The 214320-nt window shown below is 61.5% G+C and carries 262 protein-coding genes, 8 tRNA genes and 3 pseudogenes (2 of these 273 only partly in view); 89 read left to right on the forward strand and 184 right to left on the reverse strand.

Annotated elements, in window-relative coordinates; translation table 11 throughout:
* The 9 genes and pseudogenes from bamA to ACWPVA_RS07265 form a co-directional block, all read right to left on the reverse strand.
* Positions 1–168, reverse strand: partial view of an outer membrane protein assembly factor BamA gene (gene bamA / locus ACWPVA_RS07225; RefSeq protein ID WP_454287037.1) — the 5' end (the start) only. Its footprint begins 2190 nt before the window's first position; 168 of the gene's 2358 nt are visible here — the first part of the coding sequence; its start codon is at positions 166–168; the stop codon falls past the left edge of the window.
* Positions 169–360: 192 nt separating this feature from the next.
* Positions 361–1494, reverse strand: coding sequence for an RIP metalloprotease RseP (rseP, locus tag ACWPVA_RS07230; RefSeq protein ID WP_454287038.1), 1134 nt, complete (start codon positions 1492–1494; stop codon positions 361–363).
* A gap of 31 nt (positions 1495–1525) precedes the next feature.
* Positions 1526–2358, reverse strand: a pseudogene (locus tag ACWPVA_RS07235) (phosphatidate cytidylyltransferase).
* Between the two features lie 9 nt (positions 2359–2367).
* Positions 2368–3111, reverse strand: a complete 744-nt coding sequence (locus ACWPVA_RS07240) for an isoprenyl transferase (RefSeq protein WP_454287039.1) — start codon at positions 3109–3111, stop codon at positions 2368–2370.
* A gap of 49 nt (positions 3112–3160) precedes the next feature.
* The gene (gene frr, locus ACWPVA_RS07245; protein WP_454287040.1) at positions 3161–3721 is read right to left on the reverse strand and encodes a ribosome recycling factor; all 561 of its coding nucleotides are present in this window, start codon (positions 3719–3721) and stop codon (positions 3161–3163) included.
* A 51-nt stretch (positions 3722–3772) separates the two neighbouring features.
* Positions 3773–4495, reverse strand: coding sequence for a UMP kinase (gene pyrH, locus ACWPVA_RS07250; RefSeq protein WP_454287041.1), 723 nt, complete (start codon positions 4493–4495; stop codon positions 3773–3775).
* Between the two features lie 102 nt (positions 4496–4597).
* The gene (tsf, locus tag ACWPVA_RS07255) at positions 4598–5524 is read right to left on the reverse strand and encodes a translation elongation factor Ts (RefSeq protein ID WP_454287042.1); all 927 of its coding nucleotides are present in this window, start codon (positions 5522–5524) and stop codon (positions 4598–4600) included.
* Positions 5525–5793: 269 nt separating this feature from the next.
* Entirely contained in the window at positions 5794–6561 is a 768-nt protein-coding gene (gene rpsB, locus ACWPVA_RS07260; RefSeq protein WP_454287043.1) for a 30S ribosomal protein S2, read from the reverse strand.
* Between the two features lie 202 nt (positions 6562–6763).
* Positions 6764–7588 (reverse strand): cell envelope integrity EipB family protein, encoded by an 825-nt coding sequence (locus tag ACWPVA_RS07265; RefSeq protein ID WP_454287044.1) that lies wholly within the window; start codon positions 7586–7588, stop codon positions 6764–6766.
* Between the two features lie 120 nt (positions 7589–7708).
* Here ACWPVA_RS07265 and ACWPVA_RS07270 point away from each other — a divergent pair, with 120 nt between their 5' ends.
* From ACWPVA_RS07270 to ACWPVA_RS07285, 4 genes are read left to right on the forward strand one after another with little or no spacing between them, the layout of a single operon-like run.
* Positions 7709–8179 carry a RidA family protein gene (locus ACWPVA_RS07270; RefSeq protein ID WP_454287045.1) on the forward strand — a complete coding sequence of 157 codons (471 nt, stop codon included), beginning with the start codon at positions 7709–7711 and terminating at the stop codon, positions 8177–8179.
* Positions 8176–8910: a glycerophosphodiester phosphodiesterase gene (locus ACWPVA_RS07275; RefSeq protein ID WP_454287046.1), complete on the forward strand. Its 735-nt coding sequence runs from the start codon at positions 8176–8178 to the stop codon at positions 8908–8910. Before ACWPVA_RS07270 ends, ACWPVA_RS07275 begins: the two co-directional genes overlap by 4 nt.
* A 10-nt stretch (positions 8911–8920) precedes the next feature.
* A complete protein-coding gene (locus tag ACWPVA_RS07280) occupies positions 8921–10120 on the forward strand; it encodes a GNAT family N-acetyltransferase (protein ID WP_454287047.1) in 1200 nt (399 codons plus the stop codon).
* Between the two features lie 59 nt (positions 10121–10179).
* The gene (locus ACWPVA_RS07285; protein WP_454287048.1) at positions 10180–10605 is read left to right on the forward strand and encodes an HIT family protein; all 426 of its coding nucleotides are present in this window, start codon (positions 10180–10182) and stop codon (positions 10603–10605) included.
* A gap of 343 nt (positions 10606–10948) precedes the next feature.
* On the opposite strand, the gene ACWPVA_RS07290 is transcribed toward ACWPVA_RS07285, so the two are convergent.
* The 9 genes from ACWPVA_RS07290 to cysE all read right to left on the reverse strand — a co-directional run bounded on the left by ACWPVA_RS07290 (position 10949) and on the right by cysE (position 18543).
* Entirely contained in the window at positions 10949–11803 is an 855-nt protein-coding gene (locus ACWPVA_RS07290) for an urea carboxylase-associated family protein (protein WP_454287049.1), read from the reverse strand.
* Between the two features lie 107 nt (positions 11804–11910).
* Entirely contained in the window at positions 11911–12246 is a 336-nt protein-coding gene (locus tag ACWPVA_RS07295) for an AzlD domain-containing protein (protein WP_454287050.1), read from the reverse strand.
* Positions 12243–13001, reverse strand: a complete 759-nt coding sequence (locus ACWPVA_RS07300) for an AzlC family ABC transporter permease (protein ID WP_454287051.1) — start codon at positions 12999–13001, stop codon at positions 12243–12245. Before ACWPVA_RS07300 ends, ACWPVA_RS07295 begins: the two co-directional genes overlap by 4 nt.
* Positions 13002–13120: 119 nt before the next feature.
* Positions 13121–13537 (reverse strand): nuclear transport factor 2 family protein, encoded by a 417-nt coding sequence (locus ACWPVA_RS07305; protein WP_454287052.1) that lies wholly within the window; start codon positions 13535–13537, stop codon positions 13121–13123.
* A gap of 206 nt (positions 13538–13743) precedes the next feature.
* Complete coding sequence (clpA, locus tag ACWPVA_RS07310; RefSeq protein ID WP_454287053.1) at positions 13744–16224, reverse strand: ATP-dependent Clp protease ATP-binding subunit ClpA; 2481 nt, start codon at positions 16222–16224, stop codon at positions 13744–13746.
* A 9-nt stretch (positions 16225–16233) separates the two neighbouring features.
* Entirely contained in the window at positions 16234–16581 is a 348-nt protein-coding gene (gene clpS / locus ACWPVA_RS07315; RefSeq protein ID WP_028735022.1) for an ATP-dependent Clp protease adapter ClpS, read from the reverse strand.
* Positions 16582–16834: 253 nt separating this feature from the next.
* Positions 16835–17185 carry a phasin family protein gene (locus tag ACWPVA_RS07320; RefSeq protein WP_454287054.1) on the reverse strand — a complete coding sequence of 117 codons (351 nt, stop codon included), beginning with the start codon at positions 17183–17185 and terminating at the stop codon, positions 16835–16837.
* Between the two features lie 193 nt (positions 17186–17378).
* Positions 17379–17582, reverse strand: coding sequence for a DUF3126 family protein (locus ACWPVA_RS07325; protein ID WP_454287055.1), 204 nt, complete (start codon positions 17580–17582; stop codon positions 17379–17381).
* Between the two features lie 139 nt (positions 17583–17721).
* Positions 17722–18543, reverse strand: a complete 822-nt coding sequence (cysE, locus tag ACWPVA_RS07330) for a serine O-acetyltransferase (RefSeq protein WP_454287056.1) — start codon at positions 18541–18543, stop codon at positions 17722–17724.
* 73 nt (positions 18544–18616) lie between these two features.
* On the opposite strand from cysE, the gene ACWPVA_RS07335 reads away from it, so the two are divergent.
* Positions 18617–19420 carry an enoyl-CoA hydratase-related protein gene (locus ACWPVA_RS07335; protein ID WP_454287057.1) on the forward strand — a complete coding sequence of 268 codons (804 nt, stop codon included), beginning with the start codon at positions 18617–18619 and terminating at the stop codon, positions 19418–19420.
* Positions 19421–19450: 30 nt separating this feature from the next.
* Here the strand turns inward: ACWPVA_RS07335 and ACWPVA_RS07340 are convergent, their stop codons facing one another.
* A complete protein-coding gene (locus ACWPVA_RS07340; protein ID WP_454287058.1) occupies positions 19451–20236 on the reverse strand; it encodes an alpha/beta fold hydrolase in 786 nt (261 codons plus the stop codon).
* Between the two features lie 165 nt (positions 20237–20401).
* On the opposite strand from ACWPVA_RS07340, the gene ACWPVA_RS07345 reads away from it, so the two are divergent.
* Positions 20402–20647, forward strand: a complete 246-nt coding sequence (locus ACWPVA_RS07345; RefSeq protein ID WP_454287059.1) for a zinc-finger domain-containing protein — start codon at positions 20402–20404, stop codon at positions 20645–20647.
* 28 nt (positions 20648–20675) lie between these two features.
* Positions 20676–21842: an FAD-dependent monooxygenase gene (locus tag ACWPVA_RS07350; protein ID WP_454287060.1), complete on the forward strand. Its 1167-nt coding sequence runs from the start codon at positions 20676–20678 to the stop codon at positions 21840–21842.
* A gap of 15 nt (positions 21843–21857) precedes the next feature.
* On the opposite strand, the gene ACWPVA_RS07355 is transcribed toward ACWPVA_RS07350, so the two are convergent.
* Positions 21858–23048 carry a cystathionine beta-lyase gene (locus tag ACWPVA_RS07355; RefSeq protein ID WP_454287061.1) on the reverse strand — a complete coding sequence of 397 codons (1191 nt, stop codon included), beginning with the start codon at positions 23046–23048 and terminating at the stop codon, positions 21858–21860.
* Between the two features lie 356 nt (positions 23049–23404).
* Between ACWPVA_RS07355 and ACWPVA_RS07360 the strand changes: the two genes are divergently transcribed.
* The 4 genes from ACWPVA_RS07360 (at position 23405) to ACWPVA_RS07375 (ending at position 27691) form a co-directional block, all read left to right on the forward strand.
* A complete protein-coding gene (locus ACWPVA_RS07360; protein WP_454287062.1) occupies positions 23405–24433 on the forward strand; it encodes an amino acid ABC transporter substrate-binding protein in 1029 nt (342 codons plus the stop codon).
* Between the two features lie 101 nt (positions 24434–24534).
* The gene (locus tag ACWPVA_RS07365) at positions 24535–25746 is read left to right on the forward strand and encodes an amino acid ABC transporter permease (RefSeq protein ID WP_454287063.1); all 1212 of its coding nucleotides are present in this window, start codon (positions 24535–24537) and stop codon (positions 25744–25746) included.
* 1 nt (position 25747) lies between these two features.
* On the forward strand, positions 25748–26902 hold the full coding sequence (locus tag ACWPVA_RS07370) for an amino acid ABC transporter permease (protein WP_454287064.1): 1155 nt from the start codon (positions 25748–25750) through the stop codon (positions 26900–26902).
* 15 nt (positions 26903–26917) lie between these two features.
* Positions 26918–27691 carry an amino acid ABC transporter ATP-binding protein gene (locus ACWPVA_RS07375; RefSeq protein WP_454287065.1) on the forward strand — a complete coding sequence of 258 codons (774 nt, stop codon included), beginning with the start codon at positions 26918–26920 and terminating at the stop codon, positions 27689–27691.
* Between the two features lie 101 nt (positions 27692–27792).
* Here ACWPVA_RS07375 and ACWPVA_RS07380 read toward each other — a convergent pair whose 3' ends face one another.
* The 7 genes from ACWPVA_RS07380 to ACWPVA_RS07410 form a co-directional block, all read right to left on the reverse strand.
* On the reverse strand, positions 27793–28548 hold the full coding sequence (locus tag ACWPVA_RS07380; protein WP_454287066.1) for a nuclease: 756 nt from the start codon (positions 28546–28548) through the stop codon (positions 27793–27795).
* A gap of 484 nt (positions 28549–29032) precedes the next feature.
* A complete protein-coding gene (locus ACWPVA_RS07385; RefSeq protein ID WP_454287067.1) occupies positions 29033–29188 on the reverse strand; it encodes a hypothetical protein in 156 nt (51 codons plus the stop codon).
* 329 nt (positions 29189–29517) lie between these two features.
* Positions 29518–29778: a hypothetical protein gene (locus ACWPVA_RS07390; RefSeq protein ID WP_454287068.1), complete on the reverse strand. Its 261-nt coding sequence runs from the start codon at positions 29776–29778 to the stop codon at positions 29518–29520.
* Between the two features lie 34 nt (positions 29779–29812).
* Positions 29813–30175, reverse strand: a complete 363-nt coding sequence (locus ACWPVA_RS07395) for a hypothetical protein (protein WP_454287069.1) — start codon at positions 30173–30175, stop codon at positions 29813–29815.
* A gap of 200 nt (positions 30176–30375) precedes the next feature.
* On the reverse strand, positions 30376–30627 hold the full coding sequence (locus ACWPVA_RS07400) for a hypothetical protein (RefSeq protein ID WP_454287070.1): 252 nt from the start codon (positions 30625–30627) through the stop codon (positions 30376–30378).
* Positions 30624–30863 (reverse strand): hypothetical protein, encoded by a 240-nt coding sequence (locus ACWPVA_RS07405; protein WP_454287071.1) that lies wholly within the window; start codon positions 30861–30863, stop codon positions 30624–30626. Before ACWPVA_RS07405 ends, ACWPVA_RS07400 begins: the two co-directional genes overlap by 4 nt.
* Positions 30860–31633 (reverse strand): glycoside hydrolase family 19 protein, encoded by a 774-nt coding sequence (locus ACWPVA_RS07410; RefSeq protein ID WP_454287072.1) that lies wholly within the window; start codon positions 31631–31633, stop codon positions 30860–30862. Before ACWPVA_RS07410 ends, ACWPVA_RS07405 begins: the two co-directional genes overlap by 4 nt.
* Before the next feature lie 139 nt (positions 31634–31772).
* Here ACWPVA_RS07410 and ACWPVA_RS07415 point away from each other — a divergent pair, with 139 nt between their 5' ends.
* Positions 31773–32699 (forward strand): class I SAM-dependent methyltransferase, encoded by a 927-nt coding sequence (locus tag ACWPVA_RS07415; protein WP_454287073.1) that lies wholly within the window; start codon positions 31773–31775, stop codon positions 32697–32699.
* 211 nt (positions 32700–32910) lie between these two features.
* Here the strand turns inward: ACWPVA_RS07415 and ACWPVA_RS07420 are convergent, their stop codons facing one another.
* The 39 genes from ACWPVA_RS07420 to ACWPVA_RS07610 all read right to left on the reverse strand — a co-directional run bounded on the left by ACWPVA_RS07420 (position 32911) and on the right by ACWPVA_RS07610 (position 63186).
* The gene (locus ACWPVA_RS07420) at positions 32911–33339 is read right to left on the reverse strand and encodes a hypothetical protein (RefSeq protein WP_454287074.1); all 429 of its coding nucleotides are present in this window, start codon (positions 33337–33339) and stop codon (positions 32911–32913) included.
* Positions 33340–33409: 70 nt separating this feature from the next.
* A complete protein-coding gene (locus tag ACWPVA_RS07425; RefSeq protein WP_454287075.1) occupies positions 33410–35479 on the reverse strand; it encodes an SGNH/GDSL hydrolase family protein in 2070 nt (689 codons plus the stop codon).
* Between the two features lie 18 nt (positions 35480–35497).
* Entirely contained in the window at positions 35498–37636 is a 2139-nt protein-coding gene (locus ACWPVA_RS07430; protein WP_454287076.1) for a hypothetical protein, read from the reverse strand.
* Positions 37633–38040, reverse strand: coding sequence for a DUF6950 family protein (locus ACWPVA_RS07435; RefSeq protein WP_454287077.1), 408 nt, complete (start codon positions 38038–38040; stop codon positions 37633–37635). Before ACWPVA_RS07435 ends, ACWPVA_RS07430 begins: the two co-directional genes overlap by 4 nt.
* A complete protein-coding gene (locus tag ACWPVA_RS07440) occupies positions 38027–38617 on the reverse strand; it encodes a hypothetical protein (RefSeq protein ID WP_454287078.1) in 591 nt (196 codons plus the stop codon). The genes ACWPVA_RS07435 and ACWPVA_RS07440 overlap by 14 nt, the downstream gene beginning before the upstream one ends.
* On the reverse strand, positions 38617–39330 hold the full coding sequence (locus tag ACWPVA_RS07445; protein WP_454287079.1) for a hypothetical protein: 714 nt from the start codon (positions 39328–39330) through the stop codon (positions 38617–38619). The genes ACWPVA_RS07440 and ACWPVA_RS07445 overlap by 1 nt, the downstream gene beginning before the upstream one ends.
* Positions 39327–41537, reverse strand: a complete 2211-nt coding sequence (locus tag ACWPVA_RS07450) for a tape measure protein (RefSeq protein WP_454287080.1) — start codon at positions 41535–41537, stop codon at positions 39327–39329. Before ACWPVA_RS07450 ends, ACWPVA_RS07445 begins: the two co-directional genes overlap by 4 nt.
* Before the next feature lie 115 nt (positions 41538–41652).
* Positions 41653–42081 (reverse strand): gene transfer agent family protein, encoded by a 429-nt coding sequence (locus tag ACWPVA_RS07455; protein ID WP_454287081.1) that lies wholly within the window; start codon positions 42079–42081, stop codon positions 41653–41655.
* Entirely contained in the window at positions 42081–42533 is a 453-nt protein-coding gene (locus ACWPVA_RS07460; RefSeq protein ID WP_454287082.1) for a phage tail tube protein, read from the reverse strand. Before ACWPVA_RS07460 ends, ACWPVA_RS07455 begins: the two co-directional genes overlap by 1 nt.
* Positions 42534–42809: 276 nt before the next feature.
* Positions 42810–43226 (reverse strand): DUF3168 domain-containing protein, encoded by a 417-nt coding sequence (locus ACWPVA_RS07465; RefSeq protein WP_454287083.1) that lies wholly within the window; start codon positions 43224–43226, stop codon positions 42810–42812.
* Positions 43223–43681, reverse strand: a complete 459-nt coding sequence (locus tag ACWPVA_RS07470; protein ID WP_454287084.1) for an HK97-gp10 family putative phage morphogenesis protein — start codon at positions 43679–43681, stop codon at positions 43223–43225. The genes ACWPVA_RS07465 and ACWPVA_RS07470 overlap by 4 nt, the downstream gene beginning before the upstream one ends.
* Complete coding sequence (locus tag ACWPVA_RS07475; RefSeq protein WP_454287085.1) at positions 43678–44061, reverse strand: phage head completion protein; 384 nt, start codon at positions 44059–44061, stop codon at positions 43678–43680. Before ACWPVA_RS07475 ends, ACWPVA_RS07470 begins: the two co-directional genes overlap by 4 nt.
* Before the next feature lie 2 nt (positions 44062–44063).
* On the reverse strand, positions 44064–44627 hold the full coding sequence (locus tag ACWPVA_RS07480; RefSeq protein ID WP_454287086.1) for a class I SAM-dependent methyltransferase: 564 nt from the start codon (positions 44625–44627) through the stop codon (positions 44064–44066).
* A 2-nt stretch (positions 44628–44629) separates the two neighbouring features.
* A complete protein-coding gene (locus ACWPVA_RS07485) occupies positions 44630–45250 on the reverse strand; it encodes a hypothetical protein (protein WP_454287087.1) in 621 nt (206 codons plus the stop codon).
* Complete coding sequence (locus ACWPVA_RS07490; RefSeq protein ID WP_454287088.1) at positions 45247–45588, reverse strand: head-tail connector protein; 342 nt, start codon at positions 45586–45588, stop codon at positions 45247–45249. The genes ACWPVA_RS07485 and ACWPVA_RS07490 overlap by 4 nt, the downstream gene beginning before the upstream one ends.
* On the reverse strand, positions 45569–46057 hold the full coding sequence (locus ACWPVA_RS07495; RefSeq protein WP_454287089.1) for a hypothetical protein: 489 nt from the start codon (positions 46055–46057) through the stop codon (positions 45569–45571). Before ACWPVA_RS07495 ends, ACWPVA_RS07490 begins: the two co-directional genes overlap by 20 nt.
* A gap of 38 nt (positions 46058–46095) precedes the next feature.
* On the reverse strand, positions 46096–46380 hold the full coding sequence (locus ACWPVA_RS07500; protein WP_454287090.1) for a hypothetical protein: 285 nt from the start codon (positions 46378–46380) through the stop codon (positions 46096–46098).
* Positions 46381–46444: 64 nt separating this feature from the next.
* Complete coding sequence (locus tag ACWPVA_RS07505) at positions 46445–47761, reverse strand: phage major capsid protein (RefSeq protein ID WP_454287091.1); 1317 nt, start codon at positions 47759–47761, stop codon at positions 46445–46447.
* 11 nt (positions 47762–47772) lie between these two features.
* Positions 47773–48618 (reverse strand): head maturation protease, ClpP-related, encoded by an 846-nt coding sequence (locus ACWPVA_RS07510; RefSeq protein ID WP_454287092.1) that lies wholly within the window; start codon positions 48616–48618, stop codon positions 47773–47775.
* Positions 48605–49933 (reverse strand): phage portal protein, encoded by a 1329-nt coding sequence (locus ACWPVA_RS07515; RefSeq protein ID WP_454287093.1) that lies wholly within the window; start codon positions 49931–49933, stop codon positions 48605–48607. Before ACWPVA_RS07515 ends, ACWPVA_RS07510 begins: the two co-directional genes overlap by 14 nt.
* A complete protein-coding gene (locus tag ACWPVA_RS07520; protein WP_454287094.1) occupies positions 49933–51645 on the reverse strand; it encodes a terminase large subunit in 1713 nt (570 codons plus the stop codon). Before ACWPVA_RS07520 ends, ACWPVA_RS07515 begins: the two co-directional genes overlap by 1 nt.
* Positions 51645–52121, reverse strand: a complete 477-nt coding sequence (locus ACWPVA_RS07525; protein WP_454287095.1) for an AraC family transcriptional regulator — start codon at positions 52119–52121, stop codon at positions 51645–51647. The genes ACWPVA_RS07520 and ACWPVA_RS07525 overlap by 1 nt, the downstream gene beginning before the upstream one ends.
* A gap of 138 nt (positions 52122–52259) precedes the next feature.
* Complete coding sequence (locus tag ACWPVA_RS07530) at positions 52260–52508, reverse strand: hypothetical protein (RefSeq protein WP_454287096.1); 249 nt, start codon at positions 52506–52508, stop codon at positions 52260–52262.
* Positions 52509–52549: 41 nt separating this feature from the next.
* Positions 52550–52900 carry an HNH endonuclease gene (locus ACWPVA_RS07535; RefSeq protein ID WP_454287097.1) on the reverse strand — a complete coding sequence of 117 codons (351 nt, stop codon included), beginning with the start codon at positions 52898–52900 and terminating at the stop codon, positions 52550–52552.
* Positions 52901–52978: 78 nt separating this feature from the next.
* On the reverse strand, positions 52979–53674 hold the full coding sequence (locus tag ACWPVA_RS07540; protein ID WP_454287098.1) for a hypothetical protein: 696 nt from the start codon (positions 53672–53674) through the stop codon (positions 52979–52981).
* 259 nt (positions 53675–53933) lie between these two features.
* Positions 53934–54581, reverse strand: coding sequence for a transcription termination/antitermination protein NusG (nusG, locus tag ACWPVA_RS07545; protein WP_454287099.1), 648 nt, complete (start codon positions 54579–54581; stop codon positions 53934–53936).
* Complete coding sequence (locus ACWPVA_RS07550) at positions 54568–55815, reverse strand: helix-turn-helix domain-containing protein (protein WP_454287100.1); 1248 nt, start codon at positions 55813–55815, stop codon at positions 54568–54570. Before ACWPVA_RS07550 ends, nusG begins: the two co-directional genes overlap by 14 nt.
* On the reverse strand, positions 55815–56024 hold the full coding sequence (locus tag ACWPVA_RS07555) for a hypothetical protein (protein WP_454287101.1): 210 nt from the start codon (positions 56022–56024) through the stop codon (positions 55815–55817). Before ACWPVA_RS07555 ends, ACWPVA_RS07550 begins: the two co-directional genes overlap by 1 nt.
* Entirely contained in the window at positions 56021–56305 is a 285-nt protein-coding gene (locus ACWPVA_RS07560) for a hypothetical protein (RefSeq protein ID WP_454287102.1), read from the reverse strand. Before ACWPVA_RS07560 ends, ACWPVA_RS07555 begins: the two co-directional genes overlap by 4 nt.
* Positions 56305–57450: a DNA polymerase III subunit beta gene (locus ACWPVA_RS07565; protein WP_454287103.1), complete on the reverse strand. Its 1146-nt coding sequence runs from the start codon at positions 57448–57450 to the stop codon at positions 56305–56307. Before ACWPVA_RS07565 ends, ACWPVA_RS07560 begins: the two co-directional genes overlap by 1 nt.
* A 4-nt stretch (positions 57451–57454) precedes the next feature.
* On the reverse strand, positions 57455–57742 hold the full coding sequence (locus ACWPVA_RS07570) for a hypothetical protein (RefSeq protein WP_454287104.1): 288 nt from the start codon (positions 57740–57742) through the stop codon (positions 57455–57457).
* Positions 57739–58029, reverse strand: coding sequence for a hypothetical protein (locus tag ACWPVA_RS07575; RefSeq protein WP_454287105.1), 291 nt, complete (start codon positions 58027–58029; stop codon positions 57739–57741). The genes ACWPVA_RS07570 and ACWPVA_RS07575 overlap by 4 nt, the downstream gene beginning before the upstream one ends.
* The gene (locus ACWPVA_RS07580; protein ID WP_454287106.1) at positions 58026–59114 is read right to left on the reverse strand and encodes a phosphoadenosine phosphosulfate reductase domain-containing protein; all 1089 of its coding nucleotides are present in this window, start codon (positions 59112–59114) and stop codon (positions 58026–58028) included. Before ACWPVA_RS07580 ends, ACWPVA_RS07575 begins: the two co-directional genes overlap by 4 nt.
* Positions 59111–60625 carry a hypothetical protein gene (locus ACWPVA_RS07585; RefSeq protein ID WP_454287107.1) on the reverse strand — a complete coding sequence of 505 codons (1515 nt, stop codon included), beginning with the start codon at positions 60623–60625 and terminating at the stop codon, positions 59111–59113. Before ACWPVA_RS07585 ends, ACWPVA_RS07580 begins: the two co-directional genes overlap by 4 nt.
* Complete coding sequence (locus tag ACWPVA_RS07590) at positions 60625–60783, reverse strand: hypothetical protein (RefSeq protein WP_454287108.1); 159 nt, start codon at positions 60781–60783, stop codon at positions 60625–60627. Before ACWPVA_RS07590 ends, ACWPVA_RS07585 begins: the two co-directional genes overlap by 1 nt.
* Positions 60784–60800: 17 nt before the next feature.
* On the reverse strand, positions 60801–61601 hold the full coding sequence (locus tag ACWPVA_RS07595; RefSeq protein WP_454287109.1) for a DUF6551 family protein: 801 nt from the start codon (positions 61599–61601) through the stop codon (positions 60801–60803).
* Complete coding sequence (locus tag ACWPVA_RS07600) at positions 61598–61942, reverse strand: winged helix-turn-helix domain-containing protein (RefSeq protein WP_454287110.1); 345 nt, start codon at positions 61940–61942, stop codon at positions 61598–61600. The genes ACWPVA_RS07595 and ACWPVA_RS07600 overlap by 4 nt, the downstream gene beginning before the upstream one ends.
* Before the next feature lie 4 nt (positions 61943–61946).
* A complete protein-coding gene (locus tag ACWPVA_RS07605; RefSeq protein ID WP_454287111.1) occupies positions 61947–62447 on the reverse strand; it encodes a hypothetical protein in 501 nt (166 codons plus the stop codon).
* 487 nt (positions 62448–62934) lie between these two features.
* On the reverse strand, positions 62935–63186 hold the full coding sequence (locus ACWPVA_RS07610; RefSeq protein WP_454287112.1) for a hypothetical protein: 252 nt from the start codon (positions 63184–63186) through the stop codon (positions 62935–62937).
* A gap of 86 nt (positions 63187–63272) precedes the next feature.
* On the opposite strand from ACWPVA_RS07610, the gene ACWPVA_RS07615 reads away from it, so the two are divergent.
* From ACWPVA_RS07615 to ACWPVA_RS07710, 20 genes are all read left to right on the forward strand, one after another.
* Positions 63273–63983 (forward strand): S24 family peptidase, encoded by a 711-nt coding sequence (locus ACWPVA_RS07615; RefSeq protein ID WP_454287113.1) that lies wholly within the window; start codon positions 63273–63275, stop codon positions 63981–63983.
* Between the two features lie 69 nt (positions 63984–64052).
* Positions 64053–64385, forward strand: coding sequence for a TM2 domain-containing protein (locus ACWPVA_RS07620; RefSeq protein WP_454287114.1), 333 nt, complete (start codon positions 64053–64055; stop codon positions 64383–64385).
* Positions 64382–64783, forward strand: a complete 402-nt coding sequence (locus tag ACWPVA_RS07625) for a hypothetical protein (protein WP_454287115.1) — start codon at positions 64382–64384, stop codon at positions 64781–64783. The genes ACWPVA_RS07620 and ACWPVA_RS07625 overlap by 4 nt, the downstream gene beginning before the upstream one ends.
* A gap of 243 nt (positions 64784–65026) precedes the next feature.
* Entirely contained in the window at positions 65027–65203 is a 177-nt protein-coding gene (locus tag ACWPVA_RS07630) for a hypothetical protein (RefSeq protein ID WP_454287116.1), read from the forward strand.
* A 13-nt stretch (positions 65204–65216) separates the two neighbouring features.
* Positions 65217–65351 (forward strand): hypothetical protein, encoded by a 135-nt coding sequence (locus tag ACWPVA_RS07635; protein WP_454287117.1) that lies wholly within the window; start codon positions 65217–65219, stop codon positions 65349–65351.
* A gap of 271 nt (positions 65352–65622) precedes the next feature.
* Entirely contained in the window at positions 65623–65970 is a 348-nt protein-coding gene (locus ACWPVA_RS07640; protein WP_454287118.1) for a hypothetical protein, read from the forward strand.
* Complete coding sequence (locus ACWPVA_RS07645) at positions 65967–66323, forward strand: hypothetical protein (RefSeq protein WP_454287119.1); 357 nt, start codon at positions 65967–65969, stop codon at positions 66321–66323. Before ACWPVA_RS07640 ends, ACWPVA_RS07645 begins: the two co-directional genes overlap by 4 nt.
* Positions 66316–66633, forward strand: coding sequence for a hypothetical protein (locus ACWPVA_RS07650; RefSeq protein WP_454287120.1), 318 nt, complete (start codon positions 66316–66318; stop codon positions 66631–66633). The genes ACWPVA_RS07645 and ACWPVA_RS07650 overlap by 8 nt, the downstream gene beginning before the upstream one ends.
* Positions 66626–66868, forward strand: coding sequence for a hypothetical protein (locus tag ACWPVA_RS07655; RefSeq protein ID WP_454287121.1), 243 nt, complete (start codon positions 66626–66628; stop codon positions 66866–66868). The genes ACWPVA_RS07650 and ACWPVA_RS07655 overlap by 8 nt, the downstream gene beginning before the upstream one ends.
* Positions 66865–67146 (forward strand): hypothetical protein, encoded by a 282-nt coding sequence (locus ACWPVA_RS07660; RefSeq protein ID WP_454287122.1) that lies wholly within the window; start codon positions 66865–66867, stop codon positions 67144–67146. Before ACWPVA_RS07655 ends, ACWPVA_RS07660 begins: the two co-directional genes overlap by 4 nt.
* The gene (locus tag ACWPVA_RS07665) at positions 67146–68294 is read left to right on the forward strand and encodes a phage Gp37/Gp68 family protein (protein WP_454287123.1); all 1149 of its coding nucleotides are present in this window, start codon (positions 67146–67148) and stop codon (positions 68292–68294) included. The genes ACWPVA_RS07660 and ACWPVA_RS07665 overlap by 1 nt, the downstream gene beginning before the upstream one ends.
* A complete protein-coding gene (locus ACWPVA_RS07670) occupies positions 68291–68599 on the forward strand; it encodes a hypothetical protein (RefSeq protein ID WP_454287124.1) in 309 nt (102 codons plus the stop codon). Before ACWPVA_RS07665 ends, ACWPVA_RS07670 begins: the two co-directional genes overlap by 4 nt.
* Positions 68596–68799, forward strand: a complete 204-nt coding sequence (locus tag ACWPVA_RS07675; protein ID WP_454287125.1) for a hypothetical protein — start codon at positions 68596–68598, stop codon at positions 68797–68799. The genes ACWPVA_RS07670 and ACWPVA_RS07675 overlap by 4 nt, the downstream gene beginning before the upstream one ends.
* Positions 68796–69206 (forward strand): hypothetical protein, encoded by a 411-nt coding sequence (locus tag ACWPVA_RS07680; protein ID WP_454287126.1) that lies wholly within the window; start codon positions 68796–68798, stop codon positions 69204–69206. Before ACWPVA_RS07675 ends, ACWPVA_RS07680 begins: the two co-directional genes overlap by 4 nt.
* Entirely contained in the window at positions 69196–69561 is a 366-nt protein-coding gene (locus tag ACWPVA_RS07685) for a hypothetical protein (protein WP_454287127.1), read from the forward strand. The genes ACWPVA_RS07680 and ACWPVA_RS07685 overlap by 11 nt, the downstream gene beginning before the upstream one ends.
* Complete coding sequence (locus ACWPVA_RS07690; RefSeq protein ID WP_454287128.1) at positions 69558–69857, forward strand: hypothetical protein; 300 nt, start codon at positions 69558–69560, stop codon at positions 69855–69857. The genes ACWPVA_RS07685 and ACWPVA_RS07690 overlap by 4 nt, the downstream gene beginning before the upstream one ends.
* Positions 69850–70401, forward strand: coding sequence for a hypothetical protein (locus ACWPVA_RS07695; RefSeq protein WP_454287129.1), 552 nt, complete (start codon positions 69850–69852; stop codon positions 70399–70401). Before ACWPVA_RS07690 ends, ACWPVA_RS07695 begins: the two co-directional genes overlap by 8 nt.
* On the forward strand, positions 70398–70955 hold the full coding sequence (locus ACWPVA_RS07700) for a hypothetical protein (RefSeq protein WP_454287130.1): 558 nt from the start codon (positions 70398–70400) through the stop codon (positions 70953–70955). The genes ACWPVA_RS07695 and ACWPVA_RS07700 overlap by 4 nt, the downstream gene beginning before the upstream one ends.
* The gene (locus ACWPVA_RS07705; RefSeq protein ID WP_454287131.1) at positions 70952–71128 is read left to right on the forward strand and encodes a hypothetical protein; all 177 of its coding nucleotides are present in this window, start codon (positions 70952–70954) and stop codon (positions 71126–71128) included. Before ACWPVA_RS07700 ends, ACWPVA_RS07705 begins: the two co-directional genes overlap by 4 nt.
* The gene (locus ACWPVA_RS07710; RefSeq protein ID WP_454287132.1) at positions 71128–72162 is read left to right on the forward strand and encodes a site-specific integrase; all 1035 of its coding nucleotides are present in this window, start codon (positions 71128–71130) and stop codon (positions 72160–72162) included. The genes ACWPVA_RS07705 and ACWPVA_RS07710 overlap by 1 nt, the downstream gene beginning before the upstream one ends.
* A 61-nt stretch (positions 72163–72223) precedes the next feature.
* On the opposite strand, the gene ACWPVA_RS07715 is transcribed toward ACWPVA_RS07710, so the two are convergent.
* From ACWPVA_RS07715 to ACWPVA_RS07740, 6 genes are all read right to left on the reverse strand, one after another.
* A tRNA-Arg gene (locus ACWPVA_RS07715) sits at positions 72224–72300 on the reverse strand.
* A gap of 66 nt (positions 72301–72366) precedes the next feature.
* Positions 72367–72672 (reverse strand): ETC complex I subunit, encoded by a 306-nt coding sequence (locus tag ACWPVA_RS07720; protein WP_454287133.1) that lies wholly within the window; start codon positions 72670–72672, stop codon positions 72367–72369.
* A 339-nt stretch (positions 72673–73011) separates the two neighbouring features.
* Positions 73012–73335, reverse strand: coding sequence for a hypothetical protein (locus ACWPVA_RS07725; protein ID WP_454287134.1), 324 nt, complete (start codon positions 73333–73335; stop codon positions 73012–73014).
* A gap of 183 nt (positions 73336–73518) precedes the next feature.
* Positions 73519–73595: transfer RNA gene (locus tag ACWPVA_RS07730), tRNA-Pro, on the reverse strand.
* 94 nt (positions 73596–73689) lie between these two features.
* Positions 73690–74166 carry a DUF192 domain-containing protein gene (locus ACWPVA_RS07735; RefSeq protein WP_454287135.1) on the reverse strand — a complete coding sequence of 159 codons (477 nt, stop codon included), beginning with the start codon at positions 74164–74166 and terminating at the stop codon, positions 73690–73692.
* Between the two features lie 11 nt (positions 74167–74177).
* A complete protein-coding gene (locus ACWPVA_RS07740) occupies positions 74178–74756 on the reverse strand; it encodes a cold-shock protein (RefSeq protein ID WP_454287136.1) in 579 nt (192 codons plus the stop codon).
* 184 nt (positions 74757–74940) lie between these two features.
* Between ACWPVA_RS07740 and gloA the strand changes: the two genes are divergently transcribed.
* The 4 genes from gloA (at position 74941) to ACWPVA_RS07760 (ending at position 76861) form a co-directional block, all read left to right on the forward strand.
* Positions 74941–75381: a lactoylglutathione lyase gene (gene gloA, locus ACWPVA_RS07745; protein WP_454287137.1), complete on the forward strand. Its 441-nt coding sequence runs from the start codon at positions 74941–74943 to the stop codon at positions 75379–75381.
* A 146-nt stretch (positions 75382–75527) separates the two neighbouring features.
* Positions 75528–76271: a hypothetical protein gene (locus tag ACWPVA_RS07750; RefSeq protein ID WP_454287138.1), complete on the forward strand. Its 744-nt coding sequence runs from the start codon at positions 75528–75530 to the stop codon at positions 76269–76271.
* Positions 76272–76507: 236 nt separating this feature from the next.
* Positions 76508–76582, forward strand: a tRNA-Glu gene (locus tag ACWPVA_RS07755).
* Between the two features lie 204 nt (positions 76583–76786).
* Positions 76787–76861: transfer RNA gene (locus tag ACWPVA_RS07760), tRNA-Glu, on the forward strand.
* A 35-nt stretch (positions 76862–76896) separates the two neighbouring features.
* Here the strand turns inward: ACWPVA_RS07760 and recJ are convergent.
* The 5 genes from recJ to ACWPVA_RS07785 form a co-directional block, all read right to left on the reverse strand.
* Positions 76897–78699 carry a single-stranded-DNA-specific exonuclease RecJ gene (gene recJ, locus ACWPVA_RS07765; RefSeq protein WP_454287139.1) on the reverse strand — a complete coding sequence of 601 codons (1803 nt, stop codon included), beginning with the start codon at positions 78697–78699 and terminating at the stop codon, positions 76897–76899.
* Positions 78700–78841: 142 nt separating this feature from the next.
* The gene (locus ACWPVA_RS07770) at positions 78842–79015 is read right to left on the reverse strand and encodes a hypothetical protein (protein ID WP_454287140.1); all 174 of its coding nucleotides are present in this window, start codon (positions 79013–79015) and stop codon (positions 78842–78844) included.
* A 167-nt stretch (positions 79016–79182) separates the two neighbouring features.
* Positions 79183–80502 carry a homoserine dehydrogenase gene (locus tag ACWPVA_RS07775; protein WP_454287141.1) on the reverse strand — a complete coding sequence of 440 codons (1320 nt, stop codon included), beginning with the start codon at positions 80500–80502 and terminating at the stop codon, positions 79183–79185.
* Between the two features lie 61 nt (positions 80503–80563).
* Positions 80564–81781, reverse strand: coding sequence for an LL-diaminopimelate aminotransferase (locus tag ACWPVA_RS07780; RefSeq protein ID WP_454287142.1), 1218 nt, complete (start codon positions 81779–81781; stop codon positions 80564–80566).
* A 227-nt stretch (positions 81782–82008) separates the two neighbouring features.
* Positions 82009–82413, reverse strand: a complete 405-nt coding sequence (locus ACWPVA_RS07785) for an SHOCT domain-containing protein (RefSeq protein WP_454287143.1) — start codon at positions 82411–82413, stop codon at positions 82009–82011.
* A 163-nt stretch (positions 82414–82576) separates the two neighbouring features.
* Here ACWPVA_RS07785 and ACWPVA_RS07790 point away from each other — a divergent pair, with 163 nt between their 5' ends.
* The 4 genes from ACWPVA_RS07790 to radC all read left to right on the forward strand — a co-directional run bounded on the left by ACWPVA_RS07790 (position 82577) and on the right by radC (position 86938).
* Positions 82577–84421: a PHA/PHB synthase family protein gene (locus tag ACWPVA_RS07790; RefSeq protein ID WP_454287144.1), complete on the forward strand. Its 1845-nt coding sequence runs from the start codon at positions 82577–82579 to the stop codon at positions 84419–84421.
* Positions 84422–84485: 64 nt separating this feature from the next.
* On the forward strand, positions 84486–85244 hold the full coding sequence (gene sfsA, locus ACWPVA_RS07795) for a DNA/RNA nuclease SfsA (protein WP_454287145.1): 759 nt from the start codon (positions 84486–84488) through the stop codon (positions 85242–85244).
* Entirely contained in the window at positions 85245–86081 is an 837-nt protein-coding gene (map, locus tag ACWPVA_RS07800; protein WP_454287146.1) for a type I methionyl aminopeptidase, read from the forward strand.
* Between the two features lie 2 nt (positions 86082–86083).
* A complete protein-coding gene (radC, locus tag ACWPVA_RS07805; RefSeq protein ID WP_454287147.1) occupies positions 86084–86938 on the forward strand; it encodes a RadC family protein in 855 nt (284 codons plus the stop codon).
* An 81-nt stretch (positions 86939–87019) separates the two neighbouring features.
* Here radC and ACWPVA_RS07810 read toward each other — a convergent pair whose 3' ends face one another.
* From ACWPVA_RS07810 to ACWPVA_RS07830, 5 genes are all read right to left on the reverse strand, one after another.
* Positions 87020–87481, reverse strand: a complete 462-nt coding sequence (locus ACWPVA_RS07810) for a GNAT family N-acetyltransferase (protein ID WP_454287148.1) — start codon at positions 87479–87481, stop codon at positions 87020–87022.
* Positions 87482–87626: 145 nt separating this feature from the next.
* Positions 87627–89111, reverse strand: coding sequence for a trigger factor (gene tig, locus ACWPVA_RS07815; protein WP_454287149.1), 1485 nt, complete (start codon positions 89109–89111; stop codon positions 87627–87629).
* Between the two features lie 184 nt (positions 89112–89295).
* Positions 89296–89380: transfer RNA gene (locus ACWPVA_RS07820), tRNA-Leu, on the reverse strand.
* Positions 89381–89600: 220 nt separating this feature from the next.
* A complete protein-coding gene (locus tag ACWPVA_RS07825; protein WP_454287150.1) occupies positions 89601–90197 on the reverse strand; it encodes a GDYXXLXY domain-containing protein in 597 nt (198 codons plus the stop codon).
* Positions 90194–91297 (reverse strand): DUF2157 domain-containing protein, encoded by a 1104-nt coding sequence (locus ACWPVA_RS07830; RefSeq protein ID WP_454287151.1) that lies wholly within the window; start codon positions 91295–91297, stop codon positions 90194–90196. Before ACWPVA_RS07830 ends, ACWPVA_RS07825 begins: the two co-directional genes overlap by 4 nt.
* A 644-nt stretch (positions 91298–91941) precedes the next feature.
* On the opposite strand from ACWPVA_RS07830, the gene ACWPVA_RS07835 reads away from it, so the two are divergent.
* The 3 genes from ACWPVA_RS07835 (at position 91942) to trmFO (ending at position 94024) form a co-directional block, all read left to right on the forward strand.
* Positions 91942–92088 carry a DUF1127 domain-containing protein gene (locus ACWPVA_RS07835; RefSeq protein ID WP_454287152.1) on the forward strand — a complete coding sequence of 49 codons (147 nt, stop codon included), beginning with the start codon at positions 91942–91944 and terminating at the stop codon, positions 92086–92088.
* A 238-nt stretch (positions 92089–92326) separates the two neighbouring features.
* Positions 92327–92470 carry a DUF1127 domain-containing protein gene (locus ACWPVA_RS07840; protein ID WP_115670166.1) on the forward strand — a complete coding sequence of 48 codons (144 nt, stop codon included), beginning with the start codon at positions 92327–92329 and terminating at the stop codon, positions 92468–92470.
* Between the two features lie 144 nt (positions 92471–92614).
* Positions 92615–94024, forward strand: coding sequence for a methylenetetrahydrofolate--tRNA-(uracil(54)-C(5))-methyltransferase (FADH(2)-oxidizing) TrmFO (gene trmFO / locus ACWPVA_RS07845; protein ID WP_454287153.1), 1410 nt, complete (start codon positions 92615–92617; stop codon positions 94022–94024).
* A gap of 17 nt (positions 94025–94041) precedes the next feature.
* On the opposite strand, the gene ACWPVA_RS07850 is transcribed toward trmFO, so the two are convergent.
* The 5 genes and pseudogenes from ACWPVA_RS07850 to yajC all read right to left on the reverse strand — a co-directional run bounded on the left by ACWPVA_RS07850 (position 94042) and on the right by yajC (position 98846).
* Entirely contained in the window at positions 94042–94500 is a 459-nt protein-coding gene (locus tag ACWPVA_RS07850) for a hypothetical protein (protein ID WP_454287154.1), read from the reverse strand.
* An 82-nt stretch (positions 94501–94582) separates the two neighbouring features.
* Positions 94583–95401, reverse strand: a complete 819-nt coding sequence (locus tag ACWPVA_RS07855; protein WP_454289551.1) for a phytoene/squalene synthase family protein — start codon at positions 95399–95401, stop codon at positions 94583–94585.
* Between the two features lie 52 nt (positions 95402–95453).
* On the reverse strand, positions 95454–95858 hold the full coding sequence (locus tag ACWPVA_RS07860; protein ID WP_454287155.1) for an Mth938-like domain-containing protein: 405 nt from the start codon (positions 95856–95858) through the stop codon (positions 95454–95456).
* A 4-nt stretch (positions 95859–95862) separates the two neighbouring features.
* Positions 95863–98422 (reverse strand): annotated as a pseudogene (gene secDF, locus ACWPVA_RS07865) (protein translocase subunit SecDF).
* 76 nt (positions 98423–98498) lie between these two features.
* Entirely contained in the window at positions 98499–98846 is a 348-nt protein-coding gene (gene yajC, locus ACWPVA_RS07870; RefSeq protein ID WP_454287156.1) for a preprotein translocase subunit YajC, read from the reverse strand.
* A gap of 209 nt (positions 98847–99055) precedes the next feature.
* On the opposite strand from yajC, the gene ACWPVA_RS07875 reads away from it, so the two are divergent.
* On the forward strand, positions 99056–99928 hold the full coding sequence (locus ACWPVA_RS07875) for an ATP-binding protein (protein WP_454287157.1): 873 nt from the start codon (positions 99056–99058) through the stop codon (positions 99926–99928).
* Between the two features lie 57 nt (positions 99929–99985).
* Here the strand turns inward: ACWPVA_RS07875 and ACWPVA_RS07880 are convergent, their stop codons facing one another.
* From ACWPVA_RS07880 to ACWPVA_RS07945, 14 genes are all read right to left on the reverse strand, one after another.
* Complete coding sequence (locus tag ACWPVA_RS07880; protein ID WP_454287158.1) at positions 99986–101548, reverse strand: peptidoglycan DD-metalloendopeptidase family protein; 1563 nt, start codon at positions 101546–101548, stop codon at positions 99986–99988.
* 144 nt (positions 101549–101692) lie between these two features.
* A complete protein-coding gene (locus ACWPVA_RS07885) occupies positions 101693–102334 on the reverse strand; it encodes a protein-L-isoaspartate(D-aspartate) O-methyltransferase (protein WP_454289552.1) in 642 nt (213 codons plus the stop codon).
* 8 nt (positions 102335–102342) lie between these two features.
* Entirely contained in the window at positions 102343–103116 is a 774-nt protein-coding gene (gene surE / locus ACWPVA_RS07890) for a 5'/3'-nucleotidase SurE (RefSeq protein ID WP_454287159.1), read from the reverse strand.
* Between the two features lie 13 nt (positions 103117–103129).
* Positions 103130–104413 (reverse strand): serine--tRNA ligase, encoded by a 1284-nt coding sequence (serS, locus tag ACWPVA_RS07895; protein ID WP_454287160.1) that lies wholly within the window; start codon positions 104411–104413, stop codon positions 103130–103132.
* A gap of 104 nt (positions 104414–104517) precedes the next feature.
* Complete coding sequence (tatC, locus tag ACWPVA_RS07900) at positions 104518–105336, reverse strand: twin-arginine translocase subunit TatC (protein ID WP_454287161.1); 819 nt, start codon at positions 105334–105336, stop codon at positions 104518–104520.
* A complete protein-coding gene (tatB, locus tag ACWPVA_RS07905) occupies positions 105333–106004 on the reverse strand; it encodes a Sec-independent protein translocase protein TatB (protein ID WP_454287162.1) in 672 nt (223 codons plus the stop codon). Before tatB ends, tatC begins: the two co-directional genes overlap by 4 nt.
* Positions 106005–106155: 151 nt before the next feature.
* Positions 106156–106353: a twin-arginine translocase TatA/TatE family subunit gene (locus tag ACWPVA_RS07910; protein ID WP_454287163.1), complete on the reverse strand. Its 198-nt coding sequence runs from the start codon at positions 106351–106353 to the stop codon at positions 106156–106158.
* 5 nt (positions 106354–106358) lie between these two features.
* Entirely contained in the window at positions 106359–107492 is a 1134-nt protein-coding gene (locus tag ACWPVA_RS07915; protein ID WP_454287164.1) for an ABC transporter ATP-binding protein, read from the reverse strand.
* A 94-nt stretch (positions 107493–107586) separates the two neighbouring features.
* On the reverse strand, positions 107587–108246 hold the full coding sequence (gene scpB, locus ACWPVA_RS07920) for an SMC-Scp complex subunit ScpB (protein WP_454289553.1): 660 nt from the start codon (positions 108244–108246) through the stop codon (positions 107587–107589).
* A 79-nt stretch (positions 108247–108325) separates the two neighbouring features.
* Positions 108326–109189, reverse strand: a complete 864-nt coding sequence (locus ACWPVA_RS07925) for a segregation and condensation protein A (RefSeq protein WP_454287165.1) — start codon at positions 109187–109189, stop codon at positions 108326–108328.
* The gene (nagZ, locus tag ACWPVA_RS07930; RefSeq protein WP_454287166.1) at positions 109189–110217 is read right to left on the reverse strand and encodes a beta-N-acetylhexosaminidase; all 1029 of its coding nucleotides are present in this window, start codon (positions 110215–110217) and stop codon (positions 109189–109191) included. Before nagZ ends, ACWPVA_RS07925 begins: the two co-directional genes overlap by 1 nt.
* A 119-nt stretch (positions 110218–110336) precedes the next feature.
* Complete coding sequence (locus ACWPVA_RS07935; RefSeq protein WP_454287167.1) at positions 110337–113162, reverse strand: SPOR domain-containing protein; 2826 nt, start codon at positions 113160–113162, stop codon at positions 110337–110339.
* Positions 113163–113228: 66 nt separating this feature from the next.
* Positions 113229–114989: an arginine--tRNA ligase gene (gene argS, locus ACWPVA_RS07940; protein ID WP_454287168.1), complete on the reverse strand. Its 1761-nt coding sequence runs from the start codon at positions 114987–114989 to the stop codon at positions 113229–113231.
* 60 nt (positions 114990–115049) lie between these two features.
* Positions 115050–116267 (reverse strand): deoxyguanosinetriphosphate triphosphohydrolase, encoded by a 1218-nt coding sequence (locus tag ACWPVA_RS07945; RefSeq protein WP_454287169.1) that lies wholly within the window; start codon positions 116265–116267, stop codon positions 115050–115052.
* 205 nt (positions 116268–116472) lie between these two features.
* Here ACWPVA_RS07945 and erpA point away from each other — a divergent pair, with 205 nt between their 5' ends.
* Together erpA and xth are read left to right on the forward strand one after the other, a co-directional pair.
* Entirely contained in the window at positions 116473–116805 is a 333-nt protein-coding gene (gene erpA, locus ACWPVA_RS07950; RefSeq protein WP_454287170.1) for an iron-sulfur cluster insertion protein ErpA, read from the forward strand.
* Between the two features lie 100 nt (positions 116806–116905).
* Positions 116906–117694, forward strand: coding sequence for an exodeoxyribonuclease III (gene xth, locus ACWPVA_RS07955; protein WP_454287171.1), 789 nt, complete (start codon positions 116906–116908; stop codon positions 117692–117694).
* A gap of 13 nt (positions 117695–117707) precedes the next feature.
* Here xth and exoR read toward each other — a convergent pair whose 3' ends face one another.
* The 9 genes and pseudogenes from exoR to ACWPVA_RS08000 all read right to left on the reverse strand — a co-directional run bounded on the left by exoR (position 117708) and on the right by ACWPVA_RS08000 (position 128056).
* Entirely contained in the window at positions 117708–118532 is an 825-nt protein-coding gene (gene exoR / locus ACWPVA_RS07960) for an exopolysaccharide production regulator ExoR (protein ID WP_454287172.1), read from the reverse strand.
* A 512-nt stretch (positions 118533–119044) separates the two neighbouring features.
* Positions 119045–120217 carry an OmpP1/FadL family transporter gene (locus ACWPVA_RS07965; RefSeq protein ID WP_454287173.1) on the reverse strand — a complete coding sequence of 391 codons (1173 nt, stop codon included), beginning with the start codon at positions 120215–120217 and terminating at the stop codon, positions 119045–119047.
* Between the two features lie 432 nt (positions 120218–120649).
* Positions 120650–123491, reverse strand: a pseudogene (locus tag ACWPVA_RS07970) (valine--tRNA ligase).
* A 117-nt stretch (positions 123492–123608) separates the two neighbouring features.
* Positions 123609–124472, reverse strand: coding sequence for a PopZ family protein (locus tag ACWPVA_RS07975; RefSeq protein WP_454287174.1), 864 nt, complete (start codon positions 124470–124472; stop codon positions 123609–123611).
* 147 nt (positions 124473–124619) lie between these two features.
* Positions 124620–126005, reverse strand: a complete 1386-nt coding sequence (locus ACWPVA_RS07980) for a TolC family outer membrane protein (RefSeq protein ID WP_454287175.1) — start codon at positions 126003–126005, stop codon at positions 124620–124622.
* A 248-nt stretch (positions 126006–126253) separates the two neighbouring features.
* Entirely contained in the window at positions 126254–126925 is a 672-nt protein-coding gene (locus tag ACWPVA_RS07985; RefSeq protein ID WP_454287176.1) for a protein-L-isoaspartate O-methyltransferase family protein, read from the reverse strand.
* Between the two features lie 141 nt (positions 126926–127066).
* The gene (locus ACWPVA_RS07990) at positions 127067–127396 is read right to left on the reverse strand and encodes a hypothetical protein (protein ID WP_454287177.1); all 330 of its coding nucleotides are present in this window, start codon (positions 127394–127396) and stop codon (positions 127067–127069) included.
* Positions 127397–127555: 159 nt separating this feature from the next.
* Positions 127556–127629, reverse strand: a tRNA-Cys gene (locus tag ACWPVA_RS07995).
* Positions 127630–127768: 139 nt separating this feature from the next.
* The gene (locus ACWPVA_RS08000; protein ID WP_454287178.1) at positions 127769–128056 is read right to left on the reverse strand and encodes a hypothetical protein; all 288 of its coding nucleotides are present in this window, start codon (positions 128054–128056) and stop codon (positions 127769–127771) included.
* 160 nt (positions 128057–128216) lie between these two features.
* Here ACWPVA_RS08000 and ACWPVA_RS08005 point away from each other — a divergent pair.
* From ACWPVA_RS08005 to ACWPVA_RS08050, 10 genes are all read left to right on the forward strand, one after another.
* Positions 128217–128291: transfer RNA gene (locus tag ACWPVA_RS08005), tRNA-Asn, on the forward strand.
* A 550-nt stretch (positions 128292–128841) separates the two neighbouring features.
* Entirely contained in the window at positions 128842–129963 is a 1122-nt protein-coding gene (locus ACWPVA_RS08010; protein WP_454287179.1) for a baeRF11 domain-containing protein, read from the forward strand.
* A 300-nt stretch (positions 129964–130263) separates the two neighbouring features.
* Complete coding sequence (locus ACWPVA_RS08015) at positions 130264–130488, forward strand: hypothetical protein (RefSeq protein WP_454287180.1); 225 nt, start codon at positions 130264–130266, stop codon at positions 130486–130488.
* 142 nt (positions 130489–130630) lie between these two features.
* Complete coding sequence (locus ACWPVA_RS08020) at positions 130631–132091, forward strand: cryptochrome/photolyase family protein (protein WP_454287181.1); 1461 nt, start codon at positions 130631–130633, stop codon at positions 132089–132091.
* Between the two features lie 181 nt (positions 132092–132272).
* Entirely contained in the window at positions 132273–133313 is a 1041-nt protein-coding gene (locus ACWPVA_RS08025) for a cysteine synthase A (protein ID WP_454287182.1), read from the forward strand.
* 5 nt (positions 133314–133318) lie between these two features.
* The gene (locus ACWPVA_RS08030; RefSeq protein ID WP_454287183.1) at positions 133319–134056 is read left to right on the forward strand and encodes an alanyl-tRNA editing protein; all 738 of its coding nucleotides are present in this window, start codon (positions 133319–133321) and stop codon (positions 134054–134056) included.
* Between the two features lie 20 nt (positions 134057–134076).
* Positions 134077–135510: a 3-mercaptopyruvate sulfurtransferase gene (gene sseA, locus ACWPVA_RS08035; protein WP_454287184.1), complete on the forward strand. Its 1434-nt coding sequence runs from the start codon at positions 134077–134079 to the stop codon at positions 135508–135510.
* Positions 135511–135873: 363 nt separating this feature from the next.
* Positions 135874–136347 (forward strand): DUF1203 domain-containing protein, encoded by a 474-nt coding sequence (locus tag ACWPVA_RS08040; RefSeq protein ID WP_454287185.1) that lies wholly within the window; start codon positions 135874–135876, stop codon positions 136345–136347.
* A gap of 140 nt (positions 136348–136487) precedes the next feature.
* Complete coding sequence (locus ACWPVA_RS08045; RefSeq protein ID WP_454287186.1) at positions 136488–136823, forward strand: PilZ domain-containing protein; 336 nt, start codon at positions 136488–136490, stop codon at positions 136821–136823.
* 155 nt (positions 136824–136978) lie between these two features.
* On the forward strand, positions 136979–138973 hold the full coding sequence (locus ACWPVA_RS08050; protein WP_454287187.1) for a bifunctional 2',3'-cyclic-nucleotide 2'-phosphodiesterase/3'-nucleotidase: 1995 nt from the start codon (positions 136979–136981) through the stop codon (positions 138971–138973).
* Between the two features lie 43 nt (positions 138974–139016).
* Here ACWPVA_RS08050 and ACWPVA_RS08055 read toward each other — a convergent pair whose 3' ends face one another.
* A complete protein-coding gene (locus tag ACWPVA_RS08055) occupies positions 139017–139985 on the reverse strand; it encodes a LysR family transcriptional regulator (RefSeq protein WP_454287188.1) in 969 nt (322 codons plus the stop codon).
* Between the two features lie 144 nt (positions 139986–140129).
* Here ACWPVA_RS08055 and ACWPVA_RS08060 point away from each other — a divergent pair, with 144 nt between their 5' ends.
* Entirely contained in the window at positions 140130–140747 is a 618-nt protein-coding gene (locus tag ACWPVA_RS08060) for an FMN-dependent NADH-azoreductase (protein WP_454287189.1), read from the forward strand.
* Between the two features lie 99 nt (positions 140748–140846).
* Here ACWPVA_RS08060 and ACWPVA_RS08065 read toward each other — a convergent pair whose 3' ends face one another.
* Entirely contained in the window at positions 140847–141170 is a 324-nt protein-coding gene (locus ACWPVA_RS08065; protein ID WP_454287190.1) for an HlyU family transcriptional regulator, read from the reverse strand.
* Positions 141171–141276: 106 nt separating this feature from the next.
* Between ACWPVA_RS08065 and ACWPVA_RS08070 the strand changes: the two genes are divergently transcribed.
* The gene (locus ACWPVA_RS08070; protein WP_454287191.1) at positions 141277–142269 is read left to right on the forward strand and encodes a glycerophosphodiester phosphodiesterase family protein; all 993 of its coding nucleotides are present in this window, start codon (positions 141277–141279) and stop codon (positions 142267–142269) included.
* Here the strand turns inward: ACWPVA_RS08070 and ilvA are convergent.
* Entirely contained in the window at positions 142262–143512 is a 1251-nt protein-coding gene (gene ilvA / locus ACWPVA_RS08075; RefSeq protein WP_454287192.1) for a threonine ammonia-lyase, read from the reverse strand. The two genes, ACWPVA_RS08070 and ilvA, sit on opposite strands and share 8 nt — an antisense overlap.
* Before the next feature lie 97 nt (positions 143513–143609).
* Between ilvA and ACWPVA_RS08080 the strand changes: the two genes are divergently transcribed.
* Together ACWPVA_RS08080 and ACWPVA_RS08085 are read left to right on the forward strand one after the other, a co-directional pair.
* The gene (locus tag ACWPVA_RS08080; protein ID WP_454287193.1) at positions 143610–145064 is read left to right on the forward strand and encodes a TrkH family potassium uptake protein; all 1455 of its coding nucleotides are present in this window, start codon (positions 143610–143612) and stop codon (positions 145062–145064) included.
* Positions 145065–145133: 69 nt separating this feature from the next.
* A complete protein-coding gene (locus ACWPVA_RS08085) occupies positions 145134–146078 on the forward strand; it encodes a hypothetical protein (protein WP_454287194.1) in 945 nt (314 codons plus the stop codon).
* A gap of 185 nt (positions 146079–146263) precedes the next feature.
* Here the strand turns inward: ACWPVA_RS08085 and ACWPVA_RS08090 are convergent, their stop codons facing one another.
* Entirely contained in the window at positions 146264–147259 is a 996-nt protein-coding gene (locus ACWPVA_RS08090; protein ID WP_454287195.1) for a tyrosine-type recombinase/integrase, read from the reverse strand.
* 16 nt (positions 147260–147275) lie between these two features.
* Between ACWPVA_RS08090 and ACWPVA_RS08095 the strand changes: the two genes are divergently transcribed.
* Positions 147276–147359: transfer RNA gene (locus tag ACWPVA_RS08095), tRNA-Leu, on the forward strand.
* Here the strand turns inward: ACWPVA_RS08095 and ACWPVA_RS08100 are convergent.
* The 52 genes from ACWPVA_RS08100 to ACWPVA_RS08355 all read right to left on the reverse strand — a co-directional run bounded on the left by ACWPVA_RS08100 (position 147347) and on the right by ACWPVA_RS08355 (position 170610).
* Positions 147347–147754 carry a hypothetical protein gene (locus tag ACWPVA_RS08100; RefSeq protein ID WP_454287196.1) on the reverse strand — a complete coding sequence of 136 codons (408 nt, stop codon included), beginning with the start codon at positions 147752–147754 and terminating at the stop codon, positions 147347–147349. The two genes, ACWPVA_RS08095 and ACWPVA_RS08100, sit on opposite strands and share 13 nt — an antisense overlap.
* A 359-nt stretch (positions 147755–148113) precedes the next feature.
* The gene (locus tag ACWPVA_RS08105) at positions 148114–148329 is read right to left on the reverse strand and encodes a hypothetical protein (RefSeq protein WP_454287197.1); all 216 of its coding nucleotides are present in this window, start codon (positions 148327–148329) and stop codon (positions 148114–148116) included.
* Positions 148330–148345: 16 nt separating this feature from the next.
* Positions 148346–149089 (reverse strand): DUF7227 family protein, encoded by a 744-nt coding sequence (locus ACWPVA_RS08110; protein WP_454287198.1) that lies wholly within the window; start codon positions 149087–149089, stop codon positions 148346–148348.
* Positions 149090–149140: 51 nt separating this feature from the next.
* The gene (locus ACWPVA_RS08115) at positions 149141–149428 is read right to left on the reverse strand and encodes a hypothetical protein (RefSeq protein WP_454287199.1); all 288 of its coding nucleotides are present in this window, start codon (positions 149426–149428) and stop codon (positions 149141–149143) included.
* A gap of 156 nt (positions 149429–149584) precedes the next feature.
* Positions 149585–150235 (reverse strand): hypothetical protein, encoded by a 651-nt coding sequence (locus ACWPVA_RS08120; RefSeq protein WP_454287200.1) that lies wholly within the window; start codon positions 150233–150235, stop codon positions 149585–149587.
* 11 nt (positions 150236–150246) lie between these two features.
* Entirely contained in the window at positions 150247–150423 is a 177-nt protein-coding gene (locus tag ACWPVA_RS08125) for a hypothetical protein (RefSeq protein WP_454287201.1), read from the reverse strand.
* Positions 150392–150727: a hypothetical protein gene (locus tag ACWPVA_RS08130; protein ID WP_454287202.1), complete on the reverse strand. Its 336-nt coding sequence runs from the start codon at positions 150725–150727 to the stop codon at positions 150392–150394. Before ACWPVA_RS08130 ends, ACWPVA_RS08125 begins: the two co-directional genes overlap by 32 nt.
* Positions 150724–151227, reverse strand: coding sequence for an antirestriction protein ArdA (locus tag ACWPVA_RS08135; protein WP_454287203.1), 504 nt, complete (start codon positions 151225–151227; stop codon positions 150724–150726). The genes ACWPVA_RS08130 and ACWPVA_RS08135 overlap by 4 nt, the downstream gene beginning before the upstream one ends.
* Positions 151224–151397, reverse strand: coding sequence for a hypothetical protein (locus ACWPVA_RS08140; RefSeq protein ID WP_454287204.1), 174 nt, complete (start codon positions 151395–151397; stop codon positions 151224–151226). Before ACWPVA_RS08140 ends, ACWPVA_RS08135 begins: the two co-directional genes overlap by 4 nt.
* Before the next feature lie 57 nt (positions 151398–151454).
* Positions 151455–151724, reverse strand: coding sequence for a DUF2312 domain-containing protein (locus tag ACWPVA_RS08145; RefSeq protein WP_454287205.1), 270 nt, complete (start codon positions 151722–151724; stop codon positions 151455–151457).
* Positions 151717–152016, reverse strand: a complete 300-nt coding sequence (locus ACWPVA_RS08150; protein ID WP_454287206.1) for a hypothetical protein — start codon at positions 152014–152016, stop codon at positions 151717–151719. Before ACWPVA_RS08150 ends, ACWPVA_RS08145 begins: the two co-directional genes overlap by 8 nt.
* Entirely contained in the window at positions 152006–152308 is a 303-nt protein-coding gene (locus tag ACWPVA_RS08155) for a hypothetical protein (protein ID WP_454287207.1), read from the reverse strand. Before ACWPVA_RS08155 ends, ACWPVA_RS08150 begins: the two co-directional genes overlap by 11 nt.
* Complete coding sequence (locus ACWPVA_RS08160; RefSeq protein ID WP_454287208.1) at positions 152292–152609, reverse strand: hypothetical protein; 318 nt, start codon at positions 152607–152609, stop codon at positions 152292–152294. Before ACWPVA_RS08160 ends, ACWPVA_RS08155 begins: the two co-directional genes overlap by 17 nt.
* Positions 152609–153358, reverse strand: coding sequence for a hypothetical protein (locus ACWPVA_RS08165; RefSeq protein ID WP_454287209.1), 750 nt, complete (start codon positions 153356–153358; stop codon positions 152609–152611). Before ACWPVA_RS08165 ends, ACWPVA_RS08160 begins: the two co-directional genes overlap by 1 nt.
* Entirely contained in the window at positions 153355–153669 is a 315-nt protein-coding gene (locus tag ACWPVA_RS08170) for a hypothetical protein (RefSeq protein ID WP_454287210.1), read from the reverse strand. Before ACWPVA_RS08170 ends, ACWPVA_RS08165 begins: the two co-directional genes overlap by 4 nt.
* Before the next feature lie 153 nt (positions 153670–153822).
* On the reverse strand, positions 153823–154389 hold the full coding sequence (locus tag ACWPVA_RS08175; protein WP_454287211.1) for a metallophosphoesterase: 567 nt from the start codon (positions 154387–154389) through the stop codon (positions 153823–153825).
* A gap of 162 nt (positions 154390–154551) precedes the next feature.
* Positions 154552–155418, reverse strand: coding sequence for a TAXI family TRAP transporter solute-binding subunit (locus ACWPVA_RS08180; protein ID WP_454287212.1), 867 nt, complete (start codon positions 155416–155418; stop codon positions 154552–154554).
* The gene (locus ACWPVA_RS08185; RefSeq protein WP_454287213.1) at positions 155415–155675 is read right to left on the reverse strand and encodes a hypothetical protein; all 261 of its coding nucleotides are present in this window, start codon (positions 155673–155675) and stop codon (positions 155415–155417) included. Before ACWPVA_RS08185 ends, ACWPVA_RS08180 begins: the two co-directional genes overlap by 4 nt.
* Positions 155676–155705: 30 nt before the next feature.
* Positions 155706–156053, reverse strand: a complete 348-nt coding sequence (locus ACWPVA_RS08190; RefSeq protein WP_454287214.1) for a hypothetical protein — start codon at positions 156051–156053, stop codon at positions 155706–155708.
* Between the two features lie 256 nt (positions 156054–156309).
* Complete coding sequence (locus ACWPVA_RS08195; RefSeq protein WP_454287215.1) at positions 156310–156513, reverse strand: hypothetical protein; 204 nt, start codon at positions 156511–156513, stop codon at positions 156310–156312.
* The gene (locus tag ACWPVA_RS08200; RefSeq protein ID WP_454287216.1) at positions 156510–156677 is read right to left on the reverse strand and encodes a hypothetical protein; all 168 of its coding nucleotides are present in this window, start codon (positions 156675–156677) and stop codon (positions 156510–156512) included. Before ACWPVA_RS08200 ends, ACWPVA_RS08195 begins: the two co-directional genes overlap by 4 nt.
* On the reverse strand, positions 156674–156847 hold the full coding sequence (locus tag ACWPVA_RS08205) for a hypothetical protein (protein ID WP_454287217.1): 174 nt from the start codon (positions 156845–156847) through the stop codon (positions 156674–156676). The genes ACWPVA_RS08200 and ACWPVA_RS08205 overlap by 4 nt, the downstream gene beginning before the upstream one ends.
* Positions 156844–156987, reverse strand: coding sequence for a hypothetical protein (locus tag ACWPVA_RS08210; protein ID WP_454287218.1), 144 nt, complete (start codon positions 156985–156987; stop codon positions 156844–156846). Before ACWPVA_RS08210 ends, ACWPVA_RS08205 begins: the two co-directional genes overlap by 4 nt.
* Positions 156980–157297: a hypothetical protein gene (locus ACWPVA_RS08215; RefSeq protein ID WP_454287219.1), complete on the reverse strand. Its 318-nt coding sequence runs from the start codon at positions 157295–157297 to the stop codon at positions 156980–156982. The genes ACWPVA_RS08210 and ACWPVA_RS08215 overlap by 8 nt, the downstream gene beginning before the upstream one ends.
* Positions 157294–157512: a hypothetical protein gene (locus tag ACWPVA_RS08220; protein ID WP_454287220.1), complete on the reverse strand. Its 219-nt coding sequence runs from the start codon at positions 157510–157512 to the stop codon at positions 157294–157296. The genes ACWPVA_RS08215 and ACWPVA_RS08220 overlap by 4 nt, the downstream gene beginning before the upstream one ends.
* Complete coding sequence (locus ACWPVA_RS08225; RefSeq protein ID WP_454287221.1) at positions 157505–157708, reverse strand: hypothetical protein; 204 nt, start codon at positions 157706–157708, stop codon at positions 157505–157507. The genes ACWPVA_RS08220 and ACWPVA_RS08225 overlap by 8 nt, the downstream gene beginning before the upstream one ends.
* Entirely contained in the window at positions 157705–157953 is a 249-nt protein-coding gene (locus ACWPVA_RS08230) for a hypothetical protein (RefSeq protein ID WP_454287222.1), read from the reverse strand. The genes ACWPVA_RS08225 and ACWPVA_RS08230 overlap by 4 nt, the downstream gene beginning before the upstream one ends.
* Positions 157950–158153, reverse strand: coding sequence for a hypothetical protein (locus ACWPVA_RS08235; protein ID WP_454287223.1), 204 nt, complete (start codon positions 158151–158153; stop codon positions 157950–157952). The genes ACWPVA_RS08230 and ACWPVA_RS08235 overlap by 4 nt, the downstream gene beginning before the upstream one ends.
* Entirely contained in the window at positions 158150–158578 is a 429-nt protein-coding gene (locus tag ACWPVA_RS08240) for a hypothetical protein (protein WP_454287224.1), read from the reverse strand. The genes ACWPVA_RS08235 and ACWPVA_RS08240 overlap by 4 nt, the downstream gene beginning before the upstream one ends.
* Entirely contained in the window at positions 158578–158985 is a 408-nt protein-coding gene (locus ACWPVA_RS08245; protein ID WP_454287225.1) for a hypothetical protein, read from the reverse strand. Before ACWPVA_RS08245 ends, ACWPVA_RS08240 begins: the two co-directional genes overlap by 1 nt.
* 55 nt (positions 158986–159040) lie before the next feature.
* Positions 159041–159319, reverse strand: a complete 279-nt coding sequence (locus ACWPVA_RS08250; protein ID WP_454287226.1) for a hypothetical protein — start codon at positions 159317–159319, stop codon at positions 159041–159043.
* Positions 159316–159471 (reverse strand): hypothetical protein, encoded by a 156-nt coding sequence (locus ACWPVA_RS08255; protein WP_454287227.1) that lies wholly within the window; start codon positions 159469–159471, stop codon positions 159316–159318. Before ACWPVA_RS08255 ends, ACWPVA_RS08250 begins: the two co-directional genes overlap by 4 nt.
* 33 nt (positions 159472–159504) lie before the next feature.
* The gene (locus tag ACWPVA_RS08260; protein ID WP_454287228.1) at positions 159505–159702 is read right to left on the reverse strand and encodes a hypothetical protein; all 198 of its coding nucleotides are present in this window, start codon (positions 159700–159702) and stop codon (positions 159505–159507) included.
* Positions 159699–160031 (reverse strand): hypothetical protein, encoded by a 333-nt coding sequence (locus ACWPVA_RS08265; protein WP_454287229.1) that lies wholly within the window; start codon positions 160029–160031, stop codon positions 159699–159701. The genes ACWPVA_RS08260 and ACWPVA_RS08265 overlap by 4 nt, the downstream gene beginning before the upstream one ends.
* The gene (locus ACWPVA_RS08270; RefSeq protein ID WP_454287230.1) at positions 160009–160377 is read right to left on the reverse strand and encodes a hypothetical protein; all 369 of its coding nucleotides are present in this window, start codon (positions 160375–160377) and stop codon (positions 160009–160011) included. The genes ACWPVA_RS08265 and ACWPVA_RS08270 overlap by 23 nt, the downstream gene beginning before the upstream one ends.
* A complete protein-coding gene (locus ACWPVA_RS08275) occupies positions 160374–161222 on the reverse strand; it encodes a M28 family peptidase (protein ID WP_454287231.1) in 849 nt (282 codons plus the stop codon). Before ACWPVA_RS08275 ends, ACWPVA_RS08270 begins: the two co-directional genes overlap by 4 nt.
* Positions 161222–162541 carry a hypothetical protein gene (locus tag ACWPVA_RS08280; RefSeq protein ID WP_454287232.1) on the reverse strand — a complete coding sequence of 440 codons (1320 nt, stop codon included), beginning with the start codon at positions 162539–162541 and terminating at the stop codon, positions 161222–161224. The genes ACWPVA_RS08275 and ACWPVA_RS08280 overlap by 1 nt, the downstream gene beginning before the upstream one ends.
* A gap of 142 nt (positions 162542–162683) precedes the next feature.
* Positions 162684–162977, reverse strand: a complete 294-nt coding sequence (locus tag ACWPVA_RS08285) for a DUF6197 family protein (protein WP_454287233.1) — start codon at positions 162975–162977, stop codon at positions 162684–162686.
* Entirely contained in the window at positions 162977–163234 is a 258-nt protein-coding gene (locus ACWPVA_RS08290) for a hypothetical protein (RefSeq protein WP_454287234.1), read from the reverse strand. Before ACWPVA_RS08290 ends, ACWPVA_RS08285 begins: the two co-directional genes overlap by 1 nt.
* Positions 163231–163419: a hypothetical protein gene (locus tag ACWPVA_RS08295; RefSeq protein ID WP_454287235.1), complete on the reverse strand. Its 189-nt coding sequence runs from the start codon at positions 163417–163419 to the stop codon at positions 163231–163233. Before ACWPVA_RS08295 ends, ACWPVA_RS08290 begins: the two co-directional genes overlap by 4 nt.
* Positions 163416–163760, reverse strand: a complete 345-nt coding sequence (locus ACWPVA_RS08300; protein ID WP_454287236.1) for a hypothetical protein — start codon at positions 163758–163760, stop codon at positions 163416–163418. The genes ACWPVA_RS08295 and ACWPVA_RS08300 overlap by 4 nt, the downstream gene beginning before the upstream one ends.
* Positions 163760–163978 (reverse strand): hypothetical protein, encoded by a 219-nt coding sequence (locus tag ACWPVA_RS08305; protein WP_454287237.1) that lies wholly within the window; start codon positions 163976–163978, stop codon positions 163760–163762. The genes ACWPVA_RS08300 and ACWPVA_RS08305 overlap by 1 nt, the downstream gene beginning before the upstream one ends.
* Before the next feature lie 116 nt (positions 163979–164094).
* Positions 164095–164253: a hypothetical protein gene (locus tag ACWPVA_RS08310; protein ID WP_454287238.1), complete on the reverse strand. Its 159-nt coding sequence runs from the start codon at positions 164251–164253 to the stop codon at positions 164095–164097.
* A 36-nt stretch (positions 164254–164289) separates the two neighbouring features.
* On the reverse strand, positions 164290–164556 hold the full coding sequence (locus ACWPVA_RS08315; protein WP_454287239.1) for a DUF6197 family protein: 267 nt from the start codon (positions 164554–164556) through the stop codon (positions 164290–164292).
* Positions 164553–164768 carry a hypothetical protein gene (locus ACWPVA_RS08320; protein WP_454287240.1) on the reverse strand — a complete coding sequence of 72 codons (216 nt, stop codon included), beginning with the start codon at positions 164766–164768 and terminating at the stop codon, positions 164553–164555. Before ACWPVA_RS08320 ends, ACWPVA_RS08315 begins: the two co-directional genes overlap by 4 nt.
* Positions 164765–164986: a hypothetical protein gene (locus ACWPVA_RS08325; protein WP_454287241.1), complete on the reverse strand. Its 222-nt coding sequence runs from the start codon at positions 164984–164986 to the stop codon at positions 164765–164767. Before ACWPVA_RS08325 ends, ACWPVA_RS08320 begins: the two co-directional genes overlap by 4 nt.
* Positions 164987–165419: 433 nt before the next feature.
* Complete coding sequence (locus ACWPVA_RS08330; protein WP_454287242.1) at positions 165420–165650, reverse strand: hypothetical protein; 231 nt, start codon at positions 165648–165650, stop codon at positions 165420–165422.
* A gap of 369 nt (positions 165651–166019) precedes the next feature.
* On the reverse strand, positions 166020–166421 hold the full coding sequence (locus ACWPVA_RS08335; RefSeq protein ID WP_454287243.1) for a hypothetical protein: 402 nt from the start codon (positions 166419–166421) through the stop codon (positions 166020–166022).
* A gap of 211 nt (positions 166422–166632) precedes the next feature.
* Positions 166633–167379: a hypothetical protein gene (locus tag ACWPVA_RS08340; protein WP_454287244.1), complete on the reverse strand. Its 747-nt coding sequence runs from the start codon at positions 167377–167379 to the stop codon at positions 166633–166635.
* Between the two features lie 358 nt (positions 167380–167737).
* Positions 167738–168382, reverse strand: coding sequence for a DUF5906 domain-containing protein (locus tag ACWPVA_RS08345; RefSeq protein ID WP_454287245.1), 645 nt, complete (start codon positions 168380–168382; stop codon positions 167738–167740).
* 19 nt (positions 168383–168401) lie between these two features.
* Complete coding sequence (locus tag ACWPVA_RS08350; RefSeq protein WP_454287246.1) at positions 168402–170147, reverse strand: bifunctional DNA primase/polymerase; 1746 nt, start codon at positions 170145–170147, stop codon at positions 168402–168404.
* Complete coding sequence (locus ACWPVA_RS08355) at positions 170137–170610, reverse strand: hypothetical protein (RefSeq protein WP_454287247.1); 474 nt, start codon at positions 170608–170610, stop codon at positions 170137–170139. The genes ACWPVA_RS08350 and ACWPVA_RS08355 overlap by 11 nt, the downstream gene beginning before the upstream one ends.
* Positions 170611–170810: 200 nt before the next feature.
* Between ACWPVA_RS08355 and ACWPVA_RS08360 the strand changes: the two genes are divergently transcribed.
* From ACWPVA_RS08360 to ACWPVA_RS08410, 11 genes are all read left to right on the forward strand, one after another.
* Positions 170811–172508: a phage terminase large subunit family protein gene (locus tag ACWPVA_RS08360; RefSeq protein ID WP_454287248.1), complete on the forward strand. Its 1698-nt coding sequence runs from the start codon at positions 170811–170813 to the stop codon at positions 172506–172508.
* A gap of 10 nt (positions 172509–172518) precedes the next feature.
* Complete coding sequence (locus ACWPVA_RS08365) at positions 172519–173985, forward strand: hypothetical protein (protein ID WP_454287249.1); 1467 nt, start codon at positions 172519–172521, stop codon at positions 173983–173985.
* Between the two features lie 30 nt (positions 173986–174015).
* A complete protein-coding gene (locus tag ACWPVA_RS08370) occupies positions 174016–175254 on the forward strand; it encodes a hypothetical protein (protein WP_454287250.1) in 1239 nt (412 codons plus the stop codon).
* A gap of 97 nt (positions 175255–175351) precedes the next feature.
* Complete coding sequence (locus ACWPVA_RS08375) at positions 175352–176464, forward strand: hypothetical protein (protein ID WP_454287251.1); 1113 nt, start codon at positions 175352–175354, stop codon at positions 176462–176464.
* Between the two features lie 23 nt (positions 176465–176487).
* Positions 176488–176883: a hypothetical protein gene (locus ACWPVA_RS08380; RefSeq protein WP_454287252.1), complete on the forward strand. Its 396-nt coding sequence runs from the start codon at positions 176488–176490 to the stop codon at positions 176881–176883.
* Positions 176884–176898: 15 nt separating this feature from the next.
* The gene (locus tag ACWPVA_RS08385) at positions 176899–178083 is read left to right on the forward strand and encodes a hypothetical protein (RefSeq protein ID WP_454287253.1); all 1185 of its coding nucleotides are present in this window, start codon (positions 176899–176901) and stop codon (positions 178081–178083) included.
* A 71-nt stretch (positions 178084–178154) separates the two neighbouring features.
* Complete coding sequence (locus ACWPVA_RS08390) at positions 178155–178457, forward strand: hypothetical protein (protein ID WP_454287254.1); 303 nt, start codon at positions 178155–178157, stop codon at positions 178455–178457.
* A gap of 1 nt (position 178458) precedes the next feature.
* Positions 178459–179178 (forward strand): hypothetical protein, encoded by a 720-nt coding sequence (locus ACWPVA_RS08395; protein WP_454287255.1) that lies wholly within the window; start codon positions 178459–178461, stop codon positions 179176–179178.
* 5 nt (positions 179179–179183) lie between these two features.
* Positions 179184–179729, forward strand: a complete 546-nt coding sequence (locus ACWPVA_RS08400) for a hypothetical protein (protein WP_454287256.1) — start codon at positions 179184–179186, stop codon at positions 179727–179729.
* 11 nt (positions 179730–179740) lie between these two features.
* Positions 179741–180589, forward strand: a complete 849-nt coding sequence (locus ACWPVA_RS08405; RefSeq protein WP_454287257.1) for a hypothetical protein — start codon at positions 179741–179743, stop codon at positions 180587–180589.
* Entirely contained in the window at positions 180589–181047 is a 459-nt protein-coding gene (locus ACWPVA_RS08410) for a hypothetical protein (protein WP_454287258.1), read from the forward strand. The genes ACWPVA_RS08405 and ACWPVA_RS08410 overlap by 1 nt, the downstream gene beginning before the upstream one ends.
* Here ACWPVA_RS08410 and ACWPVA_RS08415 read toward each other — a convergent pair.
* Positions 181028–181234, reverse strand: coding sequence for a hypothetical protein (locus ACWPVA_RS08415; RefSeq protein ID WP_454287259.1), 207 nt, complete (start codon positions 181232–181234; stop codon positions 181028–181030). The genes ACWPVA_RS08410 and ACWPVA_RS08415 overlap by 20 nt on opposite strands.
* A 101-nt stretch (positions 181235–181335) precedes the next feature.
* On the opposite strand from ACWPVA_RS08415, the gene ACWPVA_RS08420 reads away from it, so the two are divergent.
* The 3 genes from ACWPVA_RS08420 (at position 181336) to ACWPVA_RS08430 (ending at position 188276) form a co-directional block, all read left to right on the forward strand.
* Complete coding sequence (locus tag ACWPVA_RS08420) at positions 181336–182130, forward strand: hypothetical protein (RefSeq protein WP_454287260.1); 795 nt, start codon at positions 181336–181338, stop codon at positions 182128–182130.
* Positions 182131–182208: 78 nt separating this feature from the next.
* The gene (locus ACWPVA_RS08425) at positions 182209–182586 is read left to right on the forward strand and encodes a hypothetical protein (RefSeq protein WP_454287261.1); all 378 of its coding nucleotides are present in this window, start codon (positions 182209–182211) and stop codon (positions 182584–182586) included.
* Between the two features lie 272 nt (positions 182587–182858).
* On the forward strand, positions 182859–188276 hold the full coding sequence (locus ACWPVA_RS08430) for a phage tail tape measure protein (protein ID WP_454287262.1): 5418 nt from the start codon (positions 182859–182861) through the stop codon (positions 188274–188276).
* Here ACWPVA_RS08430 and ACWPVA_RS08435 read toward each other — a convergent pair.
* The gene (locus ACWPVA_RS08435) at positions 188273–188680 is read right to left on the reverse strand and encodes a hypothetical protein (RefSeq protein ID WP_454287263.1); all 408 of its coding nucleotides are present in this window, start codon (positions 188678–188680) and stop codon (positions 188273–188275) included. The two genes, ACWPVA_RS08430 and ACWPVA_RS08435, sit on opposite strands and share 4 nt — an antisense overlap.
* Before the next feature lie 103 nt (positions 188681–188783).
* Between ACWPVA_RS08435 and ACWPVA_RS08440 the strand changes: the two genes are divergently transcribed.
* The 14 genes from ACWPVA_RS08440 (at position 188784) to ACWPVA_RS08505 (ending at position 199583) form a co-directional block, all read left to right on the forward strand.
* Complete coding sequence (locus ACWPVA_RS08440; RefSeq protein ID WP_454287264.1) at positions 188784–189161, forward strand: hypothetical protein; 378 nt, start codon at positions 188784–188786, stop codon at positions 189159–189161.
* Positions 189158–189643: a hypothetical protein gene (locus tag ACWPVA_RS08445; protein ID WP_454287265.1), complete on the forward strand. Its 486-nt coding sequence runs from the start codon at positions 189158–189160 to the stop codon at positions 189641–189643. Before ACWPVA_RS08440 ends, ACWPVA_RS08445 begins: the two co-directional genes overlap by 4 nt.
* Positions 189640–190125 (forward strand): NlpC/P60 family protein, encoded by a 486-nt coding sequence (locus tag ACWPVA_RS08450; protein WP_454287266.1) that lies wholly within the window; start codon positions 189640–189642, stop codon positions 190123–190125. Before ACWPVA_RS08445 ends, ACWPVA_RS08450 begins: the two co-directional genes overlap by 4 nt.
* Positions 190094–190414, forward strand: coding sequence for a hypothetical protein (locus ACWPVA_RS08455; RefSeq protein ID WP_454287267.1), 321 nt, complete (start codon positions 190094–190096; stop codon positions 190412–190414). Before ACWPVA_RS08450 ends, ACWPVA_RS08455 begins: the two co-directional genes overlap by 32 nt.
* Positions 190404–190952, forward strand: a complete 549-nt coding sequence (locus tag ACWPVA_RS08460; RefSeq protein WP_454287268.1) for a hypothetical protein — start codon at positions 190404–190406, stop codon at positions 190950–190952. The genes ACWPVA_RS08455 and ACWPVA_RS08460 overlap by 11 nt, the downstream gene beginning before the upstream one ends.
* A 62-nt stretch (positions 190953–191014) precedes the next feature.
* Complete coding sequence (gpJ, locus tag ACWPVA_RS08465) at positions 191015–196774, forward strand: TipJ family phage tail tip protein (RefSeq protein WP_454287269.1); 5760 nt, start codon at positions 191015–191017, stop codon at positions 196772–196774.
* A 4-nt stretch (positions 196775–196778) separates the two neighbouring features.
* Positions 196779–197195 carry a hypothetical protein gene (locus ACWPVA_RS08470; RefSeq protein ID WP_454287270.1) on the forward strand — a complete coding sequence of 139 codons (417 nt, stop codon included), beginning with the start codon at positions 196779–196781 and terminating at the stop codon, positions 197193–197195.
* Positions 197185–197577: a hypothetical protein gene (locus ACWPVA_RS08475; protein ID WP_454287271.1), complete on the forward strand. Its 393-nt coding sequence runs from the start codon at positions 197185–197187 to the stop codon at positions 197575–197577. The genes ACWPVA_RS08470 and ACWPVA_RS08475 overlap by 11 nt, the downstream gene beginning before the upstream one ends.
* Positions 197574–197723, forward strand: a complete 150-nt coding sequence (locus ACWPVA_RS08480) for a hypothetical protein (protein WP_454287272.1) — start codon at positions 197574–197576, stop codon at positions 197721–197723. Before ACWPVA_RS08475 ends, ACWPVA_RS08480 begins: the two co-directional genes overlap by 4 nt.
* Positions 197724–197786: 63 nt before the next feature.
* Complete coding sequence (locus ACWPVA_RS08485) at positions 197787–198122, forward strand: hypothetical protein (RefSeq protein ID WP_454287273.1); 336 nt, start codon at positions 197787–197789, stop codon at positions 198120–198122.
* Position 198123: 1 nt separating this feature from the next.
* Complete coding sequence (locus ACWPVA_RS08490) at positions 198124–198810, forward strand: peptidoglycan-binding protein (protein ID WP_454287274.1); 687 nt, start codon at positions 198124–198126, stop codon at positions 198808–198810.
* A gap of 2 nt (positions 198811–198812) precedes the next feature.
* Complete coding sequence (locus ACWPVA_RS08495; RefSeq protein ID WP_454287275.1) at positions 198813–199067, forward strand: hypothetical protein; 255 nt, start codon at positions 198813–198815, stop codon at positions 199065–199067.
* Entirely contained in the window at positions 199064–199375 is a 312-nt protein-coding gene (locus ACWPVA_RS08500) for a hypothetical protein (protein ID WP_454287276.1), read from the forward strand. Before ACWPVA_RS08495 ends, ACWPVA_RS08500 begins: the two co-directional genes overlap by 4 nt.
* Positions 199376–199379: 4 nt before the next feature.
* On the forward strand, positions 199380–199583 hold the full coding sequence (locus tag ACWPVA_RS08505; RefSeq protein WP_454287277.1) for a hypothetical protein: 204 nt from the start codon (positions 199380–199382) through the stop codon (positions 199581–199583).
* Here ACWPVA_RS08505 and ACWPVA_RS08510 read toward each other — a convergent pair.
* The 16 genes from ACWPVA_RS08510 to ACWPVA_RS08585 all read right to left on the reverse strand — a co-directional run.
* On the reverse strand, positions 199551–200282 hold the full coding sequence (locus ACWPVA_RS08510; protein ID WP_454287278.1) for a hypothetical protein: 732 nt from the start codon (positions 200280–200282) through the stop codon (positions 199551–199553). The genes ACWPVA_RS08505 and ACWPVA_RS08510 overlap by 33 nt on opposite strands.
* Before the next feature lie 51 nt (positions 200283–200333).
* Complete coding sequence (locus ACWPVA_RS08515; RefSeq protein WP_454287279.1) at positions 200334–202547, reverse strand: ribonucleoside-diphosphate reductase; 2214 nt, start codon at positions 202545–202547, stop codon at positions 200334–200336.
* An 82-nt stretch (positions 202548–202629) separates the two neighbouring features.
* Positions 202630–203115: a MazG nucleotide pyrophosphohydrolase domain-containing protein gene (locus tag ACWPVA_RS08520; RefSeq protein WP_454287280.1), complete on the reverse strand. Its 486-nt coding sequence runs from the start codon at positions 203113–203115 to the stop codon at positions 202630–202632.
* 11 nt (positions 203116–203126) lie between these two features.
* Complete coding sequence (locus ACWPVA_RS08525; protein WP_454287281.1) at positions 203127–203687, reverse strand: dATP/dGTP diphosphohydrolase domain-containing protein; 561 nt, start codon at positions 203685–203687, stop codon at positions 203127–203129.
* Positions 203687–204196: a hypothetical protein gene (locus ACWPVA_RS08530; protein WP_454287282.1), complete on the reverse strand. Its 510-nt coding sequence runs from the start codon at positions 204194–204196 to the stop codon at positions 203687–203689. Before ACWPVA_RS08530 ends, ACWPVA_RS08525 begins: the two co-directional genes overlap by 1 nt.
* Positions 204193–204603: a helix-turn-helix domain-containing protein gene (locus tag ACWPVA_RS08535; protein WP_454287283.1), complete on the reverse strand. Its 411-nt coding sequence runs from the start codon at positions 204601–204603 to the stop codon at positions 204193–204195. The genes ACWPVA_RS08530 and ACWPVA_RS08535 overlap by 4 nt, the downstream gene beginning before the upstream one ends.
* Positions 204578–206638, reverse strand: coding sequence for an AAA family ATPase (locus ACWPVA_RS08540; RefSeq protein WP_454287284.1), 2061 nt, complete (start codon positions 206636–206638; stop codon positions 204578–204580). The genes ACWPVA_RS08535 and ACWPVA_RS08540 overlap by 26 nt, the downstream gene beginning before the upstream one ends.
* Entirely contained in the window at positions 206622–206879 is a 258-nt protein-coding gene (locus ACWPVA_RS08545; RefSeq protein WP_454287285.1) for a hypothetical protein, read from the reverse strand. Before ACWPVA_RS08545 ends, ACWPVA_RS08540 begins: the two co-directional genes overlap by 17 nt.
* Complete coding sequence (locus ACWPVA_RS08550; RefSeq protein WP_454287286.1) at positions 206866–207801, reverse strand: metallophosphoesterase; 936 nt, start codon at positions 207799–207801, stop codon at positions 206866–206868. The genes ACWPVA_RS08545 and ACWPVA_RS08550 overlap by 14 nt, the downstream gene beginning before the upstream one ends.
* A complete protein-coding gene (locus ACWPVA_RS08555; RefSeq protein ID WP_454287287.1) occupies positions 207788–208348 on the reverse strand; it encodes a 3'-5' exoribonuclease domain-containing protein in 561 nt (186 codons plus the stop codon). Before ACWPVA_RS08555 ends, ACWPVA_RS08550 begins: the two co-directional genes overlap by 14 nt.
* Positions 208324–208758, reverse strand: a complete 435-nt coding sequence (locus tag ACWPVA_RS08560; protein ID WP_454287288.1) for a hypothetical protein — start codon at positions 208756–208758, stop codon at positions 208324–208326. Before ACWPVA_RS08560 ends, ACWPVA_RS08555 begins: the two co-directional genes overlap by 25 nt.
* Before the next feature lie 62 nt (positions 208759–208820).
* Positions 208821–209603 (reverse strand): thymidylate synthase, encoded by a 783-nt coding sequence (locus tag ACWPVA_RS08565; protein WP_454289554.1) that lies wholly within the window; start codon positions 209601–209603, stop codon positions 208821–208823.
* A gap of 167 nt (positions 209604–209770) precedes the next feature.
* Entirely contained in the window at positions 209771–209950 is a 180-nt protein-coding gene (locus tag ACWPVA_RS08570; protein WP_454287289.1) for a hypothetical protein, read from the reverse strand.
* Positions 209951–210024: 74 nt separating this feature from the next.
* Complete coding sequence (locus ACWPVA_RS08575) at positions 210025–211125, reverse strand: ATP-dependent DNA ligase (protein ID WP_454287290.1); 1101 nt, start codon at positions 211123–211125, stop codon at positions 210025–210027.
* 182 nt (positions 211126–211307) lie between these two features.
* A complete protein-coding gene (locus tag ACWPVA_RS08580; protein ID WP_454287291.1) occupies positions 211308–211787 on the reverse strand; it encodes a hypothetical protein in 480 nt (159 codons plus the stop codon).
* On the reverse strand, positions 211784–214320 hold the 3' portion of the coding sequence (locus ACWPVA_RS08585) for a DNA polymerase (protein ID WP_454287292.1). The gene runs 196 nt beyond the window's last position; only the last 2537 of its 2733 coding nucleotides appear in the window; its start codon lies beyond the right edge, outside the window; its stop codon occupies positions 211784–211786. Before ACWPVA_RS08585 ends, ACWPVA_RS08580 begins: the two co-directional genes overlap by 4 nt.

The following is a 214320-nucleotide window of genomic DNA, read 5'->3' on the forward strand; positions in this document are numbered from 1 at the left end:
CGCATCCACCCCGACGCGCTGGGCACCGCGGACATCGATACGCTGAATCACGGCGGCTTCGGCAACTGCGGCCGACGCGAGCAGAGCTACGCCTGCACCCGAAGAAACAACACCAGCAGACAGCGCGATCGCCGACACAGCGTTCAAAAATCTTGAACCAGCCTTCATGTGTATTCTCAACCTTCTTCCATTGCCCCGATGCCGTTCCCGACTCCGGTCCGTGTGTGGTTTTACCGGCTTTTACCCTACAAGCAAGTACGGACGTTAAATTCTATTTACTTCATTTGCAGCCGTGGCCCAATCGCCACTACCAGTTTGAAACATCGTAAACAAATCCTTTCAGGGATGGCAAGCCGAGGCCTAGCCAATTAAGCGGCTGATATCGTTCCACGTTGCGAACACCATCAGCGACAAGATCATGGCCAGGCCGATCCGAAAAGCGATCTCCTGTGCGTATTGCCCGACGGGCTTACCGCGAATTGCCTCCAGCGCGTAGAGGACCAGATGCCCCCCGTCAAGGACCGGAACTGGCATCAAATTGAGAAGCCCCAGGGAAACCGAGAGAACCGCCGCCAAATTCAACAGTGCCACGAAACCGAGGGTCGCCATCTGCCCCGAAGCCTGTACGATGCGGACCGGCCCGCCCAACTGGTCGGCATTCATCCGACCGGCGAAAAGGTTGGAAATGTAGTCGAATGTCCCGGTGATGATATGCCAGGTCTGCATTACCCCCTCGCCGACCGCCTGCAGCGGCGTCAATTCGACGATGCGGAAATTTCCGGACTGCTGGTTGGTGATAATACCGATCTGCCCGACTTCCATTTCGTTGCCGAACCGGTCGGTCGTGACTGTGCGGCGCGGCACCAGGTTGACATCGACCTCGCCGCTACCCCGGAGCACCGTCACGACGACCGGGATTCCCGGCCGCATGCTGATATAGCGCACGACATCGTCAAAGGTCTCGATGCGGTCCCCGTCAAGCGCGACAAGCACATCGCCGGGCAGCACCCCGGCCTCGTAGGCCGCGCTTCCGTCCTTGACCTCAGCGACAACCGGATCGGCAACCGGCTTGCCCTGGGTGGCAAACAAGACCGCGAAAATGGCGATCGCCGCTACGAAATTGGCGATCGGGCCGGCAGCGACCGTGACGGCGCGCTTCCAAAGCTTGGCCCCGGCCAGCGTCTGGGCCCGCTCTTCTGGTGTCATCTCGGCCAGTTCATCGCCATCGGCAAGGCTCGCCGCATCGGCATCGCCGTAGAATCGCACATAGCCGCCGAGCGGGATGGCCGACAGCTTCCAACGCGTGCCGTGACTATCGGTAAAACCGACGAGTTCGGGCCCGAAGCCGATCGAAAACGCCAGAATCCGGATACCCGACCATCGCCCAGCCAGATAGTGACCAAGCTCGTGCACGAAGACGAGGAGCGACAGAACGACGACATAGGGAAGTATGTAGCCGGCAAGGAAGCCGAAGAAGGCGGTGATTTGATCCATCATTTGATCCTGTTCATGGTGCTTTGCGGCCTCAGAGACCGAATAGGAAAGCACCGAGAGAGTCGACAGCCCCCTTGCCGACTGCGGAGAAACCTATCGCAAGAAAGAACACTGCGAAACAGGCAAAGACAAGTGCGTCGACCCGGTCCATGACGCCGCCATGTCCGGGAATGAGATGACTGGAATCCTTCACGCCGAAACGCCGCTTTATATAGGATTCAAACAAGTCACCAATCTGGCCGGCGACCGACAGGAAGAAGGCGAGCAGCGGAACCCACAGCCCGATCGACTGGAAGAAGGAGAGCGCCACCGCGATCCCCGCAAGGACACCGGCAATCGTCCCGCCGATTGCACCGGACCAGGTCTTGCCGGGGGAGATGCGTGGCGCGAGCTTCGGCCCGCCGATGGCGCGACCGACAAAATAGGCCAGAATGTCGGTAGACCACACGACCGCAAAGACGAAGATCATCGCGGCGAAACCCAGTTGATCTTCACCGCGGATCGCAGCAAGCGAGACGGCACTCAGCCCCGAATAAAAGATTCCGCCGACATGCCACCAGCTCCAATTGCCGAGTACTGCCGGCAAGAGGGCTGTCAGGACAAGGCCTGCGAACAGCGGAACCGTGAAATCCGGCTGGCCAAACAACATATTGGCGACAAGTAGGGCCATGGCGAACCAGCCGAAGGCATTGCCGCGCATGCTCCGTTCAGCAAGCTTGGTCATCGACGACCATTCATAATAGACGAATAGCCCAATGGCGCCAGCCAGGACGCGGAAAGCTACCCCCCGAACCAGGTCGCCGCCAACACGACGGCGACCATGACGATGGCGGAATAGATACGGAGGGTAAGTTCGCGGCTCATGAAATCGCCCTAAGACCCCAGCGCCACGGCCTTGGCCGACAAGCCGCCGAAACGCCGGTCACGCTCGCCGAAACGCTCAAGCGCGGCAAAAAACTCCTCGCGACCGAAATCGGGCCAGAGCTCCGGCACGAACATCAGTTCGGAGTAGGCGGCCTGCCACAGCAGGAAGTTCGACAGGCGCTCTTCGCCGCTGGTGCGGATGATTAGGTCAGGATCGGGAATATCGCTCGTGTCGAGCCGCTGCTCGAGCATCCGCGCGTCGATATCTGACGCCTTGAGGCGACCGGCGGCAACCTCAGCGGCCAGGCTGGAAGCTGCGCGGGCAATCTCGTCACGGGAGCCGTAGTTAAAGGCGATCACGACGGTCAACCCCGAATTGCCGCGAGTGGTCTCCTCCGCCTCGAGCAGTAGAGAGCGTATGTCATCGCGCAAATTGGCCCTGTCACCGATGATACGGATGCGGACATTCTCGCGGTGCAGTTCGGCCAGATCGCGACGGATGAAAGTCTTCAGCAGGCCGAAAAGATCGTTGATCTCGGCCTCGGGGCGGCGCCAGTTCTCCGAGGAGAAGGCAAACAGCGTCAAAAAGCGAATGCCGGCCTCGGCCGCCGCCCGCACCGTTTCGCGCACCGCCTCGACGCCCTTGCGGTGCCCGAAGGTCCGCGGAAGCCCGCGCGCGTTTGCCCAGCGCCCGTTGCCATCCATGATGATCGCAACATGCTCGGGAACGGCGTGGTTTTCAGCTGTCGACATATTCGGTCCGGTTCAATGCGTCTTGGGCGGGCAAAACGAAACGCGCATGCTAGACCTGCATGATTTCCTTTTCCTTCTCGACGAGCAAGCGGTCGACATCGGAAATCGTTTCATCGGTCATCTTTTGCACCTTCTCGGAGGTGGCACGACTTTCGTCCTGACCGATTACGCCGTCCTTCTCGGCCTTTTTAAGGCCGTCCATGCCGTCACGGCGAACGTGGCGAATCGCTACCTTGGCCTTTTCGGCATAGTCATGCGCAACTTTGACCAACGACTTGCGGCGCTCCTCGTTGAGTTCCGGAAGCGGAATCCGCAGGTTCTGTCCGTCGACGATCGGGTTGAGGCCGAGATTGGCTTCCCGGATGGCGCGGTCGACCGCGTTGACCATGGACTTGTCCCAAACCGAAATGCCCAGCATGCGGGGTTCCGGCACCGTCACGTTGGCGACCTGATTCAACGGCATGCGCGAGCCGTAGGCCTCGACCGTCACCGGATCGAGAATATTGGCCGAGGCACGGCCGGTCCGCAGCGACGCGATGTCGTGCTTGAACGCGTTGATCGCGCCGTCCATACGGCGCTTGATGTCGTTGAGATCGATACCTTCGCTCATGATGCACTCCTTTAGCCTGGGCGGCGGGCCTAAACGGCCGGTCGCCTGCCCTCAATTGTCACTGACGATGGTCTTGCGGCCACCGCCTGAAAGGATTTCGCCAAATCCGCCCTTTTCGTGGATGGAGAAGACGATGATCGGTATGGAATTTTCTCGCGCCAGAGCGACGGCGGCGACGTCCATCACAGCCAGGCCCTTCTCCAGAACGGCACTATGGGTCAGATGATCGAAGCGCGTCGCGGTCGGATCCTTCTTCGGGTCGGCGGAATAGATGCCGTCGACCTGCGTTCCCTTGAAGATCGCCTCGGCGCCGATCTCTGCGGCGCGCAGCGCTGCCGCCGAATCTGTGGTGAAGAACGGATTGCCGGTGCCGCCGGCGAAAATCACCACGCGGCCCTGCTCCAGATGATGCAGCGTGCGCAATTGGGTGAAGCTCTCGCAGATTTCCGGCATGGCAATCGCCGACAGGACGACGGTGTCGATGCCAAGCTTGCGCAGCGAGGTGGCGAGCGCCAGCGCGTTGATGACGGTCGCCAGCATGCCCATGTGGTCACCGGTCACCCGGTCGCCGCCCTTGGAGGCCACGGCCACGCCGCGGAAGATGTTGCCACCGCCGACCACGACCCCAACCTCGACACCCATTGCGCGGGCGTCAGCAATATCGGCGGCGATCCGGTCGGCAACCGCTACGTCGATGCCGAAGCCCTGGCTGCCCATCAAGGCCTCGCCGGAAGCTTTGAGAAGGACGCGCTTGTAGAGTGGTTTGGAAGTCATGCTGTATCCTCGGATAATTCTGAAGCCGGATACACGAAGGGCATCGCGTTGTCACGCGATGCCCCGACTTTTCCCTAACAAGGTCGATCGACCAAAGGGCGATCAGCCCTTGGCGACGGCCGCGACTTCGGCGGCGAAATCGCTCTCTTCCTTTTCGATGCCTTCACCAAGCAGAAGACGCGCCATGCCGGTGACTTCGATCGGTGCTCCGGCTTCCTTTTCGGCTTCCTTGATGGCGGCGCCGACGGTCAGGTCCGGGTTGATGACGAAGGCCTGGCTCAGCAGAGCGACTTCCTCGAAGAACTTGCGCATGCGGCCGTCAACCATCTTTTCGATGATGGCGTCCGGTTTGCCGGAAGCGCGCGACTGCTCGATGAAGACGTTACGTTCGCGCTCGGCGACGGCTGCGTCGACTTCCTCGGCACGGATCGCGAGCGGGTTGGTGGCAGCGATGTGCATGGCGACCTGGCGGCCGATGGCGTTAAGTACTTCCTTTTTGCCGGTCGACTTCAGGGCGACGAGAACGCCAAGCTTGCCGAGGCCGTCGGCAACAGCATTGTGGACGTAGGTGGCGACAACACCGTCTTCGACCGAAAGCAGCGAAGCGCGGCGCAGCGTCATGTTCTCACCAATGTGAGCGATGGCGTCCGTGATGGTGTCGGCGACCGACTTGCCCGAGGCCGGGTAGTTGGCGGCGGCAATCGCATCAACCGAACCATCGGTCGAGAGTGCAACAGATGCAACGCCGCGGACGAGTTCCTGGAAGGCGTCGTTGCGGGCAACGAAGTCGGTTTCGGAGTTGACTTCGACGACGACAGCCTTGGTGCCGGCACCGGCAATGCCAATAAGTCCTTCGGCGGCGGTGCGACCGGACTTCTTGTCGGCCTTGGCGATGCCCTTGGCGCGCAGCCAGTCGATCGCGGCTTCAATGTCACCGTCGTTTTCGGTGAGCGCCTTCTTGCAATCCATCATGCCTGCGCCGGACTTTTCGCGCAGTTCCTTTACCAGTGCTGCAGTGATTTCAGCCATTGTTTGCCTCTTGTCGGTTCAGTCGGTGCGCCAGCCATGTGCAACGGAGTGCGGCCTGCGCCCTGTTTTGGGACGAAATGTACCCGGAAATGTAACAGCGTGATGAAGCAACGCCATCACGGATATGGTCGACCGCCTTGTCGATCGCAGCGCTAAGGCGCGGGCAGATCTTCAAAGGGGCGAGGCCGCCTGGGAGCATGGGGCTTCCAGACGGCCGATCCCAATCGGGAGACGCCGGCAGGGCAGCAAGGCCCCGCCGCGCGGCGCCATCAGGCGCCGGCTTCTTCTTCGAGAGCCGGCTCGATCGGAGCTTCCGCGGCTCCGCCGATGTCTCGGCCCGAAGCACCCTGCTGGCGCGCGATGCCGTCGATGGCAGCACGGGCGATCAGGTCGCAGTAGAGCGAGATGGCGCGCGAGGCATCGTCGTTGCCCGGGATCGGATAGTCGATCAGGTCCGGATCGCAGTTGGAATCGATGATGGCGACGACCGGAATGCCGAGGCGCTTGGCTTCGTCGATCGCGATCTTTTCCTTATTGGTGTCGATGATGAACATCAGGTCCGGGGTGCCGCCCATGTCGCGAATACCGCCGAGAGCCTTGTCCAGCTTCTCGCGCTCGCGCTCGAGGTTCAGGCGTTCCTTCTTGGTGAAACCCGAAGCTTCCGCGTTCAGGATCTCGTCGAGCTTGCGCAGACGCTGGATCGAATTCGAAATCGTCTTCCAGTTCGTCATCATGCCGCCGAGCCAGCGCGAGTTGACGTAGTACTGGGCCGAGCGCTTCGCGCTGTCGGCGATCAGTTCGGACGCCTGACGCTTGGTGCCGACGAACAGAACGCGGCCGCCACGGGCGACGGTGTCGGACACGACCTGAAGGGCCTTCGACAGCATCGGCACGGTCTGTGCGAGGTCGATGATGTGAATGTTGTTACGATCGCCGAAAAGGTACGGCTTCATCTTCGGGTTCCAGCGGTGAGTCTGGTGGCCGAAATGGACGCCGGCTTCCAAAAGCTGGCGCATGCTGAAATCGGGCAGTGACATGCCTTATATTCTCCTGTTTCCGGTTTAACCCCCGCGAGACAAACAGCACCTTTTGCAATGATGCCACCGGCGGAACCTTCCGGATTTCTCCCGGTCGATCCCAAGTCTCGCGTGTGGAATGCTCGTGGCCTTATAGCGACTTCTCGGGGAAATCAAGACTTTTCCCGCCACAAAACGTCTTCAGCCCGGCAAAGGGGCATCTTCAGCGGCAGTCGCCGGAGCCGAGCACTTCAAGCTTCGTCAGTTTGCCCGTCAGGACAAAGTCGCCGTAGTCGAGCATCAGGTCGCGGGAAATGCCGTTCTCGTAAAGCTTGAACGACTGGGTGTAGATCGGCAGGAGGTCGCCCGAGGCTTTCTCATCGAAATAGGCGATCGAGACAGGCCAATAGGCCTGGCCGGCCAACGGCCCCGTGGACTTGTCGGCCCCTTCGACGGATGTCGGCTGGCGCGCCGGGCCAACGATAGTGGTCGTCAAATAGCTTTTGTCGCCATCTTCCGAGCCGTCGAATATGCGGGCCTCGAAAAGGGACTTGCCCTTTCTGGCATTCTCGATCACTTCGAGCATGTGTTCGGCCGGAAAGCGGCTGTCCGCAAGTTCGAGCGCACGGGGCTCCGGCTGCTCGATCAGGATCTTGACCTTGCCATTCTCATCGGCCGCAGCCCCGCTCACGTCCTTGTCCATCTGGTCGTCGGTGAAGGACTTGGTCTCGAAGCGGAACTTGCCGGTGGCGAGGTTCTCGAAGGTCATGCTCTGCTGGTCGGTGACTCGGATCTGCTCGCCAGTGTCGATGCGGGTGACAAAGCGAAAATTCGTCGTGTAGCCCTCGCATTCGGAACCGTTGAACTCGTAGACCATCCGGCCGCGCATGCCCTCGATACCGGATCGCTCCGATGCCTGCTTGAGCTGAATTTCATAGACCGCCCGATGCGGAACGAGACCGCCGGCAACCGCCGCATTGGCAATGGCTGCCGTCAGACTGACGGCAGAGCCGGCAACCAAGACCACGGCTAAGCTCGAACGAAACATCGACATCCTCCTGTTGCACTTGGCGGCGATGTTATATGAACAGATCCGGCAAAAGCGAGACAAGCTTTTCGCCGCGACTGAATTCTCATCAATTATTTTATGCAGACCCGGGAAACGCACATGACCGATACGATCGACGGCCGCCTCAAGTCCATGGGAATCACCCTTCCGGAAGCAGCGGCTCCCGCCGCCAACTATGTCCCGTTTGTCATCAGCGGCAATCTTCTCTATCTCTCCGGCCAGTTGCCTATCGAGGGCGGCAAGATTGCGGTGACCGGACTGGTCGGCTCGGACGTGGCTCTCGCCGACGCACAGCGTGCCGCCGAACTCTGCGCCATCAATATCCTCGCCCAGGCGAAGTCCGCCCTTGGCGGTGATCTCTCCCGTATCGTGCGCGTCATCAAGCTCAACGGTTTTGTCGCCTCCGCCCCCGGCTTTATCGAACAGCATCTCGTCATCAACGGTGCATCCAACCTGATTGCCGGCGTGCTCGGCGAAGCCGGCAAACATGCGCGCGCCGCCGTCGGCATGGCTGCCCTACCGCTCAATGCCGCCGTCGAGATCGACGCCATCCTGGAGATCGCCCTGTGAGCGACGTCAGTTGGATCAAGGACGTGCCGGTCGCCCATCGCGGCTTCCACGACCAGAACAAGACGGTATGGGAAAACACGCTCTCGGCATTCCAGCGCGCCATCGACGCGGGCTTTGCCATCGAATGCGACATCCAGCTGTCGTCCGACAGCGTGCCGATGGTGTTCCACGACCATGACCTGCAGCGTTTGTGCGGCATTGCCGGCGAAGTGCGCGAGCGCACCGCCGGCGAACTGGGCCTGCTGTCGATCGGCGCCACGGCCGACAAGATCCCGTCGCTCAAGAAGATGCTCGCTCTGGTCAAGGGACGCGTGCCTTTGGTGATTGAACTCAAGGGCATAGATGCCGAGCACGATGACGGGCTTGCCGAATCCGTGGTGGAGGTGCTGGAGGGCTACGAGGGCAAAGTCGCGCTGATGAGCTTTGACTACTGGCTGTTGCGGGACCTCAAGAAGCTCGACTGCCCCTACCCGGTCGGGCTGACCGCAGAGGGCGTGAAGCCCGAGCAGCTCGCCGCTCATGAAGAGGCCATGCAGCTCGACCTCGACTTCATCTCCTATTGCGCCCCGCATCTGCCCAACAGCTTCGTCACGGCGCAGCGGGAACGCGGAATTCCGGTGATAACCTGGACGGTCCGGGATGAAACCATGCGTGCGCATACCTATACTCATGCGGACCAGATGACCTTCGAGGGCTTTGATCCCCGCGAGGTTGCCATCGCCACCGCCTGATGGGAGCCGCATGCCAGGAGATGTGACGATCCGGATCGAAAGATCCCTTGCCGGAATTGCGCCTCAGCGCTGGGCCATGCTCGGCGGCGCCAGGTGCGGCGCGGACGGATATAATCCGTTCGCCTCGCACGCCTTCCTTTCAGCGCTCGATGAATCCGGCTCGGCTGTGGCCGAAACCGGCTGGCTCGGCCATCATCTCCTCATGGAGGACAACGCCGGGGAACTGCTTGGCGCCATTCCCTGCTATCTCAAGAGCCATAGCCGCGGCGAATACGTCTTCGACCAGGGCTGGGCCGACGCCTTCGAGCGGGCCGGCGGCCGTTACTATCCCAAACTGCAGAGCACCTTTCCCTTTACGCCGGCGACGGGCCCGCGGCTGATGGTAGCTGAAGGCCGCAATCCAGCCGACGTGCGCCCTCTGCTTGCCGCCGGGCTCCGGCAGGTAGCCGACGAGCTCGGCGTTTCCTCCGCGCATGTCACATTCCTTCCGCAAGAAGAACTGCCGGCCTTCGCCGCCGGTGGCTACCTACATCGCACGGACCAGCAGTTCCATTTTCTCAATCCCGGTTACCGCGACCACGACGACTTCCTCGACACGCTCGCCTCGCGCAAGCGCAAGGCACTGAAGAAGGAACGTCGGGCGGCACTGGAGCACGGCATTGAGATCGACTGGCTGACCGGGTCGGATCTGACCGAGGATGTCTGGGACCAGTTCTTCACGTTCTACATGGACACCGGCAGCCGCAAATGGGGAAAGCCCTATCTGACGCGGACCTTCTATTCGCTGATCGGCGAGCGCATGGCCGACGACATCCTGCTGGTGATGGCCAGGCGCCACGGACGCTATGTGGCGGGCGCCATCAACTTCATCGGCGCGGATGCACTTTATGGCCGGCACTGGGGCTGCGTCGAGGATCACCCCTACCTGCATTTCGAGGTCTGCTATCACCAGGCGATCGATTTTGCGCTGTCGAAGGGTTTGAAACGCGTTGAGGCCGGCGCGCAGGGTGAGCACAAGCTGGCGCGCGGCTATCAGCCCGTCACCACCCATTCGGCCCACTATATCGCCCATCCGGGCTTAAGGCGGGCCGTCGCCGACTATCTCGAGCATGAGCGGCGCGAGGTCGAGCAGATGGCCGAAATCCTCGACGAGCACACGCCCTTTCGCCGCGGCGAGCGCCAGCAGCGCGACGGCGAGAGCGACGAATAGGCCGCTTGATCCTTTCTCGCCGGCCGCCTTAACTACGGCCAAACCTCAGGAGTTTCCCGATGACCAGCCCCACCTATGATCCGAACAACATCTTCGCCAAGATCCTGAAGGCCGAGATCCCCTCTGTGAAGCTCTACGAGGACGACGACACCCTCGCCTTCATGGATGCGATGCCCCAGGCCTCCGGTCACCTGCTCGTCATCCCCAAGGCCGCCTCGCGGAACCTGCTCGACGCCGATCCGGCAGTGCTGACAAAGCTCATGCCGGTGGTGCAGAAGCTCGCAATCGCCGCCAAGCGAGCCTTCGAGGCCGATGGCGTCACGGTCGCCCAGTTCAACGAGGCGGCCGCCGGCCAGACAGTCCATCACCTGCACTTCCACATCATCCCGCGCCACGAGGGCGTGCCGCTCAAAGCCCATTCCGGCAAGATGGAGGACATCGAAGTGCTGAAGGCGAATGCCGAGAAGATCAAGGCGGCGCTCTAGGCGCCCACGCATGAACCCGATCGGGCGTATCTCCGAGGTCGCCAGTCCTCAGGCCTTCGACAAGACGCCCGATTTCCCGAATAACAGCAGAGGCGCGCGATGCGGTTGTGTCGCTAATGCCTAGGCCCATGTGAACTGACTCGATTTCACAGAGATAGATCGCCAAGTGGTCGTCGGTCTCGCCTGGCAAAAAACGGGCAGCGACTTCTAGCAAGTAGCGGTCGTATTCATCCCCGAACGGGCTGTCGCTCCATACCTCGCGATCCCGTTCAAACCGATGGGATCCCAGAGCCCGAAACCGATCGCGCGCAGCGCGGGGAGTATCGCAGCAGGCAAAGGCGTCTCATTCTGGACTGACATAGGCGTTTCTCTCCGGGAACGGCCAGGTCTTCAGCAGATCCATGTCCGGTCGAAAAATCTCCACCTTGAGCGGATAGCAGGCGGCAACGTCGCTCGAATGCTTGGCGCTGCAGTCACCACCCGGGCACGCCGACAGGCCGCCCAGCAAGTCGATCTCGGCGAAGAACTCGAGATAGTCGCCGGGTCGAACCGGGCTTGCCTTCATAAAGTATTGGTGGGTGTCGGCGGTAAACCCGGTGCACATGAAGACGTTCAGGACGTCGTGGACGAAGGGTTCAGCTTCGCCAAACGACATGCCCTTCGCGCCGGCCAGTGCGCGGGTCAGGTTGGAATGGCAGCAATGATGATAGTCGCCGCCCGACAGCAGTCGGTTGGTGTAGGGATCGCAGCGCGTGCCGATGACGTCGTGGACGCTGCCGCCAAACTCGTCGAAGCCGTACCAGCCGAGCGTGTCATGGGTGATCGTCGCCAACGGCCGGAGATTGGGAAGCGTGCTCCACAGGCGGTTGCCGGTCGTCACATGGGTGGCGTGCAGCGCCCGCGTCTTGCCGGAAAAGAAGCGCTCGGTGAGGTCGTTCGCGTTCCACAGGTTGAGGTCGCCGACCTGCGGGCCGTCGATGCTGAGGATGCGGAAGAAATGCCCCTTTGGCACGGAAAAGGTTGCGCCCTCACGCGGCGGCACAATCACCTCGTCAACCTTGGTCAGCGTCTCGCGGGCGCGCCAAAGCATGTCCATGTCCGGCACCGGCAGCGTCTCGACGGGATAGCAGACCACGGGCTTGACGGCGCGGCGCTCGGCGGCATCGGCTGGGGCAGTGTCGGAGGGTATCGGAGACATGGCGGTTCCTGTGATTTTCGGTTCCGGAAAATGAGACTGCTATAGGCCAGCAAAGGCTGCCGCGCTTGTCCAAAAGCGCCCTCGCCCATGCCCTAAGGTCGCGGCGCTCACAGCAGTGCCAGCCCAAGTGACAGAAGGGCAAGAGACGCCACGACACCGACGATGACGCGCTGCCCGGCCGCGAGAAAAGCGACAAAGCCGAGCCCGGCGGCGGCAAGTCTGAGCCAGAGCGGCGAATCGGCAAGACTGCCGGTTGGGAAGACGATCAGCTTGGCGGTCACCGCCATGACCAGCGCGGTCGCAACCGCCCTTACCCAGTTCAGGGCCTCGGACCCCTCCGCCAGACGGTTGCCGGCGATCACGCCAAGCCAGCGCCAGAGATCGGTGGCAAGCCACCCGGCGAAGAGGATGACGGCATAGGGCCAGAGATCGGCAGCGCTCATGGTTCTGCTCCCTCGCCGGCCGCGACGGGCGCGCGTCGGCGAACAACGAAGCGGTCGATCAGATAGGCGAGCGTTCCCCCGCCGATGCCAGCAATCAGGATATCCAGCCCGGGTGTGATCACCGCCAGCAGCGGTCCCGAGACGACCCCAATGACAAAGGCGATCCTTACCACCGAATGGCGGGCGGAGGCCCAGATCGAACCGACGAAATAGACCGGCGTCAGGAAGAACAGGACGCCGGCAACAGCCGGCGGGAACGTCGAGACGACACCATAGCTCAAACCGACCAGGATGGTGTTGGCAGCAACGAGCGTCAGGCCGAATCCGGCGAAATAGGTGACGCGTGCCTCCCGCGGCACACCCTTCAGCTTGCCCATGGCAAAAACCCAGGCGGTGATCGCAACGAAATGCGACAAAACCAGCAGAAGCCAGGTCGGTGTGCGTGATCCGCGCATTTCCGGGACCAGCGAGGCAACCATCGGCATCATGCGGATGGATGAAAGTGTTACCGCAAGAAACATCGCCAAGATGTTGGCACCGCTTGCCATCATGCCGATCAGGATCATCTTGGCCGGCAGCGCCCAGATCATCGCCGTCATGAACATGGCCTCGCCGCGGCTGACCCCGGATTCAAGTGCAAACGCGCTAAATCCGACAAAGGAGGTCATCAGGATAAGGGCCGGCAGTGAGAAAATGCCGCGCGCGCCCTTGAGGAACCAATGAAGTGAAGCGGCGTCGGCATGGGTTGGGGGCATCGGCAGATCCGGCGTACGGCTAGAGACTGGACGGCAAGCCGACCGAATGATCAGGGCAGTTAGGACGTATACCCCCAATTCCAAGCGCGATACAGAGGCATTTGCCAAGACACCCGTCGCTATCTCAATCCGTCCGGCCCACCACTGACGGCGATCATCAGCCAGCCGTTACCGCGGCGCTTGTAGATTTCGGTCCAGCGGCCGCCAATGTGCTTCGCCGCTCCTCCATCGGCTTCCACATCGGCCTCGTAGCTGTAGTGTACGACGCCAACCTCATGGTCGAAGACCGTGACCTTCAGCGGCTTCAGCCGGTAGCGCAGGACGCGGGGCGTGGCGGGCCCGATCGAGGCGACGGCCGCCTCGTAGTCGTGCGGCATCTCCAACCCCGTCACCCAACCGCTATAGTCTCGATGCAGAAGCTTGCGGACTGGCCCGGTCTCACGCCGGCGCGCGACCTCCCAAAGATCCGTCACATGGTCCCATAGGTCTCGCTCATCCTGCGAAAGATGCTGAGGCTCCTGCTCCTTGATATCCATATGATGCCCTGCCCGCTCAAGTCCCCATCGAAGCCTAACGCCGGACCGACGCCTGCCGCAAGGCCATGGGGTCCCATTGGAAAGCAGTTCACGAGAACGTCACCGTCTAAAAGGAAAACCCCTCGCAGTATTGCTGCGAGGGGTCAATCATCGATATCGCTAATACCCGATAACCAGCATCAGGTGCCCTGCAACGGCCATCATGCCTATTTCTTCTTCGGCACCTTCGGAACCGAACCGCGCTTGGCGGGCGTACTCTCGGCAACCATCTCGTCCTTGCGGCTGCTCGCAGCCTTGGGCTTCGACTTCGCCTTGCGCGGCTTGGCTTCAGCCTCGCCCTTGGCCTCGACAAGTTCGGTTTCGCGCTTTGGCTTGACCGGTGCGACGTCCGAAAGCGCGACAAGATCGAGCACGTCCGCGCCGTTTTCGTCTTTCTTGACCCCGACCTTGACAACGCCACCCTTCTTCAGCTTGCCGAACAGGATCTCGTTGGCAAGCGGTTTCTTGATGTGCTCCTGGATGACCCGGGACAGTGGCCGGGCGCCCATCTTTTCGTCATAGCCACGCGTGGCGAGCCAGTCGACCGCCTCCGGCGAAAGGTCGAACGTGACGTTGCGTTCGGACAACTGCGCTTCCAGCTGCATGACGAACTTTTGCACCACCTTGTGGATGACTTCAGTCGGAAGTGGCGCAAAGGCGATCGTCGCGTCGAGACGGTTGCGGAACTCGGGTGTGAACAGGCGGTTCAGCGCCTCTTCGTCCTCACCGGTACGCTTCGACGAGCCAAAACCGATTGCAGCCTTGGCCATTTCAGACGCGCCCGCATTGGTCGTCATGATGAGGATGACGTTGCGGAAGTCGATCTTCTTGCCGTTGTGGTCGGTGAGCGAGCCATGATCCATGACCTGCAACAGGATGTTGAAAATGTCAGGATGGGCCTTCTCGATCTCGTCGAGCAGCACGACGGAATGCGGATGCTGGTCGACGCCATCGGTCAAAAGGCCGCCCTGATCGAATCCGACATAGCCCGGAGGTGCGCCGAGCAGTCGGGACACTGTGTGCCGCTCCATGTATTCCGACATGTCGAAACGCAGCAGTTCGACGCCGAGTGAGGCGGCGAGCTGTTTGGCGACCTCGGTCTTGCCGACACCGGTCGGGCCGGAGAAGACATAGGAACCGATCGGCTTGTTCGGTTCGCGAAGGCCGGCACGCGCGAGCTTGATCGCCGTCGACAGCGCCTCGATCGCCGCGTCCTGGCCATAGACCACCGAGCGCAGTTCCTTCTCCAGGTTGGCGAGAACCATCTCGTCGTCCTTGGAAACGGTCTTGGCCGGGATGCGGGCCATGGTGGCGATCGTCGCCTCGATTTCACGCTCGGTGATCAGCTTGCGGCGCTTGGAGGCCGGCAGCAGCATCTGCGCCGCACCAGTCTCGTCGATCACGTCGATCGCCTTGTCCGGAAGCTTGCGGTCGGAGATGTAGCGGGCCGAGAGCTCGACAGCCGACTTGATCGCCTCGTTCGTATACTTCAGCTTGTGATAGTCCTCGAAATAGGGCTTCAGGCCCTTCATGATCTCGATCGCATCCTCGATCGACGGCTCGTTGACGTCGATTTTCTGGAAACGGCGAACCAGCGCACGGTCCTTCTCGAAGAACTGACGGTATTCCTTGTAGGTCGTCGAGCCGATGCAGCGGATCGCGCCGGAAGACAGCGCCGGCTTCAGCAGGTTGGACGCATCCATCGCCCCGCCCGAGGTCGCGCCCGCACCGATCACGGTGTGGATCTCGTCGATGAACAGGACGGCGCCCGGATAGTCCTCCAGTTCCTTGACGACCTGCTTCAGACGCTCCTCGAAGTCACCGCGGTAGCGGGTGCCGGCGAGCAGCGTGCCCATGTCGAGCGAGAAGATCGTCGCATCCTTGAGCGCATCCGGGACCTTTCCTTCAACGATACGCTTGGCCAGGCCCTCGGCGATCGCCGTCTTGCCGACGCCCGGATCACCGACATAGAGCGGATTGTTCTTGGAACGACGGCACAGCACCTGGATCGTGCGGTTGACCTCGCTGTGGCGGCCGATCAGCGGATCGATCTTGCCATTCTTGGCCTTGTCATTGAGGTTGACGCAATAGGCCTTGAGGGCTTCCTGCTTGGTCTTGGGCGTACCTTCGTCCTGCTCACGGGCCTGCTTGGCCTCAGCGTCGCCGCCCTCCTCGGAACCGCGCGGCGTGCGGGTTTGCGATGCACCGGGTCGCTTGCCGATGCCGTGGGAAATGTAGTTGACGGCATCGTAGCGGGTCATCTCCTGCTCCTGCAGGAAAAAGGCGGCATGGCTTTCGCGCTCGGCGAAGATCGCCACCAGCACGTTTGCCCCGGTCACCTCCTCGCGGCCCGACGACTGGACATGGATCACCGCGCGCTGAATGACGCGCTGGAAACCGGATGTCGGCTTGGAATCCTCATCATAACCCGTCACCAGATTGGCGAGTTCGTTATCGACATAATCGATGACGGTCTTGCGCAGGGCGTCGAGATTGACATTGCAGGCCCCCATGACCGCTGCCGCATCCGCATCGTCGATCAGGGCCAGCAGAAGATGTTCGAGCGTCGCATATTCATGATGCCGCTCGTTTGCAAAGGTCAGTGCCTGGTGCAGCGCCTTTTCGAGGCTGGGAGAAAATGTTGGCACGTCAGTTCCTCACTTCTTTTCCATGACGCATTGAAGCGGATGCTCATGCTGCCTGGCGAAATCCATTACCTGGCTCACCTTGGTCTCGGCGACTTCGTAGGTGAAGACGCCGCATTCTCCGACACCATGATTGTGGACGTGCAACATGATGCGGGTGGCTGCCTCCCTATCCTTCTGGAAGAAGCGCTCCAATACATGGATCACGAATTCCATCGGGGTATAGTCATCGTTGAGAAGCAGAACGCGATACAGGTTCGGTTTCTTCGTCTTAGGCTTGGTACGCGTGATCACCGAGGTGCCACGATTGGCGTTGTCCCCGTCCCGCTGGCTTTGCATGACGACCGGCTTGGCGATCATTTCAGTTCATTCTCCAATTGTCCGGCCGATCTGCCGAAGACGCAACGCGACGGACAAACACTTAGCTCAGTAAGGTAGTTCATAATTCGGTGATTTTAAGCCCCCCTTCGCACAGCGCAAACAGAATTAAGCGAGCGGTTCGGCGGGCAGGCTCAAAAAGGAGCATGAGGCTTATACCACCCGGCACAAATGGCAAGACCGGCCGCGCGAGGCGCGGCCGGTCTTGCTGCATTCTTGAACTGCTGGCTGCTGATCAGGCGGCCTTGGGCGTTGACACGCCGGTGGCCTTGGCGATCGGCGCTTCGTAAGGCTTGTAGACCGTCTTGGCGAGGTCGGCGTACATTTCGCTCATCTTGGTCGCTTCGGCCACGAAGCTCTCATAGGACGACTTCAGAAAATTGGTCTGCAACTCGAAAGCGGTCTCGATGCTCTTCACGCCCGCAAGCGCTTCTACGTAGGAAGACAAGTCCTGAAAGGACTTCTTCGAATACTCGGAAGCTTCCGTCGCGATCGCCTGGAAACCCTTGGCCACTTCAGAATAGTTCTTCGTCATGGCGTCCATGGCTTCCTTGCCCTTTTTGTTGGCTTCGTCGATGTTGATCATGCCAATGCTCCTTACGGTCCGTTTCATTCGGTGCCCAAGTAGATAGCACTTGCACAAAAACAGTCAAGTGTTTTGTGCATCGCCGCATCGCGTCCTGGTTGTGCCATTGGGCAAAATAGAAGCCGACCGAAGGCCGGTCGGCCATGTCCCCTTGAAAAAGAAAACATATATCAGCGTCGCCGCAACCCTTGGCTTAAAGGTCGACGTCGAGGATCGCCATCGTGAAGTTGTAGGACAGGTCGCCGTCCTCGTCGTCCCGGAAAACCACGCCGAGGAACTCGTCGCCAGCATAGACTTCCGCCGAGTCGTCCTTGCGGGGGCGCGCCTTCACCACCATGTTCGGGTTGAACATCCGCTTGAAATAGGCGTCGAGTTTCTTGATTTCTTCGGGCTTCACGATCCATTCTCCATCGGGCGGTTCAAATCGGGCCGCTTGTCGCACGCGCCATCCGCCGCTGTAAAGACGCAAAGGCCATTCTTTGCCGCTCGTGGGCAGACGCAACCGTACACCGGCCCCGCCTTGTGGTGGCCGTCGATCAATCCGCTGCCAAGATCTGGTCCATCGAGCGCGCGGGCTCGGCACATCCCGCCTCACCCACGACGCGGGCCGGAACACCGGCAACGGTCGAGTTGCGCGGCACCGGCTTCAGCACCACGGAACCGGCGGCAATGCGCGAGCAGCAACCGACCTCGATATTCCCGAGCACCTTGGCGCCAGCACCGATCAGCACGCCATCGCCTATCTTCGGATGGCGGTCGGCGCCCTCCTTACCGGTGCCGCCGAGCGTCACGCCGTGCAGGATAGAAACATTGTCGCCGATCCGCGCCGTCTCGCCGACGACGAGGCCGGTGGCATGATCAAGAAAGATACCCTTGCCGATACGCGCAGCGGGATTGATGTCGGTCTGGAAGACGCTCGACGCGCGGCTCTGCAGATAGAGCGCGAAGTCGCGCCGCCCGCGGTTCCACAGCCAATGGGCCAGACGATGGGTCTGGATGGCATGGAAGCCCTTGAAATAGAGGACGGGCTCCATGAAGCGGGTGCAGGCCGGGTCGCGATCGTAGACGGCCTGGATGTCGACGCGCATTATCGAGCCCCATTCCGGCCAGTCACGCAGCATCTCGTCGAAGGTCTGGCGCAGCAGGATGGCCTGCAGATCGGGATGATCGAGCCGTTCGCAGATCCGGTAGATCACGCAATCCTCGAGAGATCGGTTGTTCAGCACCGTCGAATAGAGGAACGCGGCCAGCAGCGGATCGAGATCCGCGGCAGCCCTCGCCTCACTGCGCAGGCTGTCCCAGATGGGGTCCATGGACTGCACAAGCTCTCTCTTGAGGATTTCGCTCTTTGCGGCCATTGCCGGTCTCCCCGTTTCCTGTTCGAAGGCATTATATAGTCGATCCTTGATTCAACATAAATGGGCACGCTTGATGAAACGCACGCATGATTTTGCCGCCGGCCGGATCCGCGCCGCCTGCCAGGCAGGTACGGGTATTCTGGCCATTGCCAATCCCGAGCGGAAAAACGCCCTAACCGCCGCAATGTGGCGCGCAATTCCCGAGGCGATCCATTGGCTATGTAGCGAAGGCGATGTCCGGGTCATCGTGCTTATCGGTGCAGGCGACAGGGATTTCAGCGCGGGCGCCGACATCTCTGAATTCCCGACCGTGCGCAAGGATGCGGCTACGGCACGACTCTATGAAGACGAAAACAGCAAGGCATTTGCGGCGATCCGCAATGCTCCGGTGCCGGTGATCGCGGCAATCCGCGGCATCTGCTACGGTGGCGGCTTCGGCCTTGCCGCGGCAGCCGACCTGCGGATCGCCGCAGAAGACGCGGCCTTCGCCGTTCCGGCGGCTCGCCTGGGCCTTGCCTATCCCGCGGATGCCGTCCAGGACTTCGTCCTGTCGCTTGGAACGCAATTGGCGCGCATGGCGCTCTATTCCGGTGCTGCGATGAGCCCGGCGCAGCTTCTCGCGTGCGGCTTCCTTTTGGAGGTGACGCCGCTCGAGGCGCTCGAGACTGAAGCGATGAAGCTTGCGGAAACCATCGCCGCCAATGCGCCGCTTTCGGTCAGGGCCTCCAAGCTTGCGATCCGGGCAGCTTGCCAACAGGACATGGATCTCCTGCGCGAGGCGGAAGTGATCGGCGCTGCGACCTTCGACAGCGCCGACTACGCCGAAGGCCGGGCCGCCTTTGCCGAAAAGCGCAAACCGCGGTTCATCGGTCGGTAATTGCCGCGCCGAATGGCGCGATGCGCCTCCTCAGACGGCCGACAAATGCCGGTAGAAGTCGATGACCGCTTTCTTGAACACCTTGTCCCCAACGGCGAGCATGTGATCGCGATTGGGGATGTCGATCGCCGTTGCATTCGGCATCAAGGTCGCCAGCTCCTGCGCCGAACCGGCAATGTCGTCCTTGGTACCAACCGCGATCAGGGTGGGCACGTCGACGTTTGCGATGTCGGCCCGCGCGACCAGCACGCGCGACGTCCGGATGCAGGCGGCAAGCGCAAAGCGGTCGGAATGCGTCTGGTCGGCAAATGCACGGAACATGCGTCCTCGCGGATGAGTGACGTCCGAGAGCGAAGGCGCCAGCAACGCTTCGGCGATCGGGTCCCAGTCGCCGACCCCGTCGCACAGCCCTATTCCAAGGCCGCCGAGCACGAGCGAACGAACACGATTCGTATGCTCGATGGCCATGAAGGCGGAGATGCGCGCACCCATCGAATAGCCAATGACATGGGCCTGCTCGATGCCAAGATGGGTGAGAAGCGCCGCCGCGTCGCCGGCCATCAAAGAAGGATAATAGGCTTCTGGGTCATGAGGCCGGTCGCTGGCGCCATGGCCGCGATTGTCGATGCCAATCACCCGGTAACCCGCCTCGCCCAATGTCTTCAGCCAGCCCGTATAAACCCAGTTGACGTTGGCGGTCGAGGCGAAACCATGGATCAGCAGGACGGGCTCCCCTGTCGGATCACCTTCGTCAAAATACGCGAGTTGCAGGCTATCATGATAGAAGAGTGAGAAAGACGGCGCATTGAGATTCATGGACTTGTCCTGTCGGCATCGATTTTGCCCACACTATGAAATGTGTGCGACGGGTCCAACCCGGTCGCTATGGATTTTCTGTGAGGCGGGTGCGCGTTTGGCTCTACACTTTTTTATGGAAGGACGATATGGTCCGCCGCGTTGAATGGCATAGCGGAGACGAACATGGCCGGGCACAGCATTCCCCATTTCCAGAACGACGGCGGTCATCAGGTGATCGAAATCGGCGTGAAGGAATTCATGTGCACCGGCGCGTCGGCTCCCTTCGACCATCCGCACATCTACATCGACATGGGACATGACAACGAAAAAGTCTGCGCCTATTGCTCGACGCTCTACCGCTACAATCCGGCGCTGAAAGCCGAGCAGACCAACCCGCAGGGCTGCGTCTACCACGTCAAGGCGGCGTAACCGCCAGCGTTTCTGATCGGATCAATCCATGTCGATCAAGACCGCCGCCATCATCGGAGCAGGGGTGGCGGGTCTCACGGCGGCGCTGTCGTTGGCGCGCCATGGCATTCGCACGGAAATCGTCGAGCAGGCTCCGCAGCTCGGCGAAGTCGGCGCGGGTTTGCAGATATCCCCCAATGCCTCACGTATCCTCGCCCAGCTCGGAGCGCTTGACGAGATCGAGCGTCATTGGGCCGAGCCCGACGAGATACGCCTCGCGTCAGGCGTGACACTGAAGCCGCTTGCGGCAGTGCCGACCGGCGAGCTTGCGCGCAAGCGCTGGGGCGCGCCCTATGGCGTCTTGCATCGCTCCACCCTGCAGCAGTCTCTTCTGGCGAAGGTTTTGCACAACCCTCTTTGCAGCCTGCATCTCGGCTGCCGGGTAGAGTTGCCCGACCGAACAGAGATCGAGCGTCTGATCGGCCTGCAGCCCGATCTCATCGTCGGGGCGGACGGCGTCTGGTCCTCGGTACGAAAGCTGATCAAGGACAGTCCGAAAGTCAGCTTCTCCGGCAACATCGCCTGGCGCTTCACCACAGCGGCCGCCGAAGCACCCCGCTTCCTCGACCCGGTCAACGTCACGGCCTATCTCGGCCCGAACTCCCATCTCGTCGCCTATCCGCTCAAGGAGATCGACGGTTTCAACATCGTCGCGATAGCAGCCGGCATTGACCCCGGAGAAACCTGGAGCGCGGACGGAAACGCCGGGCAACGTGCCCTGCTCTTGCGCCAGTTTTCCGGGTGGAACGGAGAGATCTGCAAGCTCCTCGCCTCAATCGAGCAGGCGACCTTCTGGCCGCTCTATGAGGCTTCGTCCGGGCGCTGGCAGAACGGCCGCGACACGGTGCTGATCGGCGATGCCGCGCATGCGATGATGCCGTTCTCCGCACAGGGCGCCGCCATGGCGATCGAGGACGCATTCGAGCTTGCCGGCGAGGTGGCCGGCACCCTGCCCTTGCCCGAAGCGCTTTCCCGTTTTGAAACGGCCCGCAAGGCGCGAGCGACACGGGTGCGCCATCGCGGTTCATTCAACAAGTTCGTCTATCACGCCGGCGGGCCGGTCAGATTCGGCCGCGACCTCGTGCTTTCACTGCGCTCGGCGCAGAGCCTCGCCGGCGATCTCGACTGGCTCTACGGCTATCGCGCCAGAGGCTGACGCCCTGTTCGCCGCTCAAACGGCGGCGGCGGCTTTGAAGCCGCGTTCAAGATCCGCGACGATGTCCTCCACGTTCTCGAGCCCGATCTGCAGCCGGATGACCGGCCCCTCGGTCGGAGCCTTGCGGATCTTGCGGTCGTCGAGATTGACCATGACCGCCAAGCTCTCGTAACCGCCCCAGGAATAACCGAGGCCGAACAGCGAGAGCTCGTCGAGGAAGGCCCTCGCCTTCGGCTTGAACTTCGCCGGCGAATCGGCGCCAAGCACAAAGGAGAAGATGCCGCTTGCGCCCTTGAAATCGCGTTTCCAGATGTCATGACCGGGGAAGCTTGGCAGCGCGGGGTGCAGCACGCGTGCCACGTCATCCCGACCTTCCAGCCACTGCGCCACGGCAATGGCGCTGCGGCCATGGTGCTCCAGGCGCAGGTTCATTGTCCTCAGGCCACGCAGGATCATATAGGAATCGTCGGGTGAGCCGCAGATACCGAGCGTGATGTTGGCTTCCTTCAGCCGTTCCCAATGCGCCGCATTGGCCGAAACCGTGCCCATCAGGATGTCGGAGTGGCCGGAAGGATATTTGGTCGCGGCATGCATGGAAATGTCGACGCCGAAATCCAGCGGCCGGAAATAGAGCGGCGTCGCCCAGGTATTGTCCATCGTGACGACGCAGCCATGCTTGTGGGCGACATCGGCAATCGCCCGGATATCCTGCATCTCGAAGGTGTTGGAGCCCGGAGCCTCGGTGTGGACCAGCCTGGTGTTGGGCCGGATCAGGTGTTCGATGCCTGCGCCGACATCCGGATCGTAATACTCGATATCGACGCCGAGCCGCGTCAGCATGGTGTCGCAGAAATGTCGGCACGGCGAATAGACCGAATCGACGATCAACGCGTGGTCCCCGACCGACAGGAAGGAGAGGAATGGTACGGTGATCGCCGCAAGCCCGGTCGGCACGAGAATCGTTCCGGCCGAGCCCTCCAGTTCGTCAATCGCTTCGCACAGCGCATCCGTGGTCGGCGTCCCGCGCGTTCCGTAAGTGTATTTCTGGGCGCGTGTTTCCATGGTTCGGACGTCCGGAAACAGAACGGTCGAAGCATGCACGACCGGCGGGTTGACGAAGCCGTGAAAACTCGAAGGGTCATGGCCGATATGGCAGAGTTTCGTATCCGTGCCGGCGTTCGCCAGCATGTCTTTCCTGTCCTTCATGAACTCCGAGGCCTTCTGATTGCGAGGTATGAAGAGAGGATTTCTGAAGGCCGCCAGCCTTGCGGTCAAGCCGAGATTTGTCACCCTGCCATTGACAGAACCGCTGCTCAAAGCGCTTTCGGGCGACTCGATTTTAATCACCGAGTGACCGGAAACGACAATTTTTGCCTGTTTTTCCAGCTGAATTCCCAATTCGCCGCTTTTCGCCGCAATTTCGGACCTCAAGACTTGACCGTCGATCCATTTAAGACTGTGATAGGTGGGTTCGCGCCGGGAGGGCAGCGAGCCGGCCTGCTGCGCCGACCCACATGGCGCGCGGCGGTCGAAATCAAAAGAAACGGAAAAGGTTGGGAAAAATGAACAAGACTCTTCTGTCAGCCGCGCTCGGCGCTGCAGTCCTGGGAATGGGCGCGTCGACGGCGTTTGCTGGCACGCTCGATGATGTGAAAGCCAAGGGTTTCGTCCAGTGCGGCGTCAACGGTTCGAATCTTGCTGGCTTCGGCGCGCAGGATTCCTCAGGAAACTGGACCGGCATCGATGCTGATCTCTGCAAGGCTGTCGCCGCCGCGGTCTTCGGCGACGCAACCAAGGTCAAGTTTACGCCCCTTTCTGCCAAGGACCGTTTCCCGGCTCTGCAGTCCGGCGAAGTGGACATGCTCGCCCGTAACACCACCTGGAGCACGAGCCGCGATTCGCAGCTCGGCTTCGATTTCCGCGCCGTCAACTACTATGACGGCCAGGGCTTCATGGTGAAAAAGGAACTCAACGTGAAGTCGGCGCTCGAACTGAACGGCGCCTCGATCTGCGTACAGTCCGGCACCACCACCGAACTCAACCTCGCCGACTACTTCCGTGCCAACGGCATGGAGTTCAAGCCGGTCGTGTTCGAGGCCCAGGACGAGGCCGACGCCGCCTATAACGCCGGCCGTTGCGATGCCTACACCACGGACGCCTCGGGCCTCTATTCGATCCGCCTGAAGATGGCCAATCCGGACGATAACCTGGTCCTGCCAGAAATCATCTCGAAGGAGCCGCTTGGCCCGGCCGTGCGCCAGAACGACTCCAAGTGGTTCGACGTCGTGACGTGGACGCACTACGCCATGGTTGCCGCCGAAGAATTCGGCATCACCCAGGCCAATGTCGAGGAAATGAAGAAGTCCGACAATCCGGACATCAAGCGCTTCCTCGGTGAAGAAGCCGATTCCACGCTCGGCGCCGACCTTGGCCTGCCGAAGGACTGGGCCGTCCAGATCATCACGGCCGTCGGTAACTACGGCGAAAGCTTCGAACGCAACGTCGGCCAGGGCTCCCCGCTCAAGATCGACCGCGGTCTGAACGCTCTGTGGACCAAGGGCGGCCTGCAGTACGCTCCGCCGATCCGCTGATCGCAGCAAGCTGAGTATCGGGAAGGCGGCGACATCCGCCTTCCCTTTTCGGACGACAACACCCGGAAAAAAGGGTGGACGATACGACAGGGGAATTATCGATGGCTGCGACCGACGCCCGTACCCAGGGCGGCGACAACCGTCCGAAGGTATCGCTGCTCTACAATCAGGCCTTCAGACAGATCATCTATCAAGCACTCACCCTGCTTTTTGTCGTGGGGGTGATCTACTTCGCCTGGACAAATGCCGCACAGAATCTCGCCCGTGCGAACATGACGTCGGGATTCGGTTTCCTCAACAGCCGCGCCGGTTTCGATGTCGCGCAGTCATTGATCGCCTATTCGAGCGACTTAACCTATATGCGCGCGTTGCAGGTTGGCCTGATCAACACCCTGGTGATCGGCTTTTTCGGCATCATCACGGCGACGATTGTCGGCCTCCTGGTCGGCATCGGACGGCTCTCGCGCAACTGGCTGATCTCGCGTCTCAGTACTGTGTACGTGGAGATCTTCCGCAACATTCCACCGCTGCTCGTCATCTTCTTCTGGTATCTCGGTGTGCTTGCGCTGCTTCCGGCCATACGCACGATCTTCCAGCATGTGGAGGAAAATCCCGACGCGGTCTTCTTCATTTCGAACCGTGGCATCTACATGCCCGCCCCGATCTTTGGTGAGGGGTTCGTCTATGTCGCAGCCGCTTTTGTGGCCGGCATCGTCGGCGCAGTCCTCTACACGATCTGGGCCAATCGCCGCCAGTTGGCGACTGGCTTGCGCCCACCCGTTCTCTGGGTCAACCTTGCGCTGGTCGTCCTCTTGCCGGTCGCGGCTTTCCTGGCGCTCGGCGCTCCGCTGTCATTCGACTACCCGGTCCCGGGGTCGTTCAACATGCGTGGCGGCATGGTGATCGGGCCGGAATTTCTCGCCCTTTATCTCGCCTTGTCGCTCTACACCGCATCCTTCATCGCCGAGATCGTGCGGGCCGGCATTCGCGGCGTTCCAAGCGGACAGACCGAAGCGGCCCATGCGCTTGGCCTCAGATCCGGACCGACGACCCGTCTTGTGGTCCTGCCACAGGCCTTGCGGATCATCATTCCACCGCTCACCTCGCAATACCTGAACCTGATCAAGAACTCCTCGCTCGCGGTTGCCGTCGGCTATGCGGACCTCGTCGCGGTCGGCGGCACGATCCTCAACCAGTCCGGCAAAGCGGTTGAGATTATCGCAATCTGGATGGCGGTCTATCTTACGATCAGCCTTCTCACATCGCTGTTCATGAACTGGTTCAACGCAAAGATGGCCCTGGTGGAGCGCTGACATGGATACCAATAACGCCTTCGTCCGCCACACGTTCCTGCCCGCGGAAGCCGCCCCCCGGAACGAATCGACGATCATCGGCTGGCTGCGCAAAAACCTCTTCGCAACAGTGCAGGATACGATCCTGACGCTGGTTGCCATCGCCGCAATCCTTTACTTTCTGCCGGGCGTGATCGACTGGCTCTTCATTTCGGCGGTCTGGACCGGCGCCGACCGTTCCGTCTGCACGACGGCCGTGCAGGGCGGCATTCAGCCGGAAGGCTGGAGCGGCGCCTGTTGGGCCTATGTCAACGACCGCTTCGTGCAGTTCATGTTCGGCTCCTATCCGCGCGGCGAGCTCTGGCGTCCCCTTCTCGTCCTCTTCATGTTCATCGGACTGCTCATTCCTTTCCTGATCCCCAAGGCGCCGCGCAAGGGGCTGAATGCGCTTCTCCTGCTGATCGCCCTGCCGATTTTCGCCTATGTCCTGTTGCTTGGCGGCTCTTTTGGCCTGTCGCATATCGAAACGCCGCTTTGGGGCGGCCTGATGGTCACCATGGTCCTGTCCTTCGTCGGGATTGCCATCTCGCTGCCACTCGGCATTCTTCTCGCCCTTGGCCGGCGCTCGCCGATGCCGGTCGTCAGGACCGCCTCGGTCGCGTTCATCGAGCTCATCCGAGGCGTTCCGCTGATCACCGTCCTGTTCATGGCCAGCGTGCTTCTGCCGCTGTTCCTGCCGCCCGGCAACAACATCGACAAGTTCCTGCGTGCGTTGATCGGCGTTTCGATCTTCGCCTCGGCCTATATGGCGGAGGTCATTCGCGGCGGGCTGCAGGCTATCCCCAAAGGCCAGTACGAGGCGGCGGATGCGCTCGGGTTGAGCTATTTCCACAAGATGACCTTCATCATCCTGCCTCAGGCGATCAAGCTGGTGATCCCGGGCATCGTCAACACCTTCATCGGTATCTTCAAGGATACCTCGCTCGTCACCATCATCTCGATGTACGACCTCCTCGGCATCGTAAAGGCATCGTTCGGCGATTCGGGCTGGCAGACACCGGTCACACCGCTAACCGGTCTGATTTTCGCCGGTTTCGTTTTCTGGATTTTCTGTTTCGGCATGTCACGCTATTCAGGATTCATGGAACGGCACCTCGATACCGGCCACAAGAAATAACGTCAGGGGAAAACAATGGCTGAAGTCCAACCCACCAAGATGACCGTCTCGGACACCGATGTCGCGGTCGAAATCGTCAACATGAACAAGTGGTACGGGGATTTTCACGTGCTGCGCGACATCAACCTGAAGGTCATGCGCGGCGAACGCATCGTCATCGCAGGCCCATCCGGTTCGGGCAAGTCGACAATGATCCGTTGCGTCAACCGTCTGGAAGAACACCAGACGGGCCAGGTCTTCGTCGACGGCATCGAACTGACCAATGACCTGAAGAAGATCGACGAGGTGCGCCGCGAAGTCGGCATGGTGTTCCAGCATTTCAACCTCTTCCCGCACCTGACCATCCTCGAGAACTGCACGCTGGCGCCGATCTGGGTCCGCAAGATGCCGAAGAAGAAGGCGGAAGAAGTCGCCATGCACTTCCTCGAGCGGGTCAAGATCCCGGAACAGGCCAACAAGTATCCGGGCCAGTTGTCCGGCGGCCAGCAGCAACGCGTGGCGATCGCCCGCTCGCTCTGCATGAACCCGAAGATCATGTTGTTCGACGAACCGACCTCGGCGCTCGACCCGGAAATGATCAAGGAAGTGCTCGACACCATGGTGGGGCTGGCCGAAGAAGGCATGACCATGCTGTGCGTCACCCATGAAATGGGCTTTGCCCGCCAGGTCGCCAATCGCGTGATCTTCATGGACCAGGGCCAGATCGTCGAGGAGAACGCGCCGGCGGAATTCTTCGACAATCCGCAGCACGAGCGCACCAAGCTGTTCCTGAGCCAGATCCTGCACTAGGATCTGCCCCTGCCTGTAGAGGAAAGCCCGCACCGTTCATGAACGGCGCGGGCTTTTCCTTTGGCCGGATGCAGCCACGACGGCTTGTGATCGGCGCTAAATCAGGGGCACCAGGCCTGCTGCTTGCCGAAACGTGGCCGGGCTAGGCCTTCCGACACAAGGATAGCGCCAAGCGAGCGGCCATCACGCGTTACGACACGCATGGCCGGGCCGGTCGCCGGGACATTCTGGCCCTTCAGTTCGGAGAACTCGAAGCTGCCGGCGTTAAGCAGGTCGCGCAGCCGCACCTTGGCGGCAAAGCCCTTGTCCCGCTCCTGCTGGCATTTGGCATTCTCGGTCGCCGGCGCCACCACGTCGGCCAGCACGATACGTCCCTTGCGGAACCAGAAGCTGTCGCCGGAGGCGACGCAGTTGTCGAGGCCCGAGGTTCCGCAGAAATAGAACCTGGCGGTGAAGCCCTTGCCATCCTGCGAGGCATCGCCCGGACGTCCCCCGGGCACGGGAACGGCGGCTGTCGACTTGGCCGGCGCCGCACCGACCGGCGCGGGTGGAACCGGACCGCTGTCGCGCTTGTCGACGGGCTTGGTCGGCTTGGGCGCTGGCTCGGCTTTGGGACGCGGCGCCGCCGGCCGACCGTCAGACGTCTCGGCCGGCTTGCTTGCCGCGCGCTCCGAAACCTTCGGCAGATAAGTGGCGATCAGGCGCGGCAGATGCTGGCGATTGTCATAGGCGGCGATCGCGCCGGCGACGATGACAAGCGCGGCGACCCACGGCCAAAGCCCGCCGCCGGACGATTTCCGGCGCGCCGGGCTGCTGCGCTTGCGGGGCTTTCTCTTCGTAGTGCCGGTACTTGCCATGAATAGCCCCCGCTTCGACGGCTGCAGATTGTCTCAAGGAATGGACGTCAGCCCCATGGCCGCGCGACCGGACGAATCCCGCAACGCGAATCATGCACAGGCAGCGATAGCCGATTTGGTCATAGGAATGCCAGTGGCTCTTGAGCGGGATCAGCTCACGGCAGGGCGCGTTGGAGACATTCTGGCGTCTGTGTCTCCGGGCTGGACAGAACGGAGATGGCGACCCCTGCAGTTGTATCAATACTGAGAAGTTTCAAACGCTTATAAGATGGTGGGACCGAAAACAGTCCCATTGAAAACATTTGGCTTTCAGAAACACCATGTCTCACCTCTGGGCGGGCCATCCGCGCCAGTGCGATCGGTTGTATTGTGAACAGGATCTTTATGACATGAACAGACGCGGCCGTGGCGGCGTGCGCCCCCATTTATAGCCACCGCACGAAATGCGGCCGCTGCCTTATCACGACGGCCGCATTACAACGGGCTACTGTGTCGCGGAATAGTCGACCGTTTTGCCGAGTCGCGAGACATTCTCCTCGATCGCCATCACGATCAGATAGGCGAGCAGTGTGCGCCGCTCCCGTCTTACCCGCTCCAGAGCCTGCCTCAAGAGTTGATCAACAATTTTTACGTCTTCCATGTCCTTACCTCCAAAAGCGCGGAATTGCGCCGGCAGAGGATGGCACAGTGACGAAATCCGCAGCCTATCAGGATAGGGGGGCATAAGGCTGTCCCTCCGAACCACGCAGCCAGCCGCCATGAGCCTTACGGCCGCCTGATCATCCCTTGATATCTGGGGCTATGATCGCCTCTCTCTCCGTGAGATCATGGCGCCTGCCGGCCTGTCCCAGCCCCCCAGCTATACCCAAGCCGGCCAATGACCCCCGAGGCCCTCGTCTTTCCCGAAAGGCGAGGGTTTTCGCATTGATGGGCTGGCCACTTGATCGGCGCGCGAACCGCCCGAGAGGACTATTCGTCGTGATTGCAGATTGGATAGCTGGCCCCCATTGGCGGCAAAATCCACGGTGCCGGCTGGCCAGTGATGACCTTGACCGTCGTCAGTGCAGCATGATTGAGCGCCGTGATTGCGCGGTAGTCGTCGCTGTCCGGGGCCACACGCGAAGACATATCGTTGAGCGCACGGCAAAAGATGCGGGTCTGCTCAACCAACTGGATATGCTCGAGTTCGGAAAGCTGCTTTGGTCGTTTTCGTCCCATGAGTGCGAACATACACAGAACAGGAAGCAAGTCCAGACCGACTGACCTAGTTCGAGCGCCCGTTCTGCGCCGCCTCGATCCGCTGCAGGATTTCCCGCGTCACCCGCATGTCTGCCGCCAGCGCATTGAGCGTACCCTCGATCATGCGCGTGGCGAGTGCCGCATCCTGCGCCTGTTTCTCCACGGCCGTGATCCTCAGTTCCTGCGTATCGAGACGACGGACAGAGGCTTCGATCGCGGTCAGTCTGTTGTCCATCCGCTCGACCGCCGCGCCATTGGCGGAATTCCCCGCGTTGACACGTTCCCACATGCCGCCCCAGGCCGCGATGCCACCGGCGAAGCCGAGCAGGATCACGACCGTGTTGAGGTTCCATTCCCATTTCCAGACAGGCGCTTTCACCGTTGTCATGTCATCGTCCCTGTCGCTCAAGACCCCTGCCCCTTTCAATGCATGTGATGCCCTAAAGTTCGCGTGCTCACTTCCGGCAGGCCGGATCGCTCCGGCACTGGCGGTTGTTCGACGATATCGCCGGCCCAGCCGTCGCGTCCTGCGAGGCGGCGATCGCGGCCGACGGATCGGAGAACCGCACGAACTGATAGCCCGCCCCCTCAGTCGCAGGCACTGTCTGGCAGGCCGCTGTCGCGCATGAAGACAAGACAGCGATCGCGATCCGAAAGCTTGCGGAAATTCGCATTATTCTTCTCCAGGTTGGTGATCCGTTCCGCGGCCTCTTGCGCCGCCTCCAGCCTTGCCGCGTCCCGTCCGTCGCCACGGCCGGCGAGATAGACCGGCCCGGCCACGATGAGCGCGCCGACAATCCCGCCGACGCCGATCTTGATCCAGTCAAATGGTCCGATCATCGGCACCGACTCCGGCTGATGCTCGCTTCAAGATCGGTCGGAAGAACCGCCGGACGAGGGCGCATCCAGATATTGACGAGGAATCCGGCGGCGATCACCCAGCGCTGGTATTCGGTCGGGATGATGGCGATGATCTCCGGCGAGTTCAGGAGATCGGGCGCCACGAGCAGCAGCGCGAAGATGAGGTTTGCCAGCCAGGTGCGAAACCGGATGATGATTTCGAAAATGCGCTTCATGCCTTGTTTCCTTTCCATGCGGCGAGAATTGCGTTGATCAGCGCCGTCAGCCAGTCGGACTTGCCAGTCTTCTGGTCGATCACGTTGGGCTTGGGCGCGCTCAGCTGCGGCGGCTTGGCCGCATCGACCGGCGCTGGGACTGGCGCCGGAGGCTTCGGATCGGCGACAGGCACGCCGCCCGCCGCCTCGATCGCCGCGAGAAACGCCTGGTAATAACCGGCGATGAGCTCCCACTTATCGGTGATATTGACGGTGCGGCGCGCGTTTTTCAGGTCGTCCGGCCCGTCGCTCGGCAGGTAATGCGCAATGCCCCTGCCCTTTCCGTTCCAGCGCCCGTCGATCAGTCCCTTGACCAGCACCCGCGCGGAAATGACCGGATCAAGCATCTTGTCGGGATAGGCCACAAGGTCATAGCCGGCATCGAGCGAGGAGCGCTCGTAGTTCTCGATCCAGGTAATCTGCACCTGGCCGCGCCCATAATAGACATGGCCATACTTGCCGGCCGGCTTGCCATAGGCGCGCTTGGCGACGATCCGCCGCGCGCCGGCGTCATCCCTGGCAAAGCCCTCGCGCACCGGAACCATCCGACGCCCGGTTTCGTGATAGACCGTCGCCAGCGCATAGGCGAGCGTCTTCTTTCGCCGGTCGCCATGGCTCGCGAAAGCGTCGAGAATGCCATTGATCCCGTCGACCTGGGGCTGAGAGAGCGACGTGCCGAACACGCCAGAGTCGCGACGGCGCAACGTCGCGAATAACTTCGCACGATCCATGGTGGTCTCCTGGTAATGTTGGTGGTGGTTGCGGAGAACGGCTGATTGACAGTAATTACTTTTTGAACTGGGGCACTCGACAACGGGCCGCCCGTTTGATTTGGTACCCGACGAGTTAATAGCCGACCGGGGAGGATACATGGTCAGCGCTTCTTCAGAGCTAAAGCCGACGAAACTGAATGATCAAGGCGAACCGCCGGCGCAGAGTACGGACGCGGTTGCAGAGGCCGTGGCAGCAATACTAAGAATCCTACCCAATAAAACTGAAATAGAGGCGCTCTCTGCTAGCATTCTGAGCCTCAAGGCAGATGTATTGCAAAGTCAGCAACAGATCACCGATCTGAAACGTTCGATGACCGACTTGCGATATCAATCGAAGCTGGAAGGCGCCCTTTCCTCCGCAACGTACTTCAATGCCCACCTCTACGGAAAGCCTATCTTCGAGGACAAAGGCAAGCTCATTGTTCATTCCATCGGGCTACTCAATGGTCGTGTCGATACCCCAATGGAATTCGGCGTTTTCAGCGGTCGATCGATAAACCTGATCGCCAATTCTATTGGAATTGGCACCAAGGTCTACGGCTTCGACTCTTTTGAGGGGTTGCCGGAAGACTGGCGCGGCAATTTCAAGAAGGGGACGTTTTCTGTACCTACTCTTCCCGAGGTGCGGCAGAATGTCGAACTAGTAAAGGGATGGTTCGACCAAACTCTACCCAGATTCACTTCTGAACGCCTCAATGGAAAAAAAACGAACTTTCTCCACATTGACTGCGATCTGTATTCTTCGACCAAGACAATTTTCGATACCCTCATTGAACACATAGCGGATGATTGCGTGATCGTTTTTGACGAGTATTTCAATTACCCAGGATGGCAGGATCACGAGGTGAAAGCCTTCAAGGAATTCATCGAGATGACTGGTTATTCATATGAGTACATAGGGTGCGTTCCGACGCATCAGCAACTAGCCATCCGCTTGACAGGAAAGAGACAATCCATGAAAGGGTATGAGGCGGCCGGCGGTGTTGGTGATCGTCATGCCGGCAAGAACACCATTCAATTTTAGACGTCTCAGTGCGAGGTGGAGATATGTCATCTAAATCTGAGTTGGGGCCTGAACAGTGCGAGGAGTTCCTCGCACCATTGATCGAAAAAATTATGGGCGAGGCAATAAATTCCGGGTTCACCCATGAACGCGTCGTTAACGCCATGATGGTCGCGACGTTCCAGAGGTGGATGGAAGAAAATGACAAGTCATCTCATTCGGACCATTAAAATTATGGCACGCGGTTCGCGTTGTAGATGTCGATGAAGTACCAACCGTTCCCCCAAATACGAGCCGCCGTATCCATAGGGACAGCAGCAAGTGGGGCGCCTGTTGCCTGCGACCACAGGTCAATCCTGTTGAGCGTCGACGCATAGGCCGAAAGCTGCCCAGAGAATGTCAGGCTGCCTGCGACAACATCAATAGGGGAGACTTTTGATGGCGCAAACGGCAAACCTTTGATGACAATTCCTCCAGTGCCGGAATGCGCAGTCCAGAAAACATCGAAATTGACAAAGCAGACATCACCAAACAGCCGATACGTCCCGCTCTGGACCGAATACGTTCCCGCTCCGGCTGACGTTAGCCCCTCTGATATTGGCGTCCACTCGCCAATATCCGACATGTGGCGGATGGTTTGGCGAACGAGAAATGGCGTCATCAGCCCTTCATGCGCCCTGGCGCGACGTGCCGCGCCGACCGAAGCAATACGCCTGCGAAGAAGCGATTTCTCAATCCTGAATTGGTTTACCGCGCCAGAGTCTCGCTGGAAGCTCATACCCGAACTTTGTCGCGTGAGCGCCGTCTGCCGTGTGTGGCGTGCCGTATGTTACTTTCCAAACTCCAGTCCTCCGGTATTCGACAGCATCGGCAAGCTCAAAGTATCCAGCCGCACCGCTCAACCCTGCCCGCACCGCTGCGTTGTACGTATTTCGACCAGCATTGTTTGCAGCCGCGCGCGGCGTCTGGTTGGCGATTGTGATGTATCCATCCGTACTGTCGGAGACTGGCTCGATGGTGCATGCGAAGACGCGCTTGGTCGGAAAATAGCCGATCATCGTCTCAATGTCTGCCTGGAGTTGCGCCGCAGAGCGGCCCGCCGTTAGGTCATTGATGCCCGTCGCGATGACTACGGTGTCGGCGTATGAGTTAACCAAAGCGATCCGCTTGGCGTGAGAAGCAACGAACTTGTCCGCGCGATCCCCGCCGCGAGCAAGCACGCTGCACCCCGCATATTCTCCGACAGAACGATGAAGGTTTCCGACAAAGACAGTCTCGTCCATCGTGTCGCCAGTACCAGCTGTGCGGCTGTCACCAATGAGCGCGACGGACGGCTTGTCGGTCTGCCCGATAATAGCAAGCGGCATGTACGCGGATGCACCGGATGAAACAATCGTGCCGCCCATCGTCTTGTCGGCAATGCCGGAGACGCCATATTCCGCATAGCCATAATTGGTCTGGTCGAGCTGCCCTCGGAAAATGATGCCAGCCGGATTGTCGTAGAACGAGCGCACCCAAAATGTCGCCCCCTCGGGAATGTCAACCGCGATCGCATCCGTTGTTACCTGGTCGCCATTAGCTACCACAGTAGAGGCAGAAGCCGAGAATGTTGCCTGCGTAAACACGCCTATGGGGTACTCAATCGACGCTGTAATTGTCGCAGATCCGCCGATACCGGCCTCCACATAACCAGAGGGGTCAACCCACCAGTTGGCAAAAATTACCTGTAGGGACGACAACGCAGTTTTCGCCACATGAGCCGTGCGGCTCATGATTTGCTTGTTTATAGTGTTAACGGCCACGTTGAGCCAGCCATCGGAAACAAAGCCGGAATTTCTCTCGAGCGCCGGGTCTATTGCATTCCGTACTTGCTCCGGCGTGTTGTTTTCCACTGGCCCAGTGCCAGGCGTCGTACGGCCCATGAAGGTAGCGGTGGGAACATCCGCCAGCTTGGCGTTCGTGATGGCACCATCGGCAACCGTCGCGAATGGGAACGTCTCCCAACTATCGCCGTCCCAATAGCGAAAAACATTGGAAGTCGTATTCCAGTAGAACGCGCCTTCGATGATCGAATTTCCGTTGCCATCCGTCGTCGGATTGGAGACGAATCGGCCGAGATAATGCGCCTGGAATTCCTCCAGCACAGCCTCGGCCTGGGCAACAAGCGCCGATACATCCTGGTCGCTGATCATCCGCGCGGTGTTGTCCGATGAGCGCACCCGGAACCAAACCTCTTGACCGGCAGAGAGCCCCGAAGCATTCGTGTTGCGCGGCGTCTTGAGCGCGAGCGCCACCCCGCCATTGATGGATATGCTCACGATTCCCGGCACCGTCGCCCGAAACAGCGAGAACAGCACCACCGTGCCGTCCGTCACCGCATCTTCGGTCGTCACCTGGATCGCATTCGCCGTCCCCGCCCCTTCGTCCACCCCGGCAACCACCGTGCGCGCATTGGCCGGAATCACGCCCCAGTTTGCGCCAAACACGCTCGTCGAGGCATTCACGACCAGGGCGACGATCCGGTCGCCCTTGGCAAAAAACCGCCCGCCCGTCATGCCCGCCGTCGTCACCAGCCATGTGTCTCCCTTGGCCGTGACGCCCCCGCCCGGGAACACCCCCGACGATGCGTCCCATTCGCCCTTGAGGCTCCCCGCAGCTGAAAGCGCCGCCGTCACCTCGTCCACCTTGTCGATGAAGGCGAAAATGTCGGCATGCGTCGGCTTGTGAAAACCCGACGACGAAACCCCGTCCAAAGCGAATTTGCGCCAGGCGTAACGCCCGAGCGTTTTGATCAGACCCATGATGATCTCCAGCGATTTTTAGGAAACGGTTGCGCCGTCAGGCCCGGCAAGCGGACCCGCAATGCTCGAAATATTGAAAGGACGCGCGTAGATGTCGAAGCTGCCCGCCGTCGAGATCATCGGCAGCGCATAGGAAATGCCCGGCGCCACCGCATAGCGCCCGACCTCATGCGCACCGGCGTCCAGTGTCCCGCCGGCCGGCACCCGATAGATCGCAACCGTTGCCAGATGGCTGTCGTTGCGCGTTCCGAAGTTCGCAGTGAACTGCCCTGTCCCGTCGGTGGCCGAAAAGGACAACAGGGAAAGCGGCGCCACCGTGTCGACCACGACCGTGACCGGCACGGTCGAGACCTGCCAGTCGAAGGTCTTGCCCGATGACCGGTTGCGGATGCGCCAGTCATAGGCACCACCATCGGCGACCGGCCCGAACACGGCTGTATTATTGTCCTGGTTGACGTTGGCGGCGGCCCAGTCCTCGGCATCCGCCGGCGATACCTCGACCTCCTGCCCGTAGCTGTCAGGCAGTGTCGCCGCCCCGGCCGCCGTCCATGAAAACTTCAGCACCGGCGCGGAATTGTTCTGCAGCTCGACGGTAACGATCACATTGAGCGAGACATCGTTGACATTGGCCGGCAGCTCCAGCGGAACGACGACCTCGTCCTGCTCGTCCACCGTGGCATTCCAGCTGTCGGCGCCCTCGCGGAAGATCACGAACGAGGTCGAGACCGTCATCGCCTGCTGGTCATATTCGATCACCTCGGTCGCGCAGGCCACCCGCTCGAAGCTGTCCTCCGGCGAAAGGTCCAGCGTGAAGACATAGTCTTCCATCAGGTCCAGCGCCTGCGGGCCCGAGGTCAGCGAGCCGATGAAATCCGGATTGACCTCCGCCAGCGACAATTTGCCGATCCGCTGCGCCTGCGTCGGAGACGGGCAGAGCGTGGCGCCGACCGGCAAGACATATTCGGCGCCGTCTTCCTCGAGCAGCGCCGCATCCTGCCAGCGCACCTCATTGGCCTTGTAGTTGAGCGCCGGATCGACATAGGTAATCTTGGCCGTGTTTGCCCGCTTCTGCAGCGGACGCCCGCCCTCGATCTGCAGGCTGAGATGATCACCGTTCCGTGCCCGAAGCGCGATGCCCGGCGTCGATCGGAGCTTTGGCCTGACCGAGAACCGGCCCATCCTGTCGATGAACACATCGGCATTGCAGATGCTGGAAATGGCCTGGATGCGCGCTTCGTTCTCGGCAGAAAGATCGATCGGCCCGGCGCAGCGCCAGCGCTTTTCCGTGCCGCCTGATTTCAGCGCGACAGCCCCGTCGCAATAATCGGCAAAATCGGCAATCGCTTCGAAGTCGATCTCGTCGCTGCTCGCCGAGGTCAGGCCATAGACATCCATGATCTCGTTCAGCAGGCAAAGCCCGGCATTGCCCGTGAAGGCCTCGGCCTCTGTCCGCGGATCGTAGATCTCCTTCGCCCCGTCGATCACGAACTGCAGGCTCGGCATATTGTTCGGATAGACATCCTGCAGCTTCTTCTGCGGCACCTGCTCGACGATCTGCAGCGCCATGGCGCAGCCGCGGTGGCGAAAGGGCGTGAGCGGCGTATTGAGTTCCGGAAAGGCCGCGATCAGTTCGTCGAATGGCCCGTCGCCCATCGTGCCGAGCTTGGTCAGGATCTGCACCCGCGACCGGCCCCCGACGATATATTGGGCCTCCTGGACAAAACCGTTTGCGTCCAGCGTCACCGGCTTTTTGTCGAGACGGAACGAGACGAAACCCTGAATGGGCCCCTCGCAGATATAGTGCAGCAGATAGCTCTTCTCGCCGCGCCGAAAGCCGAACACGATCACCGAGCCGGTGAGATATCGGCCGTAGATGCGCCGCCGCGATGAAATCTCCTGCCGGATGTTGGATTGCACGTCCGACGGCTTTGCCGAGGCGGGCTGCTTGCGACTGAATGCATTGAGCGCAAAGGCAGCACCCGCCAACACCAGATAGCCGACGCCGGTCGCCAATGTCGTCAGCCCGATACCGAGCGCGCTGGCAACCCCGACCGAAAGGCTGGGCGCAATGCTGAGCAGCAGTGCGCCGATCGAGAACGGATCGCGCATGCGGCGCGGACCGACGTTCTGGCCGTCCCAGTTGAAATTCGGCTTCAAGATGAAAACCTCGTATCCCAGCAATAGTCGACAGGCAGCCGGCAATAGCCGACGCCGCCTTCGATGGCGCGAAAGGCCCACATATGGCCGGTGCAGATGACCCCGAAGGTACGGGCTCGAAGGTGGATCAGACCCACGTCGCCGCGCCGGGGCAGGCTCCCCATGCGTGGCGGTCCAAGCACGTCGGTAATGGCGGCGACTTCCCCGCCGAATCGATGCAGCGCCAGGCGCGCGCCCGTCTCGCAGGCATAGGCGCCGCGCCAGCGGATCGTCGGATGAAGGCCAAGCCGTTCGCCCCAGCCCATCAGGAAGAGCAGGCAGTCACCGTTCGCCTGGCTCGACCACTCGAACGGCTGCGAGCGCTCGTCGGCGAGATAGCGATCGAGAAGGTCAGTTTCGCGCATCGAACAGGTTGAGCGTCTGGTCGACCATTTTCTGCACATAGATGAACCCGGTGTTTCCCGGATCGCGCTGCTGCTGGTCGGAATGGGTCAACATCATGTTTGCCGATCGGCGGCGACGCACGAGGCGGTCTTCCAGCTTCAGCACGATCTGGCGTGATCGCGGTCCGCTCTTGCTCATGCGCAGCGTGTCGCCAATGCCCGTATAGAGATGTTCACGCGGATCGAGCGGATTGAGGTCGCCGTCGTAGAACTGCCGCCAGAAGCGGAAGCGCCGCCCGCTGATCTCGCGTTGCCCTGCCTCGAAAAACCATTCCTTGATCTGCGCGTCTTCCATGTTGAGCGTGGCCGTGACCTGCCGCGACGCCCCGATCTTCGAAGCCCCGAGACCGGAAACGGTCGCGAGCCCCTGCAACCCCTTCCATTCGATCGCCTCGATCTCTCCGTCGAACCCCCGCGACCGCAGCACCCCGCCCTCGTTGTGGATATACATGGTGCCCGACAGATACTGCAGCTCGGCCAGCACGACACAGTGCACCCGATGCCCCCGCGCCACGCGTTTCATCGTCTCCGACAACATCAGGCGACGACCTCCACCAACCGCGTCAGATCCTCGACGAATTCGAGACTGTGCGATCCGAACTTGCCGAATCTCAATGCCTCGCATCCCGGCGCACTGGTCACGCAATGTCCGACGAATATTGGGGCGAGAGAAACCACGTCACCCGCCCCTGCCGCTTTTCTCAGCGGAGGAGAAAGCTTGATGCGGTTGAGCCCGTCTTCGGTCCATGAACCGGCGATCATGTAGCAGAACTCGTCAATCGAGATTGCACAACCCGCAGGTAGATCGGTGACGCCACTCAGATAGACTTCCGTCTCGCCCATGGTGGCGGAAGCGGCGAAATAGGCTTCCAGGGTAGGCACCGCATGGCCGACGCCTGTCGCATACATCACGTCCGTCGCAAACGGTATGCCATCGGGATTGGCCAGGCGTCCTGCTTTCGTCGCGACCGACCAAGGCCCATCAATCCCGTGGAGATCGGGAATGCGTATCCGGATCAGGCACCGATCACTCTCCATGTTGGCAATCAGGGCGCGGAGCGTCCTGATCCGGTCGACACGGCTGTGCATGACGATATCGCCGAGAACGAGCCGGAATTGCGATCCGGACATTCCAAGCGAGCGCCGCATTCCGTTCGTTGCCTCATGACCCGGTCGCGTGTTGTAATCCGGGAAAAGGGCGATCGAACCGGGTCGCAGGGTTTTCAGCGGAAAATCGAGCAGAACACTCACCCGTTTCTCTCCATGATCTCGCTGAAGCGGCCGGGCAGACCCTTGTCATAGGAGCCAATTCCAGACCGGACCGCAGCACCGGATTCGCGCCGTGCCACGTCTTCGACGAAGGGTTTCAAGTTGCCGTTGTTGTCGGCCGAAACGCCGAAGGTCACATGGAACTCGCTTGCATCCCGCCCGGCCCTTTCGGGAATCCGCAGGTCGACAGGAATGCGCCGACCATCCGGAAGTGGCACTGCCGCCTCTGGCCCGGCTTCGCCAAATATTGCCGCCGTCCGGGAAATGCCGCCGCCGGCAAACTGTTTGAGCGGCCGACCGTTCGCCGCAATGCCGCCCTTGGCAAAGGGAAAGATCGCTCCGATGATCCCGCCGAGTATCCCGCCACCGCCGCCGATGCCTGCCAGCGGCCCCTTACCCAGCAAGGCGGCCTGTGCCACAGCCTCGATCAGCGTGTTGACGAACTTGTCGAGCGCTTCATTTCCCGTCTCGATTTGCGGAATGAGCTCCGAAAACGCATCATAGGCCGTATCGGCAAAGAACTCCGCGCGCTTGCGTAGCTTGTCCTGCGTCTCCGCCAGTTTGTCGGCCGCGGCATTTGCCTCGGCATAGCCGGCCGCCATGGCATCGATACTGGCCTCGACATCGGGTGTAATCGCGACGCCTGATTTCTGTGCCGCCGTGAGCAACTCCTGTTTGGCCCTGGCGAACTCAAGTGAATAGCCGAAATCATCGATCAACGGATTGAGGCCGGCCATCGCCGCTGTCTCGGCCTGAATGGCGGCGGTGCGCTCGCGGATCTGTTCGATTTCTCGCGCATATTCGCTTTGCTTCGGTTTGCCTCCGGACTTGCCGCCCTTCTTCTTCCCGGAAGGCGAGTCGAAGTCATCGATTGAAACAGTCTCAACGGCCACGGGCCGACGTGCGCCGCCCCGCGTCGATGGCCCCCCCATCAGGCCGTTGGTGCCGCCGCCGGTGTCGGGCACGGCGACGAGCCCGGAACCGGGTACGACCTTGTAGCCGCTGATTGTCGGCGAAAGCCCGGCAAGCTCGGCCCGAAGTGCGGCAATCTCGCTGCGCACCTCCGCTACACGGGTCAATGCATCGGAAGTGTCCAGACCGAGCGCCGTGTCTTCCTCGACGATCGGTTTCAAGACCTCCAGCTCCCTCTCGAGCGTGGCTATCTTCTCCTGTGCTGCGCTGACATCCGGATTGAGAAGCGTACCCTCCTCATCCGTCATGCCCATGGCCGCGTTCAGATCCTTGAACACCTGCGCATTGCCGAGACTTTGAAGGAAGCTCTCGAACTCTGCTTTGGCAGACTGGATTTTCTCGATGAAACCGGCAACATCCACATCCGCAAGCGAAGAGGCGACGCCATCAATGGCTCTGGCAAAGTTCTCGCCGGCTCCGGTCGCATTGTTGAATTCGCGCACCGCGTCGATCAGCGACGTATAGAGATTGTTCGTTGCCTGCGACACGGTCAGCGTCGCGTTCGCTGCCCGCTTCTCCAGGATCACGGAGCCCGCTTCGAAGGCACGGAAGAAGGCCTCCGACGAAATCTTTCCATCGGTTACCAGCGTTCTGAGTTTTGCGACAGACCCACCAGCCTCCTCCAGTCCGGCAGCAGCCGCCTGTACGATCGGAAGCGCGCCCTCCAGCAGCGAGTTGAACTCTTCCGCCCGGACGACACCGCCACCGAGCGCCTGGCTCAGCTGGAGGAGCGCACCGCTCGCCTGTTGCGCGTCCGTGCCTGCAACCCTTAGGGCGAGAGCCACATTATTGGTGAAGCCCAACAGTTCCTCGGTCGAAACGCCGAGTTCCTTTTGCACCGTGGCCACGCGACCATAGAGCTGCACCAGGCTCTCGATCGGAGCGCCGTTCCGTTTCGCCGCATCGGAGAGCGCGGAATAGACGTCCTCCAGTTCCTTGCCGGAAAGCCCCGCCACTTTCAGCGCATTATCGATGCGGGTAGCCGCCTCCGACAGACGCCCAACTTCCCTCAATATATAGCTTCCGCCGATCGCGGCTGCGATACCGCGACCGAGGCCAACAAAGGACGAGGAGAGCCCCTTGTTCATCGTCTTGAAACGCTTCTCGATCGAGTTGGCCTGGCGGTTGGCAACGCCGTTGGCCTTGTTGAGCGCATTCTCGAAAGCCTTGGTTCTGGCCTCCAGGGAAACGATCAATCGTTCTACTTCAGTTGCCATCAGAAACCTTCAATCCCAAGATCAGAGAGCCGATCTGCGCTCATTTCCGGCGCTGAATCCTTGCTGCGATTGGCCTCGCCGAACCCTTCGGTCATGCAGGCGAATTCCCAGATCGTCATCGATCCGATGTCTCTGGGGACAACACCGGCCCACCGGTAGAAGCTTGCAAATCGCCACTTTCCGCGCGGGAGCGGGTTGCGCTCTGGCTCGCTGCCCCCGCTTTCCCCTCCCCCGGCGGATCGTCCTCGCTTCCGAAAAGGGTCGCGAGCAGGATGGCCTGGGCCGTCATGACAAATTCCGTCAGTGGTCTGTCCTCGACGTGTTTCTGCACGAGCTTGCGGGCAACCTCCTTCGACGTCCCTCCCCCTTCAAGACCGAGCCGGATGGTCTCGATCACGTCCTCGATAAGCCACCGGCGGGTCGACAGGCGCTCAAGGATAAACTGCGGGCCGGCATCGCACTTGCCTTGCAGCGCTCGCAGAAGGTCGATCGTCAGTAGGAAGGCATGCTCCCCCCCTGCCCAGGTGATATCGACTGCGCGCATCAGGTGCCGCTCGCAGCCGCCGTACGGGTCGGCAGGCCATCGAACTGGATTTCGATCTCGGCGGTCACCTTCGAGCCACGTTCGGCGCTATTGTTCAGGTTGACCAGATAGGCCGGCCCACTCTCATACTCTGTGTCACCGGCATCAGCCTTGAGATGGCCGATACGAATGTTCTTCGTTGCGCCGGAATACCACCAGTCAAGCATCATGCCGTGGCTCTGGCTTGCCCATACGCCCGTGCCGGAAACTCCGACCTGTTGGGACTGAACAGCAGTTTCCACAGCGGCCGGAAGGCTCTCGTCGTCACAATCCGGCACTTCGGACGTGCTCATGTTGGAGCTGCGGTTGACACCTCGCCCGGTCAATCCGCAGATCTTGGCATAGGTGCCGGGAACGTCGGTTTCGACTTCCAGCACCATCTCGTGAAAATTCGCAGAACCTGCGCGCGCCATCTCTTCTCTCCATGTGAAAACGAGCCGGAAACATCCAGCTGACAATTGGGCCTTGACCCGGCTTCAGGTGATTGGGCTATTCCGCCCGGCTTGCGCTTTTCCTTGCGCCCGTCTTCCTCTTCGGAGGATCGACACGTTCGGCCTTCCCTTTCGAGACGGCATATTCCACCACGTCCTGCGGCCACGATTGCGGCACGGGGCTGGGTTTGAAGTTGAAGGAAAACTTCGACCGTGGTCGCCGATAGTTGCCCTCGGAAAAGACAAGCATCCAGGCCATCAGGTGCCCTCCGGTGTTTCGACCAACGCGGTGAACTGCATGACACCGTGCACTGTCAGCGGATCCGGATCGTCGAGAATCCGCCACAGCGTCAGCCGAAGGCTCACCAGGGCGCTATCGGTCAGCTCCAGTTCCTGTTCGTGCAATGCGCTGCGGACTGCGGCGATCTGATCGTCCATTGTCCAGCGGTTCGGCTTTCGCGACCATATGTCGAGCTGGATCGTGATTTCCTGCCCGTCGATGCACTCGGCATCATCTGGTGTGCCGTACAACGGACCCCGGCTCATATGCGCATTCTTCGCGCGCCAGGGATCGGCCGGCACCTTGTCATAGACGGCATCAATCCCCGCCATGACCGCACTGTCGGCCAGCAGCGCCGTGCGGATTGCATTCCAGAGTTCCTGACCAACGCTCATGATCTTGCCGCTTCCCTAGCCGCCTTGTTGACTGCCCGCGTAACGCGACCCTTCACCCGCCTGCTGACCAGGCGCCAGCCAGGATAGAAAAATGGTTGGGCAGCCGTGCCGGGATGTTGCGAACCTGCGAATTTGCCCTTGTTCTTGTGGGGCGCCGTTCCAAACTCGACGAACCGCGCATAGTAGGCATCGCCTCCGCCGGCAAAGATCGTGATGTGCATGTCTCCGGCCTTTGCCTTGCTGGTCGCAATGGCAAGGGCACCCTTCGGCGCATCCCCCCACGTCCACGAAATCGACATCTGAAGATCCCCGTCGTCGACAGGGGCAAGGCTCTTCATGGCGGCTACCGTCTGATTGGCCGATTGCTCGAGCGCTTCACGGATATGCGCCTTTGCCGCCTCCGGTAAGATCTTCGTGAGCTTCCGCCGCAGGCGATCCAGTCCCTCGATCGTCATGGCGCGCTACCGCTCTGAACAAGAACGTCAAGAAACTGGCGGTCTTCCGTCGGGGCGATGGAAAGGACGGCGTAGCGGGGACCGTTCCAATAGTCAGCACCGAACGGACCGTCCCATTGTCCTTCGCGCAGGTTCCGCATTCGCCAGTCTGCCGCAATCTGCCGCGTCCGGCTGTTTGATCGAACGCGCACGACGATCGGCTGGCGACCTTCCAGCCGCCCCGCAATGACCGCCTCGCCGCCCCTGAGAAAGGTAAACCCGGCGCGGCACTGGAAGGCCTCGACAAAGTCCGATTCCTCATTGCCATGACCGTCCGAGACAAGCGCCCGCTCGTCAAAGGCAACCTTCTCGATCATGTGTCCGAAGCCACGATCAGCCATCGTCACACCTTCGAAAACCATGTGAAATTGGCATCCGTCTCCACTGTCCGGCCGGTGGCCCTCGCCCATTCGTCGACCGCCTCGGTCACGCCGAAGCGGAAGCGCGGATCGGAATTCTTGTAGTCATGGCCACCGATCCATCCTCCCGCCTTCACCTTCGGAAACCACGCCGCGATATCGGCCGTGACGCCTTCACGCGAATGGTCTGCGTCGAGGAAGACCAGGTCGAGCGAGGCGTCCGGGACAAGGGCAGCGGCCTCGATCGAGGTCATGGCCATGATATTCGCCCGCCCGGGAAAATGCCGGGCCCGGTTCTCCGCCTGTTCACGGTGTGAGCGCACCCGCTTTGGATCAGTATGCAGCGCGTGATCGTCTCGCGTGGCCTTGTAGCAGTCAGGCTGCTTGTCCGCCGTCTGCCAGCTGTCGACCATCAGCAGCGTGACATCCTTGCGCTGGCGAAGCAGGAACTCCGACAGGACGCCGAGCAGGACGCCGACCTCCGCCACGGCTGCGTTCTTCGGCAGCCTCTGTATGATCGCCGATCCGCGCTGTTCGAAAGGCTTCATCTTCACCACCCAATATCCCAGGGGCGCGGTTTTCCATGGAAGATCACCACGCGGGCGCCTTCGGGGATCGTACCGTCGCCGTTTTCTCTGCTGTTCGTCGCTTTTCGGATATTTGCCTTGTAGGAGACGATCTGCCCCGGAAGCACATCCTGAAACCTGTTCGCCCTATCCAGCCAGAACCGCTCCAGGAATGCCTGGTCGCCGCCGCGCCGGTAAACATGCATCCAGTGGGCGGGCCGTTCGATCCACTGGCGCCACACCTGATGACGCACATGCTGAGGCAGGACCATGATCGACGACTGGAGCCCGTCGGGCCGATAGACGTCCCGCATGATCGTAAGCCCCTCGACTGAGGCGATGTCGCCCAGATCCCCGATGACCGAGCTGTCTAGGTCGAGATAGAGCATCCACCCTTTGATCGAAGGATTGAACATCTCCATTTTCGACCACCAGCCGGGCCAGCCGTGCTTGAGCGGCAAGGTCTGCACGTCCGGAACATCCACATCGGACAGGCAGCGGAATTCGGCGCCGCCGAGATGGAGCTTGACCTGCATCTGCAGGCGCCTGACATGCTCCGGCCGATAGTCACCACCGGATCGCAGGACACAGAAGACGGTGATCACGTCCAGCTTCCCTCGCTGGCACCTTCGCTCACAGGGCAGAAATCCCGATAGGGAGCGAGCAGCATCCTGACCGTCGATGGAAGCACCATCGGCGTTGCGTTGACATGCTGCTCCGTCCTGTCGCGGTAGAGCGTCGCAACGAGGATCAGGACCGCCGTTACCACAGGTGCCGGCGCATCGGTCGCGCCTTCGGACCCGCTCTGCGCGGTATATGTCCGGTTGAGGTATTCCTGGACGAAGGAAGACGAGGCGGCGATATAGCCCTCGATCAGATGATCGTCGTCGTCAAAATCGACGATCAGATGTTTCTTCGCGAGCTCAAGCGAGATCAGCGTCATATGCCATAGCCTCCAGGAGACCCATTTTCGGATAGTTTCCCAGCGCGGAATCCGGGCTGGCGTTGATGACCGTGATGCCGAGTGCAGAGATTGTCTCCGCCGCATGATCGATGCAGCGACGCCACCTTTCGACATTTCCGGCTTGCGGGTTGTTCATCCCTTTCGGGTGGGCCCCGTGCCAATGAAGGCCGTTGGCAACCGTCATGTCGTATCCGACCAGGATGATCTTGCCGGCTCCCGACAGGAACTGAACCGCAAGGTTCAAGGCATGGAACCCGCTGTTCCCGCCCCAACCGACCGTCCCGAACTTGACCAGTTCGAGGCGGTCGTCATTCTTGTTGAGGCCGACCTGATGGACGCTCCACGAATTGCGGCAGGCCACCTTGTCGACGGACAGACGCAGGCCAGGCATATCGTCGAGATCAGACCTGTAGCGCTGCCACCACGCAAGGTCACAGGCATAAAACACGTCTGCCCATGGCGCGAGCCGCCAGGAATTGTTGATCGCTATGAAGCGAGCTCGTCCTTTGAGCGCGTCGAGCGGCTGGTCTCTGGCGCTTGGCCCGCCGGCGACGATGACGATGGTTTCGCCGCGCCAGTATTGCCACCAGTGCGGCGCACCTTCGAAGGGCGCGGGGATGCCGTATTGGCGGCCTCCGCTGCATCCTGCACCGGCACGAAGAGCCCCCGTTTGACGAGCTGTTGCGCGCGACGGTCATCGACATCGATGATTGCACCGCGCCGTACATTGCCATAATCGCCGTGAGCGCCGCGCAATGCCTTGATCCGCATGTCTGCCTCCTTCGGGCTATGAAGCGGGCGGCCTTTGCCGCCCGCTGTTGAGAGCCGAGCTGGATCAGCCGGACACGTTGCCGAAGTCACCGGTCACCAGGGCGCCGGGACGCTTGACTGCGAGCGCCAGACGCTTCTCGGCGCGGACCGTCAGCATGTTCTTGATGAAGTTGTCGCGGTCCTCGGAGGAGACCAGGACTTCCGCGTCCATCCGGTCATAGATGGTTGCGGCCATGCGGAACGCGCCGACGAGGAATTCGTCCTCGTCCATCGCCTGGGTTTCGAGAACAGCGCGGCCCCAGAGCCCCGGTGCATTGGTGCCGCGGGGATTGGCCCAAAGATAGCGGTTCTCGCCATCCTTCAGGAGTTCGATCCGCGTCCAGTCGCTCGGGTGAAGGACGAGGCCGTCGGCCGGATACTCAGCAAGCGAAGCCTGCAGAAGCGCCAGGCGCAGCGTGTCGATCATCGTCTCGCCCGATACCGCAAACGGCGCGGAATAGGCAGTGGCGGCAGGGACCAGTCCTTCGAGATGCTGACCGGTTCCGTCGCCCTTCAGGATCTCCAGCTCCTCGGCAAAGTCGAGGCCGTAACGGAGTTCCCCGTCCACCTCGGTCTGGAGTTGCGCCGCATCATCCATGGCCTGACGGGACACATGCACCCAGTGAGCGATGGTGCGGACCGGTGCATCGTCCTTCTCATAGACATAGTTCAATTCCGGCTTCTGCGCGCCTTCCGACACGACCCGCGCGTTGTTGGTGCGCGTGATCATCTTCACGTATTCGATCAGATTGGAGCTGGTCCGGCCTGCCGGGATCAGGTTGCGGATCGTCATCTGCCGGCGCGGCAGGCCAATGATCTCGGTTTCCCGCTGCGGTGCGATGAGATCGCCAGCCGAACCGGTCGCCGAGGTGATCGCCTGATTGATGCCGATGCGGACGCTGCCCCGCGCACCGTTCTTGACGAACATCTTAAGATCTTCGCTTTCGCTGACCTGCTGGCCGACCGACTTGCGCTCGTCCTGCCCGCTGCCACGCCGCGAGGCGAGCTTCTGCTCGAGATCGTGATTGCGGGTCTCCAGGACTTCCAGCTTTTCGCTAAGCTTCTGCTGGGCGTCCGAGAGCTTGGTCTGCGTCGCCAGTAGTTCGTCGGCCTTCGCCTTGACCTCGTCGGTGGCCCTGCCGGTGTCTTTCGACTGCTGGAGCGCCTGCTCGGCGGTCTTCTTCACGTCGTCGCTGACGCGGCTGAGTTCGTTCTTCACGTCCCTCAGCAGCTCTTCGATCTTCCCGGGATTGGCTTCGTTGCGGACCGCGCCAATGACGGCGGACGGGCGCGCAGCCGTAAGGGCCGCCAGGGCGACCAGCGGCATGAATTTCTTGCTCATGGGATATCTCCTCAAATTGAGCGGATGGTGGATAGGAGGCTTTCGACTTCCGATATGACAGCCGCATCCCGCTGGCTGGTTGCGGTCGCATCGCGCAGACCGCCTTTCAGGGCCGCGACGAGGTCGCCGCGCTTCGAGCGCGGGCAGTTCGCCATGGCCAGATAGGTCTCGAGTTCCCGCAGAGCATGAAGCTCGCGGCCCTCGGCTGAATTCTTCGCTTTCGTGGAAACCTCGTCAGAGGTGAGCAGGCTGTCCGCAAATCCCTTGGCGACAGCGTCCGCACCGCCGATCCATGTCTCGCGATCGAGCATGGCGGCAACTTCATCCGCCTTCATGCCGGCTCGCGCCGCATAGATGTCGACAGCGGCTTGGTCGAACGGCTCGAGCCATGCGGCCACGTCGCGCAGCTGGTGACGGTCACCCATGGCAATGACCCAGGTGTTGTGGATCATCAGGAAGCCGGCGCGGGCTATCTGCACCTCGTCACCAGCCATCGCAATGACGGAAGCTGCCGACGCGGCGATCCCGACCACCTTGACGGTCACCTGGGCGGGATGTTCGCGCAGCATGTTGTAGATCGCCAACCCCTCGAAATAGTCACCGCCGGGTGAATTGACGACAACCGTCACGGGCTTGGTTCCGATCGCGCGCAGTGCTGCGGCAATCCGCTTGGAGGTGACACCCTCGCCGAACCAGTCCTGACCGATCACGTCGAGGATCGAGATTGTGTTCTCCGCCTCCGTCTCGCTGGCGGATCGCACATCGGGATTCCAGCGATCCAGTGCAGATGGGCGCACCTCGCCACGCATGCCGGGACGCGCGCCGACCGAGGCGGATGGCATTTTACGAACGCTCATCGCGCCCTCCTTCGTTTCCGATTCCGAGCCATGCCTGCATGGCAGAGCGCGCCGAATTGGCATCGCCGGCCGCGCCGAGGCGATCAAGTGGCGCCAGATTGGTTTGAGCCGTAAGCTTGTCAGCGCCTTCCCTGTTGGGGAGATTGAGCTTGCGGCGCCCCTCGTTCCGGTCCATTAGGCCGTTCTGCACCATGGAGGATAGGAAGTTCGCCTTTGCCGTCGAATCCATCTGCAGCAGCGCTTCGCGGTTGAACTCGGCGAACAGGCGGCGATTGCCACTGGGGCGGATAAGCTGCTTGCGGATGCGGCCTTCGATCCTGTCGCAGATCGGATCGATGCCCAGAGTCAGCCAGGACAAGAGGATCTGCTCGACGCCTGATCCCCACATGGTCTGGCCTTCGCCGGCATGGCCGATGATGATCGGTGGAACGCCCCACCAGCGGCAGACTTCCTCGACGCTGAACCGTCGCGTTTCGAGCATCTGCGCATCGTCCGGATTGAGCGACAGCTGATTGTATGTCAGGCCGGCCTCAAGGATCATCATCTTTCCGGCCCTCGAAGAGCCGGCATAGCTCTGCATGATGGCCTGCAACTGGGTCCGCTGATCCGGTTTGAGAACCTGGTCGGATGAGAGCACGCCGCTTGCCTGCATGCCGTTTCCGAAAATCTTGCCGGCGGCCTCATCGGCCGACATCGCTGAGCCGAGCGAATTCACACCATAGGCGATCGGCGAAAGGCCAAGATCGAGATCCTTCAGGCCCTGACCGAAACCCTTCAAGTGAAAGATCTTCTCGCGCGGCAGTGTCTCGATCTTGCCGCGGTCATTCACCTTGTAGACAAGCACGCCATCGGAATCTCGCCGCGGCGCGCACTGGGTCGACAGCAGCGGCTGGAGAGACGTGAGACGCGGTCCGGTCGTCTCCCTCACGGCATAGGCGTTGCCACAGGTGACCAACCAAGCGACCATGCACTCCCAGAATTCCAGCGGTGTCTGGTCCTCATTCGGGCTTTCAGTCAGAACTTCGCCCACATCACCGCCATCCACGCGGACATGATCCTCGCCTTCCCGCTTTTCATACATGGCAAGCGGCAGGCAGGAGACCGCCTGCGCGGTGAGCTTGATGCAGGCCCAGACCGTGGCAAGCTGCATGGCGCTGTCCATGGAAACGATCTTCCCGGATGCGCTTTCCCGGCCCAGGACCTGCGACCAGGCGCTGCCGTCACTCAGCCAGAGCCGCCGGTCTTTCGCCACCTCGTCGGCAATCGCCTGGTAAAGCTTGAAAGGCGCAGCAACCGCCTTGATGAGGAAGCCCATCAGATCACCATCACGGGGTTCGAGAGAAAGTCATCGAGACGCCCGCCCTGTTGCGCCTCCGGGTTCTGGAACATCAGCATGGCGGCATTGAACGTGGCCATCAGCGGGTCGATCTTCGACGCCCCTGCGGCCTGTTTCGTCACGATGTAGTTTGATCCGCGAAGCTCGGTCTTGGCGTTCCCGACTGCCCAGGCCATCAACGGTTGCCCGCAGTGGAGCAGTGTCCTGTCCTTCAGTTTTCGTGGCAGTGTCGTGATCGCCGACTGCAACTTCCATCCCTGCCCGACCGCCTGCAGAAGATCTCCGTCCATGCCGCGTTCCGCGAGGATATCGATAAGTGTTGCCACCCCGAACGCATCGAGGCCGATTCCGGCACGCTCGGGCAAGAGCCCCAGCGAGAACAGCTGCTCGCAAATATCGGCGATCTCTTTGACGTCCTGGTCGGTCTCCGTGCACACGACCAGGTCGCCGTCCCGCTCGAAGTCCCGCAGCCGCGGCACGATCTCCTTGCGCCGTTCGAAGACATCGGGATGAGCCCAGGCCCTTGCCCAATGGAGCCAGTCCCGGCTTCTCCGATGGCGCCCTATCACCGAGAGCGCCATGAGGTCATCGAGCCCGCCGCCGTCGATCCCCGCAACGCACACGTCGCAATCCTCAAGGATCCGTTCGAAGGTCACGCCGCTACCCGCCGCCCCTTCCCAGTAGATTGCGCCGGGCCAGCGATCGGCATGAAGCCCGAGCCCGATCTCTACGTTGAAATGCTGGGATGCGATCAGTGCCAGCTTCTCCGGCCCTTCACGCTCCGCCGTGGCAATCTCCCCGGCAAGATAGTCGGCATTGACCGACCGGTTGAGGTTCGGGTTGACCAGTCCCCAGCTGCTCGGCCGCATCCATCCGCCGTCGATCGCATCCTCTGTCGGCAGTTCATAGAGGACGGCCAGCATCGGGAAGCTGAACAGCCCGTCCCGAACGTCCCGCGCCTTTTGCAGTTCGGCCTTGAACACGCCGGATGGCGGTGTCTTCGATTGGGTCGTGATCTGCAGAAGGAAACCATCCGGTCGCGCTGCCAGCGAGCCCCTGATCTCGACGAAGATATCGGCTGCCTTTGCCATGGTCGAAAAGACGTGGGTCTCGTCGATCAGGATAAAGGTTGCCTTGGACCCCGTGATAACGTCGGCAGCGGCGGCCTTGATGATGATCGTCGCCAGCGTGTTGAAGTGTGTGATCGTCTTCAGGTGGTCCCGAATGTGGAAGAGCTTCGAGAGCTCCTCGTCCAGCCGTATGATCCCGGCAGCCTGTTTGAAGGAGATGTTGGCGATCTCCTTCGTCGGCGCGATCAGCAGCAACTCCGCCTCTGGCCTCTCATTGAGGATCGCCGCCGTCACGATGATTGCTGCGGCGATCGATGATTTGCCGTTCTTCTTCGGTACCAGCAGGAAGAATTCCCGAAGCGCACGACGTTTGGTCTCTGGATCGTAGGATCCGAAGATGACCCTGACGAAATCGAAAACCCACTGACCGCATACCTCGCCATAGGTCGGATTACCGATGATGTCCGGCACCCTGAGGCGCTTGAAGATCCGGAGCGCCTTCTCCGCCACGATGTCGAAGAGCGGCAGTTCCGGTATCAGGGACGTGCCGTTGCGGATTCTCTCCTTCCAGTCAGGAACGGCCGTCGACCAGATCGTCGCCGGCACCCATGCGGTGTCCATCAGTGTGTGGCACCGGGCAGAAGATCACTGCCCCAGTGACTGTCCTTGCCGGCGTTCTTGGCAGCCGCCTTGGCGGCATCCTTCTTGCCGAGCTTTTCTTCCTTCTCGGGCGTGGCCTGGTGACCCTGGCGCAGCCGTGCCTCGATCAGCATGGCGTCGGACCTGTCGACCATCTTGCCGAGTTCCTTGAGCGCCGCGACGTTTCCGGCATTTGCCTGCTCCATCGCCAGCTCGTAGCGCCTGGCGTCGAGCCGGTCCCGCATCGCGTCGCGCTGCTTGAGCTCCGCTCTAAAATACCGCTTCACCGTAGCCGGAGAGACCCCGATCCCGTTCGCCATCCGCTCGATCGACCAGCCAAGCGCCAGCAACAGTTTGATTTTGTTGCGGTCGCGATCGTTCGGTTCATACGGAGGCCGTCCCCGCTTCCCCTTCCAGTCGGGAATGGGCTGACCAAACAGATCAAAATTCTCACTCATCCAAAAAAAATCCGTACATGAGGGGGGCGCGGGTCCGGGGCGAGAGGGCTTTTTGGAGTTTGGACCCGCCCCCCCCGGCCCACGAATTCCTGCTTGTCAGGTAATCCGGGTTTTGTGGACACTATCGCTTGTTGTGACCTACGCCCTCTCGAAAGTCAGGCGATAGACCTCGCCGATCTCGAACTGCTCAATGGCACCGGCGTTGGTGATAGTCATCGCGATCTCGCCTTGCGGCGTCCACTTCGACCAATCACCGTTGCCTTCTGGCAATCCCTTGAGGTAGCCACCGAAGGCGGCAGCCAGCTTGATCTCGACGTTCACATCTCCGGGCTGGCTGGTTGCGCGGTGATTGATTTCCTTAACGTAGAACATTGCTTGTACGCTCATGGCGTCTTCTCCTTGATTGACCGGATACCGTCCGGCACGGATCACCAACGAGCCTTCGCCCGCTCCTGTTTTTGCTTCTCGCTGTCGTGGAAAGCCTTGCTCACCGTCTGCAGATTGCTCTCGTCCCAGAACAATCGCTCATCGCCGTGATGCTGTTCGATGTGGTCGACCACCGGGCTGTTCGGCGCCGGATACCTGCCGATGCAGAGAACCTTCGTCTGCCGGCAAGTGTAGTTATCCCGCAGCAGTATCTGCTGGCGAAGCTTGCGCCAGCGTTCGGTCTTGTACCAGCCACGCCAGTTGACGTTCTGGTCACGCTCGCGAAGCCTTGCCTTCTCGTCGCCTTCCGCCCGACCGATACGAGGTGCAAGCGATCCAATGCGGGGCTTCAACGCCTTTAAACGTCCCATACCCTTTAATGCAAAAAAGGGTGACCTCTCGATCACCCTTCATTCTGGTCTGCCTACCCGCTACTCGCTTGGCGCAGACGGAGCATCCTGACTACCAAGAATGCGATCGTTGAACCGCTGGAGACGATCGCGGCTAATCGTGCGGATCAGATCGTTAGGTGCCGTCAGCTGCTCGAAGTTGGTCATTCGATCCTGCGCTTCGGCGATAAGGCTATCGAACGACAAACGCGTCTCCGCCAGGGCCAGCTCTTGTTTCAGGTCCGACCTTTCAATCCCGAGGACGGATGCCAGCTCTCCATTGCTGAATGCCGCAGTGGCCGTGCTCAGCTCATCGACGTTAGCGACGTTCACCACGAGGCTTTTGTGGTAGAGCGCCAACCAGCGGAAATCACCGGTCTTATGAAAGAGAGCCAACAGCTCCTGCGCGCTTGGAAGAAAGAAGACATCCTCAGTGTCAACGATTGCTGGATAACCACCAGCGCCGATGGGCTTGAAATCGGCGGCATTGTCCTTGAGGATCTGCCAGTAGCGTTCAGCATCATCGATCTCTTTTTGATGCTTCTTCGCTTCTTCGTCCGAGATTGTCCCTTGCTGGCGCCATTCTTCGACCTTCACCCGCGCTTCGTCGGCGTTGGATCTTGTACTTCCATCTGGATTGCGGACTTCGGCGTGAACATGGCCGCTGATGACAGCGCCCATCAAAGCAACGATTGATGCAATCTGAAGGATCTTCGCAAAACCGTAAGAATTGAACATAGCTTTCCCCTGTTATTGTCTGAGAACAGAAGGTGCTATGATCCGGGTTCTATTGCAATCGCAACCTCTGCTGCGACCGCCGATAAGAATGGAACAAAGTGGCATAGCTTTCGCACTGGCCCTGAATCGGTGCCTCGCATGGGAGGCCGTCAGGGCTGGGGCTGACCGGTGTACCACCTCGGGATTGCTCCCCGCTTTCTAAGGCGTTCTCAGAGGCTCACTAGCAGGATCATCAGCGCGTCCAGTGGCAGAATGACTCTCACAGTTTTTCGACCATGGCAAGTGGCACCGTGACGGGCACCTCGCCGCCGAGAATGGACACGATCACCACCACGTCGCCCTGTCCCTTCCTGTTCGGCGTCACCACTTCCGCCGTCATTCCTTCGAACGGACCGTCGGTCATTCGCACCCTGTCGCCCGCGTTCAGCCGGATCGCGCTCATGGCCTGCCAGTCATAGCGCCCTTCTACCGCGCGATGATGGAAACGCTTGACTTCGCCGTGGCTTATCCGTTTCGGCTGCTCTCCCGCGCGAAGAAAGCCGATCACCTTGTCGACCGTCGAAACGGTCTCGAATGCATAGACATCGGCCAAGAACCGCACAAGCACATAGCCATGGATCACGGGCATCATCTTGCCCTCTATTCTGCGTCCGCGACGCTCCCAGCTCTTGCCCTTGCGCATCGGAACGAGCGCTTCCACCGCCTTCTCGACCAGCGCGTTTTCCACAGCCTTCTCGCATCCGGTCATCACCCGAAGCGCAAACCATGGGTCTGATTCGCCCGCCTGCCCGATCCTCGCGAATCGATCCGCCCGCGCCTGGTGGCCGTCGATTGCCCGCTCGCGCCGCTCGATCGCCTTGTCCGTGATCACGATCGCCACACCATCCATCGCCCTATGCTGCATCATCTCTCGCTCCACCTGTCCTGATCTCTGCCCAGAAGCGCGTGAGCGCCCGTTCGACTGCGACGTCCAGATCGTCCTCATCCGCCCCGATCGACGGAAACTGCACGAATTCGAGCTTGTCCGGCTGCGGCGGAAACGGCCAGTTGCGCGCATCGTGCAGCCGCTTCCATGCCTCCCAGAGCGCTCCCCCGACATGCACCTTGTCGAAGCATCGCTCCGCCGCCTCGGCAATCGTTGGCGGAACCATCACCCCCTTGAATTCCCGCGCCCGCTCATGCAGCGCGCAAACCTCCGGCCAGCCGTGCTTGCGGCATTTGTCGGCCCAGAGCAGCGTGCGTTTCCCCGGTTCGGCCTCGATGATCCGTTCTTCCAGCGGCGTGAACGAAAGCCGGCGCATCGCCTTGGCAAGTCCGGCAAAATGCAGCCCCATCCATGCCCGGCTATAGGCGTTGGAAAGCTGCGGCGGCTTGGCCAGCGCTTGCGACTTCGGCAGCTTCTCCCAGCGCTTTTCAGTCAGATATACCCCGGCCGAGCAGAGGAACTTTCGACCAGACGCCTTCACCGCCGCGACATAGGCCTCGCTCGAAGCCGCCGCCTGTTCGCGCTCCTCCGCCGAAAGCGCCTCCCAGGCCTTCATCGCCGCCGGCTGGCTGTCGCTCACATAGCTCGGCCAGGTCGGATACCACCGCTTGAAGTCCCGTTCGACCTTGCGGTGATCTTCTCCCTGCTCTCGCTCGCCCGCGCTCTCTCTCTCTTTCCGTTCGGATGGGGTCGTTAGATAAGGGTCGTTAATAGGTGCCGGTCCTGGACCGGCAGGGGGTGCCGACTCTGGGTCGGCAGGGGGTGCCGGTATACCGGCAGGGGGGGTCTCTCCGGAAAGCGCCAGAATGGGATTTTCTTCCTCGTCTTCCGGCTCGTCCCATGCGCTGAAAGCATAGCCTTCAGGCGGCGGCGCGTCATAGATCACCCGGTAGGAATGCGCGCTGTCGCGCCCGTCGCGGCTTTCCTCGACATGCTTTTCCACCACGCCGAGCTCGCCCAGCCGATCGAGCGCGGCCTGCACGGTGGATCGCGCACAGCCGAGCTGCTGCGCCATCTTCACCTGGCTGCGCCGGCACCATCCGTGCTTGTCCGTGTGCCGTCCGAGCAGGCAGAGCACTCTCAGATCATTGCCCTTGAGCCGAGGATCGGTGACGATCCATCCGGGAATGATCGAAAAACGGGCCATGTGTGACATCAGCCACCCCTTTTCGCCACATGCCGCGCCGCGTGAAGCGTGCGACACACGGCGTCTTCCGGCTCGTCCAGCACCTGGTGGATATCGAAGGTGTCGAAGTGCCCGGAATTCCACAGGATGATGGCGGCGAGCGCTTTCATCTCGTCCATAGGGCCAGCCATGGCGGATGAACCTTTCAGGCGCTGATCCACGATGCCGAGCGGCTTCATACCCCACCCCCTTTCGCCCAAACCCCGCCATAGTCGACCACCAGCCCGCGCACCGCCTCTTCGTCGCCGACGAAGACGGGCGGCTGCGTGCGGCCGGAGAAGACGGACAGGAAGATGCGCCCGGTGCGGTTGACCTCGGCCAGCTCGTCGGCCGAAAGCTGCCAGCAGGAGACAGAGCAGGCCCCGTTGGTATAGGTGTAGAGATCCGAGCAGGTCTCTTCCTGCCCTTCCGGCGCGCCCAGCACCATGTTCGCGCCGGCAAATCGGATTGCCTCAGCCATCACGCCGCCTTCCGTGCGTCGAGCGTGGCCAGCGCCGCCCGCGCCACTGCCAGCGTGTCCTTTGTCCGCGTCGGCATCAGCACGACGAAACGGTCCTCGCCGTCAACGTCGCCCCGGAAGATCGTCGGGACAGAGACGTCTTCACTAGAGGTCCGCGCGATCGTTACGCTCTCCCCGCCAATGGCGCGCAGCACGTCGGCGAGATAGCGGCCGTTGAAGTCCGCCGCAAACGCGTCGCCCGAGGCCTCGATCAGTTCCTCGCCGCCTTCCCCGTCCAGACCGCTTGCCGCCAGCGCAATGCGGTCACCGTCGAGCACCATGGAAATGTAAGGTATTCCGGAACCCTGCAGCATGGAAAGACGCCGCACCGAGCCGGCCAGTGCCGCGCGCTCGACCCGGCTTGTCTGCTCGCATTGCGGAATCACCCGGCGCACGTCCGGGAACGCTCCGTCGATCGTCTTGGCGACCAGCCTGAGCCCCGCGACCTCGACCGAAAATCGCGTATGCCCAAGCACAAGGCTATCGACCGGCGGCATGGCCAGCAGAACCCTCACGGCAGCATTGGGAATGATCAGGTTGTCGAAGGCATGCGCGTTCACATTGTCGGTGAATGCCAGCCTGTGCCCGTCCGTCGCCACCACGGCGCGGCCGAACAGGCATACCCCGTTCAGGTAGTAGCGCGTCTCGTCACGGCTGGCGAAGGGCGCGGCAAAGGCGAGCGCCCGTTTCAGCGCCTCGCCGTCGACCTCGATCCTCTGCCCATCCTCCGGCATGCTGAGGTGCGGGAAGTCCGACGCCGGAAAGACCGGGATGCGATAGCGCCCGAAGCGGCTGGCGATCACAGCGAATTTCTCGCCCTGGTCCATGCGGATCGTCAGCCTGTCGTCATTGCATAGCGTTTCGGCGAACGAGCGCGACAGCGCGCCGGCCAGCCGGAACAGCGGCCAGAAGGCCAGGCACCCTTCCCCGGAGAATTCCAACGCCGCTACCGAAACCGAGAGTTCCCGGTCGAGATCCGTGACGGTCAGCCGCCCATCGGCAAGCTTGACCGAGCCCAGGATCGGAATGGTGGTGCACCTTTCGATCACCGGACGAAGCGTCTTCAGCGCGGCGTTGAGCATGCTTGCCGCGATCTCGATTTTCATGCACTCAGCCATAGGGATGCGCCTCCGTTTCACGTTGAACCTTTGCTGTAACAGCCTGTTTTTGCTTGGCCGGATCGACAAGTATGAGGAATTCCAGCGGGTCCGCGCCCATCGCCCGGCAGAGCGCCAGCAGGCTTGCGGCGGACAGCACCTGCCCGGTGCGCGCCCGGTTGATCATCGCGGGGTTGAGCCCTTCGTGAAGGCTCGCCGCCTGCCGATAGGACAGGCCCTGCGCGTCGATCCACGCGCCAAAACGCTTAGCCAGCTTGTCGCGGTCGATATCCGGTCTCATCTGCCCTGCCCTCTCAAGTCCGGGTCGATCCCCATGGCGAGCCAGAGCCTGCGGCGATGCCCCGGCATCACCGGCTTGCCAGCGAGCGCCAGGTCGAAGATCTCGCGTGAAACATCCGCCACCTTGCGCAGCCGCACCCGTTCGCCCCGCTCGGCATTGCGCCGCGCCGGATCATTGGCCCGAAGATCCGGCGCCAGATCGGCCGCCAGCGCCCCGGCCCGCATCACATGGGCCTGGAGAAACAGCGCCAGCCCGGCCGCATCGAACGAGGGTTTGGGCAGGGTCATGACGCCACCTCCTTGCCGGCCCGCGCCTCGATCAATTCGGCGTAGCGCGCATGGATGGACGCCCTGTCGAGGAATCGCGGTTCGAAGCGGTAAAGACCAGTCACATCTCTGCGAACGCCAGCGAGGATATCGGCTTCATCATCCGTCAGCATGCGGGTCGGCCAGCCCTTGACGTAAAGCATCGGCTTCGTGATCGCGCTCTCGATCTCCTTTCGAAGGACAGCCTTTTGCTTGGCCAGCTGCAGCCCCTCACGCTGATCCGTGGTCAGGATGTGCGGCGCAAGGTCGCCCAGCCAGCGCGAGCCTTGGAAAGCGAAGCCGCTGTCGATCTCCAAGGTCACCATCTGGCGATAGAGATCATGGCCCTCGGCCTGCTTCGTCGCAGCGATCATGTCTGGCATGCTGGACATGATGCACCAGCGGCAAGACACGCGGGTCATGCCGAACACCCGGTAGGCCGGATGGGGGTGCAGCCCGGAGGCGTCGATCATAGCAAACACCTCGTCGACGGTGAGGTCGATGATTGGCCGCCAAGTCCATACCCGGCCGTTCGCATCACCGTCGGCCACGGCCATCCTGGAGCGGGTCGCGCTTTCCTCGCGCCTTACCCCCGTAACATTGACGATCTTCTGCCCTGGGAACCGGCGCTTGAGATCCGCCATAATGACGTGTGTCTTCTGCTCCGAAGTACAGAACCGCATGGCCGGGGTCGACCAACACGGGACGAGGGTGACGGTGCTCAACGTCTCGTATCTGGTCTGGCTTGAGAGCCACCGACTTTCCCACCGCTCCATCAGGCCGCCCGCCTTGCGGCGGACGACGACCAGGTCGCACTGCAGGTGACTGGCCAATTCTTCGCAGATGCGGAGGCTGTCCTTCCACTCGACCGAACCGAGGTCCGCATGAACAAGGATGCGAGGGCCGGTGTGGCCGATGGAATCGAGATGGCGGAACGTGGCAATGGCAGCAGCCTGGCTGTCCTTGCCTCCTGATACCCCGATGGCGACAGGCGCATCTTCGGACAGCAGCGCATCCACTGTCGCATCTCTGGCTATCGGCGAAGATCCCGCGATGTTTTGCGTCATGACGCCACCGCCTTGCCCGCGCCGTCGACCGCATCGACGACAGCCAAGCCGACCAGCGCCCGGCTTGAGGCCTTGAGCGCCGTCCAGCCGTCTTGCGTGATGCGCCAGCGATCCTCGAAGAAGGTGATGAAACCCTGCTCGCTGAACCCGGCGACGAGCGCGTCGACGGTCGACCGGCGCAGACCAAGCCCGCGCCGCATTTCCGCCTCGTCGAAACCGTCCTGCTCGGCCACCCAGGTGAGCGCCCGGACCCGCTCTTCCTCAACGCGTTCGTCGAGGCTCTTGCGCGGCGTCTCGCGCTGCAGATCGTCGTCCTCTGGCTTGGTCCGAGGATCCACGCCGTCGAACCGCAATGGCGCGACAAAGCCGCCGGCGCCGGGCGCAAGCGGCGCGATCGCCTGATAGGCCTGCCAGTCCACCCGCATGACCTGAAAGCTTCCGGGCGCACTGCCATAGGAGCCGTCCGCATTGCGCTCCCAGATGAACCAGGCGACGTTCATCTGGCTTCCGGCCTCGTTTCCGTCCCAGCCTTCCTGGTGCATCATCGGTAGCCGCCGGGAGAAGACATAGGCCCGGCTCGGGGGGCATTCGTCCATCATGAAGAGGCGCTCGGCGTCTTCGCATCCGCACATGGCATTGAGGTTCAGCAGCAGCGCCATCTTGCGCGGCTTGTGAACGCGCAGTGCATGGGCAATGAAGCGATTCATGATGTGCCGCCCGTAAGGCGGGTTGGTGACAATATCGACGCCCTCGGAACCAGAGGCATCGGTCAGAAGGAAATCACCAACCTGCTGCAGCTCGCCATGGCGCGTCGTCGTGCCGCGATCGAGAATGTCGGAGATCAGCACCTCATATCCAGCTGCCTCGAGCGGCCGGGAAATATGCCCGGCGCCGCAGGCCGGTTCCTTGACTGTCGCGGAGAAGCTCTCCAGAGCCAGCAACACTGGCAGGGCCTCCGGCGCGGTGAAATAGGCATCCGGACCGCGCTCTTCCTTTGTCCGGGTCTTGGTGCCGATCGCGTGCCCCGCCGCCTGTTTCAGGCTGGCGCGGCTCGGCTCCAGCCCCTCTTCCAGCCGCGCTTCGACCACGCGGTCGATGAAGCCCGGATCGGCACGCTCGGCATTGCGCAGCTTGCGCGCCTGATGGACGGACTGGGCGTCAAGCCCGACCTCTTCCAGCGTGAAAATATTATCGCCGGAAATATTTGTCTTGCGGCCCGGCCGTGCCAGCTCGCCCTTGGCCTGCGCCGCATCCACCGCGTCCGCCATGGCGACATAGCAGATGCTTTCAATCTTCAGGGCCTCGGCCTGCAGGACCCGCGCCTTGTCGACCAGCTCGCGGCTGGCCTTGACCTTCTGCGCATAGCCGCCCGCCGCCTTGGCCTGCTCATAGACGCCGGTGGACAGCAGCAGCGCCGCTTCCACATCGCCGGCATCCAGCAGCGCCCGCGCCCGCTCGATGCTGGCGACCAGCTCCGAAGGCTCGACGATCGGGGCGAGCGCGGTTGCCATCACCAGCCACCCCTTTCCGCTTCGCCGATCAGCGCGCAGACCTCGCGCTCGCTCATGTCGAGCAGCTTTGCGATCGTGTCGGTCGACAGGTGCTGCACGCGGAAGAGCTCGATCACCCGGGCCATGCGGGCCTGTTTGACCAGCAGCGTCGAACGCATGGTTTCAGCCTCGGCCCTCATTTCCGCGCCCCGAAATAGATCTGGTTGGCGGAAAGGCCCTTGTTGTAGAGCTCGGAAATCGTGCGGGCCAAAACGCTCGGCGCATCGCCGCCGGAGAGCTTGCGCAGCTGCTCGGCATGAGCTGTCATTTCGGCAAAGCTCTTCGGACGAAGGACGCCGGCCAGCCTATCCAGGTCGATCTTCTCATTCGCCTCGATGATCCGGGCGAGCGCGGTAATCAGCGTGCCGCGCAGCGCCTTTGCGTCCTTCGGCCAGGCGCGGCGGATGGTTGACAGCGAAAGCCTGACCGCCCTGTCGCCATAGCGCTCCAGTGCACGGGAAATGGCGGAGACGGCGTTCGTCAGGTTGGGCTTGTAGGTGCCGGCATCCGGCGCAATGTCGCAGTCGGCGGCAAGGCAGATGTCGCGCACCCGCCGCGCCATCTCGTCGCCAGAGGCAAGGCCTGCCCAATAACGCTCGACGGGCGTGACCGCCTTGCGGTCGCGATTGATCACGAGGAAGTTTTCTGCCTCAGCTTCCATGCCGGACCGGCTGATGATCATGGCCGGCACCTTGCCGATGCGCGGATGCAGCTGGGCCGCCTTTGCCCGGTGCTGGCCGTCCGTCACGGAAAACCGCCCGCCGTCCTTGCGGGCCAGCGTGATCGCGCCAAAATGGTCCCAGTGGAACTCGCCGAGGATCTTCTCGACCTTGCGCCCATCCAGCTCGCGCTGGTAATTGCTGTCCACATCGATCAGGTCGGCGTCGACCCATGCGCACTCCGGCTTTTCGCCGATATTCATGTTGATCTTGCTCATTCCGGCACCTCGCCTTTGGACAAGATCCGGTAGCCGCGCCCCCAGACCGTATCGATCTCGATACCGATGCTTGAGAGCTTCTTGCGGACCTTGCAGATGAGAACATCGATGATCTTCATCTCCGGCTCGTCCTGGTCGTTGCGCAGCCAGTAAGCCTCGCTCATCAGCTGTTCGCGCGTGACCATGCGCGGCCGACGCTGCCAGAGCAGGAGAAACAGGTTGAATTCGCCTTCCGTCAGACGTGCGACCGCCCCGTGCGCGACAACAAATCCGCCGTCGAGATCAATCCGGACCTCGCCATCATCCGGAATTCCTTGCTTGCAGCAGGGGCAATCGGCCATCGCCTCAATCCCCCTCGCCGACGACGCGCAGAGAGGCCGAGGCCCCGCCCTTGGCCTTGATGGCCGCGAGTGCCGCGCGCAGTTCCGAGGTTGCCGCCTGCAGGCTGGAGCAGATCCGATCGACGCTTTGTGCCTCGGCCGGCGTCACGCGCCCGTCGGCAATGGCGATCGCCATGCCGTTGGCCAGTTCCGCGCTCTGTCGCATCAGCTCGGCATGCATGGACAGCACCGAGACATCCGCTGCGCGCTCGGCTTCCGGGTCGGTCAGGCGCCGCCCGTTGGTTTCCGCCAGGACGGCCGTCACCAGCGGCTGGCCGCAATCCGACTCGAGCATGACCACGGCGGCGAGCGGCATCAGCTCGCCATCGGCCGGATTGTTCATGCGCCCGATATGGCTCTTGGAAATGGAAGTGACCTCGGCCGCGCGTTCGATCCCGCCGGCCAGTTTGATCAGGTCGCGCTGGGCCGCCTTCACGCGGTGGAACCAGGCTTCGGAAAAGGACATGGGCTTGATCTCCTGTGAAGACAAAAGCGTTCCCGCGCCGGTAAAACCCGGCGTCGTTTCCCGTCGTGGGAATGTGTCGTGAATGTCAGTGTGCGCGGGTCAGGAACTCATGGAGGCCCGCATGCATAACCCCGAAGCCAGCCAGTGCCGCCCGGCACCCGTGCCGCGCCAGACGTCTCCCACCCATACAGGGCGCAAGCCCGTCCGAGCCCGTGCGAGGCCCCGTCCGGAGCGCAGGCCGAAGGCCGACAGCGTGAGGACAGAGCAAATAAAAACAGCCGGAGCAGTCCGCCACGCAAAACCTTGTGCGCGCTCCGGCCGAATTGCCGCGCCGCAGACTGGGAGGTCGGCACGGAGGGGAACAGCTGAAAACCAACCCCTGCCCCGCCGCGTCCACACGAGGCAAGGACGAAGCGGGACAGGGTCTTCCCCGCCGCGGGAATGCGGCCCGCAGACTGGCGAGGGAGGAGAGAGAAACGGGCGGCGCTCATTCGGCAGCCTCCGGGATGGCATCACCAGGACGCGGCACGCCCGCCGGCCATTCGGCATCCGCCGGCCAGTTGGCGGAAAGCCATGTAACGGCGCGTTCGATCCGACGCACTCCGATATCGGCACCCTGCCGAACTTCGGAGAGCCGCTTTCCATCGTTAAAAAGCCGCGACGAGATCGTCGCCTCGGCAAGACCGGAGGCCTTCGAGTAGGATTCTACGAGGCTCATAAGGGCGCTGATCGTGAACATGCGCCATCATATGCGGTACATGTACCTCGTTGTCAACGGTCTATGTACCGCTACACCGATTTCCCCAGCACGGTAAAGATACCGCAATGAGCACCGACAACGCCGAACAAATCCGCCATGCGCTGCTGGAGCGCATCGATCAGCGCCTGAAGGCCCTGAACATGACCCGCCGCGCGGCGGAGATCAAAGCCTTCGGCAAGCCAGATGCGATTCGCAACTGGAGCCGAAAGGATAAGAACGTCCTTCCCCGGATGGATACCCTTGCCGTCCTTGCTCCCGTGCTGGAAACGACCGCAGCCTGGCTGATGTATGGCGTCGACACACCAGCCATCACAGGAGACGCGACGCCGGCTACGCAGGCCCCGCCGCTTCCCGGTCGCAACACCATGCCGCTGGACGTGCCCGTCATGGGCACCGCCGCCGGCTCGCTGGCGCGCGGCGCTTTCCAGCTCGAAGGCGGCGTCGTCGACTACGTACGCCGCCCGCCTGCCCTGATCGGCGCTCGGGATATCTATGCGCTTTATGTCGAAGGCTCGTCGATGGAGCCGCAATACTTCCCGGGCGACCTGATCTATGTGAACCCGCACAAGCCGCCACGCATAGGCGACATCGTCGTCGTCCAGTGCCGCAACGGCGAACACACGCCGGAGGAAGCCTCGCTCGGGATCTACCGCAAGCGGACGGAAAAGACCGTGACGATCGGCAAGCGCAATCCCGCAGCCGAGATCGATCTGGCCCGCGATCACGTCAAGGATATTCACCGTGTGCTGACAACCAACGAACTTTTCGGCGTCTGATTGCCGTTGCCATCGGGAGTTTCCCTTCCTATTCTCGCGACAATCGTAGCGGGCAAAGGAGGGTAAGCCATGGCGATTTCGACCGAACAACGCATATTGATCGAGCAGCGCGTGACCAACGAGGCGAAATCCTTGGGGATTGCCTATCTCTTGTGGTTCTTCGTCGGCGGGCTTGGCGCCCATCGTTTCTACCTCGGCAGGCCGATTTCTGCCCTCTTCCTGATCCTGCTCGGCCCGGTCGGCCTCGCATTGATGCTGAGCAAAAATCACTACGGCGCCTTCATGCTCGTCGCGGTGGCACTCTGGCTCGTCGTCGACGCTTTCCTTATTCCCGGCATGGGGACGGCATGGAAGAACAAGGTTCGCGACGAATTGACCGCCGCAGCCGAGCGCGCCGCATGAAGCCGCTCGCCGCAATCATCTTCGCCACGGCGCTCACGCTTTCGGGCTGCGGAACCGTCGCACAAAACAGCGATGTCGGCCTGATCCACACAGGCCTTGCCGGACGCCAGGCCGTCGCCGACCCGACCGGCGTCACAGTCGTCGAGGCCGGCCCGGCGCTATCGGACGAAAAGCAACGCGTCATGGGCACGTCCTGCAAGAACAAGCTCTGGGACCCGTCTCCGAGCCGGGAAAACGCGCTGGCGCTGATGAAGAGACAGGCCGCCGAACGCGGATATGATGCCGTGCATTCCGTCACGGTTTTTTCCGATCCGACCGCGCTCGCCAAGAATTGCTGGTCGGCGCTGGTCGCCAGCGGCATCGCTTTCAACCGGGCGACACAGCCGCCAATCAACTGATTCAACACCAGATAAACAGCGAAAGGGGGCGGTCCATTCCGCCCCTTTTCTTTTGCGCGCAATTCTCAATGCGGTACATGTACCTTCTTACCGCTTGACGCGGTACATATACCGTGTCAATAATTGCGCCATCCCGCCTCCCCTCCTCCCAGGGCGGGACGACCGCAAGACCCGCCGCCGGCCGAACCCCACTCCTCCCAGTGGCCGGCGGCGGAAGCGGCCGGGACCAGAAGGAGAGCGCAGATGAAAAAACCCACCCGCAACATCGCCGAGGAAATGGCCAATTTCGCCATCGAAAAAGGCGAGGGCATTTCCCGCATCGACCTGAAGCGCGAAGGCTATACCGACGAGCAGATCGACGCCTATTCCCATGAGGCCGCAATCCTCCACGCCGAGCGCGCCACGCGCCGCGTCGCCTGAGAGGGCCGCCACCATGGCCACCCTCCTCCTCGAGCGCCATTTCCTTTCCCTCACCTGGCCGGCCTGCTTGCGCAGCCGGTCGGTCGAATTCGCCGTGCTGGCGCCGATTGTCTTCGGCCTCGGCTTTGCCTTTGCCGCGGGGATCTGACGCCATGACCATCCTCGCCGCCATCATGACCGCGCTCGCCGCCGCCGAGTTCGTCTGCCTGGTCGTGATGGCTTGGCGGCGATCCGAAACCGCCCGCACCGCCGAGCTTCCAGGCGGCGCTCTCCTACGTTGTCGACCATGTCGACCACTTCGACCGGGTGATCTTCATCCGCGCCTATCTGGCCGGCAACAGCCAGTTGCTGGCACAGCAGTTTCCCACCTGGGCGTCCTATCGAAACGACAGGGTCGCCATCGCCACGGATATCACCGCATGAGCCCGCGCCCCGCCCTTGAAACCAATAGCCGCGTCATTCCCTTCCCGGCCGCCGCGACGAGCCGACGCCGCCCGGCCCCGGTCGTCGATTTGCTTGCCATGGGTGAGCTCGGCCACGCCGAGGACCATTGCGAGGCGATCCTGGGCGACGTGAAGACGGCGAGCCACAACGCCGCCGACGGCACCCCGCTTGCCGGCCTCGGCGGCATCCGCGACGGCCGGACCCTGAGCTGGGCCTGCCGCCTCATCCTGTCGCTGGTCAACCTGCGCGGCAATCCGGAGCGCGACCACGCGCTCACCCACGCCGCCCGCCAATGGCTGCAGTCCAGGGAGGTTCGCTCATGAGCCAGAACCCGAAAGACAGGCTGGTCCTGTGCGATCGCCCGGAGATCACCTTTGCCAACGGCCATGCGCTGTTTGCCACCGAGAGCCGTGGCGAGATCCGCGACGGCACGACCAGGGACGGCCAGCCCCGCATGGCCGCTTACGACGCCGGAGCCGCCGTGCTGCTCGACGCAAGCGGCAATCTCCTCGCCGGCCCGATCGACATCGATGGCGCAGAGCTTCTGGCAACCGCCATCATCGAGGGCAAGGATCGCGCGCTCACCGAACCCGGCGCAGCACTCCGCCTCGCCATCGCCTACCTCGCCTTCCTGCAAGGCGCGGCGGCACTGCTGGGAGGAAAGAGCGATGGCTGACATCACCCTCTGGCTTCCGGAATCCCGCACCGTCATCCACCAGGCGCTCGGCAAGGGAGCGGAAGAAGCCGCCGAACTGGGCAAGATCCTTGCCCGCTGCCTCATCCAGGGGCTGGATGCATCCGACCCGAAGACCGGCGTCCTCAATCTGGCAGCCCTCGCCGAAGAGCTCGCCGACGTGGAAGCGACGATCGAATGGCTGTTCGAACTCCTGCCGCTTGACGTCGACACCCACAACACCCGCGCCGGCCGCAAGCTCGACGGCTTCCGCCGCTGGAAAGAAATGCTGGAGGCCCACGCCCATGGCTAACCGCCCTTCCCGCCGCCTCGACCGACGCACCACCGCCACCCCTCATCCTGAGGTGGCCGCAGAGCAGCCCTCGAAGGACCAGGCCCCGCCGCCCGTCCAATACCCCTTCCGCATCCATTTCGACGACGGTCGCACCAAGGACGTGCACGCAGAGAACGCAGCCGAAGCCCGCGCCCGCCACAAGGCCATCGGCGCCATCACCAAGATCAAGATCATCCGGGAGAAGGACCAATGACAGACCACACCCGCGCCGGCCGCTCCGCCGAACAAACCGCGATCGCCACCTGCGAGGCCTGTGGCCACGCCATCCAGGAGGGCGAGGCCTACCTGCCCGGCCACGACACAGACTTCTGCGCAGAATGCGCCCCGACCTTTCAGTCCCTGATCGACGAGCCGGACAGCTTCGTCGACGACGACGGCGATCCGCTGACGAAGGAAGCCGCCAAAGCCTGGTTCGACGCCCATATCGCCGCCGGCGGCAAGCCGACCGACAGCATGGCGAGGGTGCGCTGATGGCCGATCACACCCATATCGAATGGACCGACGCCACATGGAACCCGATCACCGGCTGTTCCATAGTCTCGCCGGGTTGCACCAACTGCTATGCGATGGCGCTTGCCGGCACCCGCCTCAAGAACCATCACAGCCGCAAGGGCCTGACGAAAGTGGTCAACGACAAGCACGTCTGGACCGGAGAAGTCAGGCTCAATGCTGAGTGGCTCTACCAGCCACTGCGCTGGGCAAAGCCACGGCAGATCTTCGTGTGCGCCCACGGCGACCTCTTCGCCGAGGGCGTGCCGGACGAATGGATCGACCAGGTCTTCGCCGTCATGGCGCTGGCGCCGCAGCACACGTTTCAGGTCTTGACCAAGCGACCGGAGCGGATGCGGGAGTATTTGCGGAGGTTCAAGGCGTCACCACCCTCCGACGGCTTCATCACGCGAGACGGCATCCATTCCTCAGACAGCCCTCGCGGGTGGCCCATCTTCAGCAAGTGGCCCCTGCCAAATGTCTGGCTTGGCACGTCTGTCGAAGACCAGAAGCGCGCCGACGAGCGCATCCCCATCCTGCTCGATACCCCCGCCGCCATCCGCTGGATCAGCGCCGAGCCGCTGCTCGGGCAGCTAAAACTGGGACAGTATCTGGCGCTCGAATGCACCCACGAAGACGCCTATGTCGAGTGGGACACCAACGCGGTCGTATGCAGAGAATGCGAAAATATGGCCATGCTCGACTGGGTCGTCGCCGGCGGCGAGAGCGGCCATGACGCCCGCCCCATGCATCCCGACTGGACCCGATCCCTGCGCGACCAGTGCGCCGCCGCCGGCGTGCCCTTCCTGTTCAAGCAGTGGGGCGAATTCCTCCCCACCTCGATCTGTTTTCATGACTTCTGCACCCCGCAGGACAAGCACGCCGGCGAACTCTGCGCAAATGCAAATGGCCGTCTTGAAAGCTATCCGCTGGATACGTGCAACATCACCGTCATGCGCCGCGTCGGCAAACGCGCCGCCGGTCGCCTGCTCGACGGCGTCGAACACAACGCCTTCCCCCAACCCATCCGGACAGCGCCAATACAGGCCGAACGGCCGTCGCGGGACGTCCCGCGCCCCGTCCGGAGCGAAGCCGGCGCAGCCGGCGACAGCGTGAGGACAAGACAATGACCGCCCCGCTGATCTTCGACGAAGCCGCCGTGCGCGCCGATTTCGAGGCGGGCTATCGCACAAGCCAGATCGCAAGGCGCCATGGCCTTGAATATGAGGCCATGCGCCAGGTGCTGAAGCGGCTCGGCCTATCCATCCCGCTGCCGGGCCATGCGCCCCGGGTCAAGCTCGTCGGACAGCAAGAGGACAAGATCATCGTTCTCCGGCATCGCCCGAACGACATGGCCTCGAAGCTGTTGCGACACCGCATTTCCCTGCCGCGCGTCGCCATGCACATCGCCGCCCTCGAGGAGCGTTGCCCATGACGATCACCAAAACCAATGGCCGCCTCGGCATCAACTGCGACGCCTGCCCGACCCGCTATCGCCACACGGCCGAGGAAACCGCCTTCCGCGAGCTGCTGACCGAGATCGTCGACGAAGGCTGGAAACCCATCCGCAAGGCCGGCGACTGGACCCACCTCTGCCCCGACTGCGCCCGCTTTTCCGACAGGAGGCTGCTTTGACCGACGGCAAGTACCCATCCCCCCAACTGAATTTGGAGGGGCGCATTGCCGAGCTGGAGAGAGCCCTAGCCGCCGAGGAGAAGCGTAGCGGCGAACTGGTGGACCGTCTTGAAAAGGCGCGCCAGGGTAAGGAACCGGACTTCTGCTTCGATCCCGACGAGTGGGAGTTCACCTGCGACTGGGCAGACCGCAACGAAGTGCACGGCCACGGCGAGGCCCTTCAAGGCAGCGAGCCTATGAAGATCGCCACCCTCATTCGCGGCCCCAGCAAGTGGGTCGCAGACGTCCCCATCACATGGGACGTGGATGGCGAGCCGGATGAAACCGAGATCCAGTGGTTTGACAGCGAGGACGAGGCCCGCGCCGCGGCGTCTCTGAGACCGGAGGGCTCGACCGATGGACGCTAAGCAGCTCCACATCCTCCAGCATTCGCTCGGTCTAGACCAGTATGGGCGCGGCACGTTCTACCGGAACTACTTCGTGACAGGCGAAGGTAGCAAAGATCACGCCGACTGCACGGCGCTCGTCAAAGCGGGCTTTATGACCATGTGGTCTGGAAACGCCTTGAGCGGAGGCGATGATGTCTTTCGAGTGACCGACGCAGGCAAGGCCGCTGTCGCCGAACATAGCCCAGCGCCGCCGAAGCTCACGCGCAGCCAGCAAAACTATCGGGACTGGCTGAACTACGACAGCGACCTGTCCTTCATCGAATACGTGAAAATGAAAGCTCACCTTCGGGCGAAGGAGGCCGGACGAGCATGACAAAATCTGTCACCCAGCACTCGATCTACTCGCTTGAGGATAAGCTGAAGGAGACCCGCAGCAGTTACTTGCGGCTTCACGGCTGGCAGCGGACTTGCAACACCCCAGGCTCGTTCTGGATGTGGAAACGCGATTTCGCGGACATCGACGAGAAGCGCCAGGCCTATCATCCGCCAAAGGCATCTCCCTTCCAGCCTTATGGCGTGATCATGGCTGACACCGAGACCGCCGTGATGATGACCATGCGCGCTATCGACATCGATGAGAGCGGCGCGGAGGGCTCGGACGATGCTTGATGGTCGTTCAATTGACGGTGACGAGGTCCACGCCCGACTAGTCGAAGCGATTGAGAAGCCGGAACGCGCTCATCTGTGGGTGCCTGCCGACGCGATCGAGTTTACGCCGCGCGTCCTGCCTCTGGTTTACGGCGACGGTCGTGCTCTCTTCACGCTGGCGACGATCAACCAGAGGCCGGCCTATTGGGTCATCCGCGGTTGCAGCACATGGGGCTGCGACATGGATCGCAGTAGCTCTGATGGCCCAAACTTCGGCGACTTCACCGATAACATTCTCACGGACCTAGAGGAGGCTTTCGGCAGCGGCCGATGCGGCTACAGCGGGGAGAGCTTGTTCTACCCGAAGGAGGAGCGCCACTGCGACTGCGAAGAATGCCAGGATGACTATGTCGCAGCATGGCCAGAAGTGGACGGCTACGGCGGTTGCTCATGGTCACGATGCGATTGGCCGGACGGCTTCGAGGTAGAGATCCACCCCTTGAGCGGCGCGCGCGATCTTCTGGCGCTGCCCCCATCACCCCAGCCGAGGGAGGCCGGCCAGTGACTCCCGCCACCGCCATGCCCCTCGAAGAGGCCAAGGCGATCTTCCGCCGCGCCCGGGTCACGGCCAGGCTCTGCGCGCCGGAATGGTCGCGGATCTACGATACCGCCGCGCGACTCGCCCAGATCGGCGCCCGCGATCCTTTGACCGGCGCCACCGAGGCGATCGCCACCCTGTCGCGCAAATGCCCCTTCGACGACGAGGATCTGCTGTTCAACGCACCGCTTTACCTGCGGGCTTCGATCATGGTCGCGGAGGCCGCCTTTGCCGAGATCGAGCGCCTTCGCTCCGAACTTTCCGGCCGGCACCAGGCCGAGACCCGCGAAAGGGAGACAAAGGACTATGCCGCCCAATGCGCCATGCTCTGCCAGCGCGGCGATTTCGCCCGCTATCTCTCCGAACGCCACGGCCTGGAAGCGACAGACAAGGAGCGCGTCGCCGCCCGCGTCCGCTCGGTTCTGTCGATCACCTCGCGTGCCGAGCTCAACACCGACCCCGCCGCCGCCGCCCGCTGGCACCAGCTGCGCGCCGATTTCGAATCATGGAGGAAGGGATGACCGCCCCAGCCATCATCAAGGCCGCCGACCTGAAACGTATGGCGAAGGTCGCCAAGGCGAACAATGTCTCGGTCTGGATCGAGATCGACGGCAAGCGCATCGGAGTCTCGCCGGAAATGCCGGCCGTCCAGGGCACAAAGCCCCTTGCCAAATATGAGGACTTTGATCTCTGATGGAGGACATGGCCCGCAAACCCTATCTCTCCCGCGAAAAGACCCGCCACGGCAAGTTCGTTTGGTATTTCAAACGGGCGGGAAAGCGCATCCGCCTGCCCGAACCTTACGGCAGCGAGGCGTTCAACGCGGCCTATGAGCGGGCTTTGACGGGCATGGCCACCATGCCGGCCAAGGGGAAGGCGCAGGCCGGATCGCTAAGGTGGCTGGTTGACCAGTATAAGCTGAGCGCCGTCTTCGCCCAGCTCGCGCCGGCCACGCGCCGCGCGCGGGAGAACATCCTGCTGCAGGTGCTCGCCGACCCGAAGAACGCAGACGGCCCCTTCTCGGCCGTGACAAAGGCTGCGATCAAGAAGGGCATGGACAAGCGGGCGGCAACACCGAACGCCGCCAACAATTTCCTCAAAACCATGAGCCACCTGTTCAAATGGGCGGCCGAGGCCGAGCATGTGGAAACCAATCCCTGCATCGGTGTCTCGAAGGTTTCGGTAAAGTCAGACGGGTTCCACACCTGGACCGTCGAACAGGTCGAGCAATACCGGGCGCACCACAAGCTCGGAACGAAACCCCGGCTTGCGATCGACATTCTGCTCTTTCTCGGCCTGCGCCGCTCCGACGCCGTCGTGGTCGGCCGGCAGCACCTGAAGGATGGCGTGATCGCGCTGCGCACGCAAAAGACCGGGCAATGGGTCTATCTGCCAGTCTTCGAGCAGCTGAGAGAATCGATTGAGGCCACGCCGACCGGCGATCTCGCCTTCCTGACGACGGAAAAGGGCAAGCCCTTCAGCTCGGCCGCATCCTTCGGCAACTGGTTTGCCAAACAGTGCCAGGCCGCAAATCTCCCCAATGTCTGCCGCGCCCACGGCCTTCGAAAAGCCGGCGCGACCATCGCCGCCGACCAGGGCGCAACCGCGCACGAACTCATGGCCATGTATGGTTGGGCGCGTCTCGGAATGGCCGAACTCTACACCCGCGAGGCCGACAAGAAGAAGCTCGCCCGCGGCGCATCGGAACGTCTGTCGAACAGACTATAAGTCGCACCTTCGACCCTGCGTGGTCGCACCTTGAATAACTTCAATGGCTTAGGTGTAGTAATGGCGACCCCTGCAGGACTCGAACCTGCGACAACCTGCTTAGAAGGCAGGTGCTCTATCCAGCTGAGCTAAGGGGCCTTATCGATGTGGAACCCGTCGGCCGGCTTGGTCGTCTCGGGACGGACCGCCACGGTCCGAGCAGGGTCAGTGGGTCCAGGGCTGAAGGCGGCTGAACTTGAAATTATCGGTGTAGGACAGGACCTGCCGCTTGGCTTCCTTCGGCGGGATCACGCGGTATTCGATGCCCTCACGCTGTGCATAGGCTTCGGCCTGCTCCTGCGTTTCGAAGAGCAGCTTCACCTGCTGCCGCGTATCGGCTGAGGTCGTGTAGCCCATCATCGGGTCGATCTTCTTCGCAATGGCCTGGTCGAATTCAAGTATCCAGACATGCGTCTTCGCCTTGCCGGACTGCATAGCGGTCTTTGCGGGGCGGTAGATCTTTGCAGACATGTCGCATCCAACTCCAAAGGACGGCCAGGGATCGCCCTACCCCGTCTTGTTCATGGCACCGACCGCAGCTTTCGGCTGCGGCAAATTCCTGTTCCAGGGCCAGAAGACGGCTCATCCCGGAGGCTCCAGCAATGCCGGATTACCATTCCCCTCGTAGCGACGAATGAGATGTTTTTCAAGGGGAACCTCCGGGATCGGAGCGGAATGCAAGAGAGCGCCGCACCCCGGGGGGCGCAACGCTCTTCCACTCTTGACCACACAGGCGCTGCAATCGAAAGCAGATGGCGCATGAGCGACATCTTGCCTTCTTACCGGCCTGTCCGCAGGCAGAGGGCCGGACTAATCCGCGCACTTATCGTCATTGGATGCAGAGGCGGCCGCGGTTTCTTCGCCCTGCTGCTGGGCGGCAACATCCTGATTCGACGTCGCCAAATTCTCGTCAGCAGCCAAAGGCATGGTGCTGCCGTCCTTCCGGACACCACCACTGGCGCTCGCCTGGCCACCGGTGGCGCCTTCCAGGGGAACGTGGGTGCCATCCTTGGCTATGCCCGCCGCGGATTTGTCATTGATCGAGCCGGTTACGTCGTCACAAGCCGCAAGGCTTGGATTGGAAGCGAAGGCCGCCATGCCGATGGCAGCCGTGATGGTTGCAAGCTTTCTCATGTTTCATCCTCCGTGTTGGATGAAAAGGAACGCAAGCAAAAGACTATAGGTTCCGGTGGAATGCACACTCTGAGAACTGGCGAGGATAAAGCGCGCCTGAAGTTTCACGGTAACACGGGAACGGCTTTTACCACTCCAGTGGGAATTTAGTGTGTCGGAACAAGACATCGACACTGCTTGCAATGGTCGGAGTGGAGAGATTCGAACTCCCGACCCTCTGGTCCCAAACCAGATGCGCTACCAGGCTGCGCTACACTCCGTTCCAGCAATGGGAGCGGAATACACGGTTCACCCCGGACCCGCAACTGCAAAAAAGCGCTTTCCGCAGGAGCGTACGAATTCACAGGCCCGCCTCTAGTCCGACGCGCCTTTCGGCGGGGTCAGATCCACCACCGCCCCTTCGGCAAGGCCGAGCGTAGCCGCTTGGCCGCCGCGAATCTCCAGCACGTAGCGCACCGGTGTGCCCGACGGGATGATCGCCTCGGAAAAGGGCGCGGTCCGGGACGCGACGCGCTTCACCAGCCCGTTCTGGTCGATGAACAGCATGTCGAGTGACAGAGGCGTGTTCTTCATCCACATCATGACGTCGCGCACAGTGCCGAAGTCGAAGATCATGCCCTGATCGTCGCCCAATTGTTCGCGGAACATCAGGCCGTGCGCGCGCTGATCCGGCGTGATCGCCCATTCCACGTCGAGCTCGATCTTCTCTCCCCCGGTGGTTCTGATCGTAAGCTTCGATCGATCAAACTGCGGCGCCTGGGCCGCTGCCGGCCAGACGAAGACCCATAAAAAAAGCGCCAGAAAAGCGCTTTTTACAATGCGACTGATCATCGCCCGGGGTCTCAATGCGCCCGGACCGACGGGCCGGGAGTGTCGGGGTGGATTTCGGCGGCCATCAGGCCCTTCTCGCCAGGTCCGAAGCGGACAAGAACCGTCTGGCCTGGGCGAAGCTCGGTGAGGCCGTAACGGCGCAGCGTTTCCATGTGAACGAAGATGTCCTCGGTGCCCTCGCCGCGCGTCAGGAAACCAAAGCCCTTGGTCCGATTGAACCACTTGACCAGCGCCCGTTCCAGACCGCTGGTCGCGGTCACCTGCACATGGGTGCGCACCGGCGGGAGCTGCGAGGGATGAACCGCGGTCGACTGGTCCATGGAAAGAACACGGAAGGTCTGGTAGCCGCGATCACGCTTCTGGATGAGCGCGACGATGCGCGTGCCTTCGAGAATGGTATGGTAGCCGTCGCGCCTAAGACAGGTGACGTGCAGCAGAACGTCCTGCATCCCGTTGTCCGGAACGATAAAGCCGAACCCCTTGGCCACGTCGAACCACTTGACGACCCCGGTGATCTCGGTCAGCTCAACTGCTTCGCCGGACAGATCCTCGAACCCGACGAGCCCTTTCGGTGAAATCCTGTCCGTCATTTCCCAAAGCCCCTCGAAACGCGTCACATCGCAGAGTTAATTGATTCTTGAACTTAAGATTAACATTCGAGCGATGGATCTACGCAAGTCCTAGTTTGACATATACCCAAATGCTTTTTGCCTTTGCAGCCTTGCTCGAAGCTGTCGCCTGCCCCATATCCCTGCAATTCTCTGGAGGACCTTCATGCGCTATCTTCACACCATGGTACGCGTCAAAGATCTCGACGCCTCGCTCGATTTTTACTGCAACATCTTCGGACTGACGGAAATCCGCCGAATGGACAGCGAAAAGGGCCGTTTCACGCTGGTCTTTCTGGCTGCGCGAGACGATCTCGACCGTGCACGCGCCGAAATGGCGCCCTGCCTCGAACTCACCTACAACTGGGATGCGGAAGACTATGCCGGCGGGCGCAATTTCGGCCATCTCGCCTACGAGGTCGACGACATTTATGCCATTTGCCAGAGGCTGATGGACGCCGGGGTGACGATCAACCGCCCGCCGCGCGACGGCCACATGGCGTTTGTTCGGTCGCCTGACGGGATTTCGATCGAGATCCTGCAGAAGGGCGAGAGCCTTGCTCCCGCCGAGCCCTGGGCCTCCATGCCGAACACGGGCGCCTGGTAGCGCGGACCTTCCCGCCTCGCGCAAGTTTAGCGCGCTAGATCTGATGCAATCACGAGTCCGCCGGTCCGCGGCGGACGGTGGGCGCTGGCCCCGGTCGCTGGATCGGAGCGGAGATGCCCGCCAATCGGTATGCAAAAGGTCAGCCCGTGTCGCACAGCATGCAGTCCATCCGGGGCGGTTTGATCGCCCGCCTCGCACTCCCCGCCGTCGCCACCCTTCTGCTCGCCGCCTGCCAGACAACGGCGGGCAGTGCTGTCCAAGGCGATATAGCCGCGCCTGAGGCAGCAAATGCCCTGCCGGTGAAGAAGGCCAATGGGGCCAATCCTTATTCCGATCCGCTGGTGGTGAGCGCTTCATCTCCCGCCTCGAAATCCGCGGCAGTGCCCGCCGGAGACAGTGCGCTCACAGCCTTCGCTCCCGCATCGGCAAACCTTGGCGAACTGACCATGCAACCGACCTCGGTCAATGCGAGTCGCAACAGTCTGTTCTCCCAAGCGCCCGCGGCCGAAGGCTTCGACCCTACAACCGACATCACGGCCGCGACCGAGGGCGCGAACACCGGCTCGACCAGCATCGTGGTTCCCGCCGATCTGCCGACGCGCCAGGTCAATGCGATGAGCAAGAGCCTGTTCAGCGCTGATCTGCGCCAGCCGGAACCCCCAGTCGTCGGTGAAACCGCCCTGCCGGTCGAGTCGGCGTACGGCCAGCCGGTTTACACACCTGAGGAACAGCCGGTCTATGCAGAGCCTGGGTCGGCAGCCTTGCCGATCACGGGCGAGGACCGCCCGGAAGTCGTCCAGGCGGCGCCCAACAAGGATGAGCCCGCCGCGGACAAGAAGCGGAAATGGCTGCCTTCGATCGCCGAGGTGTTTGGCCGGAAGAAGAGCTAGACGAACGCCACCGGCAGATCCCTCGACAAGCGCGAAACCGGTCCGTAGCACGCCGTCCATTCCCTGTGTCCGCGGCGTGAGCGGTCATTTTCAGGTCTCCAAACCATTGTATTCGCTATTCAAAAATGCCGTCGCATTCGTGCGTTTTGTCTTTGTCACATTTTTTGAGAAAAACGGAACTTGGCGCTTGCGGGAATAAAACGACCTGACTATAAGGGCGCCACAACGAAGCGCAGGCGCCCTTCGTCTATCGGTTAGGACACCAGATTTTCATTCTGGGAAGAGGGGTTCGACTCCCCTAGGGCGTGCCACTTCTTTCCTTCTCTCTCCATGAAGACTTGATCCAGAAATTGTGTGGGCGATCTGCCACTGCACGCCGCCCGGCAATCGTCACCGACGCTCATCGTGCCGTTTTCCACATGCCGATGTTTTTCAAAATTGGAATGGAAAAACAGCAAGATTCCCCTTGCGGGTTTTCCGAGCCCTGACTATAAGGGCGCCACAACGAAGCGCAGGCGCCCTTCGTCTATCGGTTAGGACACCAGATTTTCATTCTGGGAAGAGGGGTTCGACTCCCCTAGGGCGTGCCACTTCACCTTACGTTATCCGGCATCCTTACCTTACGTCAGAACGCCTTGGCCGCGTCCAGAACGCGCATCTGCACACGGCGCGATCCCTGCCAATGATCAGCGCTGAGCGTACCGGCGACATGAATTTGGGTCCCCCGTCCATTGAGTAGGAAATTGCCGAGCGCGGTCTCGGCCGCGCGGAAGGCGATGCCCTCCAGCCGTGTGCCGTCGGCAGCCTCGAGCGTGATCTTGACGTAAGTCGTGCCGACCGGCCTGGCATCGCGAAGACGATGGGCAGGTACGGCAAAGATCGGCTGCGGATGACCGGAGCCGTAGGGTCCGGCCGCCTCCAACTGGTCGATCAGCACGATGGTCGCGCCCGATGCACCAAGCGCACCGTCGATCTTCAGCGTCTGGTTGGCGGCAAGCGCCCCCACCTGTTCGGCAGAGGCCTCGTCGAAAAAGGTCCGCAGACGGCCGAGATTAGCACGCTCGACGGTCAGGCCAGCCGCCATGGCGTGCCCCCCGCCTTTCACCAACAGGCCCGAATCGACGGCGGCGCGAACCATGCGGCCAATATCGAATCCGTTGATCGAACGCCCCGAACCGCTGCCCTTGCCGTTGGGATCGAAGGCGATCGCGAAGGCCGGCCGCTTTAACTTTTCCTTCAGCCGTGCCGCCAGCAGGCCGACAATTCCGGGATGCCAGTTGTCGCGTGCCGTGACGATTACAGAGGCCGCCTCGCCGTTGCCATATTCGGCCAGCGCCTCCGCTTCCGCTTCCGCCAGCATGACCTGTTCCATGGCCTGACGCTCGCGGTTCAATTCGTCCAGCTTGTGGGCGATCTGCTCGGCCTCGCCGGCGTCATCCAGCGTCAGCAACCGACTGCCAAGCGCCGCGTCGCCGATTCGTCCGCCGGCGTTGATGCGCGGGCCAACGAGGAATCCAAAATGGTAGGGTGTGACCGGGCCGCCGATGCCGGCCACGCGCAGAAGGGCGGCAAGGCCGACGTTTTGCTGGTGGCGGGCGGCGATCAGGCCCTTGGCAACATAGGCACGGTTCAGACCCTTGAGCGGCACGACGTCACACACCGTCGCCAGCGCCACGAGGTCGAGCCAAGCCAGAAGATCGAGCGAGCGGGCCTGCGGATGGCCATTCTGGCGCAGCACGCGCAGGGTGGCGACCAGGACAAGGAAGACCACGCCGGCGGCGCAGAGATGCCCCTGCCCCGACAGGTCGTCCTCGCGGTTCGGATTGACCAGGGCGAGACAAGGCGGCAGCTCGTGCCCCATCTGGTGGTGATCGATCACCACCACATCAATGCCGCGTTCCTTCGCCACCGCCAGTGCCTCGAGGCTGGTCGAGCCGCAGTCGACCGTGACGATCAGTCGGGCGCCACGATCGATCAACTGGCCCATCGCCGCCGGGTTCGGCCCATAGCCCTCGAATATGCGGTCGGGAATGTAGATTTCCGAATCGATACCGAAATGGTGCAGAAAACGCCAAAGCAATGCGGAGGACGCCGCGCCATCGACGTCGTAGTCGCCGAAGATCGCCACGCGTTCGCCGCGGCGGATCGCTTCGACCAGCCGTTCGGCCGCCGCCTCGCAATCCGTCAGCCGGTAGGGGTCGGGCATCAGGCTGCGGATGGAAGGTTCGAGAAAGGCAGGCGCGTCGTCGACGGCGACGCCCCGTCCGGCCAGCACTCGCGCCACAAGCTCTGGCATGCCGTGAAGCTGGCTCATCGCCAGCGCCCGGTTCTGCCCGGCCTGGTCGAGGCGCGACACCCAGCGTTGCCCGGAGACCGAGCGATCAACGCCAAGGAATGCGCGCGGGACGGGATCTACGGGTTCTTCCATGCTGTCTGCGGTCCATTGCATCTGCCCCCTTTCTACAGGTCCGCAGGCAAATGACCAGCCCTGCCTCAGGCAGGCGTCATGCTATGGCTCATATGAACGTCAAGGCACAAGCAATCGGACAAGCCTGACCAAGACTGGGCATTCACGCAAGAAACCAGGCGACGGCGAGGAAAGGCACAGTCATCAGTGAAACATGGACAAGGATGACGGCCCAGTTGCGTGCGCCCTCCAAACCATCGTCGTCACCCTTTCGCCACCGATCATGGCTCGCGCTGCTCCGACCGTGCGCGAATTCCTGCTCTTCAGCTGGCATCATCAAGCCCCTCCCCGAACCCGATTGTACTGACGCCAAAGGATAGCGGGCCTGCGTGGAGGATGCGAGCGGCACGTTCGCGATATATCGATGTGGGTGGCGATTACGCACCGAAAACGTCGCGCGGTGCAGCGGTGCCGGCCGTTGAGCTAGCACCGCTCGGCAGCGCTTTACACTGTCTTCGGGCGCTCGATGCGGATGACCTGCGGTTCGCCGACGAGATAACCCTCGCTCCTGATGGCGGCGACAGCCTTGCGCACGGCGTCTTCCATCGTCGCATGGGTAACGAGGATGATGGTCACCGGGGCGTCTGCGGCTGCGTGCTCAGAGCGCTGAACGATCGATTCGAGCGAGATATTGTTGTCCGCCATCCTGGTCGCGATGCTGGCGAAGACGCCGGTGCGGTCGACCACCGTCAGGCGGATGAAATAGCCACCTTCGTGACTGCGCATCTGCGCCCGACGGTAGGGTTCCAACAGGTGCGCCGGACGGCCGAGTACCGGAACCTGCTGGGTGCCCGGACGGGTCTTGGCGATGTCGGTAATATCCCCCAGCACGGCCGAAGCGGTGGCATTGCCGCCGGCACCGGGGCCGACCATCAGCAGTTCACCGAGAATGTCGGATTCGAGCGCAACCGCATTGGTGACGCCGTCAACCTGCGCGATCACCGAATTGAGCGGTACCATGGTTGGGTGGACCCGCTGCTCGATCCCGGTGTCGGTACGCTGTGCGACCCCCAGAAGCTTGATCCGGAAGCCAAGGTCGCGGGCCGCATGGATGTCCTCGATCGAGATATTGCTGATGCCCTCGAGATAGATGTCATCTGCGGCAATCTGGCTGCCGAAGGCGAGAGTTGTCAGGATCGACAGCTTGTGGGCCGTGTCATTGCCCTCGATATCGAAGGTCGGATCGGCCTCGGCATAGCCGAGACGCTGCGCTTCCGTGAGGCAGGCTTCGAAGGTCAGGCCCTCCTTCTCCATCCGGGTCAGGATGTAATTGCAGGTGCCGTTCATGATGCCGTAGACGCGGGAGAAATGGTTGCCCGTCAAGCTTTCGCGCATTGCCTTGATCACGGGGATGCCGCCGGCGACGGCCGCTTCGTAGTTGAGCAGCAGTCCCTTGTCCTCGGCCAGCTTGGCCAGTTCCACGCCATGGCGCGCGAGAAGCGCCTTGTTGGCCGTCACAACGTGCAGCCCGCGGGCCAGCGCGGCGCGAACCGACATGTCGGCTGCACCCTCGGCTCCGCCGACGAGTTCGACGAAGACGTCGATGTCGCCCTTCTCGGCCATCTCGACCGGATTGTCGAACCACGAGATGCCGCTCAAATCGACACCGCGATCCTTATTGCGGTCGCGCGCCGAAACGGACGTGATCTGGATGGCACGACCGCAGGAAACGGCCAGTTCATTGCTGCGCTGTTGAAGGATGCGGACCAGCGAGGCACCCACGGTGCCGAGCCCCGCAATGCCAATTTTAAGGGCATCAGCCATAAATCAATCCTGACGTTTGAAAATCGAAGGCAGGCGGCCGCGAACGGGCCGCCCGGAAGAACTAACGGTGCACGTTGAGCGGGATCACATTGTGCATGGTATCGTCGGCGCTCGACATGAACTTTTTGATGTTGCGGGCAGCCTGACGGATGCGGTGCTCGTTCTCGACGAGAGCGAGGCGCACGTATTCGTCACCCATTTCACCGAAGCCTATGCCCGGAGCAACCGCGACGTCGGCCTTTTCAACCAGAAGCTTGGAAAACTCCAGCGAGCCGAGCGAGCGGAATTTCTCCGGGATCTTCGCCCAGGCAAACATGGTCGCCGCCGGCGCCGGCACCTCGAAGCCGGCCTTGCCGAAGCTTTCGACCATGACATCGCGGCGACGTTTGTAGATCGAGCGGACTTCCGCAATATCGGTACCGTCCCCGTTGAGCGCATGGGTTGCAGCGACCTGGATCGGGGTGAAGGCACCGTAGTCGAGGTAGGACTTGACGCGAGCCAGTGCCGCGATCAGCCGCTCGTTGCCGACGGCAAACCCCATGCGCCAGCCGGGCATGGAAAATGTCTTCGACATCGAGGTGAACTCGACCGCGACATCCATGGCGCCCGGCACTTCGAGCACGGACGGCGGCGGGTTGCCATCGAAATAGATTTCCGAATAGGCAAGGTCGGACAACACGATCAGTTCGTGCTTCTTGGCGAAGGCGATCACGTCCTTGTAGAAATCGAGGCTGGCCACCCGCGCCGTGGGGTTGGACGGATAATTGATGATCAGCGCGATCGGCTTGGGGATCGAATGGCGCACCGCCCGCTCGAGCGGCGGGAAGAAAGTCTCATCTGGCTCGACCGGGATCGAGCGGATAACACCGCCGGTCATCAGGAAGCCGAAAGCATGGATCGGATAGGTCGGGTTCGGGCAGAGCACCACGTCGCCGGGCGCGGTAATCGCCTGGGCCATGTTGGCAAAGCCTTCCTTCGAGCCGAGCGTCGCCACGACCTGGGTGTCGGGGTTGAGCTTGACGTTGAAGCGGCGGGCATAATAGGCCGCCTGGGCGCGACGCAGGCCCGGGATCCCCTTTGAGGAAGAATAGCGGTGGGTGCGCGGGTCCTGGACCGCTTCGCAGAGCTTGTCTACGATCCCCTGCGGCGTCGGCAGGTCAGGATTTCCCATGCCAAGGTCGATGATGTCGGCGCCCGCGGCTCGCGCGCTCGCCTTCAAACGGTTGACCTGTTCGAAAACGTATGGCGGCAGACGCCGGACCTTGTGAAATTCTTCCATCTTCAACCCCTGGAACCGCACGGACTGAACCGCTGCAGGCGGGTTCGTTTTGCCTGGTGAAAGCCCGTCCCGCAACGAACCGCATAACCGGGACGGGCAAAGTGTAATACATGCGGCATGGTCGCCGCAAATCTTGGCGCAATTGCGCCCAGGCCGGCCAATGCCAAAGCGGAATTCGCCTGCCCCGTAGGTGCTGCTTTGCGTAAAAAGTCGGACAAAGGCAAGCGCTATTTGGCGATCTGCGCCTGCGCGTCCGGGCCATGCTCTGCGGCAATCTTGCGCAACAGCACAAGCCGCCGCTGATACTCTGCCTCGGAAATGGTTCCAGCCTTGCGCGCGGACCCGAGCGCGGAGAGTTTGGCCTGCAGATCAGCCGCTTCCTCGTTGCCCATCTGCACATTGGCCGCCGTCAGGGAACCAGAGAAATCTGGATAGCCATCGGCGGAGCGCGACGGCGGGGCAGCGGGAGCATCCGGTTCGACGACAGTCACTTCAATGCTGGCCGCGCGCGCGGGCGAAACGGCGGCCCGTTCCGCCGGCGTCGTGCAGCCTGACAGGCCAACCAGCACGGAAAGCACAATCAGCCCCCCGACCCTCGGTGTTGCCCCCATTGCCCAAGTATCAACGATCATTATCGAATCCAGACGCCGGGAAATCGCCCGGCCCGCTCAAGCCATCGTTTCGTCACATGGCCTATGTCAGACTATGCTTTCGTAACTATGGAACTTGTAGTCGTTTTCAGGCAGGATGCGCAATTGCAAAAGACGCCGAGAAAATGATCCTGGGGAGGACGGTTTGACCAGCACACGCGAAGAGGCAGGACAGGATGCAGCAAAGGCGCCAGGCTTCGATCCAAAGCTGATCGAGCCTTACGTCGTCAAGGACCCGCAAGCCCTGACGCTCAACGTGGCAAAAGCGTTGGAAAACCTCGGAAAGGCGGCATCGACCTGGCTCGGCCCCCGCGAACGCGGCGAAATCGTCGATCCTGTTTCGGAGCCCATGACCGAACTGGTCAAGACCATGTCGAAGGTGACCGAATACTGGATGTCCGACCCGAAGCGGACGCTGGAGGCGCAGACGCAATTGCTCGCCGGCCTGTTCGGCATGTGGACGACTTCTCTTGCACGTTTCTCCGGCGACGGCTCCACTCAACCGGCAGAGCCGATCAAGGACAAGCGCTTCGCCGACGAGGACTGGCAACGCAACCCCTTCTTCGACTTCCTTCGGCAAGCCTATGTCATACTGGCCGACTGGGCCGAGAAAATGGTCACCGAGGCCGAGGGCCTCGACGAGCACACCCGCCACAAGGCGGAATTCTACATGCGCCAGATTATCGCGGCGCTGTCGCCCACCAATTTTGTCATGACCAATCCGCAGCTTTACCGGGAGACGGTGGCCAGTCACGGCGCAAACCTGGTCAAGGGAATGCACATGCTCGCCGAGGATATCGCAGCCGGTGGTGGCGAGATCCGTATCCGACAGACCGACACCAGCAAGTTCAAGGTCGGCGAGAACATGGCGGTGACGCCGGGCAAGGTGATCGCCCAGAGTGAGATGTGCGAGGTCATCCAGTACGAGCCGGCGACCGACACCGTTCTAAAGCGACCGCTGCTGATCTGCCCGCCGTGGATCAACAAGTTCTACATCCTCGACCTCAACCCGCAGAAATCCTTCATCAAATGGTGCGTCGAACAGGGGCACACCGTGTTCGTGATCTCCTGGGTCAATCCGGACGAGCGGCATGCGAAAAAGGATTGGGAGGCCTATATCCGCGAGGGAGTCGATTTCGCCCTCGACACCGTCGAGAAGGCGACCGGCGAAACGCAAGTCAACGCCATAGGCTATTGCGTCGGCGGCACGTTGCTAGCGGCAGCGCTCGCGCTGCATGCCCAGGAAGGCAACAGGCGGATCGCCAGCGCCACGCTGTTCACCACCCAGGTCGACTTCACCTATGCGGGCGATCTCAAGGTTTTCGTCGATGAGGGGCAGATCGGCAGCATGGAGGACCGGATGAAGGCCTCGGGCTATCTCGACGGCTCGAAGATGGCGGCCGCCTTCAACATGCTGCGCGCCTCGGAGCTGATCTGGCCCTATTTCGTCAATAACTACCTGAAGGGCCAGGATCCGATGCCCTTCGACCTGCTCTATTGGAACTCCAATTCCACCCGTATGGCGGCAGCCAACCACTCCTTCTACCTGCGCAATTGCTACCTCAGCAACACGCTGAGCCAGGGCAAAATGGAACTCGCCGGAAAGACCCTGTCGCTCAAGGACATCAAGATCCCGATCTACAACCTCGCCACCCGCGAGGACCATATCGCGCCGGCAAAGTCGGTCTTCGTCGGCTCCAGCCTGTTCGGCGGGCCCGTGGAATACGTACTGTCAGGCTCCGGCCACATCGCCGGCGTCGTCAATCCACCGGACAAGCAGAAATATCAGTACTGGACCAATGGCGCGGTCAAGGGCACCTATGAAGACTGGGTGGCCGGGGCCGAGGAGACGCCCGGCTCCTGGTGGCCGCACTGGCAGCGCTGGATCGAGGCGATGGATGACAAACGCGTCCCCGCCCGCATTCCTGGCGGTGGCGCGCTCAACGCCATAGCGGATGCGCCGGGCTCTTATGTGCTGGCAAGGGTTTAGCGGTGGCTTTGCCACCGCTTCTGCCCCTTTGCGGCCCGGCGCCCGACACGTTAAACCGGTCAACATGATCTTCGACCCGCCCCTCGTCCCTGCCCGGCTCATCCGCCGCTACAAGCGCTTCCTGTTCGATGCCGTGCTCGAAGACGGCCGCGAGATCACCGGCTTTTGCCCGAACACCGGATCCATGCAGGGGCTGACGGCGCCGGGCTCGCGCATCTGGCTCTCGCAGCACGATAGCCCGAACCGCAAATATGCCCATGCCTTCGAGCTGATCGAGGCGGAGGGCACCGTGGTCGGTGTGCATGCGGCGATCGCCAACCGGCTGGCGGAAGAGGCGATCCGCGGCGGCCTGGTGTCGGACCTCGCAAGCTATCCGGTGATTGCCCGCGAACAGCGCTACGGCGCCCGGTCGCGGATCGACTTCCTGCTGTCCGCCCCGGATCGCCCCGCCGCCTATGTCGAGGTCAAGAACGTGCATTTCATCCGCCAGGCGGGCCTTGCCGAATTTCCCGATACGGTGACCGCTCGCGGCGCGCGGCACCTCGAAGAACTGATCGAGATCGTGCGCGGCGGGCAAAGGGCCGTCATGCTCTATCTCGTCCAGCGCGCGGATTGCCGGTCCTTGCGCATCTGCGGCGATCTCGACCCGCTCTATGCACGGACCTTTGCCCGCGCGATCGAGGCCGGAGTCGAGGCTCATGCGGTAAAATGCCGGGTCACGCCTTCGGAAATCGTGCCGCTTTGCCCGATCGCCATGGACGAACCCGGCCTTGCTGCATTATGTACGACGAATACAGCTCTTTCCACGATCGAAAGCGGATGAATGGTAACCTACATCGAAGCGGCGACCGCCCCGCTCAAGAACACCGGCGCGATCAGGCTCTATGGACCTGAGGATTTTGCGGGCATGCGCAAGGCCTGCCAGCTGACGGCACGCTGCCTCGACGAACTCGTGCCGATGGTCAAGCCCGGGCTCACCACCGATGCCATCGACCGCTTCGTCTTCGAATTCGGCATGGACAACGGCGCGCTGCCCGCGACGCTGAACTATCGCGGCTATACCAAGTCTGTCTGCACCTCGATCAACCACGTCGTCTGCCACGGCATTCCCAACGACAAGCCGCTGCGCGACGGTGACATCGTCAATATCGACGTGACCTACGTGCTCGACGGCTGGCACGGCGATTCGAGCCGCATGTATCCGGTGGGCGAGATCAAGCGCGCCGCCGAGCGCCTGCTGGAAGTCACCTATGAATGCCTGATGCGCGGCATCGCCGCCGTGCGCCCCGGCGCCCGCACCGGCGCGATCGGCGAGGCGATCCAGACCTATGCCGAAGCAGAGCGCTGCTCCGTGGTGCGCGATTTCTGCGGCCACGGAGTTGGCCGTCTGTTCCACGACAGCCCGAACATCCTGCATTACGGCCGCGCCAACGAGGGGCCGGAACTGAAGGAAGGCATGATCTTCACCATCGAGCCGATGATCAATCTCGGGCGGCCGCATGTAAAGGTGCTGGCCGACGGCTGGACGGCGGTGACCCGTGACCGGTCGCTGACGGCGCAATACGAGCACGCCGTCGGCGTCACCGCCACCGGCTGCGAGATCTTCACCCTGTCGCCGGCCGGATTCGACCGGCCGGGCCTTCCGCCGCTCAAGGGCTGACCATGGCAAAGCCCCCTCCTCCCGGCCCCCGCGACACCGAAGACGAACCCGCCTTCGACCTGCCGGAGCCGGACGGAGGGGAGAATGGCGAAGCAGGCGACGAACGCGGCTTCTTCGCCGAACAGGTGGCGAAATCCGGTGGATTGAAGAGACGCCCCGCCGTTACAGAGGCAGCCGAGGCCTCGGACGCGCACTACCACGGCCATCGCGACCGCCTCAGGACGCGCTTCCGCGAAAACGGCGATGCGGCGCTGGCCGACTACGAGATCCTCGAACTCCTGCTCTTCCGCCTGATCCCGCGACGCGACACCAAGCCGATCGCCAAGGCGTTGATCGCCCGCTTCGGTTCGCTGGCCGGCGTGTTCGGCGCCCCACCGGCGCTGCTGCAGGAGGTGAAGGGCGTCGGGGAAAGCGTCGCGCTCGAACTCAAGTTGATCGCCAGCGTCGCCCAGCGCATGCTGAAAAGCGAGATCCGCGGCCGCCAGGTGCTGTCCTCCTGGTCCTCGGTCATCGACTATTGCCACACGGCGATGGCGTACGAATCAACTGAGCAGTTCCGCATCCTCTTCCTCGACAAGCGCAATGCGCTGATTGCCGACGAGGTGCAGGGCCGCGGCACGGTCGACCATACGCCGGTCTATCCGCGCGAGGTGGTCAAGCGGGCGTTGGAACTCTCGGCGACCGCCATCATCCTCGTCCACAACCATCCGTCCGGCGACCCCACCCCGTCGCGTGCCGACATCGACATGACGAAAATGATCGTCGACACGGCCAAACCGCTCGGCATCACCGTGCACGATCACATCATCATCGGCCGCGACGGCCATGCCAGCCTGAAGGGGTTGAGGATGATCTGAGGGTGGATTCGGGCGGCCGGAATTCTTGAGCAAGTGCAGCAGCACGGCGCCTGACGAATGCGGCGTCGCCCAATTCCGCGGCTACGTAAGGCGCAATGTCATGTCCCACCGATCCAACCCGGAAGCGAAACCATCAGGTGTGACTTTCGAGACGATGAAGCCAAAGTCCTCGTAGAAACCACGGGTATGCTGGCTTGTAGCCAGCCTCAGCACAGCGATGTTCGGGATCGTGCGCGCGAGCGCAAGTCTGGCCCGAGTCAGACGGGTTCCCAGTCCCTGACCGTGAAGCGCCCTCTCGACCATTCCCCATGCCAAAACGGCTTGCCGCGTCTCTGTCATGGCAATTAGCCCTCCACAAGCGATCACAGAACCTTGGCGTGTCAGTACCAAATAGGGTCTATCCTCAGCATTGATGCCGCCCAAGAATTCGCAAAAGTCTGCACGCTCCTCCGGAGCAAAGAAGGTTGGCACGTTGCTATCGAATATCGCCAGACAAGCAGAACGATCGTTGAATATGTAGGGTCGGCATACAATATCTTTCATCCTGTATGCATAGCAGATCGCCCTCAGTTGCCTAGCGCAGCATCTGTCTCGCTCAAGGGTCGTCTTTGCAGTTCCCCCGCCCATCCAATGCAAAAAGGCCGCCCACCGGGCGGCCTTTCCACATGTCCGTTCAACAATCCGAAGCTTACTCGGCGTCGCCTTCGGCAGCCTTCTTCTTCGGAGCAGCCTTCTTCTTCGGCGCTGCGGCTTCTTCGCCTTCGGCGGCGTCGTCAGCCTTGGCGGCGGCCTTCTTCTTCGGGGCTGCCTTCTTGGCCGGCTTGTCGCCTTCTTCGGCTTCGTCGTCGGCCAGCAGTTCTTCCTTGGAGACCTTCTTGTCGGTCACGTCGATCTCGGTCAGCAGCTTGTCGATGACCTTTTCTTCGAAGATCGGAGCGCGCAGCGAAGCGGAGGCGCCGGGCGTGTTGCGGAAGAAGTCGAGGATCTGCTTTTCCTGGCCCGGGAACTGCTGCAGCTGGGCATAGAGCGCGCGCTGCATTTCGTCCTCGGTGACTTCGACGCCGGCCTTCTCACCGATTTCCGAAAGAACGAGGCCGAGGCGAACGCGGCGCTCGGCGAGCGTGCGGTATTCGGTGCGGGCTTCCTCTTCGGTCGTGTCTTCGTCGGCGAAGGTCTTGCCGGACTGGGCGAGATCGGTGTTGATCTGGCGCCAGATGTTCTCGAACTCGGCGTCGACGAGCTTGGAGGGCGTGTCGAACTTGTAGAGTTCGTCCAACTGGTCGAGGATCTGACGCTTGACCTTCTGGCGGGTGACGTTGCCGTACTGGCTCTCGATCTGGCCGCGGACGATTTCCTTCAGCTTGTCGAGCGATTCGATGCCGAGCTTGGAGGCGAGTTCGTCGTTCAGTTCGATCGCGGCCGGTGCCGCCACTTCCTTGACGGTGATGTCGAAGGTGGCTTCCTTGCCGGCGAGGTTGGCGGCCGGATAATCGGCCGGGAAGGTCACGGTGATGACCTTTTCATCGCCAGCCTTCAGGCCGACGAGCTGGTCCTCGAAGCCCGGGATGAAGCGGTTCGAACCGATGACCAGTTCGGCATCCTCGTCCTTGCCGCCATCGAAGGCAACGCCGTCGACCTTGCCGAGATAGTCCATGGTGACGCGGTCACCTTCGGCGGCCTTGCCCTTCTTGGCTTCGAACGTGCGGGCGTTCTCGGCGATCTTCTCGATCTGCTCGACGACTTCCGCATCCGACACGTCAACCACTTCGCGGGTGACCTTGATGCCGTCGACCGGCTTCAGTTCGATCGGCGGGATGATCTCGTAGGAGAGCGTGAATTCGAGATCGGCCTGGGCCGTGAGGATCTTGTCGGCTTCCGCCTCGTCCTCGGTCATGGCGATTTCCGGCTGGGTCGCCGACTTTTCGCCGCGCTCCGAGAGAATCGCCGACGGCTTGTCGCGGATGATCTCGTTGACCAGTTCGGCCATGATCGATTTGCCGTACATCTTCTTCAAGTGACCGACCGGAACCTTGCCGGGACGGAAGCCGTTGATGCGGACCTTGTCCTTGGTCTCGGCCAGGCGCTCGTTCATGCGAGCTTCCATGTCCTTGGCCGGGATGACGACCTTGATTTCGCGCTTCAGCCCTTCAGCGAGCGTTTCGATAACCTGCATGTTCTTACCTTCATGTCGTGGCGGCCGTGCTCGGACAGCCGGTTGTTTCCCTGAGCACGACGCCGGAATCTACGGTTCCCGGACGTGGCTGCGGCGCAGTCTTCAAGCATTCCTGCCAAACAAAACGGTGAAAGGTGTGGCGGGATCGTCCCGGTCCGCCTCGTACCGCCCCGCTCGGCAAATCTGGTGCGGGTAGAGAGACTTGAACTCCCACGCCTTGCGGCACCAGAACCTAAATCTGGCGTGTCTACCAATTTCACCATACCCGCGTCCAAAGAAAATGCATGCAGCGCTTGCGCATGCCCCTCCGGAGCGCGCGTCTCTATATCACCCGTTTTTGCCTGCGCAAAGGAAAAATGACACCACAGCGTCCGCCTTCCCGAGGAAAGGGGCGCAGGCGGAGCTTCGCCGGGCCGCGGCGCCGAGCACCGCCGCAAAGGCTGGTATCGGGCGTGACGGCGGGGCGCGCCGGCGGGAAACGCTGGCTCGCTAGTAAAGCGGCTCCTCATAGAGCGCCGCGCCGCCCATGCGCAGCTCGCGGATCTGGCCTTGCCCGCCCTTGCCGACGCGTACGACCACCGTCACATCGCCCTCGTTGCGCGCCGTCTCGATTTCTCCGCCCTCGCCTTCCGGCACATAGAAGCGCTCGATGCCGTAATCGACCCGAAGGATTGGGCCGGCCTCGAGGTCTGCCTCCCCGTTATAGCGGAAGCGCTGCGTCTGAAGGATGACGCTGCCGTCTTGCGGCGCAAGCGTGCCGAACGAGGCTTCCGCGACCGTCCAATAGCCGTCGCTGCCCTGCCTCAGCCGCACCTGCATCGTCTGCCAGCCGGCATCGGCCGGGCGGTCGCCGATGATTATCGACGCCGGAATGGCCGAGATGTCGTAGGCGAGAATGACATAGTCGCCGCGCAGCAGGTCGCGCGGATCGACCGGTGCCGTCTTCAGCACGATCTCGTCGCCAGACCGCAAGATCCCCGCCCGGCTCTCGATCATCGCCCCGAGCACCGCCGTCTGCAGCAATGAAAGGCCGGCAGCGATCGCCAGATAGCGCAGTCCCATGGTCTTGCCCCCTTCGTTACTCATGCTCGCACCTCCGCAACCCGCTTGGCGAACAGCTTTTCCAGCCGCACCATGACCAGCGCCAGGACGGCGACGACAAGACCGGCCAGCAAGAAGAAGGCCGACGTTCCAAGCATGGAATCGATGGTGACGAAGGAAAGATAGAGGACCTCGCAGGCGAAGACCCCATAGGCCAGATAACGGACGGCGCCGTTGTCGCGCCCGTCGAGCGCCAGCGCCACCAGCGCCGCGGCCAGCGTGACGAGCCCCAGCAGGGCCAGTTCTCCGCCCTCAGTCCAGTGCAGATGGAGGAGGCCAAGCCCGAGCAGGGCGAGCACGAAGGAATAGAATGCGGGGCCGCCGCCCTGCCGGCGCAATATTTCAAAGACAGGCGACATCGGCAGCGCCGCGGCGAGGAAAAGGACCAGACCGACCGCCGCATAGGCAATCGCCGTTCCCACTTCCGGCCAGAGCGAATAGAGCCATCCGCACCAGCCAAGCAGCAGGAGATAGATGAAATGCCGCGCGCGCTCGGCCCCCGTCCAGGCGCTCAGAATTCCGATCACGAAGCCAGCGAGAACTGGCCACCAGCCATAGACCCCGTGCCATCCTCCATCGAACTCGACGAGGAAGGCGCCGAAGGCGGCAAACGAGAGGAATCCGGCCATCACCGTCAAAGCGCCGGATCGGAAGGCGGCGGCCGAGAGCACCGTCATGGCGAACCACAGCAGCATGGCGTCGAAAGCATCGCCCGACAGGTGGTAGAGTTGGCCGATCAGCGAGATTGCTCCGCCGAAACAGGCCGCCCCCAAGACCAGCAGGGCACCGCCGAGACGGTCCGCGCCCCGGCCGAAGGAAATCGCCGCAAGCAAATGAAAGATCCAGATCAGCGCGATGATACCGCCAACCTTCACCAGCCGAGGAATGTCCTGCCAGTTGGCGGCGATCAGCAGCAGGATCGAAGCCGAGATCAACACTGCGGCGAGAATCATCAGAACGCCGCCGATGCTGAAGGTCGAGCGGCGCGAATCGTAGTCCCGCAGCATTGCGTCGGCCGCGTCCTGGCCGATCAGCTGTTTTTCCACCCAGATTGCGAGATCTCGCTTCAATCTTCCGCGATACATGAAATTCTCCACACCAGCCTGCCTCGTCACGGCAAGACCCGATCCGATTGCTTTTGACTTTGTTACCTGACCCATTCTTGAGCCGAGAGCCGGAAAAACACAATCCGGATTGGCTGACCAAGAATGGGCAGGAGACGCATGCAGGACCATGCACCTCGCGCATGGCTTCCATGACAATATTGCACTGCACAAGATAAACATTTCCGCCTATTGTGTTTTTCAACAGAGCGCGAACGAAATGACTTCGAACCGCTCAAAGCGGTGGACATCCCACCGACACGACCTTCGACCCTGCGCACTCCTCCTCCCAGCGCAGCGTCGATTTGACTGACGGCACTCCTCCTCCCAGTCGTCGGTCTGTCAAAATGACGCTCACCGGATCCTCCTCCCCCGGTGAGCGTTATTTTTTTGTCCTCACTCCCACTGCAGCCGGCGATCCAATCTGTCCACGGGCTGATACCGTCAAGCCTCGGTCGCCTGCGGAACGCTGGATACAGCACCGCCCTCAATTCATGGCCTATGCAAGGGCCGCATAGGAGTCATACGGCTCCGTCACTTCAAGTTTTTCGCATCGCAGCATATATTATCTTTATCAGATTTAGGCCGGCACCCGGATGGGAAGCGGCGAAACAAGAGGTAAGACCATGAACATCGCACGTTCGCTTAGCAACTGGCGCAAATACCGTCAGACCGTCACCGAACTCGGACGCATGTCGGACCGGGAACTGCGCGACCTCGGCATTGGCCGCGAAGATATCCGCCGCGTTGCGCGCCACGCCGTCGCCGGCTGATCTATATCCACAATGACTGCAAAGGGCCTTTTCGGAGGCCTTTTTTGTTGCCTGTCCGGACAGTCGCCTGGCTGGTTTTTATCCTCTGCCACAAATTTCGCCATCCCATGCACATTTGCATAGCAGTCGCTCATAATTTGCACTGCACAATATTGTTTTACGGGTGTATAAAACTCTCAATCGCTGATGTGGACAGGACCACAGGATCAGCGCAAGAGATTGACCCGAGGAAACGACCATGAACCCGATCCGCATTGCCAAGAACTGGATGAGCTACCGCCGCACGATGAACGAACTGGGCAACCTGTCCAATCAGGCGCTTTCGGACATCGGCATTACCCGCTACGAAATCCGCAATATCGCTGCCCGCTCCTTTCGCTAATCGCGAGGGTTGAGCCGTCGGCGGCCAGGAACGGCACCTTCGGGTGCCGTTTTTAATTCGGGGGTCCTACGGCATTCAGCGTCTTCGCTCGCAGCGATCGGGAAAGGATTGGCCCTTTGTGTGCCCCATGATAAGCAGCAGGCCATGATGAAAAGTACAGTTTCCCCCATCCATGTCGTCGGCGGCGGGCTCGCCGGATCGGAAGCCGCCTGGCAGGCGGCGCAAGCCGGCGTTCCTGTCGTTCTCCACGAAATGCGTGGCGTACGCGGCACCGACGCCCACAAGACCGATGGTCTCGCCGAACTCGTCTGCTCCAACTCCTTCCGTTCGGACGATGCGACGGCCAATGCCGTCGGCGTCATCCATGCCGAGATGCGGCTCGCCGGGTCACTCATCATGACCTGCGCTGACAAGCATCAGGTTCCGGCCGGCGGTGCGCTGGCCGTCGACCGCGACGGTTTTTCCGAGGCGGTCAGCGATGCGATCGAAGCCCATCCGCTGATTACCGTCGTGCGCGAGGAAATCACTGGCCTGCCGCCGAAGGACTGGGACCTGACGATCGTCGCGACCGGGCCACTGACCTCACCCGATCTTGCCGAGGCGATCCGCGCCGAAACGGGCGCAGACGCCCTTGCCTTCTTCGACGCGATTGCGCCGATCATCCATCGCGAATCGCTCGACATGGACATCTGCTGGTACCAGTCGCGCTACGACAAGGTCGGCCCCGGGGGCACGGGCAAGGACTACATCAACTGCCCGATGGACGAGGCCCAGTACAACGCCTTCATTGACGCGCTGATCGCCGGCGATACCGTCGGGTTCAAGGAATGGGAAGGCACGCCCTATTTCGACGGCTGCCTGCCGATCGAGGTCATGGCGGAACGTGGCCGCGAGACGCTGCGCCACGGCCCCATGAAGCCGATGGGCCTGACCAACGCGCATAATCCGACCGTCAAGCCCTATGCCGTCGTACAGCTCCGTCAGGACAATGCACTCGGCACCCTTTACAACATGGTCGGCTTCCAGACCAAGCTGCGCTACGGCGCGCAGTCAGATGTCTTCCGGATGATACCCGGCCTGGAGAATGCCGAGTTCGCCCGCCTCGGGGGCCTGCATCGCAATACCTACATCAATTCGCCCGTGCTGCTCGATCCGTCGCTCACGCTGAAGAGCCGGCCGGGCCTCCGGTTTGCCGGTCAAATCACCGGCTGCGAAGGCTATGTCGAAAGCGCATCGATCGGGCTCCTCGCGGGCCGCTTCGCAGCTGCCGAGCGAAAGGGCCAGATGCCCAGCCTGCCGCCCGAGACGACGGCGATGGGCTCGCTGCTCAACCACATCACCGGCGGTCACATTGTCAACGACGAAGAACCCGGCAAACGCTCGTTCCAGCCAATGAACATCAATTTCGGGCTGTTCCCGGACCTTGCCCCGGGTTCGATCGTCAAGCCGGAGGGTGTCAAGCGCTTTCGCGGCAAGGACAAGACGATCATGAAACGGCAATTGGTGGCCGCGCGGGCACTTGCGGACTGCAAGGCCTGGCTGGCCCGCGAGTAGCCTGAGACGATTGCGGTTCAGACCGTCGGGATCGCGCCACCGGGCGCTTCCCGTTCGGCGGCACTCACGTAATTGCCGAGTAGCCACAATGACACTTCCGCCGCTTCCGTTGGGGTAGCGAAGGTGAATTCGCCATTGTGGAAGGGGGCGTCGAGAAATTCGATCGCAAAGCCCCGACCGTTGGCCAGGTCGCGCACGCGCACGGTTCCCGGTTCGATTACATGGCACGCATAATGGCTGCGCATGTTGCGCATGAGGCCGGCCTTGTTGTCGTGCAGCCGAACGAACACCGCCCGACCATCCTCCGTCGTATGCAGGCTGCGGATCGCCTCGTTCGGAAAGGCGCGACCAAACTCAACGATCGCCAGTCCCGAGTCGTGGAGATTGTCCTCATCGGCCTGCTTAGCCATTCGGGTAGAATAGTAGGCAAACACGACCACAAGCAGAATAATCACGATCCATGTAATCGACGCCACGTTTGCCTCCTGCTTTGGCCGGACACTCGCCGGCCCTATCCTCGAACCGAATAGCAGCCGAGCCTTGCGCGAATGTGGCGCCTCAGAAGCGGCCGACAATGGCGGCACGCAGCATGCGCAACTGGCGGCGCCACTGCGGCTGCTGCAAGGCGCCGCCGAAGAGATCAGCGCCGCGCTTCTGCGCAGCAAGCAGCGTGCGCTCGGCGAGCGCCACCGTCAGGTAGACAGGCATAAGGCTCTTCGCCGGCGGCCCCGCTTCCCGTGCCTTGCGCAAATGGTCGATGCCGTGACCGGCAAAGGCCTCGATCGCGGCCGAAATACGCGGCCTGTCCTCGCCCGCCAGGAAAGCCTCACGATCAAGCCCCGTGGCCGAGAGGATCTCGAGCGGCAGATAAATTTGCCCCCGCGCCCGATGCGTGGGCATCAGAAGAAGGCTTCCAGCGATGGCCTGCGCCACGCCCGCATGACCAGCGATCGTCGCCGCCCCTGCCGCGGCCTCGGGATCGAGCACGACGCTCGCAAGCTGGATGAGCGCACCGGCCGTCTCGCCGGCATAGCCCTCGAACATGCCGGTCGTTTCCATCGGGTCGTCGTAGAGATCGAATACGCGCGCGTCGATCATGCCCACGAGCGCGGCTGTCGGGAGGTTGTGGTGCCGGACCGTTTCGAGAAGCGAAGCGGCAATCGGATTGGCCTCGGTCGAGCCGCGAGCAGCACCGGCCAGCAGGTCACGCCAGTATTGCAGCCGCACTTCGCCCGGCAAAGGCTCACGCACAATGTCACGGATGCGGGCAATCTCGGCATTAAAGGCGTAGAGCGAGGCAACCGCGCCACGACGCGCCGCCGGCGTCAGCAGGCAGGCGAGATAGCGGTCGCGATCGGTATCGCGCAGACCCGACATCTCGAGGATCCCGTTTGCTCTGGCAACATCGCTCAAGGGTTTCGTCCCGGTTTCAAACGGCGATCAGGGCGGCTGCGACCGCCCGTTGCTCGGCGAGCATGATGTTGTAGGTGCGCACGGCCGCGCCCGTGCTCATCGGATCGCTGGCGATACCTTTGGCCTTCAGTGCGGCCTTGAGTTCGGCAGGAAGCGGCCGCAACTGCGGCCCCGTGCCGACCAGCAGAACCTCGATCCCCGCCGCATCGTCAAGCACGCGGCGGAAATTCTCGACCGTCAACGGCATGTCCGCGTCCATCTCCCAGCCGTGAATTCCGGAGGGAAGCATCAGCAGCGAACCACGGTGCGACATGTCGGCGAAGCGGAACCCGCCATTGCCGTAGGCGTCGATCGGAGCCCGGCCGGGAAAGTGCGCCTGGCGAACGACGATCCCCTTGCCGGACGGCGCGAACGACGACACCACCCTAAGCCTCGACCTTGCCTGAAACCGGTCGGGCGGCTTCGATTTCCGCATCCCGCTCCTGGAAGGTCTCCGGGCGCAGCTTGAAGGCGATCAAGACCGGGCCGGCGATGTAGATTGACGAGAAGGTACCGATCACCACCCCGAAGATCATCGCCAGCGTGAAGGACGCAATCACTTCGCCGCCGAAAAAGTAGAGTGCTATGAGCGCCAGAAGGGTCGTCGAGCCAGTCAGAACCGTACGCGACAGCGTCTGGTTGACCGAGATGTCGATCAACACGTCCAGCGGCATCTTCTTGTACCGTCTGAGGTTCTCTCGCATTCGGTCATAGACGACAACGGTATCGTTGAGCGAATAACCGATAATGGTCAGGATGGCCGCAATACTGGTCAAGTTGAACTCGATGCCGACGAAAACGAAAAGGCCCAGCGTCAGGATGACATCGTGCAGTGTTGCGATGATCGCCCCGAGCGCGAACTGCCATTCGAAGCGGAACCAGATATAGACCAGGATGGCGAGCAGAGATGCGGCGACCCCAATGGTCGCGCCCCAGGTGAGATCCGCCGAAACGGCTGGCCCGACGACTTCGACACGGCGGAACTCATAAGCCTCCTCGAGTTCTCCACGCACCATCGTGATCGCCGATTGCTCGGCGTTCTCGCCGCCCTCCTGCGCCTGGATACGGATCAGCACGCTGGCATCATCGCCGAATCCCTGGGCCTGAACTTCTCCCAGATTGAGTTCGCTCAGGCGCGTGCGGATTTCGGAAATATCGGCATTACCGGACCGCGCCTTGACCTCGATGATCGAGCCGCCCTTGAAGTCGATGCCAAGGTTCATGCCGACCGTCGTGAAACCGATCAGCGAAACGAGGCTCAGGACCGCTGCAACAGCGAAGGTGTAACGTCGGATCGCCATGAAGCGGATGTTCTGCGCATCGAACATGCCGGTGCGGATGCTTTTGGGCAGGTGCTTCGGACGGCGCGAGCGGAACCATACCGCCATCAGCCAGCGCGTCATGGTGAAGGCGGTGAATACCGTGGTCACGATACCGATTGCCAGCGTCACGGCGAAGCCCTTGACCGGCCCGGAGCCGAGGAAGAACAGCACGACGGCGGCTATCAGCGTTGTCAGGTTGGCATCGACGATGGTTGCAAAGGCCTTGTTGAAGCCGACCTCGATCGCTTGGACCAGGGGTCTGCCGCTCTTCGCCTCCTCGCGTATGCGCTCGTAAACGAGAACGTTGGAGTCAACCGCCATACCCATCGTGAGCACGATACCGGCAATACCCGGCAAAGTCAGCGTCGAGCCCAGCATCGACAACAGCGCCAGGATTATGGTGATGTTGGCGGCGAGAGCGATATTCGCCATTACGCCGAAGGTGCCGTAGAAGCCGAGCATGAAAACGACGACACAGACGGCACCGATGCCGCTGGCGAAGACGCCAGCATTGATCGAAGTCCTGACCGAGGCCAGGACCGACGGTACGTTCCTCGACGACGGTCAGCGTCGCCGGCAAGGCACCGGCACGCAGCAATACGGCAAGGTCATTCGCGCCTTCGACTGAGAAACTCCCGGAAATCTGCCCCGAACCGCCGATGATCGGCTCGCGAATGACCGGCGCGGAAATGACCTGATCATCCAGGATGATGGCGAAGGGGCGACCGACATTCTGCTGGGTCGCCTGGGCGAATCGCTGCGCACCCCTGCTGTCGAAGCGGAAGGTCACGACCGGTTCGTTGGTCTGCTGGTTGAAGCTGGCCTGGGCGTCGACGAGGTTTTCACCAGACACCAGGGCACGCTTCTCGACGAGATAGGGCACGGCCGGGTCGTCCATCGAGTAGAGCACCTCGGCTGTTGCCGGTGGTCGGCCGTTGATGGCTTCCTCGACCGGCATGCTCATGTCGACCATATGGAAGGACAACTTTGCGGTCTGCTTCAGCAGTGCCTTTAGGCGCTGCGGATCGGTGAGACCTGGAACCTGGACGATAATGCGATCACTGCCCTGACGCTGGATCAGCGGTTCCGTCGTGCCGAGTTCGTCCACGCGCCGGCGTACGACCTCCATCGACTGGATGAGCGCTGACGAGGTACGATAGTCGATTCCCTCGTCGGTCAGGGTCAAGCGTAGCAGCGTGCCGTCTTGCTGGAGGCTCACCTCCTGGATCGTGCCGCCGGTCAGACCACCGACGCTAACGGATTCCGTCAGCGAGGACAGTGCTTCCTTGGCCGCATCGACCTTGTCGGCATCGGTAATCCGAACCTGCACCTGCTGGCCGACGCCCGAAAGGCCGGTATAACGGATGCCGGCATCGCGCAGCGCGGCACGGATGTCGCCGACAGTTGTTTCAAGCCGATCCTTTATGATGTCGGCTTGTTCGATCTTCAGCATGATGTGAGAGCCGCCCTGCAAGTCGAGGCCGAGCGTCACCTTCTTGCTCGGCATCCAGGACGGGAGCGCCTCAAGCTGCTCATCGCTGAGAAGATTGGGGACGGCCACCAGGACACTCACCAAGACGGTGAACCAGATGAATATTGTCTTCCAGCGCGAAAAATACAGCATGAAACTCTCGAAGTCGGATGGTGTCCATCGGAAGTGAACGCGACCGGCAATGCCGGTCGCTCAATACTCTATGCCGTCAGGCAGCAGTGTCCGTCTTGACCGGCTCACCCTTGACGCGCACTTCGGCGATATAGCTTCGCATTGCACGGACCTTGACCCCGTCGGCAAGCTCGACCTCGACTTCATTGTCGTCGATCACTTTGGTAACCTTTGCAACGATACCACCACCGAGAACGATCTGGTCGCCGCGGCGGATTGCCGAAAGCATCTCGGTGCGCTTCTTCATCTGCTGGCGCTGCGGACGGATCAGCAGGAAATACCAGATCAGCATCAGCGGCGCGAAGAGGAACAGCATTTCGAGGCCGGAACCGAATGCACCACCCGGAGCGGCGGCGTCCTGCGCGAAGGCTTGCGTAATGAACATGAAATATCTCCCTAGACTGCGATGATCGCGGGCAGCCTCGCCCCCGCTTCAAGTCGCCGGAATATAGTGCCGGGACCTGCGATTGCAACAGAAACAGCGCCTGTCAGTACCGTTTTACAGCCTCTTACCCTTTCGACTCCGAAAAGGCCATGCTACCGCCGGCAAAACGCCGCCTGTACCATGGCGGACACCATGTGGAGGATATGCCAATGTCGGATGCAGCCAACCAGCTCGTGCTTGCAGAATTGCGCCGCCTGACTGCGGCAGTCGAGCGGCTCGCTGGTCCGCCGCCGGCGGAGAATGACTGGAGCGTCGCCGACTGCTTCGTATGGTCGCCAGCCCGCAGTCACCTCCAGCCAGTCAGACGGCCGAACCGCGTCGCGCTTTCGCTGATCCGCGGCGTCGACCATGTCCGTGACATTCTGCACGAGAACACATTGCGTTTCGCCGAGGGCTATCCCGCCAACAATGTCCTGCTGTGGGGCGCGCGTGGCATGGGCAAGTCTTCCCTCGTCAAGGCAGTCCATGCCGACATCCTTGCGCAAACGGGTGTCTCGCTGAAGCTCGTGGAGGTGCACCGTGAAGACGTCTCCTCGCTGCCGACGCTGCTCGACCTCCTCAAGGGCACGCCGCATCGCGTGATCGTCTTCTGCGACGACCTCTCTTTCGATCACGACGATACTGCCTACAAGTCGCTGAAGGCGGCACTTGACGGTGGTATCGAGGGTCGCCCGGACAATGTCGTGTTCTACGCGACCTCGAACCGCCGCCATCTCCTGCCGCGCCACATGATGGAAAACGAGCAGTCGACGGCGATCAATCCGTCTGAGGCCGTCGAGGAAAAGGTTTCGCTATCCGATCGCTTCGGCCTGTGGCTCGGTTTCCACAAGTGCAGCCAGGACGATTATCTGACGATGATCGACGGCTACGCGGCGCATTTCAACCTGCCGCTCGAGCGCAGCGATTTGCACCGCGAGGCCCTTGAATGGGCAACCACGCGGGGCGGGAGATCCGGCCGCGTCGCCTGGCAGTATATCCAGGATCTGGCCGGTCGGCTGCGGATCACGATGGACCGCTCCTGAAACGAGAAAAGGCCCGGGGACTCCGGACCTTTTCATCGCTTGCCTGGGACGCAAAACCTATTCCAGGTAAGTCATCGGATTGACCGGGGTCGCATCCTTGCGGACCTCGAAGTGCAACATCGGGCGTTTGACATTGCCACTCATGCCGGAGGTGGCAATCTGCTGGCCGCGCTGAACCTTCTGGCCGCGCTGCACCGAGAGCCCATCGGCGTGGCCGTAGACGGTGACCGTGCCATCCTCGTGACGCACCAGGACCGTGTTGCCGAGTTCCTTGAGCCCGTTGCCGGCATAAATGACCACGCCATTTTCCGCTGCCTTGATCGGTGTGCCGGCCGGGACGGAAATGTCGATGCCGTCGTTGCGCTTGCCATCGACATTGGCGCCATAGCCGGCAACCACCGCCCCGCGCACCGGCCAGCGATACTTGCCGATGCCGGTCGTTTCGGGTGCAGCTTCCTTCGTGTCGAGGGACGCTACGTCGCCGACCGACTGCGTTGCGGCCGGGGCCTTGTAGGCTGCCGGCGCATTACCGTTGAGATCTGCCTTGCCAGCCGGGATCGTTGCCGTCTTGACGGGATCGGTCAGGGGAGCCGCCGATGCGACCTGGGCCTGCGCGCCACCGGCAGGGATTTTCAGGCTCTGGCCGATGCGGATATTGGCGGACGTCAGCCCATTGGCGGCCTTGAGCTTGTCAATCGGCGTGCCGGTCGCCCTGGCGATCTTGTTGAGCGAGTCTCCCGCCTTCACCACGTAGATGCCGGGGGCCGCGCCCTCGCCTGCTCCTGCAGCGGCCTTACCGGTGGCGCTGGAGGCTGGCGCCTGCGACTTGTCGCGGGAGGTCGGGGCTGTCGGAAGGAGCGCGACATTCTGTTCCGGCGACTGCGGTAGGGTCGGCTTCCTGCTTCCGTCGGGCAAGACGGAGGCGTCGGCTGCGGCACGCGCCGCATTGGGCTGGCCGACCAAGGTCGGGATCAGCACAAGTTGGCCACTTGCTGCATCGCTCGATTGGGTCAGACCGTTGGCCTTGAGGATTTCCCTCTCGGGAACACCGTAGCGCTTGGCCAGTGTCGCCATTGTCTCGCCAGGCTTGAGCGTCACGCGGGCCGCGTTGGCCGTACCCCAGGCACCTGCGGGCTGGACCGAACCGGTGGTGAGCACCTCGCCGGCGGTCGGCGGGACGAGCATCGCAGTCTGCTGCTGGGCCGGCGCGGAGGGGAAGGGTTGAGCGAGGGCGGCAGCGCGCTCGGCTCCATTGGAAGAGGCCTGAGCAGTGGGCGCGGCAAGATTGGCGCGCTGTACTGCGACCGGGGCGGCGGCCGCCCGTGCTGCCGAAGACGGTGCATAGGCAGGTTGATTCGGATAGGGCTGGTTCAGCGCCTGCTGTCGGTTCGCATAGTCCTGCTGGGTCGCCGCCTGCATCCCACCGACATCAGTGGACGGAACGGGACTTGCAGCGACGTTGCGACGCGGAATGGATGCCGTCGTCAAATTGTCGGTGGAGAACACCGAACTGAACCGTGACGCGTCGGAGCTGCAGCCGGTCGCAGCACTGGCAAGCAACATCGCCACAAGGACACGGGCGACTGGCAGTCTGGTTTTTGGCGATACACTCATACGCATAACTCGACCCACATATTACGCAACCTGATGTGGGTATGATTAAAGCGCGTTAGTATTACTGGCCGGTTAATCGCGGCGAATCGACGTGAACTATTTTCGAGAAACCGCACATTCGCGCAACGAGAGCCGGAAGCCGAAGCGCCATCAGAGGAAGGAAGCGATCTTCGGCACCAGTGGAAGGTAAGGCACCTCGAACAGATCTTCGCGGTCGAAGCGGCTTCCCGTCTTCGTGAGGCGGACCATCATGCAAGTCTCTTCGCCGGTCATCAGCGGCGCGAGCAGCACGCCGCCCGAGACAAGCTGCTCGGCGAGGAAACGCGGCATGCTGGGGAAGGCTACGGTCGCCAGAATGCGATCAAAGGTCCCCTCTCCTGTCAGCCCATGGCTGCCATCGGCTTGACGCAAGACGACATTGCGCAGGGACAAGCTGTCGAGCCGGCGCTGCGCGGCGGCAAGCAGCGTCTTGTAGCGGTCGATCGACATGACCCGTTCGCAAAGACGGGCGAGCACCGCGGTCATGAAACCGCTGCCGGTCCCGATCTCCAGCACCCGCTGGCCCGGCTTGACATGCATATGGGCGAGGAGCCGCACCGCGAGATCGGCGCCCTCCATAAAGGCGCCGCAGTCGATCGGAATAGAGCGGCTGGAATAGGCGTGATCGGAAAACTGTGACGGAACGAAATGCGAGCGGGGCGTCTGTTCGACGGCGGTCAGGAGATCGAGGTCGGAAATCCCTTCCGCCCGGAGCCTGAGCACCAAGGCGGCAAACCCTTCCTTCTCGACCATGCCGGGCTTCAATCCGCAACTCCAAAGCCGAGCGCACGGGCGATGCTGTCCTGTGCGGCATAGTCGGTCATGTCGAGCTTCAGCGGCGAAACCGAGATCTTGTCTTCCTTCAGCGCCTGAAGATCGGTGCCCTCGCGGAACTTGGTGCCGCGATCGCCGAAACGCAGCCAGTAATAGGGAAAGCCACGGCCATCGGCGCGTTCTTCGACCTCGAGACCGAAGTCGAGCTTGCCCTGCGAAGTCACTTCGATCCCCTGGACCTCGGCCGGTGCGCAGCGGGGGAAGTTGACATTGAGGAAGGTTCCCGGCGGCAGTTCGGCCTTGACCAGCTGCGCCAACAGCTTGGGAGCGAGCGTTTCGGCCACTTCCCAGGGAATGACACGGCCGCCATTGTCATATTCGTAGAGCTGGCTAAGCGATATCGAGCGAACCCCCTGCAGCGTGCCCTCAATCGCACCGGCGACCGTGCCGGAATAGGTGACATCGTCGGCGACATTGCCACCGGCATTGATTCCGGAAAGCACCAGGTCGGGCTTTTCCGGCAGGATTTCGCGGATCGCCATGATCACGCAATCGGTCGGCGTACCCCGTAGCGCAAAGCGCTTGTCATCGATCTTGCGCAACCGCAGCGGCTCCGACAAGGTCAGAGAATGAGCAAGACCGCTCTGATCGGTCTCGGGTGCCACAACCCAGACGTCGTCGGAGAGCGTGCGCGCGACGCGCTCGAGCACGGCCAGCCCCTCGGCATGAATACCATCGTCGTTGGTCAGGAGAATGCGCATGGGAAAGTCTGCCTCAAGCCGCTTTTTCGATTTTCTTCAGGCCGCCCATGTAGGGTAGCAAGACGTCCGGAATGGCGATCGAACCGTCCTCGTTCTGGTAGTTTTCCATGACGGCGATCAGTGCCCGGCCGACCGCCGTGCCCGAGCCGTTCAGCGTATGGACGAAGGTTGTGCCCTTGCCGTCCTTGCCGCGATAGCGGGCGTTCATGCGACGGCCCTGGAAATCGCCGCAGACCGAGCAGGACGAGATTTCGCGATAGGTGTTCTGCCCCGGCAGCCAGACCTCGAGGTCGTAGGTCTTGCGCGCGCCGAAGCCCATGTCGCCAGTACACAGCGTCATGGTGCGGAAATGCAGGCCGAGCCGTTTGAGCACTTCCTCGGCGCAGGCGGTCATCCGCTCGTGCTCGTCGATCGCGCTATCGGCATCGGTGATCGACACGAGTTCGCATTTCCAGAACTGATGCTGACGCAGCATGCCACGCGTGTCGCGGCCGGCCGAGCCTGCTTCGGAGCGGAAGGACGGGGTCAGCGCGGTAAACCGCAGCGGCAGCTTGTCCTGCTCGAGGATCTCGCCCGAAACCAGGTTGGTGAGCGTCACTTCCGCCGTCGGGATCAGCCAGCGACCATCGGTGGTCTTGAACAGGTCCTCGGCGAACTTCGGCAACTGGCCCGTGCCATACATCGCCTCATCCTTCACCATCAGCGGCGAAGAGACTTCCGTATAGCCATGTTCGGACGTGTGCAGGTCGAGCATGAACTGGCCGATCGCACGCTCGAGCCTGGCCAGCGGCCCGGTCAGCACCGTGAAGCGCGAACCGGACAGCTTGGCGGCGCGCTCGAAGTCCATGTAGCCGAGCGCTTCGCCGAGTTCGTAGTGTTCCTTGGCCGCATGGTTCCAGCCGGGCTTGCTGCCAACGACGCGTTTCACCACGTTATCGTGCTCATCCTTACCCACCGGAACATCGTCGAGCGGAATATTGGGAATGCGCGACAACTGGTCCGTCAGCTCCGCCGAAACCTGGCGCTCTTCCTCTTCCGCTGCCGGCATGAGGTCCTTCAGATGGGCAATTTCGGCCTTCAGCTTATCGGCAAGGTCCATGTCCTTCTTGCCCATGGCCGCGCCGATCTCCTTGGAGGCGGCATTGCGGCGCGACTGCATGTCCTGCAGAGACTGGACGACGGATCGACGCTTCTCGTCGAGCGCGATCAGGCTTGCGGCCAGAGGCTCGGCGCCGCGCTTGGCCAGCGCGGCATCAAGGGCTTCGGCATTGTCGCGTATCCATTTGATATCAAGCATCGTCGTTCCAGGCCATCTCTCGTGATCGTCGGATCGGACCTGGCGGGCGCCCTGTCCGGCCCATGGATGCATGCCCGGGAGTGGAGAAAGACGAACGGCGCAGCTTAGGCGCTGTCCTGCTCGCTCGCCTCGTCCGCGACAGCCGAAGTATTGGCCGCCCGGCGACGCTCCACGAGTCGCGCAGCATAGATCGATACCTCGTAGAGAAGGATCGTCGGCAAAGCAAGACCGATCTGGGAGATCGGATCGGGCGGGGTCAGCACAGCCGCGACGACGAAGGCGACGACGATGAAGTACTTGCGCTTGTCGGCCAGCCACTGACTTTCAAGGATGCCGACACGGGCCAGAAGGGTCGTCACGACGGGCAGCTGGAAGACCAGACCGAAGGAGAAGACCAGCGTCATGATGAGGCTCAAGTACTCCGAAACCTTCGGCATCAGCGAGATGGCCACCTCGCCCTCACCCGGCGCCTGCTGCATGGCGAGGAAGAACCACATCACCATCGGCGTGAAGAAGAAATAGACGAGCGCGCCGCCGAGCAGGAAGAGGATCGGCGATGCGACCAGGAACGGCAGGAAGGCCGCACGCTCGTTCTTGTAGAGGCCCGGCGCGACGAATTTGTAGATCTGCGCTGCGATCACCGGAAAGGCGATCACCACGGCGCCGAACATGGCCACCTTCACCTGTGTGAAGAAGAACTCCTGCGGCGCCGTATAGATCAGCTCTGCGTTGGCGAGGTCCAGTCCCGCCCATTGTACTGCCCACTTGTAGGGCACGACCAGGATGTTGAAGAGCTGCTTGGCAAAGGCGAAGCAGACAATAAAGGCCACGAAGAAGGCACCGAGCGCCCATATCAGGCGGGAGCGCAGTTCGATCAGATGCTCGATGAGCGGCTGCGGCTTGTCTTCGATGTCGCCGCTCATGCGGGCTCCTCGTTCTTCGGCTTGCGCGGCTTCTTCGGCTCAGCCGGCGTCTTCCCCGCGGCTTGGATTGACGCAGACTTGGCCCGGCTGGCCTTGACCGGCTTTTCGGTTGCCGCCGGTTCTGCCGGCTTGGCAGCCTCCCCCTTCGCCGCGGCCGCGGGTGCCTTGACCTTGCGGGCCACAGCCGTCTTGGCGGGCTTGGCTGCGTCCTTGGTGGCTTTTGCAGGTGCCGAAGGTGCTGGATCCGGCATCGGCTGGGCGAGTTCGTTCGGCACGCCGACCAGAGGCGATGGCATTTCCGGCAAAGGCGCCGGCGCAACAGTGGGTTCACCCGGTGCGATACCAGCTGCAGCCTTGGCATCCGTCGTCGTAGCCTTTTTCAGGTCGGCCTTGATCTCGTTGCCAACCTGGCGCAGCGGATTGATTGCATCACGTAGTGCATTCTTCGGATTGAGACCGCGGACATCCTCGACCGTCTTGCGCAGGTCGTCGAGCTCGGCCTCGCGTAGCGCTTCGTCGAACTGGGCGCGAAACTCTCCCGCCGTGCGGCGCAGCCGCGACGTCATCTTGCCGAATGCCCGAATCATCGGCGGAAGGTCCTTCGGACCGACCACCACGATCAGGATCACCGCGAGGACAAGCAACTCGGTCCAGCCAATATCCAGCATTCAACGGGCTCCTGAAGCCTTACTCTACGGGGATCGCGCGTCAGGGCGACGCGGTCCATGTCCCCTGTCCCGCCTGCCGTCCCCAGGGCTCCGATCCGTCGGGGCACATGGGACAACCAGGCAGACCGGCCGCCTGACGGCCGATTGCGGCCTACTTCGTTTCGTCGGCCTTGTGGTCGACCGACTTGCCGGATGCGGTAGTATCGGCCTCGTCGTCGGAAATGCCCTTCTTGAAGCTCTTGATGCCCTTGGCAACATCGCCCATCAGTTCCGGGATCTTGCCGCGACCAAACAACAGAAGAACAATGGCCAAGACGATCAGCCAGTGCCACATGCTAAAAGAACCCATACCCGTCACTCCGTGTTTCTCGTTTCCCCGATGTAAGGGGTTTCGGACTCTTTTTCAAACACCAAAATGTCCTGCGGATTGACCGAGATCGTCGCATCCCTCAAACCCGGCGGCAGGAGGTCCGCCCGCATACGCGCGCGCACCGGGCGCTCGCTGCCGGGAATTGCCAATTCCAGCAGTTCGACCACACCCAGAAAACGGCGCGACAGGATCCGTGCCGGGATCACGCCGCTATCCTCGCTGACGCCCACACCGGAAAGGCGGACCGCGATCGAAACCGCCCTTCCCTCGGCAATGCCCGGCGCTTCTGCGACCCCGAGCGGAGTCGCTACGTGGCCGTTGCGCACCTCGCCTGAGAATTCATTGATCTCGGAAAAGAAGGCAGCGGCAAACAGATCCTTCGGCCGGCGATAGAGATCGTCGGAAGAACCGACCTGCACCAGCTTTCCGTCACGCAGCAGCGCGATCCGGTCGGCCATGCGCATGGCTTCCTCGGCATCGTGCGTGACGACGACGGCGGTCGCCCGCGTTTCGCGCAGGATCGCCAGCGTGTCGGCACGGATCGTATCCTTCAGCCGCGAATCGAGACCGGAGAACGGCTCATCCATCAGCAGAACGCCCGGACGTGGCGCAAGCGCCCTGGCCAGCGCAACACGCTGCTGTTCGCCACCGGAAAGGGCGTGCGGGTATTTCTGCGCATAATGGGCGAGGCCCACCCGCTCCAGCGCCGCCATGGCTTCCGAGGTACCCTCGCGGGCCGGCATGGCGGTAAGGCCGAAGCGGACGTTCTCGACTACGTTCATGTGCGGAAAAAGAGCGAAGTCCTGGAACATAAGGCCGATGCCGCGCTGTTCCGGCGGCACGAAGACGGACGGCCCGGCAACCTCACGGTCGTTCAGCAGCAGTCGGCCGGAAGATTGGGCCTCGATGCCCGCGGCTATTCTCAACAGCGTCGTCTTGCCGGAACCGGACGGTCCGAGCAGGCAAAGCACCTCGCCAGGCTCTGCGGTCAGCGAGACGCCCCGCAGGGTATCGCGGCCATGATAGCCGTGACAAATGTCCTCGAAGCTCAAACGCGCCGCGAAGGTGACGCCGGCGGTCCGCCTCGATTTGTCGCTCTGCGTCGTCTGCACGCCCATTCCACTGCCCGATTGGCCGATGGCAGCGGATGTCCCGCGAGTTGGCACCCGCGGGACATCCGGGCATCGCCCGGTTATCGTTTAAAACCTGATGCTATTCGTCCGCTTCTCCGCCCGGAGTCAAGAGGCCAAGCTCTTCAAGATCGAGCTGGGTGATCGGATCCTCGTCTTCGGTGAGGTCGTCGCCGGTGAGCGGCAGCGGTATGTTGAAGTTCGCCGGGATGCGGCCGGAGAGCAGCCCTGCCCCCTTCAACTCTTCGAGACCCGGCAGATCACGCAGCTCTTCGAGCCCGAAATGATCGAGGAAATCGCGGGTGGTGCCGAGCGTGACCGGGCGTCCGGGTGTGCGGCGGCGCCCGCGGAACCGAACCCAGCCCGCCTCCATCAAGACGTCGAGCGTGCCTTTCGACGTCTGCACGCCGCGAATGTCCTCGATCTCGGCGCGCGTCACCGGCTGGTGATAGGCGATGATCGCCAGCACTTCGAGCGCCGCGCGCGACAGTTTCTTGACCTCGGCCTCATCCTTGCGGATGGCAAAGGAGAGATCGGCGGCGGTACGGAAGGCCCAGTGTCCGTCGACCTCCACGAGATTGACACCGCGCGGGGCATAGTCCTCCTTCAGCTGGCGCATGATCGCCTTGACATCAATGCCGCGCGGCAGCCGATCGGCGATGAAACCCTCCGAAACCGGTTCGGCAGACGCGAAGACCAGCGCTTCGGCGATGCGGACCGCCTCGCGCCCGGCGCCAGCCATCGCCGGGTCGCGCACGACCGGGGCCTCGACCTCGTTGGCCTCGAGAAGAAAAACGCCGTCCCGCATCTCACCCATGGCGCTACTCCACCGCCGCCAATTCGCCGGCGCGCGGGCCGCTGCGAAGGTAGATCGGCTCGAAAGCGCCCGCCTGACGGATTTCCAGCCGACCCTCGCGGACGAGTTCGAGCGAGGCGGCAAAGGCACTGGCAATCGCGCTTACCCGCTCGGCCGGCGTCGTCAGATAGCGCAGGAGGAAATGGTCGAGCGCCGTCCAGTCGCCGATCTCGCCGATCATGCGGGTGAGGATGGCGCGGGCATCGGCGAGTGACCAGACACGCCGACGGGCGATCGTCACCTGCGTGGTCGACTGGCGCTGCCTCAGTGAGGCATAGGCCGTCAGCAGATCGTAGAGCGAAACCCCATAGGCATTGTCGACACGGGTCGGCACATGTTCCGGCGCACCGCGCGCATGCACGTCACGGCCAAGCCGGTTGCGGTTGATCAGCCGCGTTGCCGCCTCGCGCATTGCCTCAAGCCGCTTCAGCCTGAAGGCCAGCGTCGCCGCCATTTCTTCGCCTGAGGGTCCGTCGTCCTTGGCCTGTTGCGGGATCAGCAGGCGTGATTTCAGGTAAGCGAGCCAAGCCGCCATGACGAGATAGTCCGCCGCCAGTTCGAGCCTGATGCGCCGGGCGCTCTCGATGAATTCCAGATATTGCTCGACCAGCGCGAGGATCGAAATGCGGTGGAGGTCGACCTTCTGGTTGCGCGCCAGAAACAACAGCAGATCGAGCGGTCCTTCAAAGCCGGCGACGTCGATGACAAGCGCGGGTTCGCCGGACAGGCGCTCCTCCGTATTGTCCTGCCAAAGACTGTCCATCGGCGTCTGGGCACTGGCGGATGCCGGTCTCGACGTCAATCGGGGCGTGCCGGTCGAGGGCGTCATCAGGCGGTCGCCCTCAGGCCGTCGAACTCGGCGCGGATCGCGACCTCTTGTGCCGCGTCGCTTTGGCCAAATGCAGCCTCAACCGCATCGGCGCGCGCGCGCGCCTTGCCCTTGAGCAGCGGAACCACGGCTGCAACCGCCACCATCTCATCCATCACGCCGTTGCAGTGGAGCACGACATCGCCTCCGCCGGCAACGATCGCTGCCGCCCGCTCACTGAGCGTGCCCTTCAGGGCGTTCATCGATACGTCGTCCGACATCAGCAGCCCATCAAATCCAATGTACCCGCGGATGATCTCGTCGATCACCTTGCGCGAAGTCGATGCCGGATGATCCGGATCGATGGCCGAGTATACCACATGCGCGCTCATCGCCATCAGCTCGTTGTGGAGCCGCTTGAACGGCGGGAAGTCATGCGCCTCAAGCTCGGCGAGCGGCGTCGTAACGACCGGCAGCTCGTAATGCGAATCCGCCATGCCCCGCCCATGTCCGGGTATGTGTTTCATTACCGGAAGGACACCGCCGGATCTCAGACCAGCCGCCGCCGCCTCGCCCATGGCGCCGACCGTTTCGGGATCATTGCCATAGGCCCGGTCGCCGATGACATTGCTGGCGCCTTCGACCGGCACGTCGAGCACCGGCAGACAATCGACATTGATGCCAAGGCGAATAAGATCGAAGGCATGCAGGCGCGACATCAGCCAGGCAGCGCGCAGGCCGAGGTCACGGTCCCGGCGAAAGAGTTCACCGAGCACGGCGCCGGACGGATAGCGCGGTGCGATCGGCTCGCGGATACGCTGCACGCGCCCGCCCTCCTGGTCGATCAGGATCGGAGCATTGCGCCCGCCGACCGTATCCCGCATCTCGGCGACCAGATCGGAGATCTGGGAGGGCTCTTTCAGATTGCGGGCAAAGACGATGAAGCCCCAGGGCTGTTCGTCTCGATAGAAAGCCTTCTCGTCGGCGGTCAGGGCAAGGCCGCTGCAGCCGAGGATCATTGCTTTTGCCGGCATGTTTGTCTGGGTCATGGCCGATTCATAAGGGGGGTCGGATCAAAGCCGAAGCGACCGCTCATGTTCATACACAAGAAAAGAGGCGGAAACCGCCGGTTTCCGCCTCTTTTTTCGTTCCTTGGAGCGAGTGCGCGCTACTTCGTGACGAGGCAGCTGCCGCCCGCCGCCTTGTAGCGCTCGCAGAGCGCTACTGCCTCCGCCCTGGTGCCGGCAGAAATGCGTACGCGATAGTAAGTTCCCTTGCCGGCAATTTCGGCCTGCTTGATCTCGTAGGCGCGTCCACCGACGATATTGCCGAACTTGCCGGAAATATTCCTGTACGACTTCTCGGCGTCCGCTTGGGACGGCAGCGACGCCACCTGCATGTAGTAACCACCCGCGGCAGGTGCCGGTTGGGCTGCGGCAGGTTCCGGCGCGGCCACGGCTGGTGTTGGAGCGGGCGCCGCAGCTGTTTCGGCAGCCGGTGCCGGCTGAGCGGCCGGGGCTGGAGTCTGCGGTGCAGCGGCCGGCGCAGTTGCGGTCTCGGTCGGGCCGGCCGGACGTGCCGTTGGAACCGGCCCTGTCGCCGCAGCCTCGGCCGGTGCGCCAAGGTTGGTCGGCTCAGATGCCGTCGATGGCGCGGCCAGGGCAGGCATGGTGGTTTCGCGTGCCTCCGCAGGCGCGTTCACCGCCGGCGTTTCAAGCGTCGCAGCCGCTGGCTCGGGTGCCTCCTGGGCCACCAGCGTGCCGTCGGGACGGACGATCATGGTCCGCACCTTGCGAGGTGTGATCGTCGCAGGTTCAGCCCCGTCCACCGGTGACTGCTGTCCTGATCCGACCTCGTCCGGCAGGAGCCTCGGATCTTCGGTCTCGCCGACCGGCGTCCCGAGCGCCTGTGATTCTGCCTCGCCTTCGAGCGGCAGAGTTTCCGGGATCAGTGTTCTCTGTACGACATCGACCGGTTCCTCGCTCGCCGAAATCAGGCTTTCCTGCTTAGGGTCCTCTACCGCGGCGCCGGCAACGCGGTCATAGACCGCCTTGTCCTGGTTCGGCACGGACTTGCCACCGGGATTCTCCGGAACGATCTTCACAGGATCCTTGTCGGCTGCGATCACTGGCGGTTCACCGGAGGAACTTACCGAGCTTGTGCCACCGCTCAGCCAGGCATAGAGGGCGCCACCACCCAGCAGAACGACGACTGCAGCCGTGCCCGCCATTAGCGGACTGCGCGAACCCAATCGCGACAGGCCCCTGGGCTCCATCGGTATGTCGATCCGACCGGCATTAGCCGCCGCATAGTCTGACGGCCTGTCGAGCGTGCGGCGGAAATCCTCCTCCAGAGCGCGCTCGAAGGCATCAAAGTCGTCCATCGGCGGCAACGGGGTGGCGCCCGGCACAGGTGTTTGGGCCTGAGTGTGAACCTGTGCCGGCGTGGACGCAACCGGCGTAGCGCGCGAGAGCGGTGCGGGCGCAGCCGCTGGCTTCTCACTCGTGACGGCGGCAGGTGTCGTCGACGGCTGGTCAAACAGGGTCGCCAACTCGCTGTCAATGTCGAGGTCGTAGTCGTGTGCGTAGGCAACCGGCGCCGGCTTGCTTTCCGGCAGCGGAACCTCGGGCACATCCATATGGGTGATGGCTTCAAGATGATCGTCCTGCTCGGAGATCTCCGCCGGATCGAAGGCCAGCGGCTCATCGGAAAACGGCACTTCGGGCAGAGCAGGCTTGGCTGGCGACACGACTATATCCGCAGCCTGCGCACGCGGTACGACTAGCGCAGGAGCGACCGGAGGCGCCACCGGAGCCGATGCGACGGGTGTAGCCAACGACCTTGCTACCGGTGCGGCCAAAGCAACAGCCGCAATTGGGGCAACAGGAGCAACCGCCGGCTCATCAAAATCGTCCTCGAGGTCCGAGAGATCAAGGTCCAGGTCATCAAGGTCGAGGTCATCGAGATGCAGGTCAAACTCACCTTCGGCGAAGGGGTCAAACTCCTCATCCTCGATGGAAGGACGACTGTCGGCCACCGTTTCCACGCGCTCTGCCGGCTGTGGTGCCGGGGTGGACTCCTCCGCGGCCGCCGGCGCGACGTCCGGTGCGCGCACCGAAGAACCATCGTTTGCAGGGCATTCGTCGGCAAACGAGAACGCCAAAGAAGACTCGTCGAGTGCCGAGGGTGCATCATCATGGATCGGCTCGCCCTCAAACAGCTGAGAAGCACGCTCGCCCTTTTCGGCCACGAAATCATCAAAGTCGAACAGTGAAGCCGTACGATCCACCGAAGCGACGGGCACGGCCGAAGCGGGACCAGACACAGTCTCGCTCCACTGAAAGCCCTCGCTCGGGAAGAATTCGTCGACCGTCGCTTCCGTGCCCGCTTGCGCGAACTCAGGCTCTATCCAGACCTGCGGCGCAGGCTCAGCGCTTTCCTCGGCGAATTGCGGTTCGGCGCGCACAGCGGGCTGAGCGGCGAAATTGGCAAGCGGCAGGCGCAGCTTCGGCTCTTCCTCCGAACGGGGGGCTAGCCAGTGGTGCTGCACGTCCAACTCCGACACCGCCAATTCCAATTCGTCAGCAAGATCGGCATCAAAGGGGGTGGCAGCACCGTGTTCCGGTCTGGATACCGGCTCGGCACGATCAGCCTGAGCTTCCACGACGGGCTCGATCACCGAGTCAGGATAGAAGACGTCATCCAGGTCCTCGATTTCCTCGACAGGCGCACGGGTCTGGGAAGCTCCGACGGGCTCAACGAAGAGCGGCTCCTCGCCGCTCCGCAATGGCGCATCATAGACTTCGAATTCCCGAAGCAATTCGTCCTCGAGGTTGAAACTCGGAGCCTCGGGATCAGCCGGGCTCGTCGGCGCGGTATCACGCTCAACCGGCGGCTCGAAGCCGACGATCCGGGCAAGTTCCGCCAACGGATCATCGTCTGCGAAAGTATCACCCTCAAATCGACTGCCGTATGCGGCCTGTTTTTGTACCATTACTGAATCCACTCACCCTACGCGACTCGACGCTTGCCAGTGCATTGTGGGCAAATGGTGACGATACTATCGCATTTCTACCGGAGCTGCAGTGCCCGTGAGGGACAAACCGGACTTCAAAACGGAGGCGACAGCATGCACAAGCCCAAGCCTGGCGATGGTCAATTGTCTATCTTTATCGTTAACAAAGCGTAATTCGGGAAAATCCTTGCCCTTGTTCCAGTGACCGTGGAAAGAACTTGCTAGATCGTACAGGTAGAAAGCCAGTCGATGCGGCTCCTGGGACTGGGCTGCAGCTTCGATCACGCGGGGATATTCTGCAAGCTTCCCGATGAGCTGGAGTTCCGTCGGATCGATGATCCGGCCGGCTACGGCTCCGGCAAAATCGGTGGCCTCGACATCAAGATCCGGGAAAGCCTCCTTCGCCTGGCGCAAGACCGACATGCAGCGCGCATAGGCGTACTGGACGTAGAACACCGGATTGTCCTTTGATTGCTCGGTTACCTTGGCGAAGTCGAAGTCGAGCGGCTCGGAACTCTTGCGATAGAGCATCATGAAGCGAACGGAATCGGAACCGACTTCCTCGACCACTTCACGCAAAGTGACGAAGTCGCCGGAACGCTTCGACATCTTCACCGGCTCGCCATCACGGTAGAGCTTGACCAACTGGCACAGCAGCACGGTCAGCTTGGTCTTGCCTTCTGAAACGGCCCGGGCCACGGCCTCCAGCCGCTTGACGTAGCCGCCATGGTCGGCGCCGAGAACATAGATCATCTCGGAATAACCGCGATCGAACTTGTCCTTGAAATAGGCTACGTCGGCGGCGAAATAGGTGTAGGCGCCGTCCGACTTGACCAGCGGACGGTCGATATCGTCGCCCACCTCGGTCGAGCGGAACAGCGTCTGCTCGCGGTCTTCCCAATCCTCGGGAAGCTGGCCCTTCGGCGGAGGCAGCGTGCCGCGATAGACGTGGCCCTTGAAGGTCAGGTCGTTGATCGCGGTGCGGATCTTGGCGGCACCATTGGCATGCAGCGTGCGCTCGGAGAAGAACACGTCGTGGTGCACATTGAGCATCGCCAGATCGTCGCGGATCATCACCATCATCGCGTCGATGGCCCGCTCCTTAACGATCGCCATCCACTCCTCTTCTGGCATGCTATGAAGTTTCGTTCCGAATTCCGTAGCCAGCGCCTGGCCGACCGGGACCAGGTAGTCGCCCGGATAAAGGCCTGACGGAATTTCGCCGATCGTCTCGCCCAGCGCTTCGCGGTAGCGCAGGAAGACCGAGCGCGCCAGCACGTCGATCTGGGCGCCAGCGTCGTTGATGTAATATTCCTTGGCGACATCATAACCGGCAAAGCCCAGGAGATTGGCGAGCGCATCGCCCACCACGGCGCCACGGCAATGCCCGACATGCATCGGGCCGGTGGGGTTGGCCGAGACATATTCGACATTGACCTTGCGGTCCTTCCCGAGCGTCGAGCGGCCGTAATCGGTCCCCTCGGTGATGATCGTGGCAAGCAGACGCTGCCAGTAGCTGGTCGACAGGCGCATATTGATGAAGCCGGGACCGGCAACACTCACTTCGGCGATGTCTGCGTCTTCCTTCAGCTTGTCGCCGATTATCTCGGCCAGTGCCCGCGGATTGGTTCCCAGCGCCTTGGCCAGCACCATGGCGGCATTGGTCGCGGCATCGCCATGGCTCGGATCGCGCGGCGGCTCGACGACGATACGGCCGAAATCGAGCAAGGAGCGCTTCTCCCTGATGCTGTCGATCTGCTCGAGCGCGTTTTTGATTCTCGTTTCGAAGTCGGCGAAGAGGTTCATGTCTCGGTACCCGCGCAAGCAGTTCGATAGCCCGCAAATGGAGTGGAATTGCAGCGCTGCCTAGCGCAAATCGGGAGTCTGGTCAAACAGCTCACTGTGGGTGCGCACCGCATACGTGTCGGTCATGCCCGCCAGATAGTCGCCGACATGACGCGCCCGCGCCGGCTCGTTCAGGCCGGCGATATGGTTCACCCAGTAGTGGCTTCTCATCAGCGCCGGATCGGCCATGTAGGCGTGGAACAGGTCGGTGACGATCTGCGCCGCGCCGGCGCGGATGCGCATGATGTCGGGATGGCGGTAGATGCGGCTGAACAACAGCTTCTTGATTTGCCGGTCTGTCTCGGCCATTTCGTCGGAGAAGGTGGCGACTGTCCGGTCGGAGGCGCGGATGTCGGCCGCACTTTGCGGCCGCAGTTCGGCAAGGCGCGCCTGCGCGACCCCGATCACGTCCTCAACCATGCGGGTTATCTGTCGGCGCATGATCTCGTGGGTGAAACGGTCGGCCTCGAGATGCGGATAGCGGTCGCGCACCTCCTTCATCAACCCGGCGAGAAAGGGCACCTCCTCCAGCATGTCGACGCTCAGATAGCCTGAGCGCAGTCCGTCATCGATGTCATGGGTGTTGTAGGCGATGTCGTCGGCGATCGCCGCGACCTGGGCCTCCAGGCCGGCATAGCTTGCAAGTTCCAGGTCGTGCAGTTCGCAATAGTCGAGGATAGGCTGCGGAACGGGGCCGCGCGTCCCCTCGCCCGCCTTGGTCTCGAGCGGGCCATTGTGCTTGACCAGCCCCTCCAGGGTTTCCCAGGTCAGGTTAAGACCATCGAACTCGGCATAGCGCCGCTCCAGCTTGGTGACGATTCTCAGCGATTGCGCGTTGTGATCGAAGCCGCCATAGGGTTCCAGCACCTCGTGCAGCGCATCCTCGCCGGTATGGCCGAAGGGCGTGTGGCCAAAATCGTGGACGAGCGCCACACCTTCCGCCAGGTCCTCGTCGAGCTTCAGTGCGCGGGCGAGCGCACGGGCGATCTGCGCCACCTCGATCGTGTGGGTGAGCCGGGTCCGATAGTGGTCGCCGTCGGGGCCGATGAAGACCTGCGTCTTGTGCTTCAGCCGGCGGAATGCGGTGGTGTGGACGATGCGGTCGCGGTCGCGCTGGAAGTCGGATCGGGTCGGGCTGCCGCCCTCGGGAAACAGCCGGCCGCGCGTCGTCCAGGGGTCGGTGGCGAAGATCGCCCGCTCGCCGGTTCCGAAACCCAATGCACTCTTATCAATCGTCATGTCGCGTCCTGTCCGCTCCCCATTGACGCCATCGGCCCGCCTTCATACCTATAGCGAACGATGCCGCAATGTTTGCGTCTTATAGCATGAGCGCGGCGGGCATCCGGCAATATCCATGGCGATCTATCGCCAATACGTGTCAGAACGTTGATTTTTCTGGCGTTCCAGAAGTTTTCCACGGGCCTTGAACCCGTCAGGAGGCAAGATGAGCACCGAGACCGTCACCCTTTCCGAAGCTGCGGCGAAGCGAATCGCCCGGATTGTGGCCAGTGAAACCGGCAAGAACGCGCTGCGCGTCACCGTCGAAGGCGGCGGCTGTTCCGGCTTCTCCTACAAGTTCGACCTCGATCAGGGGCCGCAGTCGGACGACGTCGTCATCAGCCGCGACGGCGCAACCGTACTGATCGACCCCATGTCGCTGGTCTATATGGCCGGCTCGGAGATCGATTTCGTCGACAACCTGCTCGGCCAGTCCTTCCAGATCAACAATCCGAACGCTGTCGCAAGCTGCGGCTGCGGCACCAGCTTTTCCGTCTGATCGCCAGCCGCCTTGGCGCGAACCCCTGCATAGCCCGCAAAAGCCGATGGCAAAATCCGCGCCATCGGCTATGTAGAGGCGAGACGAAAGGGTGAACGCCATGAAGATCGCGACCTGGAACATCAATGGCGTCAAGGCACGCATCGCCAATCTGTGCGCATGGCTCGAGAGTTCTGCGCCGGACGTCGTATGCCTGCAGGAAATCAAGTCGGTCGACGACGGTTTTCCGCGGCTCGAGATCGAGGCGCTCGGTTATCATGTCGAGACGCACGGCCAGAAGGGCTTCAACGGCGTGGCTATCCTGTCCAAGACAAAGCCGGACGAGGTCAGCCGCGGCCTTCCGGGCGATGATGGAGACGAACAGGCCCGTTTCATCGAAGCGGTCTTCTCGGTCGCGGGGGGCGTCGTGCGGATCTGCTCGCTCTACCTCCCGAACGGCAATCCGCCTGACGACCCGGTCAAATACCCCTACAAGCTTGCCTGGATGGAGCGGCTGAAGGCCTTCGCCGAGAGCCGGATGGCACTGGAAGAACCCCTCATCCTCGCCGGCGACTACAACGTCATTCCCGAACCGCACGACTGCCGCGATCCGCGTCTATGGCAGGGCGATGCGCTATTCCTGCCGAAGACACGACAGTCGTTCCGACGGCTGGAGAATCTCGGCCTGACCGATGCGGTGCGCGCGGTCAGCGACGATCCGCTGCTTTATACGTTCTGGGATTATCAGGCCGGCGCCTGGCAGAAGAACAACGGCATCCGCATCGACCACCTGATGCTCTCGCCGGAAGCCAGCGACCGCCTCCTGTCGGCTTCGATCGAAAAGCACGTGCGCAGCTGGGAAAAGCCGTCAGACCATGTGCCCGTGACGGCGATCTTCGATTTTGCCTGAAAGCTAACCAGGCCTAATCCGCCTGGTAAACCTGCGGGGCAAGCGCAACCGCGACACGGCGGTCTTCCTCATTGGCGATCGAGAAGGCCTGCTCCTGCAGTTCCTGCATCCAGCCACAGTCCTTCGGAGCACAGCTGTCGAGCGCCGCCGTCAGGAATGCAAGACCGCGCACCGTCTGACCTTCCTGGAACAGGACATTACCAAACACCGACATGGCGCCGGCATGGCCGCTTTTGCGGGCAAGGTTCAGCCATTTCTTGGCCTGCTGGACATTGCTCCTGCCACCCTCGCCGGCAAGGATCATCCGCGCCAGCTGGAACTGTGCTTCGGGCACGCCGAAGGTGGAAGCCGCCTGGAAATAGAGCTGGCGGGCCTGGCCGAGATCAATCTTCACCGGGCTGCCCGGAATGCCCTGGCGATAATAGCGGGCAAGCGACAACAGCGCGTTGACAAAGAAACCGGTATCCTCGGAACCGGGCTCGACGCCCTGGCTGGCGATGTCGGCATAGATCTTGAACGCCTCGAAATCATCCTCGACCACGCCGTCGCCGGCCGCATACATGTTGGCGAGCGCCCAGCGGGATCCGGTGTGGCCCTTCTCCGCGGCGTAGCGATAGGCTTCGACAGCCTCCTGCTTCTGGCCGTTCTTGTAAGCCTTGAAGCCGAACTTGAAGAGGTCGAAGGGGCCGGACTCCTTGGTCACCCCGGCATTCATGTCGAAGGCGTGTCCGGCCGTTCCAGTCATGACGAGCAGGAACGCGGAGAAAATCAATGTGGTCGGACACTTCCAGTCTGTTGTCAGCATAATTCCGTATTTCTTCCACAACACCGCAGACATCAGCAAACCCCACCATTCACCCGGGAAGGCTTGTCTTTGTCTGCCAGACATTTGAGCTCAAAACCGTGAACAACCGGTTCATCGCTCCGCCACGATCGGGCGTCCATCGCCATTTCCGAGGCGAACTTCCTGTCAACGGCGACGAATTGGAGCCTAGAAGCTCTTTCGGGCAAGACTGCGACTGATCGCCATTTCCAACCGCCAGAAAGGTAGCTTGCGGCACGGAGGAGTTCCGGCACAGCCATCGCGGTTGATTTTTGGAGATAATTCCTGACGACCTGCCCCATGCTTACTCACGCCACGCTTGCTCGAAACGACACCCGACGTTTCATGCACAGATCGCTGCGCTTCGTTTGTGGCGGGAAATGGACAAAATCGGCCGCAAAACGGCGGGCCGGCGAGGATTCAATTGCTGTTGTAAATCCGTCACATTTTTCCGAACCACCCCCGCATGAAACGATAAGAGCCCGGCATGCCGGGCTCTCTCATAGTCTCTTCGATCCGCAAACCTCTTAGAAGGTGATCTTGTAGTTTGCCGAAACGGCATAGGCCCAATCGCCATCGGCCGTCGCGTTGTACACAGCGTCGTCAGTTGTCGACTGGCTGCCTTCCGTCAGGTAGCTGACGGCACCGCCGAAGCGAAGCTCGCCGGGACCAGCCTTGACCGAAAGACCAGCACCGACGGTCCATGTATCGGAGTAGATGTCAGCGCCGGTGCCGACACCGCTATCCCACATGACGTTTACCGTGCCGGCGATCTTCTCGTTGAAGGCGTGAGCCACGCCCGCATTAATGGTCCAGCCGTCCTTCCAGTTGTATACGTCTTCTCGATCAGCAACGCCCCCTCCACCCGGAAGAACGATTGAGTAGTTCAGAGACTGCATGACGCTCCAGTCGGTCCACTTAACCGAACCGTAGACCATCCAACCCGGTGCAACGCCGCTTTGAACCGATAGCTTCACGGATTGCGGCAGAGTGCCGGTCCCTCTCGCATCAGTCATTCCTGCACCGACTGCACTCCAATCGAACGACCCGTCGTTTGCATTGTGGTCGATGGCGGAGCGATACATCAGTTGTGCCCGCAGTGCATATTCAGGAATATCGTAACCCACTCCCAAACGGTAACCGAAAGCTTCGTGGTCTTTCAAGTTCAGGGTGCCGATTGCCGTACCCGGTGGGAAGGCAAGATTGCTGGTTGCTGTATATTCGAAGTCCTGAAGGAACACGCCGCCAAGGAAGTGAACGCGGCCTTTACCCGCCTGCATGCTCACGTCGCAGGTCGCGCCGTACTCGTTGGTAATAAACTCCTTGCTTGGCGAACCCGTCCCACCACCCAGCAAGCTCGCCGTCTGCGCCTGAACTCCGTATTCCGCGTCAGCACCAAACGGCTGCGTATAGGTGAAGGCGCAGGCGAAATTGTCGCTTGCTTTGAACTTCGCTGCCAGGCTCGGGATCCAGTAGTCCTGCGAATAGCGGTCGTCGGTGGCGTTTGCACCGTTGATCGTCGCAAATTTGCGATGCGGCGATACATAGATTGCGCCGCCCCGCATCACATAATCGCCATCCTCATAGAGGATGTCCGTGTCGGCCTCGCCGCGATTCCAGCCGCCCGCATGCGCCGACGTTGCCAGCGCGCTTACGCCGACCAAACAAAGAATTGCCGTCCTTTTGAAATTCACTGCCATCTCTCTCCCCACTTGCTGGCACCAACTGATTTGCAGTTTAGCCACGCAGAAGTGAATGACAATCTTGCGACGCCACGCCTGATCGCGGGTGTCTTGCCTCAATTTTTACGTAAACACTCTTACGCACACGTAAGATGCCGGCCGTAGTGGATTTTTCTTCCCCTACCCCGGCTTATGGCGCCAATAAATGGAATAACATTCCAATTCTCGAAGGCAACGTTGCATGATTGCCACAAGAATGAATTTGTGTGTGCGTTGTCACATTCGGCGGCATGGCAGCAAATAAGGCGGTGGCAACGGCCAAAACCGCGCGCTGGGGCTCAGAACGACAAGGTGATTTGGAAATACGGGTGCTCAAAGGGCGCCTTGCGCCGGAATCACCCGCATCGCACGGGCAAAGATGGCGGCGACCCAAAGGTCGCCGCCTCATTTCTAGCCGGCCTCGACAACCCGCTTCAGCGCGGTATCGAGACTTGCCTTCTGCTGCTCCAACTCCTGATAGCGTTCGCGCTCCGCGGCGACCACGTCCGGATTGGCGTTGGCGACGAATTTGTCGTTGGCGAGCTTGCCGGCAATGCGCGCCATCTCCTGCTCCACCTTGGCGACGGCCTTTTCCAGCCGAGCCTTTTCCGCGGAGAGATCGATCAGCGTGCCGAGCGGCAGGCAGGCGGTCGCCTCGCCGATGACGATCTGGGCTGCGCCCTTCGGCGCTTCGTCGGCAAGCGCAATGCTCTCGATGCGGGCGAGCCGCTTGATCGAGGCCTCGTGACGGACAAGACGGTCCCGCGTAACGGTATTTGCCCCGACCACGACCAGCGGCGCCACAGCGCCGGGAGGCACGTTCATTTCGGATCGGACCGAGCGGATGCCCGAGACCAGATCGACCAGCCAGTTGATGTCGGCCGCCGCCAGTTCGTCGGCAAAATCGGGGGCCGGCCAGGCTTCGTGGCATAGCAGCGTGTCGCGGGTCTGTCCCTCGCCTGCCGTATGTGCCCAGAGCTCCTCGGTCATGAAGGGCATGAAGGGGTGCAGCAGCTTGTAGGTTTCCTCGAGTACATAGGCCGCGCAGGATTGCGCCTCTGCCTTGGCCTGCTCGTCCTCGCCGGCGAAAACCGGCTTCAAGAGCTCGAGATACCAGTCGCAGAAGCTGTTCCAGACGAATCGATAGAGCGTGGCGGCCGCCTCGTTGAAGCGGAAGCCGGCGATCGCTTCCGTCACATCCCGCTCGGTGCGTGCCAGCTCCGTCAGGATCCAGCGGTTGATGGCAAGCGTGGTGGTTTCCGGCAGGAAATGCGGATCGCTCTTTGCCCCGTTCATCTCGGCAAACCGCGTGGCGTTCCACAGCTTGGTGCCAAAATTGCGGTAGCCGGCAATGCGGGCCGGATCAAGCTTCACGTCGCGGCCCTGCGCCGCCATGATGGCCAGCGTGAAGCGCAACGCGTCGGCGCCGTATTCATCGATCAGTTCCAAGGGGTCGATGACGTTGCCCTTCGACTTCGACATCTTCTGGCCGTTCTTGTCGCGGACCAGCGCATGGACATAGACGGTATGGAACGGCTCCACCGGCGTGCCGATCTCGTCCTTCATGAAGTGCAGACCCATCATCATCATCCGGGCGACCCAGAAGAAGATGATGTCGAAGCCGGTGACCAGAACGTCGGTCGGATAGTATTTCGCCAGTTCCGGCGTATCGCCGGGCCAGCCCAGCGTCGAGAAAGGCCAGAGCGCCGAGGAGAACCAGGTGTCGAGCACGTCCTCGTCACGGGTCAGGATCTCGCCCGGCGCGAAGTTCTCGAGCTTTTCCTGGACCCAGGCCTTCCACGGGCCTTCATGCGCCAGATAATGCTGGACAGCGGCGTCGAGCGCCTCTTCCTCGGTCTTCTCGACGAAGACCTGGCCGTCCGGGCCATACCAGGCGGGGATCTGGTGACCCCACCACAACTGGCGCGAGACGCACCACGGCTGGATGTTCTCCATCCATTCGAAATAGGTCTTTTCCCAATTCTTCGGCACGAACTTGGTGCGGCCTTCGCGAACGCTCTCGATCGCGGGCTTGGCCAGCGTCTTGGCATCGACATACCACTGTTCGGTCAGCCGCGGCTCGATCGGCACGCCGCCGCGGTCGCCATGGGGAACCATGTGCTTGTGCGGCTCGATCTTGTCGACCAGGCCCTCAGCCTCGAGAATCTCAACGATCTTCTTGCGGGCGGCGAAGCGGTCCATGCCCTCGAGCTTCGCCCCAGACCATTTCCTGTTCGCGGTTAGGCGTGAGCCCTTCGAGGAAGTCCTCGTCGCCGACGATGGCAATCCTGCCTTCGGTGGTCAGAACGTTGACAGCGCGTAGACCCGCACGCTTGCCGACCTCGAAGTCGTTGAAGTCATGGGCCGGCGTCATCTTGACGGCGCCGGTGCCGGCGGTCGGGTCCGGATATTCGTCGGCGACGATCGGGATCTTGCGGCCGACGATCGGCAGGATGACATGCTTGCCGACGATCGCCTTGTAGCGCCCGTCGTCGGGATGGACGGCAATGCCGGTGTCGCCGAGCATGGTTTCGGGACGTGTGGTTGCGACGACCAGATAGTCGCGCGTCTCGTATTCGGTCGGCTTGCCCTCTTCGTCAAAGGCGACCGGATGCTCGTAGGTCACGCCCTCTTCCAGCGGATAGCGCAGATGCCAGAGATTGCCGTTGACCTCGACCTGCTCGACCTCAAGATCGGAGATCGCCGTCAGGAGCTTCGGGTCCCAGTTGACAAGCCGCTTGTCCTTGTAGATCAGGCCCTGCTTGTAGAGGGTGACGAAAACTTCGAGTACCGCTTCGGACAGGCCCTCGTCCATGGTGAAACGCTCGCGCGACCAGTCGCAGGAGGCGCCAAGGCGCTTCAACTGGTTGAAGATCAGACCGCCCAACTCGTCCTTCCATTCCCAGACCTTGTCGATGAAGGCCTCGCGTCCCATCTCACGCCGATGCTGCTGGGTCTCCATCAGCTTGCGCTCGACCACCATCTGGGTGGCGATGCCGGCATGGTCCATGCCCGGCTGCCACAGCACGTCCTTGCCGCGCATCCGCTCGAAGCGGATCATGATGTCCTGCAGCGTATTGTTGAGCGCATGGCCCATGTGCAGGGATCCGGTCACATTCGGCGGCGGGATCACGATGGTGAACGTGTCCTCACCCGCCTTGGCATTGGCGCCGGCGCGAAACGCGTCCGCCTCTTCCCACGCCTTGGCGATTTTCGGTTCGACACTGGCGGAATCGTAGGTCTTTTCGAGCATTTTTGGACCACTCTTCGGGGTTCTTGTTGCAGCTTGGTAAACAGGATGGCCGATGGTGAGTCAATAAAAAAGCCGCCCCGTCGACGGAGCGGCTTGAAGCCGGGACGGGCCAGAAAATCAGCGGCGCGGGCCGCGCGCCACGCGCTCGATCTCCTCGCGCACCAGCCTTTCGACCAGTGTCGGCAGGTTGTCGTCCAGCCATTCCTGCAGCATTGGCCGTAGCATTTCCTCGGCCATCTCGTCGAGCGAGCGGCGCTGCTGGCCGTCAATGGCGGCGGCCAGTTCTCCGAAGGAGCGCGACACCTGCTCGATCGTCGAGGCAGAGACCAGTGCCTTGAGGTCATGGCCTTCCGTAGCGCGATCCGGCTCGGCAGACACAGGCTGGGCAGACACAGGCTCGTCAACGTTGACGTCCTGCTGCGAGACCGAGGTTGCGGCCTCGACATCGGCCATGGCGGCGGTCTCGAATGCCTCGTCGTCGATCGCAGCTTCCTGCTGCCGCTGCATCTGCGGCATCTCGACCGAGCGAGAGTTCGCCGCACGCAGGTCCGCCATTCGGTTCGTCATCACCGGGCTGTCGCCGCGCACTGCTGGGGCAGCATTCTCGGCGGGTACTGCGCCACCAAGAACAGGGCGCTCGACCCTTTCGGACGCCGAGCGAACCCGCGCCGCGAGGTCGGCGAGCGAAATGTTGCGGCCCTTTTCGGGATCGACGGCCTCAAATGTTGCAGCGGGTGCTGAGGCCTGCGTGGGACCGCTGTCGTTCGCCGCCACCATTTCGGCAGCGGCATAGGCGTCCTCGTCATCTATCGTCAGCCGGATATCGCCGTCGACATCCTCCGGGTCGCCATCGTCATAGATCGGCGGAAGGGAAGAAGAAACAAACTCGCTGCCGCCCGGATCATTGCTCTCGATGATCCGGCGAATCGAGGCCAGTATTTCTTCCATGGACGGTTCACGCGCTACACTTGGCTGGGCCATATTCATCCCCGTTGGTCCCCGAAACTCGGCAGATGGCAAAAAGCCGGGCCGATTTCGAATCACCTTAGGATACTCGCTCGTTGAAAAAAATCACGCCGGACCAACTAATTCAGACTGATACACAGCTTTATTGGTACCGCCGGTTCGTCACCGACCATCGACCGTGCGCAGGCCGAACCAGGCGTCCTTGACTGCCTCGTAATGGTCTTCGGAGCGATATTCGGCCACCTGCAGCCCCTGACTCCTGATCGTCAGGCGGCCCGATGCGGCCAGCACGCCATAGCTCGCCACGACCGCATTGCGCTGATAGCTAACGAGGCTTTCCTTGGCCTCGAGCACGGTCTGCTGGGCGTTCAGCACGTCGAGCGTGGTCTTCTGGCCGACATTGCGCTCCTCGATCACACCCTGCAGGGCCAGGTTGGCGGCGGAAAGCTGCTTGCGGGCGGCGGAAATCGCGGATGTAGCCGCCTCCATCTGCGCATAGGCGGACGTCACCTGCTGCTGCACGCTGGCGCGGGCGGAATCAACCCTGATGCGCTGCTCGCCCAGCGTCTCCTTGGCCTTGCGGACATTGCCGTATTCGGCACCGCCCTGATAGAGCGGGATCCTCAGCTGGGCGGTAATGCTGGCGGAGGTGGCGTCCGGATTCGCGCCGGACGGCGGTTCGTTTGTCCAGTTGCGCGAAACATTGCCCTGGACAACGACGCCGGGAAGCAGAGAACCCTCGGCCGCCTTCACCTGATAGCCGGCTGCATCGACGGCATGGAGCGAGGCCAGAACGTAAGGATGTTCGCGAATGCCGATGGCGACAGCGGCATCGACGCTCGGCGGCAGCGCTTTCGTGGCGGGCGACGGCTGCTTGATCCCCTTCGGCGCCTCGCCGACGATCTGGACATAGGTCGCCTCGCTCTGCTTCAGCTGGGCGATCGCCGCGGCGAGCAGGGCCTGCGACCCGGCCAGCTGGGCCTCCGCCTGGCTGACATCGGTCCGGGTCCCCTCGCCGACCTCGAGGCGGGCATTGGCGGCATTCAGCTGTTCCTGGAGGAAGGCCAGGTTCTGCCTGCGGATCAAGACGATCTGCTGGTCTCGCGCCACGTCGGCATAGGCCTGCGCCGCGGCGAGCAGGATTGAGATCTCCTCAGCCCGCAGGCTCTCGCGGCTGGCAAAAACCCCGGCCTCGGCGGCGCGGACGTTGTTGAGCGTCTGGAAGCCGTCGAAGATCTGCTGGGTAATCGAAATCCCAACACTCTGTGTATTGTAACCGAAGTCGGGCCTCGGGGGTGACGTGATGTCGCTGACGCGGATGCTGGACGCCGAAGCGGTGGCCGCAACCTGCGGCCGCATGCCGGCCTTGGCGATGGTGACGTTCTCGTCCGTGGCGCGAAGCGCTGCACGCACGGCATTGAGATCGGGATTGTTCTCGTAGGCCTTGGCCATTGCTCCGAAAAGCGTCTCAGCCGATGACGGCCCGGCCAGCAGGACCAACATCGGGGCGATTGCGGCAGCGAGAGCGGTTTTCCGAATGATCGACACAGGGTCACTCCACATCTGACTGGGCGGGCGCAGATGCATCGCCCAACGAGAGGCCGAAGGAACCGTCGACGCAGCGACGCATTAACCAGTATCAGGATTTGATGACCCGTCGCAGCTTCGGTCGCAACGGCAGCGGCCCTTTTTGACTCAGAAACCACATGGCCGTTGCTGATCGGCAACATTTTCAATCACGACAGACGAAAATCAACGCCTCCGGCTAAATGTCCCGAAGTACTCCATCCTCGTGCTCAGAAAACGAACTCGGCAGACCTGCGAAAGCCGGGCAAGGGCTTGATGGCCGCATTGAAATACTCCGTGTGGGACCAGGTGTCGCCATTGCGGATATAGAGGCGCGCGCGGGCCGCATTGCCATAACCGACGACAGCGACCAGTCGACCGCCCTCGCGCATTTGATCGAGCAAGCCCTGCGGAACCTCCTCGACTGCGCCGTTGGTGAAGATCAGGTCATAGGGTGCTTCGGCCGCGTAACCCTTCTCCAGCTCGCCCGTGACCACGGCGACGTTATCATAGCCAAGGTCGGCGAGTGTCGCGGTCGCCTTGGCGGCCAGGGCTTCGTCACATTCGACGGCGACCACCGAACCCGCAAGCTGCGACAGGATTGCGGCCGTATATCCAACGCCGCAACCGATTTCCAGAACCAGATCGTCCTTGCTGATCGCGCCCAACTGCAAAAGCTTGGCGAGCGGCGATGGCTCCATGATGTAGCGAGCGGGCTGGCCGTTTGCAGCCGGAGCAACCTGCAGGTCCTCGTCGATATAGGCGAGCGGACGAAGATTGGCCGGAACGAATACCTCGCGCGGCACCAAGTGAAATGCGTTCAGCACCGAATGCGACGTGACGTCGGTCGTGCGAATCTGGTTGTCCACCATCTTGATGCGTGCTGCGGCATAATCCATCATGTCAGTCGTCCCACTTCCGGCCGGTTTGTGTCAGCTGTCTTAATTGCAGGCAGGACCGCTTTCAAGCCGAGTTGTCGCCACAGGAACAGAATATCGTCACGACGAAGGTCGAGGAGATTTTCAGCCCATTCGCGTCAGGCCTCATTCCTCAATGGTGTAGACGTCCGTCTCGCAGAAATCGACCTTGTTGGTGACATCGTAGAAGCTGTCGTCCTCGAAGACGGCGCGAGTGGTGTAGACGCAGGCATCGCCGTCATCGGCAATGGTCAGGCTGCGTGACTTGCCCGCCCACAGGCCTTTCTTGTTCAGAAGCTCGATGCGCTTTCCGTTGCCGCCGACGGGCGTCGCATAGAGCTTGACGATCATGTAGGACGTCTTGTTCTCCAGCTTGAAGGTCAGATTTTCGGCGTACGCCGCGACGGGGGCGAGAACGGCGGCGGCAATTAGAGCGAGGGAAGTGAAATGGCGCATTTGGAGGCTCCTGGATGATGATGGAGCAGCTCTAGCGGAGCGCCGGGCGCACGCAATGGGCCGGATCGTCCAAATTTGCGCCGATATCGCCGCCATGGGCGATCAGCACAGTTTTGGCCGCTAAACCCGAACACAATATCTCGTCAAAAGGGGTAAGAGTGGAGGCCTCGCCCGGAATCGAACCGGGGTGCAAGGATTTGCAGTCCTCTGCGTAACCACTCCGCCACGAGGCCGTCCGTTTGCTTAAAAGCGAGTGGTGCGCGGCGTTTAGAACGTATCCGGGTGGAGCGCAAGGGGCTTGCCACCCTCCCCCTCAAATTTATGCGCATGAGGCTCCGCGAAACGGGTTGGCCCGTGCCGAGCACGGTCGCCTCAGTGTCTGCCGGCGCGGTTGACGGCCGGGTAGCGCTTGCGCCACCAGATGGCCATGCGACGCCTTCTCCGGCGTACCGCCGCCAGGTCATGGGACAGGACGAAGAGACCGAGCGGTATCATCCAAAAGCCGAGCACGGGCAGAAAACCCAGAAAGCCGCCGCCGATCAGCGCCGTACCGGCGACGACCCGACCAAGCTTGGAGCGCGGAAAGGGCAATTCATAGCGGCTAAGCACGATGCGTCCGCGCTCGGCGTCAATATAATATTTTCGGGTGTGTCTGGTCATTCAAATCCCTTGCGAAACCGGGAAAGCTGAGCCCGCCCGGACCGGCCAAAGATGGGATGCACACAGAATAAAGCAAGGCTGTGACATTTTTTTTGAAAAATCGCTTGGCAAATCGAACCAGCATTTGTATTACCCCGCTCACACCGCGCCAAGCGGCTGTTCCCTGGTAGCTCAGCGGTAGAGCATTCGACTGTTAATCGACAGGTCGCCGGTTCGAATCCGGCCCGGGGAGCCATTTCTTTCCAAGCGACGACGTCAGAAACCCGCAAGTTTCCGTCCTAGCTTTTTTTTCGAAAATAGTTCTATTTGTCGAAGATCCCCCAGCCTCCGACTTCGTCGCCATTGCTGAACTCCTCCCGAAACAGTTCCGACATCCTCGCCATTCCGTGCTGCCACTTTGTCAGTATGATCGCGGCTATGCTAATGAATTCGTCGTTCCCGGATAAGGTCAAGCCGATTTCGACTGACGCGAAATGCGTGCCGAACTCTTGACCTTTACCCCCGACGCCCTAGCTATTCAGTATGATATGTAAATCCCTGAAGGCGAGTGCGGCCCGCTCTGTTTGGCTTAGCAATCAGTGAGTTTGGTGGCCTTATGACCGCAATTCGTGGCGTCTTTTCCAGGCAAGCTTTGCGGTAGCATGACGCAACGGATGCTCCAGAGGCTTGATGCGACACTCTCGTCGCGAGCGCCCATGAATGAACGATATCGCCGAAATTTATCATCATGCGCGCGTGCCAAAGGCTTGTGCGTAGCTGAAATGCAATAAGTAGAAGGAAATCCCATGCTTCATGTCGACCTGCCCACCCGGCCCGAATTCAAGGCTTTGAACGACGTGCGGGCAGATGCCTGTGTCTCGATCTACCTGGAGACCACGCCACTGACCCAGGATTCGGACGCGAGCCGCATCGAACTCGGGAACCTGGCAAAACAGGCGCGCGAACAATTGGAGGCTGTGGGGTTCGACAAGCGCCGGCTTGCCGCACTGATGGAGCATTTCGACGATCTGGCTGAGGATGAGGAGTTCTGGAGCCTCCAGGCCAATAGCCTTGCCGTCCTCGCCACTCCCGACACGTTCCGTACGTTCCGACTGGCCAACCGGCTTTCGCCATCGGTTTCGGTCGCGGATCGCTTCCACCTGAAGCCGCTTCTGCGCGCGATCACATTTCCCAATTCGGCATTTGTCCTGGCTCTTTCAGAGAATGCGGTAAGGCTTGTCGAAATCAACACCGACCTGCCCGCTGTCACCGTCAAGGTGGATGGTCTGCCGAAGGACGCAGCAAGCGCGGTTGGCAAGTCCACCCTGAATGACCGCTCGCAGAGCGGCCGCATTCATGGCTCGGAAGGACAGAACGTAAGGTTTCGTCAATATGCGCGTCAGGTGGACGCGGCCCTGCGGCCCGTACTCAGCGGACGAGAGACCCCGCTCATCCTGGCGGCCACCGGCCGGCTTGCGTCCCTCTATCGGTCCGTCAACAGCTATCCTGACCTGCTCCCGGACGGAATCGAGACCAGTCCTGACCGGGTTACCGACGCGGAGTTGGCCGACGCGGCGCGGCCTGTGCTCGATGCCGCAAATGCTGCAGAACTTTCTGCGTTGAAGGATCTCTATGAGGCGCGTGCGAGCGACGGTCGGGCCACCTGTGATTTGGCCCAGGCCGCGCGCGCGGCGACATACGGTGCCATCGAAACAGTGCTTGTGGACATTGACGCTATCATTCCGGGCGTCGTGGACGAGCAGACAGGCGCGATAAGTCTCGCAGAAAAGGCAGATGCCACCAACTACGGCGTGGTCGACGAGATTGCCGGCCGCGCATTGGCGAACGGCGCCCGCGTTCTCGGCGTGAGAAAAGCCGACCTGCCCGGCGAAGGAGACCTCGCGGCGATCCTGCGATATCCGCTTTAACGTCCGGGCTTGGTTCTCAAGGGCACGCTGCCAATTGAACTCAGGACTCATCCGCCGCACGCGACTTGGTTTTGTCGACCGACCGTCAACGCGGCTCATAGATCCCGGTCATGATCGATCGCACCATTGCGGTCGAATCCCTCTCGTCAGCCCCATCGCTGGCCTGCGCTGCAGCAGCGCAGGCCTTTTTCTTGTCTGGGCTGCGGATTTAACGATACTCGCCTGGCGGGGGAAACCCCCTCTTCATTTTTGCCTGCTATCTCCACGGACCATAATGGTCGATATCAGGAGAAAATTCATATGTGGCTCCAGCTTCATGACGGGGACGGGTTCCCCTTCTTCGTGAACATGGACAATGTCGTTGATTTCCGCTGGTACGAGCGTGAAAAATACACCTGCCTTTTGACGACAGCGCCGGTTGCAGAAAAGCTGCACCGCCTGTTCGTCCGGGAAAGTGCCGTCGAGATCATGCAGATGATCAATTCGGAGAGAGCGCGTCAGCGCAAGCTTGCGATCGCGTCCTGACGAAGACGGCGTGTCACAAACCGGGACCCGGTTTGCGATCGTTGGAGCAGATTCACCGGCGAGGCGTAAATTCGCCGGGCCGGTGAACCTGGGCGGCCATTTCCTCGTATCTTCCGAAAAGACAGAACATTCGGAATGATTGATGCCAAACAGCAGTTCAGCCCCCGTCATCGTCTGGTTCCGCAAGGATCTGCGACTTGAAGACAATCTCGCCCTTGCCTGTGCTGCCGAGAGTGGGCTGCCGGTCCTGCCGGTCTACATTCTCGAACCTGCTTCATCCGGCAACGGCCCGCTCGGCGCGGCACAAGCCTGGTGGCTCCACCATTCGCTCAAGCAGCTTGCCGCCGCGCTGGAGCGGAAAGGCAGCAGTCTCACGCTGCGCCGGGGAGCCGCCGACGAGGTGCTCGGGGCGCTGATCGCCGAGACAGATGCGACAAGAGTGTTCTGGAACCGGCGCCACGATCCCAACGGTATTGCTGTTGATTCGGCGCTGAAGGAGGAACTGACCCGAACCGAGATTACCGTGCGCAGTTTCTCCGGGCAATTGCTGCACGAACCCTCCCGGCTCAGAACCGGAGCCGGCGGTCCCTACAGGGTCTATACGCCCTTCTGGCGCGCGCTCGAAGCCTCCGGCGAACCACCTGAACCGGTTCCAGCGCCCTCCGCCCTTGCTGCGCCGGACAACTGGCCGCGATCCGAACGGCTGGAGACGTGGAGACTCTTGCCGGGGACGCCGGACTGGGCCAACGAATTCTCCGCCGTCTGGACGCCCGGGGAGGAAGGCGCGCGCCAAAGCCTCCAGCACTTCATCGACGCCGGCCTCGCCGGCTACAAAGCCAAGCGTGATTATCCGGCCCTTTGCCACACGTCCATGCTCTCCCCGCACCTTGCGCTGGGTGAGATCTCCCCCGCCACCGTCTGGCACGCGACGCGCGGGCTGACTGACCGAATCGCGGCGGAGGACGTCATCCATTTCCGAAAGGAACTTGCCTGGCGCGATTTTTCCTATCACCTTTTGTTCCATTTCCCGCAGCTTGCCTCGAAGAACTGGAACGCGCGCTTCGACGCCTTCCCCTGGCAGGACGCGCCGGACCTGCTTGATCGCTGGAAATGGGGCCAGACCGGCTATCCGATCGTTGATGCCGGCATGCGCCAGCTCTGGCGCCATGGCACGATGCACAACCGGGTGCGCATGATCGTCGCCTCCTTCCTGATCAAGAACCTGATGATCGACTGGCGCGAGGGAGAGCGCTGGTTCCGCGACACGCTGGTCGACGCCGATCCGGCCTCGAACGCGGCGAGCTGGCAGTGGGTGGCGGGATCGGGCGCGGACGCAGCCCCCTTCTTCCGCATCTTTAATCCGGTCAGCCAGGGCGAAAAATTCGACGTCAACGGTGACTATGTCCGCACCTTCGTGCCCGAGCTTGCCAAACTCGACACGAGCTCCATCCACAGGCCCTTCGAGGCGCCGGCATCCGTCCTGGCCGCGGCCGGCGTCACACTCGGCGAGACCTATCCGCTACCGATCGTTGACCACAAGGTCGCGCGCGTCCGGGCCATGGCCGCCTACCAGTCCCTTCCGCGTTCTAACGAGGGCGGCTGACCGACGCGGCCCGGAACCGCCGGGACCGGTCACCACATGCCACGGACGCCATAGTGCGGACTATCCGTCTGGCATGGTTTTTCCAAAGCCGGCATGAGGTTGAAAACCGTTTCCTTGCCAATGGCCGCTTGTGCCCGGAAAAGTCGCCGCTTAATCTTCTGGCAAAGAGAAGGCAGACATCATGACATTCCATCCATCCGTTCTTGAGGCGATTGGCAATACGCCGCTCATACGGCTGAAGGGCGCATCCCAGGCGACCGGCTGCACCATCCTCGGCAAGGCGGAGTTCCTCAACCCCGGCCAGTCGGTCAAGGATCGCGCCGCGCTGTTCATCATCCGTGACGCCGAGCGCCGCGGCCTGCTGAAGCCCGGCGGCGTGATCGTCGAGGGAACGGCGGGCAACACCGGGATCGGCCTGACGCTGGTCGCCAAGGCCCTCGGCTATCGTACCGTGATTGTCATCCCCGAGACGCAGAGCCAGGAAAAAAAGGACGCCTTGCGGCTGCTCGGCGCCGAACTGGTCGAGGTCCCGGCAGTCCCCTACAAGAACCCCAATAATTACGTGAAGCTCTCCGGGCGGCTGGCTGCGGAACTGGCGAAAAGCGAACCGAACGGCGCGATCTGGGCCAACCAGTTCGACAATACCGTCAATCGCGACGCCCATATCGCCACGACAGCCCGGGAGATCCACGACCAGACAAGCGGCGAAGTCGACGGCTTCGTCTGCGCCGTCGGCTCCGGCGGCACGCTGGCGGGCGTCGGCATGGGGCTTCGCCGTCTCAAGCCAGAGGTGAAGATCGGCATCGCCGACCCGGAGGGTGCGGCGCTCTACGAATATTACAAGAACGGCGAGTTGAAATCGTCGGGCTCCTCGATCACCGAGGGCATCGGCCAGGGCCGCATCACCGCCAATCTCGAGGGTTTTACCCCCGATTACGCCTACCAGATCCCCGACGCGGAAGCGCTCGAGATCGTCTTCGACCTGGTCGAGAACGAGGGCCTGTGCCTCGGCGGCTCGTCTGGCATCAACATCGCCGGTGCCATCCGCCTTGCGCGCGATCTCGGCCCGGGCCATACCATCGTCACCGTGCTTTGTGACTACGGCAACCGCTATCAGTCCAAGCTGTTCAATCCAGATTTCCTGCGGTCCAAGCAGTTGCCGGTGCCCGCCTGGATCGAAAGAAAAGTCAATTACGCCGTGCCCTTCCAACCGACCGAGTGAGATCCATGTCGACCATTGCCCTCTACCGCGACGATTTCTACCTCGCCACTGCGGAGGGCACGGTCACGCGGATCCACGATGACGGGGCGATCGAGTTCGACCAGACCTGCTTCTACGCCGCCTCCGGCGGCCAGCCGGGCGACACCGGTCTGTTCGAACGGGCCGACGGCTCGAAGATCGAGATCGCGCTCACCCGTCACGGCGAGAGCAAGGAAGCTATCCTGCACCAGATCGCGGAAGGCCATCCGGCCCCATCCCTTGGCGAAAAGCTGGTGCTGCATGTCGACTGGCCGCGCCGCTACAAGTTGATGCGCATGCACACCGCCTGCCACCTGCTCTCGGTCGTCTGTCCCTTTCCGATCACCGGCGCCGCCGTCGGCGAAGATGAGAGTCGCGTCGATTTCGATATGGGCGAAACGATCGACAAAGAGTCCGTGACGGCCGAACTGATGCGGCTCGTCGGCGAGAATCACCCAATCTTCGTCCAATGGATCACCGACGAAGAAGTCACTGCCAATCCCGCCATCGTCAAGTCGAAGAACGTTCGCCCGCCGATCGGCATGGGGCGAGTCAGCCTGGTGTGCATCGGCGAGAATTCGAGCGTTGACAGTCAGCCCTGCGGCGGCACACATGTCTCGGAGACTCAGGAGGTCGGAGCGATTCACATCGCCAAAATCGAGAAAAAGGGCAAGGAGAACCGACGGTTCCGCATTCGTTTCGGCACCCCGGAAGCCTCCGCCTGACAAAGCATTGGGAGAAGCGCATGCCTGCGGAGAGAAGCCGTTTCGTCGTGTCCGCCGACTGGGTGGAGAAGCAGCTCGGCGCACCGGAATTCAAGATCATTGACGCATCTTGGTACCTGCCTGCGCAGAACCGCAACGGCGCGGTCGAATATGCCTCCGGCCACATTCCAGGTGCAGTCTTCTTCGATCAGGATGCGATCGCCGACCAGACCACCGGCCTGCCGCATTCGCTGCTTTCTCCGGCAAAATTCGCCGAGGAAATGGGCCTGCTGGGCATTTCCGTGACCGATACGATCGTCGTCTATGACGGCCCCGGCTTCTTCTCGGCGCCGCGCGCCTGGTGGATGTTGCGCGTCATGGGTGCCCGTAATGTCTATGTTCTGGACGGCGGTGTCGACGCCTGGAAGGCGGAAGGCCGGCCGCTGCAAACCGACCTACCGGAACCGGCACCCGTCACCTTCGACTTCGATTTCGCTCGCCACCGGGTGACCTCCTTCAATGAAATGCGCGAGATTGCCGACAGGGGCGTGCGCCAGATCGCCGATGCGCGGCCTGCCGGCCGCTTCACCGGCGAGGAGCCGGAACCGCGCGAAGGCATGCGCTCCGGCCACATCCCCGGCGCCCGCAGCGTGCCGGCCGCGTCGCTGTCCGAAAACGGCCACCTCAAGGATTTGCCGACGCTGCGCTCGATCTTCACCGATGCCGGCATAGACCTCAGCCAGCCGGTCGTGACCAGTTGCGGCTCGGGAGTGACGGCGGCCGTCATCACGCTTGCCCTCGAATCGCTCGGCCATACCGACAATTCGCTCTATGACGGCTCCTGGTCAGAATGGGGCGGGCGCGACGATACGCCGGTCGCAACCGGACCGGCCGAAGCGATCCCGACCACCGCGCACGGACCCATCACCGCGCATGTGACGCGGCTAGAGATGACCGCGCCGCCCAAGGCCAGCCTGCCAATCCCGGTCAACATCCAGACCGCGATCATGCGCACTCACGAGATCCCCGTGCCTTTCTACCGCTTCCTGCAGCGCCAGGTCGGCGCACGCTGGCACTGGTACCAACGGCTGAGGATGAGCGACGGGGAGCTCAAGGCGATCATCCATGCGCCTAAGGTCAACATTTCCGTGCTCTACGTGAACGGCGCACCGGCCGGCTTCTACGAACTCAGCCAGGAAAACGAAGAACTGGTCGAATTGTCCTATTTCGGCCTGTTCGAGCATGCGCTGGGCCTGGGGCTTGGCAAGTGGTTCCTGCTGCAGGCGCTCTACGCTGCCTGGCAGTTCAACCCTCAGAAGGTCTCCGTCACCACCAATACGCTCGACCATCCGCGCGCTCTTCAATTATACCAGCAATTCGGCTTCTCGCCGGTCGAGACCTATGAGGCGCTCGTCGATCCGCTCAGCGAGTTGGAACTGCTGCAGATGCTGCGACGTGACCGCGCGGCCCTGTGATACTGGACCTGTTTGCGTTTGACCGTCCCGCGCGGCGCCCCTTCAAGGGCGCCGTCGGTGCTGGCGCCGCTGTTGCAGATCGCAAAGCTCACTCGCTGCATTCAGACACGCCGAATGTTCCTAATGTCTTAATTTAGACAATTCAAATTCCCATCTGAAATCCCTGCTCTTTCCTGGATAGCGGGCCGTTATCGTACTCACGATCTTTGCCTCCTCCGACGCACAAGGCGCGGGAACGCTACCGTCCCCGGCTTTTCGGGAGAAGGCCAATTTGAGATGCAAAGCCTCTCTACCCGGCAGGAAACGGGTGGCCGGCGGTCGCAGTTCGTTCGATGGTCGCGCAATCGAACAGGAGACGACCCCATGACGGCCATAATTTTCACCGCCATCCCCACGCCTGATGCCGAAGCCCTGTGGGCCGGCGAGCCAGACGCCTGCGGGCGTTCGCCGGAACGCCGCATGGCTGCCGGCGACGGCTATCCATGCCGCCACTGCCTCGGCTTCATTGCTGGCGGCGAAGCCTATCTGACTCTCGCCTATCGGCCTTTCCCGACGTTGCAGCCCTATGCCGAGACCGGGCCGATTTTCATCCACGCGGAGCCCTGCCCGCGCTACCAGGCAAGCGAGATCCTGCCACCGGTGTTGACGGAGAGCCCGGATTTCATCCTGCGCGGCTACGGCCATGACGACCGCATCGTCTACGGCACGGGCGCCGTCACCGTGCGGGAGAAGATTGAAGATCGGGCCCGCGAACTGCTCGAAAGCCCGGAAATCGCCTATGTCCATGTGCGCTCGGCACGCAACAACTGCTATCAATGCCGGATCGACCGGGCCTGACAGCGCGCACGGAAGGCCGGACCGGTGGGAAGGACGGCCCTTCCGCAGTAGCGAATATTTTACCATTTCGCTTCAGCGTGCGGAAAGAATTCATCGTTTAGGCTCTCCCAAGATCTATCCACTTTTTGAGCGAGTAGCCGATGCAGCCGAACCTCAATATGGAAGGCCGAAAATCCACCCGCAGCCAATGCCGGATCGACAGCCGCATCCGCCATCTCAACCAGACCGCTGACGGCCGCGTCCTCAACGTCTCGCGCACCGGCATCGCCTTCGAACTCTATGGCAAGCTGCATGCGGCCAACGGCAGCACCGTATTGATCGAAAACGACGCGATCGGCCTCATCGAGGGCACGGTGCGCTGGTGCCGCAACGGTCGGCTCGGCATACAGATCAAACAGAACAGCAATACACTCGCCCAGATGTCCGCCTATTTCCGCCACTTTCACAAGGAAGTGCGGCCGGTTTTGTCGCGGTAGTCGCCCACGAGCAGGTCTTGCGGTTCACGGGCGGGCGGGCCATAGCCTGTCTGCGTCGAAGTGTTCCCCCCGACACACCCCTGTCATTTTACGGATGCACTGCTTGCAAAACGAACCTAGTCTCGGCCTCGAGACCGTTTTGCCAAGGAGCCTCCATGTCGTCCCTGATCGATCTCCATCCCATGTCCCGCCGTGCCTTCCTCGGCGGGTTCGTCGCCACGACGGCGCTGATCACGCTCCATCCCTTCGCCGTGCGTGCCAATGGCAACGCCACCCAGGCGCATCTGCGGCTGATGGAAACGACCGATATCCACGTCAACGTGATGCCCTACGACTATTATGCCGACAAGCCGAACGACACGATGGGCATCGCCCGCACGGCCTCGATCATCGACCAGATCCGCGCCGAGGCCGGCAATTCCATGCTGGTCGACAACGGCGATATGCTTCAGGGCAATCCAATGGGCGACTACATGGCCTACAAGAAGGGCATGAAGGCCGGCGACCTGCATCCGGTGATCAAGGCGATGAACGTGCTCAGCTATGATTGCGGAACGGTCGGCAATCATGAGTTCAACTACGGCCTCGACTTCATGTTCAACACGCTCGGCGGCGCGAATTTCCCGATCGTCTGCGCCAACCTGACCAAGGGCCTGCTCGCCGGCGACCCCAAGCAGGACGAATTGCACTTTAAACCCTATGTCATCGTCGAGAAGATGATCAAGGACGGCGCCGGCGGCGAGAACCCGATCAAGGTCGGCTTCATCGGCTTCGTGCCGCCGCAGATCATGCTGTGGGACGCCAAGAACCTCGAGGGCAAGGGCCAGACGCGCGACATCGTCGAGGCGGCGCGCGCCTGGGTCCCGGTGATGAAGGAGGAAGGCGCCGACATCGTGATCGCGCTGTCCCATTCCGGCATCGACGGCAAGGGCCTGAGCGAGCGGATGGAAAACGCCTCGCTCTATCTCGCTGGCGTGGAAGGCATCGATGCGATCTTCACCGGCCACCAGCATCTGGTCTTCCCCGGCCCGAAGGATTTCGTCGATATCGAGGGCGTCGATGCGGCCAAGGGCACGTTGCTCGGCAAGCCGGCGGTCATGGCCGGCTTCTGGGGCTCACATATGGGCCTGATCGACCTTCTGATCGAGAAGGACGGCAATGGCTGGACGATCGTCGACTTCACGTGCGAAGCCCGGCCGATCTACCACCGCGACGAGAACCGCAAGATCGTCGCCGACGTCGCCGACAAGGCCGAGGTCGTCGCCTCGGTCGCCGACGAACATGCAGCCACCCTCGATTATGTCCGTACCCCGGTGGGCAAGACATCGGCACCGCTCTATTCGTACTTTGCCCTGGTCGCCGACGATCCCTCCGTGCAGATCGTCTCCAATGCGCAGATCTGGTACGTCAAGGACATGCTGAAGGACGGCCCGCACAAGGACCTGCCGGTGCTCTCCGCTGCCGCCCCCTTCAAGGCCGGCGGACGCGGCGGCGCGGACTATTATACCGACGTCGCGGCCGGCGACATCGCCATCAAGAACGTCGCCGACCTCTATCTCTATCCGAACACTGTGCAGGCCGTGGTCATCACCGGCGAGCAGGTCAAGAACTGGCTGGAAATGTCCGCTGGAATGTTCAACCAGCTGAAACCCGGCGAAAAGGACCAACCGCTGATCAATCCGGACTTCCCGTCCTACAATTTCGACGTGATCGACGGCGTGACCTACCAGATCGACCTCTCCCAGCCGGCGAAGTTCGACAAGGAGGGCAAGGCGGTGAACCCCGACGCAAATCGCATCGTCAACCTGATGTTCGACGACAAGCCGATCGACCCTGCGCAGAAGTTCGTCGTCGCCACCAACAACTACCGCGCCGGCGGCGGCGGCAAGTTCCCGGAGATCGCGGCCGACAAGGTGGTCTTCGTCGCGCCCGACACCAATCGTGACGTGATCGTGCGCTATATCATCGCGCAGGGCGAGATCAATCCCTCGGCCGACGGCAACTGGTCGTTTGCCCCGATGGCCGGCACGACGACGATCTTCGAGAGCGGGCCGAAGGGCCGGCAATATGCCTCCGCGATCAAGGGCGCCAGGATCGAGGATGCTGGTGACGCCGCCGATGGCTTTGCCAAGTTCCGACTGATTCTCTGACGACATCGCCGCGCGTGCCGACACATTGGCCCACCTTTGCCCGTCAGCCGGCGCGCGCAACGTCCGGCCGCTCATCCCCTTCCATGCAGGTCAGCACGTCGGCGATCGATGACGGACAGTTCGCCAAAGTCTCGCGAAATCGTTCGACCAACCATTTCGCGGCGGGTCCCGGCGGGCTTGCGGCAGGCCAGGCGGCGAAGATCGGGTAGTCGATCGCCTCATAGGCGTCCATCGCGAGCCGGACCACCGCCCCGGAAACGAGTTCATCATGGATCATGGCCAGCGGCACGCCGCCCCAGCCCAATCCACCGGCAATCAACTGCTTCTTCGTCGCCATGTCGCTGACGCGCCAGGTCCTGCGTGAAAAGACATTGAAGTCCTTGGCATCGGCCGGTGCCGTGGCATCCGAGACGACGATCTGGTTCTCGTCACGGACGTCGGCGACCGACAGCGGCCGGTTCAGCTGCGCCAGCCGGTGGCTGCGGGCGGCGACCGGCGCCAGGAAGGAGGTGCCGATGCGTTGGCCGACAAGCCCGTCGCTCACGCCTTCCATCGATCCGCCAATGCCGACATCGGCCTGACCCTTCTCCAGCATGCGCGTGAGCAGAAACGGGCTGCCGACCGTCAGCCGCAGCCGCACGGTCGGAAAGGTCTCCTGGAACCGGCCGAGGACCCCAACCAGCGACTGATCCGGAACCATCACGCTGACGCCAAGCTTCACCTCTCCCTCAAGGCCTTGCGTCAACGCCTTGCTACGGGCGCGCAGGCTGTCAAGGTCCGAGAGCATCCGGCGCGCATCCTCGAGGATGGCTCGCCCCGCATCGGTGAGGACCGGCTGGCGGGAGCCGCTGCGCTCGAGCAGCATCAGTTGCAGTTGTGCCTCGAGATTGCCGATCGTGTAGCTGATCACCGACTGGGCACGGTTGAGCTGGCGGGCGGCGGCGGAAAAACTGCCCGTCTCGGCGACGGCGACGAAGACCTGTAACTGGTCGAGAGTCGGATTGGGAAGCATGGATCTATCCACTTCATCGATGATTGCGATCCATATTATCACAGTTTAATCGATGGGAAATGGAGATTATCTGTGACGCACCGCCTGAGGCCAGCTCCCAGGGCCGCAGGCGGACATCCCATTCCACACCCAGAGGTGACCTCCATGTCCTCCATTCTTCTCGTAACCGGCAGCACGCGCGGCGACGATTCGCTCTCCAACAAGATCGCCCGCCAGCTTGCCGACGACCTGTCCGCCAAGGCTGAGGCTTCCACTGTTGTCGAGCGCGACCTCGCCCGTGATCCCCTGCCGCATATCGGCGCCGACTTCTCCTCGGCCATCCGCCTGCAGCCGGAAGAGCGCACGCCGGCCCAGGCCAAAGCCATCGCCGTTTCCGATGCCGCGGTCGACGAACTGCTCACCGCCGACACGATTATCATCTCGACCGGCTTCATCAACTTCGGCATTTCGTCGATCGTAAAGTCCTGGGTCGACCATGTCGCCCGCGCCGGCCGCACCTTCCGCTACTCGGAAAACGGTCCTGTTGGTCTTGCCACCGGCAAGAAGGCCTATCTGGTGATCGCCTCGGGCGGCATCTACTCCTCCGGCCCGGGTGCGACGCTGGACTTCGCCGAACCCTATCTGCGTTCGGTCCTGGCCTTCCTCGGCATCACCGATATCGAGACGATCCGTATCGAGGGCGTCGCCTACGGCCCGGAAGCCGCCGAAAAGGCGATTTCCGCTGCGCAGGAAAAGGCGCGGGATCTGGCGCGCGCCGCCTGACATCCCGGATTGCCATCGCCAACGTAATCTCCGGCCGCCCGACATGTCGTGGCGGCCGTTCCGTTTAGACGGCGAATGCTTGGAGCGTTCGGTGGAAAATCAGACGTTGCGCGATTTCGCGCCGTCGGCAAACAGCGAGGCGCCGTTCTGGTCGATGATCTGGCGCGCCTTGCGGAAGGTGCATTCCAGCGCGTCCTGCTCCGATGTGAAGACATCGGCGCGGATAAAGACGCGTTCCAGCGTCTCGCCATTCACCTGTTTTTCGATCCGGCCGGCGAGTCTCAACTGACTGCCCTCGCGGATCGGCGCGGCATAGATGAGACAGTCCTGATGGACCTGCGGTTCGGCGGCAGGGACGGCAAAATCCTTCTGCTGCTTGGCGCCGCCGGAAAAGACCGAGAAGAGACTGGACAAGATGGACATGGCGATTGCCTAGCACAGGAGCGTCGAAGACAGAAGCCCCTGCCGCTGTTCGGTCGCGGAATTGACCCAATCGCCCCTCACCCTCCCCGTCAAAAAGGGAGAGCTCATGATCAGCCGCATTCTCGTCGCCCTGGTCGCCTTCGCCGGCATCGTCTGGCTGATGAACACCAGCCTGTTCAGCCGGTTTCCTGAGGGAAGCGGACCGCAGGTGATCGCCCATCGCGGCCAGCATCAGGTGTTCGACCGTACGGGCCTCGACAACGACACCTGCACCGCGACCCGGATCGGGCAGCCGTCGCATCCCTATCTCGAGAACACGCTTGCTTCGATGCAGGCCGCCTTTTCGGCGGGCGCCACGGTGGTCGAGCTCGACGTGCACCTGACACCGGACGGCAATTTCGCCGTGTTCCACGATTGGACCCTCGACTGCCGCACAAACCTTGCCGGCGTGACCGAGAACACGCCCTATGCCGAACTCGCCAGAGCGGACATCGGCTACGGCTATACGGCCGACGGCGGCCGCACCTTTCCCTTTCGCGGCAAGGGGATCGGCTTGATGCCGGAGCTCGATCAGGTGTTCGAGGCATTCCCCGACAAGCGCTTTCTCGTCAACTTCAAGAGCGAACGGGTCGAGGAAGGCACGGAACTCGCCACCAGGCTCGCACGCGACCCCAGGGCTCTCGCCACCGTCTTCGGGGTGTATGGCGGCGACCGCCCGACGGAGGCGACGCTGGCCGTCCTTCCCGCGCTTCGCGGCTACACCAGGACTTCGGTCAAGGACTGCCTCGTGTCCTATCTCGCCATCGGCTGGTCCGGCCATGTGCAGGCAAGCTGCCGCAATCGGCTGCTGCCGGTGCCGGTCAATTATGCGCCGCTGCTCTGGGGCTGGCCAGTCCGCTTCGTCGAGCGCATGCAGGCTGCGGGCACGGACGTGATCCTGCTTGGGCCCTACCGCAGCGGCGATCCGGGCTCCGCGGGCATCGACAGCCTTGAGGACTGGAAGGCCGTGCCGGAAAACTTCACCGGTCTGGTGTGGACCAACCGGATCGAAACCGCGCGGGAATGGGCGGAGGCCGCGGGCATCGGCCCGATCAGATGATCAGGTTGGCGAGGATCTCGTTTTCGGTAATGTCCTCATAGCCAAGTCCCGCCGCCTCGAAGCGGGATAGGAGATCAGCAAAGCTGTTGCGCTCGCGTGTTTCGATGCCGATCAGAATCGAGCCGAAATTGCGGGCCGACTTCTTCAGGTATTCGAATCGGGCGATGTCGTCGTCAGGCCCGAGAAGATTGAGAAAATCGCGCAGCGCGCCGGGGCGCTGCGGCAGGCGTAGGATGAAATACTTCTTCAGCCCGGCATGGCGCATGGCGCGTTCCTTGACGTCCGGCAGTCGCTCGAAGTCGAAATTGCCGCCGCTGACGACGGCCACAACAGTCTTGCCTTCAAGCTTGTCCCGTCCCAGTCGGTCGAGCGCGGCGATCGACAATGCACCCGCCGGCTCCAGCACCACGCCCTCGACGTTCAGCATCTCGGCAATCGTCACGCAGACGGCGTTTTCCGGGATGATCATCACCTGCTCGGGCGAGAAGTGTTTGAGTGCCGCGAAGTTCAGATCGCCGATCCGCGCTACGGCCGCACCGTCGACGAAATTGTCCACCTTCGGCAGCGTCACAACCTCTCCGGCCTCCAGGCTCCTCTTCAGGCTCGGGGCCCCGGCCGGTTCGGCAAACAGGAAGGCTTGAGGCGGCAGCAGGTCGGCGAGATAGCCGGTCAGGCCGGCTGACAGACCGCCGCCGCCCACGGGAACCACAATGAGATCCGGCGTCACGCCTTCCGGCAGTTGCTCGACGATCTCGGCTGCCACGGTCGCCTGACCCTCGATGATGTCCTCGTGATCGAACGGCGGCACCATGTAGCCCCCGATCGTCTCGACATGCTCGCGGGCCGCCGCATAGCACTGATCGAAAATATCGCCAAACAGGCGGATGGTAATGAACTCGCCGCCAAAAGTGCGAGTCTTGTCGATCTTCTGCTGCGGCGTCGTCACCGGCATAAAGACCACGCCCGGCACGCCGAAATGGCGGCAGGCGAAGGCAAAGCCCTGGGCATGATTGCCGGCCGAGGCGCAGACGAAGGTCTTGGCCCCGGCACCATCGGCGACGATCTTGCGCAGGAAGTTGAAGGCGCCGCGAATCTTGTAGGATCGCACCGGCGTCAGATCCTCACGCTTGAGAAAGATCTGCGCGCCGTAGCGCGCGCTCAGATGCTCGTTGAGTTGAAGCGGCGTCGCGGGGAAAAGAGCCCGCAGGGCTTCGACCGCGGCTTCCACGTCCATCTTCGTCACGTTGTCCATCCGTTGAATTTTGATCTCGCTCCCGCTATGGCATAGAGACGTGGCGGAGACAAAGCATCTTTGCGCGGCAACAACCCAGGACATTTCCTTGAACGCCAGCCTCCTCCGTTCGGTCGTCTATATCGCCGCCCTCTGCGGCCTCTATCTGTCGACCGCCATGCTCGTCCCGGCCATGGTCGATCTCTATTACGGTCATGACGACTGGCGTGTCTTCGCCACCTGCGCCTTCATGGTCGGCGGGCTATCGCTGATGGCGGCCATGGCAACGCGCGGGCCGCCGCCCACCTTCAGCAAGCGTTTCGGCTTCCTCTTGGTCAACGTGCTGTGGGTGGTCTTCGCGGTGGTGGGCGCGGTACCCTTTATGTTCTCAGGACCCGAACTCGACTTCGCCCAGGCCTTGTTCGAATCCACCTCCGGCATCACCACGACGGGATCTTCCGTCATTTCGGGACTCGACACCATGCCGCCCGGCCTGCTGATGTGGCGCTCGCTGCTCGCCTGGCTCGGCGGCATCGGTATCGTCGCGCTGGGTCTCTTTGTCCTGCCCTTCCTGCGCGTCGGCGGCATGTCCTTCTTCAAGATGGAATCGTCCGATACCAACGACAAGCCGTTTGCCCGGCTCGCGACATTCACCCGTGCCTTCATGGCCATCTATGTCGGCATCACGCTCTCGTGCGCCATCGCCTACGCCTTCGCCGGCATGAGCCATTTCGACGCAATCAACCATGCCTTTTCGACGGTGGCGACGGCCGGCTTCTCGACCCACGATGCCTCGTTTGGCTATTTCCAGAGCGACGCGATCCTGTGGATCTCGACCTTCTTCATGACACTTTGCAGCCTGCCCTTCTCGATTCTGATCGTCTTTGCCGTCCGCGGTCGGCTGGATGCGTTGCGCGACCCGCAGATCTTCGTCTTCCTCGGCTATGTCTCGGCTTTCGCCATTACCACGGCGCTCTACAATCACGTGAAGAACGGTATCGCGCTACCCGAAGCCCTGACCCATTCCTTCTTCAACTTCGCCTCAATTCTTTCAACCACGGGCTTTGCCAGTCAGGATTATCTGCTTTGGGGTCCCTTCGCCGTGATGGCGGCGTTCTTTGCCACCTTCATGGGCGGGTGTTCGGGCTCCACCTCCGGCGGCATCAAGGCTTATCGCTTCGTCATCCTGGCGAATGTCGTGATCACCGGACTGAAGAAGCTGATCTATCCGAACGCCGTCTATTCGGTCCGCTATGGCAGGCAAACGGTCGATACCGAAACGCAGCGTACCATCTTCCTGTTCTTCAGCGCCTTCACCTTCCTCTGGGTCGTGGGAAGCCTGATCATGGCCGCGCTCGGCTACGATTTTGTCACCGCATCCTCCGCGGTCATCACCGCTTTGGCCAATGTCGGTCCGGGTATCGGCGCGCTGATCGGACCCGCCGGCAATTTTGCCATGATGAACGATCCGGAACTCTATCTGCTGTCGCTCATGATGCTGCTCGGACGTCTCGAGGTTCTGTCGGTTCTCGTTCTGCTCATGCCGATTTTCTGGCGCACCTGACGAGAGTCTTGACGACTCTGCGGATTTTTTCAGAACTGCGCTGATAGGGACCAAAAGGGGAGCATCGACATGGGCATCAAAGGACGGACTGCTTTCACCGGCGGACAAATCATCGCGGCGCTTCTCGGCGCCGGACTGATCGCTTCGATCGGTACCACCCCGGCTATCGCCGGTCCGCTCGCGGATGCCGCCAGGCTGGCCGAGGAGAAGGCCGCGGCCGGCGATGTGATCGACGCCTATGAAACGATCCGCGATGCCTTCGGCACCTTTTCGATGGCCCTGCCCTTCATGGTGAGCAAGGCCGTGTTCGTCACTCAAAAGCCCAGGGCCTACGGCGCCTATGCAGCGCGGCCCGAACCGGTTTTCAGGCCCGGCGAACCGTTGATCACCTATGTCGAATTGATCGGACTGAACTGGAAACCGAACAGCGACGGTCTCGAGGAAGCGAATTTCAGCGTCGACTTCGAGATCTCTAAGCCCGGAGGCAAGGTGCTCGCCAGCCAGAAGAGCTTCGGCGAGTTCACCTTCACCAGTCTGGTGCGCAATCAGGAAATCTTCACCCACCTGACGCTCGACATCACCGGCGCCGAGCCGGGTGACTACCTGTTGAAATACACCGTCAACGACCTCGTCGGCAAACGTTTCACGAGTTTCGAGCAAGCTTTCACCGTCCAGCTGACGCCAGCGGCGGCACAGACGCCGGGAACCAATTTCCCGCGCACCATTTACCCCGGCAGTCGAAGGAGAACACCCATGAGACGCATCGCCACCATTTCGATTTCCCTCATTCTCGCGGGCTGCACCGCCGTAAGCCACGAAATTGCGCCTGTCCCCGGCAGCATTACCTATGGCGGAGGCCCAACCACCCGCCTGACCAAATCGCCCGCCGGCAGCATTGTCTTCCACCGGTTTCAGGATCAGTTCGGCAAGGAATGGGAAGAGCGCTATATCGTCCAGCCGGACGGAAGCCTCAAGCTCGTCGACCGCCGCCGCTATCCCATCCCGGATGTGTGAAAAAGGCGAAGCACCTGGTGCGGACGGCGGGGATCGAACCCGCATAGCCTAAGGCCGAGAGATTTTAAGTCTGACAACCCACAAGTACCATCTCTCAAAAACCAGTCTTTTCAACTAGTTAGGCAACTCACTTTGAACTGTTCTTGTGCCTGTGACACAGGAAAATGACACACATGTGTCATGTGTCACGAAGCCCTCGAAAGAGCCTCGATCGCCCGGATCTTGCGATCCGGCGAGGACTTCGCGTACTTCTGCGTGGTGGTCAAATTATCGTGGCCGGCCAGCTCCTGGACGGTCTTGATGTCCACCCCGCATTCGAGCAGTCTGGTGCAGAAAGTGTGCCGCAGTACATGTGGCACGTAGTCCTTTTCTCCACCGTGGCCGAGGGTCTTCCGCATCTCACCCCAGTGGTCAGCGATCCAGCTGGCCGTTGGGGGGAGCACGCGATCGTTCCTCCCGAGACCGATTATGCGGCGGCGCAGGATCTCCTTCGCTCGGGCGGTCAAGGGCACCTCACGGTTCTTCCCGTTCTTGGTGTCGAAGGTCCAGATGTTGTCCCGTCCAATATCCTTGACCAGGATCTTCATCACCTCACCCTGTCTGAAACCTGTGTCGAGGGACACCAGAATGTAGTCCTTGAGCAACTCGTCGCCGGCGCCGTCGCAGTAGTCCAACATCTCGGTAATCTCGTCTTCGGAGAAGTACCGCATACGACCCTGCGTCTCACGGGTGATGCCCGATTTGAAGCCTGTTTTGAGGTAGCCGTAGCGGACGGCATAGTCGACCAGCTTGGAGAGGGTTGCGAGGTGACGATTGGCCGTCTTCGGGCTGCGCCCTCGGTCCTGGAAGTGGAGCTTGACCACGTCAATATCCGCGGGGCGCAATGTATCCACGAGCCGGTCTGGTCCCAGGATGTTGATCGTGTTGGTGGCCGTCTGGATAGCCTTCGTGGCCGACTTCATAGGTCCCCAATGTACCTTGGCGACCGCGGCGACGTGCTCCCTCAAGGTGGGGACCGCCTTGGCCGTCTCTTCAAATGGGTTCCGGCCTGATTTGAAAGCGACCAGCGTCTCGAGCTTCCATATCTCGGCCTCCTTCTTGGTCGCAAAATCCTTGCGGTATCGAGTGCCCTTGTAGGAGACCGAGGCTTGCCAGGATTGGCCACGCGGTTTAACTGTCACGGTCAATTCTCCTTCTGCCCGGTTGGTGAAACTGGTAACCACAAGGCACTTAAAATGCCTCGCTCAATGCTTGAGGGTTCGAGTCCCTCACCGGGCACCAGCAAACCTCAGATATTCCTTTGCCGACAGGAAGGCACTCGGGTCAACCTGTGACTCGGGGTCGAGGATGCGAAGCAGCACACAGGCGAGCGTCCGCCCTTTGGGCGTCAGGAACGCAATCTTGCCCCGGCGGTCCATTGGGTCTTCAAGGGTTTCGACGAGATCCAGCCCCGGCTTCTTACCCTGCCACGTCCAGGCCGACAGCAGCATCTGGTGCCGGCTTACAGCCGATTGGGACACACCCAGGCGTTTGATCAACTGGAGACCAGTAATGCCCGGATTGAGCGCGATGGTTAGAAAGACCTGGAACGACAGGATCGGCGCATCGGGATAGATGCGGCGAAATTCTTCAACGGCCAAAGCCAGTCTTTCGAGGTGTTGTGTCCCAATGATCATAATACCCTCTGTGATGCGGTCAACTAGTGGGTATGTACTACTAGTGGGTAATTGTTGACAACGCAAAAATGAGGTGCGCTCTCCCCATCCACACCTGGTACGTCCCCGGCGAACGACGGGTCTCCCACCATGGGGTTGGTGACTGTCCTGCAGGCTCCACTTCCATAAAAATTTCAACACCATATGCTTGGAAATAATTCCACTGCATGACCCTTGACCTTTGCGCTTCTAGGAATGCACACCCCCTAACGGGTACAACAACAAATTGGCAACTGAATTATTCCCACATCTGAATAATAATCATATGTGGGTACAACCAACTTTCGAGTCTATTGCAGAATACCCCTCAATATCTATGGTCAGTGTAGACCTTGGTGGTAACGCTTCCGGACGTGCTCATAGACCGGAGGCGGTTCGTAACCCGAAACCTTGAGAAAATGAACCAGATGGTCCACTTTCTCGAAGGTTGGCGCTACTGCCACAAGCTCGTCGTCCTCGTAATGGAGGTCTAGCTCCATTGCCAGTTCGGAGATCACGTCGATGATCGCACTGGCCAGTTCGGGTTGAATATGCACGATAACTGTCTCCTTCTTATGGTACGTCCCCCTCTGCAATAGCCGAAACCGCTTTCTTTTTCGTGCCGTGGGCTGGGAAGCCTACGATAGCACCCCTGAGTTGAGATGTTGCGCAGACGCCACAGTGGAGGCAATTGGTCTCGGTATAGGTGGCTGGGCAGACCGCGATGCGGGTTCCAGCCGGGGAGTGCTTCGGTAGTTCCTTGGTTCTGGTCCGGTATTCCGTGAGGCTCTCCTTCGCGCCTCTTGCGTAGCCTTCCGGCAAAATCGCTACGACATTCAACCCGTGCTGGATCAGTTCATCGGCATGGTCGAGGTTGTTGGCCGACAGATTGACCGGGAAGCCCAGAGCCCGCGCCTGTCGGAGCGTCTCCAGATTGTCCTCGGTCGGTGGTTTGTGGGTGAAGGCGATCACTGGCCGGTTACGGTTCGCGGTGGCCAGTCGGAGCATCTGCTCCCGATCGATGGTATTGCCCTCTCCCGGCAGGTCGCCGGCTTGTCCATAGCGCCAGATCTGGCGCCTGGGCAATTGCTCGACCTCCTTCACGAAGGTGTCGAAATCCCCGCCGGCCTCCCCTCGGTCCACCTTCCGCCAGAAGATCGACATCGGACCATACTCGGCATAGCAGCCACCCTTCCCCACCAGGGGGCATGCGGTGGGGCAGGTCGAGCGGCTGGAGGTCGAGGCCGGCATGGGGCCGAGTTTCACGTTGCGGCTGATCTTGGTCAGGCTGTATCGCATGTGCTGTCTCTCAGACATAAAAAAACCCGCCTCGAAGGGCGGGTGTGATTGGGGGCGATTGGCTGCTGGTCAGGTGTGGGCGGCGATGACCTCGTTGAGGGCCATCTGGGCCAGTGGGTCGTGAACGTGGAGCCGCTGCTGGAACCGAGTGGCGATGCGGGCCAGGGCCGGGTCCTCACCCTCAACCAGGTCGGGGAGCTGGTTCAGGAAGCTGAAGAACGCCGGCGGGTCGTCCCGGCCGAAGCGAGACTTCAGCATGTCCCGTGGGATGGTGGTCCCCTCGATCTCGTATCGGTTGAGATGCTCAGTCACATCGAAGTTGAAATCGAAGCTCTCAATACTGTGTACTTTGGACATATGCCCGTAACCTCTTGTAACTGTTGAATTTTCTTGACTTGCCGGTCTGCTTGTCCTTGAAGATCCAGCCATCCCAGCCGTGGCGGAGCGGAAGCCGCATACGAAAAAGGTCCCGCTTGGGGACCCATTCGCCTGTTCCTGGTGCGATGACGAAGATCATCCGGCACCGCCGACTGCATATTTGGGCTTCGCCGCCTGCTTCGCCCGGATGGCCTCGACCTTGGTCTCGATGCGGGCCAGCTCGTTCTCCGCCGCCCGCTGCATGTCGATGTCGTGGGCCTGGCAGTGAGCCGCTAGGGTCACCATGACCCCACCGACCTCTTGGGCGGGCTCGCCGATCGGACGGTTGAAGACGTAGCTCTCTAGCTCTCCAACCCTCTCACGGGGGTAGCCTGTGGCCTGGAGCAGCTCCAGGACTTCTTCGAGCAGCCGGTCGCCACGCTCCAGCCGGTCAGCCGAGATCTCGGCACCGAAGCAGTCCTGGGCCCATTCGTTGACCCGGTACTGGAAGCTATCCTCGTCGCAGACGTTGATCAGGCGGAGGATCTTGGGTGAGTCCGTGCAGTCGGAAACGACATCCTGCCCATTTCCATGAATTAGGAGGATGGAGCCTAGACCCGAGATGACCAGTGTGGTGAGGTCGGTTGCGGCAACTTCAGCGGTGATCACCTCGTAATCCCGGGACCGGCTTAAGACCAGTTCCTCCTCGTCATGGATGGAGATCTCGTGGCCCCCGGCGAGTGCCCGGCGGATGATGCCACCGACGATTGCCTGTTCATCAGCTTGCATGTGGTTCGGAAATGCCATGTGGTTGCCTCCTAGTTGAGAAATCGCTTGGCGATCTCGAGCGTCTGTTCAGTCTCGACCAGCTCGCCGGTTTCGAGGGTGATGATTGCTCGATCGAGCAGGATCTGGTTCGACCAGTCTCGGTTCTTGGCGAGGGCCGCCGAGGTCAGTTTCAGTTCAGCCAGGAACGCCTGGCTGTTGTGCAGCATTGCTCGATCTGTGAGGGTCATCGATTTGAAATCCCGGTGAGTTGATGTGGATCGTGGTGTAGATGTTGAGGCCCTGGCGGTAGCCGCTGACGGACTGTGGCTCGGCCGGCGCCCAGGTCTTGAAAGTGACATCGTCGACGATCAGCCCCCGCGGTACCCGTCCGGACCGCGCCAGCCGGCCGACGAGGCCGAACTCGCGGACCAGCTTTCGATGCAGCCTGGCGTCGACTTCCTTCAGCTGGTCTTCCAGCTCGGCGATCCGGCGGCGCAGGCTGATGGCCTGGTCTTCAAGGGAGGCGGTCATGAGCTGGTGATGACGACACCCTGGGGGGTGTCAATGGAGTTCGTTTCGAGCTTGAGATCCCGCTCGTAGGCGCCGTAGTCGAAGTAGGACCGGATCGCGTCGGGGGTCTTGTGACTGTCCAGCAGGCTGTCAGCCAGCTCGTTCGAGTAGTCCGAGAACTCGGCATACATGCCGATCACGCAGTCCATGTCGGTGTTGGCGACGGAGCCGAAGTCCTCGACGATCGCCACCATCACGTCGCGGTCATACTGGGGGTTTTCCTCGACCAGCTCCTCGAACGCGGCAAGGTCCTTGAGCTGCGGGAACTCCCCGAAGAAGTTGGGCAGGCTCTCGCTGTCATGGACCGCCCACTCCTCCTCACCCTTGATCGGGCTCTCGGAGAGCATCTCCTTGATCTCGTCCTGCATCTCGTCGACGTCACTGCTGACATCGATCCATCGGCCATGCAGAATGCCGTTGTTGTAGGCGCCCAGGGCGCGGACGTAGATGCGACTGGTCATGATTGGGGAACCTCGGTTGAATATGTGCAGCGGGTCTTCGCCTGGATCTTGGCCAAACTCAGGTTCTGTTCGATGAGGACGACCCGTGCTTTGCACTCGGTCATGTCGTAGGGCATCGGCCCGGCCGTGATGATCTTGCCCACGGTGGCGACGACGATCCAGAGGTTCATGTTTGGGGCTCCTTGAATTGAAAAACCCGCCACTAGGGCGGGTTCTGGTTGGGTGGATCAGTCGTCGGTCGGCGGCTCGGGGATCATCCCCAAGGCGTGCATGTAGGTGTCGAGGATCAGGTCCTCTTCCATCCGCTCCTGCTCGTCCTTCTTGCGGAGGGCGATGACCTTCTTCAGGATCGCCGTGTCGAAGCCCATGGACTTGGCTTCGCCATAGACGTCCTTGATGTCATCGGCGATGGTCTTCTTCTCTTCTTCGAGGCGCTCGATGCGCTCGACGAAGGCTCGGAGTTGGTCACGGGCCACGCCGTGTGCTGCGTCAGTCATTTCTAGTCCTTTCGGTATGCTCGGGACATGTGTCCGAGGCTTTGATGATGGTGTTGCCGTAGAAGTCGGAGCTGAGGTTGCAGTACCGATTGCTCCGGTAGACGCAGGTTCCACAGATCCTGCCCTGAGCCTTGAAGAAGGAGATCAGGCAGCGATCGGCGGCGGACTTGCGAAGTGAGCGGCGAGCTTTGGAACTCGCGGTCCTGGCCAGGCGACCCGGCCAGTACAATTCGCAGAGGCTCACCTCCTGATTGAAGGTGAAGCCGTTGGCCAGCTTCTCGTCATGGCTCATCGTCGTTGTCTTCGATCCCAGCCTCTTCATTGCTGACCCAGGACCAGCTCATGACGAAGGCCCCCTCGTCGCCGCGGGAGATGACGACGTCACCATCGACTTCGAGTTCGTCGCTGGTCTGGACCGCACTGGCGAACGCCGCCGTGTCCGGGTCGGGTTCGGCGGTCAGCTTTTCGAGGATGGCCTGCAGCTTATGGACGCCGGTGTTGTCGACGTGCAGGTGCTCTTTGAGTTCCCTGGCCAACAGCTCGACGAGGAACGCAGTCTCGTTGTCATCAAAGTGGAGCCACATCATAAGCCTCCAGGTCAGTTGCGGGGATGGTCCTCCGGTTGCCACGGTCGAGATCGACCCAGCAGTCATCATCGAAGGTCGCCACGACCGTCCCCGTGATTTCGGGTTTGTACCTCTTGCGGACCCGGTCCCCCATGACGAAGAACGGAAGCATCAGCACGGTGGCATCCAGGTTCACGTAGATCTCGGAGTGGTGTCCAAAGGGACGGACACAGATCTTTTCCGGCACCGCGCCCTTTGGATCATTCGGGTAGATCACGGTCGCCTTGACCGTGATGATGTCGCCTTTACGCATGTTCATTACCAATCTCCTGCTGGTGTAAGGTCGTATTTTTCACCGATCCGCTTGACCCACTCAGCCGGCGTCTCGGTGCGGTCGATCTTGTCTTCGTGGTCCGAGACGAGATCCTCATAGGCCCACTGCTTCTTGGCCTCGCGCTTGGCGTCATCGAGCCACTGGTCGCTGAAACGGTCGGGCATTGTCTTCAGCATGTGGTCCAGCATCGGCGCCGGGTCGGGTCGATAGGTGCGGTCGCCATACTGGTTGTTCTCGACGAGTGTCGGCCAGTCGAGTTGCTCGAGCACCGCCGGCACGAAGTCGAAGTCATAGGCGTAGGTGAACTCGAGCCCCCTCGCCTCCATCAGATCGTGGACGCTGAGCACGATCTGGCCGGCGTGGACCGACACCATCCGCATTCCTGGAAAGCCGACACCATCCGCGACGGACTCCCACATCTGATCCCGGTCCGGAGAAAGCAGCCATTCCCAGCAGCAGAGCGCAGCTTCGATGTCAGGACCGAAGTCGGGGAACGGGACGTCGATCTCGTGCTCCTCGATCTCATACGAATATTCGTTGTCGAGATCCTGTGCGAGGATCTCGTAAGCTTCGTGGGCATCGGTGGGCATTGGGTCCGACAGGTCTTTGCGGTCCCATGCTGCAGCCACCATTTCTCGGAACTCCACCTCGGCCGCGGCCTTCGTCCCATGGGGGCTGATACCGGAGTTGTTGATGGGGTCACTCCAGGTGACGATGTAGGTCTTGATTTTCATCCGATTTCAGCTCCTGTTGCGGTGAAGGAAGTCCAGACCTTGCCGTCGCAGTGGACGGTGATGCCGACGTGGGAGTCGGGGCCCAGTTCGTCTTCGGGGTCAGTGATGCTGGACTCGGTCACGTAATGACCAATGCCGCAGCGGACCGCATAGAGCGCGTCCAGGGCTCCTTCCGGTGACTGCTCCTCCACCCAGTGGAGGATGTTGCAGATCATGTCGCCGGCCACGGTGGCCGGTCCGTCAGCATCAACTGCGGGGTTGAGGCCCGTCGCTGCGGCGAAGGCACGAAGAGTCTTGTTCGTGTCGAACATTCAAATTCTCCAGATATTGGTGGTGGCGGCTGTTTACCCGATGGAGCCGTAGACCATTCGCGGTCCCTGACAGGCTCAGTGGTCCACCCGTTGGTGACGTGTCAGGTCAGGGTTCCAACGGTCCTAGGAGGACGCGGCAGCGGCCAGGTTTGGTTAGCAGGAAGCTTCGTCGAGGATCTCGTTGATCGAGACCGGAGTGAAGCCGCAGGCGTCGACACCCACGTTGAACCGGTTGCACTTGATGTCAGGCGGGAAACGGTTCGGGATGCTCAAGCCGGATTGGTGGTCGAACGGCATGTTCGGGTTCCGGCACTGCTTGGAGTGGGTGTGGCAGTGCAGATGCAGATGCCCCTTCCAGCGACCATTCCAGTCGTCGATCGGGTAGTGGAAGAGCACGACGCGGGTGCTGGCGATCCCGATCTCATGGTACGGCAAAATGCTGGCAACTCGCGTGACCGCCGGGTGCCCTTCGAGGTCGTCCAGTCGGTCATGGTTCCCGATGATGATGACCTTGCTCCCGTTGAGACGGCCGAGCCATTCTGCGGCGTCCTTCCAGGCGAAGTCACCCAGATGGTAGACGGTGTCGCGTGGTTTGACCTTGGCGTTCCAGCGCTCGACGAGCGCTTCGTTCATCTCGTTGACGTCGGCAAAGGGTCGGTCGGCGAGGCGGATGATGTTGTCATGTCCGAAATGGGTGCAGCCTGTGAAAAAAGTGGTCATTCATTGCTCCTGGGTTTGTGAAACGGCCCCCGCAGGGGCCGAGACAAAAACTCAGCGTTTCCGCCAACGCTCGAAGCGCCGGCCGGTCCAGAACATGACGCTGGACCAGGTAATCCCGAGGATCATCTCCGGGAGATTGTGGAAGATCGCGATCATCATCGATCAGGAACCGAAGTTCGAGACGATGCCGCTGCGGGCCTTCATCACGGTTCGGATGAGCGCCTTGAGGTCGGCCTGATCGGTGACGAGCGTCTTGTTGACGTAGACTTTCGCCGTCCACGAGACGGTGTCGCGGGAAGAAAACCAGCCCTGCAGGCTTTTGGGGTAGGTGCCCGAGGGGATCTCGGTCCAGGAGTAGAGTTCCTTACCCTGCGGATCGACGGCATCGTTGAAGTCGCCATCGTTGACACCCACGAGGGCCAGGCCGGAACCGTAGAACTCATCGGCGCCGTTCACGGTGGCATTCTTGAGCGCCGCCGGCACCAGCATGCAAGTGGTCTGATTGTTGGAGACAGCCGAGAGCGCAATGTCGCCGCTCTCGTCGGTCTGGCGGACGCCGGCATAATCATCATCTTCTGCGACGAAGTTCTGCCAGATCAGCCAGGCGCCCGAGCCCCGCTCGCCAAGGGCGATCGAATACTTAGCCGCGTCGTTTTCGAGGTCGCCGATGTCTTCGACCCCCGACTCCTTGGAGCACAAGGCATGCAGGTATTCACGGTGAAGGTCGGCGATTGGCACGAACTTCGCCGCGTTGGCCGGCTCGGTCCGCTTGAGGTAGGCCATGCTGTCCGGCTGGGCGATGAAGGCGTGGCACTCACCCTTCAGTGAGAGCTTGACGTTGCCCCAGCTGCCGCCGGTGTCCTTCACGACGTTGATGTCGAGCCCGGACCCGCTGGCTTCCGCGGCGATCATCTCGCCGGCCGACGCATAGGGCTGGTCTGCCGCCCCGGTGCAGAGGTTGATGGTTCCGGCTGCGGCCGGCATGGCGAAAAGAGTCAGTGCTGCTGCGATCAGAAAGAATTTCTTCATGTGGTCTCCTTGGTTGGTTGGATCTCGAGTTCGACTGGTCCATCGATCAAGTAGCTCTCGTCGTGGTAGCAAGCCTCGAAATAGGTATCGATGACCTCATCAGTGGTCATGTCATCGTTGAGGGTGACGTCTTCGGTCGCGGCCCATTCCCGGCAGAAATCGGCAATCTGGTCCGCGACGTGTTGGCTGGTCGGGCCGACATAGATGTTCCGGCCGTGATTGTGGTCGATCGTGCCGACGAAGATGTTGATCTTCATACTCTTGTGACCTCCAGGATCGTGAAGTCCTCATTCCAATCCATCGAAGTCCTCCTTGTTGAAATACCGGCCGAGGCGGAGCCGGCCGGCGCTGTTCTTGGTGATGAAGTAGCCGTGGTAGGCCAGTGGAAGATCATTCAAGGCCCGGATCAGGGTCAGGGCCTGGCCCGGTACGGTCGCCATCTTGGTTTCCCGCCGCAACTTGATCTGATGCTCCTCAATCTCAAGCCAGGTGCGCCGGCCGGCGCCGCGGAGGGTCATGACGTGAGTGCGGGTCAGATTGTAGAAGATCTGCGGCGTCGTGAGGTCGGCGTTCCGCAAGACGTTGCGAGCCCGGTTGCTGAGTTCGAGGCTGTCGAGGAAGTCGTTCTCGATCACAGGCACCCCCCATGATATTCAGCCCACGCGGCTGCGGTTTCTTCATCGTTATCGATGGCACATTCCTCACAGATGAAGGCCCCATCATGGGCGGAGTAAGCGGGCCGCTCGTTGGTCAGCCAGCACCATGCGCCACAGCGTCGGCAGTACCCTGGCCGCGGCATCCGGAACCAAAAGCGCCGGGTGAATACCTGGCGCCAGCGGCCATTCTTGATGTGCCACCAGTGGTTGGTGCGGATTATTCCCAGGGCCCGGGTCATGTCTTTCCCGCCATCAGCAGGCCGATTTCGCGGCCGGCTTTCAGATAGCCCTGTCGGATTGCTTCACCGTTCCGGTCGGAGCCGAGGGCCCCGTCATCTGCGATTTCCATCAGGTAGCAGGTGAGCGCTACGCGGACGGTCATGGCCTGGGCGGTGGTCAGTGGCGTGCCATTGATGATGATGTGGGGTTCACCGATCATGCTCGGTCCTCCTTGACGTATTCGTTGCCGCAGCACTCGCTCTCGGCCGCTTTGCGGGTCGGGAACTTGCGGGCGGTTCGGATGCTGTTGGTGAAGCTGGACTCGCGGCCCGGCGGGGCCACGTAGCGGTTCTTGGTGGTGTTCCAGATGACGAACTGGGTCATGCCTTGAACTCCTTGATTGCGGCCTCACCTTCCGCCAGCGCCCGCCGGCCACCGGCCTCGGCGAGTTTCCAGGCCTCGGTGTCGAGGCAGCGCTGGTTCGGATCGTAGAAGGCCATGATGAAGCGCAGGGCGCCGGTCAGGCGCTCGATCAGCTGTTGCTCCTGGGTCATGTCGGCTCCACGCTCTTGCGGTGAAGCCAGCGGCCATCCGTCAGAAAGACGATCTGGCCGACGACACGGTCGACGACGCCAGTCTTCTGCTCCCCATAGTGGCTGAAGGTGACCTTCATTCCGGGCTTGAGATCAGTCATCGGAGATCACCGAGTAGCCCATCCAGCTATCCACGGCGTCGATGCCCCGCCTGAAGGCGGCGAGTTCGTCGACGGTGTTGAACTCGTAGACGTCCGGCTCGGTGCCTGGTTCGGGGGACTGGCCCCAGAGGATCTTGATGGAGGGTCTCTCTGAGAGATCGACGGTCGTCACGTCGCCCTCCCCGTCGAACACCTTGTAGACGGTGGCCGTGGTGTTGGGCTTCCGCACCAGCCGGTGGGCTTCGGCCGCGGCGGCTTGCGGTGTGTCCGCCGAGGTGTTGATTTCCCAGGTGACGAGGTATTCGGTCATTGGAATGCCTTTCTGCGCTCGGCCCAGAGGACCCGGACGGCGCGGCGCCGGCTGTCCCGGGCCTGTTCGATGTTGGCGTCCATCTCGTTGATGATGCGGATCGCTGCTTCGGCCTTGGTCAGGAAATCGCCTGGCTCGCGCTCCGGCGCCGGCCCCACACGACGGTGGAGCATGTCGCCGCATTCGACGACGAAACGCTTGTTGGGATCAGCCATTGGGTGTCTCCGTTTCGAAGCCCCAGTTGGGGTAGTTGTCGGGGAGCGATCGGCAATCTTCCAGGCTGAGCCGGAAGTACCTGCCGTTGTCGAGAGTGTAGGATCCACCCAGGCCCGGGCCGTTGGTGGCACCGCTGACGACCTTCGACTTGTCGTTGGCCATCATGAATTTCTTCGCTTTGGGGGTCGGGGTCACGCCGTGATCCTTTCACGTTGCTGGTCGATGGCTTCGCTGGTCTGCTCAGGATGGATGTCGTAGAGCGCCAGGCGCAGCATCAGGATGTTGAGCGCCGGGTCGTCGAGTTCGATCGCACGTTCAGCCACCCGGGCAAGAATGCCCATCAGGATGTTGACGGGTTGGGTGAGGATGCCACCACTGGGGTTGCACTCGACCATCTCGTGTAGCAACTGAGGCAGCTGCACACGCCATTGGGCGATCATGCTGCTGCCGCCGCCAGAAGCTCCCGGGCGGCGCGGACCATTGTCATGAGGGTGCTGTATTCCCCGCACAGGCGTTCGTCGTCGAGATCGGCGATGAACTCATCCTCGTCCTCGTAGCCAGCGGCTTCAAACTCCTCCTCGGGAAGAGACATTGCCGCCATCAGTTCGAGGTATTCCTTGATCTCAGGGCTCATGGTCATGCCTTAATCCTCGGTTTGATCCACTGGTCGAAGGTCCGCTGTGCGTACTCGCCCTTGGCTGGTTTGTTCCTGTGGCGGATGCCGGTGAAGACGTATGCGAGACACCAGTCGCAGTCCTCTTCGAGAAGGAGGAAGTCGAACTGCTCGGTGACTGCATCGAGCGCCACCTTGGCGCCCGTGGTTCGGTAGGGGTGCATCAGCACCTGATGCCGGCCCCAGGTGTAGCTCTTCGCCGTGTCGAAGCTGACATAGGGCTCGATCGCCGCCCGCTCCTCCGGTGTCAGTGCCCGGGCGTCAATGACGAAGCCACCATGACCCGAGCAGGAGAAGTAGAAGGCGCCGCGGCGGGTCGTCGGCTCGGAGTTCGTGCCCCCACGGCCCCAGCGGGCTTCGGCAATCGAGCGGGCTTGGCTGTGGTTCAGCATCAGGACACTGCCTCCGTCACACCGGCGTTGGCCCCAAACTCGGTTCGGGCCAGGGCATAGATGTCGCTGAGACGAATATCGATCTGTCGGCCAGAAGAATGGATGGCGATGGCCAGCCCCGTGATGTAGCGGGCCTTCTCGGCGCCAGCCTCAAGGATGACGCAGACCTCGTTGGTAACCAGGTGGTCCGCGATACATTCGAGGATCGATGTCGGTTCCTCATCCCCTTCCGGGTAGGACGTGGGGATCGATCCATACTCATCCTCTGAGTAGAAGCCATGGAGGATTTCCTCCCCGACCTGCTTCTCGATAGGGTGAGCATCGAAAAGCTCAAGCATCTCGAGGAAGGCAGTCTCGTCCTTGACGCGGAAGTAGTTCGATCGGCAGGTGCCGTGCCAGTCAGCCATTGTGGGTCTCCAAAAAGAAAAAGCCCCAGGGGTTGCCAGGGCTTGGTTGAAAGGGTCAGCGGGAGGTGAGCCGCCTTCGGGCTCGTTCGTAGATGTTGATCTTTTCCGGGACACGCATGGCCGCGGAGTGCTCCTCCTTGAGGACTTTCAGGGCGTCCAGGGGTTCAACGCCGATCGCCCGAGCCACGGCGAGATACTCTTCGTGGTGGACCATGGCTCGAAGTTCGAGGCTTGAGAAATCCAGAGCAGCCAGGCCCGTAATTGCTGCGGAGCGCCGGGCGCCGCCCAGCTCCTGCATCTCGGGCTTGCTGTTGGTGAAGCGTCCGGTCTTCAAATCATCCTCCTGATGACGTCCTTGAGATCCTCAAGGCTGGTCGCTTTTTCGAGATCCTCAAGCAGACGGCGCCGCTTCAGGATCTTCTTTGCTTCGAGCAGGCCCATGTTCCCGGAGGCCATGAGCTGCCGCACCTCGTCAATGGTAATCATGAGGGATCACCGGTTCGACAACTTGGTAGGTCTTCAACATTGGAACACCACGACGTCGCCCTCGATCTGGTGCGGGACCTGGCCCGAGAGGAGCGCGTGGGCCGCGTCCGGTGGAATGCTCCAGGTGTCGGCGACGATTTTCTGGATACCAGCGTCGTGGTTCCTGATCGCCCAGGCGATGAAGCCCGGGGTGTAAACGACCTCGGAGGAGCCGAGGCGATATTGGGTCATGCCAGTGCCTCCTTGGTCAGGCCATATTCATCGGCCAGGTCTGTCAGGCACAGGCGCCATCGCGACGGTTCATCGCCGTCGTGGATCGCCTGCAGCTGGTTGAGCAGTTCGCGGTTCTCGGTGAAGAGACCAATTTGGTCGACGCTCTTGCCCTCCATCTCGGGATGGTAGTCCTTGTCCGAGATCAGGATGCCCACCGCGCATTTCAGGCCATTGGGTCCGCGGTACATGCACAGGTCCTGGTCGGGATCGTGGGAGATAGCATTCTGCGCCAGCAGGTGCCGGGTGACGGTGTCAAAGACGGTGTCAAAGACGGACTGCGGGGTCATAGATCTCTCCTCCGTTGAGCAGGTGGCGGATGCGGGCGGCGGCGCCGGCCGGGGTATTGTCGAGGCGCTCCCAGAAACCGGAGAAGCACCAAGCCCAGTCGACGTCCAGGTGGTCGAGACCGAAGACCCGGTGGGTGTAGGAGTCCCAGCCTTTGTCGACGGTGAAGTCGATGGGCAAGCCGGCCGCAGGGCCGGAACCGGCGGCGCATGCCACCGTTCCACATTCATGGGTATAGATGTTGAGCGAATCCCCATGTTCGTCCTGGCAATAGACGCCCATGTCGAACTTCTTGGGTTCAAGAGTGTCCAAGTAGTTCGCAAGTATAGTCAAGTTCTCGACGTTCATGCTGCAAGCCCATAAGAGTCGCGGATCTCGCGGATGAAGTCATTGACGTTGAGTCCGAAGGCCCGAAGGATGTCGGCCGCAACGTCGGGATAGTCCTCGCAGAGGCTTTCGATGCTCAGTTCGAGGAGCGGTGGTTCTTCCAGCTTGGGCTCCCGCTCGACGATCAGCAGGTCCCAGTTCACAGCCAGCAGGGCATCTCGGAGCGAGTGCAGGAACGGAACGTCCTGGCTCTCCCGGCTGGAGTGCTGCCCGTGGTAGCCAACCGAGATGTTGGTGCATTCGGCGACAAGCTCGACGTACTCGTTGGTGTCGGTGTAGACGCCCTCATCGCTCAGCGTGAAGCCGAGGCCCAGCTGTCCCGCGAACGAGGCAGCGAAGGCATCGGAGGCACAGCGGGCGCCCATCTGATGGGTGATGACGTCGGTATAGCCGGCGCGGTCGAATGCGATGGCGATGTCGATCCAGTCGAAGAACTCCGGATTGTGCATCGCCAGCTTGCGGGAGCCAATGCAGCCCCGCTCCTCGCCGTGGTGGATCACGTAGACGCCGGGGATCTGGGCCTTGATCATCTCCAGCATCAGCCAGACGCCGGCGGTGTCATCGGCGCCGAGGCAGCTGGCATCGGAGGTCAGGAACTGCCCGTCGAAGAACAGGTTCTGGAAGCCCTCTTCGCGATGCACGGTGTCGACGTGGCTGGAGAACAAGATCCGTGGGTTGTCGCCGACGATCAGGACCAGGTTCTGGTGGTCATCACGCTGGAAGCCCCAGGGCATGATGAACCGGTCGACGAACTCCTGCTCGGTCGGCGAGCCCATGGGGCGCTTGTAGGTGAACATGTCGAACATTATGCGGCCTCGGAAAGTTGAAGTTGGAGTTGATCAGGGTGAACCGGATCGATCCGGACCACATTCTTGTCGATGAGCCACTGCGGGAGGTCCTCGGCCGAGATCGAGTTGGTGTCGATCGAGGTTCCGTCCGAGAGCTTGATCTCGTCGTCCATTTCGAGGGACCACGTCTCGTCTATGACGCAGTAGAAGCCATGCTCCTTGGCGTAGCTCTCGACGCAGGTATATCCGTTGGGTAGCTCAACCTCGGTATAGTCGGCGTGGGGGTAGTACATCTCGGTGAACTCGCAGCGGAACCACTTGCGGTCATTGCGAGCCCCATGGTTGGACACGGAATATTCTTCGGGCGTGGGGGCCAGTTCCGTGTTGTGGTAGTATTCGTCCTCGATTTCGCACCGGAAATAGTTACAATCCAGGCAGCCGTCACAGACCCGGTTCCCGTTCACGATGGTGTTCGAGTCGTCTTCATCCATGCTCTCATCGCAGTCATCGCAGACAAGTGTCGGACCGCTGATGCCCTCGGTCTGGCGCATGTCGACGGAGCCATAGTTGGAGAGGACCAGATAATCCCCCTCGTCCTTGGCATGGCTGTGGGTGTCGCTGTAGGGCACGACGAAGTAGCGTGTCCCATGCCTGATGCGCCGGATGCGGGCGCCGGTGAAGTCCGAGTTGGACCCCTCGGAGTAACCGGCGGCGTCGAGGGCGCCGAAGAGCCGGTCGGTGTCGCCGTAGGCCTTGCCGAGGTAGATCTTCTTGTCCGGCCAGACGAGGGTCCGACCTTCACTCTCATCTGCGTCCCCGATGTAGGCGATCCCCAGATCGGGCCCGGCATAGACCCGGGCGGGGTGGACACTGCCGTCGTAGTCGTCATACGGGAAGTGCATGCAGGAACCGTGGTGAGCGGACTTGTAGACGCTCTCGATCTCGGCGGCATCCTGGGTGATCGTGACGGGCCGAACAGCGTGGGCGTTGGACCATTCCAGGGCGTGTTCCTTGATCTGCTCCTGGTCCAGGATGTGACCGAAGAACTTCTGCAGGAAGCGGCCGGGCTTGATTGGTGTCCGGATATGGCGGGCCCGCTTCTCGACGTTCTGGAAATAGGCAACCAGGCCTTCCTGGGTCTCGGAGGGTCGGGGCAGAAGCTCGGCCCAGATCCGGAAGTTGTCGCGGAACCACGGGTAATGCAGCCATGGGTTCTCGTCGGTGTTGACGGCCGAATAAACTTCGCCCCAGTAGTAGACGTTCTGGTCTTGGTCCTCGGGCACCCGAACGATGTGGATGCCCCGCATGGTGCTGTGGAGGTTTACGTTCTGGGACATGGCGGTCTCGATGCGACCCTCCGGGTTGAGCATGATGGCCCACCCGTCTGCTCCAAACTTGGGATTTTCCGGAGTGCTAGACACGAGTTCGCAATCCGTGGTTGTAGCCACAGTTACAGTGATCATGACGATTGTCCTGGTTTTAGAGGATGGCGCGTTCCCAGACCGCGATGACTTCGGCGTGGGTGTGGGTGTCGTTGAAGGTGGCGATGCTGGTGGTGAGCTGGGCTTCGAGAAGCAGGAGGGCCTCGTCCTCGAGGCTGGTGGGTGGGGCGAGGACGAGGACGGCGCCGATCGAGCAGAAGCACGTCGCGGAGGGACTATTGATACTGACCTTTTGTCCCGCGGCGTCTCGGGCGAACTGACCTTGCGTCCAGTGATCCGGGTCGCGGATCAGTTCGAGGGCCTTGGTCAGGAGTGCTTTGGCTTCGGACATCAGATCCTCACATTGTGGATGGTGTCGCTCTGGTCGAGGCCTATTGCGTCGGTCGACATGCGGTATTCGTTCCGGTCATACCGGCCCATGATCCAGGTGGCGAAGAGCCCGGGTTTGTAGGAGGGAGGGACGCCCTGGATCTCACCGCAGATCCCCCGGCTGTGGTCCTTGAAAAGGGTGCGGCCCTCATGCACTTCAGCGGTGATAACCTGGCCGAGTGTGGTGTAATGCCGGCCGGTGTTGAAGGTGATCTTCATGGTGGTGGTGTTTCCTCGAAGGAGTTGAAGCGGTCACAGATGAGCTGGGCCAACATGCCGTCAGCCTTCTCGTTCATGGTTGTCATGATTGTTGCGACGATGCTTGTCTCGCCGCGCTCGCACCACTGGTCGTGGCAGATGCGCCACTGGCCGAGCTTGGTGTTGAGGATGGGTCGGAGTTTCAAATCATGTCCTCCAGATAGGCTTCGGCCAGAACGCGGCTGTCGAAGGCTTCGATCCGTTCGCCACCCTGCCCCTCGGTCCAGATGCACCACTGGGTGGCCTCGGCGTCGGTGCAATCATCCCAGCCGTTGCCCTCACCGTAGGGCTCATGTTCGGGAATGATGGTGTATCCATAGCTGTCCATGGGAGGTTCAACGGCTTCGAGCCACTCGGAGTCGTTGAGGGTGTTGATGCGCTTCAACAGCGCCGCCTTGAGCATCTCGGGGGTGAAGTCTTCACCTTTGGCGTCATGGGACACCACGGTGAAGCCGATTGACACGAGGTGGTTGAATTTCTTGTTCATCAGAGGATCCTCTTGAGTTGGATTTGGTCATAGTGGACCGCGTTGGCCACCGAGCCATAACCCCTGTCGCCGTCGCAGGTGGCGGTGATCACTTCGAGGAGCACCTTGGCTTCATCATCAGGCAGGGATTTGAGGATCTGGACCAGTTCCTTGAAGTCCGGCAGCTTGTCGTTCAGGTCGGTGATCCAGTGTTCGACGAACTCGATCGCGGTGTTCATGGGGGTATCTCCAGCGGGTTAGTGATCTCCCTCCGCATGTGGCAGAGGGGATCGTAACCCGTTGTGATCACTTGAGCATTTGGTGGTCCTCCTTCCAGGGGCGGAATGCCCGAGGTCTATGCGAACCCGTGCCGACCCTTGAGGATCGAGCGGCCCGGTTCATGGTCGGCGTCGAACACCTTGAGCGGTGGTTTGACGATCGGTGGGAGCGGATGAAGGCGGCGGTCGATTGCCTTCCAGCCGTGGAGCGATTTGAACGCGATGAAGTAGCTCATGCGGGGATCATCGCTTCGGAGAGCTTGGAGGGAAGGTTAATTTTGCAGGGCACGGTTCCATACCTCCATCACTTCAGCGTGGGTGTGAGTGTCGTTGAATTGCTGCAGCCGAGGGTGGATCAGCTCGGCTGCAGCCCGGCGCTCCTGGAGGTTCATCCCGACCCGATACATGGCGCCGATGGAGCAGAAGGACTTCGCGGATTTGTCTTCGGGTTGGACGGGGTTGCCGGCCGCGTTGCGGGCCCTGGTTTGCCTGGTCCAATTGTCCGGGTCGCGGATCAGGTCGAGGGCCTTGTGGATCATGTGGTGAGGCTCTCGACCACGATGGCGAACTCCTGGCTGGTGCCGTCGTTGCGGCCCCAGGGGTAGTCGATGTAGCCGGTGATCGTGATCGGGATCCGCAACGCTTCCGGGCAGGGTCCGGTCGGGGGTCTGGTTGCGAAGTGCTTCTCGAGTTGGGTCCGGCCGGCCTCTACGTCGAGGATCGCGAAGTTGGAGGAGAGTTTCATGGTCATGGTGCGGTGCATCCTTTGCAGCGGAGGTCGCGCTGGTTGCCCTTCCATCCATTGGAAGACCAGCCGACAGGGATTTCGGGCATTCGGGATGCGATGATCCGATGGATTTCATCCATGGTGTGGACCCAGTGGCCGATTGACATGTTGCCGGCTTCAACCTGGATGCCGCACCGGATGCACTCGATCACGGGTTTGGCGTGGGTGACGAAAATCTGCATGGGTCGGTCTCCATGGGACAGGGGCTGCGCGAGTCGAGGCTCGGGCGTGGTTCGGTTCGAGGGGTTGTTTGGCGTAGGGGTAGCTTGCGGGCCTGGAGGCCGTCAGCGGGCCGCTATGGCGGTTTATAGCCAGCAGGTGGTGGGAGCAGAAGCTCAAAAATTAGGGGGTGGTCGACCCCTTGGAAGTTTTTAGTATAGTACATACTGTCTTTTTTCTTCTAAGGGGAAAGAGAAGAAAAAAATACTACTTATAGAGAGAAAATGAGGTCTGTGCATGGAACTTTTTTATATCGTACATACTGTCGCTGCTCCCACGACACCTACTGGCCATCAATCCCGAACATGAACACGAACCACGACTGGCCCAGAGTCACAGTTCCGGTTCCAATCACCCCCAGGGTTCCAATCACCCCGAACCACGACTGGCCCAGAGTCACAGTTCCGGTTCCGGTTCCCCCCGCCGGTTCCCCCGCCGATCAGCCACGATCCGCGGATTGCTGATCGGATAGAACCCTTTGCCGTTCGGATAGACCCGGCCGGTTCCATCGGCGTTCAGATATCGCCGCTTGAAATCGCGCAGGGTCCTTTCGGCCGTCTGGTGATCACACGGTTTGGCGCAGTAGTGCTTGACCACGCCGGCATACACGTAGGCGATATTGAACATCGTCTCATCTCCACCAGAAGAACCACCCGATACCGATCAGGTGGGCTCTCAGTTCTGAATTGACCACGCGCTCCTTGCGGGCCCACGGGTCTTCGACGAGCCACCGATCGTGGCTCAGGCGTTCCACTTGGTACACCGCTTCCACCTCGCCTTCTGTCTTGGCTGGTGGGTGGAAACGGTATGGTAGGTGATCCCCTCGCCGCTCAGCCACGCATGGGCATCGCGAAACGAGTGGGCCATCACTGATCCCAACTCTCGGCCCTCCCGATCGAGGTAGAAATACTCGATCATCATACCGGCGGACTCCCGGCGGCAAGGACCGCCATGGCAAAGCCCAGGCAGAGGCACACAGCGGCCATCAGGGCGCGTTCAAGCATAATCATGGATCGGCGCCTTTCGGTAATAGAGATCGGCTGCAGAGCCACCCAGCTGGGTCGCCACGAGCCTTACCTGCGAGACGATCCACGGCAGCGATCCGCGAACCCGAGCGAAAGTCACACCCGTGACCCGATCGATGACGAACCACAGCGGCGCATCGGGCTTTTCATCCGCGACCCAGATCGACGAACCGATCGACACGACCGGCAACTCGGGCTCGGGTTCGTGGATCGGATGGCGCTCGCGAAAATCCGCCGACTTGGCGACCTCGCGTGACCACTGGCCCCCGCCCAGGCCGTCGTATTCCTGGGGCTCGACGCGCTCATAGTGGATACGGGTGCCGCAGAACTGGGCGCGCTGGGCGTATTTCGGATTTGTCGTTTCGAGGATCATGGATCTAGACCTTTGAATTTGAATTTCGATTTGCCCCCGCGGGGGCGGTTTTTGAACACACCCCGCTGGCGCTTTTTGACTTTGGTCTCGCGTCCAATGCACGCGGCGGGCGGGCGGGCGGGCGCGGGCGCGGGCGCGGTCAGGCGCGGGCGCGGTCAGGCGTGTGGTCTTGAGAAAGTGGGGGTGCCGCCCCTTGCGGGGCGGCTTTCCATCATGCGGCGATTTTCTTCGCGGCCTTGGCAGTGGCGGCGGCGTCGATGTTTGCGACCATTGCGGCGAGATCGGCCGCCATTGTCCGCAAATCCTCAACCGAGAGGCGAACTGCAATCGCCGCTGCAACCGACATCAGATCGTCGCGGCTAGCTTCATGCAAAGCCGCGATTGCAGCTTGTGCGGCCGTCCGTTCCGGCTGATTTGCGGCCGCGACCTGTGCCACGGCTTCGGGCTCGCCGTCCGCTGCGGCTTCGGGCTCGCCGTCCGCTGCGGCCTCTGCCGCATTTGCCGCGATTTGTGAGCGGTGGGTCGCGGCCTGCTCAGCCGTCGCAAACATGCAGAACTTCGCATATTCATTCTTGCCAGCAACCGAAAGGATCGACATGTGACGGTCGAGCAAGTCAATCAAGGCCTTGTAAGCATCATCAATGCCCATGGCCCGGATTTCGTTGTATTCCTCAGGCGTTGCCATTGCGGCATAGGCCGAAACAGCCAGCGCAAAGATATTGCCAAACGTCTTGGAAGGCTTGCCGTCCTGCCCAAAAACCATGCGGGCAAGGCCTTTGCGATCCACGGCCTTGATCGTTGCCATGACAGTCAGGACGAAATAGCGGCGCCATGCGGCATTTTTGCCGTCGCCTTGCGCGTCGACGTCCATGTCCATGATCCGGGCGGCAACATGCAAAACCTTGTAGCCAGTTGCAACCGTGGCGAGCGAAGTCGAATTGTTGAGTACGTCAGTCATAGTATCGGCCTTTTCCTTTTTTGCCCCCGCGGGGGCAGAATTTCTTGGGTGGCCGGACCTTACAGGTCCGCCGCAGGCTCGGGGCCCATCCCCTTGCCTCCCCGCCCCCTCCGTTCGGGACAATCCAAACTTAACGCTATGCCATATCGTTTTCCATGAAGGGATATAGGCTTTTATCCCTTGTAGATCAGGGTGTTAGGACAATGGGGTCAGAGAAACTCCTGGGAATTTTTTGACTTTTTGGGTGCTATCACCCGGCTGACAAACCCCTAACCGGACTCCCGATTAAGAGTCGAGGATCAAACCCGCTAGTGGGTACTACCCACCAACGAAAAAGGCGCCCGAAGGCGCCCTTTTTTTAGATCCCCAACCCGAGGTAGAAGACCTCGTTCTTGCCCCGTATCTCGATGTAGAAGGGCCGATCACCACTCAATTCCTTCATCAGAGAAGCAAACTTCGAGACGTTGACCCTCGCCTGCCCGCCGGTGGCCAGCATATAGCGCCAGTATTCGGTGTGCAGCTCGGGAAGCGAGATGTGACGTTCGGCACCCCATTTCAGAACCGTGCCCGGCGACGTCAGGAACGCCCGAACCGAATTATTGTCCGCAGCCATCTGGTCGACCAGGGCCAGATGCGAAGCCGGCATGGTATAGGCCCCCAGGTCGACCAGGCGGCGATAACCCTGGATCGCCCAGGCGACGATCGCCTCCCGCTCATGCTCCAGGATCTGCTGATCCAGATCGGCAATCTGCTTGGTCGGCGCAATCCGGTTGTTGAACTCCAGGATCAGCCAGCGGCGATTGAAACCCTCGGAGCTGTCGCGGGTCTTCGGCAGATGGTTCGAGTTGAACCAGTGGGCGCACTCGGGCTCGAAGTGGAACGGGTTCTGGTTCTTGTACTGGACCGTCAGGTCCTCGCCCGAGATCACCTTCTTGAACACGTCGCCCGGAACAGGCCGGGTTTCCGAAAGCTCGCCGGCAAAGTTCAGGATCTTGCCGAACATCTCGGCCGGCAGGAACCGATCACCCCAATCTGTCGGTGGGATCGCCGTCGTCGAACTCGAGCGGCAGAAGCCCCCGCATGATCGCGGCCAACACCGACTTGCCGGCACCAGCCTGGCCGAACAGCAGAAAAGCCTTCTGATACTGCGGCGCCCGGCCCATCAGGGACACGCCCAGCATTTCCTGGAGCGCTGCGAGCTTGTCACCATAGTCGGCATCCTTGGACCAGGCATCGTTGAGGAACTGGTCGAACATCGGCATGTGCCCAGCGGCTTCCGGCATGTAGCGGTAGGGCAGCGTGTAGGTCATGCCGAACTCGGACGAGTGCGGAACCAGCTCCAGCTTCTCTGTCAGGAACCCGTTGGCGAAATTGACACCCTTCGAGTAGGAGCTGCGGAGCGGCGCCGCCGCCAGGGCCCTCATCACCTTGAGCACACCGTTGTGGTCGTTCTGCTTGCGGCCGGCGGGGTACGAACCGTAGTTCTCGGCGATGAGCTTGAGCAATTCCTGCTCCGAGCAACGGACCCAGGCCGCGCCGCGCCACTGCCAGAAGCTGCTGGCGTCATAGCGGATGTCCCCGTAGACGCGGAGGAAGTTGAGGCAGGCCTCGGCCAGCTCGGAGTGGGTTTCGCCGAGAATATCGCCGCGGCGGAGGATCAAAAGCTGCTTTTTCAGGTCCGTCAGGGCCAAAGCACCCTTAGCCTGGCCGATAATGAAGCGCAGGATCGTCGCCTCTTCGAGGGGACCCATGACCGGATTTGACCGCACAATCCGGTCCAGGGCGACGTTGATCGCCGAATTGCGACCCTCGGACCGCACTTCCGGGTGCCGTTCGAACTCCATGGCCAGATAATCGAGCACCTTCTGCACCGACCAGGACTGCATGTCCTCGGTGAACAGCAGGCCCAGCTCGTCGAGCTGCTCCGAGGTCATGCCTTCGTCCCAGCCGAGCGGCAGCGCCCGCTTGCTCTCCGACGTGACATCACGGATCAGGAACTCGACGATCTTGTTCTGGCCCTTCTGCACGGTGACCGGATCGCCGACGACCCTTTCGACGAAGTTCTCGATCCAGGCCGACATTTCGCCCAGTGCCTGGAGCAGCGAACGCTCGCCGCGAAGAACGGCGCGGGCCAGCAGACCAGCATGCCAAACCATGGTGCTGTCACGGGCGCCGGACGGCACGAAGTTGAGGGTCTTGTTGCCCCCACCGGTCGACACGGCGATGCCTGCTTCGCGGAGCGCCTGCTTCAGCGTCTTCTCGAAGTCCATCGGCAGCGGCGGCGCGTTCTTGGCGACCTCCCAGAGATTGCCGTCCGCCGTGTAAGGCAGGTGGGTGTCCGGGTGGATCGACGGCGGGAGAACGAACTGCGTGCCCTTCGACAGGATTTCGCAGATCATGGTCCCGTCTTCGTGCTTGATACGCGCCGTGCGCTCTCCGCTCCACTTATAGATCTGGACACGACCCTTGCGGCCCACACGGTGCCACGGGGACGGCGGCAGGACGCGATCGAGGACCTGGAGGACCGCAGGGTCCTCGGAGTCGACGTCGATGGCTACGAGGCCGGCAGACGGACCCATGGGCAGGCCGATATTGCCGCTCGGGAACGCCTGCAGCCATCCCTGCTGATCGCCGGCGGTCGGGAAGGCGTCCGAATACATCTGCCAGCGGGGGATCGCCGGGCGCTTGTTCTCGTAAATGAGCGGGATGGCAGGTAGGCCGGCGTCCCAATAGAGCTTGGCGTGGTCGGCGAAAATGTTACTGGTCATTGCTGAGAACTCCGTCAATGCGGCGCATGAAGATGGTGATCTGATCCTTGGTCAGGATCTCGTCCATGAAAGCGATGACCGTGGAGCGGAACTCGTTGATCTGCTTCAGATTGGCGGCTCGCTCCAGATGGGTCAGGAGCTTTTCGAGCAGCACGGTCTTGGTCTTGAAATACTGGAGCTTCTCGCTGGTCTCCCCGGCGCCCAGTGCCTGGCCGAAACGCTCCAGATCGTTGATCAGCACCTGGACCTGATGGGCTACGGCCACCACCGGATCACCCTCGAACAGATCCTTCGACCCACCGAGGGTTGAAGCGCCGCGGGCCTTGAAAAAGTCCTTGACAATCGTGCTGTAGGTGCATTCGGGGGCATCAAGATAAGCCGGATCTTCGGAGATGCTCCGCAACACTCGGTTGATCAGGAGGACCTGATCCTCGCTGACATTGGGGAAATACTTGGCGTTCATAGGGTGCTCCATTCGTTGAGACCTATGTAGAAAATGAGACCTACTTTGACAACGCACGATCGGCGATAGTAGGTACTACACACTCGCCGAGATTGTAAAACACTCGTCGCGTCCCCATATTCAGGCCAATGATTTCAAACGAGTATTTGGTCGATTTTCGCTCACAACTCCGACGGCAGTTTGCCGAAGACTCGATCAATATGTCGATGTCAGACTGGATCGTGACGAACACCAAGCTCCGCAAGAAGCCCTTCAGCTTCGCCGGCTATGAGTTCCAGCAGCAGATCGTCGACGACATGCACCCGTCGATGAACGTGATCAAGTGCTCCCAGATTGGTCTGACCGAAGTGCAGCTCCGCAAGTTCGCGGCGTTCCTCGCCCGGACCACCGCCGTCAAGGCGATCTTCTCGCTGCCGACCGACATCATGTACAAGCGCGTGTCCCAGACCCGCTTCGGCCCCCTGATCAGCTCCGAGCCCGTGTTCAACATGGCCTCCACCGAGAAGCCGGTGCGCTCGGTCGGGCTCTACCAGATCAACCAGTCGTTCGGCTTCTTCACCGGCGGCAAGGAGTCGGACGCGACATCGATCGACGCCGACGCGCTGTTCCAGGACGAAATCGACCTGGCCGACCAGGAGATGCTGGCGCTCTACCAGTCCCGTCTCCAGGGCTCGGACTACAAGATCACGCAGAGCTTCTCGACACCGACCTTTGAGGGCTACGGCATCCATGCGGGGTTCAACACCTCGGACCAGCACGAATATGTGCTGAAATGCGAGGCCTGCAACCATTACAACATCCCCGAGTTCACGCCGAAGTTCATCACGATCCCCGGCCTGTCGTCGGATCTCAACGACCTGTCCGAGATCGACAGCGACATGGCTGACCGGATCGACCTGGAAAATTCCTACGTCCGCTGCGAGAGCTGCGGCAAGCGGCTGAACACCGCCGATCCGTCGCTCCGCTCCTGGGTCCCGCGGTTCCCCGGCCGGCGCACGAGGGGTTACCGGGTCAGCCCGTTCTGCGTCCACAAGCTGGCCAAGCCCAGCTACATCACCGACCAGCTGGTCAAGTACAAGGCCAAGGACGCGCTCCGCCGCTGGTACAACACGGTGCTCGGCCAGGCCTACAACGACGCCAACGCCCGCCTGAGCGAGGTCGACATCCTCGCGGTCATGCGCGGCGAAGGCACGGTCGGCGTCGGCAACGGCGAACCGGTCGCTGTCGGCATCGACGTCGGCCTCACCTGCCACATCACACTGGCCAAGCTCGGCCAGGCGTACCCGGTCGTGTTCGACTGGCGCCAGGTATCGGCCGACAACCTGATCGACGAAGTGCGGACCATCCTGCAGACCTACAACGTCATCACCGGCTGCATCGACCGCAATCCTTACACGCCGCTGTCGAACGAGATCCGCGACATGTCCCAGAGGCGCATCCTGCCGGTCGAGTATGCCGGCGCGGCCGGCGCGGTATCGGTGCAACTGGTCAAGGACGAGCTTGAGGTACTGTCTCACGTTCGAGGCAACCGGACGATGATCCTGGATGCCGTGGCCGGCGCCGTCCGCAAGCGCAAGATCGACTTCTATGGTTATGGCCGCAACCAGCGCCTGATCCTCGACCAGCTGCAGGACATGGTCCGCCTGGAACACGAGGTCAACGAGCGTACCAAGGAAGAGATGCCCGCCCGGTGGCAGAAGCTGACTGGCAACGATCACTTCTTCCACTCCCTTGGCTACCTGCTGTTCTCGCTTCGCGTCGTCGCGGCGATCGACTGGAAGGAAGTGGATCACCGTACCGAAGTCCAAGCCACAAACGTAGTCATTCCGATGAGCAACGGTTCACTGATGGGGCTGCAGAAGCGCGGTCAGAGAACCATATCTCTAGGGCAAATCTAGGAATTAATTCATGGCCAGTCTGGGTAAGACGCTGCTCTCGATTATCACCCCCAAGAAGGCGGGAAAGAGTGGTGGCCAGGGTTATACTGGCACCTTCAGCCCGCAGCAGAGCCAGAATATCCTAACGGCTCCGACCTATCAGGAACACCTGACCGACATCTTCTCGTCCAGGCAGGCAGACGACAGCCGGACCCTCATGGTCGCCCTGTTCGAGAATGACCCGGACGTGTCCGCTGCCGTGTCGGCCTACCTGACCATGGCCAACACCACGATGATCACGCTCGTCCGGGATCTGGACGGCGAGATCGATGCTGAGGCTACCAAGTCGCTCCTCCAGCGCCTCAAGTTCATGACCGTCCCCACGGACTACACGCTCGGCTTCCAGATGAAGCAGAACATGGAGCAGTGGTGCGAGGAGATCCGCTACATGGTGCTGCTCCGCGGGGGCGCCGCCGTCGAGCTGATCATGGACAAGAAGATGGTGCCGAGTGACCTGCGCAACATCGACCTCAATTCGATCGAGTGGTTCGAGAAGACTCCGGGCGATTACAAGCCCCGCCAGAAGGTGTCGGGCGTCCAGGGTGGCATCAACCTCGACATCCCGACGTTCTTCGTCGCCTTCTATCGCCAGAACCCGACCAAGATCTATTCGAACTCGCCGTTCGTCTCGACCATCAACACGATCGCCGCCCGCCAACAGGTGATCAACGACCTCTACCGGATCATGCAATACACCGGCTATCCACGCCTGGAGGTGACGGTCGTCGAGGAAGTGCTGCGCAAGAACATGCCGGCGAACATCCGCATGGATGAAGCCAAGCAGACCGAGTGGATCAACCTCCGCATGTCGGAGATCCGCAATTCGATCCAGGACATCCGGGCCGACACGGCCTTCGTCCACATGGACTCGATCGAGCCTGGCATCATGAACGAGAAGTCGCCCGGCGCCGGCATCGATATCAGCAAGGTCATCGAAACCCTGAACGCCCAGAACCAGGCCGGTCTGAAGACCATGGCCACGGTCATCGGGCGTGGCGCGTCGGGAGTGAATACGGGTTCCGTGGAGGCACGTATCGCCGCCATGAACGCGGACGAGCTAAATGCGCCTGTGTCAGCCATCCTGAGCAACGTGTTCTCTTTCATGTTGCATCAGGATGGCTACCAGGGGTTCGCCGAGGTGTCATTTGCCCGCGGTGAAATGCGCCCTGAGCTTGAACTCGAGCCCCAGCTCACGATGCGTGCTGCTCGCCTCAAGGCTGACCTCTCACTCGGTCTCATCAGCGACCTGGAGTACCACCTCCAAATGTACCACCGCCTCCCACCGGCCGGCGCTCCGACGCTGAGCGGTACGGGTTTCGGCGAGACACCAAGTGCGGGAAGCCGCGCCGACGAGATCTCCCCGAATGATGACCCCCTCGGCCGCGCTCTGGCGCCGGAAGGCTCGAAGATGGCCAAGTCCAACCAGGTAAGCGCTTGACGATAGCGCCTACCCAGAAAGTGACCCAGAATGAAACAGCCCCGTCTATCTGACGCACTGGCGAACGAAGCCCTCGAAGCATTTGCCAAAGTGGGGACCAAGGCGGGAGCCGCCCGGGCCCTGGGACTGCCACCTCGGACCTTCGGACGCCGGTATGATGCTGCGATTGACCGCCTCCAGGAGGCCGGTTCTGAGCACGCCCCTGAAATCCTCGCTGCAGCAGCGGCTGGGGGTATCCGGGACCCGAACAACCTCTCGCATTTCTGGAAGATCACCAAGGATGAGCAGGGCAATGGTTATTCTCTGTTCGTCAAGAACCCGAAGACCGGCTCAGAGGTATCCGTGCTGGACCTGGTGCGGGAGACTGTCCGTGATACGCCGAGCAGCCTGATCCACCTCCCCCAGCGGGAGATCACCACGGGTGAACACCTGCTGATCATTGACCTCGCCGACGTCCATTTCCTCAAGCTCTGCGTCAACTCGGAGACGGGCTATGAGTACAACCGGGAGATCGCCCGGCATCGGGTAATCGAGGGGACCAAGGCCCTTCTGCGCATGGCCAAACCCTGGGGGATCGCTCGTGTCCTCTTCGTCATGGGCAACGACATCCTCCATGTTGACAACACCATCTCTACCACGACAAGCGGCACGTTCCAGGACTCGGAGGGCACGATCTTCCAGGGCTTCAAGGACGCCGGGGCCGCGCTGGAGATCGCCATCAATGAGGCATCCGCGGTCGCTGATGTCGACTTGATCCACTGCATGTCAAACCACGATCGGGTTATTGGCTGGACGCTGACCCAGGCTGTCGCCGGACGGCTGCGGACCAACAACCGGGTCCGGGCCACCGACTACAATCTGTCCGAGCGCCACCGCAAGTTCTACCGCTTCGAGCGCAACCTGTTTGGGCTCACCCACGCAGATGGCGCCAAGGAAGAAAAGCTCTATGGCCTGATGGTGACCGAGGCTCGAGAACACATCTCGGAGTGCCTGAACCTCTACTGGCTCCTGCACCACTTTCACCACAAGATCCGCAAGACCAGGGGGGAGTTCGCAATGCTGCGAGAGAAGGACCACAACGGGATGACCGCCTTCATCACTGGTATGCCGATGATCGAGGGTCAGCAGCTCAACATCGAGTATGTCCGATCACCGTCCGCGCCGGACGGTTGGCACGATCGCAACGGATACATCAACCGCCAGGCGGTCGAGTGCTTCATCCATCACCCCACCCTCGGTCAACGGGCCCGGTTCACCGAGTGGTTCTGAAGTGAGTCACAGTTAATCATTACGGTTCAATTCCTTAATTGAACTTCTTCATGTGAGACCACATCTTTCAGTGGAACCTACGGGAACCATTTTTCACATGAAGCAGATCGAAAAGACCCCCCGCATCCGCGATCTCCTGACCGCCTCGATTGGAGCCGGTCAGGATCTCGATGCCCTGCGTGTCTATGAGGCGATCGCCTTCAACACCCTACCCGTCCGCAAGCAGCATCCGCTCTATTTTGGCGCCCGCGCCGATCGTACATTTCTCCTCGAAATGGCCGCTGAGCTGAGGCGCGAGTCCCGCCCGGTCCAGATCCAGCACGACAGCGAGCCCCTGCCGATCGGCCGGGTCTTCCATGGTGAGTTGGTCGACATGGGCATCGAGTCCGAACTGCGTGTGCTCTTCTTCCTCGACCCTACGGCGAACGCCGAGGCGACAAAGATCGAAGCCGGGACCGTCGACCAGGTCTCGGTCTCGGTGCTCGCCAAGAAGATGCTCAATTCCGTTTCGGGTTTTGACTACTTCGGCGATGACGCCACGATCGACAACATCTGGTCCGGCCTCGACAACGACGGCAACCAGATCGGCAAGAACGGCGTCTACGCCCAGATGGTTGGCCTCGACAAGTTCTTCGAGATGTCCCTGGTCGGCCAGGGCGGCGCCCAGAACGCACGGATCGTCTCTCGCGATCGGTCGCACTTCGGAACCTCGCTGGATCGCCTTGCTGCGTCCGGCATGGACCCGAACTCCCTCGTACTGACCGCAACATCCAAGGAAACCGCCAAAATGGATCTCTCCACCCTCGTCGCTGATCTGACGTCCAAGGCCGTCGATCTGACCAACAGCCAGCGCGACCTCGCCGCATCGACCGTCGTGGTTGCTACCCTCACTGCCACCGTTGCCGAGCGTGATGCCTCGATCGTCGAGCTGACCGCCCAGCTTGCTGCCGCAAACAACCCGGCAGTCGCCCTCGCCGCCGGCGAGCGTGATGAGGCCCTCGCGGCCTTGAAGGCAACTGCCAAGACCGTTCTCACCAAGGCCGGCAAGCTCGACGTCCAGGTACCGGAAACGGTCACTGAGCTGGCCGCTGTGATTACCGAGCATACCGCCGTGCTGACGATCGCACCCGGTGGCACCTCGAAAGAAACGATCACCGACCTGAAGTCGGTCTCGGCCCCCAACGTCTCGGCCTTCCGGTCGGCACGATAAACCCGCCACGGAGATAAACATCAATGGCTATCACCCACAGCACTGTCAGCCTTCGTGGTTTTCACTTTGAAGCCGCGCACCTGACGTTCACCCTGACGGCCGGCATCACTGCCGCCGACCGCGGCAAGGCCGTTTCCTTCGGCGCCGCTGCCAACACCGTGAAGCTCGCCGCAGACGGAGAGACCATCATCGGTCGCCTCGAAACCGTCGAAGACCGCAAGGTCGAAGGCCAGCTCATCGGTACCGTTGCCCTTCAGTTCTCCAACACCCTGCCGATCAAGGCCGGTGAAGTTGTCGCCGCAGGTGACACCGTCGTCGGCGCCGGCGCCGGTGAAGTGAAGAAGGCCGCCGCCGCTGACCATAGCAAGAATTTCGTCGCCCAGGTCATCGGCAGCGAAGCCATCGTCGTCAAAGTTTAACGGAGAAAACCCCACATGACTGAGTCCCTTACCAAAGTGCAGCGCCGTGGGGTTGAAACCCTTGCAGTCCTGCTGTCGGCCAACCCGGCTGAGAGCAAGGCCGGCGCCTCGGCCTTGATCGCGGAGGCCAAGAACTTCGGCCTCAACCTGCGTGATCTCCTCACCCTCGCCATCGACGTCCGCAGCTCGGCAAACCCCGAGCGGTATATGGATGCCCAGGGCGTTCTCTCGGGCTACGAAGCCTCGCTGTCGTTCCTGAACCTCCCGGTTCGTGACGACTTTGCCCAGGGCGTTGTCCTGGATGCAGCTTCGGACACCTTCCAGACCTACGCTGGCACCCGGGCGCTCTTCCCGGAAGTGATCGACGACATGGTCCGCTTCAAGTACCGCCAGAACCAGCTCGAAAGCGCGGCTGCAATGATCTCGCAGTCCCGCACGATCGCCGGCAACGAGATGATCTCGACCGTCGTCGACGACAAGGCGGAAGACTACCAGACGGCACGCGCCGTCGCCGAGCTGGGCCGCATCCCGGTTCGCACGATCAAGACCAGCCAGACCTCGGTCGGGATCTTCAAGCACGGTGGTGGTCTGCGCTACTCCTACGAGTTCGGTCGCCGCGCCCGCCTCGACCTCATGACCCCGTATCATGTCCGCATGATGCGCGAGACTGAACTGTCGAAGGTTGCTGCAGCTACGGCAATCCTGGTGAACGGCGATGGCGTGAATGCCGCCGCTGGTGTCGTCACCCAGGCTTCGCTCGATGCCACGGCCACCGCCGGCAAGATCGGCCGTCGCGCCCTGGTCAAGTGGCTCATCAACCGCGCCAAGGCCGGTGTTCCGATCGACACCGTCGTCGGCAACTGGGATGCCTACGTCGACTGGCTCGACCTGTTCGCTGCTCCGACTGTCGCCGCTGGTGACAAGGACGCCGACATCGTTGCCCGCCAGGGCTTCCAGCTGGGTGGCATCCCGCTGCTCCAGGGCACGGTCAACTTCGTGGTTTCCAGCGCAGCTTCGGCGACCTCCCTCATCGGTCTCTCCAAGGGTGACACCATGGAAGAACTCGTCGAGGCAGGTTCGGAGATCGAGGAGTCTGAACGCTCCATCGAGAACCAGTCGGTCACGGTCGTGAAGACGACCAACGCCGGCTACAAGCTGAACTTTGGCGACACGCGCTCGGTCTTCACCTACGGCGCCTAAGCCCTGGTGTGACAAGAACCCTGGCCCATCGTTCCTCGCGAGCGATGGGTCTTTTTGTAGGAGATCTCGACATGAAGATGCTGCTCGAAACCACTGGCGAGTTCATGCTGATGGACCTGTCTGTTGGCCAGACGCTCGTTTCCCACCGCCCGTCCGTCGCTACTCGCACCCCGTTCATCGACGCACGTATTGCCCTCAACCAGATCGTCAAGCTCGCCGACCTCAACGACGAGGCCACCGACGAGGACTTCGAGGAATACTGGCTGTCGTCCGAGGATCGCGTCTTGGCGATTGCCTCGTTCGCCGAGACCTATGGTCCGGTGACGGCCACCAAGGTCACCGAAGTCGAAGTGACCAAGAAGCGGGGCAAGTAACATGGACATCATCGGGAGCACACCAGCTGCGATTACCATCGCGTTCGCAACCGGCGACCTGCCGGTGGCGCCCGATGTCGGGTCCGTGACCTACACCCTCAGGGATCAGGCTGGCGCAATCGTCGCCGGCCTGATCGACGTCCCCCAAACCACCACGGACACGACTTACGAGGTCCAGATCCACATTCCCTCGGCCGCACATAACATTGGCGCCGGGCGCCGCTTTGAGCGCCGGACCCTCACCACCAAGTTCACGGTCGGCGGCGCGGAGGCGCTGGTGACCCAGGCCTACCGGGTCGTCCCCGAGCTGGCCTATTCGGTCACGTCCGAGACCGTCCGCGCCTTCATCGGCATTGAAGTCCACGAGATGCCCGACGATGCGATCGACCTTCTCAGCGCCTACCTGGCAGTCGAGAAGGTGATGGGCACAGCGGCGCTCGGCACGGCCCTTGTATCTGGCACCACGGATGAACTCTCCGCCAACACGCTCATCTGCATGCGGGCGGTCCTGGATGTCCTCCCCTCAGCCAAGCAGCGGATGGCGCAGTCTGAGAAGAATGGCGTCAAGGAGTTCAGCCGCGTCGATCTCAAGGAACTCGACAAGCTCAAGATCGAGGCTGAGAAGCGCTACCAGGAAGCACTCGACGAGTTGGTGGTCATCAGCACCACCACGGTCTCGCTCTTCCTCACCACGGCCAACATCGACGCGATCACGGGGTAGTCTTCATGGTGAGTCTCAAGACCGCGGGCCTGCGCTTCAACAGCAAGATGCGGAGGGAGGACGGCCTGCCCTTCTTCGGAACGATCGAGCCCGACCTTGAGGGCAAGCTGATCGGTTACGACTTCAGCTTCCCCCGCCGGCTGCTGCGGGTGTTGAACGACAGCCCGATCAAAACGCTCGATGTCATCCAGGACGTGCTCGGCCGGCGCTACCTGGTCGCAGATCATGACGGCTCGTTTGCCCGCAACGTCATTGAGTACCGGTCCCACATGCTCATACCCATGAACCGCCACGCCACCTGGCAGCGGGAGACCACGGCGATCGACACACTGACCAAGCTGCCGAAGAGCACGGGCCGGGCCAACCTGGGCCTGGTCTGGATCTTGCTGGAGCGGGTCAACCGGGAAGCGGCCGACACCACCATCAGGGTGAAGGAAGAGGCCTTCACGGCTTTCTCCGCCACCAAGTTCGAGCTGAACGACGTCGTGGACAACATGGTCGTGAAACGTGTCAGCGTCGTCCGCGGCGTCTATCTCCTGGAGCTTCAGTAATGGGCCTGACGATGACCTTCAAAGTGGGCAACCACAGTGGTGTCGCAAAAGGCAGCATGGAAGAAGGTGCCTTCGAGTTCGCCGAGGCCTTGGGAAAGGACCTGGCCGACAGGGCGCAGGAGAACACATCGGTCGATGTGGTGGCGCTCCAGAAGCGCCTCGACAGCCGCGTTTCGCGGTCCATCAACGAGGCCCTGAACTTCGCCAGCAAGACCATGGTCGGGACCAAGTCCAGCCAGAGCAGCGGCGATCGGGGATCTCCAACGCAGGTCTGGTTCAACTGGGATGAGCGGGATCTACCGGCAGTCAATCCGAACGCCTACCGGCGCGACGAGATGGAAGGTCGTCGGGGATCGATCAGCTGGCAGGCCCTCCACTACCGGACCATCCAGAAGAAGCGCTACGCCGTGAAGCCGCTGTCCCGCCGCTCGACCGCCGAGGCCTCGCGACACTTCATCCACACCGGCAAGCTGAAGACGGAGCTGGTGTCACTGGCCTCGAACATCGTCCAGAAGACGGGAACGGTGAAGATCGGGTACATCAAGACCCAGGCCAAGCGGTACAATATCTACCGGGGCCACGCCTCCCGTCTGAAGATGGGCAAGCTGCAGCTCACGTTCCTGCCCCGGATGGCCGTTCGATACCTGCCTGGTGTAAAGAACAACGATGTCAGTGATTTCGATCCGAGCATGCTCTTCGAGCGCAGTCTGGGGATCTCCAATTCCAGCCTAGACAAGCTGAGGGGCCGCGGTGAAACCCATCGCCCGCTGCTGCAGCCGGTATTCACCTACTGGGTGCTCAACCGAATACCCCGGCTCGTCGCTGGTACCATCAACCGCACCATCAAGGGGACGCTCTGATGAACATCTATGAGAACCTCTGGGGGTCGGGCGTCAACCTGGCCAATGAGATTATCGACAACCGCCGGCTGATCTACCCGGCGAGCACGATCACCTTCATCGATTGGGAGGCCCATGCCAACATCCATGAGCTTCCCGAGACTGACCTAATTGGCACGACCGCCATCACGATCACCGAGGAGGAGCCCGAGGTCTTCTCGTTCTCCTTCACGCTGGGCATCTCGACCTTCGGGGATGATGGCAATCTGTTCCGGCTGCGGAACTATGTGGGAGAAGCTTTCCGCCGGCTGCGGCCAGGGCTGCAGATCGCCTATTGCGACCGCATAACGGCCGAGCAGCTCGGCTGGCTCCACATCGTCGATGGCACCGTGGTGCTCCCAATGACAAGGGCGGATGCCCGCCCTCTTCAGTTTGTTCAATGTCAGGGGATTATCGATCCTACGACGGCGCGGGGTTGAGGGCCGAGACACCTCCGGAGGCCATCATAAGGGTCCGGAGGATGTCGAGGTTCTCCCCGTGTTCTGAAGCCAGGGCGGTCTCCAGAAGGAAGACCAATTCCTTGTTCATGGAGCGGCGGTTGAGTTCGGCGCGGCTTTCAAGCAGCGCATAGAGATCGTCATCAAGGCTCGTGGAGAAGCGACGCATTTCACACCATTATGGTTCATTGATCACCTAGCAAATATAGGGTCAACACCTCATCTAAACAAGAGACGAAACTCCTTCTTGAACAGTGAGGAACACCCCACATGGCCGGTGCTGCAAAGACCAAAAATTTCCTTCTCTCCACGGCTACCGTCATGGTCGGTCCGCCTGCTGATCTCCACAAGCTGAACCCGGCCGAACACTCCCTCGGCCTGGTCAAGAACTTCCAGATGACCGCCGACCCGACCTACGTCGAACTGACCCAGGGCGTGAAGAACTCGGTCGTGATGTCCGTGAAGAACAGCGACGGCGTCAAGTGCTCGATGGAAGTCTACGAGTACACCCTCCGCAACATGGGCTACGCCGCCGGCCTCGACGCCTCTGGCGTGTCGTTCGACTCGATCGAGACGATGTGGTTGGCCTCCTCGGCCTTCGCGGCCAATGCGATCGAAGTGTCGACCGACATTTCGCTCCTGCTCGCCACCGGCGACTACATCTTCATGCAGAACGGCCTGGACGACAAGGTCCACATCGCCAAGGTCGCATCCGTCGTCTTCGCGACGGCCAAGACCACGATCACGCTCGCCGCCGGCTACGAGCCCGCGGTGACCTCGCTCTTCCCGATCGGTACCCGTATTGGCAAGGTCAAGCGCGTCGACGTCGGTGCCACGGACGTCCAGCCGGAGTTCGCTGCCAAGATCGTCGGCCTGCTCCCGAAGGACAATGCGCCCTTCACGATCCTGCTCCCGAAGATCAAGATCACCAAGGGTCTGGGTGTCGCTTTCCAGACGGACAACTTCGGCAACCTGCCGTTCGAGTTCACTCCCTACTCGGGCGTTTCGACTGATCCGTTCTACTCGGAATACGCCGAAGCCTGCGCGGTTCTCTTCAACCGCTAAGCGTCCAAAACGTCTTGTAACTATGCGCCTCAGACACCACATGTCTGAGGCGTATTTCATTCAAACACAGGATCACTTATGTCCGAAAAACTCACCGTTAAATTCGAAGGCAAAGACCTCGACCTCTTCATGTCCTATGGCCTGCTCAACGAGCTGGTAAAGCTGGTGGGCTCCCCTGAAGTTGCCCCCACGATTTCGATCGACGACGACCTCCGCGAGGGGGTTCTCAAGGCCGTGCTCGCCGTGCGCAAGCCGAGCGGCAAGATCGTCACACCGGTCGCTGACATCGACGACCTCGACATGTCCATCACCGACATCGAAGCAGTTCTGGATTGGTCCACGGAGGCCGTTCTGAGTTTTTTCGTGCGATCGTTGGGCAAAATGGTGCGCCAGGTCGAAGCCAACAAAGACGTCCTAGAGGGCCTCAAGTCTTCGCTGGCTGGCTTGGAAGCCTGACCTTCAGGGACTCCATTATCTGGACGCTGGGTGTCCGCCCCAGCCTCCTGGACGAAGTGTACTGGTCACACTCCCACAACGACCTGACCACCCTGGTGAGTTTGAAGTCCCAGGAGAAGATGGCCCACTGCCACCAGGACTACGAGACGTTCCGGTTGGTAGTGGATGAAGCCCTTGGCGGTTCCAGCGAAAACTCTGGATCTGACGGGGGGGAGACGCCATCAGCTCCTTTGACGAGCTTGCCCGGGCATTTGCATCCGTAGGGGGCACCATTGGCTGATAATTTTGTCGAGATCGATTATGAACTAGATGCCAGTCAGGCGAGAACCGAACTCGACAAAATCAAAAAGGCCCTGACGGGGGTAACTGCAAACTTCGAGTCCCAGATCAAGACATCTAAGGTCGGCGTCGAGCAGCTCACCGACACCCTTGAGAAGATGGTCGAGACCTATAAGAAACTGGGGGGGATGAACCTCGCCCGTGCTGAGCAGCGCCGTGACTCCATGCTCGGTGCTCACTACCAGACAATCGCCCAAGGTAGCACGACTGCGCAAGCCGCTAAAAACCAGTTCAACCGCGCCGCCGGCCAGGCGATTATCTCGGACCTGACCAAATCAGCCGAGGCGGTCCAGGCCCGCATTTCCGACACGATCGTCAAGTCGGCTATCAATGCTATGCGGATCACGGACGAGGCAATCGAAGCCCGCATCCGCACCGCCCGGTTCACGACCACCCAGGGCATCGCCAACAGCAGCGACCGCCTCCTGAGCGCCCGGTCTACCCTGGCCGACCAACGCCGCCAGGACCAGATCTATGCGGCAGAGAATGGCCGTGCATCCCTCGCCAGCCGGAACCGGATGGAGGCGATCAACCACAACGGTGGCGCCGACCTGATGGGTATCCAGGGTCGGGTGATGCTGAACTACATGGCTGTTGGTGGCATCTTCAATTCTGCCAAGGCCATGACCGCCGGCGTCGTCGAACTCGACAAGGAACTGCACCAGTTCCAGGCGATCTCAACGGCCACCAATCGCGAGATGACCACGTTCAAGAAGAACCTGCTCGAGATCTCCGCGACCGTCCCCTTCACCGCGCTCGAAATGACCAAGGCTGCGACCATGCTGGCCCAGGCCGGTCTGTCGACGGGTGAGGTTACCGAGTCTCTCGGCGCCGTCACGATGTTTGCGACCGCAACCGGATCCGACCTGGCCCAGGCTGTTGATGTCGTCACGTCCTCGCTGACAGCGTTCAACATGGAGACCAGCCGGACCGGCGACGTCGCCAACATCTATACCGCCGCCCTCAACCTCTCGAAGCTGTCGGTCGACAAGCTGATCACCGCCATGAACTACATCGGCCCCACGGCCGAGGCGATGGGTATCACTCTCGAAGAAACCACGGCTGTCCTCGGTGCCCTGTCGCAGTCCGGCGTCCGGGCGTCCACGATGGGTACTGGCTTCCGCGCCCTGCTGACTGACCTGCAGACCCCCTCCAAAAAGCTGGTAGCCACGCTGACCGCAGCCGGCCTCAGCGTCGAAGACATCAATATCAAGACCAAGGGCTTCCTCCCGGTCATCGAGACCCTGAAGGATGCAGGCTTCGGCGCCGCCGAGGCTTATGGGGCCTTGGAGGTTCGTGCCGCCGCGTCCTACATCGCCCTGTCGAACAACACCGAGCTGGCCTACGAGATGCAGCGCAGCTTCACGCTGTCTGCCGCAGCTGTTGAAGCCAACGCCATCCAGATGCAGTCGCTGAGCAACACGGCGAAGAACCTTGGTGGTGTGATCTCGGCTTCTGCCTACCTGGGCTTTGAACCCTTGATCGGGCTGCTGCAGAACGTCCTGGCGGGAGCCACCAGTGCTCTCAGCGTTCTCGCTGAATACCCGGAAGCCCTCACCGCAATCGGCGTGGTCGCAGCCGGCCTTGGCGCTCTTACAGCCCTCTCCCTCGGCGGGGCGCTGCTGAAGAGCTTGGGCATGATGATCCCGGTATTTGCCACCTTCGTGATGGCATCAAAGGGTGTGGGCGCTGCCGCAACCGGCGCCGCTGTGGGTGTGGGCTTCCTCGGCAAGGCCCTGGCCGGAGTGATGGCCGTCGCCAGAGCCCACTGGATCGGATTGGTCATCTCGGGCGTCGTTATGGCTGGAGCGGCCTTCCTCGCCTGGAAGAACAAGGCCGATGATCTGACAGTCACGATCGATGACCTGAAGGGTCGCGTCAACGAGCTGAATGGTGCGGCCGAAACCGCCGCCGGCAAGATCACGTCGATCGATACTGCCATCCAGGGCCTGATCGATCGTCGGGCCGAGCTGGAGGGCAACGAGCTGATGAAGGGCGCGAAGATCGATGAGCTTCGCAACCAGTTCCACGAGCTGGGTCTTTCGATCAAAGACGACACGATGTCCGTGGCCGACCTCATTCGTGAACTGCACAAGATCAAGCAAACCTCGGCGCAGGTCCGCCGAGATGAGCTGGCCGGTGCCCTTGCGGCCAGCCAGTTGCAGCTTTCGGCGCTTGAACAGCAGCAGAAGAACCTGAGCAACCCCCGGGGAAACAACGTCGGCCAGATGCGATACCTTCTGGGCAAAGAGGTGAATGGGAACAACGGGGCCTTTATGGACTACCAGATCCCCTTCTTCATCTCGGCGATCGAGAAGAAGTATGGAACCAGCGCCGGTCAAGCCGCCAGCATTGGTATGGGGGACGTCTCGTCGATCAACGGCCAGCCTCAGAAAGCTAACTCGATCCAGGCAGACCTGGGAGCGATGATCTCCCAGATGCAGCTGCACCCCGACGCCCAGACGGGCGAAAAGGTCGCCTTCCTGGAGGCGCTGCGCGAGGTCATGAAGCCCCTGGTGGCCAACGTCACGACCACCGAAGCTCTCAAGGCAGAGATGGCCGTCCTATCTAGGCAGGGTGCATCGGCGGCAGTCACATCCTCCAATGCCCACAAGACCCTGGGCCTCGAGCAGACAAGCATCAAAACGGTGTTTGATGAACGCTACCTGGCTATCCAGAAGGGAAACCTCGTAGCGGAAAAGAAGATCGAGGCTCTGGAAGCTCTTAACGTGTGGCTTGAAGACCAGACCACGTTCTCGATCGATGCCTTCAAGAAGGCCTTTGCCGCGGAGAGCGCCAGCGATCCGAAGCTTGCCGGCCTGGACCCGGATCTCGTCGCTACCCAGATGCAGACCGAGCTTGAAAAGCAATCGCTGAAGGTGAACTCGGACAAGATGAAGGCCTTGGCCGAGCTGTCCAAGTCGACGGCAAAGCAGCTCAAGAAGGTCCAGGCCAGCCAGAGCAAGGAACTGTCGCAGTGGCAGCGCCAGATCTCCAACGCCCGAAATACGGAGGTGTTCGAAGCTGCCAAGGAGGGTTACAAGGGCTTCCTCAAGGTCTCGAGTGACGAGATCATCAAATACTATGACAAGCTGCTGGACCTGATCGGCGACCGTGATCCCGACGAGACCGAACGGCTGCAGACCGAACGCTCCGAGTTCATCGAGCGCCTGACCGGCGAGGCTGAAGAACAGCAGCGGGCCAACGTCGCCAAGGAGCAGGATCTCCTGAAGGAGTCCTTGAACCGCCAGCGGTCCGCGATCGAAGATGTCTCCAAGGGCCTGTTGAAGCAGATCGAGATGGGAACCGAAGAGCTGAAGCGCATGGCGCCCAGCCAGGCCATGGATGCCCTTGCCAAGAAACTCCGCGAGCTGACAGACCAGCTAGCCGGCGAGTATGGCAAGATCGACAACATCGACACCCGGCTGACCGGTATTGGACTTGGAGACCCGATCACCCAGGCCGTCGCCGGCAGCGCCCGCTCGGCCATGAAGGCCTTCATCGACGCTGGCCTGTCCAAGGTCGGCGCCGCAGCTCTTGCCGCAAACATCTCGACCGAGAGCAACTTCAACCCCAACGCCCGCGGTGACTGGGACTCTGACACCAAGAGGCACACAGCCTTTGGTGCGGCCCAGTGGCGGGACACCAAGGGGTCTCCCCGCTGGTCGAACATGAAACAGTTTGCCTCCAATCGGGGCGCGAGTGAGTGGGACATCAATACCCAGTATCAGTTCATTCTGGACGAGCTGGAGAAGCAGTTCCCGGGACTTCTGCAACGCCTGAAATCCGGCGACGAGGATGTGCAGACGCTGACCCGCGATGTCATGCGCCAGTATGAAAACCCGAGCCACGACCCCAAGCTTAACCATATCGACAAGCGGCTCCGCCAGGGTGAGGCATTCAATGCCATGGACCTGGGCTCTTCGGCGGAGAAGATCACCCAGATCACGACGAACCTCGACGACACCATCAAGGAGAACAATGTCCAGGCCGTGCAGCAACTGTCGGACGCGACCGTCAAGAACCTCAAGGCCCGACTGGCAAATCTGAAGACGCAGGTCCGCTTCAACGACGACGCCGGCTCTCTCCAGGATATCCAGGACCAGATCCAGAAGGCCCACGCGGGCATCGCCGAGGCCGAGCTGGCCAAGTTCGAAGCCGAGAACGCGGGATTGAAGGTCGAGGACAACGCAGCATTCAAGGCACAGCGCGAGCTTCTACAGGAGCGGCTCCGTGAGAACCTGAACTCGGATCTGCTGAAGGTCATGGAGGAGTTCTACAAGGCCGCAGAGGAAGAGCTGAACCGGCCGATCGACGCTGCAAAAGCCAACCTCGACGCCGCCCAGCAACCCGACATGGCCAACAAGTACACCGAGATGGACCTGCAGAAGATGCAGCAGGACATCACCAACGCCGAGCGCGAAGCCTCGCTCAACCGCGTGCTGCTGATCGAACAGCAGATTGCCGACGTCCGGGCCCGTGCGGCGGAAGCCGAAGCCACCTATGGTCCTGACAGCTCCGAGGCGCTGATGTGGCGCAACGTCGAAAATGACCTGATCGCCCGCAACAACGAACTCAAAGTCACAAACAACGCCCTGGACGTTGCCAAGGCCCAGAATGGTCCGTCGATCGCTGGAGCCATCCAGTCCGCGAACCAGGCTTGGGCCCAGCAGAACGGCCTGATTGACGCGAACAACAAGATGGTACCGATCGCGAAGCAGGTCGAGCAGACCTGGGGCCAGGTGTTGGGTGGGCTTCAGTCCAGCTTCTCGACCTTTTTCCAGTCTATCTTCTCCGGCACGGTCACCGCCGGCGAAGCCTTCAAGCAGCTCGGCGTATCGATCCTGCAGATGTTCACCGAGATCATCGCCAAGGCCCTGGCCAACCAGATCCTCATGTCACTGTTTGGCATCGGCGGGACCACGGGGAGCACAGGTGGGGGCATCATGGACATAATTGGTGGTTTCCTCGGTGTCGGCAGCGCAACTGGGGGAGCAGTCCGGGCCGCAACCGGCCGCAAGGTGACGGCACCGTTCCGAGACAGCAAGCTCTACAACCTGATGGATGGTGAATACGTCCTGCGCCAGTCAGCGGTCCAGGCGATCGGCGTCGACAAGCTGGACGCCATGAACAACCTCGGAAATCGTCAGATCTCCGAGGGTGCCCTGGGTGGCAAGGTTGCCGCCAATGACAACCCGCAGCAGAGCGGCGTTGTCAACGTCTGGGTCGTCTCGCAGGATCAGGTACCCGCAGCTGGCCCGAACGACATCATCGCGACCGTCGCCCAGAATATCCAGAACCGCGGCACCATCAAACAGCTGATCCAGCAGGTTCAGATGGGAGCGGTCTAAAAATCAAAGTCGAGGAGCCCCTGCTCCTCGACGTACCGCTTGAAGCACAGGAAGTTGGTCCAACCCACATTATCCTCACGGACGACTGCCTTCTTCCCATCATCGAACTCAAGCCCATAGGTCTCCGCCCGCGAGCGCCCACCGGTCACCGCGCCGGCGACTGCACCAACGAGGCCAAAAGCCATCGCCCCTCCGAGCGCGGCGGCGCCGGCCTCACCTGGATTGGTGATGGACCGAACACCCAACTCCTTCACTCGAACGATATTCGTCGGCAGATAGCTCGCCCGAGGCTCGGGACCGAAGTCTATCCCCAGGAAATGCTTACCCTGCGGACCACCCATCCAGTAGGTGTTGGCCTTGAAAGCACAGACCCCTCGAAAATCGCCGCCAATTACTTGTGCCATGTTTGCTCCTATGTACTAATCGTCACCTACCATGGATGGTTGCGCTTAGCAACTGGATCCAAAACCCTTGCAACTCACCCCCTCAGCCGCCATATAACTCATCATGGAAACATTCAATTTTCCGTACTTCTCTTGGTCGGTCCGCTACCCGGACTCTTCCGCCAAGGTGAGCTTCGGACGTGGTTATGAATTTGCCTCAAAGCCAAAGGGACCTGATCAGGTGACCTACACGCTGGCCTTCAAGACCATGATGTTCTTCACCACCGCCGGGGTCGTGTCGACAACCATCAATCCAGAGTTCAACATCGCCCGTCTCGAGGCCTTCTACAAGACGCATCGGCTGTATGAGAAATTCATCCTACCCCTGCCGGCCCACGGAGATTTGACCGTCCGCTTCGCCAAGCCCCTCGAATACAAGCTGACCCCTGGTGGTCAGGGCACGGTTGACGCCTTCACCCTGGAGATGTTGCTCCAACCATGACAGCACCCGTCAGTCACCTCCAGGAAGCTCAAAAACTCACCGCCGACGCTCTCGTCGATCTCTTCACCGTCTCGCTGAAGAACCTGCCGGTCGTCTTCCGCTTCAAGCACGACGACACCAAGATCTGGCAGGGCAACACATATGAGGGCATGGCCTGCCGACTGACGGGCGATAACCGAAGCGCCGATGGTGAAGAGTCCAGGCCGAGCCTCCAGGTCATGAACCCGCTTGGTATCTTCAACGCTGCGGCAGTTGCCGGCCAGCTCGACATGGCAGTCGTAACCCGGCGCCGCGTACTCCGGGAGCACCTGGATGCCAACGTCAACATCTACGATCAGCGCATGTGGTACATCGGACGTATCCGCGAGCTGATCACTGGCCAGAGCATTTCGTTCGAGCTTCGCAACATGACAGAGGGGGCCAACTTCCAGATCCCCAGCCGCATGTTCATCCCTCCTGATTTCCCGCTGGTGAGCCTATGAGGTACGAGCACCTCCTCAACCGGACGTTCGCCTATGGCAAGCAGGATTGCTACAGCCTGGTCCGTGAGTTCTACCAGGACAATTTCGACATCCTGCTCCCGAACTTCGCCCGGCCGAAGGCATTCTGGGACCACGGTATCAACCTCTATGGCGACCTCTACCACAAGGTCGGCTTCTACCCGCTGGATTGCCACCCCTCGGAGTATCGCGTCGGTGATGTCTTCCTGATGGCGGTCCGGTCCGAGGTGGCCAACCACGTTGGTGTCCTCGTTGGCCACAACCTGGTGGCCCACCACTTATGGGGCCGGCTATCGGTCGCCGAGCCCTACCGCAATCTGCTCCGCAACACGACGGTCGCCGTGCTGCGCCACAAGGATGTTCAGCAAGACCAGGTGCAGGGAACGCAATCCCTGCTGGATCTGGTCAGCCCGCACATCAAAAGGAAACTCGATGCACACCTCGGATCTGCTGACGTTCTATGAGGGCCCCAACGAGCGCGTTGGATTTATCCTGAAGACCGGTGAGATTATCGAGGTGCCGAACGTCTGCTCGAAGCCCACCGATGGCTTTGACGTGGCCGGTGTTGACATCGTCGAGTTCACCCCACTGGCGGTGGCCACCTGGCATACGCACCCGGACAGTGACTCCAATCTGTCGGCCAGCGACTGGCACACCTTCCTAAGCTGGCCCGACCTCGACCACTACATCATTGGCAACGATGGTGTGACGAAGTTCGTCGTCCAGGATGGGGATATTCTCATTGAAGCGTAAGATCGTCCTTCATGGCTACTTCGCAGCCTTCCACGACGGCCCGATTGAGGTCAGCGGTGATACCGTTGCCGACATCATTGAGGGCCTGACCCGCCAGGTCGCCGGCTTCGCGCCTGACCCGATCAAGGGCCGGCACCGGGTCAAGGTCGTCGGTTACGAGCGAGAGGAGGATCTGCACACCTACCTCGGCCCGGACGTCACCGAGATCCACCTGATCCCGCAGCTGAATGGCGGCAAGCAGGGTGGCCTGATGCAGGTTTTGCTTGGCGTCGTCCTTATCGGCGTCGGCTTCATGCTGGGCGGACCTCTAGGCTCTATGCTGATGAAGGCCGGCGCCCTCGCAATCCTTGGCGGACTGACGCAGATGCTCGCCCCCAAACCGGAGACGGACAAGGACACCGGGCCGACCAGCATCTACCTCGGTGCACCGAAGAACACTGTCAAGATCGGCACACGCATCCCGATCCTCTACGGCCGGTACCGGGTCTATGGACACTACCTCAGCTTCGACATCAACGCCCTTGAGTACAAGCCTTGACGGTCTGGTAAATCTGTCTCCCGACCCCCATATACACCTGACAAGGAAACAGGTGTTTTCATATGACAATTCAGGACATTTCCCTTCGCACACTCTCCGGCGCGAAGGGGGATCAGGCAAAGAACACCCGCGACAATCTCTTTTCAACTGACATAGTTGAGGTCCTGCTTGGGATCTCCGAAGGGCCGATCAAGGGATTGGTCGATGGCGCGAAGAGTTTCTACATCGGAGAGACTCAACTCGTAGACCAGAACGGCGAAAACAACTTCGACAATTTCGAACTTGTCTCCTACAAGGGCAGCGAAGTCGGGGAGAACATCTACTCCCGTATGGGCGGCTTCGGCTCCTCGACCACTGTCTCCACGGAGCTGGGCACTGACATTGCCGTCGTCCGCTCCGGCCAGCATACCGACATTGACTATCTCGACGTGCGCTTTGTCATCAACCGCCTGGTGAAGAGCGACAAGAAGGGTACCTTCAAACACAACGGTCGCTGGACGATCGAGTACAAGCTGACCAGTGCGGCTAATTGGACGCCCGTCCGCACGCCTGAAATCAATCCCCTACCCACCCAGATCTCCGGTGAGAGCTTCGACATCTTCTACGGCGCCGATGACGACGCCAAGCGGAAGGTCACGGCCTCGCCTGGTGATCGGCCGACCTTCTGGTCCTCGACACAGCCGATCTCGACCGCCAACGCGGCAATCTGGTTCAACACCTCGAACAACTACAAGCCGATGATCTTCGACGGCACCACCTGGGCTTTCCCGGCGGGCCTGGTGTTCACCGGCGCCAGCTGGATCTGGAGCGAAGCATCCTCGTGGGGGGCTGACAAGGCGACCCGGGGCTTCGTCGGCGCGACCCTGTCCAAGACCATCACCTTCGAGCAGGGAGACTACTGGCTGAACACGACCCAGGGCCGGGCGCTCTTCTACAACGGCACCACCTGGATCGAAGCCGGCTCCTCTCTTCGCCCTGGAGCCTTCGGTGAGAGCAACGTCACTGTCATTGATGGTGAGATCTCGATCACGGACAAGACCACCACGGCCTTCGTCAAGGAGTTCCGCATCCCGGTCGCCCAGGCCCCCGAGCCCTACATGATCCGCGTGAAGAAGACCTCGCCGGAGAACACGACCGAACGCTTCTTCGACATCACCTGGGAGAGCTTCCAGGAGGTGACCGCGAAGGCCTACAACTTCCCGGCCGTCGCCTCCACCCAGCTGATGGCCCGTGCCTCGGAACAGTTCTCCTCGGTTCCGGACTTCTCCGGCATCTACGATGGCCGCATCATCCGCGTGCCCACGAACTACAACCCCGAGACGCGGGTCTACACCGGCATCTGGGATGGCCTCTGGAAGCTCGCCTACAGCAACAATCCAGCCTTCGTCGCCAACGACATCGTCCTCAACGACCGCTACGGCATCAACGCCTACTACCCGGTCCAGCTGAACAAGTGGGACGTCTACGAGGCAGCGCAGTGGTGCGACACCCGGGCCGCGAGCGGCAAGCCCCGCTTCACGTTCAACAACCTGATCTCGGATCCACGCGGTGGCCGCGATGCAGTCAACTTCATCTGCGGGCTCTTCGCCGGCCGCTTCTTCGACGACGGTAACGGTACGGGCGTCATCAAGGTCGACAAGGACGAACCGGCCAGCATCGTCTTCACGCCGGAGAACGTCGCCGATGGCATCTTCACCTATTCGTTCACCGAGATCTCGACCCGTCACAACGACCTGACCGTCACCTTCATCAATCCGGATCTCAACTGGAGTGAGGACCGCCGGCGCCTGCACGACCAGGATCACATCGACCAGTATGGCCGCATCCCGTTCAACTTCATCGCAGTCGGCTGCACCGATGTGGACGAGGCCCTGCTCCGGGCCCGGCACCATTTGGTCACGGCCACCCGCGAAACCATGCTGGTCAACTTCAAGACCAACCGCCTCGGTCTGTACCTGGCGCCCTACGAGGCCATCCTGGTGGCAGACGAGGATATGGGCACTGGAGTGACCGGCAGGGTCCAGAGCGTCACTGGGGCCCGCTCCCTGGCTCTGCGTGATGCCATCTACCTGGAACCTGGCTTCAGCTATCGCGTCAACTTCCAGACCATCAGCGAAGCGACCAACGAGTTCATCATCGAGTCGCGCAACCTGACGGCCGGAACGATCGGCGCCGTGACCACTCTGAACGTCACCGCCGACCTCCCGCCTCTGCCGGCCGACGCCACCTTCGTGATCGAGCAGACGAATGGCTCCGCCGCCCCGGTGGCCTACCGCGTCATGTCGATCAACGAGATCGATGGCGACCCGGACAACGTCGATATCCAGGCCGTCCAGATGTATCGTGCCAAGTGGCTCTACATCGACGGGGTCATCGGCTCGCCGGCCGAGCTTGATGCCTATGTCCTAAACTCCAAGGCAAAGCCCCTGCCCGTCCCCACGGTCCGTGTTCGCCCGGCTGTCCGGACGGTTGGCATCCGCAAGGTCACCACCCTGACCCTCGACTGGGACAAGAGCCCAACCAAGACCGTCACCCAGTACAAGATCGAGGGCTCGCGCAACAACGGCCCGATGTCCACCCTGGCCACGACCAGCGTCCAGCAGTTCGAGTGGGATGATATCCCTGTCGGTGAATACGTCTTCCAGGTCACCGCGATCGACGTCAACGGCTACAGCTCCACCGCGAAGATCGTCGAGCACCGGCTGATTGGTGACTTCGTTGTCGTCGATGAGATCACCTCGATCCGTATGCTGGATGAGCCTTCCGAGACCGAGTTCGAGAGCCGCTCCCCTGTCTTCCAGTGGCCCGAGTCCCAGAACCTGAACCATGAAGAATACGTCGTCCGGATCACCACCACGGGTGACGTCCTGATCCGCGAAGAGCTGATCACTGCCAACACCTATAGCTATGAGTATGCCGTCAACGAGTCGGACGGCGCCGGCACCCCGCGCCGCGCCTTCAAGATCGGTGTCTCCTCTAGCGACAACTTCGGCTTCCGGTCGGAGTTCATCTGGCTGACCGTCAACAATCCGGCCCCTCCGGTGCCGACCAGCGCCGCGGTGGATCTCAACTTTGGTGCGGCCATCATCAAGTACGATGTGCCGCCGCTCCGCGACTTCCGAGGGGTGATGATCCATTCCTCGACCGAGGATGGCTTCACACCGACCCAAGCCAACCTGGTCTACAAGGGCCCGAACAACAACGTCGCCCTGGTCCGGGCCCCTGGGGCAATCCACTACTTCAAGCTCGCGCTCTACGACGTGTTCGACGATGGCTCGCTGAACTTCGGGAACCAGCTGTCACTCTATGTTTCGGCGTCCACCTCGGACAGTGACATTGTCCCGCCGGCCGCGCCGACCAATCTCGTCCTCACCCCTGGTGTTGGCTTCCTCCTCGCCGCGTGGACCAATCCCGTAGATACCGACCTGGAGTTCGTCGAGCTTTTCTACAACACGGTCAATAACTCCGCGACGTCCAAGTTCGGCGCCTCCTCCAGGGGCACCTCCGTAGTCATCCCGGGCATGCCCCATGGAGTTCCGGTCTTCGCCTGGGCCCGGTCCGTGGACCGGTCTGGCAATCGGTCGGGCTTCGTGGCGCCGGCCGGCGGAGCGGCTGCACCCACCCTGGTGATCGCCGACATCATCGCCGACGCGGCCATTGGGGTGAGGCATCTCCAGGATCAGATTGTCGACACGACCCACATCGTGAACGATGCAATCACCGCAGCCCAGATCGCTGCCAACGCCGTCACCGCCACCGAGCTGGCTAGCTTAGCCGTCACCGCCAGGAACGTCGCCGCGAACGCCATTACTACGGCTGCAATCGTTGCCAACGCCATAACAGCAGCACAGATCGCTGCCAACGCCGTCACCGCGACCCAGCTGGCCGACTTGGCAGTTACGAACGCTCATCTTACCGCAAATGCTGTCACTGCTGCGAAGCTGGCCGATGCTGCAGTCGCTGCTGGGAAGATCGCTGCGAACGCTGTAACTGGCGCCGAGCTGGCTGCTCTGGCAGTCAACTCCACCAAGCTGGCTGACAACGCAGTCACCACGGCAAAGATCGCAGCGAACGCAGTAACGGCCAATGAGATCGCTGCCAACGCAATCACTGCCATCAAGATCCTGGCCAACACCATCACTGGTGCGAAGATCGCTGCCAACACCATCACCGGCAATGAGATCGCCGCCAACACCATCACCGCGGCCCAGATCTCTGCGGGGGCCATTGGGGCCACGGAAATTGCTGCAAAGGCAGTCACTGCTGAAAAGATCGCGGCCAACACCATCACCGCCGCCCAGATCGCCGCGAACACGATCACCGCTGCCCAGATCGCAGCGAACACGATCACCGCTGCCCAGATCGCAGCGAACGCCGTGACGGCCAACGAGATCGCTGCCAACACGATTACCGCTGCCCAACTCCTGGCCAACACCATCACTGGTGCGAAGATCGCTGCCAACACCATCACCGGCAATGAGATCGCCGCCAACACCATCACAGCTGCCCAGATCGCCGCCAACACCATCACCGCTGCCCAGATCGCTGCCAACACCATCACGAGCAACGAGATTGGGGCCAACATGATCACCGCCAAGCACCTGGTGCTTGACGACGGAACGAACCTAATCCAGAACGGGTCGTTCGGTGACATCACCAAAGATGCCATGGACGCCCTTTGGACGTTCGGTGGGGGTGCCTACGTTCAGTCGAGCAGCGCCAGCCAGGCCGCAGCCTGCTTCCGCTATGCCGCCGGAACGGCTTGGGTCCAGACCGGCCAGGCCTCCCTCGTCATCGACCAACTCACCGTTGGTGCTGGCCTCTCCATGTACATGAACTCCAAGGCGACGATCCCCGTAACCGCGGGGGACGTACTGGCCTGGGAGACGGAGCTTAGGTCCGACGTCGCCGCAAACGCGGGCTTCTACTTCCGGATCTACTGGTATGACGCAAATGGTGCGGCCCTCACAACCCCCGCTTCGGTCGACGTGCTTTCGAACGTCGCCGTTACGACCACGTTCACAATCAGGAGTGGTCAGACCACGGTCCCAGCTGCCGCGTGCTTCTGCCGGGTTCGCCTCTACAACCACAACACAAACACTACGGCCCGGTACTTCGTCATCGACCGCGTTGGTCTACGCCGAGCCAACGCCGCGAGCCTGATCGTAAACGGCACGATCGTTGCCGCCAAGATTGCCGCCAACACGATCACTGCCGCCCAGATCGCTGCCAACACGATCACTGCCGCCAAGATTGCCGCCAACACTATCACTGGCAACGAGATCAGCGTTGCGAACCTGGCAGCGATCAGCGCCACGTTGGGGGCGGTCAACATCTCGAGCGCAAACATCGGCACCCTTACAGTTGGAACGTCAAACATCGCTGCCGGAGCGGTGACGGATGTAGAAAGCTACTACGCCTCAAGCAGCCTGGCTTGGTCCAGCTCAGTTGTTCAGGTGGCGAGTATAACTGTGACTGTGGCGGCGAACGAAAAAGTAATTCTGCTAGGTTCCGCAGATATCATCCTCAGTAGCTCTATGAAGATGCCTGTCACTGGTAGAATGTATCGCAACAACGTCGCGTTTGGCATGGCCAATGGTAATCTAACACCTATATCCGTCACTACAAGAAGCAATGAAACAGGGGCAGAAACCTACACCTATGGGTGGCTAACCCCCGGACAAACTGTAACAATTCTTAACCATGACACCCCCGGTGCCGGCACATTCACGTACACCATGAAGTTCACGCGTGGAACCCAGGGTACTCAAGTGGGGTCTAGCGTGCAGCGCTTCCTATGCGCCCTTATTTGCAAGAGGTAATCGAGTGGATGACGATCAGATGCTAGAGAAGACATTCTTCATCGCCTACGAACCACCTACCGGTCGGATCGATCATGTCCGTCAAACCTCAGCCATAGCACGGTATCTAGGGGATGGGTTCGACTATCTGGAGATCGATGAAACCCAGTCTCAGGTTGATGGGGGTCTCTACTATATCACCACGGGTGGGATCGTCCCACGCCCGGTGTTCCCAATCGTGGACCAGGACCTGGTCGTCGGACAGGAAGTCGCGCTGGCGCTGCCGGCCGGCACTGTCATCCGGACCGAAGACAATCAAGAGCACATCCTGGCGGATGGCCTGCTCGAACTGTCCGGGGATATTGCCGACACCTACCAGCTAGCGCTCTCCCTCTGGCCCTATGTCGACCAGACCGTGAAGGTGACCATCCATGAAGCTTAATCTGAACCGTGACATCGCCGCCCTCAGAACCGAGGCCTGGGCCCGGATCGATGCAGCTGCAGAGCAGTCCAGGGTCCAGTTCATGACCCTCGGATCCGGCCAGGCAATGGTCTACGACCAGAAGCGCCGGGAGGCGGAAGCCTTCATGGCCAACCCGGCAGTGTCCCCCGGCGAGATCCCGCACCTCGTGGCTGAGGCAACCCAAAATGGCCTGACGAGCTATGACCAGGCGGTCATCTATCTCACCATGAGCCAGCAATGGCTCACTGTGTCGCCCATCATCGAGAACATCCGCCTGGGAGCCAAGACCTCGGTCGGCGCCGCAACCAGTCCTGCATCTATCCTGGCAGTGGAAGCAGCTATCTGGTGGCCGAGCCTATGACGCGCCGCAAGGGCATCATCGCCTACGGGACGGAGGAGGACCGAGCCAAACTGGCCCTCCTCGCCGACACCTACCAAATGTCGGGCAGCGAGCTGATCATCAAGATGATCCGTGATCGTCATGCGGATCTATTCGGTTCAAACTGAATCAACCTAAGCGAGCACTTACACACTCTGATCCCCATATACTGGGGACACACGGAGTGCCTCATGACGACCCCCGAAAACACAAACACCAACCTACGCCTTGGCTCGCTCGAACAGGCAATTGCCCACAACACGGATCGTGTTGGGGAGGTGGTGAAGTACATGGAGCGCCTCGTCGTTATCGAGGAGCGGAATGGCTTCATGCTTGAGCAGCACCGTGAACTGAAGGCGACCTTCAAGGAAGCCATCCAGACCATGACCAACCAGCAGCTGGCCTTGGACAACAAGGTCCGCGAACTGCAGGAGAAGATGATCCGTCTGATGACGACCTTCTCGATCCTCACCACCACAGTTGCAATCGGCATCCCGTACATCCTGAAGATCTTGAGTGGAGCCTGACATGGAACTCATTGCTGTACAGACAGCCCTCCTCGCCGCCGGCTATGACCCAGGTCCCCTCGACAACCTCCCGGGCCGCAAGACATCAGCTGCGCTCAATCGTTATCAGGCGGCTAACCGCCTCCCCATCACTGGCCTGGCGGACACCGCCACCATCTCAGCATTGATCGGTAAATCGACCAGTGCCAGTGCCCTCACCCCACCGTGGATCGTCCTCGCGGCCAAGAAGAAGGGCCTGCACGAGTCCCGCGACAAGGCTTCGCTGATCTCGTTCCTGAAGCTCGGCAAGGGCTATCTCGGAGATCCCACAACCAACCCATGGTGCGGTGATTTCGTTGAGACCTGCCTGGCAATTGCCCTTCCGAAGGAGGCCTTCCCGGCCAACCCCTATGCGGCGATCAACTGGGTGAAGTTCGGCATGGCGACGACTCCCCGCGTAGGCGCGGTCATGTCGTTCCACCGAGGTGACCCGAAGTCCTGGCAGGGGCATGTCGGCTTCTACGTCGGCGAAGACTCAAGCCACTTCCATATCCTGGGGGGCAATCAGAGCAACGCCGTCACCGTCTCCCGGATCGCCAAGACTCGCCTTCGCCCCAATGGCTCACGCTGGCCCTCCAGCTATCCGGTGAACACCAGCCGTCGCTTCACGACCGCAGGTAATCTCTCCATCACCATCAACGAGGCCTGACCATGGCATACAAGACTGGTGAACCCTCCTGGACCTGGCGCCGCCTCCTCGTGGCTGTGGTGATCTCGGTCTCGTTCTCCCTGATCGTGGGTATCAAAGATGCCGCGGACACAATGATCAACCGAACCATTGTTGAGGGGGCCTTCTTCCTCGTGATGGCCTTCGGCCTGAGCTATCTCGGCATCCCGGCTGCACAGGACATGATCGCCATATGGCGCACCAAGTCCGGCCTTCCCTACAAGGAGGAGGAGGAATGATCACCTCTCTTCTCGCCCGTATATGGCCCACAGCGATCCTGTGGGTCGTCCTCGCCCTTGGTGGATACACGCTCGGCGTCATCAAGACAAATGAGGGCCACCGCAACAAGGCCCTGGCCCAGACCGTCCGCGAATTGACAGTCGCCGCTGCGGCCAAGGATCTCGACTCGATCCGTTTGGTCGAGCAGCAGGCCCTTATTGAGAATTTGAACAAGGAAATCGACGATGCGCGGGACAAGCTTTCTGACAAAAGCCGTGTGTGCTTTGATGCTGGTGACACTGACCAGCTGCGCAACCTCTGGAAATAGCAAGATGCCGGAGATCCCGGCAGATGTTCGGGCCTGCTTCGGCACCGTTGTTGGCGCTCCGGCCGCAGGCCAGGCGCTGACCCAGGATATGGTCTTCTCCCTGGTCGCCGCTCTCAAGCGGAGCGAGAAGAAGAAGGACCTCTGTGGCCAGCGCCTGATCAAGTGGTACGACCACTTACGCCTTGGTGTTGACACGGCTCGTGCCTAGCACCGAGCCGCGGTAGTCGAAGTTGCCACTGTGGGTCAGCTCGCTGCGAAGATCCACCCAGATAGCGCCGTCCATGTCTGCCACCCGCCGGCAGAAGGCATAGTCCTCGGACAGATACCGGCCATCCCTCACCATTGTGTCGAAGAACAGGTAGTGGTTTTCGCTGGCCGGGGCGCCAAGCTCGCCCTGGTCGGAGGCGTACTTCAGCTCTGGATAGACCAGCGTCATTTCCAACATCACGTCCCGAGCGATGCACATGAACCCTGTGGCCACTTCGTGGACACAGGCGAAGCCGTCGTCCGGGACGGCTACACTGGCGCCCTCCAGCCGGATAGCATAGCGGAGCATGGACAGCTGCAGATCCTGACCAGTCAGGTTCGTGGGCTCGCTGGGCGGGAACTGCATCTTCAGCGGATAGACGCCGGCGACCACCGGGTGGCCACTATCCAGCAGCCGGAAGAACTGATCTGGCTGGAACGAGATGTCAGCATCCACCCAGAACAGGTAGTCCCATTGTCCGTCGAGGAACGTCGCAACGGCGTTGTTTCGCGCCCGCGTGATCAAGGAGTCGGTCAGGGTGTAGACTGTGATCTCGTAACCCCGCTCGGCGGCTTGCTGCATCATCGCGATGACCGACTGCATATAAAGGTGGCCCACCTGTCCGTTGTAGCAGGGGGTGGCGAGTAGAACTTTCTTCATGGGGATCTCCTGGGTTTGGGAAAAAGAAAGGCCCCCACCGGGGGCCTTCTGTCATTTGTAGAAGTCGATCGGGCAAGCCCCGCCGCCGCAGTCAACGTGCTCCCGATCGATGTCCTCCATCATGGCGACGTCGATGTTGAAGACGAGCTGCTCAAACTCCTCGTCGGTGACCGGCTGCTCCGGCTGGTATTCGTAGGACACCGACTTGATCTGGGGCATGACCGACACGCAGCGAACCTGGCTCACGTTGTCGAACATCATCCGTTCATAGTCCGCGAAGGTGAGCTTCTCCGGATCATACTTCAGCGTGTAGCTGATCTGGTTGCCTCCCTCGGCGCCGATCCAGAAGTGCTCCAGGAGCTTGATCCAGCGGAACTGCTCTTCCACCGTGGCCTCGGACGCCGTGATCAGCTTGTCGCCCATACCCAAGGTGGTGATCATCGGCGCGGTCGGGAACCCAACAATGGTCGTGCCCTTGTAGGAGACCAGCTCGCGCACAGGGTATCCGTTCTTCCGGTAGTCCTCGATCAACGGATCGCCATTGCGGAACTGGACCCAGCGAAGCAGCTTGCGCATCGACGGCAGGTGGGCGCCCTCGGTGAGCCCGAACAGCTTGCTGGTGGTGCCGGCCGGCTTCATTGTCCGTAGAGTGTGCGGCACGACCACACCCAGGATCGCGGCGTACTTCGTCGCCTCGTCCGCAACCGCGTCAGCGAAGCGCTGCAGCATGTTCCAGAATGGTGCAGCCTCGGCGGTGATCCCCATCGGACCAATGTCGCCGGCCGCAATGGCCTCGCGGAAGCTGAGCCCGAACCGATCCCACATGTACTCGTGAAGGCCCGTCATGCCGACGCCGATACGGTTGGTCCGCATGACCTCCCGTTTGTAGATCGAGTCCATGGTGTTGATCCGCATCAGCGCCCTGGTGGACGAACGGAAGGCATCCTCGGCGTCATCATCGTCCTTGGCATGGAACGGCACCACGTCGGCGATGACACAAAAGCCCCCTAGCAGGAACAGAACGATCTCGCCGCAGGGGTTGACGATGAAGTGGTAGGGATGATCCAGGACGCGGCGAACCAGCTCGCGGGCCATCTTCTTGCTCTCTTCGTCGAGCTGGTAGAGCGCCGAGCCGGCAAACATGGTGTCGAGGTAGTCGTCGAGGCCATCCTTGTTCACGTCCAGCTTGTCGACGTTGAGGAAGCCAGGCTCGCCCGTGCCATCACCAAACTGGCAATCCATCACTTCGAGCCAGACGGCATAGGCGTGCAGATCGAGCGCATCACCAGTGCCGTTGTTGTCCCGCACGCGGCCGACGCGGTCCCAGAACTCGGCATCGACAGCAACGCTGTTGTTCGACGACCAGAGGAAGGACTCGAAATAGCCGCCGGCTTCGCGCAGGGCGATCACTTCATCACGGCTCTTGTTGCGGAACTCCGGCGGGCGCTTGAGCTGGATGAACTCGAAGATCGACCGGTCCTTCCAATACTTCACGGCGATGCGGGCGGCGCGGCGTGTACCACCGACCAGGACGCACTCAGCCAGCAGGTGGTCGATGTACATCGCAGCCAACCAGGGAGCCATGGCGGAGCCACGGACGCGGGCGACCATGGTGAGTGCGGCCATCAGCGGGCCCGGGCCCGACGCCGGGCGGTTCTGCATGCCGACGATCGGCCGGCCAGCTTCACGGACGAGCGTGAAGTCCAACAGCACGATGCTGTCCTGGTCCTCGGCGTTGAAGGACAGGGACTCGATCAGCTCGACGGCCTTCGCCCAGCCCTCGCGGCTATCCTGGACCAGGTGGTGGATGATGTTGCGGTTGGCATAGAAGTGCTTCGCAGCACGGGCCGTCATGTAACCCTTGAGCTGGTCCGGATGGGTGTCGTCGATCACGCAGACGACGTGGGGCATGTTCTTGGCCCAGTCGATAACCATCAGATCGTCGTCGTAGCAGCTGCCGACGCCCGAACCGGACAGGAGCAGCTTCTTGGTCAGGAAGCGGAGCATCGCCGTACTGCAATTTGTGAAGACCTCTTGCGGCCGGAAGGCCTGGTTATCGTCACCATGTTGGAGGCTGCGGCCGGAGAGAAGGGTCGAAGCTTGGGCCAGGTGGTGGTTCAGGGAAGCATAGTCGTCGCTCTCGGGATGTAGGGAAGCGTTGCCGCTGGCAACGCGGTGGGCGACATCGCCCCAAGTCTCGCCAGGACGATTGATCGTGCGATCGGCGACAGCTGTACCCATGCCCGGGAAGTATTCTCTGGCCATTAAATTACCTCAGATTTTCAAGAAATGCGGAGAGTTTTAGGTGGGATGTCCCGCCCTGCTTTCACATGGCGGGACCGGTTCCCTATGCGTCGGCGCGGTTCACTGCGGCTTCCACGGTGAACTTGTCCGGGTACCGCTTCGCCAGCTTCGCAATGTTGAAGTCGAAGACCTCTTCGAGGGTGATCCCGTAGTTCTTGAAGAGCAGCGCGAGGTACCAGAGGAGGTCGCCGCTCTCGTCGACGATCTTCCGGCGCTTCTCTTCCGGGGCATCGTCGGACAGGAGCACTTCGGAGATCTCGGTGACCTCCCCCTCCATACCGAGCATGGCATGAAGATCGTTGACGTCGATGTTGTAGGCCAGGCCGAGGTCATTGGCGGCATCGAGGCTCATCTTGTTGAGACGCTCGACGTTGTCGTAGAAGAGCCCACGCTTGACGGCGTCGATGATCTTAGCGGACTCGGTCCGGTTCTCCATGATGATCCCGATGAGGATCGGGCTGACGTTCTCCGGAAAGAACACTGAGGCGAGCGAGCGGCCGAAGTCGGCCTGGTACTGGGTGGCATCCATGGTGGTGTTCCTTACTGAAGCGTGGGGAAGTGAAAGAGGGGGGCGGCTGGCGCAGGCGGCTGACCTTGCAGCTCGACCCAACGGGCCAGCTCGTAGGCTGCGGACTGCAGGTGCTCGATCCCGCCGCCATCGCGGAAGGCGAGCAGCTCGGACAAGACCCAGATCAGGCTCGGTTCGGGGATTGCCTCGAACGCCTGGTGGGTGTGCTCGACGATGAAGCGGTCATCATCGCCCAGGCCCTGGGTGGCAAACTCCAGGAGGAAGGCGATGTTGCAGCCAAGATGGCCCGCCTCGGACAGATTGCTTTCCGGATCGATCGTCGCGCCGGGGATCATCCTGAACACCAGGTGGCGCAGGGCGCTGTTCATCACGGAAGACCAGCTTCCACCCTTTCGCCAGTTGTGGGCGTTGTACTTCTGGGCGCCGAAGCCGAGCACATCGCCAGTATGACGGAGGAGCACAACCGGCATCTCGACGCCGGCCTCGAAGGCATGATTGAAAATAGCTTCGAAGAAGCTGGTGGGGATAAGGGAAACCGGCGGCTTCCCCGCGTTGTAGCGTTCCATGGTCATCAGAGGAGCCCCAAGAATTTGAATGCATTGCGGATTTTCTCTTCGGCTTCGCGCCACTCCCAACCTTCGACCTTGATGCCGAACGGTTCGCGTCCTTCGAGGACGTAGGGAGCGGGGAAGATCTGGAGCATCTCGTCGGCGCAGATGCGCCGGTCCCAGTCTTCAAGGAGGACCATGTTCTCCCAGGGCTCTTCGAACCAGGTGAAGATCTGACGCTGGACCATCTTCTCGAACTTGACGAAGTCCGGGAGCGCCGCCTTGAAGGGATGTGGCAGGTCGTTGGTCAGGCCCTCATTCAAGTCGTGGAGCGCAGCGGCCCGCTTGAGGCCGGCTGGCACGATGTTGATCAGGTGAACCGTGTGTTCAGCCACCGAATAGTGGCAGTCCGGCTGGCCGCTGTAGCGGCACAGTTTCGGCAACGGCTTCACCAGGTCGTTGATCGAGAGGTAGTCTGCGCCAAGGTTGAACGGATCAACGCGGCGACCAGAGTTGAGGAGGATCGAGCTCAAAACGCATACTCCATGTTGGAGAAGAAGTTGCGCTTGCCGGCGGGGCGTAGGCGGGGGATGAGGTACTGCACGACCCACCCATTGTCAGATGTCTGGAACATCTCGTGGGTACCGGCGTCGAAGGAGACGCGGGCGGCGGCGAGGACATCGGCGTACTTGGTGGGCCAAGTGTCTCCCTGGCGCTTCACGGCGATGACGTTGGGTTCGTAGCCCATGCGGCCGAGTGTGCTAATGTCGGACGGTTCCGGTCCGACAGCGGGGTGAACGCCAAGCTTCTGGCCCAGGCGGCTGCGAGCCTGGCGTTCACGGAGGGCGTGGTAGTCAAGCCCGAGGGCGCGGGCAACTTTCGAGATGTTGCCGTTGGTGCGCTTTAGTTCTTCGTCAATCAGCGAGTATGTCTTGGTCATTTGGTTCTCCCAGAGCGATGTAGTAATCCGCTGAGGGGAACTTATGACTTACGAGCAGGATTTGTGAGATCCTACCTTTGAGTGTATGTAATACTCCTGAGGTTTTCTCGGCCCTGTTCTTATCCATGGACGCATCAATCTCGTCGCCCATGAAGAGCGAGAAGATGTTGTTCGTGAGAACCTGACCAAGCCCGAGCCGCAGCGCGAGGTTGGCCACTGCTTTGCCGGAACCAGACAGAGTGTCGATGGCTTGGCCGTCCACAGTGATGTTGAACTCGTCATCGACGAAGATCACCTGCCGCTCACCACCGGTCATGTGGTTGATGAGGCTGCTGGCAACACGGTTCAGGCTGGGGATCAGGTACTGCTTGATCTTCAGGCGCAGGAGCTTGAGGGCTTCCTTGACCTTGTTCCAATCCTCGGCGTCCGCCCGGTAGGCCACGATCTGGCCGACCAGCCGGTTGTATGTGTCCAAGGTGGTCTGGTAGTGCAGCATCGAGGCCTCGAAACCTCGTGCCTGGTCGAGCAGAAGAACGAGCGACGGGTAATCCTGCAGGTCGACGTCCAGCATGGCGAGCTGGATCAGCTTCTGCTGGCGCTCGGTCTCCCATTTCTCGAACTCGGCAACCTGGCCCGACCAAACCGCGAGCTGAGCCTCGTACTGCTGGCGAGTGCGAAGCATCGCGGCCCAGTCCGGTTCCTTGTCGGAAGGCTTGAGCAGTTCGATCTTCGCCAGAAGCTCGAGGCGCCGCTCGCGGTTATCGATGCCATTCGCCAGTTGGACCCTCTGGTCAATGGTCCAGCGGGGCTCAACGTCGGCCGTGGGCGAGTCCTTGTGCTGCTGCCAGGCTGTGTCGTCCCAACCGTCAAGAACGCGCTGGTGGCGCTCCAGGACGGCCTCAGTCATGCTTGGTGGAACTTCCTGGAGCACGCAGTTGGAAAACTGAGCGATTTCCAGGTCCAGGTTCGTCACCGCATCGCCGGCGATCGGCCAGTGGTGGGTGCAGCTCGGGCAGGTGTGTTCGCCTTTCGCCAGCAGCTCGGCGCGGGCCTTCTCCAGATGCTGGAGCTTCAGCCAGTCCTTGTGCGCCTTCCAAGCGGCCCGGGCGGCGTCGAGCTGCTTCTGGTCGCATTCCGGCTGAGGAGTGTGCGTCAGGAACTGCCGGCGGGCGCGGAACTGCTGCTGGAGACGGTGCAACTGAGCGTCGGCGTCCAGCTCGGCCTGGGTGTGTTCCGAGGCCGGCGGAATACGGCGGGCCTGGTCTTCGAGCGACGACCGTTCGATCCGGCGGGCCGTCTGGGCATCGACCATACCCTGGAGGAAGTCGATCTCCATCGAGACCTTCTCCTCCGGCCGAGCCGGCTTGGTCCGCTCGATGGCGAGCCAGCCACGCAGCTGGTCGGCCTGGGATCGGACTTCGTCGAGCTTGGCCTTCTCCACGGCGAGATCCGCGGACGGCCGGTAGCCTTCCGGCGCCAGAGGCTGAACCGGCTCGTGGGCGCTGGCTGCGAGTTCATCGGCGCTCCGCTTGTAGACGTTGGCCTCGTCGCCGGCCAGGCGGGCCAGGTCGTCGAGGACAGCCACGCCGATGACGCTGTCGACGCGGCGGCGGCGCTCGGTCGGCGCCATGGAGCCAAGGGAGGTCAGCTCGTCCTGATTGGCCACGCAGGCCATATCAAACACGTCAAGCCCGAACCCGAGGATCTGGCTGATCTTCAGGTTGACGGGCTTGATCCCCACGGCGACGGGGTTGCCATCCATCAGGAGGGTGGCGTTGTTGATCCTGCGCTGGACGACGTAACCCTGGTCACGGACCCGGAAGTCCAGCTCGGCTTTCAGGTTCTTGTAGTCCTCGCTCTTGCCCCGGAGCGCCGCCGTGCCAAACAGGCAGAAGCGGATCATCTCCAGGATCATCGACTTGCCGCTTTCGTTCGGGCCCGTAATAGCACCAAAGCCGCCCTGGAACAGGACGGCTTCGTTGAAGGTTCGGCCGGTGCTCGCGAAGGAGACCGAGTATTCAAGTTTGCGGATCATATTCGCTCCATGATTTGAGTTTGCCGGCGGCGATTGCCTTGGCGGCGCTGCTTTTCAGGTGGGTGATGAAGGCCGGCTGGACGGCGATGCGCCGAAGCTGGTCGAAGTCGTTCATCGACTTCTCCAGTCCTTCCTGAAGCACCTTGATCAAGGCGATCTCGTTGGGGGTCAGGTTGGGGGTGGTCAGCCAGGTGCGGAGCACCCAGCTGTACTGCTCGGCGGATCGGTCAAGCGGTTCCATTGGCACTCCGTTTGCTGTGAAACTGTTCCAGAACCTCAGCGGTGCGGAGAGAAGTGACGCCAGCTTCCGCAAATGCCTCCGCAAAGAGCTTGTCCATGTCGAAGTCGCCGAGGGTGACATTCTCGAGTTCAGGTTCGTCATCGTTCACCTTCTCCGCTTTGTAGGTGAGCTGCAGGCAGTCGATCTCGCCGTCATACTGGCCGAGTATGCGGACGCACTTGTTGCGGAGATCGCCGGTCACTTCGTCGGGGCGCAGGGTGACGTAGAGGCTGTCGTCGGCCTCTTCGCCGTGGGCATAGGGTTGCAGTGAGCCGACGACGACAACCTCGGTGCCATCCCTGGTGAAGCGGGCCGGCAGGTGGATATGGCCGGTGTAGATCCGCTCGAAGTTGAGCCTGGTCGGGATCATGTTGTGGTCGCCGAAGTCCGTGTCGAAGTGGCCGAAGAGGATCTTGGCGTTGGACACCGCAAGCTTCTCCTCGGCACGCCACAGGGGGTGCCAAGGGTAGAGGACGAGGTTCGTGCCGGCGAGGTGCAGCATGGTCGTGACGATGGTGACGTTCGGGACATCAGCCACCAGGGCGGTGAAGACGTCGAACGCTGACCGGCGCTCCAGGTCCCTGATCCAGTCGTGGTTTCCCTTCAAGATGAAGAAGGAGCAGCCCGGCGCCGCCGCTGCGGCCTTGCGGTATTCAGCGGCGACATTGAGGATCAGGTCGTAGGATACGACCCATTTGTCGAACAGATCCCCGAGGCAGATGTGCAGGTCGAACTTCCCACCATGGAGGGCAGCGAGGAAGTCTGCCCAGACCATGGCCTCACGATCACCGCGGCGGGCGAGCGGCGTGCCGTTGAGGAACGACCGCCCGAGGTGGGGGTCGCCGACAAGGCGGATGTGTTTGCCGTCTTCAACGACGTCCATATTTGTCCTCCGCGGAGAAGATCTGATCGATCTGCTGGAGGCAGTCGAAGAGCGCGTTGTGGGCGTCACCGCCGACCGCTTCCGTGTAATGGCTCTCCAGGTCAACGTCGCCGGCCAGGCCCCGGAAGTACGAGTTCATGTCCATTGCCCAGCGGTAGTGGAACGGCTGCGGAAGATCGAACTGGCGAAGGTGAGAAGCGACGAAGCCCCAATCGAATGTCACGGGCTTGGCCCAGAAGCGGACCGGCTTCGGGTTGTTGAGGCCGACCCATTTGACGAAGTCACCCATGACGACGGCGGGATCTTCCGCACGAGCCATGATGGCGTCGTAGACGCTGCGGCGCTTCTGCCACCACTGGGCGGTTGAGGCATCAAACACCCGGCCCGGCGCCACGTTCATGCAGCGGTCGAACATCGAAGGGAAAGGCTGCACCGTGCGGGTCTTGAGATCGAACTTCACGGCGGACAGCTGGATCATCCCGTTCGTCTCCGGGTTGGTGCCAGTGGTCTCGGTGTCGATCATCACGTCTTGGTATTGAGGTTCCATTTGAAATTTTCCAGTTCTGTCCATGGGAGTGAGGCTTTGCCCAACGCTTCGACGGCCCGCACAACCTCGAAGGGGATGCGGTACCAGGTGTCGGTCAGCAGATTGTGAGCGAAGATGAGATAGACCCCGCCGGCGGCGAGGACTTGACGACCGGCCACTGTCTGGCCCTTCTTCAAAAGCGAGAAGGGGAGCGAGGTCCGGTTCTGGGTCGACTTGACCTCTGCATAGGCAGTCAGGCCGTCAACGGTGAGGATGTAGTCCGAGGGGGTCGGCCGAGCATGAATGATCTTGCCCGCCCGTCCATAGTGTTCGGCGGCGTCCGGGATGCGGTAGAAGTAGGCTCGTTTTCCGATCCTGTTCCACGCCGCCTCGAAGGCTTCTTCTGATGGTTTACCTGTGTTTTTTGCCATGAGACTAGATGGCCCATGGCCACCTAGTTTCTCAAGACCCGATGCGCTTGAGTATTATCTACTCAGGCCGAGACTTCGGCCTTGATGGCCGGGTGAGGGTCGTATGCCACGATCGAGAAGTCTTCCGGGTTCAGGTTGAAGATGTCCCCCGCCCCCTTCATAATCATCAACGTCGGCAAAGCCCGCGGCTGGCGGGTGATTTGCTCCCTCGCCTGCTCGACGTGGTTGGCGTAGAGATGCAGGTCGCCGAAGGAGTGGATGAAGTCCCCTACCCCAAGACCACATTCCCGGGCCACCAGGTGGGTCAGGAGCGCGTAGCTGGCGATATTGAAGGGGACGCCCAGGAACCAGTCTGCTGACCGCTGGTAGAGCTTGCAGGACAGCTTGCCATCTGCGACGTGGAACTGGAACATCGTGTGGCACGGCGGAAGGGCCATGTCCACAATCTCGGTCGGGTTCCAGGCGGAGACGATGTGCCGGCGTCCGTAGGGATCACGCTTGATGCCGTCGATCACGTTCTTGAGCTGGTCGATGCCCTGCCAGTTGCGCCACTGCTTGCCATAGACCGGCCCGAGGTTGCCGTTCTCGTCGGCCCACTCGTCCCAGATCTTGACGCCATGGTCATGTAGGTACTTGATATTGGTGTCGCCGCTGATGAACCACAGCAGCTCGACGAGGATCGACTTCCAGTGGAGCTTCTTGGTGGTCAGCAGCGGGAAGCCCTCGGCCAGGTTGAAGCGGATCTGTTCCCCGAACAGGCCGAAGGTTCCGCCGTTGCGGCCTTCGCGGTAGACACCCTTGTCCAGGAGCTTCTTGAGAACCCTCAGGTATTGGTGGTCCGCCATGTTGCCGATCAGCCGCAGGTTCGCTTCGCTGAAGATGTGCAGCGTGGCGCGATCATCCTCGACGACGATCCGCTCCCGGCCGTCCTGCTTCTTGAAGACGCTGTCGACGATACCATCGAACTGGTAATCGCCGGTGATTTTGGTGACGTGGTCACCCTTCGTAATGGTCATAGTGCGTGTTTCCTTATGCAGCTGATCATGTCCTGAGCGTAAGGAGGGGCAGGATGCCCCTCCTTGAATTTGCGATACTCATCCCAGAAGTTCTCGTTCAGCTCATCGGCGCAGGCCTTCGCCTGGCGCTGGCCCTTGAACGCGATGTCGACCCGACCTCCGTCGACGTCGGTCATCCTGTGGATCGTGATCCCTTTGCGGAGGCAGAGCCGCCACTTGCCATCGGTCTCCTGTCGAGCGCCGAAGGCCATCAGGCATCACGCCGGTCGAAGTCGATCGCGATCCCGAAGCGGGGAACGCCGGCGGGGGTCAGCTCGAAGAAGCGGACTGTGACGATCTCCACGTCTCGGTCGAGCAGTGCTTTCGTGAAAGCGTAGTCGCCCTTGATGCCGGCCTTCGGCCGCTCACCGTCTTCGCCCCTGACGTCGCCCGGCATGATGTACTCGACAGCCTTGGCATAGCCGGCCCAGTTCCCCGTACCTTCGATGACGCGGGATACCGGGTACTCAGCCGTCTGGAACTCCTTGAACTTCAGCAGCGCCTTCGAGCGCTTCTGCTGGTAGCCGGCGCCGCCAGACCGGACCATCGCCCCCTCATAACCGAGGGCAACGCATTGCTTGAAGAAGGACCGGACTTCCGCATCAGTGTCGACCATGATGGTGTCGACTGGGATGATGGCATCACCGCCGTATTCGAGCAGGATCTTGGTCAGTTGACCATTGCGCTCCACAGCCTCGGAGGCAAAGTCGCCACCAGAAACCAGATCATATACGTGATACTCAATATCACGAGCAGCACGGGCAACCTGGTCGGTGTCTGGCGTCTTCTTGCGGATGATCGACGCGAGTTCGTTGAAGTTGTCCTTGAGGTCATGGTTGTAAAGCTCCCCATCCAAGGTCAGATCCGGGTACCGGGTGAACAGCAGATCCAGCTGCTCGATGATGTGCGGGCAGGACGTGAGTGCCTCACCCTTGCGGGTCCGCAGACCATCCTTGGTGGCGATGCAGCGGATACCATCGAGCTTGGGCTGTGCCATGTCCCCCGGCTGGACCAGGTGGGGCTCGTACTTCTCGGCCAGCATGGGTTTGAAGTAGTTGGCCGTCGCCGTGCCGGCGATCGTCAGGTGGTAGTCGCGCTTCAGCTTCTTCTTCTGTTCGGCATCGGCCTCGAACTGGGCCTGAAGCTCTGCGGTCGGCTGACTGGCCGGCACGCATTTCGTCCAGGCACTGGTGACCTTGTTGCCGTCCTGGAGGCCGGCGATCGTGCGCCAGGAGTCCTCGTGGACCTCGTACTGCCAGGTCCGGATCTTGCCCTTGGTGTCGACCTTGAAGATTTCGTTGGAGATGGTCATTACTTTTTGTCCTTCCATACAAGCCAGATGGCTCCGATGATGCTGATGTAGGTCACGAGCCGCGGGACGCTCCACTCAGCCAAGATGTAGCTGAGCCATTCGAGCCCCCATGGCGGTACCGATGAAGAGTGCAGCGAGGATGATCGCGACGATCACGCTGCTGAGGATTTCGCGAACTGCTGTCATGTCAGGCGCTCCAGTTTGATCTTGACGTTCTGGGGGTGAAGACCGCTGATAATCTCCTGGAGATCGGCCAGGGTCCGGATCTCCTTCTCGACCTCCTCGATCCGGCCGCTGTAGAATTTGACGCGGACGCGAGCGGCCCAGGTTTCTTCGGGCGCGGGCTTCGGTGTGGTTTTGGGCTTCGACATGGTGACTTCGGGCTCCGGCTTGGGTTGGGGCTGGATCTGGGTCAGGAGTTCGACCAGGTGTTTGCAGAGAGCCGGGTCGGACCTGTAGGGGTCGGTCTGGGCGACTTCCACGAGCTTGGAGAGGGCCTGCCGATCGAACTGCAGGGTTTCCATGGGCATCAGGAACAGAACGATGTAGGCGTTCTGCTTTTGGAACTGGTGGGGGGATTTGACGTTGGTGAGGACCCTCCGGAGAAACTTCTCCGGGAGGTCCCCAAACGCTAGCTGGGATGTGATGGTAGGCATTTTCATGCAGCGAGTTTCCTTTGCTGGAAGAGGTAATCGACGACGCCGCCGATCTGATCGTCGGTTGCGCGTCCGTTGACGTTGCCGACGCCGACTGCTTCGGGCAGCTCGTAGAGTTCCACCTGGCCGAGAAGGATGCCCTTCTTGGCGTTGAACGGCTCAAAGGTCAGACCCACGCTCGGGCTGGCGTCGAGAACGCATCGGGTGAACATGTCGGGGTGGTCGATCATGGTGTCGCGGATGAGCTTGATTGCCTGGGCGGCGATCGAGCGGTGGACCGAGAACACCAACTCATCGTGGATTGGGACCATGAAGCGGAACTCCCGCTCGGTCCAACCCAGGGCCTTGGCCTTTTCGAGGATGCGAAGCACAGACCGTTTTGCCAGTGTGGCGCAGCTGCCCTGAATGTAGGCGTTGACCAGCTGGTTGTTGGCCCGGCTCTGGATCTTGCGGATCACGTATTCCCAGACCGCGTTGTAGCGGTAGACCAGGTCATCCTCGCGGTTCGCCGGCAGGCGGAACTTGCTGCCGAAGTATTCGGCCCACATCTGCGTGGCTTCGAACCGGACGCGGCGGTGGTGATCCGGCAGCATGACGAACCCGTCCCGCTTGCCCTGCTCGATGAGGTTGACGCGCCACATTTCGGCCGTCAGGAAACGCTCCCGATACCGCTTGGTGGCCTCGCTGGTCTTGTCCATCGACCAGCCCATGCGCTCGCCGATCGTGGCGAGGAAGCCGGAGTACCAATAGTTGAAGTTGGCACCCTTCCCGACTTCGGTTCGCCAGTATTTGTAGGCATCACCGACCAGCAGCGGCTGACCCTTCAGGTTGGTGAAGAGCCGGTTGTAGTTGGTCATCTCCTGGCCGAAGTGGTCGCGGTAGTCGTCCGCGTGGTTGAAGTCCTTCAACATCTTGAAGGACTTCTCGGTCAGGCCCGGCACGTCGGCGGCGAGAATGTCCGCTGCGGCGCCGGCGTGGAGGTCACCATGGGGTATCTGGCCGAAGGCCTTGATGAACTCGGGGTCGCCCGAGAACTCCCCGATCTCGACCAGCTCGACGCCGGACCAGTCGCAGGAGACGATGACGTGATCATCGTGGTCAGCCTCGAAGAAACCCCGGACGTAGGTGCTGTCGCCACGCTTGGCGAGCTGCATCGGGTTCGGGTTCGACGCTGCCATGCGGCGGGTGGCCAGCATGGAGGAGACGTTCGGGTAGAGGCACCCGGTCTCCGGGTCCATAAGCAGGATGTAGGGCGTCAGGTATAGCTTCATCCGCTGCTCGACGCCCGAGATCTGGTTCATGCCCTGGATGACGACCTTATGGGCGTCGTCGGTGAGACGATCGAGGAGCTTGCCCCGGGCCTCGCCGTCGCTCTGGATCTTGCCCTGGACCCGCATCACCTTCTGGCGAAGCAGGTCATACATCAGGACCCGCTGCGGCATGTAGTGGCTGAGGTTCGGGCCAGTGCTTTCCGGCTGGCTGAGATCCGCCGCCCAGGCGTTGGACACCGGTCCGCGGACCTGGTTGCATTGGGCGAAGACCAGTGCGGCGTCCTGCCAGGCGAAGATGTCGTCTTCGTCGGGCTCGAGCTTCTGGATGAAGTCCGGGCTGTTGGCCCAGCGGGTGATCTGATCGCGGTACTTCTGATGCCCGCTGGCATACCACTTGTCCGTCATCAACCCCTCATGAGGGGCGTCGTCGAACGGGAGGAGCGCCCGGACCTGCTCCTTCAGATCCCGAAGGGTTCGGGCCATGCCCTGCCGCTCATCGTCCCGGCGGGCGTAAATGGCGTCGGTGTTGACCTTCATGCCGCCGATCGCAATGTCCGTGAAGACATGAACCATCGGGTTTTCCTGCTCGAAGAAGGTCTGGATCACCGCCGGGTTGGTCTTGGCCATGTAGGCCATCAGGTGGCGGAACAGCCGCACGGCCCAGTAGGCGTCCTCGGCGCCGTAAGCTGCGACCTCGGCCCCGGTCAGCTGGCCCATATGGGCCTTGCCGTTGAGGACCTCCTCGAAAGTCGTCATCCGGTGGTCGAAGAAGTTGGCGACCAGCTTCTTCAGGCCATAGCCGTAGGAGATCTGCTTGACGAAGCCATTGTAGGAGTGCTCGGCCGAACTTTCCTTGGCAATGATCTTGCCGACCAGCTCTTCCAACGGGGCCGGCATCTGCTTGGTCGCAGGGTCGTAGGTCATCGACAACTGCAGCAGCTGGTTCTTGAGGACGCCGATACCACCCTCGCCGGCCGCAATGAACTTGCTGAGGTCATATTCGTCCGGGCCGAAGGCCGAGACGGCCATCTGCATCGTGCAGATAATGTTCGCCAGCTTGAGGCCGAAGCACAACTGGAAGCTGGTCAACTCGTAGGGGGCATTGTGGGCAACGAAGTATGAGCCCACCGGCCTGGCGTCGATCAGCTTCTGGGCCTGCTCCCAGGACAGTCGGTTCTCGACGTCGGCGTGGTTGAGGTTGATGTAATAGGCCGCGTCATTCCCCTCGGGGTAGAGCGAGAAGCCCGTCATGACCGTGCGGCGCATGT

Source organism: Rhizobium arsenicireducens (assembly GCF_964021225.1).

What these genes read in the sequence shown, in the direction of transcription:
- rseP (WP_454287038.1), bottom strand. Translation starts at nt 1,494, where the DNA reads ATGGATCAAATCACCGCCTTCTTCGGCTTCCTTGCCGGCTACATACTT.
- ACWPVA_RS07240 (WP_454287039.1), bottom strand. Translation starts at nt 3,111, where the DNA reads ATGTCGACAGCTGAAAACCACGCCGTTCCCGAGCATGTTGCGATCATC.
- frr (WP_454287040.1), bottom strand. Translation starts at nt 3,721, where the DNA reads ATGAGCGAAGGTATCGATCTCAACGACATCAAGCGCCGTATGGACGGC.
- pyrH (WP_454287041.1), bottom strand. Translation starts at nt 4,495, where the DNA reads ATGACTTCCAAACCACTCTACAAGCGCGTCCTTCTCAAAGCTTCCGGC.
- tsf (WP_454287042.1), bottom strand. Translation starts at nt 5,524, where the DNA reads ATGGCTGAAATCACTGCAGCACTGGTAAAGGAACTGCGCGAAAAGTCC.
- rpsB (WP_454287043.1), bottom strand. Translation starts at nt 6,561, where the DNA reads ATGTCACTGCCCGATTTCAGCATGCGCCAGCTTTTGGAAGCCGGCGTC.
- ACWPVA_RS07265 (WP_454287044.1), bottom strand. Translation starts at nt 7,588, where the DNA reads ATGTTTCGTTCGAGCTTAGCCGTGGTCTTGGTTGCCGGCTCTGCCGTC.
- ACWPVA_RS07270 (WP_454287045.1), top strand. Translation starts at nt 7,709, where the DNA reads ATGACCGATACGATCGACGGCCGCCTCAAGTCCATGGGAATCACCCTT.
- ACWPVA_RS07280 (WP_454287047.1), top strand. Translation starts at nt 8,921, where the DNA reads ATGCCAGGAGATGTGACGATCCGGATCGAAAGATCCCTTGCCGGAATT.
- ACWPVA_RS07285 (WP_454287048.1), top strand. Translation starts at nt 10,180, where the DNA reads ATGACCAGCCCCACCTATGATCCGAACAACATCTTCGCCAAGATCCTG.
- ACWPVA_RS07290 (WP_454287049.1), bottom strand. Translation starts at nt 11,803, where the DNA reads ATGTCTCCGATACCCTCCGACACTGCCCCAGCCGATGCCGCCGAGCGC.
- ACWPVA_RS07295 (WP_454287050.1), bottom strand. Translation starts at nt 12,246, where the DNA reads ATGAGCGCTGCCGATCTCTGGCCCTATGCCGTCATCCTCTTCGCCGGG.
- ACWPVA_RS07300 (WP_454287051.1), bottom strand. Translation starts at nt 13,001, where the DNA reads ATGCCCCCAACCCATGCCGACGCCGCTTCACTTCATTGGTTCCTCAAG.
- ACWPVA_RS07305 (WP_454287052.1), bottom strand. Translation starts at nt 13,537, where the DNA reads ATGGATATCAAGGAGCAGGAGCCTCAGCATCTTTCGCAGGATGAGCGA.
- clpS (WP_028735022.1), bottom strand. Translation starts at nt 16,581, where the DNA reads ATGATCGCCAAGCCGGTCGTCATGCAAAGCCAGCGGGACGGGGACAAC.
- ACWPVA_RS07320 (WP_454287054.1), bottom strand. Translation starts at nt 17,185, where the DNA reads ATGATCAACATCGACGAAGCCAACAAAAAGGGCAAGGAAGCCATGGAC.
- cysE (WP_454287056.1), bottom strand. Translation starts at nt 18,543, where the DNA reads ATGGCCGCAAAGAGCGAAATCCTCAAGAGAGAGCTTGTGCAGTCCATG.
- ACWPVA_RS07335 (WP_454287057.1), top strand. Translation starts at nt 18,617, where the DNA reads ATGAAACGCACGCATGATTTTGCCGCCGGCCGGATCCGCGCCGCCTGC.
- ACWPVA_RS07340 (WP_454287058.1), bottom strand. Translation starts at nt 20,236, where the DNA reads ATGAATCTCAATGCGCCGTCTTTCTCACTCTTCTATCATGATAGCCTG.
- ACWPVA_RS07345 (WP_454287059.1), top strand. Translation starts at nt 20,402, where the DNA reads ATGGCCGGGCACAGCATTCCCCATTTCCAGAACGACGGCGGTCATCAG.
- ACWPVA_RS07350 (WP_454287060.1), top strand. Translation starts at nt 20,676, where the DNA reads ATGTCGATCAAGACCGCCGCCATCATCGGAGCAGGGGTGGCGGGTCTC.
- ACWPVA_RS07355 (WP_454287061.1), bottom strand. Translation starts at nt 23,048, where the DNA reads ATGAAGGACAGGAAAGACATGCTGGCGAACGCCGGCACGGATACGAAA.
- ACWPVA_RS07360 (WP_454287062.1), top strand. Translation starts at nt 23,405, where the DNA reads ATGAACAAGACTCTTCTGTCAGCCGCGCTCGGCGCTGCAGTCCTGGGA.
- ACWPVA_RS07365 (WP_454287063.1), top strand. Translation starts at nt 24,535, where the DNA reads ATGGCTGCGACCGACGCCCGTACCCAGGGCGGCGACAACCGTCCGAAG.
- ACWPVA_RS07370 (WP_454287064.1), top strand. Translation starts at nt 25,748, where the DNA reads ATGGATACCAATAACGCCTTCGTCCGCCACACGTTCCTGCCCGCGGAA.
- ACWPVA_RS07375 (WP_454287065.1), top strand. Translation starts at nt 26,918, where the DNA reads ATGGCTGAAGTCCAACCCACCAAGATGACCGTCTCGGACACCGATGTC.
- ACWPVA_RS07380 (WP_454287066.1), bottom strand. Translation starts at nt 28,548, where the DNA reads ATGGCAAGTACCGGCACTACGAAGAGAAAGCCCCGCAAGCGCAGCAGC.
- ACWPVA_RS07385 (WP_454287067.1), bottom strand. Translation starts at nt 29,188, where the DNA reads ATGGAAGACGTAAAAATTGTTGATCAACTCTTGAGGCAGGCTCTGGAG.
- ACWPVA_RS07390 (WP_454287068.1), bottom strand. Translation starts at nt 29,778, where the DNA reads ATGTTCGCACTCATGGGACGAAAACGACCAAAGCAGCTTTCCGAACTC.
- ACWPVA_RS07395 (WP_454287069.1), bottom strand. Translation starts at nt 30,175, where the DNA reads ATGACAACGGTGAAAGCGCCTGTCTGGAAATGGGAATGGAACCTCAAC.
- ACWPVA_RS07400 (WP_454287070.1), bottom strand. Translation starts at nt 30,627, where the DNA reads ATGATCGGACCATTTGACTGGATCAAGATCGGCGTCGGCGGGATTGTC.
- ACWPVA_RS07405 (WP_454287071.1), bottom strand. Translation starts at nt 30,863, where the DNA reads ATGAAGCGCATTTTCGAAATCATCATCCGGTTTCGCACCTGGCTGGCA.
- ACWPVA_RS07410 (WP_454287072.1), bottom strand. Translation starts at nt 31,633, where the DNA reads ATGGATCGTGCGAAGTTATTCGCGACGTTGCGCCGTCGCGACTCTGGC.
- ACWPVA_RS07415 (WP_454287073.1), top strand. Translation starts at nt 31,773, where the DNA reads ATGGTCAGCGCTTCTTCAGAGCTAAAGCCGACGAAACTGAATGATCAA.
- ACWPVA_RS07420 (WP_454287074.1), bottom strand. Translation starts at nt 33,339, where the DNA reads ATGACGCCATTTCTCGTTCGCCAAACCATCCGCCACATGTCGGATATT.
- ACWPVA_RS07425 (WP_454287075.1), bottom strand. Translation starts at nt 35,479, where the DNA reads ATGGGTCTGATCAAAACGCTCGGGCGTTACGCCTGGCGCAAATTCGCT.
- ACWPVA_RS07435 (WP_454287077.1), bottom strand. Translation starts at nt 38,040, where the DNA reads ATGCGCGAAACTGACCTTCTCGATCGCTATCTCGCCGACGAGCGCTCG.
- ACWPVA_RS07440 (WP_454287078.1), bottom strand. Translation starts at nt 38,617, where the DNA reads ATGTTGTCGGAGACGATGAAACGCGTGGCGCGGGGGCATCGGGTGCAC.
- ACWPVA_RS07450 (WP_454287080.1), bottom strand. Translation starts at nt 41,537, where the DNA reads ATGGCAACTGAAGTAGAACGATTGATCGTTTCCCTGGAGGCCAGAACC.
- ACWPVA_RS07455 (WP_454287081.1), bottom strand. Translation starts at nt 42,081, where the DNA reads ATGCGCGCAGTCGATATCACCTGGGCAGGGGGGGAGCATGCCTTCCTA.
- ACWPVA_RS07460 (WP_454287082.1), bottom strand. Translation starts at nt 42,533, where the DNA reads ATGGCGCGCGCAGGTTCTGCGAATTTTCACGAGATGGTGCTGGAAGTC.
- ACWPVA_RS07465 (WP_454287083.1), bottom strand. Translation starts at nt 43,226, where the DNA reads ATGAGCGTTGGTCAGGAACTCTGGAATGCAATCCGCACGGCGCTGCTG.
- ACWPVA_RS07470 (WP_454287084.1), bottom strand. Translation starts at nt 43,681, where the DNA reads ATGACGATCGAGGGACTGGATCGCCTGCGGCGGAAGCTCACGAAGATC.
- ACWPVA_RS07475 (WP_454287085.1), bottom strand. Translation starts at nt 44,061, where the DNA reads ATGGCTGATCGTGGCTTCGGACACATGATCGAGAAGGTTGCCTTTGAC.
- ACWPVA_RS07480 (WP_454287086.1), bottom strand. Translation starts at nt 44,627, where the DNA reads ATGAAGCCTTTCGAACAGCGCGGATCGGCGATCATACAGAGGCTGCCG.
- ACWPVA_RS07490 (WP_454287088.1), bottom strand. Translation starts at nt 45,588, where the DNA reads ATGACGCTGATCTCGCTTGAGCTCGCGAAGAAACATCTGATCGTCGAT.
- ACWPVA_RS07500 (WP_454287090.1), bottom strand. Translation starts at nt 46,380, where the DNA reads ATGCGGATCAAGGCATTGCGCGGCGCTCACGGCGATTATGGCAATGTA.
- ACWPVA_RS07505 (WP_454287091.1), bottom strand. Translation starts at nt 47,761, where the DNA reads ATGAGCAAGAAATTCATGCCGCTGGTCGCCCTGGCGGCCCTTACGGCT.
- ACWPVA_RS07510 (WP_454287092.1), bottom strand. Translation starts at nt 48,618, where the DNA reads ATGAGCGTTCGTAAAATGCCATCCGCCTCGGTCGGCGCGCGTCCCGGC.
- ACWPVA_RS07515 (WP_454287093.1), bottom strand. Translation starts at nt 49,933, where the DNA reads ATGGGCTTCCTCATCAAGGCGGTTGCTGCGCCTTTCAAGCTTTACCAG.
- ACWPVA_RS07520 (WP_454287094.1), bottom strand. Translation starts at nt 51,645, where the DNA reads ATGGACACCGCATGGGTGCCGGCGACGATCTGGTCGACGGCCGTTCCT.
- ACWPVA_RS07525 (WP_454287095.1), bottom strand. Translation starts at nt 52,121, where the DNA reads ATGAGTGAGAATTTTGATCTGTTTGGTCAGCCCATTCCCGACTGGAAG.
- ACWPVA_RS07530 (WP_454287096.1), bottom strand. Translation starts at nt 52,508, where the DNA reads ATGAGCGTACAAGCAATGTTCTACGTTAAGGAAATCAATCACCGCGCA.
- ACWPVA_RS07540 (WP_454287098.1), bottom strand. Translation starts at nt 53,674, where the DNA reads ATGTTCAATTCTTACGGTTTTGCGAAGATCCTTCAGATTGCATCAATC.
- nusG (WP_454287099.1), bottom strand. Translation starts at nt 54,581, where the DNA reads ATGATGCAGCATAGGGCGATGGATGGTGTGGCGATCGTGATCACGGAC.
- ACWPVA_RS07550 (WP_454287100.1), bottom strand. Translation starts at nt 55,815, where the DNA reads ATGTCACACATGGCCCGTTTTTCGATCATTCCCGGATGGATCGTCACC.
- ACWPVA_RS07555 (WP_454287101.1), bottom strand. Translation starts at nt 56,024, where the DNA reads ATGAAGCCGCTCGGCATCGTGGATCAGCGCCTGAAAGGTTCATCCGCC.
- ACWPVA_RS07560 (WP_454287102.1), bottom strand. Translation starts at nt 56,305, where the DNA reads ATGGCTGAGGCAATCCGATTTGCCGGCGCGAACATGGTGCTGGGCGCG.
- ACWPVA_RS07565 (WP_454287103.1), bottom strand. Translation starts at nt 57,450, where the DNA reads ATGAAAATCGAGATCGCGGCAAGCATGCTCAACGCCGCGCTGAAGACG.
- ACWPVA_RS07570 (WP_454287104.1), bottom strand. Translation starts at nt 57,742, where the DNA reads ATGAGACCGGATATCGACCGCGACAAGCTGGCTAAGCGTTTTGGCGCG.
- ACWPVA_RS07575 (WP_454287105.1), bottom strand. Translation starts at nt 58,029, where the DNA reads ATGACCCTGCCCAAACCCTCGTTCGATGCGGCCGGGCTGGCGCTGTTT.
- ACWPVA_RS07580 (WP_454287106.1), bottom strand. Translation starts at nt 59,114, where the DNA reads ATGACGCAAAACATCGCGGGATCTTCGCCGATAGCCAGAGATGCGACA.
- ACWPVA_RS07585 (WP_454287107.1), bottom strand. Translation starts at nt 60,625, where the DNA reads ATGGCAACCGCGCTCGCCCCGATCGTCGAGCCTTCGGAGCTGGTCGCC.
- ACWPVA_RS07590 (WP_454287108.1), bottom strand. Translation starts at nt 60,783, where the DNA reads ATGCGTTCGACGCTGCTGGTCAAACAGGCCCGCATGGCCCGGGTGATC.
- ACWPVA_RS07595 (WP_454287109.1), bottom strand. Translation starts at nt 61,601, where the DNA reads ATGAGCAAGATCAACATGAATATCGGCGAAAAGCCGGAGTGCGCATGG.
- ACWPVA_RS07600 (WP_454287110.1), bottom strand. Translation starts at nt 61,942, where the DNA reads ATGGCCGATTGCCCCTGCTGCAAGCAAGGAATTCCGGATGATGGCGAG.
- ACWPVA_RS07605 (WP_454287111.1), bottom strand. Translation starts at nt 62,447, where the DNA reads ATGTCCTTTTCCGAAGCCTGGTTCCACCGCGTGAAGGCGGCCCAGCGC.
- ACWPVA_RS07610 (WP_454287112.1), bottom strand. Translation starts at nt 63,186, where the DNA reads ATGTTCACGATCAGCGCCCTTATGAGCCTCGTAGAATCCTACTCGAAG.
- ACWPVA_RS07615 (WP_454287113.1), top strand. Translation starts at nt 63,273, where the DNA reads ATGAGCACCGACAACGCCGAACAAATCCGCCATGCGCTGCTGGAGCGC.
- ACWPVA_RS07620 (WP_454287114.1), top strand. Translation starts at nt 64,053, where the DNA reads ATGGCGATTTCGACCGAACAACGCATATTGATCGAGCAGCGCGTGACC.
- ACWPVA_RS07625 (WP_454287115.1), top strand. Translation starts at nt 64,382, where the DNA reads ATGAAGCCGCTCGCCGCAATCATCTTCGCCACGGCGCTCACGCTTTCG.
- ACWPVA_RS07630 (WP_454287116.1), top strand. Translation starts at nt 65,027, where the DNA reads ATGAAAAAACCCACCCGCAACATCGCCGAGGAAATGGCCAATTTCGCC.
- ACWPVA_RS07635 (WP_454287117.1), top strand. Translation starts at nt 65,217, where the DNA reads ATGGCCACCCTCCTCCTCGAGCGCCATTTCCTTTCCCTCACCTGGCCG.
- ACWPVA_RS07640 (WP_454287118.1), top strand. Translation starts at nt 65,623, where the DNA reads ATGAGCCCGCGCCCCGCCCTTGAAACCAATAGCCGCGTCATTCCCTTC.
- ACWPVA_RS07645 (WP_454287119.1), top strand. Translation starts at nt 65,967, where the DNA reads ATGAGCCAGAACCCGAAAGACAGGCTGGTCCTGTGCGATCGCCCGGAG.
- ACWPVA_RS07650 (WP_454287120.1), top strand. Translation starts at nt 66,316, where the DNA reads ATGGCTGACATCACCCTCTGGCTTCCGGAATCCCGCACCGTCATCCAC.
- ACWPVA_RS07655 (WP_454287121.1), top strand. Translation starts at nt 66,626, where the DNA reads ATGGCTAACCGCCCTTCCCGCCGCCTCGACCGACGCACCACCGCCACC.
- ACWPVA_RS07660 (WP_454287122.1), top strand. Translation starts at nt 66,865, where the DNA reads ATGACAGACCACACCCGCGCCGGCCGCTCCGCCGAACAAACCGCGATC.
- ACWPVA_RS07665 (WP_454287123.1), top strand. Translation starts at nt 67,146, where the DNA reads ATGGCCGATCACACCCATATCGAATGGACCGACGCCACATGGAACCCG.
- ACWPVA_RS07670 (WP_454287124.1), top strand. Translation starts at nt 68,291, where the DNA reads ATGACCGCCCCGCTGATCTTCGACGAAGCCGCCGTGCGCGCCGATTTC.
- ACWPVA_RS07675 (WP_454287125.1), top strand. Translation starts at nt 68,596, where the DNA reads ATGACGATCACCAAAACCAATGGCCGCCTCGGCATCAACTGCGACGCC.
- ACWPVA_RS07685 (WP_454287127.1), top strand. Translation starts at nt 69,196, where the DNA reads ATGGACGCTAAGCAGCTCCACATCCTCCAGCATTCGCTCGGTCTAGAC.
- ACWPVA_RS07690 (WP_454287128.1), top strand. Translation starts at nt 69,558, where the DNA reads ATGACAAAATCTGTCACCCAGCACTCGATCTACTCGCTTGAGGATAAG.
- ACWPVA_RS07695 (WP_454287129.1), top strand. Translation starts at nt 69,850, where the DNA reads ATGCTTGATGGTCGTTCAATTGACGGTGACGAGGTCCACGCCCGACTA.
- ACWPVA_RS07705 (WP_454287131.1), top strand. Translation starts at nt 70,952, where the DNA reads ATGACCGCCCCAGCCATCATCAAGGCCGCCGACCTGAAACGTATGGCG.
- ACWPVA_RS07710 (WP_454287132.1), top strand. Translation starts at nt 71,128, where the DNA reads ATGGAGGACATGGCCCGCAAACCCTATCTCTCCCGCGAAAAGACCCGC.
- ACWPVA_RS07720 (WP_454287133.1), bottom strand. Translation starts at nt 72,672, where the DNA reads ATGTCTGCAAAGATCTACCGCCCCGCAAAGACCGCTATGCAGTCCGGC.
- ACWPVA_RS07725 (WP_454287134.1), bottom strand. Translation starts at nt 73,335, where the DNA reads ATGAGAAAGCTTGCAACCATCACGGCTGCCATCGGCATGGCGGCCTTC.
- ACWPVA_RS07735 (WP_454287135.1), bottom strand. Translation starts at nt 74,166, where the DNA reads ATGATCAGTCGCATTGTAAAAAGCGCTTTTCTGGCGCTTTTTTTATGG.
- ACWPVA_RS07740 (WP_454287136.1), bottom strand. Translation starts at nt 74,756, where the DNA reads ATGACGGACAGGATTTCACCGAAAGGGCTCGTCGGGTTCGAGGATCTG.
- gloA (WP_454287137.1), top strand. Translation starts at nt 74,941, where the DNA reads ATGCGCTATCTTCACACCATGGTACGCGTCAAAGATCTCGACGCCTCG.
- recJ (WP_454287139.1), bottom strand. Translation starts at nt 78,699, where the DNA reads ATGGAAGAACCCGTAGATCCCGTCCCGCGCGCATTCCTTGGCGTTGAT.
- ACWPVA_RS07770 (WP_454287140.1), bottom strand. Translation starts at nt 79,015, where the DNA reads ATGATGCCAGCTGAAGAGCAGGAATTCGCGCACGGTCGGAGCAGCGCG.
- ACWPVA_RS07775 (WP_454287141.1), bottom strand. Translation starts at nt 80,502, where the DNA reads ATGGCTGATGCCCTTAAAATTGGCATTGCGGGGCTCGGCACCGTGGGT.
- ACWPVA_RS07780 (WP_454287142.1), bottom strand. Translation starts at nt 81,781, where the DNA reads ATGGAAGAATTTCACAAGGTCCGGCGTCTGCCGCCATACGTTTTCGAA.
- ACWPVA_RS07785 (WP_454287143.1), bottom strand. Translation starts at nt 82,413, where the DNA reads ATGATCGTTGATACTTGGGCAATGGGGGCAACACCGAGGGTCGGGGGG.
- sfsA (WP_454287145.1), top strand. Translation starts at nt 84,486, where the DNA reads ATGATCTTCGACCCGCCCCTCGTCCCTGCCCGGCTCATCCGCCGCTAC.
- map (WP_454287146.1), top strand. Translation starts at nt 85,245, where the DNA reads ATGGTAACCTACATCGAAGCGGCGACCGCCCCGCTCAAGAACACCGGC.
- radC (WP_454287147.1), top strand. Translation starts at nt 86,084, where the DNA reads ATGGCAAAGCCCCCTCCTCCCGGCCCCCGCGACACCGAAGACGAACCC.
- ACWPVA_RS07810 (WP_454287148.1), bottom strand. Translation starts at nt 87,481, where the DNA reads ATGAAAGATATTGTATGCCGACCCTACATATTCAACGATCGTTCTGCT.
- tig (WP_454287149.1), bottom strand. Translation starts at nt 89,111, where the DNA reads ATGCAGGTTATCGAAACGCTCGCTGAAGGGCTGAAGCGCGAAATCAAG.
- ACWPVA_RS07825 (WP_454287150.1), bottom strand. Translation starts at nt 90,197, where the DNA reads ATGAGTAACGAAGGGGGCAAGACCATGGGACTGCGCTATCTGGCGATC.
- ACWPVA_RS07830 (WP_454287151.1), bottom strand. Translation starts at nt 91,297, where the DNA reads ATGTATCGCGGAAGATTGAAGCGAGATCTCGCAATCTGGGTGGAAAAA.
- ACWPVA_RS07835 (WP_454287152.1), top strand. Translation starts at nt 91,942, where the DNA reads ATGAACATCGCACGTTCGCTTAGCAACTGGCGCAAATACCGTCAGACC.
- ACWPVA_RS07840 (WP_115670166.1), top strand. Translation starts at nt 92,327, where the DNA reads ATGAACCCGATCCGCATTGCCAAGAACTGGATGAGCTACCGCCGCACG.
- trmFO (WP_454287153.1), top strand. Translation starts at nt 92,615, where the DNA reads ATGATGAAAAGTACAGTTTCCCCCATCCATGTCGTCGGCGGCGGGCTC.
- ACWPVA_RS07855 (WP_454289551.1), bottom strand. Translation starts at nt 95,401, where the DNA reads ATGTCGGGTCTGCGCGATACCGATCGCGACCGCTATCTCGCCTGCCTG.
- yajC (WP_454287156.1), bottom strand. Translation starts at nt 98,846, where the DNA reads ATGTTCATTACGCAAGCCTTCGCGCAGGACGCCGCCGCTCCGGGTGGT.
- ACWPVA_RS07875 (WP_454287157.1), top strand. Translation starts at nt 99,056, where the DNA reads ATGTCGGATGCAGCCAACCAGCTCGTGCTTGCAGAATTGCGCCGCCTG.
- ACWPVA_RS07880 (WP_454287158.1), bottom strand. Translation starts at nt 101,548, where the DNA reads ATGCGTATGAGTGTATCGCCAAAAACCAGACTGCCAGTCGCCCGTGTC.
- ACWPVA_RS07885 (WP_454289552.1), bottom strand. Translation starts at nt 102,334, where the DNA reads ATGGTCGAGAAGGAAGGGTTTGCCGCCTTGGTGCTCAGGCTCCGGGCG.
- surE (WP_454287159.1), bottom strand. Translation starts at nt 103,116, where the DNA reads ATGCGCATTCTCCTGACCAACGACGATGGTATTCATGCCGAGGGGCTG.
- serS (WP_454287160.1), bottom strand. Translation starts at nt 104,413, where the DNA reads ATGCTTGATATCAAATGGATACGCGACAATGCCGAAGCCCTTGATGCC.
- tatC (WP_454287161.1), bottom strand. Translation starts at nt 105,336, where the DNA reads ATGAGCGGCGACATCGAAGACAAGCCGCAGCCGCTCATCGAGCATCTG.
- tatB (WP_454287162.1), bottom strand. Translation starts at nt 106,004, where the DNA reads ATGCTGGATATTGGCTGGACCGAGTTGCTTGTCCTCGCGGTGATCCTG.
- ACWPVA_RS07910 (WP_454287163.1), bottom strand. Translation starts at nt 106,353, where the DNA reads ATGGGTTCTTTTAGCATGTGGCACTGGCTGATCGTCTTGGCCATTGTT.
- ACWPVA_RS07915 (WP_454287164.1), bottom strand. Translation starts at nt 107,492, where the DNA reads ATGGGCGTGCAGACGACGCAGAGCGACAAATCGAGGCGGACCGCCGGC.
- scpB (WP_454289553.1), bottom strand. Translation starts at nt 108,246, where the DNA reads ATGGCTGGCGCCGGGCGCGAGGCGGTCCGCATCGCCGAAGCGCTGGTC.
- ACWPVA_RS07925 (WP_454287165.1), bottom strand. Translation starts at nt 109,189, where the DNA reads ATGACGCCCTCGACCGGCACGCCCCGATTGACGTCGAGACCGGCATCC.
- nagZ (WP_454287166.1), bottom strand. Translation starts at nt 110,217, where the DNA reads ATGACCCAGACAAACATGCCGGCAAAAGCAATGATCCTCGGCTGCAGC.
- ACWPVA_RS07935 (WP_454287167.1), bottom strand. Translation starts at nt 113,162, where the DNA reads ATGGTACAAAAACAGGCCGCATACGGCAGTCGATTTGAGGGTGATACT.
- argS (WP_454287168.1), bottom strand. Translation starts at nt 114,989, where the DNA reads ATGAACCTCTTCGCCGACTTCGAAACGAGAATCAAAAACGCGCTCGAG.
- ACWPVA_RS07945 (WP_454287169.1), bottom strand. Translation starts at nt 116,267, where the DNA reads ATGACGATTGATAAGAGTGCATTGGGTTTCGGAACCGGCGAGCGGGCG.
- erpA (WP_454287170.1), top strand. Translation starts at nt 116,473, where the DNA reads ATGAGCACCGAGACCGTCACCCTTTCCGAAGCTGCGGCGAAGCGAATC.
- xth (WP_454287171.1), top strand. Translation starts at nt 116,906, where the DNA reads ATGAAGATCGCGACCTGGAACATCAATGGCGTCAAGGCACGCATCGCC.
- exoR (WP_454287172.1), bottom strand. Translation starts at nt 118,532, where the DNA reads ATGTCTGCGGTGTTGTGGAAGAAATACGGAATTATGCTGACAACAGAC.
- ACWPVA_RS07965 (WP_454287173.1), bottom strand. Translation starts at nt 120,217, where the DNA reads ATGGCAGTGAATTTCAAAAGGACGGCAATTCTTTGTTTGGTCGGCGTA.
- ACWPVA_RS07975 (WP_454287174.1), bottom strand. Translation starts at nt 124,472, where the DNA reads ATGGCCCAGCCAAGTGTAGCGCGTGAACCGTCCATGGAAGAAATACTG.
- ACWPVA_RS07985 (WP_454287176.1), bottom strand. Translation starts at nt 126,925, where the DNA reads ATGATGGATTATGCCGCAGCACGCATCAAGATGGTGGACAACCAGATT.
- ACWPVA_RS07990 (WP_454287177.1), bottom strand. Translation starts at nt 127,396, where the DNA reads ATGCGCCATTTCACTTCCCTCGCTCTAATTGCCGCCGCCGTTCTCGCC.
- ACWPVA_RS08000 (WP_454287178.1), bottom strand. Translation starts at nt 128,056, where the DNA reads ATGACCAGACACACCCGAAAATATTATATTGACGCCGAGCGCGGACGC.
- ACWPVA_RS08010 (WP_454287179.1), top strand. Translation starts at nt 128,842, where the DNA reads ATGCTTCATGTCGACCTGCCCACCCGGCCCGAATTCAAGGCTTTGAAC.
- ACWPVA_RS08015 (WP_454287180.1), top strand. Translation starts at nt 130,264, where the DNA reads ATGTGGCTCCAGCTTCATGACGGGGACGGGTTCCCCTTCTTCGTGAAC.
- ACWPVA_RS08020 (WP_454287181.1), top strand. Translation starts at nt 130,631, where the DNA reads ATGCCAAACAGCAGTTCAGCCCCCGTCATCGTCTGGTTCCGCAAGGAT.
- ACWPVA_RS08025 (WP_454287182.1), top strand. Translation starts at nt 132,273, where the DNA reads ATGACATTCCATCCATCCGTTCTTGAGGCGATTGGCAATACGCCGCTC.
- ACWPVA_RS08030 (WP_454287183.1), top strand. Translation starts at nt 133,319, where the DNA reads ATGTCGACCATTGCCCTCTACCGCGACGATTTCTACCTCGCCACTGCG.
- sseA (WP_454287184.1), top strand. Translation starts at nt 134,077, where the DNA reads ATGCCTGCGGAGAGAAGCCGTTTCGTCGTGTCCGCCGACTGGGTGGAG.
- ACWPVA_RS08040 (WP_454287185.1), top strand. Translation starts at nt 135,874, where the DNA reads ATGACGGCCATAATTTTCACCGCCATCCCCACGCCTGATGCCGAAGCC.
- ACWPVA_RS08045 (WP_454287186.1), top strand. Translation starts at nt 136,488, where the DNA reads ATGCAGCCGAACCTCAATATGGAAGGCCGAAAATCCACCCGCAGCCAA.
- ACWPVA_RS08050 (WP_454287187.1), top strand. Translation starts at nt 136,979, where the DNA reads ATGTCGTCCCTGATCGATCTCCATCCCATGTCCCGCCGTGCCTTCCTC.
- ACWPVA_RS08055 (WP_454287188.1), bottom strand. Translation starts at nt 139,985, where the DNA reads ATGCTTCCCAATCCGACTCTCGACCAGTTACAGGTCTTCGTCGCCGTC.
- ACWPVA_RS08060 (WP_454287189.1), top strand. Translation starts at nt 140,130, where the DNA reads ATGTCCTCCATTCTTCTCGTAACCGGCAGCACGCGCGGCGACGATTCG.
- ACWPVA_RS08065 (WP_454287190.1), bottom strand. Translation starts at nt 141,170, where the DNA reads ATGTCCATCTTGTCCAGTCTCTTCTCGGTCTTTTCCGGCGGCGCCAAG.
- ACWPVA_RS08070 (WP_454287191.1), top strand. Translation starts at nt 141,277, where the DNA reads ATGATCAGCCGCATTCTCGTCGCCCTGGTCGCCTTCGCCGGCATCGTC.
- ACWPVA_RS08085 (WP_454287194.1), top strand. Translation starts at nt 145,134, where the DNA reads ATGGGCATCAAAGGACGGACTGCTTTCACCGGCGGACAAATCATCGCG.
- ACWPVA_RS08100 (WP_454287196.1), bottom strand. Translation starts at nt 147,754, where the DNA reads ATGATCATTGGGACACAACACCTCGAAAGACTGGCTTTGGCCGTTGAA.
- ACWPVA_RS08110 (WP_454287198.1), bottom strand. Translation starts at nt 149,089, where the DNA reads ATGTCTGAGAGACAGCACATGCGATACAGCCTGACCAAGATCAGCCGC.
- ACWPVA_RS08115 (WP_454287199.1), bottom strand. Translation starts at nt 149,428, where the DNA reads ATGTCCAAAGTACACAGTATTGAGAGCTTCGATTTCAACTTCGATGTG.
- ACWPVA_RS08120 (WP_454287200.1), bottom strand. Translation starts at nt 150,235, where the DNA reads ATGGCATTTCCGAACCACATGCAAGCTGATGAACAGGCAATCGTCGGT.
- ACWPVA_RS08125 (WP_454287201.1), bottom strand. Translation starts at nt 150,423, where the DNA reads ATGCTGCACAACAGCCAGGCGTTCCTGGCTGAACTGAAACTGACCTCG.
- ACWPVA_RS08130 (WP_454287202.1), bottom strand. Translation starts at nt 150,727, where the DNA reads ATGACCGCCTCCCTTGAAGACCAGGCCATCAGCCTGCGCCGCCGGATC.
- ACWPVA_RS08135 (WP_454287203.1), bottom strand. Translation starts at nt 151,227, where the DNA reads ATGACCAGTCGCATCTACGTCCGCGCCCTGGGCGCCTACAACAACGGC.
- ACWPVA_RS08140 (WP_454287204.1), bottom strand. Translation starts at nt 151,397, where the DNA reads ATGAACCTCTGGATCGTCGTCGCCACCGTGGGCAAGATCATCACGGCC.
- ACWPVA_RS08145 (WP_454287205.1), bottom strand. Translation starts at nt 151,724, where the DNA reads ATGACTGACGCAGCACACGGCGTGGCCCGTGACCAACTCCGAGCCTTC.
- ACWPVA_RS08150 (WP_454287206.1), bottom strand. Translation starts at nt 152,016, where the DNA reads ATGAGCCATGACGAGAAGCTGGCCAACGGCTTCACCTTCAATCAGGAG.
- ACWPVA_RS08155 (WP_454287207.1), bottom strand. Translation starts at nt 152,308, where the DNA reads ATGTGGCTCCACTTTGATGACAACGAGACTGCGTTCCTCGTCGAGCTG.
- ACWPVA_RS08160 (WP_454287208.1), bottom strand. Translation starts at nt 152,609, where the DNA reads ATGAACATGCGTAAAGGCGACATCATCACGGTCAAGGCGACCGTGATC.
- ACWPVA_RS08165 (WP_454287209.1), bottom strand. Translation starts at nt 153,358, where the DNA reads ATGAAAATCAAGACCTACATCGTCACCTGGAGTGACCCCATCAACAAC.
- ACWPVA_RS08170 (WP_454287210.1), bottom strand. Translation starts at nt 153,669, where the DNA reads ATGTTCGACACGAACAAGACTCTTCGTGCCTTCGCCGCAGCGACGGGC.
- ACWPVA_RS08175 (WP_454287211.1), bottom strand. Translation starts at nt 154,389, where the DNA reads ATGACCACTTTTTTCACAGGCTGCACCCATTTCGGACATGACAACATC.
- ACWPVA_RS08180 (WP_454287212.1), bottom strand. Translation starts at nt 155,418, where the DNA reads ATGAAGAAATTCTTTCTGATCGCAGCAGCACTGACTCTTTTCGCCATG.
- ACWPVA_RS08185 (WP_454287213.1), bottom strand. Translation starts at nt 155,675, where the DNA reads ATGAAGATCAACATCTTCGTCGGCACGATCGACCACAATCACGGCCGG.
- ACWPVA_RS08195 (WP_454287215.1), bottom strand. Translation starts at nt 156,513, where the DNA reads ATGATCGGTGAACCCCACATCATCATCAATGGCACGCCACTGACCACC.
- ACWPVA_RS08200 (WP_454287216.1), bottom strand. Translation starts at nt 156,677, where the DNA reads ATGACCCAGTTCGTCATCTGGAACACCACCAAGAACCGCTACGTGGCC.
- ACWPVA_RS08205 (WP_454287217.1), bottom strand. Translation starts at nt 156,847, where the DNA reads ATGACCCAGGAGCAACAGCTGATCGAGCGCCTGACCGGCGCCCTGCGC.
- ACWPVA_RS08210 (WP_454287218.1), bottom strand. Translation starts at nt 156,987, where the DNA reads ATGACTGATCTCAAGCCCGGAATGAAGGTCACCTTCAGCCACTATGGG.
- ACWPVA_RS08215 (WP_454287219.1), bottom strand. Translation starts at nt 157,297, where the DNA reads ATGACCGAATACCTCGTCACCTGGGAAATCAACACCTCGGCGGACACA.
- ACWPVA_RS08220 (WP_454287220.1), bottom strand. Translation starts at nt 157,512, where the DNA reads ATGGCTGATCCCAACAAGCGTTTCGTCGTCGAATGCGGCGACATGCTC.
- ACWPVA_RS08230 (WP_454287222.1), bottom strand. Translation starts at nt 157,953, where the DNA reads ATGATCGCCCAATGGCGTGTGCAGCTGCCTCAGTTGCTACACGAGATG.
- ACWPVA_RS08235 (WP_454287223.1), bottom strand. Translation starts at nt 158,153, where the DNA reads ATGACCATGAGCCCTGAGATCAAGGAATACCTCGAACTGATGGCGGCA.
- ACWPVA_RS08240 (WP_454287224.1), bottom strand. Translation starts at nt 158,578, where the DNA reads ATGCTGAACCACAGCCAAGCCCGCTCGATTGCCGAAGCCCGCTGGGGC.
- ACWPVA_RS08245 (WP_454287225.1), bottom strand. Translation starts at nt 158,985, where the DNA reads ATGGCTGACTGGCACGGCACCTGCCGATCGAACTACTTCCGCGTCAAG.
- ACWPVA_RS08255 (WP_454287227.1), bottom strand. Translation starts at nt 159,471, where the DNA reads ATGATTACCATTGACGAGGTGCGGCAGCTCATGGCCTCCGGGAACATG.
- ACWPVA_RS08260 (WP_454287228.1), bottom strand. Translation starts at nt 159,702, where the DNA reads ATGACCCAATATCGCCTCGGCTCCTCCGAGGTCGTTTACACCCCGGGC.
- ACWPVA_RS08265 (WP_454287229.1), bottom strand. Translation starts at nt 160,031, where the DNA reads ATGACCCCGCAGTCCGTCTTTGACACCGTCTTTGACACCGTCACCCGG.
- ACWPVA_RS08270 (WP_454287230.1), bottom strand. Translation starts at nt 160,377, where the DNA reads ATGAACGTCGAGAACTTGACTATACTTGCGAACTACTTGGACACTCTT.
- ACWPVA_RS08275 (WP_454287231.1), bottom strand. Translation starts at nt 161,222, where the DNA reads ATGTTCGACATGTTCACCTACAAGCGCCCCATGGGCTCGCCGACCGAG.
- ACWPVA_RS08280 (WP_454287232.1), bottom strand. Translation starts at nt 162,541, where the DNA reads ATGTCCCAGAACGTAAACCTCCACAGCACCATGCGGGGCATCCACATC.
- ACWPVA_RS08285 (WP_454287233.1), bottom strand. Translation starts at nt 162,977, where the DNA reads ATGTCCGAAGCCAAAGCACTCCTGACCAAGGCCCTCGAACTGATCCGC.
- ACWPVA_RS08290 (WP_454287234.1), bottom strand. Translation starts at nt 163,234, where the DNA reads ATGAAGATCACCTTCAACACCGGCCGGCATTACACCACACTCGGCCAG.
- ACWPVA_RS08300 (WP_454287236.1), bottom strand. Translation starts at nt 163,760, where the DNA reads ATGAACAAGAAATTCAACCACCTCGTGTCAATCGGCTTCACCGTGGTG.
- ACWPVA_RS08305 (WP_454287237.1), bottom strand. Translation starts at nt 163,978, where the DNA reads ATGAACACCGCGATCGAGTTCGTCGAACACTGGATCACCGACCTGAAC.
- ACWPVA_RS08310 (WP_454287238.1), bottom strand. Translation starts at nt 164,253, where the DNA reads ATGAGCTACTTCATCGCGTTCAAATCGCTCCACGGCTGGAAGGCAATC.
- ACWPVA_RS08315 (WP_454287239.1), bottom strand. Translation starts at nt 164,556, where the DNA reads ATGATCCACAAGGCCCTCGACCTGATCCGCGACCCGGACAATTGGACC.
- ACWPVA_RS08320 (WP_454287240.1), bottom strand. Translation starts at nt 164,768, where the DNA reads ATGACCATGAAACTCTCCTCCAACTTCGCGATCCTCGACGTAGAGGCC.
- ACWPVA_RS08325 (WP_454287241.1), bottom strand. Translation starts at nt 164,986, where the DNA reads ATGCAGATTTTCGTCACCCACGCCAAACCCGTGATCGAGTGCATCCGG.
- ACWPVA_RS08330 (WP_454287242.1), bottom strand. Translation starts at nt 165,650, where the DNA reads ATGTTCAATATCGCCTACGTGTATGCCGGCGTGGTCAAGCACTACTGC.
- ACWPVA_RS08335 (WP_454287243.1), bottom strand. Translation starts at nt 166,421, where the DNA reads ATGATCCTCGAAACGACAAATCCGAAATACGCCCAGCGCGCCCAGTTC.
- ACWPVA_RS08340 (WP_454287244.1), bottom strand. Translation starts at nt 167,379, where the DNA reads ATGACTGACGTACTCAACAATTCGACTTCGCTCGCCACGGTTGCAACT.
- ACWPVA_RS08345 (WP_454287245.1), bottom strand. Translation starts at nt 168,382, where the DNA reads ATGTTCGGCAAGATCCTGAACTTTGCCGGCGAGCTTTCGGAAACCCGG.
- ACWPVA_RS08350 (WP_454287246.1), bottom strand. Translation starts at nt 170,147, where the DNA reads ATGACCAGTAACATTTTCGCCGACCACGCCAAGCTCTATTGGGACGCC.
- ACWPVA_RS08355 (WP_454287247.1), bottom strand. Translation starts at nt 170,610, where the DNA reads ATGAACGCCAAGTATTTCCCCAATGTCAGCGAGGATCAGGTCCTCCTG.
- ACWPVA_RS08360 (WP_454287248.1), top strand. Translation starts at nt 170,811, where the DNA reads ATGTCGATGTCAGACTGGATCGTGACGAACACCAAGCTCCGCAAGAAG.
- ACWPVA_RS08365 (WP_454287249.1), top strand. Translation starts at nt 172,519, where the DNA reads ATGGCCAGTCTGGGTAAGACGCTGCTCTCGATTATCACCCCCAAGAAG.
- ACWPVA_RS08370 (WP_454287250.1), top strand. Translation starts at nt 174,016, where the DNA reads ATGAAACAGCCCCGTCTATCTGACGCACTGGCGAACGAAGCCCTCGAA.
- ACWPVA_RS08375 (WP_454287251.1), top strand. Translation starts at nt 175,352, where the DNA reads ATGAAGCAGATCGAAAAGACCCCCCGCATCCGCGATCTCCTGACCGCC.
- ACWPVA_RS08380 (WP_454287252.1), top strand. Translation starts at nt 176,488, where the DNA reads ATGGCTATCACCCACAGCACTGTCAGCCTTCGTGGTTTTCACTTTGAA.
- ACWPVA_RS08385 (WP_454287253.1), top strand. Translation starts at nt 176,899, where the DNA reads ATGACTGAGTCCCTTACCAAAGTGCAGCGCCGTGGGGTTGAAACCCTT.
- ACWPVA_RS08390 (WP_454287254.1), top strand. Translation starts at nt 178,155, where the DNA reads ATGAAGATGCTGCTCGAAACCACTGGCGAGTTCATGCTGATGGACCTG.
- ACWPVA_RS08395 (WP_454287255.1), top strand. Translation starts at nt 178,459, where the DNA reads ATGGACATCATCGGGAGCACACCAGCTGCGATTACCATCGCGTTCGCA.
- ACWPVA_RS08400 (WP_454287256.1), top strand. Translation starts at nt 179,184, where the DNA reads ATGGTGAGTCTCAAGACCGCGGGCCTGCGCTTCAACAGCAAGATGCGG.
- ACWPVA_RS08405 (WP_454287257.1), top strand. Translation starts at nt 179,741, where the DNA reads ATGACCTTCAAAGTGGGCAACCACAGTGGTGTCGCAAAAGGCAGCATG.
- ACWPVA_RS08410 (WP_454287258.1), top strand. Translation starts at nt 180,589, where the DNA reads ATGAACATCTATGAGAACCTCTGGGGGTCGGGCGTCAACCTGGCCAAT.
- ACWPVA_RS08415 (WP_454287259.1), bottom strand. Translation starts at nt 181,234, where the DNA reads ATGCGTCGCTTCTCCACGAGCCTTGATGACGATCTCTATGCGCTGCTT.
- ACWPVA_RS08420 (WP_454287260.1), top strand. Translation starts at nt 181,336, where the DNA reads ATGGCCGGTGCTGCAAAGACCAAAAATTTCCTTCTCTCCACGGCTACC.
- ACWPVA_RS08425 (WP_454287261.1), top strand. Translation starts at nt 182,209, where the DNA reads ATGTCCGAAAAACTCACCGTTAAATTCGAAGGCAAAGACCTCGACCTC.
- ACWPVA_RS08435 (WP_454287263.1), bottom strand. Translation starts at nt 188,680, where the DNA reads ATGGCACAAGTAATTGGCGGCGATTTTCGAGGGGTCTGTGCTTTCAAG.
- ACWPVA_RS08440 (WP_454287264.1), top strand. Translation starts at nt 188,784, where the DNA reads ATGGAAACATTCAATTTTCCGTACTTCTCTTGGTCGGTCCGCTACCCG.
- ACWPVA_RS08445 (WP_454287265.1), top strand. Translation starts at nt 189,158, where the DNA reads ATGACAGCACCCGTCAGTCACCTCCAGGAAGCTCAAAAACTCACCGCC.
- ACWPVA_RS08450 (WP_454287266.1), top strand. Translation starts at nt 189,640, where the DNA reads ATGAGGTACGAGCACCTCCTCAACCGGACGTTCGCCTATGGCAAGCAG.
- ACWPVA_RS08455 (WP_454287267.1), top strand. Translation starts at nt 190,094, where the DNA reads ATGCACACCTCGGATCTGCTGACGTTCTATGAGGGCCCCAACGAGCGC.
- gpJ (WP_454287269.1), top strand. Translation starts at nt 191,015, where the DNA reads ATGACAATTCAGGACATTTCCCTTCGCACACTCTCCGGCGCGAAGGGG.
- ACWPVA_RS08475 (WP_454287271.1), top strand. Translation starts at nt 197,185, where the DNA reads ATGAAGCTTAATCTGAACCGTGACATCGCCGCCCTCAGAACCGAGGCC.
- ACWPVA_RS08480 (WP_454287272.1), top strand. Translation starts at nt 197,574, where the DNA reads ATGACGCGCCGCAAGGGCATCATCGCCTACGGGACGGAGGAGGACCGA.
- ACWPVA_RS08485 (WP_454287273.1), top strand. Translation starts at nt 197,787, where the DNA reads ATGACGACCCCCGAAAACACAAACACCAACCTACGCCTTGGCTCGCTC.
- ACWPVA_RS08490 (WP_454287274.1), top strand. Translation starts at nt 198,124, where the DNA reads ATGGAACTCATTGCTGTACAGACAGCCCTCCTCGCCGCCGGCTATGAC.
- ACWPVA_RS08495 (WP_454287275.1), top strand. Translation starts at nt 198,813, where the DNA reads ATGGCATACAAGACTGGTGAACCCTCCTGGACCTGGCGCCGCCTCCTC.
- ACWPVA_RS08500 (WP_454287276.1), top strand. Translation starts at nt 199,064, where the DNA reads ATGATCACCTCTCTTCTCGCCCGTATATGGCCCACAGCGATCCTGTGG.
- ACWPVA_RS08505 (WP_454287277.1), top strand. Translation starts at nt 199,380, where the DNA reads ATGCCGGAGATCCCGGCAGATGTTCGGGCCTGCTTCGGCACCGTTGTT.
- ACWPVA_RS08510 (WP_454287278.1), bottom strand. Translation starts at nt 200,282, where the DNA reads ATGAAGAAAGTTCTACTCGCCACCCCCTGCTACAACGGACAGGTGGGC.
- ACWPVA_RS08515 (WP_454287279.1), bottom strand. Translation starts at nt 202,547, where the DNA reads ATGGCCAGAGAATACTTCCCGGGCATGGGTACAGCTGTCGCCGATCGC.
- ACWPVA_RS08520 (WP_454287280.1), bottom strand. Translation starts at nt 203,115, where the DNA reads ATGGATGCCACCCAGTACCAGGCCGACTTCGGCCGCTCGCTCGCCTCA.
- ACWPVA_RS08525 (WP_454287281.1), bottom strand. Translation starts at nt 203,687, where the DNA reads ATGACCATGGAACGCTACAACGCGGGGAAGCCGCCGGTTTCCCTTATC.
- ACWPVA_RS08535 (WP_454287283.1), bottom strand. Translation starts at nt 204,603, where the DNA reads ATGACCAAGACATACTCGCTGATTGACGAAGAACTAAAGCGCACCAAC.
- ACWPVA_RS08540 (WP_454287284.1), bottom strand. Translation starts at nt 206,638, where the DNA reads ATGATCCGCAAACTTGAATACTCGGTCTCCTTCGCGAGCACCGGCCGA.
- ACWPVA_RS08545 (WP_454287285.1), bottom strand. Translation starts at nt 206,879, where the DNA reads ATGGAACCGCTTGACCGATCCGCCGAGCAGTACAGCTGGGTGCTCCGC.
- ACWPVA_RS08550 (WP_454287286.1), bottom strand. Translation starts at nt 207,801, where the DNA reads ATGGACGTCGTTGAAGACGGCAAACACATCCGCCTTGTCGGCGACCCC.
- ACWPVA_RS08555 (WP_454287287.1), bottom strand. Translation starts at nt 208,348, where the DNA reads ATGGAACCTCAATACCAAGACGTGATGATCGACACCGAGACCACTGGC.
- ACWPVA_RS08560 (WP_454287288.1), bottom strand. Translation starts at nt 208,758, where the DNA reads ATGGCAAAAAACACAGGTAAACCATCAGAAGAAGCCTTCGAGGCGGCG.
- ACWPVA_RS08565 (WP_454289554.1), bottom strand. Translation starts at nt 209,603, where the DNA reads ATGGCGGACCACCAATACCTGAGGGTTCTCAAGAAGCTCCTGGACAAG.
- ACWPVA_RS08570 (WP_454287289.1), bottom strand. Translation starts at nt 209,950, where the DNA reads ATGACCGACGTCGACGGAGGTCGGGTCGACATCGCGTTCAAGGGCCAG.
- ACWPVA_RS08575 (WP_454287290.1), bottom strand. Translation starts at nt 211,125, where the DNA reads ATGACCATCTCCAACGAAATCTTCAAGGTCGACACCAAGGGCAAGATC.
- ACWPVA_RS08580 (WP_454287291.1), bottom strand. Translation starts at nt 211,787, where the DNA reads ATGAAAATGCCTACCATCACATCCCAGCTAGCGTTTGGGGACCTCCCG.